At 41.1% G+C, this 230,686-nt stretch carries 240 protein-coding genes, 2 pseudogenes and 3 other annotated features (2 of these 245 only partly in view); of the genes and pseudogenes, 38 read left to right on the forward strand and 204 right to left on the reverse strand.

From position 1 onward, the window contains the following. Positions 1-701, reverse strand: the beginning of a protein-coding gene (locus MKY77_RS18590) for a heavy metal translocating P-type ATPase (RefSeq protein WP_168865156.1). Its footprint begins 1,471 nt before the window's first position; only the first 701 of its 2,172 coding nucleotides appear in the window; it begins with the start codon at positions 699-701; its stop codon lies off the left edge, out of view. Continuing rightward, positions 694-1,062 carry a Cd(II)-sensing metalloregulatory transcriptional repressor CadC gene (gene cadC, locus MKY77_RS18595; protein WP_168865157.1) on the reverse strand — a complete coding sequence of 123 codons (369 nt, stop codon included), beginning with the start codon at positions 1,060-1,062 and terminating at the stop codon, positions 694-696. The genes MKY77_RS18590 and cadC overlap by 8 nt, the downstream gene beginning before the upstream one ends. Positions 1,063-1,378: 316 nt before the next feature. Here cadC and MKY77_RS18600 point away from each other — a divergent pair. Both MKY77_RS18600 and MKY77_RS18605 read left to right on the forward strand, forming a co-directional pair. Beyond that, positions 1,379-1,925, forward strand: a pseudogene (locus MKY77_RS18600) (recombinase family protein). Continuing rightward, positions 1,916-2,485 (forward strand): annotated as a pseudogene (locus tag MKY77_RS18605) (DUF4158 domain-containing protein); the annotation flags it as partial. The pseudogenes MKY77_RS18600 and MKY77_RS18605, both read left to right, overlap by 10 nt. Before the next feature lie 30 nt (positions 2,486-2,515). Here the strand turns inward: MKY77_RS18605 and MKY77_RS18610 are convergent. From MKY77_RS18610 to MKY77_RS18765, 32 genes are all read right to left on the reverse strand, one after another. Next, on the reverse strand, positions 2,516-2,773 hold the full coding sequence (locus MKY77_RS18610) for a sulfite exporter TauE/SafE family protein (RefSeq protein ID WP_342515730.1): 258 nt from the start codon (positions 2,771-2,773) through the stop codon (positions 2,516-2,518). Between the two features lie 279 nt (positions 2,774-3,052). Then, a complete protein-coding gene (locus MKY77_RS18615; protein WP_168865159.1) occupies positions 3,053-3,760 on the reverse strand; it encodes a cytochrome c biogenesis protein CcdA in 708 nt (235 codons plus the stop codon). 331 nt (positions 3,761-4,091) lie between these two features. Beyond that, positions 4,092-4,622: a thiol-disulfide oxidoreductase ResA gene (locus MKY77_RS18620; RefSeq protein WP_168865160.1), complete on the reverse strand. Its 531-nt coding sequence runs from the start codon at positions 4,620-4,622 to the stop codon at positions 4,092-4,094. Between the two features lie 615 nt (positions 4,623-5,237). Next, on the reverse strand, positions 5,238-5,624 hold the full coding sequence (locus MKY77_RS18625) for a DUF6262 family protein (protein ID WP_339146265.1): 387 nt from the start codon (positions 5,622-5,624) through the stop codon (positions 5,238-5,240). A gap of 22 nt (positions 5,625-5,646) precedes the next feature. After that, positions 5,647-7,620: a tyrosine-type recombinase/integrase gene (locus tag MKY77_RS18630; protein WP_339146267.1), complete on the reverse strand. Its 1,974-nt coding sequence runs from the start codon at positions 7,618-7,620 to the stop codon at positions 5,647-5,649. After that, on the reverse strand, positions 7,604-8,692 hold the full coding sequence (locus tag MKY77_RS18635; protein WP_339146269.1) for a tyrosine-type recombinase/integrase: 1,089 nt from the start codon (positions 8,690-8,692) through the stop codon (positions 7,604-7,606). Before MKY77_RS18635 ends, MKY77_RS18630 begins: the two co-directional genes overlap by 17 nt. Before the next feature lie 552 nt (positions 8,693-9,244). Further along, positions 9,245-9,832: a VTT domain-containing protein gene (locus tag MKY77_RS18640; protein WP_339147202.1), complete on the reverse strand. Its 588-nt coding sequence runs from the start codon at positions 9,830-9,832 to the stop codon at positions 9,245-9,247. A 64-nt stretch (positions 9,833-9,896) separates the two neighbouring features. Then, positions 9,897-10,163, reverse strand: coding sequence for a DUF1294 domain-containing protein (locus MKY77_RS18645; RefSeq protein ID WP_339147204.1), 267 nt, complete (start codon positions 10,161-10,163; stop codon positions 9,897-9,899). Between the two features lie 132 nt (positions 10,164-10,295). Further along, positions 10,296-10,655, reverse strand: a complete 360-nt coding sequence (rplT, locus tag MKY77_RS18650; RefSeq protein ID WP_010195693.1) for a 50S ribosomal protein L20 — start codon at positions 10,653-10,655, stop codon at positions 10,296-10,298. A gap of 23 nt (positions 10,656-10,678) precedes the next feature. Continuing rightward, entirely contained in the window at positions 10,679-10,879 is a 201-nt protein-coding gene (gene rpmI, locus MKY77_RS18655; RefSeq protein ID WP_010195692.1) for a 50S ribosomal protein L35, read from the reverse strand. Between the two features lie 21 nt (positions 10,880-10,900). Beyond that, positions 10,901-11,419, reverse strand: a complete 519-nt coding sequence (gene infC / locus MKY77_RS18660; RefSeq protein WP_083800939.1) for a translation initiation factor IF-3 — start codon at positions 11,417-11,419, stop codon at positions 10,901-10,903. Positions 11,420-11,477: 58 nt separating this feature from the next. After that, positions 11,478-11,616 (reverse strand) — a sequence feature (ribosomal protein L20 leader region). A 524-nt stretch (positions 11,617-12,140) separates the two neighbouring features. Then, a complete protein-coding gene (thrS, locus tag MKY77_RS18665; protein ID WP_339147205.1) occupies positions 12,141-14,072 on the reverse strand; it encodes a threonine--tRNA ligase in 1,932 nt (643 codons plus the stop codon). Positions 14,073-14,593: 521 nt separating this feature from the next. Further along, the gene (gene ytxC, locus MKY77_RS18670; RefSeq protein ID WP_339147206.1) at positions 14,594-15,430 is read right to left on the reverse strand and encodes a sporulation protein YtxC; all 837 of its coding nucleotides are present in this window, start codon (positions 15,428-15,430) and stop codon (positions 14,594-14,596) included. A gap of 119 nt (positions 15,431-15,549) precedes the next feature. Then, a complete protein-coding gene (locus MKY77_RS18675; protein WP_339147207.1) occupies positions 15,550-16,449 on the reverse strand; it encodes a diacylglycerol kinase family protein in 900 nt (299 codons plus the stop codon). A gap of 401 nt (positions 16,450-16,850) precedes the next feature. Next, positions 16,851-18,305 (reverse strand): DnaD domain protein, encoded by a 1,455-nt coding sequence (locus MKY77_RS18680; RefSeq protein ID WP_339147208.1) that lies wholly within the window; start codon positions 18,303-18,305, stop codon positions 16,851-16,853. A 312-nt stretch (positions 18,306-18,617) separates the two neighbouring features. Continuing rightward, a complete protein-coding gene (gene nrdR, locus MKY77_RS18685) occupies positions 18,618-19,079 on the reverse strand; it encodes a transcriptional regulator NrdR (RefSeq protein ID WP_339147209.1) in 462 nt (153 codons plus the stop codon). Between the two features lie 24 nt (positions 19,080-19,103). Further along, positions 19,104-19,508 (reverse strand): cytosolic protein, encoded by a 405-nt coding sequence (locus MKY77_RS18690; RefSeq protein ID WP_339147210.1) that lies wholly within the window; start codon positions 19,506-19,508, stop codon positions 19,104-19,106. A 305-nt stretch (positions 19,509-19,813) separates the two neighbouring features. Continuing rightward, positions 19,814-20,188 carry an adenosylmethionine decarboxylase gene (speD, locus tag MKY77_RS18695; protein ID WP_010195679.1) on the reverse strand — a complete coding sequence of 125 codons (375 nt, stop codon included), beginning with the start codon at positions 20,186-20,188 and terminating at the stop codon, positions 19,814-19,816. Between the two features lie 325 nt (positions 20,189-20,513). After that, positions 20,514-21,545: a glyceraldehyde-3-phosphate dehydrogenase gene (locus tag MKY77_RS18700; protein ID WP_339147211.1), complete on the reverse strand. Its 1,032-nt coding sequence runs from the start codon at positions 21,543-21,545 to the stop codon at positions 20,514-20,516. A 196-nt stretch (positions 21,546-21,741) separates the two neighbouring features. Beyond that, on the reverse strand, positions 21,742-22,338 hold the full coding sequence (gene coaE / locus MKY77_RS18705; RefSeq protein WP_339147213.1) for a dephospho-CoA kinase: 597 nt from the start codon (positions 22,336-22,338) through the stop codon (positions 21,742-21,744). Positions 22,339-22,393: 55 nt separating this feature from the next. Then, positions 22,394-23,035 carry a sporulation membrane protein YtaF gene (gene ytaF / locus MKY77_RS18710; protein WP_339147214.1) on the reverse strand — a complete coding sequence of 214 codons (642 nt, stop codon included), beginning with the start codon at positions 23,033-23,035 and terminating at the stop codon, positions 22,394-22,396. 231 nt (positions 23,036-23,266) lie between these two features. Then, entirely contained in the window at positions 23,267-24,097 is an 831-nt protein-coding gene (gene mutM / locus MKY77_RS18715; protein WP_339147216.1) for a DNA-formamidopyrimidine glycosylase, read from the reverse strand. Between the two features lie 38 nt (positions 24,098-24,135). After that, a complete protein-coding gene (polA, locus tag MKY77_RS18720) occupies positions 24,136-26,766 on the reverse strand; it encodes a DNA polymerase I (protein WP_339147217.1) in 2,631 nt (876 codons plus the stop codon). A gap of 282 nt (positions 26,767-27,048) precedes the next feature. After that, complete coding sequence (locus MKY77_RS18725; protein ID WP_339147218.1) at positions 27,049-27,981, reverse strand: protease modulator HflC; 933 nt, start codon at positions 27,979-27,981, stop codon at positions 27,049-27,051. After that, positions 27,974-28,942 carry an FtsH protease activity modulator HflK gene (gene hflK, locus MKY77_RS18730; RefSeq protein WP_339147219.1) on the reverse strand — a complete coding sequence of 323 codons (969 nt, stop codon included), beginning with the start codon at positions 28,940-28,942 and terminating at the stop codon, positions 27,974-27,976. The genes MKY77_RS18725 and hflK overlap by 8 nt, the downstream gene beginning before the upstream one ends. Before the next feature lie 400 nt (positions 28,943-29,342). Continuing rightward, positions 29,343-31,112 carry an ATP-binding protein gene (locus MKY77_RS18735; RefSeq protein WP_339147220.1) on the reverse strand — a complete coding sequence of 590 codons (1,770 nt, stop codon included), beginning with the start codon at positions 31,110-31,112 and terminating at the stop codon, positions 29,343-29,345. Beyond that, positions 31,105-31,833 (reverse strand): response regulator transcription factor, encoded by a 729-nt coding sequence (locus MKY77_RS18740; protein ID WP_339147221.1) that lies wholly within the window; start codon positions 31,831-31,833, stop codon positions 31,105-31,107. Before MKY77_RS18740 ends, MKY77_RS18735 begins: the two co-directional genes overlap by 8 nt. 386 nt (positions 31,834-32,219) lie before the next feature. Continuing rightward, positions 32,220-32,696, reverse strand: a complete 477-nt coding sequence (locus MKY77_RS18745; RefSeq protein WP_339147222.1) for a MaoC/PaaZ C-terminal domain-containing protein — start codon at positions 32,694-32,696, stop codon at positions 32,220-32,222. Between the two features lie 192 nt (positions 32,697-32,888). Continuing rightward, on the reverse strand, positions 32,889-33,827 hold the full coding sequence (gene mdh / locus MKY77_RS18750; RefSeq protein ID WP_237663515.1) for a malate dehydrogenase: 939 nt from the start codon (positions 33,825-33,827) through the stop codon (positions 32,889-32,891). A 469-nt stretch (positions 33,828-34,296) separates the two neighbouring features. Beyond that, a complete protein-coding gene (gene icd / locus MKY77_RS18755) occupies positions 34,297-35,565 on the reverse strand; it encodes an NADP-dependent isocitrate dehydrogenase (protein WP_060664806.1) in 1,269 nt (422 codons plus the stop codon). A 114-nt stretch (positions 35,566-35,679) separates the two neighbouring features. Then, positions 35,680-36,798 carry a citrate synthase gene (gene citZ, locus MKY77_RS18760; RefSeq protein WP_339147224.1) on the reverse strand — a complete coding sequence of 373 codons (1,119 nt, stop codon included), beginning with the start codon at positions 36,796-36,798 and terminating at the stop codon, positions 35,680-35,682. Between the two features lie 354 nt (positions 36,799-37,152). Then, entirely contained in the window at positions 37,153-37,614 is a 462-nt protein-coding gene (locus tag MKY77_RS18765) for a DUF441 domain-containing protein (RefSeq protein ID WP_237663512.1), read from the reverse strand. 179 nt (positions 37,615-37,793) lie between these two features. Between MKY77_RS18765 and ytvI the strand changes: the two genes are divergently transcribed. Next, the gene (gene ytvI, locus MKY77_RS18770; RefSeq protein WP_339147225.1) at positions 37,794-38,915 is read left to right on the forward strand and encodes a sporulation integral membrane protein YtvI; all 1,122 of its coding nucleotides are present in this window, start codon (positions 37,794-37,796) and stop codon (positions 38,913-38,915) included. A 292-nt stretch (positions 38,916-39,207) separates the two neighbouring features. Here the strand turns inward: ytvI and MKY77_RS18775 are convergent, their stop codons facing one another. The 9 genes from MKY77_RS18775 to dnaE form a co-directional block, all read right to left on the reverse strand. Further along, positions 39,208-40,122, reverse strand: coding sequence for a DUF1002 domain-containing protein (locus tag MKY77_RS18775; RefSeq protein WP_339147227.1), 915 nt, complete (start codon positions 40,120-40,122; stop codon positions 39,208-39,210). 118 nt (positions 40,123-40,240) lie between these two features. Continuing rightward, positions 40,241-40,636 (reverse strand): FxsA family protein, encoded by a 396-nt coding sequence (locus MKY77_RS18780; protein WP_339147228.1) that lies wholly within the window; start codon positions 40,634-40,636, stop codon positions 40,241-40,243. 191 nt (positions 40,637-40,827) lie between these two features. After that, the gene (gene pyk, locus MKY77_RS18785) at positions 40,828-42,582 is read right to left on the reverse strand and encodes a pyruvate kinase (RefSeq protein WP_339147229.1); all 1,755 of its coding nucleotides are present in this window, start codon (positions 42,580-42,582) and stop codon (positions 40,828-40,830) included. A gap of 127 nt (positions 42,583-42,709) precedes the next feature. Beyond that, positions 42,710-43,669 (reverse strand): 6-phosphofructokinase, encoded by a 960-nt coding sequence (gene pfkA / locus MKY77_RS18790; RefSeq protein WP_339147230.1) that lies wholly within the window; start codon positions 43,667-43,669, stop codon positions 42,710-42,712. 351 nt (positions 43,670-44,020) lie between these two features. Then, the gene (gene accA, locus MKY77_RS18795; RefSeq protein ID WP_339147232.1) at positions 44,021-45,007 is read right to left on the reverse strand and encodes an acetyl-CoA carboxylase carboxyl transferase subunit alpha; all 987 of its coding nucleotides are present in this window, start codon (positions 45,005-45,007) and stop codon (positions 44,021-44,023) included. Continuing rightward, complete coding sequence (gene accD, locus MKY77_RS18800) at positions 45,001-45,864, reverse strand: acetyl-CoA carboxylase, carboxyltransferase subunit beta (RefSeq protein ID WP_339147233.1); 864 nt, start codon at positions 45,862-45,864, stop codon at positions 45,001-45,003. The genes accA and accD overlap by 7 nt, the downstream gene beginning before the upstream one ends. A gap of 251 nt (positions 45,865-46,115) precedes the next feature. After that, positions 46,116-46,730 (reverse strand): GntR family transcriptional regulator, encoded by a 615-nt coding sequence (locus tag MKY77_RS18805; RefSeq protein ID WP_339147234.1) that lies wholly within the window; start codon positions 46,728-46,730, stop codon positions 46,116-46,118. A 3-nt stretch (positions 46,731-46,733) separates the two neighbouring features. Next, positions 46,734-47,972, reverse strand: a complete 1,239-nt coding sequence (locus MKY77_RS18810; protein WP_339147235.1) for a malic enzyme-like NAD(P)-binding protein — start codon at positions 47,970-47,972, stop codon at positions 46,734-46,736. Between the two features lie 131 nt (positions 47,973-48,103). Next, entirely contained in the window at positions 48,104-51,430 is a 3,327-nt protein-coding gene (gene dnaE, locus MKY77_RS18815; protein ID WP_339147236.1) for a DNA polymerase III subunit alpha, read from the reverse strand. Between the two features lie 151 nt (positions 51,431-51,581). On the opposite strand from dnaE, the gene MKY77_RS18820 reads away from it, so the two are divergent. Together MKY77_RS18820 and ytrI are read left to right on the forward strand one after the other, a co-directional pair. Beyond that, on the forward strand, positions 51,582-51,917 hold the full coding sequence (locus tag MKY77_RS18820; protein WP_064097930.1) for a YtrH family sporulation protein: 336 nt from the start codon (positions 51,582-51,584) through the stop codon (positions 51,915-51,917). A gap of 1 nt (position 51,918) precedes the next feature. After that, entirely contained in the window at positions 51,919-52,419 is a 501-nt protein-coding gene (gene ytrI, locus MKY77_RS18825; RefSeq protein ID WP_339147238.1) for a sporulation membrane protein YtrI, read from the forward strand. A gap of 49 nt (positions 52,420-52,468) precedes the next feature. Here ytrI and MKY77_RS18830 read toward each other — a convergent pair whose 3' ends face one another. Beyond that, positions 52,469-53,419 (reverse strand): bifunctional oligoribonuclease/PAP phosphatase NrnA, encoded by a 951-nt coding sequence (locus MKY77_RS18830; protein ID WP_339147239.1) that lies wholly within the window; start codon positions 53,417-53,419, stop codon positions 52,469-52,471. 388 nt (positions 53,420-53,807) lie between these two features. On the opposite strand from MKY77_RS18830, the gene MKY77_RS18835 reads away from it, so the two are divergent. Next, positions 53,808-54,140 (forward strand): YtpI family protein, encoded by a 333-nt coding sequence (locus tag MKY77_RS18835; protein WP_339147240.1) that lies wholly within the window; start codon positions 53,808-53,810, stop codon positions 54,138-54,140. A 55-nt stretch (positions 54,141-54,195) separates the two neighbouring features. Here MKY77_RS18835 and MKY77_RS18840 read toward each other — a convergent pair whose 3' ends face one another. From MKY77_RS18840 to MKY77_RS18855, 4 genes are all read right to left on the reverse strand, one after another. Then, a complete protein-coding gene (locus tag MKY77_RS18840; protein ID WP_339147241.1) occupies positions 54,196-55,173 on the reverse strand; it encodes a nuclease-related domain-containing protein in 978 nt (325 codons plus the stop codon). Positions 55,174-55,542: 369 nt separating this feature from the next. After that, on the reverse strand, positions 55,543-56,850 hold the full coding sequence (locus MKY77_RS18845) for a CBS domain-containing protein (protein WP_339147242.1): 1,308 nt from the start codon (positions 56,848-56,850) through the stop codon (positions 55,543-55,545). A gap of 121 nt (positions 56,851-56,971) precedes the next feature. After that, positions 56,972-57,217, reverse strand: coding sequence for a hypothetical protein (locus tag MKY77_RS18850; RefSeq protein ID WP_339147243.1), 246 nt, complete (start codon positions 57,215-57,217; stop codon positions 56,972-56,974). Between the two features lie 91 nt (positions 57,218-57,308). After that, on the reverse strand, positions 57,309-57,992 hold the full coding sequence (locus MKY77_RS18855; RefSeq protein WP_339147244.1) for a metal-dependent hydrolase: 684 nt from the start codon (positions 57,990-57,992) through the stop codon (positions 57,309-57,311). A gap of 360 nt (positions 57,993-58,352) precedes the next feature. On the opposite strand from MKY77_RS18855, the gene MKY77_RS18860 reads away from it, so the two are divergent. Beyond that, positions 58,353-59,456, forward strand: a complete 1,104-nt coding sequence (locus MKY77_RS18860; RefSeq protein WP_339147245.1) for a Xaa-Pro peptidase family protein — start codon at positions 58,353-58,355, stop codon at positions 59,454-59,456. 52 nt (positions 59,457-59,508) lie between these two features. Here MKY77_RS18860 and ald read toward each other — a convergent pair whose 3' ends face one another. Continuing rightward, positions 59,509-60,630 (reverse strand): alanine dehydrogenase, encoded by a 1,122-nt coding sequence (gene ald / locus MKY77_RS18865; RefSeq protein WP_339147246.1) that lies wholly within the window; start codon positions 60,628-60,630, stop codon positions 59,509-59,511. A 146-nt stretch (positions 60,631-60,776) separates the two neighbouring features. Then, positions 60,777-61,541 carry an SDR family oxidoreductase gene (locus MKY77_RS18870; RefSeq protein WP_339147247.1) on the reverse strand — a complete coding sequence of 255 codons (765 nt, stop codon included), beginning with the start codon at positions 61,539-61,541 and terminating at the stop codon, positions 60,777-60,779. 132 nt (positions 61,542-61,673) lie between these two features. On the opposite strand from MKY77_RS18870, the gene MKY77_RS18875 reads away from it, so the two are divergent. Next, positions 61,674-62,981, forward strand: coding sequence for a cytosine permease (locus MKY77_RS18875; protein ID WP_339147248.1), 1,308 nt, complete (start codon positions 61,674-61,676; stop codon positions 62,979-62,981). Positions 62,982-63,159: 178 nt separating this feature from the next. On the opposite strand, the gene MKY77_RS18880 is transcribed toward MKY77_RS18875, so the two are convergent. Next, on the reverse strand, positions 63,160-63,381 hold the full coding sequence (locus MKY77_RS18880; RefSeq protein WP_342515395.1) for a hypothetical protein: 222 nt from the start codon (positions 63,379-63,381) through the stop codon (positions 63,160-63,162). Positions 63,382-63,495: 114 nt separating this feature from the next. Between MKY77_RS18880 and MKY77_RS18885 the strand changes: the two genes are divergently transcribed. Beyond that, the gene (locus MKY77_RS18885) at positions 63,496-63,810 is read left to right on the forward strand and encodes a hypothetical protein (protein WP_339147251.1); all 315 of its coding nucleotides are present in this window, start codon (positions 63,496-63,498) and stop codon (positions 63,808-63,810) included. Positions 63,811-63,936: 126 nt separating this feature from the next. Here MKY77_RS18885 and MKY77_RS18890 read toward each other — a convergent pair whose 3' ends face one another. The 9 genes from MKY77_RS18890 to sppA form a co-directional block, all read right to left on the reverse strand. Beyond that, entirely contained in the window at positions 63,937-64,797 is an 861-nt protein-coding gene (locus tag MKY77_RS18890; RefSeq protein WP_339147252.1) for an EcsC family protein, read from the reverse strand. Between the two features lie 110 nt (positions 64,798-64,907). After that, a complete protein-coding gene (locus MKY77_RS18895) occupies positions 64,908-66,095 on the reverse strand; it encodes an acetate kinase (protein WP_339147253.1) in 1,188 nt (395 codons plus the stop codon). 198 nt (positions 66,096-66,293) lie between these two features. Further along, positions 66,294-67,289 (reverse strand): class I SAM-dependent methyltransferase, encoded by a 996-nt coding sequence (locus MKY77_RS18900; RefSeq protein ID WP_339147255.1) that lies wholly within the window; start codon positions 67,287-67,289, stop codon positions 66,294-66,296. A 329-nt stretch (positions 67,290-67,618) separates the two neighbouring features. Further along, positions 67,619-68,119, reverse strand: coding sequence for a thiol peroxidase (gene tpx / locus MKY77_RS18905; RefSeq protein WP_339147256.1), 501 nt, complete (start codon positions 68,117-68,119; stop codon positions 67,619-67,621). Between the two features lie 444 nt (positions 68,120-68,563). Further along, positions 68,564-69,046: a GerW family sporulation protein gene (ytfJ, locus tag MKY77_RS18910; RefSeq protein ID WP_339147257.1), complete on the reverse strand. Its 483-nt coding sequence runs from the start codon at positions 69,044-69,046 to the stop codon at positions 68,564-68,566. Positions 69,047-69,434: 388 nt separating this feature from the next. Then, positions 69,435-70,712 carry an IS110 family transposase gene (locus MKY77_RS18915; protein ID WP_342515391.1) on the reverse strand — a complete coding sequence of 426 codons (1,278 nt, stop codon included), beginning with the start codon at positions 70,710-70,712 and terminating at the stop codon, positions 69,435-69,437. Between the two features lie 133 nt (positions 70,713-70,845). Further along, positions 70,846-71,550, reverse strand: coding sequence for a DUF2953 domain-containing protein (locus MKY77_RS18920; RefSeq protein WP_339147258.1), 705 nt, complete (start codon positions 71,548-71,550; stop codon positions 70,846-70,848). Between the two features lie 89 nt (positions 71,551-71,639). Beyond that, complete coding sequence (locus tag MKY77_RS18925; RefSeq protein ID WP_339147259.1) at positions 71,640-72,224, reverse strand: RDD family protein; 585 nt, start codon at positions 72,222-72,224, stop codon at positions 71,640-71,642. Between the two features lie 9 nt (positions 72,225-72,233). Continuing rightward, positions 72,234-73,244 carry a signal peptide peptidase SppA gene (gene sppA / locus MKY77_RS18930; protein WP_339147261.1) on the reverse strand — a complete coding sequence of 337 codons (1,011 nt, stop codon included), beginning with the start codon at positions 73,242-73,244 and terminating at the stop codon, positions 72,234-72,236. 180 nt (positions 73,245-73,424) lie between these two features. Here sppA and MKY77_RS18935 point away from each other — a divergent pair, with 180 nt between their 5' ends. Continuing rightward, complete coding sequence (locus MKY77_RS18935; protein ID WP_339147263.1) at positions 73,425-74,225, forward strand: NAD kinase; 801 nt, start codon at positions 73,425-73,427, stop codon at positions 74,223-74,225. 128 nt (positions 74,226-74,353) lie between these two features. Here MKY77_RS18935 and MKY77_RS18940 read toward each other — a convergent pair whose 3' ends face one another. From MKY77_RS18940 to MKY77_RS18960, 5 genes are all read right to left on the reverse strand, one after another. After that, the gene (locus MKY77_RS18940; RefSeq protein WP_339147264.1) at positions 74,354-75,949 is read right to left on the reverse strand and encodes an amidohydrolase; all 1,596 of its coding nucleotides are present in this window, start codon (positions 75,947-75,949) and stop codon (positions 74,354-74,356) included. A gap of 136 nt (positions 75,950-76,085) precedes the next feature. Further along, complete coding sequence (locus MKY77_RS18945) at positions 76,086-77,672, reverse strand: acyl--CoA ligase (protein ID WP_339147266.1); 1,587 nt, start codon at positions 77,670-77,672, stop codon at positions 76,086-76,088. A 638-nt stretch (positions 77,673-78,310) separates the two neighbouring features. Continuing rightward, a complete protein-coding gene (locus MKY77_RS18950; RefSeq protein ID WP_010195477.1) occupies positions 78,311-78,514 on the reverse strand; it encodes an alpha/beta-type small acid-soluble spore protein in 204 nt (67 codons plus the stop codon). A 91-nt stretch (positions 78,515-78,605) separates the two neighbouring features. After that, positions 78,606-79,814: a tRNA uracil 4-sulfurtransferase ThiI gene (gene thiI, locus MKY77_RS18955; protein WP_339147268.1), complete on the reverse strand. Its 1,209-nt coding sequence runs from the start codon at positions 79,812-79,814 to the stop codon at positions 78,606-78,608. 5 nt (positions 79,815-79,819) lie between these two features. Continuing rightward, positions 79,820-80,956, reverse strand: coding sequence for a cysteine desulfurase family protein (locus tag MKY77_RS18960; RefSeq protein ID WP_339147269.1), 1,137 nt, complete (start codon positions 80,954-80,956; stop codon positions 79,820-79,822). 474 nt (positions 80,957-81,430) lie between these two features. On the opposite strand from MKY77_RS18960, the gene brnQ reads away from it, so the two are divergent. Continuing rightward, positions 81,431-82,762, forward strand: coding sequence for a branched-chain amino acid transport system II carrier protein (brnQ, locus tag MKY77_RS18965; RefSeq protein ID WP_339147270.1), 1,332 nt, complete (start codon positions 81,431-81,433; stop codon positions 82,760-82,762). Between the two features lie 264 nt (positions 82,763-83,026). Here the strand turns inward: brnQ and MKY77_RS18970 are convergent, their stop codons facing one another. Next, positions 83,027-83,329, reverse strand: coding sequence for a hypothetical protein (locus MKY77_RS18970; protein WP_339147271.1), 303 nt, complete (start codon positions 83,327-83,329; stop codon positions 83,027-83,029). Between the two features lie 3 nt (positions 83,330-83,332). Further along, entirely contained in the window at positions 83,333-85,024 is a 1,692-nt protein-coding gene (gene ezrA, locus MKY77_RS18975; protein WP_339147272.1) for a septation ring formation regulator EzrA, read from the reverse strand. A gap of 244 nt (positions 85,025-85,268) precedes the next feature. Between ezrA and hisJ the strand changes: the two genes are divergently transcribed. Next, positions 85,269-86,078, forward strand: coding sequence for a histidinol-phosphatase HisJ (gene hisJ / locus MKY77_RS18980; protein ID WP_342515396.1), 810 nt, complete (start codon positions 85,269-85,271; stop codon positions 86,076-86,078). Between the two features lie 21 nt (positions 86,079-86,099). Here hisJ and refZ read toward each other — a convergent pair whose 3' ends face one another. Beyond that, entirely contained in the window at positions 86,100-86,726 is a 627-nt protein-coding gene (refZ, locus tag MKY77_RS18985; protein ID WP_339147276.1) for a forespore capture DNA-binding protein RefZ, read from the reverse strand. A 153-nt stretch (positions 86,727-86,879) separates the two neighbouring features. Between refZ and MKY77_RS18990 the strand changes: the two genes are divergently transcribed. Continuing rightward, the gene (locus MKY77_RS18990) at positions 86,880-87,368 is read left to right on the forward strand and encodes a GAF domain-containing protein (RefSeq protein ID WP_339149861.1); all 489 of its coding nucleotides are present in this window, start codon (positions 86,880-86,882) and stop codon (positions 87,366-87,368) included. Between the two features lie 228 nt (positions 87,369-87,596). On the opposite strand, the gene megL is transcribed toward MKY77_RS18990, so the two are convergent. From megL to MKY77_RS19005, 3 genes are all read right to left on the reverse strand, one after another. Further along, complete coding sequence (gene megL, locus MKY77_RS18995) at positions 87,597-88,784, reverse strand: methionine gamma-lyase (protein WP_339147277.1); 1,188 nt, start codon at positions 88,782-88,784, stop codon at positions 87,597-87,599. 145 nt (positions 88,785-88,929) lie between these two features. After that, a complete protein-coding gene (locus MKY77_RS19000; RefSeq protein WP_339147279.1) occupies positions 88,930-90,723 on the reverse strand; it encodes a diguanylate cyclase in 1,794 nt (597 codons plus the stop codon). Positions 90,724-90,793: 70 nt separating this feature from the next. Next, positions 90,794-91,411 (reverse strand): hypothetical protein, encoded by a 618-nt coding sequence (locus MKY77_RS19005; protein ID WP_339147280.1) that lies wholly within the window; start codon positions 91,409-91,411, stop codon positions 90,794-90,796. Positions 91,412-91,755: 344 nt separating this feature from the next. On the opposite strand from MKY77_RS19005, the gene rpsD reads away from it, so the two are divergent. Beyond that, on the forward strand, positions 91,756-92,358 hold the full coding sequence (gene rpsD / locus MKY77_RS19010; RefSeq protein WP_237663457.1) for a 30S ribosomal protein S4: 603 nt from the start codon (positions 91,756-91,758) through the stop codon (positions 92,356-92,358). 424 nt (positions 92,359-92,782) lie between these two features. Here rpsD and MKY77_RS19015 read toward each other — a convergent pair whose 3' ends face one another. The 3 genes from MKY77_RS19015 to MKY77_RS19025 form a co-directional block, all read right to left on the reverse strand. Further along, positions 92,783-93,067, reverse strand: coding sequence for a hypothetical protein (locus MKY77_RS19015; RefSeq protein WP_342515397.1), 285 nt, complete (start codon positions 93,065-93,067; stop codon positions 92,783-92,785). 70 nt (positions 93,068-93,137) lie between these two features. Continuing rightward, positions 93,138-93,509, reverse strand: coding sequence for a hypothetical protein (locus MKY77_RS19020; RefSeq protein WP_342515398.1), 372 nt, complete (start codon positions 93,507-93,509; stop codon positions 93,138-93,140). Then, positions 93,478-93,624 (reverse strand): hypothetical protein, encoded by a 147-nt coding sequence (locus tag MKY77_RS19025; protein WP_342515399.1) that lies wholly within the window; start codon positions 93,622-93,624, stop codon positions 93,478-93,480. The genes MKY77_RS19020 and MKY77_RS19025 overlap by 32 nt, the downstream gene beginning before the upstream one ends. Before the next feature lie 174 nt (positions 93,625-93,798). Here MKY77_RS19025 and MKY77_RS19030 point away from each other — a divergent pair, with 174 nt between their 5' ends. From MKY77_RS19030 to MKY77_RS19040, 3 genes are all read left to right on the forward strand, one after another. Next, positions 93,799-94,056: a helix-turn-helix domain-containing protein gene (locus tag MKY77_RS19030; RefSeq protein WP_342515400.1), complete on the forward strand. Its 258-nt coding sequence runs from the start codon at positions 93,799-93,801 to the stop codon at positions 94,054-94,056. Then, complete coding sequence (locus MKY77_RS19035; RefSeq protein ID WP_342515401.1) at positions 94,053-94,244, forward strand: hypothetical protein; 192 nt, start codon at positions 94,053-94,055, stop codon at positions 94,242-94,244. The genes MKY77_RS19030 and MKY77_RS19035 overlap by 4 nt, the downstream gene beginning before the upstream one ends. A gap of 111 nt (positions 94,245-94,355) precedes the next feature. Continuing rightward, positions 94,356-94,916 (forward strand): Ltp family lipoprotein, encoded by a 561-nt coding sequence (locus MKY77_RS19040; protein ID WP_342515402.1) that lies wholly within the window; start codon positions 94,356-94,358, stop codon positions 94,914-94,916. Positions 94,917-95,091: 175 nt separating this feature from the next. On the opposite strand, the gene MKY77_RS19045 is transcribed toward MKY77_RS19040, so the two are convergent. From MKY77_RS19045 to MKY77_RS19335, 59 genes are all read right to left on the reverse strand, one after another. Beyond that, on the reverse strand, positions 95,092-95,982 hold the full coding sequence (locus tag MKY77_RS19045; RefSeq protein WP_342515403.1) for an N-acetylmuramoyl-L-alanine amidase: 891 nt from the start codon (positions 95,980-95,982) through the stop codon (positions 95,092-95,094). 45 nt (positions 95,983-96,027) lie between these two features. Then, positions 96,028-96,282 carry a hypothetical protein gene (locus MKY77_RS19050; protein WP_342515404.1) on the reverse strand — a complete coding sequence of 85 codons (255 nt, stop codon included), beginning with the start codon at positions 96,280-96,282 and terminating at the stop codon, positions 96,028-96,030. Between the two features lie 2 nt (positions 96,283-96,284). After that, complete coding sequence (locus MKY77_RS19055; protein WP_342515405.1) at positions 96,285-96,689, reverse strand: hypothetical protein; 405 nt, start codon at positions 96,687-96,689, stop codon at positions 96,285-96,287. Between the two features lie 55 nt (positions 96,690-96,744). Next, on the reverse strand, positions 96,745-96,957 hold the full coding sequence (locus MKY77_RS19060) for a hypothetical protein (RefSeq protein WP_342515406.1): 213 nt from the start codon (positions 96,955-96,957) through the stop codon (positions 96,745-96,747). Continuing rightward, positions 96,954-97,382: a DUF1617 family protein gene (locus tag MKY77_RS19065; RefSeq protein ID WP_342515407.1), complete on the reverse strand. Its 429-nt coding sequence runs from the start codon at positions 97,380-97,382 to the stop codon at positions 96,954-96,956. Before MKY77_RS19065 ends, MKY77_RS19060 begins: the two co-directional genes overlap by 4 nt. 68 nt (positions 97,383-97,450) lie before the next feature. Then, complete coding sequence (locus tag MKY77_RS19070) at positions 97,451-97,813, reverse strand: hypothetical protein (protein WP_342515408.1); 363 nt, start codon at positions 97,811-97,813, stop codon at positions 97,451-97,453. Positions 97,814-97,827: 14 nt separating this feature from the next. Continuing rightward, positions 97,828-101,112 (reverse strand): phage tail spike protein, encoded by a 3,285-nt coding sequence (locus MKY77_RS19075; protein WP_342515409.1) that lies wholly within the window; start codon positions 101,110-101,112, stop codon positions 97,828-97,830. Positions 101,113-101,125: 13 nt separating this feature from the next. Then, entirely contained in the window at positions 101,126-102,559 is a 1,434-nt protein-coding gene (locus tag MKY77_RS19080; protein ID WP_342515410.1) for a distal tail protein Dit, read from the reverse strand. Then, positions 102,552-105,929, reverse strand: coding sequence for a phage tail tape measure protein (locus MKY77_RS19085; protein WP_342515411.1), 3,378 nt, complete (start codon positions 105,927-105,929; stop codon positions 102,552-102,554). The genes MKY77_RS19080 and MKY77_RS19085 overlap by 8 nt, the downstream gene beginning before the upstream one ends. A 35-nt stretch (positions 105,930-105,964) precedes the next feature. Continuing rightward, positions 105,965-106,153: a hypothetical protein gene (locus tag MKY77_RS19090; RefSeq protein ID WP_342515412.1), complete on the reverse strand. Its 189-nt coding sequence runs from the start codon at positions 106,151-106,153 to the stop codon at positions 105,965-105,967. Continuing rightward, positions 106,150-106,512 (reverse strand): hypothetical protein, encoded by a 363-nt coding sequence (locus tag MKY77_RS19095; RefSeq protein WP_342515413.1) that lies wholly within the window; start codon positions 106,510-106,512, stop codon positions 106,150-106,152. The genes MKY77_RS19090 and MKY77_RS19095 overlap by 4 nt, the downstream gene beginning before the upstream one ends. A gap of 41 nt (positions 106,513-106,553) precedes the next feature. Next, positions 106,554-106,889: a hypothetical protein gene (locus MKY77_RS19100; RefSeq protein WP_342515414.1), complete on the reverse strand. Its 336-nt coding sequence runs from the start codon at positions 106,887-106,889 to the stop codon at positions 106,554-106,556. A 2-nt stretch (positions 106,890-106,891) separates the two neighbouring features. Further along, a complete protein-coding gene (locus MKY77_RS19105; protein WP_342515415.1) occupies positions 106,892-107,494 on the reverse strand; it encodes a major tail protein in 603 nt (200 codons plus the stop codon). 15 nt (positions 107,495-107,509) lie between these two features. After that, complete coding sequence (locus MKY77_RS19110; RefSeq protein WP_342515416.1) at positions 107,510-107,893, reverse strand: DUF3168 domain-containing protein; 384 nt, start codon at positions 107,891-107,893, stop codon at positions 107,510-107,512. After that, a complete protein-coding gene (locus MKY77_RS19115; protein ID WP_342515417.1) occupies positions 107,893-108,285 on the reverse strand; it encodes a hypothetical protein in 393 nt (130 codons plus the stop codon). The genes MKY77_RS19110 and MKY77_RS19115 overlap by 1 nt, the downstream gene beginning before the upstream one ends. Then, positions 108,282-108,650, reverse strand: a complete 369-nt coding sequence (locus MKY77_RS19120) for a phage head-tail adapter protein (protein ID WP_342515418.1) — start codon at positions 108,648-108,650, stop codon at positions 108,282-108,284. Before MKY77_RS19120 ends, MKY77_RS19115 begins: the two co-directional genes overlap by 4 nt. After that, a complete protein-coding gene (locus MKY77_RS19125) occupies positions 108,637-108,945 on the reverse strand; it encodes a phage gp6-like head-tail connector protein (protein WP_342515419.1) in 309 nt (102 codons plus the stop codon). Before MKY77_RS19125 ends, MKY77_RS19120 begins: the two co-directional genes overlap by 14 nt. A 13-nt stretch (positions 108,946-108,958) precedes the next feature. Next, positions 108,959-110,107 carry a phage major capsid protein gene (locus MKY77_RS19130; RefSeq protein ID WP_342515420.1) on the reverse strand — a complete coding sequence of 383 codons (1,149 nt, stop codon included), beginning with the start codon at positions 110,105-110,107 and terminating at the stop codon, positions 108,959-108,961. Between the two features lie 12 nt (positions 110,108-110,119). Further along, positions 110,120-110,836 (reverse strand): head maturation protease, ClpP-related, encoded by a 717-nt coding sequence (locus MKY77_RS19135; protein ID WP_342515421.1) that lies wholly within the window; start codon positions 110,834-110,836, stop codon positions 110,120-110,122. Further along, the gene (locus tag MKY77_RS19140; protein WP_342515422.1) at positions 110,826-111,971 is read right to left on the reverse strand and encodes a phage portal protein; all 1,146 of its coding nucleotides are present in this window, start codon (positions 111,969-111,971) and stop codon (positions 110,826-110,828) included. Before MKY77_RS19140 ends, MKY77_RS19135 begins: the two co-directional genes overlap by 11 nt. 13 nt (positions 111,972-111,984) lie before the next feature. After that, positions 111,985-113,628, reverse strand: coding sequence for a terminase TerL endonuclease subunit (locus MKY77_RS19145; RefSeq protein WP_342515731.1), 1,644 nt, complete (start codon positions 113,626-113,628; stop codon positions 111,985-111,987). Then, positions 113,625-113,963: a P27 family phage terminase small subunit gene (locus tag MKY77_RS19150; protein WP_342515423.1), complete on the reverse strand. Its 339-nt coding sequence runs from the start codon at positions 113,961-113,963 to the stop codon at positions 113,625-113,627. The genes MKY77_RS19145 and MKY77_RS19150 overlap by 4 nt, the downstream gene beginning before the upstream one ends. Before the next feature lie 130 nt (positions 113,964-114,093). Next, a complete protein-coding gene (locus MKY77_RS19155; RefSeq protein ID WP_342515424.1) occupies positions 114,094-114,423 on the reverse strand; it encodes an HNH endonuclease in 330 nt (109 codons plus the stop codon). An 8-nt stretch (positions 114,424-114,431) separates the two neighbouring features. Beyond that, positions 114,432-114,587: a hypothetical protein gene (locus MKY77_RS19160; protein WP_342515425.1), complete on the reverse strand. Its 156-nt coding sequence runs from the start codon at positions 114,585-114,587 to the stop codon at positions 114,432-114,434. After that, a complete protein-coding gene (locus MKY77_RS19165; RefSeq protein WP_342515426.1) occupies positions 114,587-114,847 on the reverse strand; it encodes a hypothetical protein in 261 nt (86 codons plus the stop codon). Before MKY77_RS19165 ends, MKY77_RS19160 begins: the two co-directional genes overlap by 1 nt. Beyond that, positions 114,847-115,140, reverse strand: coding sequence for a hypothetical protein (locus MKY77_RS19170; protein WP_342515427.1), 294 nt, complete (start codon positions 115,138-115,140; stop codon positions 114,847-114,849). The genes MKY77_RS19165 and MKY77_RS19170 overlap by 1 nt, the downstream gene beginning before the upstream one ends. 53 nt (positions 115,141-115,193) lie before the next feature. Next, entirely contained in the window at positions 115,194-115,370 is a 177-nt protein-coding gene (locus MKY77_RS19175; protein ID WP_342515428.1) for a hypothetical protein, read from the reverse strand. A gap of 56 nt (positions 115,371-115,426) precedes the next feature. After that, positions 115,427-115,639: a hypothetical protein gene (locus tag MKY77_RS19180; RefSeq protein ID WP_342515429.1), complete on the reverse strand. Its 213-nt coding sequence runs from the start codon at positions 115,637-115,639 to the stop codon at positions 115,427-115,429. Positions 115,640-115,750: 111 nt separating this feature from the next. Beyond that, complete coding sequence (locus MKY77_RS19185) at positions 115,751-115,960, reverse strand: hypothetical protein (RefSeq protein ID WP_342515430.1); 210 nt, start codon at positions 115,958-115,960, stop codon at positions 115,751-115,753. Positions 115,961-116,284: 324 nt separating this feature from the next. After that, entirely contained in the window at positions 116,285-116,665 is a 381-nt protein-coding gene (locus MKY77_RS19190) for an ArpU family phage packaging/lysis transcriptional regulator (RefSeq protein WP_342515431.1), read from the reverse strand. Positions 116,666-116,720: 55 nt separating this feature from the next. Continuing rightward, positions 116,721-117,203, reverse strand: coding sequence for an HNH endonuclease (locus MKY77_RS19195; protein ID WP_342515432.1), 483 nt, complete (start codon positions 117,201-117,203; stop codon positions 116,721-116,723). Between the two features lie 14 nt (positions 117,204-117,217). Continuing rightward, positions 117,218-117,376 (reverse strand): hypothetical protein, encoded by a 159-nt coding sequence (locus MKY77_RS19200; RefSeq protein ID WP_339147652.1) that lies wholly within the window; start codon positions 117,374-117,376, stop codon positions 117,218-117,220. 30 nt (positions 117,377-117,406) lie between these two features. After that, positions 117,407-117,607, reverse strand: a complete 201-nt coding sequence (locus MKY77_RS19205; protein WP_339147653.1) for a hypothetical protein — start codon at positions 117,605-117,607, stop codon at positions 117,407-117,409. A gap of 319 nt (positions 117,608-117,926) precedes the next feature. Then, complete coding sequence (locus MKY77_RS19210) at positions 117,927-118,307, reverse strand: hypothetical protein (protein WP_339147654.1); 381 nt, start codon at positions 118,305-118,307, stop codon at positions 117,927-117,929. Positions 118,308-118,324: 17 nt separating this feature from the next. Beyond that, a complete protein-coding gene (locus MKY77_RS19215) occupies positions 118,325-118,507 on the reverse strand; it encodes a hypothetical protein (protein ID WP_339147655.1) in 183 nt (60 codons plus the stop codon). Next, positions 118,504-118,620, reverse strand: coding sequence for a DUF3983 domain-containing protein (locus MKY77_RS19220; protein WP_339147656.1), 117 nt, complete (start codon positions 118,618-118,620; stop codon positions 118,504-118,506). The genes MKY77_RS19215 and MKY77_RS19220 overlap by 4 nt, the downstream gene beginning before the upstream one ends. Then, positions 118,620-119,072: a hypothetical protein gene (locus MKY77_RS19225; protein WP_339147657.1), complete on the reverse strand. Its 453-nt coding sequence runs from the start codon at positions 119,070-119,072 to the stop codon at positions 118,620-118,622. The genes MKY77_RS19220 and MKY77_RS19225 overlap by 1 nt, the downstream gene beginning before the upstream one ends. 2 nt (positions 119,073-119,074) lie before the next feature. Beyond that, positions 119,075-119,641, reverse strand: coding sequence for a hypothetical protein (locus MKY77_RS19230; protein WP_339147658.1), 567 nt, complete (start codon positions 119,639-119,641; stop codon positions 119,075-119,077). Beyond that, the gene (locus MKY77_RS19235; protein ID WP_339147659.1) at positions 119,638-119,760 is read right to left on the reverse strand and encodes a hypothetical protein; all 123 of its coding nucleotides are present in this window, start codon (positions 119,758-119,760) and stop codon (positions 119,638-119,640) included. The genes MKY77_RS19230 and MKY77_RS19235 overlap by 4 nt, the downstream gene beginning before the upstream one ends. Positions 119,761-119,782: 22 nt before the next feature. Beyond that, the gene (locus MKY77_RS19240; protein ID WP_339147660.1) at positions 119,783-120,010 is read right to left on the reverse strand and encodes a hypothetical protein; all 228 of its coding nucleotides are present in this window, start codon (positions 120,008-120,010) and stop codon (positions 119,783-119,785) included. After that, a complete protein-coding gene (locus MKY77_RS19245; protein WP_339147661.1) occupies positions 119,994-120,224 on the reverse strand; it encodes a hypothetical protein in 231 nt (76 codons plus the stop codon). The genes MKY77_RS19240 and MKY77_RS19245 overlap by 17 nt, the downstream gene beginning before the upstream one ends. Next, positions 120,199-121,500, reverse strand: a complete 1,302-nt coding sequence (dnaB, locus tag MKY77_RS19250; protein WP_339147662.1) for a replicative DNA helicase — start codon at positions 121,498-121,500, stop codon at positions 120,199-120,201. The genes MKY77_RS19245 and dnaB overlap by 26 nt, the downstream gene beginning before the upstream one ends. Then, on the reverse strand, positions 121,493-121,792 hold the full coding sequence (locus tag MKY77_RS19255; RefSeq protein ID WP_339147663.1) for a replicative helicase loader/inhibitor: 300 nt from the start codon (positions 121,790-121,792) through the stop codon (positions 121,493-121,495). Before MKY77_RS19255 ends, dnaB begins: the two co-directional genes overlap by 8 nt. Next, positions 121,785-122,528, reverse strand: coding sequence for a DnaD domain protein (locus MKY77_RS19260; protein WP_339147664.1), 744 nt, complete (start codon positions 122,526-122,528; stop codon positions 121,785-121,787). Before MKY77_RS19260 ends, MKY77_RS19255 begins: the two co-directional genes overlap by 8 nt. A gap of 194 nt (positions 122,529-122,722) precedes the next feature. Next, positions 122,723-123,637, reverse strand: a complete 915-nt coding sequence (locus tag MKY77_RS19265) for a RecT family recombinase (protein ID WP_342515433.1) — start codon at positions 123,635-123,637, stop codon at positions 122,723-122,725. Then, entirely contained in the window at positions 123,638-124,171 is a 534-nt protein-coding gene (locus MKY77_RS19270; RefSeq protein ID WP_342515434.1) for an AP2 domain-containing protein, read from the reverse strand. After that, the gene (locus MKY77_RS19275; RefSeq protein WP_342515435.1) at positions 124,168-124,422 is read right to left on the reverse strand and encodes a hypothetical protein; all 255 of its coding nucleotides are present in this window, start codon (positions 124,420-124,422) and stop codon (positions 124,168-124,170) included. Before MKY77_RS19275 ends, MKY77_RS19270 begins: the two co-directional genes overlap by 4 nt. Further along, a complete protein-coding gene (locus MKY77_RS19280; protein ID WP_342515436.1) occupies positions 124,422-124,877 on the reverse strand; it encodes a hypothetical protein in 456 nt (151 codons plus the stop codon). Before MKY77_RS19280 ends, MKY77_RS19275 begins: the two co-directional genes overlap by 1 nt. Continuing rightward, on the reverse strand, positions 124,874-125,020 hold the full coding sequence (locus MKY77_RS19285) for a hypothetical protein (protein WP_342515437.1): 147 nt from the start codon (positions 125,018-125,020) through the stop codon (positions 124,874-124,876). The genes MKY77_RS19280 and MKY77_RS19285 overlap by 4 nt, the downstream gene beginning before the upstream one ends. Next, positions 125,013-126,539 (reverse strand): AAA family ATPase, encoded by a 1,527-nt coding sequence (locus MKY77_RS19290; RefSeq protein WP_342515438.1) that lies wholly within the window; start codon positions 126,537-126,539, stop codon positions 125,013-125,015. The genes MKY77_RS19285 and MKY77_RS19290 overlap by 8 nt, the downstream gene beginning before the upstream one ends. 99 nt (positions 126,540-126,638) lie before the next feature. Continuing rightward, on the reverse strand, positions 126,639-126,836 hold the full coding sequence (locus tag MKY77_RS19295) for a hypothetical protein (protein WP_342515439.1): 198 nt from the start codon (positions 126,834-126,836) through the stop codon (positions 126,639-126,641). A 197-nt stretch (positions 126,837-127,033) separates the two neighbouring features. Then, positions 127,034-127,174 carry a hypothetical protein gene (locus tag MKY77_RS19300; RefSeq protein ID WP_342515440.1) on the reverse strand — a complete coding sequence of 47 codons (141 nt, stop codon included), beginning with the start codon at positions 127,172-127,174 and terminating at the stop codon, positions 127,034-127,036. After that, complete coding sequence (locus tag MKY77_RS19305; protein ID WP_342515441.1) at positions 127,164-127,451, reverse strand: hypothetical protein; 288 nt, start codon at positions 127,449-127,451, stop codon at positions 127,164-127,166. The genes MKY77_RS19300 and MKY77_RS19305 overlap by 11 nt, the downstream gene beginning before the upstream one ends. Further along, a complete protein-coding gene (locus MKY77_RS19310) occupies positions 127,448-128,062 on the reverse strand; it encodes a hypothetical protein (RefSeq protein WP_342515442.1) in 615 nt (204 codons plus the stop codon). The genes MKY77_RS19305 and MKY77_RS19310 overlap by 4 nt, the downstream gene beginning before the upstream one ends. Beyond that, on the reverse strand, positions 128,063-128,953 hold the full coding sequence (locus MKY77_RS19315) for a phage antirepressor KilAC domain-containing protein (RefSeq protein ID WP_342515443.1): 891 nt from the start codon (positions 128,951-128,953) through the stop codon (positions 128,063-128,065). Positions 128,954-129,115: 162 nt separating this feature from the next. Further along, on the reverse strand, positions 129,116-129,289 hold the full coding sequence (locus MKY77_RS19320; RefSeq protein ID WP_342515444.1) for a hypothetical protein: 174 nt from the start codon (positions 129,287-129,289) through the stop codon (positions 129,116-129,118). A 10-nt stretch (positions 129,290-129,299) separates the two neighbouring features. Then, positions 129,300-129,578: a hypothetical protein gene (locus MKY77_RS19325; RefSeq protein ID WP_342515445.1), complete on the reverse strand. Its 279-nt coding sequence runs from the start codon at positions 129,576-129,578 to the stop codon at positions 129,300-129,302. Between the two features lie 73 nt (positions 129,579-129,651). Further along, positions 129,652-129,924 carry a hypothetical protein gene (locus tag MKY77_RS19330; protein WP_342515446.1) on the reverse strand — a complete coding sequence of 91 codons (273 nt, stop codon included), beginning with the start codon at positions 129,922-129,924 and terminating at the stop codon, positions 129,652-129,654. 74 nt (positions 129,925-129,998) lie between these two features. Further along, positions 129,999-130,190, reverse strand: a complete 192-nt coding sequence (locus tag MKY77_RS19335; RefSeq protein ID WP_342515447.1) for a hypothetical protein — start codon at positions 130,188-130,190, stop codon at positions 129,999-130,001. Positions 130,191-130,493: 303 nt separating this feature from the next. On the opposite strand from MKY77_RS19335, the gene MKY77_RS19340 reads away from it, so the two are divergent. The 3 genes from MKY77_RS19340 to MKY77_RS19350 all read left to right on the forward strand — a co-directional run bounded on the left by MKY77_RS19340 (position 130,494) and on the right by MKY77_RS19350 (position 133,099). After that, positions 130,494-130,814: a helix-turn-helix transcriptional regulator gene (locus tag MKY77_RS19340; RefSeq protein ID WP_342515448.1), complete on the forward strand. Its 321-nt coding sequence runs from the start codon at positions 130,494-130,496 to the stop codon at positions 130,812-130,814. Then, positions 130,811-131,845: an ImmA/IrrE family metallo-endopeptidase gene (locus MKY77_RS19345; protein WP_342515449.1), complete on the forward strand. Its 1,035-nt coding sequence runs from the start codon at positions 130,811-130,813 to the stop codon at positions 131,843-131,845. The genes MKY77_RS19340 and MKY77_RS19345 overlap by 4 nt, the downstream gene beginning before the upstream one ends. A 108-nt stretch (positions 131,846-131,953) precedes the next feature. Beyond that, positions 131,954-133,099, forward strand: coding sequence for a tyrosine-type recombinase/integrase (locus MKY77_RS19350; protein WP_342515450.1), 1,146 nt, complete (start codon positions 131,954-131,956; stop codon positions 133,097-133,099). 381 nt (positions 133,100-133,480) lie between these two features. Here the strand turns inward: MKY77_RS19350 and MKY77_RS19355 are convergent, their stop codons facing one another. Together MKY77_RS19355 and tyrS are read right to left on the reverse strand one after the other, a co-directional pair. Then, a complete protein-coding gene (locus MKY77_RS19355) occupies positions 133,481-134,143 on the reverse strand; it encodes a GNAT family N-acetyltransferase (protein WP_339147281.1) in 663 nt (220 codons plus the stop codon). 102 nt (positions 134,144-134,245) lie between these two features. Next, positions 134,246-135,508, reverse strand: a complete 1,263-nt coding sequence (tyrS, locus tag MKY77_RS19360) for a tyrosine--tRNA ligase (RefSeq protein WP_339149862.1) — start codon at positions 135,506-135,508, stop codon at positions 134,246-134,248. 220 nt (positions 135,509-135,728) lie between these two features. Further along, positions 135,729-135,960: a binding site (T-box leader), on the reverse strand. A gap of 158 nt (positions 135,961-136,118) precedes the next feature. On the opposite strand from tyrS, the gene MKY77_RS19365 reads away from it, so the two are divergent. Beyond that, positions 136,119-139,076, forward strand: a complete 2,958-nt coding sequence (locus MKY77_RS19365) for a transglycosylase domain-containing protein (protein WP_339147283.1) — start codon at positions 136,119-136,121, stop codon at positions 139,074-139,076. Positions 139,077-139,135: 59 nt separating this feature from the next. Here MKY77_RS19365 and MKY77_RS19370 read toward each other — a convergent pair whose 3' ends face one another. Together MKY77_RS19370 and acsA are read right to left on the reverse strand one after the other, a co-directional pair. Beyond that, positions 139,136-140,359 carry an MFS transporter gene (locus MKY77_RS19370; protein ID WP_339147284.1) on the reverse strand — a complete coding sequence of 408 codons (1,224 nt, stop codon included), beginning with the start codon at positions 140,357-140,359 and terminating at the stop codon, positions 139,136-139,138. Between the two features lie 317 nt (positions 140,360-140,676). Further along, positions 140,677-142,395: an acetate--CoA ligase gene (gene acsA / locus MKY77_RS19375; RefSeq protein ID WP_339147285.1), complete on the reverse strand. Its 1,719-nt coding sequence runs from the start codon at positions 142,393-142,395 to the stop codon at positions 140,677-140,679. A 230-nt stretch (positions 142,396-142,625) separates the two neighbouring features. On the opposite strand from acsA, the gene MKY77_RS19380 reads away from it, so the two are divergent. The 3 genes from MKY77_RS19380 to MKY77_RS19390 are packed head-to-tail and all read left to right on the forward strand — an operon-like array spanning position 142,626 to position 145,120. Then, positions 142,626-143,258, forward strand: coding sequence for a GNAT family N-acetyltransferase (locus MKY77_RS19380; protein WP_339147286.1), 633 nt, complete (start codon positions 142,626-142,628; stop codon positions 143,256-143,258). A 45-nt stretch (positions 143,259-143,303) separates the two neighbouring features. Then, complete coding sequence (locus MKY77_RS19385) at positions 143,304-143,948, forward strand: acetoin utilization AcuB family protein (protein ID WP_339147287.1); 645 nt, start codon at positions 143,304-143,306, stop codon at positions 143,946-143,948. Continuing rightward, positions 143,945-145,120, forward strand: a complete 1,176-nt coding sequence (locus MKY77_RS19390) for an acetoin utilization protein AcuC (protein ID WP_339147288.1) — start codon at positions 143,945-143,947, stop codon at positions 145,118-145,120. Before MKY77_RS19385 ends, MKY77_RS19390 begins: the two co-directional genes overlap by 4 nt. Positions 145,121-145,401: 281 nt before the next feature. On the opposite strand, the gene motS is transcribed toward MKY77_RS19390, so the two are convergent. From motS to MKY77_RS19410, 4 genes are all read right to left on the reverse strand, one after another. After that, positions 145,402-146,169, reverse strand: coding sequence for a flagellar motor protein MotS (gene motS / locus MKY77_RS19395; RefSeq protein WP_339147289.1), 768 nt, complete (start codon positions 146,167-146,169; stop codon positions 145,402-145,404). Beyond that, on the reverse strand, positions 146,166-146,981 hold the full coding sequence (gene motP, locus MKY77_RS19400; protein ID WP_339147290.1) for a flagellar motor protein MotP: 816 nt from the start codon (positions 146,979-146,981) through the stop codon (positions 146,166-146,168). Before motP ends, motS begins: the two co-directional genes overlap by 4 nt. Positions 146,982-147,270: 289 nt before the next feature. Continuing rightward, entirely contained in the window at positions 147,271-148,269 is a 999-nt protein-coding gene (gene ccpA, locus MKY77_RS19405; RefSeq protein WP_342515451.1) for a catabolite control protein A, read from the reverse strand. Between the two features lie 242 nt (positions 148,270-148,511). Continuing rightward, the gene (locus tag MKY77_RS19410) at positions 148,512-149,588 is read right to left on the reverse strand and encodes a bifunctional 3-deoxy-7-phosphoheptulonate synthase/chorismate mutase (protein ID WP_237663446.1); all 1,077 of its coding nucleotides are present in this window, start codon (positions 149,586-149,588) and stop codon (positions 148,512-148,514) included. A 139-nt stretch (positions 149,589-149,727) separates the two neighbouring features. Between MKY77_RS19410 and MKY77_RS19415 the strand changes: the two genes are divergently transcribed. Further along, positions 149,728-151,902 carry a cell division protein FtsA gene (locus MKY77_RS19415; RefSeq protein ID WP_339147291.1) on the forward strand — a complete coding sequence of 725 codons (2,175 nt, stop codon included), beginning with the start codon at positions 149,728-149,730 and terminating at the stop codon, positions 151,900-151,902. 166 nt (positions 151,903-152,068) lie between these two features. Here the strand turns inward: MKY77_RS19415 and ytxJ are convergent, their stop codons facing one another. From ytxJ to MKY77_RS19430, 3 genes are all read right to left on the reverse strand, one after another. Beyond that, positions 152,069-152,395, reverse strand: a complete 327-nt coding sequence (gene ytxJ, locus MKY77_RS19420; protein WP_339147292.1) for a bacillithiol system redox-active protein YtxJ — start codon at positions 152,393-152,395, stop codon at positions 152,069-152,071. Between the two features lie 79 nt (positions 152,396-152,474). Continuing rightward, positions 152,475-153,008 (reverse strand): YtxH domain-containing protein, encoded by a 534-nt coding sequence (locus tag MKY77_RS19425; RefSeq protein ID WP_339147293.1) that lies wholly within the window; start codon positions 153,006-153,008, stop codon positions 152,475-152,477. 13 nt (positions 153,009-153,021) lie between these two features. Next, positions 153,022-153,456, reverse strand: a complete 435-nt coding sequence (locus tag MKY77_RS19430; protein WP_339147294.1) for a DUF948 domain-containing protein — start codon at positions 153,454-153,456, stop codon at positions 153,022-153,024. 226 nt (positions 153,457-153,682) lie between these two features. Here MKY77_RS19430 and MKY77_RS19435 point away from each other — a divergent pair, with 226 nt between their 5' ends. After that, positions 153,683-154,798, forward strand: coding sequence for an aminopeptidase (locus MKY77_RS19435; protein ID WP_339147295.1), 1,116 nt, complete (start codon positions 153,683-153,685; stop codon positions 154,796-154,798). 184 nt (positions 154,799-154,982) lie between these two features. Here MKY77_RS19435 and murC read toward each other — a convergent pair whose 3' ends face one another. The 4 genes from murC to MKY77_RS19455 all read right to left on the reverse strand — a co-directional run bounded on the left by murC (position 154,983) and on the right by MKY77_RS19455 (position 161,145). Continuing rightward, complete coding sequence (murC, locus tag MKY77_RS19440) at positions 154,983-156,284, reverse strand: UDP-N-acetylmuramate--L-alanine ligase (RefSeq protein WP_339147296.1); 1,302 nt, start codon at positions 156,282-156,284, stop codon at positions 154,983-154,985. 317 nt (positions 156,285-156,601) lie between these two features. Next, a complete protein-coding gene (locus MKY77_RS19445; RefSeq protein ID WP_339147297.1) occupies positions 156,602-157,687 on the reverse strand; it encodes a nicotinate phosphoribosyltransferase in 1,086 nt (361 codons plus the stop codon). 131 nt (positions 157,688-157,818) lie between these two features. Continuing rightward, on the reverse strand, positions 157,819-160,242 hold the full coding sequence (locus MKY77_RS19450) for a DNA translocase FtsK (RefSeq protein WP_339147298.1): 2,424 nt from the start codon (positions 160,240-160,242) through the stop codon (positions 157,819-157,821). 99 nt (positions 160,243-160,341) lie between these two features. After that, positions 160,342-161,145, reverse strand: a complete 804-nt coding sequence (locus tag MKY77_RS19455) for a DUF1444 domain-containing protein (protein ID WP_339149863.1) — start codon at positions 161,143-161,145, stop codon at positions 160,342-160,344. A gap of 665 nt (positions 161,146-161,810) precedes the next feature. Between MKY77_RS19455 and MKY77_RS19460 the strand changes: the two genes are divergently transcribed. Further along, the gene (locus MKY77_RS19460) at positions 161,811-166,202 is read left to right on the forward strand and encodes a S8 family serine peptidase (protein WP_339147300.1); all 4,392 of its coding nucleotides are present in this window, start codon (positions 161,811-161,813) and stop codon (positions 166,200-166,202) included. A 290-nt stretch (positions 166,203-166,492) separates the two neighbouring features. Here MKY77_RS19460 and MKY77_RS19465 read toward each other — a convergent pair whose 3' ends face one another. After that, positions 166,493-166,807 (reverse strand): thioredoxin family protein, encoded by a 315-nt coding sequence (locus MKY77_RS19465; RefSeq protein ID WP_339147301.1) that lies wholly within the window; start codon positions 166,805-166,807, stop codon positions 166,493-166,495. After that, the gene (locus tag MKY77_RS19470; RefSeq protein WP_339147302.1) at positions 166,807-167,826 is read right to left on the reverse strand and encodes a PTS sugar transporter subunit IIC; all 1,020 of its coding nucleotides are present in this window, start codon (positions 167,824-167,826) and stop codon (positions 166,807-166,809) included. Before MKY77_RS19470 ends, MKY77_RS19465 begins: the two co-directional genes overlap by 1 nt. 204 nt (positions 167,827-168,030) lie before the next feature. Here MKY77_RS19470 and MKY77_RS19475 point away from each other — a divergent pair, with 204 nt between their 5' ends. Next, positions 168,031-170,184, forward strand: coding sequence for a methyl-accepting chemotaxis protein (locus MKY77_RS19475; RefSeq protein ID WP_339147304.1), 2,154 nt, complete (start codon positions 168,031-168,033; stop codon positions 170,182-170,184). 156 nt (positions 170,185-170,340) lie between these two features. Here the strand turns inward: MKY77_RS19475 and MKY77_RS19480 are convergent, their stop codons facing one another. Then, positions 170,341-170,859, reverse strand: coding sequence for a hypothetical protein (locus tag MKY77_RS19480; protein WP_339147305.1), 519 nt, complete (start codon positions 170,857-170,859; stop codon positions 170,341-170,343). Between the two features lie 169 nt (positions 170,860-171,028). Here MKY77_RS19480 and MKY77_RS19485 point away from each other — a divergent pair, with 169 nt between their 5' ends. After that, positions 171,029-171,469: a YtoQ family protein gene (locus tag MKY77_RS19485; protein ID WP_339147306.1), complete on the forward strand. Its 441-nt coding sequence runs from the start codon at positions 171,029-171,031 to the stop codon at positions 171,467-171,469. A gap of 9 nt (positions 171,470-171,478) precedes the next feature. Here MKY77_RS19485 and MKY77_RS19490 read toward each other — a convergent pair whose 3' ends face one another. Together MKY77_RS19490 and MKY77_RS19495 are read right to left on the reverse strand one after the other, a co-directional pair. Beyond that, positions 171,479-172,018, reverse strand: a complete 540-nt coding sequence (locus MKY77_RS19490) for a DUF84 family protein (RefSeq protein ID WP_339147307.1) — start codon at positions 172,016-172,018, stop codon at positions 171,479-171,481. Between the two features lie 88 nt (positions 172,019-172,106). Further along, a complete protein-coding gene (locus tag MKY77_RS19495) occupies positions 172,107-173,177 on the reverse strand; it encodes a M42 family metallopeptidase (protein WP_339147308.1) in 1,071 nt (356 codons plus the stop codon). Positions 173,178-173,424: 247 nt separating this feature from the next. Between MKY77_RS19495 and MKY77_RS19500 the strand changes: the two genes are divergently transcribed. Further along, on the forward strand, positions 173,425-173,736 hold the full coding sequence (locus MKY77_RS19500) for a PepSY domain-containing protein (RefSeq protein ID WP_339147309.1): 312 nt from the start codon (positions 173,425-173,427) through the stop codon (positions 173,734-173,736). Between the two features lie 41 nt (positions 173,737-173,777). Here the strand turns inward: MKY77_RS19500 and MKY77_RS19505 are convergent, their stop codons facing one another. Continuing rightward, complete coding sequence (locus MKY77_RS19505) at positions 173,778-174,626, reverse strand: MBL fold metallo-hydrolase (RefSeq protein WP_339147310.1); 849 nt, start codon at positions 174,624-174,626, stop codon at positions 173,778-173,780. Between the two features lie 705 nt (positions 174,627-175,331). Continuing rightward, positions 175,332-175,973: a tRNA (guanosine(46)-N7)-methyltransferase TrmB gene (gene trmB, locus MKY77_RS19510; protein ID WP_339147312.1), complete on the reverse strand. Its 642-nt coding sequence runs from the start codon at positions 175,971-175,973 to the stop codon at positions 175,332-175,334. A gap of 336 nt (positions 175,974-176,309) precedes the next feature. On the opposite strand from trmB, the gene MKY77_RS19515 reads away from it, so the two are divergent. Then, positions 176,310-176,588, forward strand: coding sequence for a YtzH-like family protein (locus MKY77_RS19515; RefSeq protein WP_339147313.1), 279 nt, complete (start codon positions 176,310-176,312; stop codon positions 176,586-176,588). On the opposite strand, the gene MKY77_RS19520 is transcribed toward MKY77_RS19515, so the two are convergent. From MKY77_RS19520 to thpR, 6 genes are all read right to left on the reverse strand, one after another. Beyond that, positions 176,589-177,368 carry a phosphotransferase family protein gene (locus MKY77_RS19520; protein WP_339147315.1) on the reverse strand — a complete coding sequence of 260 codons (780 nt, stop codon included), beginning with the start codon at positions 177,366-177,368 and terminating at the stop codon, positions 176,589-176,591. Positions 177,369-177,552: 184 nt separating this feature from the next. After that, positions 177,553-179,703, reverse strand: a complete 2,151-nt coding sequence (pulA, locus tag MKY77_RS19525) for a type I pullulanase (RefSeq protein WP_339147316.1) — start codon at positions 179,701-179,703, stop codon at positions 177,553-177,555. Between the two features lie 105 nt (positions 179,704-179,808). Then, positions 179,809-180,753 (reverse strand): NERD domain-containing protein, encoded by a 945-nt coding sequence (locus MKY77_RS19530; protein WP_339147317.1) that lies wholly within the window; start codon positions 180,751-180,753, stop codon positions 179,809-179,811. Positions 180,754-180,987: 234 nt separating this feature from the next. Next, positions 180,988-181,674, reverse strand: coding sequence for an LrgB family protein (locus MKY77_RS19535; protein WP_339147318.1), 687 nt, complete (start codon positions 181,672-181,674; stop codon positions 180,988-180,990). Next, the gene (locus tag MKY77_RS19540; RefSeq protein ID WP_342515452.1) at positions 181,671-182,054 is read right to left on the reverse strand and encodes a CidA/LrgA family protein; all 384 of its coding nucleotides are present in this window, start codon (positions 182,052-182,054) and stop codon (positions 181,671-181,673) included. The genes MKY77_RS19535 and MKY77_RS19540 overlap by 4 nt, the downstream gene beginning before the upstream one ends. 24 nt (positions 182,055-182,078) lie before the next feature. Then, positions 182,079-182,636 carry an RNA 2',3'-cyclic phosphodiesterase gene (gene thpR / locus MKY77_RS19545; RefSeq protein ID WP_339147320.1) on the reverse strand — a complete coding sequence of 186 codons (558 nt, stop codon included), beginning with the start codon at positions 182,634-182,636 and terminating at the stop codon, positions 182,079-182,081. A 173-nt stretch (positions 182,637-182,809) separates the two neighbouring features. On the opposite strand from thpR, the gene cysK reads away from it, so the two are divergent. Beyond that, positions 182,810-183,748, forward strand: a complete 939-nt coding sequence (cysK, locus tag MKY77_RS19550; protein ID WP_339149864.1) for a cysteine synthase A — start codon at positions 182,810-182,812, stop codon at positions 183,746-183,748. Positions 183,749-183,959: 211 nt separating this feature from the next. Here cysK and MKY77_RS19555 read toward each other — a convergent pair whose 3' ends face one another. From MKY77_RS19555 to MKY77_RS19570, 4 genes are all read right to left on the reverse strand, one after another. Next, entirely contained in the window at positions 183,960-185,138 is a 1,179-nt protein-coding gene (locus tag MKY77_RS19555; RefSeq protein WP_339147322.1) for an MFS transporter, read from the reverse strand. Between the two features lie 106 nt (positions 185,139-185,244). Further along, positions 185,245-186,660: a dipeptidase PepV gene (pepV, locus tag MKY77_RS19560; protein ID WP_339147323.1), complete on the reverse strand. Its 1,416-nt coding sequence runs from the start codon at positions 186,658-186,660 to the stop codon at positions 185,245-185,247. Positions 186,661-186,667: 7 nt separating this feature from the next. After that, the gene (locus MKY77_RS19565; RefSeq protein WP_339147324.1) at positions 186,668-187,804 is read right to left on the reverse strand and encodes an ABC transporter permease; all 1,137 of its coding nucleotides are present in this window, start codon (positions 187,802-187,804) and stop codon (positions 186,668-186,670) included. Further along, positions 187,801-188,514 (reverse strand): ABC transporter ATP-binding protein, encoded by a 714-nt coding sequence (locus MKY77_RS19570; RefSeq protein WP_339147325.1) that lies wholly within the window; start codon positions 188,512-188,514, stop codon positions 187,801-187,803. Before MKY77_RS19570 ends, MKY77_RS19565 begins: the two co-directional genes overlap by 4 nt. A gap of 294 nt (positions 188,515-188,808) precedes the next feature. On the opposite strand from MKY77_RS19570, the gene MKY77_RS19575 reads away from it, so the two are divergent. Further along, complete coding sequence (locus tag MKY77_RS19575; protein WP_010195377.1) at positions 188,809-189,030, forward strand: DeoR family transcriptional regulator; 222 nt, start codon at positions 188,809-188,811, stop codon at positions 189,028-189,030. Positions 189,031-189,100: 70 nt separating this feature from the next. Here the strand turns inward: MKY77_RS19575 and MKY77_RS19580 are convergent, their stop codons facing one another. The 3 genes from MKY77_RS19580 to MKY77_RS19590 form a co-directional block, all read right to left on the reverse strand. Beyond that, on the reverse strand, positions 189,101-189,811 hold the full coding sequence (locus MKY77_RS19580) for a pseudouridine synthase (RefSeq protein ID WP_339147327.1): 711 nt from the start codon (positions 189,809-189,811) through the stop codon (positions 189,101-189,103). Positions 189,812-189,862: 51 nt separating this feature from the next. After that, positions 189,863-191,476 carry a polysaccharide biosynthesis protein gene (locus MKY77_RS19585; RefSeq protein ID WP_339147329.1) on the reverse strand — a complete coding sequence of 538 codons (1,614 nt, stop codon included), beginning with the start codon at positions 191,474-191,476 and terminating at the stop codon, positions 189,863-189,865. Positions 191,477-191,553: 77 nt separating this feature from the next. Next, a complete protein-coding gene (locus tag MKY77_RS19590) occupies positions 191,554-191,934 on the reverse strand; it encodes a hypothetical protein (protein ID WP_339147330.1) in 381 nt (126 codons plus the stop codon). 127 nt (positions 191,935-192,061) lie between these two features. On the opposite strand from MKY77_RS19590, the gene MKY77_RS19595 reads away from it, so the two are divergent. Further along, positions 192,062-193,339 (forward strand): NAD(P)/FAD-dependent oxidoreductase, encoded by a 1,278-nt coding sequence (locus MKY77_RS19595; RefSeq protein WP_339149865.1) that lies wholly within the window; start codon positions 192,062-192,064, stop codon positions 193,337-193,339. Here MKY77_RS19595 and MKY77_RS19600 read toward each other — a convergent pair. The 11 genes from MKY77_RS19600 to MKY77_RS19650 all read right to left on the reverse strand — a co-directional run bounded on the left by MKY77_RS19600 (position 193,325) and on the right by MKY77_RS19650 (position 203,704). After that, positions 193,325-193,447, reverse strand: coding sequence for a hypothetical protein (locus MKY77_RS19600; protein WP_262372513.1), 123 nt, complete (start codon positions 193,445-193,447; stop codon positions 193,325-193,327). The two genes, MKY77_RS19595 and MKY77_RS19600, sit on opposite strands and share 15 nt — an antisense overlap. A 157-nt stretch (positions 193,448-193,604) precedes the next feature. Then, positions 193,605-193,784: a sporulation protein Cse60 gene (locus MKY77_RS19605; protein WP_010195371.1), complete on the reverse strand. Its 180-nt coding sequence runs from the start codon at positions 193,782-193,784 to the stop codon at positions 193,605-193,607. A 156-nt stretch (positions 193,785-193,940) separates the two neighbouring features. Further along, positions 193,941-194,324, reverse strand: a complete 384-nt coding sequence (locus tag MKY77_RS19610) for a hypothetical protein (protein WP_339147333.1) — start codon at positions 194,322-194,324, stop codon at positions 193,941-193,943. 551 nt (positions 194,325-194,875) lie between these two features. Beyond that, entirely contained in the window at positions 194,876-195,613 is a 738-nt protein-coding gene (locus MKY77_RS19615; protein ID WP_339147335.1) for a nuclease-related domain-containing protein, read from the reverse strand. Positions 195,614-195,988: 375 nt separating this feature from the next. Beyond that, positions 195,989-196,294 carry a rhodanese-like domain-containing protein gene (locus MKY77_RS19620; RefSeq protein ID WP_339147337.1) on the reverse strand — a complete coding sequence of 102 codons (306 nt, stop codon included), beginning with the start codon at positions 196,292-196,294 and terminating at the stop codon, positions 195,989-195,991. A 107-nt stretch (positions 196,295-196,401) separates the two neighbouring features. Beyond that, entirely contained in the window at positions 196,402-198,819 is a 2,418-nt protein-coding gene (gene leuS, locus MKY77_RS19625; protein WP_339147338.1) for a leucine--tRNA ligase, read from the reverse strand. Positions 198,820-199,010: 191 nt separating this feature from the next. Continuing rightward, positions 199,011-199,258, reverse strand: a binding site (T-box leader). A 112-nt stretch (positions 199,259-199,370) separates the two neighbouring features. Further along, positions 199,371-199,517 carry a hypothetical protein gene (locus MKY77_RS19630; RefSeq protein WP_339147339.1) on the reverse strand — a complete coding sequence of 49 codons (147 nt, stop codon included), beginning with the start codon at positions 199,515-199,517 and terminating at the stop codon, positions 199,371-199,373. A 51-nt stretch (positions 199,518-199,568) separates the two neighbouring features. Further along, positions 199,569-199,760, reverse strand: a complete 192-nt coding sequence (locus MKY77_RS19635) for a hypothetical protein (protein ID WP_339147340.1) — start codon at positions 199,758-199,760, stop codon at positions 199,569-199,571. A gap of 196 nt (positions 199,761-199,956) precedes the next feature. Continuing rightward, positions 199,957-200,733 (reverse strand): 3-hydroxybutyrate dehydrogenase, encoded by a 777-nt coding sequence (locus MKY77_RS19640; protein ID WP_339147342.1) that lies wholly within the window; start codon positions 200,731-200,733, stop codon positions 199,957-199,959. A gap of 27 nt (positions 200,734-200,760) precedes the next feature. Next, positions 200,761-202,083, reverse strand: coding sequence for a GntP family permease (locus MKY77_RS19645; RefSeq protein ID WP_339147343.1), 1,323 nt, complete (start codon positions 202,081-202,083; stop codon positions 200,761-200,763). 250 nt (positions 202,084-202,333) lie between these two features. Continuing rightward, positions 202,334-203,704 carry a sigma 54-interacting transcriptional regulator gene (locus tag MKY77_RS19650; RefSeq protein WP_339147344.1) on the reverse strand — a complete coding sequence of 457 codons (1,371 nt, stop codon included), beginning with the start codon at positions 203,702-203,704 and terminating at the stop codon, positions 202,334-202,336. Positions 203,705-203,924: 220 nt separating this feature from the next. Here MKY77_RS19650 and MKY77_RS19655 point away from each other — a divergent pair, with 220 nt between their 5' ends. The 3 genes from MKY77_RS19655 (at position 203,925) to ggt (ending at position 209,688) form a co-directional block, all read left to right on the forward strand. Next, on the forward strand, positions 203,925-205,601 hold the full coding sequence (locus tag MKY77_RS19655) for a dihydroorotate dehydrogenase (protein ID WP_342515453.1): 1,677 nt from the start codon (positions 203,925-203,927) through the stop codon (positions 205,599-205,601). A gap of 152 nt (positions 205,602-205,753) precedes the next feature. After that, positions 205,754-207,676, forward strand: coding sequence for a 5'-nucleotidase C-terminal domain-containing protein (locus MKY77_RS19660; RefSeq protein WP_339147346.1), 1,923 nt, complete (start codon positions 205,754-205,756; stop codon positions 207,674-207,676). Between the two features lie 248 nt (positions 207,677-207,924). Beyond that, positions 207,925-209,688, forward strand: coding sequence for a gamma-glutamyltransferase (gene ggt, locus MKY77_RS19665; protein WP_339147348.1), 1,764 nt, complete (start codon positions 207,925-207,927; stop codon positions 209,686-209,688). A 316-nt stretch (positions 209,689-210,004) separates the two neighbouring features. On the opposite strand, the gene gvpU (MKY77_RS19670) is transcribed toward ggt, so the two are convergent. From gvpU (MKY77_RS19670) to MKY77_RS19790, 25 genes are all read right to left on the reverse strand, one after another. Then, positions 210,005-210,400 (reverse strand): gas vesicle accessory protein GvpU, encoded by a 396-nt coding sequence (gene gvpU, locus MKY77_RS19670; protein WP_339147350.1) that lies wholly within the window; start codon positions 210,398-210,400, stop codon positions 210,005-210,007. A 62-nt stretch (positions 210,401-210,462) separates the two neighbouring features. Beyond that, positions 210,463-211,173, reverse strand: a complete 711-nt coding sequence (gvpU, locus tag MKY77_RS19675; RefSeq protein ID WP_342515454.1) for a gas vesicle accessory protein GvpU — start codon at positions 211,171-211,173, stop codon at positions 210,463-210,465. A 21-nt stretch (positions 211,174-211,194) separates the two neighbouring features. Then, entirely contained in the window at positions 211,195-212,013 is an 819-nt protein-coding gene (locus MKY77_RS19680) for a YtxH domain-containing protein (protein WP_339147353.1), read from the reverse strand. Positions 212,014-212,040: 27 nt separating this feature from the next. Continuing rightward, positions 212,041-212,373, reverse strand: a complete 333-nt coding sequence (locus MKY77_RS19685; protein ID WP_339147354.1) for a gas vesicle protein — start codon at positions 212,371-212,373, stop codon at positions 212,041-212,043. Positions 212,374-212,581: 208 nt separating this feature from the next. Further along, positions 212,582-212,866 carry a gas vesicle protein K gene (locus tag MKY77_RS19690; protein ID WP_339147355.1) on the reverse strand — a complete coding sequence of 95 codons (285 nt, stop codon included), beginning with the start codon at positions 212,864-212,866 and terminating at the stop codon, positions 212,582-212,584. Next, entirely contained in the window at positions 212,832-213,107 is a 276-nt protein-coding gene (locus tag MKY77_RS19695) for a gas vesicle protein (protein WP_339147357.1), read from the reverse strand. Before MKY77_RS19695 ends, MKY77_RS19690 begins: the two co-directional genes overlap by 35 nt. Before the next feature lie 16 nt (positions 213,108-213,123). Then, a complete protein-coding gene (locus tag MKY77_RS19700; RefSeq protein ID WP_339147358.1) occupies positions 213,124-213,930 on the reverse strand; it encodes a GvpL/GvpF family gas vesicle protein in 807 nt (268 codons plus the stop codon). 10 nt (positions 213,931-213,940) lie between these two features. Then, the gene (locus MKY77_RS19705) at positions 213,941-214,195 is read right to left on the reverse strand and encodes a gas vesicle protein GvpG (protein ID WP_339147359.1); all 255 of its coding nucleotides are present in this window, start codon (positions 214,193-214,195) and stop codon (positions 213,941-213,943) included. Then, the gene (locus MKY77_RS19710) at positions 214,196-214,963 is read right to left on the reverse strand and encodes a GvpL/GvpF family gas vesicle protein (protein ID WP_339147360.1); all 768 of its coding nucleotides are present in this window, start codon (positions 214,961-214,963) and stop codon (positions 214,196-214,198) included. Positions 214,964-214,980: 17 nt separating this feature from the next. After that, positions 214,981-215,895 carry a gas vesicle protein GvpN gene (gene gvpN, locus MKY77_RS19715; RefSeq protein WP_339147361.1) on the reverse strand — a complete coding sequence of 305 codons (915 nt, stop codon included), beginning with the start codon at positions 215,893-215,895 and terminating at the stop codon, positions 214,981-214,983. A 25-nt stretch (positions 215,896-215,920) separates the two neighbouring features. Next, entirely contained in the window at positions 215,921-216,187 is a 267-nt protein-coding gene (gene gvpO / locus MKY77_RS19720) for a gas vesicle protein GvpO (RefSeq protein ID WP_339147362.1), read from the reverse strand. 67 nt (positions 216,188-216,254) lie between these two features. Continuing rightward, complete coding sequence (gene gvpA, locus MKY77_RS19725) at positions 216,255-216,515, reverse strand: gas vesicle structural protein GvpA (protein WP_010195314.1); 261 nt, start codon at positions 216,513-216,515, stop codon at positions 216,255-216,257. 25 nt (positions 216,516-216,540) lie between these two features. Continuing rightward, a complete protein-coding gene (gene gvpQ / locus MKY77_RS19730) occupies positions 216,541-216,990 on the reverse strand; it encodes a gas vesicle protein GvpQ (RefSeq protein ID WP_339147363.1) in 450 nt (149 codons plus the stop codon). A 37-nt stretch (positions 216,991-217,027) separates the two neighbouring features. Further along, complete coding sequence (gvpT, locus tag MKY77_RS19735) at positions 217,028-217,462, reverse strand: GvpT/GvpP family gas vesicle accessory protein (protein ID WP_339147364.1); 435 nt, start codon at positions 217,460-217,462, stop codon at positions 217,028-217,030. Positions 217,463-217,539: 77 nt separating this feature from the next. Further along, the gene (gene gvpA / locus MKY77_RS19740; protein ID WP_010195308.1) at positions 217,540-217,794 is read right to left on the reverse strand and encodes a gas vesicle structural protein GvpA; all 255 of its coding nucleotides are present in this window, start codon (positions 217,792-217,794) and stop codon (positions 217,540-217,542) included. Between the two features lie 417 nt (positions 217,795-218,211). Next, positions 218,212-218,592 carry a VOC family protein gene (locus MKY77_RS19745; protein WP_339147365.1) on the reverse strand — a complete coding sequence of 127 codons (381 nt, stop codon included), beginning with the start codon at positions 218,590-218,592 and terminating at the stop codon, positions 218,212-218,214. 195 nt (positions 218,593-218,787) lie between these two features. After that, positions 218,788-220,668 carry a molecular chaperone HtpG gene (gene htpG / locus MKY77_RS19750; RefSeq protein WP_339147366.1) on the reverse strand — a complete coding sequence of 627 codons (1,881 nt, stop codon included), beginning with the start codon at positions 220,666-220,668 and terminating at the stop codon, positions 218,788-218,790. A gap of 412 nt (positions 220,669-221,080) precedes the next feature. Beyond that, positions 221,081-223,048: a TRAP transporter permease gene (locus MKY77_RS19755; protein WP_339147367.1), complete on the reverse strand. Its 1,968-nt coding sequence runs from the start codon at positions 223,046-223,048 to the stop codon at positions 221,081-221,083. A gap of 136 nt (positions 223,049-223,184) precedes the next feature. Then, positions 223,185-224,231 carry a TAXI family TRAP transporter solute-binding subunit gene (locus tag MKY77_RS19760; protein WP_339147368.1) on the reverse strand — a complete coding sequence of 349 codons (1,047 nt, stop codon included), beginning with the start codon at positions 224,229-224,231 and terminating at the stop codon, positions 223,185-223,187. A gap of 146 nt (positions 224,232-224,377) precedes the next feature. Further along, on the reverse strand, positions 224,378-225,424 hold the full coding sequence (locus MKY77_RS19765) for a TRAP transporter substrate-binding protein (protein WP_339147370.1): 1,047 nt from the start codon (positions 225,422-225,424) through the stop codon (positions 224,378-224,380). A 9-nt stretch (positions 225,425-225,433) separates the two neighbouring features. Further along, positions 225,434-226,123, reverse strand: a complete 690-nt coding sequence (locus MKY77_RS19770; protein WP_339147371.1) for a response regulator — start codon at positions 226,121-226,123, stop codon at positions 225,434-225,436. Next, on the reverse strand, positions 226,116-227,729 hold the full coding sequence (locus MKY77_RS19775) for a sensor histidine kinase (RefSeq protein WP_339147372.1): 1,614 nt from the start codon (positions 227,727-227,729) through the stop codon (positions 226,116-226,118). The genes MKY77_RS19770 and MKY77_RS19775 overlap by 8 nt, the downstream gene beginning before the upstream one ends. Before the next feature lie 96 nt (positions 227,730-227,825). Next, positions 227,826-229,019 (reverse strand): MFS transporter, encoded by a 1,194-nt coding sequence (locus tag MKY77_RS19780; protein ID WP_339149866.1) that lies wholly within the window; start codon positions 229,017-229,019, stop codon positions 227,826-227,828. A 434-nt stretch (positions 229,020-229,453) separates the two neighbouring features. Next, positions 229,454-229,618 (reverse strand): hypothetical protein, encoded by a 165-nt coding sequence (locus MKY77_RS19785; RefSeq protein WP_047971026.1) that lies wholly within the window; start codon positions 229,616-229,618, stop codon positions 229,454-229,456. Positions 229,619-229,644: 26 nt separating this feature from the next. After that, the gene (locus MKY77_RS19790) at positions 229,645-229,908 is read right to left on the reverse strand and encodes a YtzC family protein (protein WP_063559813.1); all 264 of its coding nucleotides are present in this window, start codon (positions 229,906-229,908) and stop codon (positions 229,645-229,647) included. A 156-nt stretch (positions 229,909-230,064) separates the two neighbouring features. Between MKY77_RS19790 and MKY77_RS19795 the strand changes: the two genes are divergently transcribed. Beyond that, positions 230,065-230,686, forward strand: partial view of a TIGR01212 family radical SAM protein gene (locus MKY77_RS19795; protein WP_339147373.1) — the 5' portion only. It continues 356 nt past the right edge of the window; the window shows 622 of its 978 coding nt (coding positions 1-622); the start codon lies at positions 230,065-230,067; the stop codon falls past the right edge of the window.

Consider the following 230,686-nt stretch of genomic DNA (forward strand, 5'->3'; position numbering starts at 1 on the left):
CCAACAGCAATATCATCAACATGAATCATTATTTCTTGTCCATTACGTCTAACGAGTGCCTCTTTAGGAGCGATATCCATTAATGAACGAATCGATTGTCTTGCTCTATCCATAGAGAATCGCTCAAGTGCTTCACTAATTGCAAAGAGTATGACAACAAGGGAAACTTCAGCCCATTCTCCTATAATGGCACCACCTATAACAGCTACTGTCATAAGGGTTTTCATGTCAAAGTCAAAATGAATCAAGTTTTGTAAACCGACTTTAAAGAGTGATAATCCTCCGATTAACATAGATGCTACAAATAATAATGTAGTAACAATGTTCTCATCCCCATTAACAGATGAGGAAAGGTAACCAAAGACAAGAAATAAGGCTGAATAGAGTAAAGTGCTGTGTTTTTTATAGAACGGCACTTTTTCTTCTTTTTTAACCTCTTTCACCTCTTGTGAATCTTGACGAGCAAATTTTTCAGGAGTCACTTTAAGATTCTCAAATGCACCTGCTTTTTCTAGTTCTTCTATCGTTGCATTACCATAAACAGCAATTTTAGATGCACCAAAATTTACTTTTGCATCCTCAACTCCAGATAGCTGTTTTACATTTTTTTCGAATTTACCCGCGCAGTTTGCGCAAGTAAAACCTTGTACACGATAGGCCTTCATTTCTTGTTCAGATGTTATTGCCTTTTGATCAGACATTGACATTCACCTCTTTCTTATGTTCTAGTACAATCATCATTATTTGTCTAATATGTTCATCGTCTAACGAATAAAACGCTAGTTTTCCTTCTTTTCTATATTTTACAATCCCCTGCTTATGAAGGGTCCTTAAATGATGAGAAGCATTTGCCACCGTAATACCAATAATATTTGCTATATCACACACACATAACTCTTCGTCTTGACACAAAGCAAAGGTAATCTTTGCCCTATTTTCATCCGCAATTGCTTTTAACATTTGGGCAACACTAACAATATCGATTGTTTTTAGATCAGCTTGTATTCGATTGACCTTTTTCTCGTCATAACAAAAAATTTCACAAGTATCTTTCTTATTCACATTATCACCCCATTAATATTCAAGTGTTTACTTGAATATAGTATATACCTTTCCTTGGTTAATATTCAAGTGAGTATTTGAATGAAAAACATAAAATTATTTTTTATAATAGTAATTTCCATTAACGAACGTTTTAGGGATTAATTTTTACTCCTCCATAATTCAGTAGTTTTTATGTTTTTCATTCCCTAAAAGCTTCCCTTTAACATCTTTCCCAAAATTGACTCCGAATCCGAATTAGGGAATAATTATTTTGAAGGAGTGAATTAAAATGGGGAAAATCTTTGGATATGCTCGTGTTTCTACTCAAAATTAAATTATAGATCTTCAAATTGATGCTTTAGAAAAAGCAGGCGCAGCTGTTATTTACAAAGAGAAAATAACTGGAACAAGAAAAGAACGTCCAGAATTAGAACAACTTCTAAAGGCTATAAGTAAAGTTGATTCTGTGGTCGTTTATAAGTTGGATCGTATCTCAAGGTCTACAAAACATCTAATTGAATTGGTTGAAACCTTTGAAGAAAAAAAGGTCATTTTCCATACAGGATAATATTGATACGTCAACAGCTATGGGACGTTTTTTCTTCCGAACAATGGCGAGTAATGCTGAACTTGAACGAGATATTATCAGTGAGCGTACAAAATCAGGATTACAATCTGCAAGAATGAGAGGCCGAAATGGGGGGAGACCTTCCAAAGACTCCAAGTTGGTGGAACGTGCTTTAAAACTACATTCATCTAAACAATTTAGCATCAAAGGAATTACTGATATTACGGGTGTTAGTAAATCAGTGTTGTATCGCGAGCTTTGGAAAAAAATTAAACCTTCTGGTTGGATTAGGGGGCTTTTCCTGTGTGTCTAAGAGCGAGAGAACTACTTACACCTGATCAAAGAAGGATTTTTTGATAATCCCGTCTACTTTAAGTGATTGGGAATTAGCGTATTACTATACCCTTACACAAGATGATATTGAGGTAATAAGACGTAGAAGAAGAGATCATAATCGATTGAGATTCGCTATTCAAATTTGTCTTTTTCGTTACCCTGGTTGGTCTCTTTCAGATATCAAGAATGTTCCTGATAAGGTGATAAACTATGTTGCTAATCAGTTACAAGTAGATGCAAGTGAATTTAAGTGATATTCTGAACGAGAGCAAACAAAACATGAACATATTGAGGAAATACGAAAGCATTATGGTTTTTCTAATTTTTCAGCACAGTCATATCGGATTATTTCACAGGCATTACTCCCCCATGCAATTGAAAATTCAAATGCCCTTTTCCTAATAAGGATGACTTTAGAAGAAATGCGAAAGCGAAAAATCATTCTGCCTGCTATGACAATGATTGGAAGATTAGTATTGATTAGTATGGGATACAAGGCGACGGGCAAAGGAGAAAATATATAATTCACTCTTTAAGGGGTAGTGACAGCTTCGCTGGTACTACCCCTTAAGGAAAGTTCCCAATTTTCCCCTTTTTTAATAGTACAGGGATGGACCATTTCCATTTAATAACGCCTAAAAGAAATAATCCAATGAGTATGATTGCCGGACCGATAAAAATTCGAATCCAAGAAAAGAAATTGGTCAAGGTAGCTTCGATTTCTTTACCGAAAACCCATAATATTATCCCCACTATGGAAAAAGCTAAAACTTTCCCCATAGTAAAAAGCCAAACATCCCCCCATGCTATTTTTTTTGTAAAGATTTATTACCATACAACATAAGCGCGCCTAAATTCCCTGTGATTTGACAAGGTACCAGAGAACCTACCACACCTAATATCAATGCAATTAGTATTGGAATCCTTCAAAAGACATCGCCATATTAAAGAAAGGCTGCAGAAAAAAATTACTGAATTTATTAAATATCTCATACATATGAATTATCCTCCTACTTCTCTAATCATAGTTGAAATAACTCATAAAACATTGCATATACTTGATAAATTTATGACATATTACTTGGTAAACTTATTGATCAACAGTTAAAATCCAGTGAACCCTCCAAACCAACTAACTAATACAGCAATAATTTTGGTCATTAAATTAAAGTACAATAAGACTCCCATCAAAATCATTATTGAACCTCCCACTTTCATAAATAATGCACTATGCTTTTTAATAAAAGTCATTTTATTAATAAATAAGGTCATTAAAAGAAAAGGAATGGAAAATCCTAATACATAAAAAAACATGTAAATAAATCCTTTCCCTGGATCTGTTACACCTAAGGCGATGACACCAGCAAGGATTGGACCTGAACAAGGCGTCCAACCAGCAGCAAAACCAATGCCAATCAAAACTGTACCTAAATAACCTGTAGGTCTCTTTTGAAATTTAACTTTTTTATCAGAAAGTAGGAAGTTGAAATTTAGAAGCCCTGTAAGGACTAAACCAAAGAACACCATGACCATAGCGCCAAGTTGCCGTAATAAATTTTGATTACCTATAAAAAAAGTACCAATAAATGACGTGGAGAGCCCTAAAGCTAAAAAGATAATTGAAAATCCTACTAAAAATAAAATGGTATGAACAAAAGCTTTCCCACGTAGAATACCTTTTTCATTTTTTAAATCATTTACAGACACTCCAGTAATATAGGAAAGAAAAGCAGGATATAAAGGAAGCGCACATGGTGAAATAAATGATAAGAGACCTGCACCAAATGCTAGAAATAAGTTTAGATGCTCCATTAAAAAGACCTCCTGAAGTTGTTTATAAAGTTCAAGTATCTACTATCATATTTTCTAAGACAATCTAACAGTATTTAGAAGAAAGTAAGGATAACGTATTTTTAGAACTTGTTTAGGCTTGAGATTAATTAAGCTAACTTTTTTAATTTTACAAATAAAAAAGTCGTTCCTAAACTTAAAAGGAAATCGACTTTTGTTTATAAATCGCTTAACATACAAATTTTTATAAAAATAGTAGCGATATCCCGTTCTTATTCCGAAACTATTTCAACCGTGGGATATCTTAATAATGGCGATAAACAAATTTAGTCTCAAACAGTTATTGAACTTCTTAAGGGTTTGGCTTAATCATTTCCATGAATTCTTTCACTCTTGCCTCTGTTAATTCTCCTGAATGCTTTTTTACTACAATGCCATTTTGGTCAAGTAATATTGTGGTAGGTAATGGAAGAACTCCATAAGCCTGTCTTACTTGATCATTTCTATCCATGGGAATAGGAAATGTCATTCCATGGCGATCTCGAAATTTTTCAACTGCCAGATCTGTTTCCTGTATATTTACTGCAAGGATTTCTACACCTTGCTCTTTGTATACTTGATACTGTTTCTCCATGTAAGGCATCTCACGCTCACAAGGCTTACACCAAGTTCCCCAGAAGTTTAAAAACACCCCTTGCCCTTCATAGTCAGAAAGCATTACTTGGTTGCCCTCTAAGTCTGTTAGAACAAAATTCGGTGCTTTATCTCCAACCTCTACTATTTCACCAGATTGAACAAAATTTATGTACATCGTATATCCTACTGCAATCACCATTACGGCTAAGATAACCGAACGCATAATCAGTCTTTGCTTTTTATTCAATTACATCTCTCTCCTATGGTTGATATTTTAGTATTGAGGCAATTATAGCATTCACTGTATGCCAATCTGAGATAAAAGTGTGAAGGTTTTATGAAAGTGAATCTTCCTAGTCGAGGATATTGCCCACCTTTATAAAGGAATGAGCATAAACGGGGAGAAGAATAAATAAATCTTTACTGAAATGATCGATAAATGGCTAATGATTATCTGTGTAAATCAAATTAAAAGTATATAGCTGATTTTTCCATTAAATTAGAAACCCAGCTTTTATTTTTTAGATTAATTATAATAAAGTGTTTATTGAAACTGACTTATACCACCAGTTCAGAATCAATTATTGTAGTTGATTAAATATTTTTATCAGGCTCTGACTTTGTATTTTATACGTTAGTTAATAGGATGCGGTTAAGATTTACACTGACCATTATCTAAAAATCCTCTACATCTATTTTTTTCCAATTTACAATTAGCTCGTATTTCATTCTTTAGATTGATATTCAAGTTGCTTTTCTACTTTATACCACAATCGGGCCATTATATATAGTATCATGGTAAAAAATGAGGTTCGATCGAACCTCATTCTATGTTTACATGTTAATAAAGATATGGTTTATTTTAATTGATTTCCTTATAAATTGCGGCCCAATCGACCTTTAATTGTTCCTTCAATTTCTTATTTTCTTCTTCGAGATGCATCATTTTCTTTCGAAGTGATGCAATTATCACATCTTTAGAATGGTCTGTCATGTTTCGTTTTACTTGATTCGGTGAATCTAATTTTTCTTCTTGTTTTCTTAATGTTTCAATTCTCGACCTGATATCGCTGTGTTTATATAAAAATGGTTTTGATACCCCTGATTTTGCTGATACAGAATTAAAATTTATCTTTTCTTTATGTTTAATCATTTCTTTAATGGTACTTTCAACCTTTTGCTTTGCTTTTTGCTGTTTTTCTTCGATACTTCGAAGAAGTGGTTGAGTATTTGGGTTTATATTTGCCATTGTATTTCATCTCTTTCTATATTCAGTTTCTCAATTCTCTTCTTGTTTTAGGAAGTCCATAAATCCCACCATTTTTTATTATTCCATCTCTAATTTCTTTATACTTTTTCAATTTTGGCTGAATAATTTCAATTGATCTATTTCTACCTGATTTTTGATATATCTCAATATCAGATTCCATTTTAAGAATTTGGTCGTTATAGAAATCTAGAAACGTCAGATCTACATGGAAACTGCGGCAATTGTTTTTTATACATGGTGGTTCTAAAGTTTGTTCCAAAAAGTCACAATTATTTTTGGGGCTTTTAATACACAAACCGTGATCTAATCGAATGGAATCCAAATTGTGGCGGAGCCATTCTAACTCTAATCCATTTTCGTCTGCTTGTTTTTCTATACTAGTAGCGATAATTTTGCCACCTGGATTTAATCTTACAGCCCCATTACTTGTGGCTTTTTCCCATTCTTTTCGAAGGGTTGTATCATGAATCTGGGCGTATACCAGTGTCATTTCAGGGCTCACATGAGCCATCAGCTTTTGTACATGTAAAATGTTCATACCGTTATTAATAAGGTTTACTCCATAACGATGTCTAAATGCATGTGCTTTACATCGATAGATATCTCCGTTTTCATCCATTATATTATTTTCAATAGCTAGTTTATTTAAATTATTTACTACATTGTCACGCGAAATGGGCTGTCCTTTTCTTGTACCATGATAGGTTGGAAATAAATAATTTAATGGATTTGTTTCTGAAGTCGATTTTTCCCTTGTTAATTTTTGTTGGGAAAGCACAACCTTAGCTATTTCTTCCGAAATTGGGACCCGATGATTTTTCCCCTTTACTTTACGCTGATCTCCGGTAATCCACCAACCATCTTCTCTTTGAATCAAGCAATCTACTTTCAAAGAACACACATCTGAAATTCTAAAGCCTGATGTCTCTAACAATATTACAACCGGAATAATCTCCTGCGGCAGTTTTCCCATGTGATCAATGATCTGATTCCAAACAAAATCAGATATGTATTTAATTTCGTTAGATGCCTTTGGAGGTAGTCTAGGTTTATCTTCAGGTACAATTAGGATTCCTACAGGCTTTTTGGGAGCTTCATCCCATTCATATCTTTGAATATATACAATAAACGTTTCTAGTACAGATAATGAGCGATGGATGTGATTCTCAGTAGGGGGTTGACCTTTGTGAACGCTATCTCCACCCATTGGAGAGGTTCGCAAATAATGCATAAATTCCTCGATATCTCTCCTACTTAATGAGGTTAAGTCTTGCCAGTTTGGATACTTTTTATAAATATATTTAAAGAATTCTTGCAGCTTTGCCATGGTTTGTATGCCAGAACCCCAGCTTAAACTTTCTTGTATTAGAACACGTTTTTCGATATATCTTTTTGCCAAGTTTTGAAAAGGTCTTGGTACAGAAGTGAAATTTAAAGTGTACCCGCAATTACTGTTATTATAGTCAATACCTAGTTTTCGAACATCCCAAATATCTTTCTCTGTTTCCTTCCGTTGATCATACCAGTCAAAGAAAAATGAATAAATTCGGTTGTATAACTGGAGGTAGCCTTTTACTGTTAAGTCGCTTTTCCCATGTTCAAAAAGATAGGTTTTATAGTGAATTGAAAATTTCCCGTAAGGGATGTCTAGAATAGAACCAATATCAGAATAGAATCTGAAAATAAAATCTTGCAATTTATTAAATGCAGTAGAATTACTCCATACTGTTGCCATATTTATTTCTAAATTAGTCAACCGACTGAAGAAATAATATTTAAATTCATTTCTAATTCTTGGATTCAATGTTTCCTCAAATTTAATTATTGGGCTTTTTATTATTATTTCTTTTTTGTAAAGGGGACAATCTAATGCATCCCATTCTTCGTTTTCCCAATACCCACTTAACTCTTGTAAAATTTGCTCATATCTTACAGCTCTAGCTTGTTGTTCAGTTGCTTTATTTAATAAAATCATTCTTGTCACCTTTCATCTTGTCATGTGCTTTCTGCCACTCTTTTCGTATAGTGACATCGGTGGGATGAACATAAGTCTTAATTGTTGTTTGAACGTTCGAATGACCCAACAACTTTTGGATTATCGATATTTCTACCCCTTGTTCATGAAGCTCAGTGGCATAAGTATGCCTTAACATATGGGGGGTAATATCAATCTGGGTTTTCTTTCTTATACGTTTAATTACATCGAAAGCTGCTTGATAATTTAATGGTTCTCCCTTATTAGGACCAGTTAGATTTATAAATACATGATTGGTATCCGCGTCATGATAATCAATTAGGTAATCTTGAAAAACATTCATTGTATCGCCAGATACATATACTCTTCTTCCTTTGCCGTTTACAGTTTTAGATTCTCGTACTTGAATGGAGGTAGAGCCAATATCAAAGTCCTCGATCCATAAAGATAATGCCTCTCCAATTCTAAGACCGCCTTCATACAAAATTCGAACCAATAAAGCATCTCGAATATTGCTACACGCATCATGAATAGATTGAACCTGATCTTTTGTAAGTGTTAAAACCTCTCTCCGAGGTTCTTTAATTTTTAAAATGTTTTTATCAAGTGGCTTCCCCTTTGATATATGATGTAGAAAGGGTTTGAACGATCGGTAATTCCCAATCACTTGCTTCTTTGTTTTTTCTGATAGATCTTTTTCATAATCTTCAATTCGCATTAAATAATCGTAGAAACTCTGAACGCAAGTCACCATAGTATTAACTGTTCGCTCAGATCTCCTTGCTTTTGTTTGTTGAAATTGAATTACTTTAGTAGATTGATTAGGACTTCTTAGCCAAGATACATACTCCGCCAGAAGGTTAAGATCCACTTCCTTGTACTCTTTTTCTTTTTCGTTTAAAAATTGAAAGTAAAACTTTAAATAATGACAGTATGACTTTAAGGTATTTTCGGCCTTTCCAATGTTATCTAGATATTTAAGAAACCTTAAAACTGGACCGACAGGTTTGTTATCTCCATCAATAAGCAAATATCTTTTTCTGTCATTAATTAAAACCTCTTGCACTTTCATTAACATCACCTCCAAAAACAATAGTGATGTATTTTTGTTTCTCTTTCTATGAAAACTATGTTTACTATATTTATCTACTATATATATGTTGTAAATAAAGAAACAAAAAGGGCGTAGTAATTAACGTTATTAACGTTAATTACTACGCCCTGGTATACTACATATAATGGCCCGATTGCGGAATAAGCATGACTAGACAATTTGATTATAGAACCAGCGGCCTCAAATAGGATTTAAGACTAAATACTCGCTATAGGATCTTGAGAAACGTTCTATAGCAAATTTCATTGAAAGTCCCACTTTGGTCGTCTTAAATCCTTATACACAGTACATTATGTTTATATCCCCTATAGAAACAACAGCTTCTTTTATTCCTAGTTTTCAATCAGAGTGTGAATCCAAAAAAAAGCCTATTATCTGCACCCTGTAGGTAGTAGGCTTTTTAAATTTAAGAATTATTTTAGTAAGTTAATCGGATTCCCATCATTATTTAAGAACAGTCTATTTACTTCCTCTTTTATCCAAAATAAGCGTTAATCCTCTAAATAAGCGTTAACCTCTTTTGTATTGCTTTTCCTTATGGAAGAACTGTTCCCATTTCATGACGACCACCTTTTGCCTCATGATAAGCATGAGAAGAAGGAGTCCAATCAACACAGCCACCATGGCCGTAGGAGAGAAATCTGTGATGAATTGTCCGAAGACTGTATAAATGATGGCGAGTGGAATGTTACTTAGAAGAGATGCTTTCGCATATTTCGGAAAGCTTTTCGTCGTTTCAATCAAACAGAGGGAGAGCAGGTGAAAGTGAATGAACGGTACGAGGCGCATAATCGTTATTTGGCCAACAGTGAAATTGGCACGGTTGCCGAACAATCTTTCTTTCATGATTAAAATCTTCCCAAAGATACTGGGAAACTGTTGATAAAAGAAATAAAAAAATAGGCTTGATAACGTTAATCCCGCTATCGAATATATGCTACCCACAACTCCGCCGAACAAAGCACCACCTGCAATACAGATGATGACAACCGGGATGAATAGGACTTGTCTTAATATATGGAAAAGAATAAAACCAAGAGAAGCCAGCCACCAATGACTTTCAATGACGACAAAAAGTACGTCTAATTTTTCGTCCATTCTGCTTGCCCCCTTAGTTGTAATAGTAAAGCTTATTCATATTATATGGAATTATGTTAGCCTATCAGACAAGGAGAAAGTACCCCAATAATCCAACATATAAAAAAGTGACAAACGGAAGTCCAAAACGGAAAAGCGGTCGTTTTGTTTTATGCCGGTATGTTCGCATCCCCATCCATGTGCCAAGGGCTCCACCTAGGAGCGCTATTCCCCACAGGTGTAACTCAGGTACCCTCCAACGATGATCAATGGCCCGCTGTTTATCCACTTTCATTATAATGAAGCCTACTATGTTAATAAAAATAAAGTAACCGATGAGTACTTCCATCATATCCTCCAGCATTGGAATGTGTGCATTACTTTTTTGCAGACTAATGACCGATTTTTTTACATGGTCTATATATATTCATTTTACCAAATACAAAAGAGGCTACCAAATCGTTAGCCTCTTTTGTGTAAAGAATTATTTATTTAAGCTGTTTTTCGCAGCAGTTGCCAATTCAGCAAATGCTTTTTCGTCGCTAACTGCTAGCTCAGCTAACATTTTGCGGTTTACTTCGATTCCAGCTACTTTCAAACCGTGCATTAGACGGCTGTAAGAAAGACCGTTCATGCGAGCCGCTGCGTTGATACGAGCGATCCAAAGCTTACGGAAGTCGCGTTTCTTTTGACGACGATCACGATAAGCGTACATTAGGGATTTCATTACTTGTTGGTTAGCTACTTTATATAAAGTGTGTTTAGAACCGTAATAACCTTTGGCTAATTTAATGACTTTTTTACGACGTTGGCGTGTTACTGTACCGCCTTTAACTCTTGGCATTATAAATACCTCCTATAAAAATATTATCTTAAGTTGTCTAACATGTGACGGATGCGTTTGAAATCACCTTTGCTGACCATAGCTGATTTACGCAATTTACGCTTTTGCTTTTGAGACTTGTTAGCGAATAAGTGACTTGTGTATGCGTGAGAACGCTTTAAGCTACCAGATCCAGTTTTCTTGAATCTTTTTGCTGATCCGCGATGAGTTTTCATTTTAGGCATTGGAGTTCCTCCTCATATGAATTACTTTTCGTTTTTAGGTGCCAAAATTAAGAACATGCTACGCCCATCCATCTTTGGATGAGACTCAATTGTTGAAACTTCTGCACATGCTGCAGAGAAACGATCAAGCACACGCTGACCAATTTCTTTATGCGTAATCGCACGTCCTTTGAATCGGATTGATGCTTTTACTTTGTCTCCTTTTTCAAGGAACTTAATTGCATTGCGAAGCTTCGTATTGAAGTCATGCTCATCAATAGTAGGACTTAAACGAACTTCCTTTAAGCTGATTACTTTTTGGTTTTTGCGCGCTTCTTTATCTTTCTTCTGTTGCTCGAAACGGAACTTTCCGTAGTCCATGATTCGGCATACAGGAGGTTTCGCATTAGGCGCAACCATTACTAAGTCAAGATTTGCACGTGCTGCAATTTCCAGCGCTTCTACTTTTGACTTAATTCCTAGCTGGTCTCCATTTTGACCGATTAGACGTACTTCGCGGGCACGAATGCCATCGTTTACCATCATGTCCTTGCTAATAATTAGCCACCTCCAAGGTTTATTCCGAACACCGTTTGACGAACAATTTACTGAACTTTGTACAAACAAAAAAGTGTGGGTGTACACATACACCCACACTTTACGATTACATAAGTAAAAGATAAAATCTTTCTCGTAAAACCTGCCAACTGCATGAAATGCGTCAATCAGGTGAGAAGCGGGTGCTTCTTCTTGTCCTCAAACAAGTATTCAATTTGACCTTGTATAATATATCATTAATGATGATTGATTGTCAAGAATTCGTATCAAATGAAACAACGTTTTAAATGATATCAGATAAATTGCGATTGTGCAATAGTTTTTTTCTTTGGGTGTAAAAGATAGGTGTATGCGTTAACTCCCTGTCTCCTTTCGTTCCGGGTGATCGCTTTCCGCGGGACGGTGCTTGAGCCTCCTCACAACGCTTCAGGGGTCTCAACCAACCGTTATCCCCCGCAGGAGTCGACCACCCTGCTCTCCAGTCGACAGGGGGAGTTGGTAAAAACATTTCAAAGATTTAACTTACTGTCGAAAAACACTCATATACTGTCCGTTTGGAGGGAAATACTGTCCGAAATTTAAAAATACGAGCGAAAGTGAAGCATTTACTGTCCAAACTAACTGGAATACAAGCCAAACGACAAATCACACTAGTTTTCGAAAAACAATTAAATAAAGGGAATGCCGTGGCATCCTTAGCCAAGGCACTCCTTATTCAAAAAGCTTATCTCTTCGCTTCTTTCACCAAGTTATCAACAAATTTCTCTAGTGAGATTGTTTCGGATTTTTGTTCGCCGTATTTTCGGACGTTTACTGCGCGATCTTGTATTTCATTGTCGCCTAGCACTAGCATGTAAGGGATCTTCTGCATTTGTGCTTCACGGATTTTGTAGCCAATTTTTTCGTTTCTTTCGTCCATTTCAACACGGATGCCTTTAGATTTCAGAAGGTCTTGGACTTCTTTGGCATAATCAAAGTGCGCATCTGGCGATACAGGGATCACTTGGACCTGTACAGGTGCCAACCAAGTAGGGAATGCACCTTTGTACTCTTCGATCAAAAATGCCACAAAGCGCTCCATTGTGGAAACTACACCGCGGTGGATAACAACCGGACGGTGTTGCTTACCGTCTTCCCCAACATAAGTGAGGTCGAATTTCTCTGGCAATAAGAAGTCAAGCTGTACAGTGGATAGAGTCTCTTCCTTTCCAAGGGCAGTACGTACTTGAACGTCTAGCTTAGGGCCGTAGAATGCTGCTTCGTCGATTGCTTCAAAATAATCAAGACCAAGCTCATCCATTGCTTCCTTCAGCATGCCTTGTGCTTTCTCCCACATTGCATCGTCATCAAAATACTTCTCTTTATTTTTCGGATCACGGTAGGATAGACGGAAGGAATAGTCATCCAGGCCGAAATCTTTATATACTTCAAGCACAAGGTTCACTACACGCTTTAGCTCATCCTTGATTTGATCAGGTCGAACGAAGATATGTGCATCGTTCAGTGTCATTCCACGTACACGCTGAAGTCCCGCAAGCGCTCCGGACATTTCATAGCGGTGCATAGTGCCCAGCTCGGCAATACGAACAGGCAGTTGACGGTAGCTGTGGATACTGTTTTTATATACCATCATATGGTGTGGACAGTTCATCGGACGTAGCACCAGTTGCTCGTTATCCATTTCCATTGGAGGGAACATGCCTTCCTGATAGTGATCCCAGTGACCGGAAGTTTTGTAAAGTTCCACGCTACCCATTACAGGAGTATAGACGTGGTCATAACCAAGTTCCACTTCTTTGTCGACGATATAACGCTCGATTACGCGGCGGATTGTTGCACCCTTTGGTAACCATAGCGGCAACCCTTGCCCAACTTTTTGAGAGTTGAAGAAAAGGTCAAGCTCTTTTCCAATTTTGCGGTGATCGCGCTCTTTAGCTTCTTCCAACAGGCGAAGGTGCTCATCAAGCTCTGCCTTTTTGAAGAAGGCTGTACCATAGATACGTTGCAACATTTTATTTTTGCTGTCGCCTCTCCAGTAGGCACCGGCGATGCTTAACAACTTGAACTCTTTAATTTTCCCAGTGGATGGTACGTGGATCCCACGGCAAAGGTCAAAGAATTCTCCTTGTTCATAAATGGAGATAGTTTCTCCTTCAGGTAGCTCGCGGATCAATTCAAGCTTCAGCTCATCATTGAGCTCTTCGTAGCGGCGCAATGCTTCTTCTCTGCTTACTTCCACACGAACAACATCTAGATTTTCACTGACGATTTTCTTCATTTCTTTTTCGATTTTCTGAAGATCTTCTGGAGTTAATGATTCCTCCATATCGATATCGTAGTAGAATCCATTCTCAATTACTGGACCGATTCCTAGCTTCACATTGCCGTATAGGCGTTTGATCGCTTGTGCCATCAAGTGGGCAGTGCTGTGACGCATGATTTCAAGCGCTTCATTGGAGTCTTGCATGATGATGCTGATTTCTCCGTCATTTTCTATCGGGGAACGCAGGTCAATGAGTTCTCCGTTATGTTTTCCAGCGATTGCTTTCTTTTTCAGACCCGGACTGATGGATGCAGCGATATCTTCTGTTGTTGTACCACGCTCAAACTCCTTTACTGCTCCGTCCGGAAATGTGATTTTCATTAATTCAGACATCCCTGTCACCTCTTCATTAGAATTTTATTGGTTCATAAAACCCGCAATTACTTTCCGCAACCGGCTTCGCTTTCCGCGGGAGGGCGCTTGAGCCTCCTCACAACGCTTCAGGGGTCTCAACCTACCGTTACTCCCCCGCTGGAGTCTTCGCCTATTGCTCCAAGGAATTGCTAATGGATTTTTTGAACCAAAATAAAAAAACCCGCCCCTTATATAATATAAGGGACGAGTTTAATATCCGTGTTTCCACCCAAGTTCCCATCTTTTAAAAAATCATAAAAGACGGCTTCATTAGTCGATAACGAGGGATTTCCCCGTCAACAGCTACTGCAATGTTCACTGTTGAAGTTCAGAGGTGGTTAGCGCCATAATCGTGATAGGAAGCTTGCAGCCGGTGACTTCCCTCTCTAAAATCCGTTTTTAGAGCACTCATATCCTCATCGATACTTTTGAGCTATAAAGTTAAAAATGATTATGTAGGTAATTATATTCTCCCCTGAAAGGAAAATCAAGTAGTCACTTTAATCAATTTTACTTTTATTATGCCCAAAATAATGAAAAGGTAAAACAACAGCACGTTCGTCAAAGATGTTCCGGATCGTTTCCACCAGTTGATGCTCCGTATTGTCTGTATACAGATAGAGTTTTTTTGGTGCAATGGATACTAGAGGAGCTAGCACAACGGAATCAATATAATAGGAATAATTGTTAAAGTGCGTCCTGTTCATATATTTAATTAGCTGACTCTTTGGAATATGAGAAAATGCCTTATCAAAGAAATCGAATTGGTATTGATAGACGAGATGCAATTCATCCATTTTGGATTCGGTCGTTGCCAACAGATCACGGAGTTGGTGAACGAATGATTGGTACTCTTGTTCCAGCTTGTACTCATCAATTGCCGCCTCCACATAGACCTGAAGACATTCAAAGTACTCTTTTAACCTGAATGTCAGGAATGAATCGAAAGAAAAAGAGACAGGCTCTAGAAAAAAGGATTCCATCACCTCTTCCAATTGGACCCCACGATGGTCAATAGATGGAAGGTTTGGGATGTCGGACCGTTCCCCTTGAAGGATCGACTGCAGGATACAAAGGATTTGCTCTTGCTCCTCCGCCTCTTTATAGTAAAACGTATTTTCCAATACTTGCAAAATCCACTCTTTTTCTTTAGTCCGTTGAATATATTTCTTCAACACCGGGGTAATGGTGTTCTTGTAAAAATGAATATCCTTCGATTCCAAGACGATTTTTTCTTTATGTAAAGAAAGGATAGAATCACTTTCAGGATTTTGTTCCATGATACTCACATAAATGGCACTTGCATCCGATTCATTTCGAAAGGAAATCTCAAACAAGTTTGTCCCCCCTTTGGTACACCTGATTCTATATATATGGGTGCAAGGACGGAAAAATGAATAAATAATGAAAAATAAGCGCCAGCCCACCTAATAATGGGTTGGCGCTTATTTTGCTGTCATTGCAATGGGAAATCCCCTACGATCACTTCTAAATGATCCGGTAGAATGCTAACTGTTGCTGGGGTGTTGGCGGATTTCTCTCCGTCCGTATCAATTTCCTGATTTGGGGTTGCTTCTATATTCAGTTCTTTGGCACGAAAGTAGACGATATCCTCATTCCCTTGTGCCGGTACTTCCTTTTGAAGCCTAGTTTGAAGCCATGTCCAAAGCTGTGCAATGGATGTTTGCTTGATGATCAGTACATCAAGGTGTCCATCCTGAACGCTTGAGAATGGGAAAAAGGAACGGATACCCCCAAGAAAAGAACCGTTACCAATTAGCAGCATGACGGCCTTCCCTTCATAGGTAGTCGTTTCACTTTCGATCTTCAACAGAAATGGTTCCTCCTCCATCACCGTCTGCCCGGCACTAATGTAATAGGATAACTTTCCGAGCAATTGTTTTGTTCCACTGTCAATGTTATCTGAGACTTTGGAAACCAAGCCGATTCCCCAAAAGTTCAAAAAGTACTGATTATCGCTCTTTCCTATATCCACTTTTTGCGTGTGTTGCTCCAAGATTTGTTCCACTGCTTTTACAGGGTGCTGATCAATTCCCAGCGTCCTTGAAAAATCATTGCAGGTCCCCCCGGGTATGATGGCAAAAACAGGTCTTTTCTCGAGCGGGGCAAGCGCATTAATTAGTTCATAGATGGTCCCATCCCCACCTGCACCGATCAATAGATCCACATCACCGGCCATCTGCTCTACCAGCTTTGCACCATCTCCCTCTTTTTCCGTTTCGTGGATGGCCACTTCTTCAAACTGGCTTAAAAGCATTTCCTCTATCTTTTCAATGGAATTTATCAACTTTTTGTTCCCGGCATTTGGATTCACGATCACCGCAACTCTTTTCAAAGGTTATTTCCCCTTTTCTTTAGTCTTATAGTAAACGATACCCTTTTTTAGTAGTATTAACATCTTTTCAGGATATAGTTGAGGAAGAAATTATAGACTTATTTTTCGTATAGGGTGCGATTGTAATTTTAGGATAATCGCACATACAGTGGGAGAAATCTTCGCTCGTTACAAAAATGGGAGCAGTCTGTTATAGATAAAAAAGTTGATTGTAACTTTTCTGGAGGTGATTGGAACTAATTTAGGGATGATTGTAACTTTTCTGGAGGTTATTATTACTTTTTTAGTATTATTGTAACTTTTAACAATTGTATTGTAACTTTTGCCTTTTCCACTAGAGTTAGCCCACCAAAAAGGCCGCATCACCAAACGGTAGATGCAGCCTCTTATATCTATCCTATTTATTGATCCAGCCTTATCTTCTTCTCTTTCATTTTTGCCAGACGTTCCATCAGCTTCTGCTTTTCGTCCTCTTCCACTTCCTTGAATTTGTCTGACTGTCCCGCTACAACTTCCGCATCGCTGCTAGCTACCTCAGAACTGACAAACCGGTTGCGAACCACTTTCCCTGCTTTGGCTTTAGTGGAGCTACTTCCACCTGCACTCTTGGTGGATGGCTTGGTATCTGCCCAATTCTGGTACTGGCGGTGCTCTTCCTTCGCAAGTTCCATGGCTTCCCCTACGGTTTTCACCTGTTTGCGTGCCCAGTGACTGGCAATTTTCTCCACATATTTACGATTTAGTTTCATATCAGTTTTTAACAAAACGTAATAAAGTAGCACATTCACGACACCCGGAGTCAGTTGCTGTTTGAACATGACATCCTCTACAATGCGAAGATCAGAAGCGGATGGTTCTGATCCACCAGAAAGGTCGGTAAGCATTTGTTTCGGTGATACATTTTCCAGCTGCTGTATCAACTGTTCATCCTTTGTCGCAGGCTTTTTATCTGAAAACTGCTTCAAGTTCAACGGTTGTGTCTTTTCTACTAGTCCCGGCAACGTATCTTGGTATTCTAATTGATACCAATCCCTTGCTGTCTTCCTCAGCTTCTCCAAGTTCACCTTCTCATCCACATCAATCACATTCATCATCAGGTCCCGCATTGAAATCGGATCGATTGAATAGATAAAGGAAAGCTTGACAATCGCTTCCTTTACTTTTGACGTAATGGATTTTTTCGGTATGACGACCTCGGATAACCCTGCATAAAAAAGGTCAAAGTCAAACACTTCTTGACCTACCTTTGGCTCGCTCCCTGTCTTTCTGTCCAACCATTCTTCCCCTTCTGGCAACGGTAGCTCTTCCATCATCTCTTCATTCGCAGCGTAGGCCATATTTTCCGATTGGACGGATTGAAAAACATCACTGAAACTACGAGTCACTTCCTGATATTCATCCATCGGGATAACCTTATCGGAAAAGAATTTTTTAACACTCGCATATTTATTTTTTCCTAGACGGTTGTATAAATAGATAGTCAGCATAGGCTCAGAAAAGAAGGCTTCCGGGGAGAGTGGGGGCTGAAGTTCATAAATGAAGGTGCGGATCTGATTATCTTCTTTGACCCACGTCTTTAAAAGACCGATTCCTTCCAACTTGATTCGTTCTTGGTGAATATCTTTTAAATTGCATTGCATGGTTGTCATAATTCCATGATGCGTAGTCTCCTCGCCCCATAGGCGGTCTTGATCCAGCTCACTCCAAAGGGTCATAAAAAGACTGTATCCCCTGAATCCCAGCAATGGCTGATAAAGCATGGTAAGAAGTTTTTGGTCAAACTGCTGAAGCATTCCATTTGACCGTACGATATACCGGTCAACTGGGACCAGCTCTTTCCAATGGCGATCTGACATGAAACATCCAAACCTTTCTTTTAAAGAAATAATCGAAAAAGAGAGGCATATAATTTTCCTCTCTTACTTAGGGTTCCTTATTGCGAATGACTTATTGAATAACTTTCATACACTTTGTTGCTTTTTCGTACTCATAAAACAACCAATATATTCCTAACTGTCGTGCTCTTTTCTTGGCTATACTGAATAGATTGCATGTTTGCTTAAGAGTAGGTAAGCGGTGAAAAGTCCAATTGCCGACTTTTCTTGTAAAAAGTCCAATTACCGACTTTTTACTGGTCAATAGCAACAATCTTTGAGAAAAGAGCCTACTTAATTTCGTTCCTTCTCAATGATTTCTTTCAATTCATCCAAAAATACATTAATATCTTTAAATTGACGGTATACAGAGGCAAATCGAACATATGCCACTTCATCAATTTTTGATAATCTCTCCATCACCATTTCTCCAACCATGTCGCTCTTTACTTCGGAAATGCCGATATTCCTTAATTCTTTTTCGACTTCCATTACAATGTCTTCAAGCTGTTTAAGGGCTACCGGTCTTTTTTCGCATGCACGGATAAGTCCACGCAATACTTTTTCTCTGCTGAATTCTTCTCGTATTCCTTCTTTTTTTACGACGATAAGCGGCATCTCTTCCACTTTTTCAAACGTTGTAAAGCGGTAGGAGCAAGATTCGCATTCTCTTCTTCTTCTGATGGATTTTCCCTCTTCTACAGGGCGTGAATCTAATACCTTCGTCCCATTATGGTGACAGGCAGGACATTTCATGATGGTTTCCACTCCGTTTCCAATCTACTTTTTCCCCGAATTCAGTCCGGATCCAATATAGATCATCGATTTATCAATCCGTTCATACATCTGTTTGATCAGTTGACGACTGTATCCAAAATCGAAAGGTAGCTTGGTTTCTGTTGTAACGGAAAAATCAACTGCTGTTTCAAAAGGTCGGACAGATATAACAGTGACAATGACAAATGCTTTTCTGCCTTTGTTCACTTGCAACGCAATTTCCCCGTGCTCATCAGAAACAGATTTAATCGTTACCCCTTCCATATTCTTAAACAATTCTTGTAACGCCTTCATTGCATTCTTATTGGTAGTTTTATAATAACGACTTCGCAGGGATTCTTCCGTATGATTTTCCCGCGTCTCTGAGTGATTGGTCAAAATACCTTTCAGCTTTTGTATCGCTCCCACTTTAGCCTGACAACCCCTTAATTTGTTGTTTTTTATGTAGGCTCTGTTAAACGTCGCTGTTGATTTCCGCAATAGGCTTCGCTTTCCGCGGGGCGACCTTGAGCCTCCTCGTTTCACTGCGGGGTCTCAAGATTGTCGCTACTCTCCCGCTGGAGTCTACGCCTCTTGCTCCAATCACCAGCTAGAGACAGGTTATTATCAACAACTAGCTTTAACAAAGCCTTTATGTATAATATATTTTGAGTATAATAAAAAGAGGTGCATGCTATACACCTCTTTTTATTTTAATGCATTTAGTTATAATTTTAAAGAGCTTTTGCTTTGTTTACTTGAACAGGACCCATTCCACGTGGAAGTTCGATTGTTTCACGCGTCTGAGCATTTAAAGCAGTTGCAATATAGTCAGCTGAAATATTAGGATCTAATTCTCCGCATGTATAAACATCGATACTTGCATAACCGTGCTCTGGGAAGCTATGAATTGTTAAGTGGGACTCGGAAATAATGACAACTCCGCTTACCCCTTGAGGTGCAAATTTATGAAAAGCTACCTCTCTTACTTCTGCACCTGATTTTAATGCAGCATCGACAAAAGTTTTTTCGATGTAATCCATATCATTCAATTTGTCAAAATCGCAACCCCATAATTCTGAAATAACGTGACGACCTACTGTTTCCATCTCACGTTCCCCCTTTTCATTTTTTAAAATACATGAATTCCTCAAAGGTGAAGAGTGATTGATGTATTACTACCACGGGGGAAAGTTAGTCCAGAGAGGTCCTAACCCTTTAAGTAGTCACATAATCGTTTCAAGAAGTTCACGAAAAATAGTATAATGCTTTTATTTTAGTTTTGCAACAGGCATTTATGACTTTTTTTCTAGTTAACTATGAAATTAGGAAAAAGGTGAAAAATAATGGACTTTGTGACAAAAGCAAAAAAGCGATTAACATAAAATGTTAACCGCTTACATTTATTTCACTATAATATTGCTTCAGGTCTTATTAACCAGCCATTACTTCTTTTGATTCCACCATTTTTTCTGCCACGAATTGGACAAGGTCTACTACTCGGCAGGAATAACCCCACTCGTTATCGTACCAAGCTAATACTTTTACCTTTGTATCGCCCATCACCATGGTGGATAAACCATCAATGACTGCCGAATGTGGATTTGTGTTGAAGTCCACTGATACAAGAGGCTCCATTGTTACCCCTAATATACCATCCATGGAACCGATGGAAGCACTTTGGAACGCATCATTCACTTCGTCTACCGTTACCGGCTTTTTCAAGTCTACCACCAGGTCAACCAGAGATACGTTAGGTGTTGGAACACGGAGCGCCATACCATGTAGTTTACCCTTTAAGTGTGGGAGAACTAAGGATAATGCTTTTGCCGCTCCTGTAGAGGTTGGGATGATGGACTGACCGCAAGCTCTTGCTCTACGTAAATCTTTATGCGGGTTGTCAATATTCTTTTGGTCATTTGTATAAGCATGTACAGTTGTCATAAGTCCATTCTCAATACCAAACTGTTGATCTAACACCTTGACAACCGGTGCTAAGCAGTTTGTCGTACAAGAAGCGTTAGAGATGACAAAGTGCTCATTCATATTCAGTACTTCTTCGTTTACTCCCATTACAATGGTTACATCCTCGTTTTTCCCTGGTGCTGTCAGTACGACACGTTTAGCGCCAGCTTGAAGATGAAGTGCCGCTTTATCCCGAGAGTTAAACTTTCCTGTTGCTTCAATAACAATATCTATGTTCATTTCTTTCCAAGGAAGCTCTTCTGGATTGCGATTGTTAACCAATTGAATACGCTTACCATTTACGATTAAGGCATCGTCCTGTGCATATACATCCGCATCAAAACGTCCATGATTTGTGTCATACTTAATTAGGTGAGCTAGCGTTTCCGCCGGATAGCTCGCATTGATTGCAACAATATTTAATCCTTCCTCTTGGATGGCACGTCTGAATACCATTCTTCCAATTCGTCCAAACCCATTAATTGCAACCTTTGCCTTCATGCAAATTCCCCATTTCTGTATATATGTTATACTTATTAATCTTTTAACCTGCAATTAGTATAACATAATTAAATTCTATATGTCATGTAAAAAATAAAAAAAGGGCATATCCCTATTTTGGGATATGCCCGCAGACTGCTGACAAACTATAAACTAGTTAGGTTATCTGTTGGAAGAGTTGATCAAATACAAACTTTTAAATTTTCCATTCTGATAATACTTGATTTAGTTGTTGTTCTGTTTTGGTTAGGGAGCCGTTGTTGTCTATGACTGCATGGGAGATTTTTACTTTTTCTGAAAGGGGCATCTGGGATTTTATTCTGTCTGTTGCTTCCTTTTCGGATAGATCGTTCCGCTCCATTAAGCGCTTTAGTTGGGTTTTTTCGGTTACAAAGACCAGTAAGGTCTTGTCCACGAGATGGGTAAGATTGCTTTCAAACAGTAAGGGGATATCCATCACTACCACATCATGACCATCTTCTATGTATTTCTGTGTCTTCTCTTTCATACTGGTCCTGATACTTGGATGCATGATTCCATTGAGCTTTTCCCGTTTTTCCTGATCTTGAAAAATAATGCTTCCAAGCTTAGGTCGGTTCAGTGTTTTGTCGTCATTTAGTATTTCTTGGCCAAACTCACTGACCAATTTCTTGTATGTATCTGTGCCGATTTCAACCACTTCCCTTGCTACTACATCAGCATCCACGATCGGAATATTCTTATCCCGCAGCATATTGGCCACCGTGCTTTTTCCACTGGCAATCCCACCGGTCAGGCCTATGATCAATGGCATGTCCACTCCTCCTTTTAAAAGAGAGACTGTCCTCAACAGTCTCTGCTAGTCTTTCTCACATTTTAATAATACCGATAATGATAAGTAATACGCCAGGTAAAAATGAGAATTTATTAATCCATGAAACAGTTGAGAAAATCCTTCCCAATTTTATCCCGGTGATAACAAATAGCGAGCTCATCACTGCCACAGATACCGCCATCAGCCAAGGGGAATAACCTAATAAGGCTGCTCCGATACCCGCTCCAAACGCATCCAAGGACAGGGCGATACCAAGAAAAAAAGCCTCCAGTCCAGTAATGGAACCGGACCGATCAAAGTCGGCTTCTGTGGGTTTCCTGAGGATATTGATGACAACCCCCAAGGATTTGATTTCAAGATTGAAAAGAATTCGTTCATCCACAAATGATGTGGTGTCATCGGCGGTACTGGCACGGAAGAATTGATATAGAACCCAAACTCCCAGGAGTATCAGAATGCTTCCACCAATCGTCTCTGCAAATGCAGGAGAGAGGAAATTCATAAGTATGGTGCCAACAAACATGGCAAGCAAGAGCGAGACGGCCGAACAGCACGCAATAATACTGATAGATCTAAGTGGCATATGCATTTTTCTGAGGCCATATGTCAACCCGACACTGAAGCTATCCAGACTAACAGCAAAAGCTAATAGGATAAGTGAGATGTATGGAATCATATAGAGCTCCTCCCTAACTATCACTACGATAGTATATGGCAGGAGCCCATTCGATGTGTTCTAATAATTTTTCACTCTAACTCCCTTTTGCCTTACGCTCCGGGTGTTCCCTTTCCGGAGGGCGCTGCTTGAGCCTCTTCACAACGTTTCAGGGGTCTCCACCTAACGCTACCTCCCGCCGGAGTCTCACACCCTGCTCTTCAGGCAAAAAGGGGAAATTACAATTGAATCTTAGGGCTTTGGCTGGCAGTTTGGGCAGGTGTGGGTGCCTCGGCCTGCTACGACCGTCTTTTCGATTTCGTATCCGCATTTACGGCATGGCTCCCCTTTGCGTCCATAGACAAATAGCTCTAGCTGGAACATGCCGATTTGTCCCTGGGAGTTGACGTAAGAACGGATGGTGCTCCCTCCTTTGTCCACTGCTTCCTGGAGTGTAAGGACAATTTCACGTTGCAGCTCGATTAGCTCAGTCTCACTCAGACTGCTGGCCGTTCGTTCCGGATGGATCCCGGCACGGAATAACGCCTCATCGACATAGATATTACCTAGCCCGACCACAACTGACTGATCTAAGAGCACAGCTTTGATGTTGCGGTTTGTTTTGGCAAGTCTCTCTTTTAATAGATCTAGGTTAAATTCATCCTCAAAAGGTTCTGGTCCAAGGCTTACGAGAGATTTTGCAGCCAATTCCTCCCCTTTTTTATAAAGATGAAGGGTACCGAACTTTCTTACATCCTGATAACGCAGCTCGGTGCCATCCTCAAAATAGAAGAAAACATGTGTATGCTTATTAGCCGGCTCCTCTTTCTGGAACAAACCATATTTCCCCTCCATCCTAAGGTGGGACACCATGCAATAGTCATTGAGGTAAAATAGAAGAAATTTCCCTCTTCTGCCTATCTCAAGAATTTCCTGACCAATGAGCATCTTTTCAAAAAGAACGGCATCATCGGGTTCTTTAATCATTTTTGGCCATAATACTCTAACTTCACTGATCTTTTTGCCTTTCACAAGCTGCACCAGCGTTTTTCTGACGGTTTCAACCTCAGGTAGTTCAGGCATGGTAAAACACATCCTCTTACTTCTTGTCTGTTGTTGCTCTATTTCGCATCGTACCATGTGGAGCCATAGGAATAATCCACTTTAAGCGGAACCTTCAAATCCACCGCTTGCTCCATCACTTCCGGAACGATTTTCTTCAGTTTTTCTATTTCCTCTTTAGGGGCTTCAAATACAAGTTCATCATGCACTTGCAAAAGAACTTTCGCCTGCATGTCCTCTTCTTCCAATCTTGCAGACATGTCGATCATCGCTTTTTTGATGATGTCCGCGGCACTCCCTTGGATTGGAGTATTCATGGCTGTTCTTTCTGCAAAACTTCGCAGGTTGAAGTTGCTGCTCGTGATTTCAGGCAGATAACGGCGACGATGCAGGAGGGTCGTTACATAGCCTTTGTCCTTCGCATCGAGTACACTGTCTTCCATATATTCTTTCACACCCGGGAAACTTTCTAGGTAACGGTCAATGAACGTTTTGGCATCTTTCCGGGTAATGCCCAGGCTTTGCGAGAGACCGTAGTCACTTATACCATAAACAATCCCGAAGTTTACTGCCTTCGCCTGTCGACGCATGTTGGACGTGACTTCATTCTCAGATACATGGAAAACATCCATTGCAGTTTTTGTATGGATATCTGCATCTTCCTTAAATGCCTCTATCAGCTTCTCGTCGTCTGCAATATGCGCTAGAACCCTCAGTTCAATCTGAGAATAATCGGCAGCAAAAATGACCCAGTCCTCGTGTGATGGGACGAATGCCTCTCTAATCTTTCTTCCCTCCTCTAGACGAACCGGGATATTCTGTAGGTTCGGGTCGATGGAGCTAAGGCGTCCCGTTTGCGTTAGTGCCTGGTTAAAACGAGTGTGGATTTTATGAGAATCTTCATGGATAACCTTCAATAACCCTTCAATATAGGTAGACTTTAATTTTCCAAGTTGACGGTAATGCAAGATTTGTTGGATCACTTCGTGCTTTTCAGCCAACTTTTCCAATACGTCAGCGGAAGTGGAGTAACCGGTTTTTGTTTTCTTTACTGGTGGAAGTCCTAGCTTTTCAAAAAGGATGACACCCAGTTGCTTCGGAGAATTGATATTGAACTTTTCACCAGCAAGCTCAAATATCTTCTCCTCGATTCTTTCCAGTTTTTTACCCAAGTCGGCTCCCATTTCTTCCAAACGGGCTTTATCCACTTTGATACCGAGCGCTTCCATTTCTGCCAGCACCAATGTTAATGGCATTTCAAGCTCTTCAAACAACTCGAGCTGTTCATTGTCTTTAAGTTCATGAATAAACGATTCCTTCATTTCCCGCATGGCAAAAGTTTTTCGCACAAGGTGGTTGGCCACTGTCTGCTGATCCGGAACACTACGCTTTGCGCCTTTTCCATAGACCGCTTCGTCTGTTTCAATCTGATAGTAACCTTTCTTGCGGGCAATACCAGCAAGGTCGGTGGAGGTTTCCGAAGGATTGACGATATAGGATGCAATGATGAAATCAAAGTCGATTCCGTTCAACTCGATTCCTTTCCACTTCAATGCAACTATTGCCCTCTTCGCGTCAAAGACCGTCTTCTTTTTCTTGGAATCTGATGCAAATGCAGCAAACTCCTCCGATTTCAATGCTACTTCTGTTGGAATAAAATAATTCCCTGTTTCATTAACGAGTGCAATCCCTTGGATTTCTGCACGATGGTAATTTTCGTCCAATACTTCAACCATAAAGAAGTTCTCTTCGGCAAAGTGCCCTTCTTTCACTTCTTCAAGTATATCGAATGAAATATCTTCCAAATCCTCCGATACCGTTTCTCCATCTTCTCCGAGCTTGTCCAATAGGGAGTTGAAGCTGAGTTCTTTAAAGATGTCGATCACTTTCTTCTTGTCGAATCCCTCATAAAGAAGTTCCTCCACTGTGACTTCCACTGGTGCCTCGGTCATGATGGTGGCTAACTCTTTACTCATGATTGCCTGTTCTTTATTGTCCTCTAGCTTCTCCTTCAGTTTCTTACCGCTGACTTTATCAATGGATTCAAGTAGAGTTTCAATCGTGCCGAATTCTTTTAACAGCTTGATAGCCGTCTTTTCCCCAACTCCAGGCACACCAGGAATATTATCTGACGAATCTCCCATCAGTCCTTTCATGTCAATGATCTGGTCTACGTTAAGGCCATATTTCTCTTCAATGAAGGCAGGAGTATAGGAATCCACGTCTGTAATCCCTTTTTTCGTAATATCCACTGTAATTTTTTCTGTTGCAAGTTGGGTTAAATCTTTATCACCTGAAATGATTTTCACTTCAAACTCATCTTTGGCAGCCTGCTGTGCTAGGGTACCGATGATATCATCTGCTTCGTATTCCGGCAGCTCGTAACGTTTAATGTTGTATGCGTCTAGAAGCTCTCTTAAGAAAGAAAATTGCTCGGATAGTTCTGGTGGCGTTTTTTGACGACCGCCTTTGTATTCTCCGAACGTCTTATGTCGGAAAGTCGTCTTACCTGCATCAAATGCCACCAGCATATGTGTAGGTTTTTCCTCTTCCAGGATGCGCATCAGCATCATAGTGAACCCATAAATGGCGTTGGTATGTATTCCTTTTTCATTACTTAATAGTGGTAGTGCGAAGAAAGCACGATAAGCAATGGAGTTCCCATCAATCAATACTAATTTGTTTGCCAAGTTGACTCCTCCTTTGTACCTTTTATCTTATGTATAAATCTAAAGTGAAAAAGCCACAATTCTTCTTCTATTCTATCATGGATAGGAATAGAAACAAAAATTGTGGCTTTATTGTTATAACTGGAGTTCCCTCAAAAATTTAGTGGTTACTTTTCACTGCAGGCACTCGCTTTCCACGGGGCGGTGCTTGAGCCTCCTCACAACGCTCGGGGGTCTCAAGTCTACCGCTACCTCCCGTCGGAGTCGAGTGCCTTCCGCTCCAATCCACTTTACATAAATACTTTATTCCATTCCGCCCATTAGCAGTTTGGCATATGGGGAATCTGATGGTAGGACAATGACCGTTTCACCGTCTATGGTCTTTTTATAGGATTCGAGAGTACGGTATAGCTCATAGAATTCTGCATCCTTGGAGAACGTGTCATTATAAATTTTAGCCGCTTCCCCTTCACCTTGCCCACGTATGGTATCAGCATCGGCTTCCGCTTTAGCAAGGATTTCCCTTACTTCACGATCAGTATTGGCCATGATTCTGTTTTTGTCAGCATCCCCACGAGAAAGATATTCTTGGGCAGTCGATTGACGTTCGGAAATCATTCGTGTGAATACAGCATCTTCATTTTCTGGTGGCAGATCGGTTCTTCTCATACGTACATCTGTCACAACGATCCCGTAATTATCTCTTGCTAGCAGTTGATTCACTCTTTCCGTAACTCGATCGTTCAGACTTCCCCTAGAAGATTTTTCATCATTGATGATATCATCATAATTTAATTGACCAAGCTCTGTTCTGACGACAGAGAAAACAAATTCAGACATTTTTGTTTCGGCGTTCACAAGACTTGCAAGATTGCTGATCATCAGTTGTGGATCTTCCACTCGCCAAACCACATAGTTATCGATAAGCATCCGCTTTTTGTCGCGAGTGTTTATTTCTGCACTTGCTTCATCATATAGCATCTGGTACTTAGGGACAGTCGTCACAGATTGGATAAATGGGGTTTTAAAACTCAATCCAGGCTCATCAACAATTTTGACTACTTCTCCAAACTGTCTGACCACCTTATATTCGCCTTCTTTAACAACAAACACATTGGCTAGAATGATTCCAAGGACTACAAGAACTACTACTCCGACTAATCCTCCTCGGATAACTGTCCTCCATTGTACATCAGGCTTTTTCTTTTCGAGGTTGATGATGTTCTGATCACTCATTGTTCCCACTTCCTTCCGGGTTCGCTGGTGGTTTTGGTGCAGAGTTTTCCGTTCGGAGCGGGAAGTATTTCATCGTATTTCCATCATCATTCATAATGTAGATTTCAGCATATGGTAATACTTCTTCCATCGTTTCCAAGATCAAACGCTTTTTTGTCAATTCCGGTGCGTTCACATATTCATTGTATAAGGAATTAAATTTCGCAACATCTCCACGAGCCCTCTCGATTCTGGCTGCTTTTTCCCCTTCTGCCTTGGAAATAATTGCATCTTTTTCCCCTTCTGCTTCATTCATGCGCTGATTGTTGTATCTTTTCGCTTCATTGTTCTTCGTGTTTTCCATTTCACGTGCATCTGTTACATCTGTAAAAGCCTTACGAACTTCCGCGTTAGGCAATTCCACATCTTGAAGATTGACGGATGTGACCGAGATACCTATATCATAGCTTTCCATCAGTGAGGTTAATAGATCAAAAACCTCCACTTCAATTTGGGCTTTCCCCGAAGTCAGTGCTTCATCGATCTTTGTGCTTCCGATAATACTTCTTAAGGAAGCAGAAGTTGCGTTATAAAGAACCGCTTGTGGATCATCACTATTAAATAAGTATTTTCCTGGTTCGCTAATTTTCCACATGACGACCATATCCGCTAACACGATATACTCGTCACCTGTAATCATTTTGGTATCATTCGTGTATTCAACTACTTCTCCGTTTCTCTCTTCATAGCCGAATTGTAAACTGAATGTTTCCTTGGATAATTTTTTTACGTCCTGGATAGGCCATGGCATCTTAAAGTGCAGCCCAGGCTCACTGATTCCTTCTTCTACTTTTCCGAAAGTCAGGATTACTGCTTGTTCGGATTGGTCGACCGTGTACCAGGATGTCAAGGCAACCGACCCAATAACCGCAGCAAGGAACACTAGAAAAACGGTCGTATAAATGCGCTTTAAACTTATCAATGTTGTATTCTCCCCTTTTTTTGTTCTCGTTGATTTATACGTACGATGTAGGGGAAAGTTTCATTATTTCTAAGATTTCTAGCTGTAGCTTGAAGCAAAAGGCCGAGACTCCTTGAAAATGCGAGCATTTTCTGCGTGCGAAGTATCGCTGCCGCTGCCCTCCTTGTCCTGCGGGGGAGGAGCGACAATCTTGAGACCACACAAGCGTTGTGAAGAGGCACAAGGTCGCCCCGCGGAAAGCGAAGCCTTTTTGCGAAAAGCAACAGCGGTGCTTAAAGAAAAAAAGAAGGAGAGAGCAGGGTGGGCTCTCTCCTCTTCCAAAATTGGCTCCTTGGATGAAGGGGTTTTCATAGATTATAGTAACAAAGGTTTGTTAAGGTGGTATGAAAGGTGTGTAAAGCTATTGTAAATCTTTGTTTTCTTTAGACAATTTTACCGTAAAGGTCGTCCCTTTATTTAATCTACTTTTCACAGAAATAGTGCCATGATGAGCTTCCACTATGTGCTTTACGATGGCCAAGCCAAGTCCGGTTCCACCTGAGTTCCGGCTTCGTGCTTTATCTACCCTGTAAAAGCGCTCAAAAATTCGGGGGATTTCTTCTTGTTCCATCCCGACACCTGTATCTGAGACTACTATCACAATCTCTTCCCCAACCTCTTCCACGTCCACCTTCACTTCGCCACCAGCCGGTGTATAGGCGATGGCATTGTTAATAAGATTAATGAAAACCTGTTTCACCCTAGAAGCATCAGCAAATAGAAACAAGTCTTTTTGCGGCCGATTCATGATAAGCTCGATTTCCTTTTCCTTTGCCTTTCCTTTCAAAATCACAAAGATTTCTTCTAGGATGCCACTGATCTCGAAATACTCCGGATTAAGTTTAAAGCCTTGCTTTTCAATTTTAGAAAGATCTAGCAAGTCTTCAATCAAGGATTGCAACCTGTCGCTTTCTTTTAAAATGATGGAAAGGAAATATTCCAATGTGTCTTTGTCATTCATTGCGCCATCCAGCAATGTTTCGGAAAAACCCTTGATCGAGGTGATCGGCGTTTTCAATTCATGTGATACATTCGCTACAAAGTCCTTCCTCATCTGTTCGAGCTTTTTCAATTCTGAAATATCATGGAAAACAAGCACAATTCCTTTCCACTCATCATTGATACCGATAATCGGCGCTCCATACACCTCAAAGTGCCTTCTTTCAATTTTCAGAGGGAGAAGCAACTGTTTGCGGACGTTCACCTCTGTCATAAATATCTCCTCTATCAAGCTGACGACTTCTTTATGTTCAATCGCTTCATAGTATAATCGATAGAGATATTCAGAAGAGTCTGCATCAAATGTTACCTTATAGGCCCGGTTAATTAGATTTACATAACCACGACCGTCAATCAAGATAATTCCGCTCCCCATACTCTCAATAAGGGTGCGAAGTCGATCCTGCTGCATCTCTTGCGCTTTCGTCATATCCTGCAGATTTCTTGCGAGTATATTGATGGATTGACTCAGCATCCCTGTTTCATCCACATGTTCTTCAAAGGTCCTTGCCTTATAGTTTCCTTTGGCAAGTTCCATCGCTACCTTGGTCGCAGATTCTATTGGACGCGTGTATTGGGAGGTGATTTTGACACCTAGAAGTAAAATAACCACAAATGCCGCACCAAGGCTTGCAATAAGCAATCCCCATATTTGCTGGTTCACCCTTTGCAAAGAATCAATCGGAGTGCTTAGCATGACATACCCATCCCGAACACCATCGCGTGTAATGGAGCCTCCATAATAATAAAACTCATTATTCTGCTCATAAAAGATTCTGTCTTTATCTATATTGTTTTGGATTGTGTCCCTAATAATTTCCTGATGCGAATCCGCTCCTGTTGGAGAAGGGCCATTTGTGTCATAGAGAACGATTCCATCTTTATCCGTAATACTGATCCTCGCGGACAATGTACCACTTACGTCATCCAAGTGCTTCTGCAGTTCGTTGGTGATTGTGGTCTCCTCTTCCACTAGCATCGTTACAAGGTTTGTTTCTTTTACCAACCTTTGATTGAACGTGTTCAAATAAAAAGTCTTAAAAAGTTGGCCCAGTAACAATCCAAGGCACACAAGCACCACAATAATCAACGTGATGAGTGCAAATAGGAGTCTAGAGCGGAACCTATTCATGTATTTTCGGTTCCTCCAGCTTGTAACCAAGCCCTCTGATTGTTTTTATATATGTAGGTTTTTTCGTGTCTGTTTCTATTTTTTCACGCAAGTGACTGATATGGACATCCACAATGCGTGTATCCCCGGCAAAATCATAATTCCAAACCGCACTGAGCAACTGATCTCTAGTCAATACTCTTCCTTTATTTTTCGAAAGATAAACAAGTAATTCAAACTCTTTCGGAGTCAGTTCCAGACGCTCTTCACGAAAGTATGCTTCATAATGTTCCGGAAGGATTTTCACGTCACCGATAACAATCTTTTCGGAAGTATCCTCTTCTTCCTTCGGTGTTTCCATTACAGTCGCATGCTGTTGCATCCTACGAAGAATCGCTTTGACCCTAGCAACCACTTCCCTTGGGCTGAATGGTTTGGTCATATAATCATCGGCGCCAAGTTCAAGGCCAAGAACTTTATCAAATTCATCATCTTTAGCGGTGAGCATCAAGATCGGTGTATGAATTTTATGCTGTCTGAGCTCTTTGCAAACTTCAATTCCATCTTTCTTTGGTAGCATAAGATCAAGTACAATCATGTCAAACTTTTCTTTCATCGCCTTGTTCAGACCTTCTTCTCCGTCCATTGCCACAGAAACGTCATAGCCTGCCTGCTGCAAATTGTACTGTAACAACGTCACAATAGATTGTTCGTCGTCTACTATAAGAATTTTCTTATTCATCCTTTTCCTCCACCAACTGTTTTGGAAAACCCTTTTTCCACCCTGATGCCAATTCTATTAATTTAACTATCATTACGTATCCATTTTACACGTAAACATTATTCATCACAATATGGAACGATAAACGAAAAAAAGAGCTTAGGAACTAAGCTCTCAGACTGTTGACAAACTATAAACTAGTTAGGTTATCTGTTGGAAGAGTTGATCTTCGTTGCAGGAGCTTCGCTTTCCGCGGGCAGTCCGGAAGCCTCCTCGGGCTACGCCCTGCGGGGTCTTCCATGTCCTTTCCTCCCGCAGGAGTCTTCGCTCCTTCCACTGCGATCAACTAGAGAATTTCATTATTTTAACCTTTGTCTACACACTGAGAGCTTAGGAACTAAGCTCTTCTAAAAGTTTTCCATTGCACTGCTTTCCATCGGCTCTAGACGATGGGGCGGGCAGACTGTAATGGTGCCTTTGGCGACCGTTTGGTTATCTTCGTTTGTTCCATGGACACTCATTACGATGCTGTGATCTTGATCATTGACCTCCACCACTTCAAAAAGAAACTGAATGGTTCCGTAATGGTAGACAGGCTTCGGAAAAGATATATCCTGACTGATGACATGACTTCCGGGACCGGGCAAATATTTGGAGACAGCTGATGTAATGATCCCAGTAAGCATGATGCTAGGTACAATCGGTTTTTTGAAAGGAGTTTGCGACGCATAATCGTGTTGGATATACAATGGATTTGCGTCATTTGTCAGTCCAAGATAAAGTAGTAGGTCTTTATCTTCTATTTTTTCAGTCAACTCCAGCTTTTCTCCCACTTGGATCTCGACCAGCTTTCTCCCAAGCTTTCTCTTTTTACCAAGTAACATATAGACACCCCCTGTTGATGTGAAAAAATTCCCTTTGTGTAATTTGAAAACGTTTACAATAGTATGGTAAAAATTCGGGGAAAGAATTCCCCGGATCAATTACCTGATTTTTAACATTACGGAGACCATCGCCGTTGATTTCCGCGCCAGCTAGAAATCTGCTGGATATTGGAACCATCCTATTATATAGGTTTAGCTTAAAACATTCATGACATTTTTGACGGATTCGACAGACTTGGAAAGTGCAGCTTTTTCTTCTTCTGTCAATTCTAGTTCGATAATCTTCTCGATTCCACCGGCACCAAGGATGGTTGGAACACCCAGGTAGATTCCCTCATGTCCATATTCTCCTTCCAGGTATGCGATGGAAGGGAGGATACGGCGTTGGTCTTTAAGGATCGCTTCTACCATTTCCACCATGGAGGCTGCAGGAGCATAGTAGGCACTACCGTTGCCTAAAAGGTTCACGATTTCTCCGCCACCTTTTCTGGTTCTTTCCACAATCGCATCCAATCGATCTTTCGGAAGCAGTGTTTCTAGAGGTATACCACCCGCATAGGAGTAACGGACAAGTGGAACCATGTCATCGCCATGGCCACCAAGTACAAATCCAGTAACGTCCTTGACGGAAAGGTTAAGTTCTTGAGAAACGAATGTACGGAAGCGTGCTGTATCCAGTACACCCGACTGGCCGATTACACGGTTTTTAGGAAAGCCGGATTCTTTGAAAACGGTATACGTCATGGCATCTACCGGATTGGTCAGCACAATGATATAGCAATCAGGAGAATGCTTTACTATTTCCTTTGTTACGCTTTTCATGATGTTCTGGTTAGTAGTTACTAGATCGTCACGGCTCATACCTGGCTTGCGGGCAATACCGGCAGTGATGACGACGATATCGGAATTAGCTGTATCTTCATAATTGGATGTACCGGTGATGTTTGCATCAAATCCTTGTACTGGACTCGCTTCTAACATGTCTAAAGCTTTCCCTTTTGTAGGGTTCTCCATTTGCGGGATATCTACAAGTACAACGTCTGCAAGTTCCTTTTGTGCAAGTAAGAATGCGGTTGTTGCCCCTGTGAATCCTCCACCGATTACAGATACTTTTTTACGCCTCATTGTCATGATTATTCCTCCCTAACCGATTAATGGACATCTTTTACACCGCTGTTGATTTACGCACCGGGCTTCGCTTTCCGCAGGGCGCTTGCGGATCCTCCTCACTACGTAGAGGGCCACTGAAAAAGTACATTATTCTAGTAATCTGTTCTATACCGCTGTTGATTTACGCAAACGGCTTCGCTTTCCGCGGGGCGACCTTGAGCCTCCTCGGGCTGCGCCCTGCGGGGTCTCAAGAATGTCGCTATCCCCCCGCAGGAGTCTTCGCCTATTGCTCCAATCAACAGCTAGAATTCATAAAAAAGATAAGTTATTGGGTTTTTCAGTGGCCTACTTCATTGCGGGGTCTCCGCTAACCGCTACCTCCCGTCGGAGTCTTCGCCTATTGCTTTAATCAACAGATAGAGTGCATCGTCTAGCATTAACTTATTTTCAAAAAGCAAAAACCCTTCAAGAGTTTTTGCTTCTTTTAAGATTACATGTTTTTGATTAGTTCGTCGCCAAACTCGGAGCATTTAACTTCCGTTGCGCCGTCCATTAAACGTGCAAAGTCGTAAGTTACTACTTTAGAAGCGATGGATTTTTCCATAGCGTCCACTACAAGTTTAGCAGCTTCTGTCCAACCAAGGTGCTCAAGCATTAACACACCGGAAAGGATGACAGAAGATGGGTTTACTTTATCAAGACCAGCATATTTCGGAGCAGTTCCGTGAGTAGCTTCGAAAATCGCGTGTCCAGTTTCATAGTTGATGTTTGCTCCAGGAGCAATACCGATTCCTCCAACTTGTGCAGCTAGTGCATCAGAGATGTAGTCTCCATTGAGGTTCATTGTTGCAACAACATCGAACTCTTTTGGACGAGTAAGAATTTGTTGTAAGAAGATATCAGCAATGGAATCCTTCACAAGGATCTTGCCTTCTGCTTCTGCAGCTTCTTGAGCTTTATTTGCAGCATCTTTACCTTCCGCTTCCGCGATACGGTCATATTGTGCCCAAGTGAATACTTTATCGCCGAATTCTTTTTCAGCTAACTCGTAACCCCAGTTTTTGAAAGCACCCTCAGTGAACTTCATGATGTTTCCTTTGTGAACTAGTGTTACAGATTTACGGCCATGCTCGATTGCGTAGTTGATTGCACCACGAACTAGACGGGAAGTACCTTCTTCAGAAACAGGCTTGATTCCGATACCAGATGTTTCAGGGAAGCGGATTTTGTTTACACCCATTTCTGTTTGAAGGAAGTTGATTAACTTTTCTACTTCCTCAGAGCCTTTCGCATACTCGATTCCAGCATAGATATCTTCTGTATTTTCACGGAAAATAACCATGTCAGTATCCTCTGGGCGTTTAATAGGAGAAGGAACCCCTTGGAAATAACGAACAGGACGTAAGCATGTGAAAAGGTCCAACTCTTGACGTAAAGCAACGTTAAGAGAACGGATTCCACCACCAACTGGAGTAGTCAGAGGTCCTTTGATTGCAATTATGTACTCGCGGATATCATCAAGTGTTTGACTTGGCAACCATTCACCAGTTTGGTTGAATGCTTTTTCTCCAGCCAATACTTCTTTCCAGACAATTTCCTTTTCACCATTATATGCTTTTTCAACAGCTGCTTCTAAAACACGGGATGCAGATGCCCAAATATCAGGGCCAATTCCGTCTCCCTCGATAAATGGAATGATCGGGTTGTTAGGTACGTTTAATACACCATCTGTAACTGTAATTTTTGTTCCTTGTGTCAAAGTAAAAACCTCCTAAGAAAATATAATTACGTTAGTATTCCAGGGAAGGGATTTTCCTTCCCCATTCATTATAACAAAGATTCAAACATTGTCGCTCGTTGCGACAAAAGGTGATTAACTACGTTTTTCTAATGGTACATAATCCTGTTTTCCAGGACCTGTGTAATCGGCACGAGGGCGAATCAGACGGTTGTTGGAATATTGTTCAAGGATATGCGCCAACCAACCAGATACACGGCTCACAGCGAAAATCGGTGTGAACAGGTCATGGTCGATTCCTAAAGAGTGATACACAGAAGCACTATAGAAGTCAACGTTCGGTGGAAGTGGCTTCTCGGAAGTAACAACCTCTTCTACCTTCACGGACATATCATACCATTTCGGTTGCCCTGTAAGATGAGTGAGCTTCTCAGACATTTCGCGTAAATGCTTCGCACGAGGATCTCCCTGGCGGTATACACGGTGGCCAAAGCCCATGATTTTTTCTTTATTTGCAAGTTTTTCGCGGATATAGCTTTCTGCGTTGTCCACTTCACCGATTTCAGATAGCATCTTCATTACCGCTTCGTTTGCTCCGCCGTGCAATGGACCTTTTAACGCGCCGATTGCTGCAGTAACACCAGAATAGACATCAGACAATGTCGCTACACATACACGTGCAGTGAACGTAGATGCATTCAGCTCATGATCAGCGTGAAGTACTAATGCTTTATTGAATGCCTCGACTGCCACTTCGGATGGCTCTTCCCCAGTCAGCATGTATAGGAAGTTCGCAGCCATACCAAGGTCTGTTCTTGGGGCAATAGGGTCTAAGCCTTTGCGGATTCTTGAGAACGCTGTCACAATTGTTGGCATTTTAGCTTGCAGACGGACAGCCTTATGGTAGTTTACTTCCGGATCCATGTTATCTGCTTCTGCATCATAGAGCCCAAGTAGGGATACAGCAGTACGAAGAGCAGCCATCGGATGGACTTTGTCGATTGGGTACGTTTTGAAATGGTTGATCACTTCTTCAGGAAGCGCAGCATTTTCTGCAATCTCCTTCTTAAGGGAAGCTAACTCTTCCTTGTTTGGCAGCTTTTGATGCCATAAAAGATAGATTACCTCTTCGAAGCTAGCATGATCTGCTAAGTCATCAATGTTGTAGCCAACATACGTTAATGTGTCGTCAATAATGGAACTGATAGCGGAAGTTGTTGCTACAATTCCTTCTAGACCTTTAGTTGTTGTCATTTGAAACCTCTCCTTTATGTGAAAATTTCCCCAAATCCTTTTCTACCATTGCTCACCCGAACGCTTGCTCAACATAATGATAAAAATCATATCTCTGCATAATTATAAAGAGTAATTTATCAATTCAGAATCTAGCAAACTAAGAAAATGCTTACATTTCCATTCATAAAAATAAGCGCCATATCCATTGCATTCATGGGTGCGCGCGCATTTTCGGCGAACAATGTTTCTGTTGCTAAGTAGGAAGGAAGTGTCCTTGTCCCTATTATAAACAATTTTCAGTCTTTTGTGAATGAAAAGAAGAAAAGTCCTTCAAAAAATATTATTACGAAAAAACAATTTGTGAATATTCCCTTAGGTGAAATACTCGACTACCTTCATTGCAAGATAGGCTATTCCCGCCCCAATCAATGGACCGACTGCCACTCCATTGAACAAAGAAACGGCAAGAATGGTACCAAACACAAGTGCTGTGGTGATATGCGGATCGTTGGCAAGCAAGGTCAAACCGCTTTTTGCAATAAGTGCAACCGCTATTCCTGCCCCTAGTGCCACCCAAGCATATGAGGATTTCAGCGCCTCCTGCAGCTGCTTGAACCCTATGTCACCAGTAGCTATTGGTACAAGAACCGCTATGGTAATGATCGTTACTCCCCAATTGATTCCTTTAGATTGAAGATAAGGGAATACTTTATTATCCATACCAATAACTTTAATAACAAGCAAAACAGCAACAGCAAACATCAAGGATGGATTCTTAGCAATAAAACCTATTAAAAGAAGTACTAGTAAAAATAAAGTAGCTTGACTAAACATTTTGTTTCCATCCTTCCAAACACATGACCCTAATTTTCATACTACCATATGGAAAAGAGAAAGAAAAAGGATTGGCATTGTACTGAATTTTCCAAATTGTAAAATATAAAACTATGAAAAGTATGGTGTAGGTTGTAAAATTATTTATAAGGAATTTCTGGCAGTAAGGGGTGTTTTTGTTGAACTGGAACTATGTACATATCTTTTTCAGACTCCTCCTGGTTCTATCCATCATCACGATTGGCCTTATCTCTTTCTATTATTTATTCTCTATCGCTTATCCATTCATCACTGCATTAATTCTTGCATTTCTTATTAATCCTCTTGTCAATCTCCTTGAAACAAAAGGTCGACTTCCCAGGAGCTTGGCGGTCTTCCTATCATTGATGGCTGTATTTGCCACCGTCGCTGGGGTAGTCACTCTATTAATTGTAGAAATTGTATCCGGTACAGAGTACTTGGCAAAAGTGGTACCTGGGCATTTTGAAACCTTGGTTGTGTATGTAGAACAATTTGTCGTCATGGAAATACTCCCCTTTTTCAATCAGATCAGCAACTTGTTCCACAGCTTGGAAGAAGGGCAACAACAGTCCCTATTGACGAATATTGAAAATTTCGGCGCAACGGTGGCGAGTACCGTAGGAGAGTTTATTCAAACCTTCTTGACCAATCTCCCTAAGCTTATTACATGGATACCAAGTGTAGCAACCGTCCTGATTTTTTCCTTGCTGGCCACCTTCTTCATCAGCAAGGATTGGTTCAAGCATAAAGCTAGGTTGAAACGGATCACGCCAATGAAAGCACAGGGTAGCCTAACCAAAGTTTTCTTAAGCCTTAAGAAAGCATTCTTCGGGTTCATGCGTGCCCAGGCAACACTCATTTCCATCACGACCATCATCGTTTTAATAGGATTATTGATATTGCGTGTCGAGTACGCCATTACGGTAGCCTTGATTATCGGATTGGTCGATTTGATCCCATATCTTGGCACAGGGCTGGTGTTTGTGCCTTGGATTATCTTTTTGGCAATCAGCGGGAACCTCCCCCTCGCAATCGGACTTGGAGTTCTATATTTGATTGTAATTGTCCAACGCCAGTTAATGGAACCAAAAATCCTGTCTTCTAGTATCGGACTTGATCCACTGGCCACATTGGTCAGCTTGTTTATTGGATTCAAGTTGATTGGCTTTCTTGGCTTGATCGTCGGTCCGGTTACCGTAGTCATTTTCAACACGCTCTGGAAGGCAGATGTGATAAAGGATATCTATTTGTTTGTTGTGGGGAAAAATAAAATTGTGTAGGGAGATTAGTTTTGTTGGATAGGTAGATGCCTGTTTCTTTAGATGAGGAACGGGCACTTTTTTCTGCGCTTACCACTGGACGGTTCTGAACCTTCCTGAAGACTTCTCCCGCTCGATTCCTGCGACACGGAGGTCTTCATTCCTTCCATGACGACTTCTCCCACTCCTTTCCCGCGTCACTGTGGTCTTCATCCCCTTCATGAAGACCTCTCTCAATTCATCCCTGCGTCACAGAGGGCTTTATCACTACTAAAAAACCGCCTCCTCCCTAAAGAGAAAGCGGTCACATATCCTATTTGAAGAGATTCACAATGGACTGGAATAAGTCACGGAAGAAATCGGCTACACCTTGCCAAAATCCTTCATCTCCCACAACTTCTTCAATTCTATTCTTGATGTCCTTAGAGATATCCTCTAGTTGCTGTTTTACATTATCAAAATTGATATTGAGTGAACGCATCTTTTCAAACAGATCAATCAGTAATTGTCTGTCCGCTTCACTCAACTCAATGTTTAATTTCGCAAGCTGTTCTTCTACAATCCTCTCTACATCTTCACGGGTAGCGGGCTTTTGTTCTGCAATCTGTTTCTTGATCTCTGTCAGTAATTCACTAACCTTTTCACTATCCATGCCTTCTTCTTCTGCAAGTTTGGTAGCAATGTTCAACTCTTCATTTGCCACTTCCATACGGTCTTTATCAAGTTCTTCTCCACTCACCTCATAGGCCTTATAAATACCAACCAATGCTGAGTGTCCACTAACCTTTACCGGAGAGACGACAATTACTTCTGCGTCTTCAATACCTGCAGTCAACAGGGCATTCGCATACATATCATCGGTAACCTGTGTAATATTTTCAGGAGTCGCCCTATCTATGACAAGGCCTTCGCCTTTTTCTTTCCGAGTTATTTTAGCGGAAGAGAACATACGTGCATTACGATCTTCTCCGTCGATGTATTTAACAAGGTCCTCACCTGTGACTGTTATTTCTTCTACCATTTCTGGATTTTTTACTTTCAAGAGGTTTCGAACTTCTTGTTTTTGGTCGTCATTCAACGTCCCGCCATACACTACGATCGGCAAGCCGAACTTTTCATTGATGCTTTCTTCTTCATCTTCTCCACCGGCAGCTTGTACAACGTTCGTTAAACTAAGTCCAGATAAAACCAAGGTTAACACCAGCAATATTTTCAACCAATGTTTCATTCTATTTCCCCCAAACTGATTTTACATTTTTTACAAGGCTCTCTGCCTATTTTTTTATATTATCATGATTTGAAGAAAAGGCAATGGAATTTCCACCACCGCCTTTTTCGTTAATCTATTATCTTCTATTAATCACAATAAATTGCCCGCGATCCATCCTATTACGTATAGCACGCATGATGGATGGCTTGATCATATTTCTTGTTATTGGCAATAGCAAGGCAAAGCCAATCGCATCCGTAATGAATCCAGGAGTTAAAAGTACTACGCCTCCTATTAAAATGCATAGACCATCGATAATGACCTCACCGGGCATCTGTCCGCTATTCATTTTTTGTTGTGCACTTCTTAGCGCCGAAATCCCTTGGTATTTTGCCAACCAAGCTCCCAAGACTCCGGTTAGGATGATTAGTAGGATCGTTGGTATCGCCCCAATCAGCTTTCCTGCGGTGATAAGGACCCAAATCTCCAATGCAGGTACAACGATTATTAATGCCAATAAAATTCTAAACATAAGAGGACAACCCCATTTCTTTAAAACCAAACTTCCAATCAATTATACCAAAAATAAGAGGATTACTCTAATTTCAGTTGTGTACATAAGATAAAAGTCAGCCTATACACGTAAATCAACCGATTTAGGTAAATACAAAAAAGCCCCCTACATCCCAGCATATGCCGGGATATAAGGGGTCATGCCCACTATTAAAGTACGCTTGCGTGGCCAGAGTAGATGGTGCCTCTTGAGGAGTCCACTGTAATCTCCTGTCCGTCTTTCAGAACGGAAGTTGCGAGCTCTACTCCAACAATTACCGGGATGCCAAGGCTCAAGCCAACAACTGCAGCATGGCTAGTCAAACCGCCTTCTTCCGTAATTAAGGCAGATGCTTTTTCCAAGGAAGGCATCATATCCTTGTCAGTGCCGTTTGTTACGAAGATGGCACCTTGTGTCATCTTTTCAGCAGCTTCTTCAGCTGTTTTTGCCACTACTACTTTACCGAAAGCAGATTTTCTGCCGATACCTTGTCCACTTGCCAGCACGTCTCCAACAACATGGATTTTCATCAAGTTCGTTGTGCCTTTTTCCCCAACCGGAACACCAGCTGTAATAACGATTAAGTCACCGTGGGAAACGATACCTGTGTTCAGGGATTCTTCCACTGCAACATCCAACATTTCATCCGTAGAAGTCGCTTGACGGCCAATGCGTGGATACACACCCCAAACTAATGCTAGCTTACGGGAAACCGCTTCACAAGAAGTGACCGCAACGATTGGTGCCTTTGGACGGTATTTGGAAATCATACGTGCTGTATGTCCACTTTCCGTTGGTGTTACGATTGCAGAAACGTCCAAGCTGATCGCTGTATAAGCGACAGATTGACCAATTGAATCAGTTACTGTCAGCGCAGCTTGCTTGCTATGCTTAGAAAGGATTTCACCATAAGCCAATGCTTGTTCTGCACGGGACGCGATGTTATGCATTGTTTGAACCGCTTCAACAGGGTAGGAACCTGCAGCCGTCTCACCAGAAAGCATGATCGCATCTGTGCCATCAAAGATTGCGTTCGCTACGTCACTTGCTTCTGCACGAGTTGGACGTGGGTTGCGTTGCATGGAATCAAGCATTTGAGTTGCCGTGATAACAGGCTTTCCAGCAAGGTTACATTTTTTGATAAGATCTTTCTGTACAAGAGGAACCTCTTCTGCAGGGATTTCCACACCAAGATCTCCACGTGCAACCATCAAGCCGTCAGATACTTCCAAGATTTCGTTGATGTTGTCAACTCCCTCTTGGTTTTCGATTTTAGGGATAATCTGAATGTCCGCAGCATCATGTGCTTCTAATAATTCGCGAATTTCAAGCACATCAGACGCGCGACGCACGAAAGATGCCGCAATGAAATCCACTCCTTGCTCGATTCCGAAACGGATATCATTTGCATCTTTTTCGGTAATTCCAGGAAGATTTACTTTTACACCAGGAACGTTAACACCCTTTTTGTTTTTTAATGTACCGGAGTTCAGGATTTTTGTTCTGATCTCATTGTTTCCGATCTCAAGAACTTCCAAGCCGATAAGTCCATCATCTAAAAGGATGCGGGAACCAGGGTTTACATCTTTCAATAATCCAGGATAGGTAATGGAGAATCTTTCAGTCGTTCCAATTACTTCTTCCATGGAAATGATGATTTCTTTCCCTTGCTCCAATTCAATTGCACCATCTTGCATGGTATGCGTTCTGATTTCAGGACCTTTCGTATCTAGAAGAATCGCGACATTTTTACCTGTGCGCTCAACCGCTTCTCGAATGTTGCGGATACGTGCTCCATGTTCTTCGTAATCTCCGTGTGAAAAATTCAGGCGAGTAACATTCATGCCTGCGTCAATCAGTTGAATTAACGTCTCGACACTTTCACTGGCTGGTCCAATCGTACAAACAATTTTGGTTTTTTTCATGTAAAGTTTCCTCCTAATTATATACCGTTCTTATCATCCTTTTATATTATAAAGCAATAGAGTGTCATTACACCAACATAAGCCTCAAGAACCTGGTAATGAAAACGATTCCAATACGCTTATATTGCTAGATGGAAAGTTCTTTAGAAAGGTCATACATTTTTGTGTCGATGGAGTGGGATTTAGATAAAGCCTCAATGATGTCGTGATCCACAAGCACATTGCTTTGGATTCCTACACATCTTCCACCTTGACCTTCCATTAATAGTTCCACTGCCCGAGCACCTAAGCGACTAGCAAGCACTCTGTCAAACGCTGTTGGTGAGCCCCCACGTTGAATGTGACCCAGTACGCTGACACGTGTTTCAAAATTTGTTTCGTCCTCTATTTTCTTACCGAACTCAACACCGCTGCCAACTCCTTCAGCTACAACGATGATACTATGCTTTTTCCCACGTTCCGTTCCGCGTTTCAGCCTTGCAATGACTTCCTGCATGTCATCTTTCGCCTCAGGGATAAGGATAGTTTCTGCACCACCCGCAAGTCCTGCCCAAAGTGCCAAGTCTCCTGCATGACGTCCCATCACTTCGATCACATACGTACGTTCATGAGAAGTTGCCGTGTCACGGATTTTGTCAATGGAATCGATAACAGTATTCAGCGCCGTATCAAAGCCAATTGTAAAATCGGTACCTGGAATGTCATTATCAATAGTGCCTGGTACACCAATGCAAGGAAAGCCGTGTTCCGTCAATTTCTTGGCACCTTGATAGGAACCGTCTCCACCAATGACAACCAATGCTTCAATATCATGCTTTTTCAGGTTTTCGATTCCTTTAAGCTGACCCTCTATCGTTTTAAATTCTTCACATCTTGCAGAATATAACATGGTGCCACCACGATGAATGATGTCTCCAACGGAACCTATTTCAAGCTTCTTGATGTCCCCATCGATCAATCCCGCATACCCACGGAAAATTCCGAACACTTCCATATCATGAAATATGGCTTTTCTTACTACTGCACGGACCGCAGCATTCATCCCTGGTGCATCTCCACCACTTGTTAGAACGCCTATTCGTTTCATTTATTTCACCTCTTGAGCTAATTTGCCTATAAACGTATACCCAAACATTTATTTTATTTGAAAAATGAGTGGTATGTAAAGTCTCCATAATAAAAATTACCACGAAGATATGTCGAAAACAACTGAAATCTGTCGATTATATTTATGTATGCGCTTTTATTTGAGGTGGTTTTTTTTGCCATTCTTTAGAGGGTCTGTTTCCTACCTATTTAATATGGGTGATGTACTCCTGTGTTTGCCACTGTCCACTGTGCCTACTTCTAAGGATACCCATATTTTTTCTAAATCAATAGAAAGATAAAAGATTTCAGGTGAAAAAAAGAAGGACGGGAGAAAAAACCCGTCCTGCATTTACTGATTTATCTTTTCGGGCTTTAGCTGCTCCTTGAAGGAGAAGGCTCCGATCCGTTTATATTTTGCATAACGATGTTCGATCAATTCATCCGCGCTAAGAGGCATTAAATCCTGAAGAGACTCCTTCAAGACTTCACGGATCCCCTGCGCCTGGAAATCCACATTCTTATGCGCCCCACCCATTGCTTCAGGAATAATTTTATCGATGATTCCAAGGTCAAAAAGGTCAGGTGCAGTGATTCTCATAGATTCTGCTGCCTTTTTTGCAAGGCTTGCATCCTTCCATAGAATGGCTGCCGCACCTTCTGGTGATATGACGGAATAGGTGGAATTCTCTAGCATATGCACATGGTTGCCGACACCTAGCGCAAGCGCTCCGCCACTTCCACCTTCCCCGATGACGATACAGATGACTGGCACCTTTAATCCGGCCATTTCAAACAGGTTTTTAGCGATTGCTTCACTTTGCCCACGCTCTTCTGCAGCCTTCCCTGGATAGGCACCCTTCGTGTCGATGAAGCATACTATCGGCCTGTTGAACTTTTCGGCTTGGTACATCAGCCTCAATGCTTTTCGGTATCCTTCTGGATGAGGCATACCAAAGTTACGGCGGATGTTTTCTTTCGTATCCTTTCCGCGTTGGTGGCCAATGATGGTGATAGGAACGCCTTCAAATTTTCCGATTCCCCCTACGATGGCCTCATCATCTCCGTAATAACGATCTCCATGCAATTCAAGGAAATTAGTAAATACCCGTTCAATATAATCAAGGGTTGTTGGACGTTCAGGATTTCTGGCAATTTGAACACGATCCCACGGTGAAAGATTTCCATAGATATCTGCTTCTAGCTTTTCGAGTCTGACTTCTAGCTTTTCTATTTCAGTAGAAAGGTCCATATCGCTATTTTTTGTGAACTCTTTCAACTCTCCTATTTTCTTTCGAAGTTCCACAACAGGTTTTTCAAACTCCATTTCTCCTACCATCTCGTCTCCCCCTCTCCTTGGTGAATATCTAGTACATTTGTTAAGGTTTCTTTTAAATCAAGACGAGGAATGACCGCATCCAATTGACCACACTTCAATAAAAATTCTGCTGTTTGGAAGTCTTCCGGAAGATCCTCGCGGATGGTCTGTTCAATGATGCGTCGCCCAGCAAAGCCAATCAATGCCTTAGGTTCTGCAAAGTTATAGTCTCCAAGTGAGGCAAAACTTGCAGAAACCCCACCGGTAGTAGGGTGTGTCATCACAGATATGATCAATCCGCCACTTTCGCTATGCAACTTCAAGGCACTACTAGTTTTAGCCATCTGCATTAAACTTAATACCCCTTCTTGCATCCTCGCACCACCAGAAGCGGTGAAAATAAGGAATGGGACCCGCTTCTCTTTTGCTTTTTCAATAGCACGAGTAATCTTCTCCCCGACTACCGATCCCATGCTTCCCATACGGAAAGTAGAGTCCATGACTGCAATTACAAGCGGATAGCTGTTAATGGTCCCCTCTCCTGTTACAACTGCCTCATTGATGCCTGTTTTCTTTTGATCTCCTTCAAGCTTTTCTAGATAGTTAGGAAAATTCAGTGGGTTTTCAGATACCATTTCCACATCATATGCCTTAAAGCTCCCTTTATCTAATAAGCTTTGAATTCTCTCTTTTGCATTCATCGGATGATGGTGGCCACAGTGCAGACACACCTTCAAATTTTTCATCAATTCTTTTGTGTACATGATTTTCTTACAACTTGGACATTTGGTCATGATTCCTTCCGGCACATCTTGGTGTGCTTGTTCGGAGGGAATGGATGCGTATTTTTTCTTTTTTGTAAACAAATCCTTTAACAAAACAACAGAACCTCCCTTTATTTGAGTAAAAAGGATACTTAAGCTGACTAGTATTTTCCCACTCATCTACTATTCAAAGGTTAAACTCTCAGACATTGTTACTTAGCTTTGGTATTTGGTACTAATAACAGGTCAAAAGATAGGCAAGTAAGGCTGTTAACATTATTTCAATAAACAAATTCCTCTACTTACCATTTTTCTCATACTGTTAATGTAACGGAAACCCCTCGAAGGATGTTGTAGATTCTTGTCTACTTTCCATCGACAAATTCCGCAAAATGTTTTTCATATAACTTTATCGCTTGTTGTGCATGATTTTCTCTCATCGCCTCTAGTAAATCTTCATACACACCACTTTCTATCATATTATCCTTTACGATAATACGTGCATAACTATTTACAAGTGTCCAGATCCTTAGCATCAAACTGTTATCCAAAATGGTAACCACTTCTTTGAAAAAATCGGTTCTACTAGGAGCTGAGACTATCATACTGCTCAGCGTTTGATAGTCTTTGGCAACAGCTTTCTGCATGAATAGCTGTAGGCATGACTTTTCTATTTCCAGCTTCGTTTCCAATAGGTCATTCTTGGTTTTATCCTGTTCCAGAATGAATGTCCCCAAAAGTTCTACAAGGTGATGCTCTTTAAAATCTTTGATAAATGTCCCTTCCCCACGCCTTGTTTCAATGAGCCCAAGGAGCTCTAATGCTCGAAGCGCTTCACGGACGGAAGAACGCCCGACATTCAGCCTGTCGGACAGTTCTCGTTCTGAAGGGATCTTGTCTCCTGTTTTTAAGCCGTCCTCCACGATGATGGCGCGAATCTTTTTGACAATCTCCAAATACATTTTTGTAGGTGTTGTCATGGACTATTCACTTTTTCCGATAACGGCAGCGCGTCTTGTTTTTTCGGCTACTTCTTCCGGATCGACCTGTATTCTCGCTACTCCCGTTTCCATTGCCGCCTTAGCCACTGCTGCAGCAACCGCCGGTGCGACACGTGGATCAAACGGTGCAGGGATAACATAATCGGCACTTAACTCATCAGGTGCCACAAGACTTGCAATAGCTTCCACTGCCGCGATTTTCATTTGCTCATTAATATGGGTCGCCCTGACATCCAATGCTCCACGGAAGATGCCCGGGAATGCCAAGACGTTATTTACCTGATTAGGAAAATCGGAACGGCCTGTTCCAATGACACTTGCCCCAGCAAGCTTTGCTTCAGCTGGCATAATCTCAGGGTTTGGGTTGGCCATGGCAAAGATGATAGAGTCCTTGTTCATGCTTTCGACCATCGCCTGCGTCAACGCACCTTCCACGGAAACACCGATAAATACATCCGCACCCTTCATTACATCCGCTAAGCTTCCCTCAACTTTATTACGGTTTGTGTAAGTTGCCACTTCTGCTTTTACGCTATTCATGCCATATGGACGACCTTCATAGATGGCCCCTTTGGAATCACACATGGTAATATCCCTTACACCATAGCGATATAATAATTTAATAATGGCAATACCTGCTGCACCTGCACCATTTGCCACCACTTTTATTTCCCCGATATTCTTTCCTACCAACTTCAGGGCATTGACAAGTCCCGCCACGGTTACAATGGCTGTACCGTGTTGATCATCATGAAAAATCGGGATGTTGGTTTCTTTCTTAAGACGCTCTTCCACCACAAAACAATTCGGAGCGGCAATATCTTCGAGATTCACTCCCCCAAAAGTAGGTTCTAGAAGCTTTACAGTCTCAACAATCTTATCCACATCTGTTGTATTCAAGCAGATTGGGAATGCATCAACCCCTGCGAAGCTCTTGAATAAAACTGCTTTCCCCTCCATAACAGGCAAAGCCGCCTCAGGACCAATGTTTCCAAGTCCAAGTACAGCCGTCCCATCTGAGACTACCGCAACCATATTCCCCTTCATGGTATAGTCATATACTTTATTCTTATCATCGTAAATAGCCTTGCATGGCTCGGCTACGCCTGGTGAATAGGCAAGACTCAAATCTTTCGCATTTCTAACCGGCACTTTTGATTTGGATTCTAATTTCCCTTGATGGACTTTATGCATATGTAATGCTTCTTCTTTTAAAGACACAATTCTTGTCCCCCTTGCTATTTGTGGTTCTGACTGTACTCGGAAACTGCTATATTAACGATTTCATTTATACTTAAAAACCAGGAAAAGGTGGTCTGACCACCTCCCTGTTAACTATATCATAATATTAATCATTGTAAAGATTTTTTGAATACGACATTCCCTTCCCCTAGTAAGGTCCTAAGCTTGAGTAAACACTCTTCCGTTGGGGCCACAAAGAACGACGGCTGCAGCTTTATCGTTTTCTTCGCGCGGATGTAATGAACATATACAGGAGATGGCCCTTGATGTTGCTTTAATACTTTTTGAAGGTGCAAAAATACTTCCTTTTCATGCTTTTCTTCATCTATTTGTAAAAATAGATCTCCGATAAGATGTGCGTGTTCCTCCATTAGCATATCTATTTCCGTTATGCCTTTTAGAATAAGTTGCGTTTTTCCTTCCCTCTCTTCCAGATTGCCCTCTACCAATAATGTCTCTCCCGTTTTCAACAGGTGAGAAAACCGCTTATAAAGTTCTGGAAAAGCGACGGCCTCCATATCACCCGATTGATCGGAAAGTGTGAGAAAGGCCATTAGATCCCCTTTTCTCGTACGTATGACCCGTTCATTGGAGATGAAGCTCCCGATTCGTACTTTCTTCTGATTGCTTGAAGGAAGGTCCAATATTAGCAAAGCACCCGCCAGCTGGAAATAGGAGGAGTATGGTTCTGTCGGATGTTTGGAAAGATAGAATCCTAGCGCCTCTTTTTCTAACTGCAGCTGTTCTGTCAGCTGCAATGGCTCCACTTTCACATATTTAGGCTTAATATCAAACTCCGTTTCCATGAAAAAATCTATTTGATTATCATCGGATGGCATGACAAGTTCGGCATGCTGCAGAGCAACATCCAAGGTTGCCAGAAGCGTCGCCCTGTCTTCCTTGAACTCATCCATGCAACCTGAATAGATAAGCATTTCCATCGTTTTGCGATTGAGCTTGGATGCGGCTCTGTTACAGAAATCGAACAGATCGGCAAAAGGCTTCTTTTTCCGCTCTTCCATCAGTGCTTTTATAGCTTGTACACCGACTCCTTTTACGGTCAACAGACTAAAGCGCACCCCATCCTTTTCCACTTGGAAGCCAATTCCGCTCTTATTGATGGATGGGGGCAGGACCTTGATCCCTTTTCTCTTTGTTTCCGTAATATATTGGGAAAGTTTCTGCTCATTCCCCATCACGCTCGATAACAGGATTGCCATGAATATCTTCGGGTAATTCGCCTTCAGGTAGGCCAATTCATAAGAAATCATACTGTAGGCAACCGCATGACTCCTGTTAAAACCGTAGTCGGCAAAACGAACAATCAGATCGTAGACTGCATTGGCAACTTGGTTGTCATAGCCCTTTTTCAAACAGCCCTCCACAAAATGGGCACGTTCTTGTGCCAACACATCCTTCTTCTTCTTTCCAACCGCTCTTCTCAAAAGGTCGGCCTCTCCTAATGAAAAGCCTGCCATCACAGCAGCAATTTGCATGATCTGCTCCTGATAGACGATGACCCCAAAAGTTTTCTCAAGGATGGGAATCAAGTCGGGGTGCGGGTAATCAACCTGTTTTCTTCCGTGTTTCCGGTCAATGAATAAAGGAATTTGTTCCATCGGACCTGGACGATACAAGGCGTTCACCGCGACGATATCTTCTAAGTTTGTTGGCTTGAGCTTTGTCAGCACTTTCTTCATGCCAGGCGATTCTAGCTGGAAGATCCCCGATGTGTCCCCGTCACTTAAAAGTCGGAAGGTTGCCTGGTCATCCATTGGGATGACATCCACTTCTGTTTTGGTCTCTTTTTTCACCTGATAGCGGATGCTTTGAATCATGGTCAGGTTCCTCAATCCGAGGAAATCCATTTTCAGAAGCCCAAGTTCCTCCAATGTTTCCATCGTAAATTGCGTAAGATAGATATCCCCTTGTCCCTCTTGTATAGGAATCATTTCCGTGAGCGGACTTTCCGTGATGACTACTCCCGCTGCATGGGTAGAGGAATGACGCGGCAACCCTTCTATCTTTTGAGCTGTTTGAAAGGCGCGTTGTCTTTCTTTTGTCTCATTAATCGCTTTTTGCAGCCTGTCATTTTCCTTATATGCTGCCTCAAGCGTTATACCCGGTCTTGAAGGTATCATCTTTGATATCATCTCTAATTCTTTTCCCGAAAGATTCAACACTTTCGCTACATCCCGCCATGCTGCCTTGGCTGCCAGGGTTCCAAATGTGATAATTTGCGCCACATGGAGCTGCCCGTACTTTTCCGCAACATACCGAATCACTTCATCCCGCTTATTATCCTGAAAATCAATGTCAATATCAGGCATCGTAATCCGTTCTGGATTTAAGAAACGTTCAAAAAGCAGGTCATGACGAATCGGATCCACATCTGTAATGAACAAGCTGTATGCAACAAGAGACCCTGCCGCAGACCCCCGTCCGGGACCTGTCAGGATGCCTGCATTCCTTGCAAAGTACATGAAATCCCATACAATCAAGAAGTAGTCACTGAACTTCATCCCTTTGATTACTTCAAGTTCATAGTTCAGGCGTTCTCCATACCGTGGCGGGACTTCGCCAATTCGAGCCTTAAGCCCTTCCCAACACAAATTTTCGAGATAAGAATCCGCTTTCTCACCCTCTGGCACTGGATAGCTTGGAAGTGCCGATTGATTGAACTCGATTTCCACATGACACTGATTGGATATCTTGATGGTGTTTTCCAAAGCATCCGGGATATCTTCAAACATCTGGACCATTTCTCCTGCTGTACGCAAGTAATCCGGCGACTCTTTTGGAATTGATTCTAGTTTCGTTCCCTGCTTGATGCTACGAAGGCATTCATAAACAAACACATCTTCCTTTTGGAGATAGTGCACCTTGCTCAAAGCGACGATCGGCAAGTCTATATGTCTATTACGGGTGTTTTCCGACTGCACACGAGCCGCATCGGAATTTCGGTCGACGCCGAGGTAAACATGGTCTTTCCCGAACATTTCTTTATACACAACTGCCGTCTGTTCCTCCATATGCGCCAATTCCGAATCTGCACCCGACAAGATCGCAATCAGCCCACTTGCGTAATGCTTCAGCCACCTTTTCGGGACCCCTTGAAGGGCTTTCGTCTGAACAATACTGGACAGCTTCATCAGGTTGGTAAACCCCTGTTTATTTATTGCCAAAAGAAGGACAGGGTACGCAGACTCCTCATCCTCCTCCTTCGCGAGGACAGAAAGAGTCAGCCCGATAATAGGCTTTATGTTCGCAGCCTTGCATGCTTTGTAAAAGTCCACCGCACCGTACATAACATCTTCATCTGTCAGGGCAAGAGAGGTTAACCCCAACTCCTTTGCCCGCTCCATCAGCTTAGAAAAACGGACAGAACTATTCAGTAGGCTGTAACTGCTTTTTATATGTAAATGAACAAAACTCATTAATCATCACACCTTACTTAACGCTTCCATTTATTACATTCATTATAGGGGCTTCCCTGTCACAAAAACAATCCTGAAACTTCTCCATTAACATCACATACTTGCCACTTCCTGTCCATATATATGATTAAGGACAGAAAGGATGATGAAAATGGACGTTAAAGATCCATTTATCGCAACCCTGATATTCAGTTTTTTTATCGCAGTCGGGGTTATACTCGGAGGAGCCATCATCGGAGGCATTGCCGCCTTCCTAGTCGGAGACCCTCCTCTTACAAGGATGTGGCGTTTGGCTAACAGCCTGAAAATATGGGCCATTGTGGCAGCCATCGGTGGCACCTTTGACACCTTTTATAATCTGGAAAAGGGATTGTTCAATGGAGAAACAAAATTTCTTGTCAAACAATTGCTTCTAATCATTTCCGCTACCGGCGGAGCTCAAACAGGGGCACTAATCATTAGCTGGCTGACACAGGAGACATTGTAATATGAGGGTGCCTCCGTATAACCGGGATCCAGGATGGCAACGATTCTTTACCGGAGTAGTGATTGGGGCGATTGTTGGATGGCTGATATTCATGCTGATGTACGGAATCACATTAGAGAAGAATCTCAGCGATTTGAAGAAATATAAAGATGAAGTCAAAAGTTACAAAGACAGAATTCATATTCTTACAGAGGACAATGACAAGCTGAAGGAAGAAAAAGATCAGCTGAAAATTGAAGACTTCAAGATATCCATCATCAATCATGAAAAATATATGCTCAACTCTTTCAGCCGTTCCTCCATCGTCGCAAGGATCACAGATGACCTGAACCATTTGATCTCAAAAGATATCGCAAGCATAAAAGACAACAAAGAGTTGCTGATCAAGGTGATTGAAAACAAGAGTTACTCGTTGGATGATAAAAAATACTACTTTGAGGTTGATTTCCTCTACGTCGACACAACGATAGAAATTGATTTACTGATTGTAAAAATGGAATAAAAGAGGAAGCGTCTGTCTATTCATTGACACTTCCTCTTTTTGCCATGTGCTATTCTCCTTGCAGTTGCGCCCTTGATGCTTCTATCAAATCAGCTAGCACAAGGTCGGCATCTTCCCATTTGTAGATGGAAGCACCTGAGGCAAGTGGATGACCTCCGCCGTTATATTTCTTCGCGATTTCATTGACAACCATCCCCTTTGAACGGAGTCTGACACGGATCTGATCAGATTCCTCAATGAAAAATGCCCACGCTCGGATGCCTTCAATATTTCCGAGCATCCCGACCAGTTGAGAAGCCTCAGATGGCAATGCATTGTAGCGTTGCAGAATAGCAGGGGTAAGCTTCATGGAAGCAATGCCATTCTCATGCAGGGAGAAATTCTCCAACACATACCCGCTAAGTTTAGCAATATGCAGCTTTGTGCGATACAGCTCATCATAAAGCTCTGTCATGGAAAATCCGTAGCTCAACAGCTCACTCGCATATTGAAATGTCTTCGTATTCGTGCTCTGGAAAAGAAACCTGCCTGTATCGCCAATGATTCCAGCGAAAATCAGTCTCGCGGCTTCTTTCGTCATCACCCATCCCTGGTTTTTCCCGGCCAGATACAATTCGTAAATCATTTCACTAGTGGAACTCGAATCCGTATCCACCCACATCATATCCCCATATCTGTCCTCATTTGGGTGATGGTCAATCTTGATCCATTTAGCGGCAAGCTTATAGCGCTGGTCACAAATTCTATCCGTATTGGCCGTATCACAAACAATCACCAGCGCTCCATCATAACTTGAGTCTGGTATCTCATCAAGCTTGCTCAAGAAGTTCAATGACTCCTCTCCTTTACCGACTCGATACACCTTCTTATCCGGGTAACTCTCCTTGATCAATTCCGCCAATCCACATTGAGACCCATAGGCATCCGGATCTGGTCTCACATGACGGTGGATGATCACCGTATCATGCGCCTTGATTTCATCTATAATTTGCTGCCTCATCGTATGTATCCCTCTTTCAACTGTATCTTTTCTTTTATTTAATCACAGTTTGCTACGTTCTCAAAGGATTAACCATTTGAATGCAAAAGCTCTTTTCTCAAAGATTATTGCTATTTACAAGTAAAAAGTCGGCAATTGGACTTTTTACAGGAAAAGTCGGCAATTGGACTTTTAACTGCTTACATACTTTAAAGGTTCTAAGTAGATTTTTAAGTACAACTGGGAAAAGAGCACGACAGTAACGAATATAACGGTTGATGTGTGAATACGAATTACGAAAACAGCCAATGCAAAAGTAGAATTTTGTTCACGAACACGTTACAATATAGCTTGTATGCTTATGCTAAAATAATAAGTAAGATAATGAATATAGAAGGAGTGTGTCCTTTTGGCTATTTTTGTTTTTCTCATCATCTTTTCATTGATGTTCTACTTGATGTATAAAGTGAAATACTTCCGCACCCACCTTCCTGCCGAGAAGAAGTGGCTAAGCGCAAAATCAAGCATCGCCCTTGGGAGCTTTGTATTCTTCTTTGGAATCAATACACTGATCGACCCAATGTCCACTGTTGCAATCGTGGTCGGAATCGTCCTTGTACTTGTAGGATTAGGCAGCATCTGGGCCGGCTACAAAGCTTACCGTTTCTACTTACCATTTGCCATTGAAGAAGCGGAAGCGGTGAAAGAAGTGGAAATGAAAGAGAAGACCGTTACTAATTAAATAGGGTTTAATAATTTTGGAGTCGTCCTTTTTTAGGGGCGGCTTTTAGTTTTGGTTATTGCTTAGATAGTTGAAAATGATCCAGTAAGTATTTTCTACCTCTGTTCGTTCCTTGGGTAGGTAGTTTCATGGAGGATAATAAATAGTTTGCTACATTTGGTGAAGGGAGAAGAAGGAAATCTCTTATCATTCTGTTTGTTATGATATTACCAACTAATAATTTGTAATCCATTAGATTTTTTACGTGAGCTGTTTTAGAGTACAACCCACAATTTTCACATATCCAGCTTCCATGTTTCTGTAACATAGGTAAGTATGTGCAACGTGGACAAATGACTCCTTTCCTAAGTTCATGATAATGAATTCCAAAATGTTGTAATATAGAAAATTCATCAGGTGTATGCTTTTTAATAAGCATCTTTGAGAGTTTTTTGTAAGTAGAGTTATCCAGTAAAGGGGTAAATTTCTGATCATCTATAGCTTGCAGTTTGTGGGGAAGGTTTGTATGAAATGTAACTTTTTTCATAAGTGATGGTGTTGCGTTGATTAAGGTGGCATTGGAGTGAGTCAGAACTATTTGTCCTCCAATCGGCAAAGGAGGAAAGTTGTGCTTATCCAACCATAATGTGAGTTGATATTTTTGCCTCTCTATCTGGGATAAAGGATCTCCAAACTTCTCCCTTTCCTCCCCCCTATGCCTAATTAATTGATTTGTTGTTTCATCAAACTCTAATGTACCAGAAACATATTTTGAATCTAATATTAGACAATATCCGGGAGTTATCAAAAGGGTGTCCATTTGAAAGTATCGATTTAGGGGGTCTTCTATACGTAGTCCGTGTAACAATTGGGTATTATTATTGGGGAGGAAAGTGAGGAAATAATCAAGAGCTTTCTCACCGATAAAACCGTAATGCAACTTGCCGTGTTCCTTCTCTATTAGTTGATATTTAGGATGCACAGGAGGCACTCTTCTAATTGCCGCTTCGAGAGTCAATAACCTCACTGACTTTTCCCTTGGTTTCTTTATCATGTAACCTCTCCTTTAGTAAGTTTGTTGGATATAATTCGATAGGGAGGCATGAAATCCTTTAAGAATATTGATTATCATGAAAAATTGAATTTTATCAGGAATTCTGAGGATATATCATGAAATTTGAGGATTTATCATGAAATTTCGACTTTTATCATGAAATAATCAAATATATCAGGAAATCGGGCGATTTCGACAAATCTCGCATGAGCCACCCAGCTCCCCACCAAAAGCCCTTCCACACTTCATACACTTGATCTTAGTCCCTGCTCCCTGCCACCCAACCCAACACCCAAACACCCAAACACCCCAAATACCCACAAAAAAGCGCCCCCACCAAAAACGGTGAGCGCGCCATCTTAACATCATCTATTGTATCAACTGCACCATCATCATCGCCTTGCCGACGACATTGCCGTCATGGTACACTTCCACGTCCACTTTTCCGAACTTGCGGCCGACCTCCAGCACCTTTGGACGAATCTCAATCGTGCTGTCGATCTGGACTGGCTTAATGAAATAAATCGTGATATTCTCTACGACCATATCACTCTTTTTCAAATTCCTTATCACACGCTTTGCAGCTTCTGTCACGATGGTGGTGAACACACCATAAGATATCGTCCCCACTGAATTGGTCATTTGGGGTGTCACTTCACTTTGGTAAGCCTCTTCCCCTTTTGATTCTGTGACATCCACAAATTGGTTGGTCACAATATCATCAAGGGTTTCACCTACCTGTGGCTGCCTTTGGATCATTTGCAAGGCCTTCAGTACGTCCTGACGACTGATAATCCCAAGAAGTCGATGGCTCGGGTCCACAACCGGCAGCATCTCAATTCCTTCCCATACCATGATATGGGCAGCAGAAGCAACCGAAGTCTTACCATGGACAGTGATTGGGTTTTTCGTCATCACTTTTTCAATAAGCGTGCCCGAATCCTTCCCAAGTACATCCTTGGAGGTAACCACACCATGGACTTTCAAGTTCTTATCAATAATAGGAAAACGGCTATGTTTGATTTCCTCATTCACTTTGTACCATTCAGCAATGGTGTCCTCTGTCGTTAAGTAGGTCGTTGCCTCAATCGGTGTCAAAATATCCTCCACCAATACGATTTCCTTTTTTATTAACTGATCGTAAATTGCCCGGTTGATCAAGGTTGCAACGGTGAAAGTATCATAGCTACTCGAAATGATCGGCAGCTTCATTTCATCGGCTAGTCGCTTGACCTCTTCATCCGTATCAAATCCACCGGTAATCAATACGGCCGCTCCCGCCTCGATTGCCAACTTATGTGCATTATAGCGGTTTCCGACAATCAAAAGGTTTCCGGCATCCGTATAGCGCATCATCGCTTCCAGCTTCATGGCACCGATGACAAATTTGTTTAGCGTTTTATGGAGTCCTTCTTTTCCTCCAAGAACTTGTCCATCCACAATATTGACCACTTCGGCGAAAGTCAGCTTTTCGATATTCTCTTTCTTTTTCCGTTCAATACGAATAGTACCAACGCGTTCGATGGTACTAACATATCCTTTATTTTCGGCGTCCTTGATCGCTCTGTATGCTGTACCTTCACTAACCGTCAACGCCTTGGCTATTTGTCGTACTGATATTTTTTCCCCAATTGGAAGTTCTTCGATATATTGGAGAATCTGTTCATGCTTAGTCACACTCTTCACCCGTCCACATAGTTATTGGCTGTTCTCAAATATTTTGCAGTGTCTGCATATCTACCTAACAACCGTTATTATACCTTCATTATACGGGTGTGAAGCCTTGTATTCAACGTGTTTACTGATATTGACGCAATCGGACCCTTTTCACCTGTGCCAATTTCGCTTTTTGCACCATTCGTTTGCGCTTTGGCAAGTACATGATAGCTGCCATATTCCCCCCAACGGCCATTAATGCAAGTACTATCCACGCAATGGCAAACCAACCTGCAAGTCCATCTTCAGTTACAGGCAAACGTGGGACGGCCACATATAAAAGGGCAGCGATACATAACAACGCTAATAATAGTCTGTTTTTCAACACACGACACTCCTTCCAAAACTGGATAGCTTGTATCATGTATATTCATGACAACAAAAAAAAGAAGCAAAACCGCTTCTTTTCTTTGATCTACCTATAACTCTATGGATTCCCCAGTCTCTAGTACCTTGCCCACACCTTTTGGCAGCTTGGAAACAAAAGCATGAGGATCCTGTTCAATAACTGGGAAGGTATTGAAATGGATGGGAACCACCGTGGAGGCATCCAGCCATTTTGCAGCAAGTACCGCATCATCGGGTCCCATCGTGAAATTATCTCCAATCGGTAGAAATGCCACATCAATGTCATTTAATTCCCCGATCATTTTCATATCGGAAAACAACGCTGTGTCCCCGGCATGGAAAATCGTCTTCCCGTCGATAGTAAGCAGGATCCCACTTGGCATTCCTGTATAGACGATTGTTTTTGTTTCATAATCTGTGTAACTGGAACCATGGAAAGCCTGAGTCAATTTTACCTTTCCAAAATCAAACTCATGCGCTCCCCCGATATGCATTTCATGTACCTTCACACCCTGCCAACCCAAATATTCGGCAAGTTCGAAAGGCGCCACAACCAACGCATCATTTTTAAGGGCCAGGTCCACGGTATCTCCAACATGGTCATTGTGACCATGCGTTAAAAGGATCACATCCACTTTCAAATCGTCCGCTTTCAAATCAGTCAAATCATTACCCGTGATAAATGGATCAAAAAGAATGGTTTTTCCGTTAGCCTCTACTTTTACTACAGAATGTCCATGATAGGAAACCTTCATTCTTACAACCTCTCCTTCTCAAACAAATATTCTTTACACTCGTTTATCTTCTCTTTTTTTAGGAAAAGTCCTTCTACTAATTAACTGAATCACATACTTAGAGGCTTTTACGAGTGTTTAACACAGATATAATTATCGTTACTGTCGTGCTCCTTTTCCCGGCTGTACAGTATAGAATGCATTCCCATTTTAGAATGGATAAGCAGTAAAAAGTCCAAATTGCCGACTTTTTACCGTGAATAATACTAATCATTTAGAAAAGAGCTAATAAAATTTACAGATGTTTAATTCCCTGATACTCTAAAAGTAAACGTATTAATTTTCGCAGTTTAAAATATTCATAAAAAAGGAGTGGCTGATTTGAAAGAATATCGTTTGCAGCAACTGGTGGATTGGTTGAAACAGGAGGACTTGTCCGGGTGTTTCTTGACTTCGACCCCAAACGTTTTTTACATAAGCGGATTTTACACAGATCCGCACGAAAGACTCTTAGGACTTCTGGCTTTTCCTAACAATGAGCCTGCGATTGTCTGCCCGAATATGGAAGTCGAACAGGTGAAAAAGACTGGCTGGGCCTATGGCATTGTCGGCTATAATGATACCGATGATCCTTGGCAAAAGGTTCAGGAGTATGTGAAGCAGCAAGGTATTACCATTGAAAAGCTTGCTGTGGAGCAGGAACATATGACGGTCACCCGTTTACATAAGTTAAAAGGAATTTTCCCAGGGGTAAATCTTGCCGCTGCAGAAGAAAAAATGTATCAGCTTCGTCTTGTGAAGGATGAGGAAGAGGTTGCTATTTTGAGAGAAGCGGCAAAGCTTGCCGATTTCGGAGTGGAAGTTGGGGTGCACCACCTAAAGAAAGGCGTCACCGAGCAGGAGCTTGTTGCAACGATTGAGTATGAGCTGAAGAAAAAAGGAGTCAGCCAGATGTCCTTTTCGACCATGGCGCTGACCGGTTTGAAGACTGCCGCTCCTCATGGGAAACCGGGCTTGGATCAGGTGAAGGAAGGTGACCTTGTATTATTTGACCTTGGCGTAGTCTTAAACGGCTATTGTTCAGATATCACGAGAACGGTTGCATTTGGAACGGTGAATGAACAACAAGAAGAGATCTATGAAACCGTACTAAAAGCCCAGCTCGCTGCAGTGGATATCTGCAAACCTGGAGTGGAAATCGGGCAGATTGATCGCACAGCCCGCTCAATCATAACGGAAAGTGGCTTTGGGGAATTTTTCACACACCGTATCGGCCATGGCCTTGGTATCGAAGTGCATGAATACCCATCCATGAATGAAACGAACACGATGAAGCTGCAAAAAGGGATGGCATTTACGATTGAGCCTGGAATCTACAAGCCGGGAGTAGGCGGCGTACGAATCGAGGACGACATTTTAGTAACGGAAAGCGGAATAGAACTATTGACAAGCTATCCTAAAGATTTAAAGATTATCAAACCATAATAAAAACAGGTATCCATGCCACTCATGGATACCTGTTTTTTAATGAAACCAATTAGCTTTTTACTAAAAGGTTACTTGCACTTTCATATGCCAATCCGTGAGACTCAGCCACTGCCGCATATGTTACATATCCGTCTAGCGTGTTGATTCCTTTTAGAATCGCTTCGTTATCCAGGCATGCCTGTTTGTAGCCTTTGTTTGCAATCTGTACCGCATATGGAACCGTAACGTTCGTCAATGCAATGGTAGATGTACGTGGAACCGCACCTGGCATGTTTGCAACTGCATAGTGGACTACTTCATGTTTCACATAAGTAGGGTCATCATGCGTGGTGATACGATCAGTCGTTTCAAAAATTCCGCCTTGGTCAATAGCAATATCGACTACTACAGAACCCGCACCCATCGATTGAATCATTTCTTCTGAAACAAGCTTTGGCGCCTTAGCACCCGGAATAAGGACTGCACCGATAACAAGATCGGATTCCTTCACCGCGATTTCCAGATTCAATGGGTTACTCATAAGTGTCTGAATGTCTTTTCCGAAAATATCATCCAGCTGACGAAGACGATCCGGGTTCAAGTCAAGGATTGTCACATCCGCACCAAGTCCGATTGCCATCTTAGCAGCATTTGTACCAGCGACACCTCCACCGATGATCGTTACCTTCCCACGGCGGACACCAGGAACACCACCTAGAAGAATCCCTTTACCGCCTTTGATTTTCTCAAGGAATTGAGCACCGATTTGAGTGGCCATACGTCCAGCCACTTCACTCATTGGTGTCAATAATGGCAGGGAACCGTTTGGTAGTTGTACCGTTTCATAAGCAATACCGACTACTTTGTTGTCGATCAAAGCTTTTGTTAATTCTGGTTCTGGAGCAAGATGCAGATAAGTGAAAAGGATTAATCCTTCACGGAAATAGTCATACTCTGAAGGAAGAGGCTCTTTTACTTTCATGACCATATCCATGGACCATGCTTCTTCTGCCGTATCCACCATTTTCGCACCAGCTTGTACATACTGCTCATCTGTAAAGCCTGATCCGATACCAGCTTCTTTTTCTATGTATACTTCATGTCCGAACCCAACTAGGTTCACTACACCAGCAGGGGTCATCGCAACACGGTTTTCATTGTTTTTTATCTCTCTAGGTACACCAATTCTCATGGATCAAATACCTCCCTCATCATAATCACAAAGCGTTAAGACGTAACTAATATAACATTAAACTAGAAAATGTAAAATAGTTTTTTATCCAATTTTGTAAGCGCTTAAAACAGACGGAATTGTCAAAAAATCTAACTGGCCCCTCCTTAACGAAAACGGTTAATGACCTCCACTCCACCTGTTACCTCGAGTACAGCTCCGGTAATCATATCGGAGCGGTCTTCACATAGAAACCCGATGGCCCGAGCGATATCTTCTCCTGTACCGGATCGGCCCACAGGGGTATCTCTCGCATCTCCCAAGCTTTTTGCCTGATCGATTGTAGCTTCCTTCATATCGCCGACAATATCTCCCGGACAGACCATATTGGCAGTGATACCGTTTTCCGCTTCTTCAAAAGCGATTGTTTTTGTAAGAGATACAAGTCCGACTTTAGCCGCAGCAAATGCTGAACGGTATACCCAGCCAGGAGAGGATTCTGCTCCTTGAAAGCCATAGGAAATAATGCGGCCGAAATTTTGTTTACGCATTACCGGAATTGTTTTTTTGAAAAGGTGAAAAACGGCACTTAAGTTCCCTTCTATCATTTCGTACCATTCGTCATCCGAGTAATCCGCTAATTTTTTGCGTTCAAAAATGTATGGCCCCGCATTATTGATTAAATAATCTATTCTTCCATATCTCTCTACCGCTTCTTCAATAAAACGGGACATCTCTTCTTTTTTTGTCACATCACCTTGAAAGAAATGGATTCTATTTTCTCCGATTTCCTTCCATTCCTTCTTAAGGCGTTTGATTGTTTCAGTATCACTTCTATAATTAATGGAAACGGAACACCCTTTATCCAATAGCATTTCCGTCACTTTTCTTCCAAGTCCTTTGGAACCAGCTGTAATTACGGCATGTCTCAAACTGGATTCCCCCTTAATAAAATTACTTACTTCTCTATTTTCTTGTAATTCCACTAAATTTACAACATATAAGCCGCTAAGATGCGATAAAATGATTGTTAGGTACACGAAAGAAAGGAGCCGACACATCCCATGCCAAAAGCTCAACCCATGATTATGCCCCCTCAAAGCCGGATTGAACGATTCGGTTTAGAAGCAGTTCCACTAGAATTAAGGAAAACAAAATGGTATGAATATACGATCATCCAGATGGCATTTTCCGTGAATGCGGGAAACTTCCTTGTCCCGGCTCTTGCGGTGATCCAAGGGGGGCTTAGTTTTTTCGCAGCATTTCTTTCGACTGTGATTGGAGCAACACTCGCATTTATTTTTGTCTCTTATTTATCATTGCCTGGTGCAGATCGCGGAATCCCTTCGCAATATGCCATCAGGTCCATCATTGGAATAAAAGGATCCAGGTACATTTCCTCTCCCATTCGTACCATCACCTCCCTGTACTGGTTTTCCGTCCAGACGATAGGTGGAACGTTGGTGGTTCAGTTCATTTTGGAGAGGACCTTTCAAATCAATGTCCCGTTTTACATGATTGCCATGCTATTGGCTCTCATCATGAGCGGCCTTGCACTGGTGGGGTTTAATGCAGTAAAGAAAGCAACCAAATATTTTTTGCCACTGCTGATCCTCGGCCAGCTCCTCATGCTTTCCCTTTTATTGAATCATGGAATTACTGGTGGGGGAGTATTCGGAAAAGGTGGGGGGAGCTGGAACCTGCCAATGATGGGATTTTTCGCTAGCCTTGCCTTTGTCCAGTACGTTTCTGGCGTTTCCTCTTCCGCTGACGTTACCCGGTATGCAATTACTTCCAGACAGGGGTTCTGGGGGTTGTTTACAGGAAATGTCTCCGGTTTCATTCTGACAGCATTTTTTGGTGCCTACACAGCCACCTTGACCGGAAACTTAAATCCATTTATCGCAACAAGCGATATGACAAACTCAGGACTATTTACTTTCATCATTCTTGGAGCGGCTATGTTATCGATGATTTCAATTAACTTAAGCAATGCCTATACAGGAGGATTCAGTCTATTGAATTCAGTTCCGGTACTTGGAAGGGTGAAAAGTTCTATCCTTTTTGGTGTTGCAGGAATCCTCTTGTCCCTATCACCTGCCTTGGTAGAGGAGGCTAAACAATACATCTCATGGATTGGAGCATTTGTCATCCCATTATCTGCGGTGATCATCACAGATTTCCTTCTCATTAAAAAGAAGCAGATAGAGCCTAGTGAGGTCCTTCCCTCCTATAACAAATCTGCATTCATCTGCATAGGAATTGGAACCCTGGTTTATTTCTGCTTGCCGGAAAACCTGTCTCCAGGATTCTTAGCTTTCATCATTACCGGAAGCATGTATATGATGGTATGTAAAAATAGTCATAAATAGGTTCCAATAGCGGCACCTGCTTGAAGAGCAGAGACCCAGTTGATCGCAGTGGAAGGCGCGCAGACTCCAGCGGGAGGAAGGGACAGGGGAGACCCCCAAACGTTATGAGGAGGCTCCCGGACCGCCCGCAGGAAAGCGAAGCGCCTGGAACGGAGATCAACACTCGATAAATCATAAATTACTCGTTAGGAGTATGTTGGCTTTCCTCTTCTACAGGCTGGTACGCATTGGAACTATATTGCTCGCCTACCACTCCGCTTGAATATGCATCAGTGATTTGGTTATGCACTTCGTTTACGGCATTATCATCATAAGAGAAAATTTCTTTTGAATCTTTTTTCTTCATCGGTTTTTCCACCTTTCTGGTTAAGTATCCATCATAGTTTGCTTCTAATGGCAAAGATTTAATGGTGGAAAAAATTCCTTTCCTTTTATTTACCTTAGGTATCCATAGAATGTTCGCTGGAGTTATTATACAATGGTGAAAACGGGGAGAAAAAGGAAGGAAGTCGCTATGTTTTCTTTTGTAATGGACCAAAGGCTAGGAATCCCCTTGCCAAAACTTGACCTGGAATGGAATCGATATAATAAAGAAACACAGCAAGATATATTATTGGAATGGGAAAAAATACGCGGGAGAATTCCTGATCGCATCAAAGAACTGGAAGAGCAAATCAATACAAAGCAGGCACAACTGAATGATGAAGCCAATTTTGAACGCTCTTGCCAATTAAACTCAGAGATCGCCGAATATGCAAGCATCATTAATGATCTATGGCTCTGGTACAGAATGAACCAACATGTATCTTCTTCCAAAATACATTCATAAATGCTTAACGGTTGGTGTAAAAATACGTAAAAGCAACAAAGTTTACGAAAATAGCCTATATGAAAAGCGGAGCTCTGTAGGGGAGCCCCGCTTTTTCTTCTTGTCCGAAAACACCTCTGTTGAAATTTAAAACAATTCACATTCGGATTCGTCCAGTTCACCATTTTCGACCATATGCCTCATCATGTAATAATAATGGGAGAACTCCGAGACCTCCTTGGTCCAGTAATAGTTTGTCCCAGCAGCAGTCATCATCCCGAGTAATGGGACATTTTTCACTTTTTTGCGTCCAATAACCGCAACAAATAAGAGTTTAATCAAATGCATCAGAGGCTGTTGCAACCATACTGTTGGATGGTCTTTGTCTGTCAAGACATCAAAATAGTGATCGGTATCCTGGCCGAGTTCACTTTTTAAAGCTTCCCAACGCTCATGCTGATACTTCTTTGGAATCGTGGCACCATAAAACAACTGCAAGGATTTCACCATCTCTACCGGTGTACTTGCCCTATAGCCATAAGACATCGCAACAAGCTGGGTTGTACGGATATTCAGGGCAGCGAAAGCGGGAATATCCATTGCAAGGGCGGAGAACTTTGCGGTACCCGTCATCCCACCTTGTACCACGGCATAAAGCTTTTGCTTGGCAATTTGCTGATCTGCGATAAACGCTTTTTGTGATAAGGGCAATTCCCGAATGTCTTCTATTTTTTCTATTTTTTCATTATAGCTTTGGGCCATCTTGACAATCCGTTCTTCTGCTTGCTGCTGGAAGGAGGATTGCTGAATGATGCCATGTAAATGGAACAGCCATGTGTCAATTTGGGAGAAAAACAATTCCTTCGTTTCGTCTGGCAATAAGTCAAATGCCTTGTCCACCCAAAGATCTAATGTATCAGAAAACTGGGATGGTTCGTATGTATATAGCTTCTCTTCCCACTGTGAAAGTTTATGTTTCCATTGTCCTGTCTGGTTCCTATTAGACACTGTTCTTCCCCTCACTTTTCCAACTGCTAGTTTTCTCCATTATACCATAGCCATTCAGCACAAAAAAATAATCCCCGATCTGTTCAAAAAAACAGGTCGGGGACAATCAATTAAAGAGCTATCTTCATTACGTCTCTAGCAATCATCACTTCTTCATTAGTAGGAATGATGATGACTTTAACTGGGGAGTGTGGATAGTTTATGAACGCTTCTTTTCCGCGAACCTTATTCAATGCAGGGTCCCAGTATACGCCCATGAATTCAAGTCCTTGAAGAACTCTTGCACGGATAACATCACTGTTCTCACCAATACCTGCAGTAAAGATGATCGCATCTACTCCAAACATTCTTGCAGCATAAGAACCGATATATTTATGGATACGGCTAGCGAATACTTCTAATGCCAGTTCTGCACGCTCGTTACCTTCTTTAGCAGCAGATTCAATATCTCGAAGGTCGCTGGAGAATCCAGAAACCCCAAGGATACCACTGCGTTTGTTCAGTACTTCTAAAACTTCGTCCGCTGTTTTCCCTGTTTTCTCCATGATGAATGGAATCAACGCAGGATCAATATTACCGGAACGAGTTCCCATTGCTACACCTGCAAGAGGTGTGAAGCCCATGGAAGTATCAATGGACTTTCCGCCTTCGATGGCAGCGATACTTGCACCGTTACCTAGATGACAAGAAATTAGGCGAAGTTGCTCAACCGGTCTGCCTAACAATTCTGCAGCGCGCTCGGAAACATACTTATGGGACGTACCATGGAAACCGTATTTACGAATGCCATAATCTTCATAGTACTCGTATGGCAGGCTGTAAAGGAAAGATTTTTCCGGCATGGATTGGTGAAATGCCGTATCAAATACCGCAACAGCTGGTACTTTCGGTAAGATCTCTTTGAACGCTTTAATACCTACGATGTTTGCAGGGTTATGAAGTGGCGCTAGTTCTGAAAGCCCCTCTAATTGCCCAAGCACCTCGTCTGTAATCAGCACGGAATCATTGAATTTTTCTCCACCGTGAACCACTCTGTGTCCGATTCCGGTAATTTCATCAAAACTTTGGATAATATCAAGGTCGATCAGTTTTTTCAATAAGATTTTCACTGCTACTCCATGTTCAGGAATGTCTGTGATTTCCGTTACTTTTTCACCGTTCACAGAGATGGTGAAAACAGCATCGTTCAAACCGATACGTTCCACTAATCCCTTTGTAATAACATTTTCACTAGGCATTTCGAACAATTGAAACTTAAGAGAAGAACTCCCTGCATTTATTGCAATAACTTTTGACATGACGATATGTACAACTCCTTTTATATGGTCACACTTGGATGGATGATTAAATGATTTTACACTCTACCTATCTTGTGCAAAGTTCCGTTAATATATATACCTTTTTCATTTAAACACCGTCATACTGCATTTGCAAGAGGCTTCCCTTGATGGTAACGCTTACCTTATATATTCGTTATTTTCTGAAGAATGACATAGTTATTTATTGTTCTTTTGCTCAGAAAACCACTGGTTGATTTGCCCCATGATTTTTTCCATTGCCTGCATGTTAGAGAAGCTTGGCAGGTTTACAAGCAGCGCTTCTTTTGGAGGTTCAATACCAATTCCTTTCTTTTGAAGGACAAGGATGCTTTTTGCATGGTTCTTGTTTTGGAACATCGTTTCCGGAAGCTGTAACATACCTTGTATATACGCTTCCTCTTTTATTAGCGTGTTTACCCTTTTTGACTCCTCTTCCTCAAACATCGAATTTGGCACTAAGAATAAAAGGTGGCCGCCCGGTTTTGTGTAACGCAAGCCTTGTTCTATGAACAGATAATGCGCATAGGAATGTCCTTCTTCTGCTTTTAGCTTGAAGTTAGCTGCATTGTGATCATCTGGATAATAGCCTACCGGTAGATCACTAACAACTACATCAACTGGTTCGACAAACAAGTTGCTTAAACCGTCTTGATTAAATAAACTGATTGCCTGCTCTTGGAGGTTGGCATTATTATAGGCAAGTTTCACTAAAAGGTCGTCCACATCCACACCAAACGCCTCTAACTTTTTGTTGGGCTGGTGGTTAAGGACAGCTGTAAGGAGGTTTCCAGTACCGATTGCAGGGTCCAACATGGTCAGCTGTTGCAAATGTGAGGTGTATTTTCCAACGAGGTATCCCATAAACATGGCGATCGCATCTGGAGTCATTTGATGGTTGGCTTGAACTGCATCCTTCATACCTTTTAGAATGGCAAGCTGAAATCCTTTTCTGATTTCTTCTTTTTGAAGGGAAGTGATAGTTTGTTTCCTGTACTCTTTTTCCAGTCTTCGTTTGGTTACTTCAGAAACCTCTTCTTGGATCACTGCTCCGTGGAAGAGGTTTTCTGCGGTTTCTGCGAGTGCCTCTAGGTATGTACAATCCAGTTCTTCTTGTAGAATTTGTGCTGTTGTATCAAATAAAGTAAATGTATTTTCTAATTTTGTAATGGACATTATGCCACTCCTTTTCTTTTTGGCTACTTGTTGAGGAGGATTTCATTTCGGTTTACTCCTGTTGATTTCCGTTCCAGGCGTTCGCTTATCCTTTGGGCGGTGCCTGAGCTTCCTCACAACGCTTCAGGGGTCTCAACCTACCGCTACCTCCCGCACGGGTCTCACGGGTTGCACTTCTATCAACAGGTAAATTACTTCAACAAGAGAGATCCTACTTATTTTTCGCCAAAATTTCAGTATTCCTATTTTACATGGAGATGGACCAAAAATAAAGCAGACTGCTATTATCACAGTCTGCTCGTCTTGGTGCATTGGTTTTGAGTAAGGAATTATTCTGCAGTTTTTACTGCTTCGATTGCCGCCTCATAATTAGGGTGGTCCGTACCTTCCCCAACATATTCAACGTATGTCACTTTGTCATTGGAGTCCACAACAAACGTGGAGCGGGCAAGAAGGCGTAGCTCTTGCATCAATACGCCGTAAGCTTCACCAAAAGAAGCATCACGGTGGTCAGATACTACTTCCACATTGTCAAGTCCGCTAGCTGCACACCAACGTTTTTGCGCAAAAGGCAAGTCCATGCTGACTGTAATTACTTTTACATTATCAAGCTTAGCTGCCTCTTCGTTGAATTTGCGAGTTTGTTGATCGCATACTCCTGTATCGATGGAAGGTACTACGCTGATCAATTTCTTGAAGCCTTTGTAGTTTTCCAATGTTACTGGAGATAGGTCATTTGCAAGAACGGAGAAGTTTGGAGCCTGGTCTCCCACTTTCACTTCACTTCCGACTAATGTCATTTGGTTCCCTTTGAATGTTACGTTTGCCATGATAATTTCCCTCCTCATTAATATATGTACACTTGTTATAATAGCTATGTTTTGGAAGTTTTGCAATTAATCAAACTTTATTGTTTCGAAGGATAATCGGTGAAATATTTGGTATCCAAGTTGTTTGTCGAAGTGTGTAGAATTCATGATATATCCCCAATTTTCATGATTTCCACCTTTGTTTTCATGTTAAATCCTAAAATTTCATGATATTCCCTTAGTTTTCATGATAAATCCTAAAATTTCATGATATCCCCTTAGTTTTCATGATAAATCCTAAAATTTCATGATATCCACCTTAGTTTTCATGATAAATCCTAAAATTTCATGATATATCCCCAAATTTCATGATATATCCCCAAATTTCATGATATCCCCTTAGTAGTTCTTGACCCAAACCACTGCAACCAAACAAAAAAGCCGACTGCAACGCAGCCGGCAATGTTAGAAGTCCAAGTCCTGCTTATGGTCATTATAAGATTGACTCGATTGACTTCCTTTGTTTTGTTTATTGTTATTCAACATATGCTGGACCTTTTCAACTGCCTGTGGAGCAAGATCCAACAGTCTTTCATAGATACTTGTACTTTCATCGAGGTGTAGCATTTTTACCCCATGGGAATTTACAATCAAGAAAGCGATTGGTGTGATGGAAACCCCGCCCCCACTACCTCCGCCAAAAGGTAGCTTTTGACCTTGGTTCTGTTGGTTGCCGCCACCTCCATCATGTTTATCTGGACCTGATGAACCACCACCGTGGAACTCACTTCCTCCTGCAGCAAATCCGAAGCCAACTTTGGAAACGGTAAGGATGACACTTCCATCCGGGGTTTCTACCGGATCACCGATGATGGTGTTTACATCAATCATATCTTTTAAATTTTCCATTGCAGTCGTCATCAGACTCTTAATAGGATGTTCAGACATATTAATCCTCCCTCTATAAATATTGATATATCAACGGTTTGACCCGTTGGTGGGATGTCAAAAAAATATTTTTCGACATACTCCCTAACAGATATTAATAAATTTGTGATTCTCTTACATTTGGTGGGTACGCTACGCGGTCACTACTGGGTAATGATGGTAAAGTAGTGATCATTGGATATACGATGCACAATGGATCTCTGCGTAGCTTATGATGACGTACCCTCCCATGTCTCTGGGCATCAGTGTGCCTACATTCCTTCGTTCGGTCTAGTCATAAGGCAGAGGCTAGCGAAGCTCCTTTAGGGACTCGAGGTCGAATGGAAAAAATAGTGCCAGCTTCTCCGTGTCATCCTGTTGTCTAGGTCTTTAAAGGGGATGCAGGACTTTACATAGCCTCTGCGAGACTAGGAATATCCCTCATCATTCGCTTTGCGTCAAACGCTTTGTGCTTCGTGCTGATTCCATGGAGAACTTTTAAGAGTTTTCCGCATAGGACCACGATGGATTGCTTCTTGCGTAACGGATTATCCTTACGGTTTGTGTAGTAATCATGGAGCCTTTTAAAAGCTTCATTATGGCGAATCATCGGCATCATCACTCGGAATAGGAGGGAACGAAGCTTTCTTCTGCCCCTTTTGGAGATTCGCTTTTGTCCTTTGTGCTGGCCGGAGGAATTTTCCCGTAATGTCAATCCCGCGAGTTTGATTAGTTGGCGTGGATCTTCATAGTGAGAAAAGCTTCCGATTTCAGCTAGTAAATCGACAATCGTGGTATCTCCAAGTCCAGGAACCGTTGAGAGCCATTCGTATTCTACTGATGTTTGGATAAGTTCAACCAGGTGCTGCGTAATGCTTTCAATCTCTTGTTCTAACTGGTGGTAACGGCGAACGAGTGTGGCAATTTCCATACGGGCCATCTCCCGTCCTTCTGTTACCCCGATCGAGTCTGAAGCGAGTTCTATCAGTCGTATGGCTTTCGGCCTTTGGGGGGATTTGAGCCCCTCGACCTTACGGTAAAGTGCCAATACTTCATCCGGTTGTTTCTGATGAAGATCGGCCGGAAATGGTGTGCACTCCAGGACAGCCATTGCCATCTTTCCGAATGTCGGAAAGACCTGGGTGAACTCAGGAAAATAGCGATCCAGCCAGCGAATGACCATGTTTTTGACGGCACCCAGTTCCTCTGTCAACTTGCTTCTGAACGTTGAACCCACACGGAGTTCAGCCTCCACATCCTTTAGGATACGAGGATAACTGAAGCGTCCATCTTTAATCAGGCGAGCGATAACTAACGCATCTTTACGGTCATGTTTGGTTGGCAAGTTGTCATCCAATTCTTTTGACCGCTTAACGTGCATAGGATTGGTCATCACCAGGGGAATGCCTCGTTCCTCAAGGAAATAGGCTAGATTAAGCCAGTAATGGCCGGTAGGTTCAATCCCGACAATGACCTCCGTCTTTTCGTATTCTTTCATGGCAGCCAAAATACGCTCGTAAAAACGATCAAAACCGTCGCTAGACTGTAATACCGAAAAAGATTTTTGAAGCACACGCCCACGGTCATCGACAAAGCAGGCGAAGTGTTTCCGCTTTGCAATATCGATTCCGACTACAAGTGTATTTTCGGTGACTTGATTTATCTTCTGATTTTGTTTAAAATCCATGTTGGAGTCCTCCTTGGTTACCTAAGTTAGGGGTCAATTCGGTGCACGATTTGACACCCCGTATCATACCAAGAGGGCTCTTTTTTGTTCAAGTCCCCGAAAATCCTTCTAACAGGAATGCTCCTTTATTCTTTTACATGGATTCGTGCTTATCCTCTTTGGACAACAAGGATAACGGGCGGGTTTTGAATTTTGGTCTGCCGCCCTTCCAATATTTAACGATTCTTATACCTGCCAACATAGCATGCCCGATTCGAAATCGAAACATACACTTTATTAGAGTTTGGGATACAGTTTGTTGGAAGTAGGGTGTGATGGAAAGAATCGGATGAGCCTTAAAGGCGGTGTAGTCACTTAAAATACCAACAACTCCCCCTTTAATCGACCAACCAACTCCTACAATCATTCCAGTGTGCGCAGCATCCCCTAATCCAATATTGCTATGCCATTCCAACTGTTTTACTTCCATTCTTGCCATCATTCTGCGAACTATTTCATGCATGCCCACAACATGTCGAACAAGTTCATACGTATCTTGAAAGCTCTGCCAAATCTCTTTAGGAGAGAAGTTTTTCTCCTTCTTTTTCCCCTGGGACGTATCTCCTGCTCCCATCTTGGTTTTTTCCTCGACGTGGATAGATGCGGTGTCCGTGTCCACGCTAATCAGTGGCACGTCAATGGTATACCGCAACAATCCAAACCATGCACTCAGTTTCACTGTCATCTGATCATCGTTGTCCAGCTGATGATGGAAATAAAATTGAATGGTAATCCTTGTGACAAGAACCACAATCAAGAGAATAAGTATGATGGCTACGATAATACTGGTCCAAATCACGTTTTCACAACCTTTCTTCCCTCTTCCATTATCTCCGAGCAGAAAAAAAATAAACCTGCGGACCATTTGCGGTCCGCAGGTTTTATTCCTTAATTCTCATGTATGACAGTAGTGTCTGCGATAAAGTCGTGCACTCCCTGTTTTTTGCTCGTAAAAGCGGCAACAAGAAAAACGATATACGTTAATGGGAAATAGAACAAGGCAATGTAACGCCCTACTCCTTCCCTGAACAAAATACTTTTCCATGACAAATGGTCATGCTTCAAGTCTATTACTTTCAACCCAAACACCATTTTGCCCAGTGTTTGTTTGAAATATTTCGTCATTAAAATGAAGTATCCATACAAAATGATAGTTGTAGCGATTGATGCCGGTGAAAATATGAAACTCTGGCTCTCTGGTATGCCCAATAACCTAAATAACGGAAATACCACAATCGCACCTATGCTCCATACAATCAATAAATCTAATAGGAACGCCCATAACCTCATCCAGAATCCTGCATAACGGTAAGTAGGAACCCCAGCCCTATCAGATGCCGCCAGGATGTGGTCTCCTTCTGTTTCCAATGATGTTCTGCTTTCCACTAATCTAGATTCTTCATGGGGTAGAAGTGCATCTTCCTGCTCTATTTTCTCGTAATCACTTTCTTTATTCGGCTCTTCTCTCATCATATTCCCCTCCTACTCTGCATACAAGTACATCAGTCTTGGAGAATTAGGTTGATTGATCAGTCTTGCTAACATCTGCATCTCTGACTCTGGCTTTAATAAGGATTGAACATTCATACTGAATAAAGAGCCCCATCCGAGGTTTTCTGTATATTGAACCACCTGGACATTCCCCATATCATTGTCATTCTTCATCGCATCGATGACATCCTCAAAGTAGCCAAGCTCATCCACAATATTAATGTCCTTTGCCTGTTTCCCATCATAGATTCTTCCGTCTGCGAAGTTACGTACTTCCGCCTCGCTCATCCCTCTTCCTTCAGCAATAACCTCCACAAACTGGTTATACATATTGTCTACCATGGATTGAAGGATTTCGCGTTCCTCTTCTGACATATCCTTTGTCGGGGACATGATGTCTTTATATGGACCGCTTTTGATGGTTTCAAATTTCACTCCATAGTTCTCAGCAAGCTCTTTATAATTGATTCCCTGCATAATGACTCCAATGGAACCAGTAATCGTTTCACGTGATGCAAAGATTTTGTCAGCAGGAGCAGCTATATAATACCCTCCTGAAGCAGCCATCGTGCCCATGGAAATATAGATTGGCTTTTCTGTTTCTTCCTTGATTTCCACCAATCGCTTATGTATCTCTGCACTCTCTGACACTCCGCCACCTGGGGAATTCACTCGGACAATGATCCCTTGTACGGAATTATCTTCCTTTGCCTGATCTAACATTCTTAAAAACTGACGATGATTGTAGCCCGGTGATTGAAAGATGGAAGTAACATCACTTCCGGTATCTTGAATAACACCGTTCACTTCCAAAACAAGTATCTTTCGATTTGGACTTCCATCCTGAATTATTTCTTCAATAAATTCTGCTTCGCCCCCGAAAATACTGGAAAATGACTCAGATGTGGAGCTTTCGGCTGGCCTTGTCGCTATGCTAGTGATGATGGATACAAAAAATAACAATGCCGCTATTCCTAACGCGGCCCAACGCTTTCCGTTCATATTCAAACCTCCTAGTTGTTCGTACAGTACCTATACGTTAAATGGTTTTAAAAAGTTTCATCAAAATGATAAACTTATCACAATATAGAATTGTACTAAAATTCTTTCCAAAAGGGTAATATTTTCTGGATATTTTTTGTTAGGATTCCAATATTTATTATAATTAAGGAGGAAATAAGGATGACAGAACGCCGTAAAATATTTTTCTTTTATAAAAGAGAAGAAGAATTGGTGGCCAAGGTTGCAAAGCTTGAGCAATTGGCTGAACAAAATAACTTCGAAATTCTAAATGATTATCAACATGCCAACATCATTGTGGCAGTCGGTGGAGATGGTACATTCCTGCAGGCGGTACAAAAAACAGGCTTCAAAGAGGACTGCCTCTATGCCGGCATCAATACCGGAGACACGTCTAGCTTCTATTGCGACTTCCATATTGATGATACGGATAAGATGGTCGAAGCCATGACCTTTGAGCAAATTGAGGTCAGAAAGTATCCTACCATTGAAGTATCCATTGATGGTGTGTCAAAGTTCCAATGTTTGAACGAATGCTCAATCCGATCTGCCATTATCAAAACATTCGCTATTGATGTCTACATAGATGATCTCCACTTTGAAACATTCCGCGGGGATGGGATGATCGTATCTACGCCTACAGGCAGTACGGCATATAATAAATCCGTACAAGGGGCCGTCGTTGATCCGATGTTGCCATGCTTTCAAGTGAGTGAGTTGGCATCCATCAATAATAACAGTTACAGGACGCTTGGATCGCCATTCATCATGGCCGGTGCAAGAAAACTTACATTGAAAGTGATACAAGACGGCAACGATTATCCTACAATAGGAATTGATAATGAGGCTCTTAGCATCAAGCATGTCGAGCGTTTGGATATTCAATTGACTGACAGAAAAATTAAGACCGTTAAGCTGAAGGATAATTCCTTTTGGGAGAAGGTTAAGAGGACTTTCTTATAGGCTAAAATTCTTGGGGGCTTGACACATTATTGGTAATCGGAGGACATTGAAGGTATAAGTGTCCCCCGGTTACCTTTTTCTTTTTTATAGGCTCTTTTTAAAGAATTGTTGCTATTCACCAGTATCAGTCAGTCTTCTCTTATATACATCACCGTGCCGTCAATAATAGTCATGGTGACATTTGCCTTCAAAATATCTTCTTGTCTTGCTTGGAACAAATCGGTATCAAGGACAGTAAAATCGGCATAATAACCTTTTTCAATGACGCCTTGTTTATGTTCCTCGGAAATTGCTTGAGCACTTCCCTTTGTAAAGAGTCCTATTGCCTCGTACATGGATAGGCACTGTTCAGCTTGGTAGACCGTTTTCTCCGGGTCACCAGGGGTTTGCCTTGTAACAGCAGCGTGGATGCCAAGAAGCGGGTCTACCGGTTCGATAGGCGCATCAGAGCCACCAGCACAAATTAATCCTTCGTCCAATAACGTTTTCCAGGCATACGAGTAGTTCAATCTTTCTTCCCCTAAGCGCTCAATAATCCATGGGAAGTCTGTTGCCACAAAGCGTGGTTGAATATCGAGTATTAATGGAAGCTGTTTTGCCCTTTCTATCAGATCACTGGTCAAAATTTGGGCATGGATCAACCTATCCCGCTCTCCTACAGGTGCAGGATGCTTTTCTATTGCATTCAGCATATATTCAAATGCAAGATCTCCAATGGTGTGGACGGCCACCGTCATGCCATATTCCCTCGCCTTTTTAACCAGGTTTTCTAGTTGAGTCGGGGTATGAATGGCCACACCGGATGTTTCCGGGGCATCATTATATGGACGGCTCAATAGGGCTGTTCTGCCTCCTAATGCCCCATCTGCAAAAATCTTCATAGAGCCAAGGGTAATATATCCGGTTGAATCTTTATACCGATGCCCTTCTTCATGCATATCATCCACCACTTCATGATGCACCAAGAGATGAGCCCGGTATTTAAAGCCGTCCCGTTCAATTAAGTTTTGAAAGGCTCCATAAGTCTTCGTAAAACTACCATAATAGCTTAAATCCTCACTATGACTTCCAACGAGTCCAAGGCGGACGCAATCTTGTATCGAGGTCTTCAGAGCATGATAAAGGTAGTTCTCACTTGCTTTTGGTATCATTTTTTTCACTAATTCCTGTGCCTGATCAAGAAGATAGCCTGTCGGTTCCCCATTTATATCCTTAACAATCACACCACCTGGAGGATTTTCTGTAGCCTTAGTGACGCCTGCGAGTACCAGAGCCCTTGTATTGACCAAGACAGCATGCCTGCAAACCCTCGATAAAATCATAGGGTGAGAAGACGTAATTTCATCGAGTTCCGTTCTATGGAATATTTTACGGTCGACAAAATTATTCTCGTTCCATCCCTCCCCGAAAATCCATTCGCCTTCCGGAGTTTCTTGAACTTTTTTTAGGAGTGCCTCCTTAACATCTTGAGAAGAGGTATATGTGGATAGATCGAGACGAAGCAGCTTTTCCCCATGCCCTATCAGGTGCATATGGCTGTCTGTGAAGCCTGGGTACATTACTGCCCCTTTGATATCTTGTTTGTTTGCATCCGGGTATGTAGCGAAAAGATTTTCCCTGGATCCTATATTTTTAATGAGTCCATTTTCTGTATAGACGGCCTCCACCGTTTCCATTTCTGCCTTCATTGTATAGATTGTTCCACCGTACCAGATTTCTCCCATGTGATTTTTCTCCTTCTTTTTGTAAAATTACTATCAGAGTATCATTTGTTAAGGTCATGCACAAAAAAATTGCATTAAAAAAGGCAGGTTAGGTGGAGCCAAGGAATCGTGTCCCCACCAGCCTGCCTTAATTGATTTATTTTGCCCCTTGGGCTAATTCCTGCTGCCTTAATTCTATTCTTCTTATTTTACCTGAAGTGGTTTTCGGAAGTTCTGTCACATACTCAATTTTCCTTGGATATTTATATGGTGCCGTCAGTTCTTTGACATGCTCCTGAAGCAGCTTCGTCAGTTTTGCTTCCTCTTGGTCCACTCCATCCTGAAGGACGACAAACGCCTTCACCACATTCCCCCTGATTTCATCTGGACTTGCCACTACCGCACACTCACGTACCAACGGATGTTTTACTAATGCATCTTCCACTTCAAAAGGCCCAATGGTATATCCTGAGCTGATAATGATATCATCGCTTCTACCTTCAAACCAAAAATATCCGTCCTCATCCTTTTTGGCCTTGTCACCTGTAATATAGTAATCTCCTCTAAACTGTCTAGAAGTACGCTCCGGATCTTTGAAGTAGTGCTTAAATAAGGCTGGCGTCTCTACATGGACTGCAATGTCCCCTACTTCCCCGACAGCACACTCTTCTGCATCCTCATTGATTATTGTCACCCTGTTACCAGGTGTGGGTTTCCCCATCGATCCCGATTTGATCTCCATTCCCTTTAACACTCCAAGCAAAAGTGTGTTTTCAGTTTGTCCGTATCCATCCCGTACATCTACTTGGAAATGCTTGCGGAATGTCTCAATGACTTCACGGTTCAATGGTTCACCAGCTGAAACAGCACTATGAAGGTGCGGGAGCTGATAGGCATTCAAGTTATCCACTTTCGCCATTAAACGATATTCTGTTGGTGTGCAACACAGGACATTAACTTCATATTTCTCCAATAGCTTCAAATACGTGTTCGGATCGAATTTGCCATGATAGACAAATCCCGTTGCTCCTGAACCAAGTGTAGATAAGAAAGGACTCCAAATCCATTTCTGCCAGCCAGGGCTAGCTGTTGCCCAGACCACATCATTGTCTTCAATCCCCAACCAATTCTTAGATGTCGTGCGAAGGTGTGCGTAAGCCCATCCATGCGTGTGGACGACCCCTTTCGGATTACCAGTTGTTCCGGATGTATAGGATAGGAATGCCATATCATCTTTGGAAGTTGAAGCGAATTCCAGTTCATCGGATTGTTTTTCCATCGCTTCGTGAAGGTTTGTCCACCCTTTTTCTGCTATTCCTCCAACACTGAATCTTACCAGGTTGCTTACTTCTTCCAGTTTATCTGCCTGTTCCACGAACGGTTGATATGTAATGATTCCCTTCACATCTCCGTGCTCAATACGATAGGCCAAATCCTTTTCCCTTAGCATTTCAGAGCATGGAATCACAACAATTCCCGCTTTTAGCGCTCCAAGGTACACTTGATAAGAATCTATCAACCTTGGCATCATGACAAGGACTACATCCCCTTTTTTCAGTCCTTCCGAAAGTAAAGTGTTTCCAATTTTATTTGCAGCTTTCATTAACTCTTGATAAGTTACTTGTTCTTTCTCCCCTTGCTCACTTTCCCAGATCAGGGCAAGCTTTTCACTACCATTTGTGTACTTTTCCACTTCTTCAACCAGATTGTACTTTTGCGGTGCTAAAAGTTCTTCTCTTTTCATATGAAGTCATCCCCTTTGTAATAGTACTACCTCCATCTTACAAAATTTTTAAAATAATTTGAATTGTTTTGCAGGATTTTCTTAGAAAAACGGGATTTCCTATTAAAGACAAAGTAGTTCTGCGTAAGGGAGATAGGATTTTTAAGCAATGACCGAAGTTTTGCTGATCTTGTCCGAAGATTTTGGATTCAAGTCCAAAGATTCAGCATTATTGACCGAAGTTTTTTTAAGTTGTTCAAAACACATTTTTAGCCAAACCTACTCACCTCTGGTCCAAACAGTCACTTCCAATTGTCCTAACCCCCTTAAAAAAGGCAAAGAAGGTCCGAACTCATCCAAAGATTGTCCGAACGATTTTACCCATGTTTAAAATGAACAGGTTTCTTTAGTTTTGCTCGATTTTTTCAGGTTAACCAGCCCATCGATTACGATTAAACTAAAAACACCTTCATTAAAGAAGGTGCCTTAAGAGTTTACTGCTCATTCGATTTTTCAGCATGCTTTGGCTCATTACGACGTTTTCTGCCTTGTTTCTTCTGCTGTTTTTCTACTTGATTTTGCTCTTTCATTAAATAGCACCTCCAAGATAAGAATAGAAGAAAGGTGGGGTTTCCCCCACCTCGTAGCCATTTTATATATTATTTTTGGTAACCACCGCTGAAGCTTTGTTCAGCCATTTGAACTAAGCGTTTAGTGATTTCTCCACCAACGGAACCGTTAGCGCGAGCAGTTGCATCAGGACCAAGTTGAACTCCGAATTCAGAAGCGATTTCGTATTTCATTTGGTCAAGAGCTTGTTGTACACCAGGTACAACTAGTTGGTTTGAACTGTTGTTTGCCATGTGTTTTCACCTCCTTGTGAATATAGAATGTGTCAAAACACATGGCATCATTCATGTTTTAAAAATGGTAATTCTTCACAGCTTCCTACTTTTAAAACAAATCATTGATAATGTTGTCTTCTTCTTTCTTTTTGCCTGTAATTAGCAGTTTCTCCGTACGTTCTACAGCATCGTCTACCATTTTATCGATATCAAAAAAGCTCTCGTAAAAATTGATTTTTTCCTTTTTTGGCTTCGTTTTTGGAGCGGATGGAGTAAAAATGGTACAGCAGTCTTCATAAGGTCTATTGGAAATTTCCAATGTATCAATCTTCCTTGCGATATCCATGATTTCAATTTTGTCCATGGTGATCAATGGCCTGATGATGGGAGTTGAAGTGACCTCATTGATGGTGGACATGCTTTGCAGTGTTTGGCTTGCCACCTGCCCAAGACTCTCCCCGGTGATGATGGCAAGTCCTTGTTCTTTTTCTCGTATTTTATCAGCGATCTTCAACATGAACCTTCTTGTGGAAGTCATGGTGTAGTTTTCAGGCACCTGCTTTTGAATGGCAACTTGAATGTCTGTAAATGGCACGATATGCAGGTTGATGGAGTGCCCAAAGTCTGTAAGTCTTTCTGTCAGTTCGACCACTTTCTGTTTTGCACGTTCACTTGTATAAGGCGGACTGAAGAAATGTACAACCTCCAGTCTAATGCCGCGTTTCATTGCCAAATACCCGGCTACAGGGCTATCAATTCCACCAGAAAGCATGAGTACACCCGTTCCACTTGTTCCAACAGGAAGCCCACCTGCCCCCATGATATCTTTACAGGTAACATAGGTCGCTTCCTCTCGGACTTCGACTCTGACATTGATGTCGGGCTGTTTAACATTGACCGTTAAATCTTCTGTATTACGCAATAGGTGTGACCCGATGGCATGGTTGAGTTCATTTGTATCAAGCTCAAAATTCTTATAGGCGCGCTTAGCCGTGACCTTGAAGGTCTTCCCTTTATAAGGTAACGCCTTAAGAGCAAACAAAGCACCATCCTTCATGCTTTCGATTTCCGTTTTTGTTTTAACAGCCAAACTGAAAGAATGGATGCCAAAAATGCTTTGAAGGCGGTCAATGATTGGTTCATGCGGCTCGCCATTCAATTTGATGAACATTCTGTCCCTGCTTTTTTCAATGCTTATTTCAGGAAAATCCTTTATCTTTTCAAGTATGTTATAGCTGAGTCGTTGGACAAACTGCTTTCTGTTTCTTCCTTTGGTGGATAGTTCACCAAACCGGATTAATATATGATCATAATTCATGTTCTTTACCTCGTTACATCTTTTATAGTAATAATTGCATCTTCCAGTTCATGAAGAAATGTTAGAATTTCCTGCTTGGTTGTATGATAAGTCATGCTCACCCTAATCGCGCTTTCTGCCTTTTCCCTGGAAACACCCATTGCCATCAATGTCTTACTTGGCGCTCTTCGTTTTGAAGAGCAAGCAGAAGTGGTGGAAACGAATACCTTCTTTGTTCCAAGTGCATGTACCAACACTTCTGACTTGATGCCAGGTACTGAAAAGTTAATGATATGCGGAGCGGAATGAGTTTCTGGCGTATGAAGGAACACACCATCCATTTTCTTCAACTCATGTATACAGAAATTCTTCAATGCCTGCATTTCCGATCGGCTGTTCTCACCTTTTTCCACTGTCATCCTAAGTGCCTTGGTCATTGCCACAATTCCAGCAACATTCTCGGTTCCCGAACGCAATGTCCATTCCTGATTTCCCCCACTAAGGATCGGGTGGAGTTTCACCCCACTTTTAGCGATGAGGATCCCATTTCCTTTCAGGCCATGAAATTTGTGGGCTGAAAGGGAGCAAAGATCGATGTTTTCCATATTTAATGTAACTTTCCCAATTCCCTGTATGTGGTCTACATGGAAGGTTACTTGTGGATAGTTTGCAAGGAGTTCACCGATTTCTTTTACGGGTTGAATGACTCCCGTCTCATTATTCACGTGAATAATGGAGATAAGGACTGTTTCTTTCCTTATTGCATCCTCCACTTGTTCGGTGGAGATCCTTCCATCCTTATCAACAGGCAAGATCGTAACGTCAAACCCTTCCGCCTCTAAATCCTTTATCGCATTGCTGACAGATGGATGTTCTACTGACGTAGTGATAATATGGTTCCCCATGCTTTTTTTACTAAGAGCGCTTCCTTTAATTGCAAGGTTATTGCTCTCGGTTCCGCCAGATGTGAAAATGACTTCCTTATGAGAAACATTCAAAATAGAAGCAATGGTCTCACGGGATCGGTGCAGCAGCTTCTCCGCCTCTCCTCCCATCGAATGGATGGAGGAAGGATTTCCGTAATAATCCGTTGAAACCGTCAGAAATGAATTAAGTACTTCTTTATATGGTTTTGTTGTTGCGCTATTGTCTAAATAAATCATGTCATCCTCCGTTTTTATATGAGGAATAATAGAATTCGTCAAATATAGATAGATAAAATTTTATTCTAAGCGAATATTAATGTTAGCATACTTTATATTCGTGGAAAAGATAAGCGGATTTAATAAAAGATGAATCCTCCCTGTAGATTGTAGTGCAAGGTGTGAGACTCAGGCTGGAGGTAGAGGTAGGTTGAGAACCCGGAAGCGTTGTGAGAAGGCTCAAACACCTCCCCGCAGAAAGCGAACACCTGGAACGAAAATCTACAGGAGTTTAAAGAGTTCATCTACCATTGTAAAAAGAAATTACAGGAAATTAGCACTTTTCCCTTTCAACTCTTGTTTAGACATGTTAAACTAATAAATGTTTTTCTAATATATTGAATTGTTGAACTTTTATGTTATTCGACAAATTTCATCAAAATTATGATAGGATGAAAACGTATTCATTTCATTTTCTCATCAGGAGGATTATTCATGCAAAGAAAATATACAAATAAGGATATATTGGTATTGGGGCTTATGCTTTTTGCCTTATTCCTTGGAGCAGGGAATATGATCTTCCCTCCATTACTTGGACAGGCAGCCGGAGAAAACGTTGGCATGTCCGTCATCGGATTCCTGATAACCGGGGTGGGGCTTCCACTTCTCGGAGTAATGGCAATTGCTTACACCGGAGGCGACCTCCAAACGCTTGCCAATCGCGTAAACCCAATTTTCGGAATTATTTTTACTATCATCATGTACTTGGCGATCGGGCCATTCTTTGGAATTCCACGTACAGGGACCGTGGCATTTGAAATAGGAGCAACGCCATTTCTGCCTGAAACGGTAAACCCACAGGGCTGGGCGCTATTTCTCTTCACCATTTTATTCTTTGCGATAACATATTATTTAGCTCTTAATCCTACAAAGCTAGTGGATCGAATCGGAAAAATCCTTACTCCTATTTTATTGACGGTTATTGGGATTCTGGTTGTAAAAAGCATTGTCACACCAATGGGGGCTATCGGTGCCCCATCGGAAGGGTACCAAAGTTCCCCGTTCTTTAAAGGGTTCCTTGAAGGCTATCTGACAATGGACACCATTGCAGCTCTAGTTTTCGGAATTGTTGTAATTTCGGCAATTAAAGATAAAGGTGTAACCGATAAAAAGACAATTACTTCTCTTTGCTTAAAAGCTGGCTTCATTGCTGCTATCGGTCTGACTATCGTTTATGCAGGCCTGTCCTATCTTGGTGCAACGAGTGTTGACGCAATCGGGGCAGCAGGAAATGGTGGCCAAATCCTTTCAGGGTCCGCTAATTATCTGTTCGGATCCATCGGTGCAGTCATTCTTGGCCTGGCAATTACATTTGCTTGCTTGACTACCTCTGTTGGATTGGTTTCTGCGACAAGTAAATTCTTTTCCAAAATTATGCCATCCGTATCCTATAAAGCGTTTGTTGCGATTTTAAGTATCTTCAGTTTAATCGTCTCAAACGTCGGACTGGAACAGCTGATTGCGTTCTCATTACCGGTATTAATCATGATCTATCCTTTAGCGATTGTGTTGATTCTTTTATCCTTCTATCGATGGAGAAATGAATCCTACGTTTATGGGTTTGCGCTTTTATTCACAGGGATTGTAAGTTTTGTGGACGGCTTGGCTATTGCTGACATCAACATTACTTTCCTACAAGATATCTTCAGTTTCCTTCCATTATACAGTGAAGGTGTTGGCTGGTTGATACCTGCCATCATCGGGGCGCTTATTGGAATGTTGGTCGGTGCTTTGACTACGAAACAATCAAAAGAGAGCATTGCTTAATAACAAGCATTTAACAACGCTGTCCAAAGGTCGATGATACTTTGACCTATGGGCAGTTTTTTTATGCTCTACGGAATATATGAACTGTCAGGAATTTAAATGGGTATTTTGAATAATTGGAGCTTTTTTTTGTTTAATTGAGCGATTTATTTGATTAATTCACCTACTTCTATGAACAATTGCCCTATGTTCCTCCTTTAACTGGGGCACAAAAAAAACATCGCGGAAGTATTAATTCTACTTTCCACGATGTTTTTTCGAATTCTATTCTATATATTCTTCAATAAGAGATAGCAGACGGTCGATGCCTATCCCACCTTTTCCGATATTCCATTCTTTCACCATTTCCTCCGTAAGGCCTTCATGGACATTGGATTTTTCCGGAGGACTCTCTTCCTGCAGTTCATCTTCAGGAATCTCCAATTCTTCCACTGCTGGTGACTTGGCCGTCAATGCTGGTTTGGACCCACTTTCTTGAAGTGATGTAATGACAGTGAACCATGTAAGGCCCCCTATGATAAGGAGAAGGGAAACGAATGCATATGGTACGTACTTAAAGTACTTCACCTGCTAACTCTCCTTATCTAAAATCTTTTCAATTTTCTTCATGACGCCCGGTTCCACCTTTTCCAAAGATGTTGCAGCTTCTTCCAAAGCGTTCTTATATTCGTAATTTCTAAACAACTGCTCTGCCTCTACCAAGCTTTCATGAACCGAAGGATGCTTGCTGCGATATCTATTTCCATATTGAATGACGCTTTCTGCTAGATAAGCATGGTCTAGGATTTCCAATGCTTCCCCATGGCATTTCTCCACACTTGCCACAGCTTGATGCAGGATGGCATTAACATCCACTATATTCAATGGCTTTTCTTCTAGCTTATCCATCACTTCTTTCAACTGATCGTTAGCTAAGGATAAATCTTGATAGACGTTTTTTGGCAACCCTGGGATATTACTTTTTTCAATGGAACGCTTTACTTCAAATAACATCCTTCTTAAAGAATTCAACTGATCTCTTGCTGCCATTTCGTCTTTTCGTAAAGCCATCAAAATATCCATATACTGTTGATGAATTCCCTGAAGAGAATTTATCTGTTCACAAATATCCTCCAGCTCTTCTTTCAGGATGGTGAAGGCAATGGTCTGTTCTTTCAGATGACCACTCAGCTTTTCATAACGATCATTAAGTGCTAGCATTGATTCTTCAATCTTGCGTTGCGTCTGAATGTCCTCTTCTTGAAGCTGATAGCTTTCCTGTACCATATAGGTTTCCTGTCTTGTCTTCTCGCTTGCGGAAGATAAGGCGGTAAGAATTGCTTCAACAGCCGGAAGCTCCTTGACGACAAAATGCTTTGCCAGGACTTCCTTCTCTATTTGATCGTATAGCTCGTCCATTTCTGCTTTAATAACCTCAATACCTTCTTTTGCTTCCATAGCTTTCGTTTCCATCAGAAGCTTGGAAGTCTGTTTCATCTTATCTTGTAGACCTGTTAGACTCTCCTCAAGATTAACGTGATCTAGGATATATCCTTCTGCCAACATTTCGTTGTAACCTGTCTCCACTTCGGCAAGCTGACTTGGAATCACGGACTGGCAGTCTATCAGAAGGCCTGGAATATGCTCTAATTTCACTTCAAAGCCTGACAGTTCTATTTCGATTTTAGTAATCAACTCTCTGGCAACCAAGTAGTTACCATTGGATATTGCCTCATTGAATTCTACGAAGAGTTGCTCGATCTGTTCCAATTCTTTTTCCAATAAAGGCGTAGTACTTCCGTATTGATGACGTTGATTTAAAAGCTGTTTCTTTAAGCCGGCATACTTTCCTTCCAGCTTTTCGTTTTGCTCCACACTCTTTGCCTGGCTACCTATCAAATCATCCAGTTCATCATAAATGGATTTAATTTTAATTTCGATATCACGCAATTTGTCATCTGCTATCGACAATATTTCTTTGGCTTTTTTAAATCGGTATTTGTCCACATAATCTTCTGCATCAAAAAGATATTCCTCGATGCTAACAAGCTCTGTAGACAAGATATCATCCCACTGATAACGCCAGTTCTCGAACAATTCCTCCGTCTGGCCAGTCATATTCAAATCTTTCACTTTGGAAAGCTCTTCGGATACGGGCTTGTTCATGATAGAAACTTTCCACGTTTCCAGTCGATCCACTTCTTCATAAATCTTCTTTCTTCTTAAATAGCTTACACTGATAAATATAACTACTAGTGCTAAAATCCCAATGATTATTTCCATGCCTAGTCCCCTTCTACCCGGATGGTGGTTCCTGTCTTCTATGTTTATATTAATAAGGTTCGAATAAAAAAATGGCTATTCTTCCGTTGAAGAATGTATGTATGAAAATGGGTAAATGGGTCGTTGTGTATATCTGCCCCATTTTATTTATATTTGAATGTTTTTATGATACCATGTAAACGACATTTTTTGAGCAATATTTTTAAATTTTTTACATATTTCTTCAAGTATCGGAGGGTTTTTTTTGATAATCGACAAACATGTCCATACTCCCTATTGTCCGCATGGTAGCACAGATAAGATAGATACGTATATTAAACAAGCTTTGGACCTGCACTACCAAGAGATTTCTTTTACTGAACATGCGCCCTTACCTAAAGGTTTCCATGATCCTGCACCTGATAAAGATAGTGCCATGGAATGGGCAAGCCTCCCCTCCTACCTTAAAGAATTGCAAAAAATGAAATCCTATTATGCTTCCACAATTAAAATCAATATCGGACTTGAAGTTGATTATATTGATGGGTATGAAATAGAGACTCGGGAGCTTTTAAGTGAAATCGGTCCTTCCTTGGACGACAGCATTTTATCTGTTCATTTTCTGAAGAAAGAGGAGAAGTATTACTGCATGGACTTCAGCGAGGAAGAATTTGAAAGGATGGTCGAAATATTTGGAGGTCTTTCCTCCGTTTATGAAAGCTACTATTCTACCCTTTTGAAATCCATTGGAAGTAACTTAGGGCCATACAAACCGAAGCGGATCGGGCATATCACCCTTGTGGAGAAATTTAAGAAAAAGTTTCCCCATACTACCCCGACAATGGAGTATACAGCCCCTATACTTGATGCCATTGCCTTAAAAGGGTATGAGCTGGATTACAACGGAGCTGGCTTCGTTAAACCGCTATGTGGGGATTCCTATCCTCCTACCCACATTGCAAAAGAAGCTCACAAAAGAAAAATCCCATTAATCTATGGGTCGGATGCCCATACAGCAAAGGGATTGGCGCAAGGATATGAAGGGATGGATAAAGATTTATTTAAGCTGGGATAGGCGATGCGGATTAACGGAAAGCTAAAGCGCTATTTTCTCCAGCTGCTGTTTCGCAAAAATAGACTGCTCCAGCCATTGCACAATCACCTTCTCATACTGATCGATGGCGGAAGTCTCATAAGGCATGATATGCCAGACTTCCGCAAGATACTGGGATTGGAGAAAAGGGGTGCTGATCATGCTCTTTAATTGCATGACAGCAAGTAGCACCGAATGTACCACAAACTCCTTCGATTTATGTCCTTTTTCCAGAATGGCTTTAAAGTAATACTTTTCCTTCGTGAGGTAGGTGGACATTATCTCTCTGACAAGCATCGTATCTAAAGTGATTTCGCGATAGACATACCGTGCAAGTTGCCGGTTCTCCCTATGAAACTTCATGGTTTTTTCCACACATTCCAACATACACTCCTTTGCTGAAATGGCAGGCATTTTTTTATATGCATTCTCCAAAATGGTTACGTATTGATCAAAGAAGCTTGAAAGAAGATGTTCTTGCAGGCCGGCTTTGTTTTCAAAATAATAAGATATGTGTCCCACATTCACATTCGCCTTTTTGGCCAACTCCCGAATCGAGGTTCCATCATAGCCTTTTGTATTAAAGAGAATAGTCGCTGCGTCAATGATTCTTTGCTTCGTCTTTTCCATATTCACTCACCCTTTCTGGTGATTTCAGATCTTAATTATTGATTTCGTGAAGATGAACGTATATCCTTTTATTAAATGTCGACAACTTCGATTGGTATTCTGCCTAAATAGTTGTTTTTCCACAATAAGTTTTGAAAATGCGAGGGGATTATGATGTTTCAAGTCGAAAACTACAAAGGAACGCGAGAAGAAAATTACGAGCTTGTCCTAAAACAGCTGCATGCATTAATTTCTGATGAGCCTAATTTCATTGCCAACCTTTCCAATGCTTCTGCTTTATTAAATGTCTTCTTAGACAATATAAATTGGGTAGGTTTCTACCTTACCGATGAAACCAAGCAAGACATGCTCGTATTGGGTCCATTTCAGGGTCTGCCTGCATGTGTAAGGATTCCATTCGGTCGTGGAGTATGCGGAACTGCAGCCTCCACTCAAGACACACAGCTTGTTGCAGATGTCCATGCATTTCCAGGTCATATCGCCTGTGATGCGGCTTCTCAGTCAGAAATCGTCGTACCGATGGTGGTAGGCGGTAAGATGATTGGGGTCTTGGACATCGATAGTCCAATCAAGGATCGTTTTGATGAGGTGGACAAGGTTTACTTAGAGAAATTTGTTTCCATATTGCTTGCTGAAGCATAAGATGCTTCTATGAAGAATGCTAGTTTAAGTTGATTGTAGTAGAAAGCGCGAAAACTCCCGCGGGAGGAAGGGACATGGGAGACCCCCAAGCGTTGTAAAGAGGCTCCCGGACCGCCCGCAGGAAAGCGAAGCGCCTGGAACGGAAATCAACAGTTTATGTGATATGAAAATAAACAAAGCGCCCAGCCCCCGAATATTTTTTGGGGTCGGACGCTTTCTCTATGACTTTTATAATCGATTCAATGCCTGTTTCAAATCCTGCCAAATATCTTCCTTGCCTTCGAGCCCTACAGAAAGACGCAATAGTCCGTCTGTTATACCCATCTGTTCTCGGTTTTCCTTTGGCACAACAGCATGTGTCATCGTCGCAGGGTGCTGGATCAACGTTTCGGCGTCTCCAAGACTTACTGCAATTTTAATCAATTTTAACTGATTCAGTAACTTTTGTGCCTCCTCTTTTCCACCTTTAACAGTGAAGGAAATAAGCCCTCCACCCTTTTTCATTTGCTTTTGCATAATGGAATATGCTTCGCTTTTCTTATCACCAGGGTAATATACCTTTTCAACCATTGGATGTGCTTCTAGTTGCTCGAAAATATATTCTGCATTATCACAATGGCGATCTAATCGGACATGCAGGGTCTTCAATCCACGGATCAAAAGCCAAGCATCAAACGGAGACATCACTCCACCGATATCCTTTAAAGTTGTCATGGAAATTTCTGTGATCATTTCTTTGGAACCGACGATCAATCCCGCAATAACATCCCCATGCCCTCCGATATATTTGGTAGCACTGTGTATAACAATGTCACAACCCATATCAAGTGGCTTCTGGAGATAAGGGGAGCAGAATGTATTATCCACAACCACTTTTATATTTTTCTCTTTTGCGATAGTGACGATAAGATCAAGATCGATCAGCGCCATCGTAGGGTTTATGGGCGTTTCCACATAGATGCAGGTTGTATTCGTTTGGATTGCTGCCCTGATATCCTCCTCTGATTGCATCGTACAAAAGCTATGTGATACCTCATATTTATTTTTTAACAATTGTAATAAGCCAAACGTACAACCATAAATCCCTTGAGAACAAAGGATATGGTCATTGCTTTTTGTTAAAGCAATCAATACCGCAGACACAGCTGCCATTCCGGAGCCGAATGCAAGACCCGCCTCTCCGTTTTCAAGTGCTGCGATCCGCTCTTCCAGCATTTTCACTGTTGGATTTCCAAGCCTTGAATATATATAACCTTCTTCTTCTCCGGCAAATCTATTTTCCCCTTGTTGTGCCGTTTGAAAGGAAAAGGTAGAAGTTTGAAAGATTGGCGGTGCCAAGCTTCCCTGATAAATGGAACCATCATATCCATGGTGAATAACTTCTGTCTCAAACTGCTGCTTATTTTGCTTTTCCATAATAATTTCTCCCTTCCAATTTCCCATCCATTACTAGCATATGGCAAACAAAGAGAAATTGAAAGCGTTTTCTTTTAAATTTTATCCCTCCTAAAAACCCCTCCTTTTCTCACTTAAAGGAGGGGTTAACTATTTTTTCAAATTACTAACTCTTGTACTTTTCAAGTGATTCAAAGCACATTTGATTCTTACCTTGATCTTTCGCTTTATACAAGGCATGATCCGCTCTAAGAAAAAGATCTTTCGGAGTATCCGTTGAATTCTTGCTCCAAAATGATATTCCGCAGGAAACCGTTATACCCGGGTTGGTCTCTTCCCTTATCTTATCAATGATTCTAGTAACTATGCCCTTCCCCAAGGTTAGGTCGATTTTCGGCAAATAGATGGCAAGCTCTTCCCCACCCCATCTTGCCCCGATATCCGTATCTCTGATATTGGCTTTAATGATATTGGCCACCTGTATGAGAATTTTATCCCCAACTTGATGTCCGTATGTGTCATTAACAATTTTGAAATCGTCAATATCCAACAGAATGAACGTGCCGTATGAATCATGTTTCATTGACTTTTCTATTTTATCGTCCAAATATTTCCGAGAATAGAGCTTTGTCAAATAATCGGTGATCACATATTGCTCCAATTCCTCTCGCAGCATCGAATTATTAAAGGCCAATGTGGAATGGTGAATCAGTGATTGTAGTAGCTTGAACTGTTCAAAACTGAAATAGTAAGGCAATGGATGTGTGATGACACATGCACCTTTGATTCCATTTGGCGCAAGCATCGGAATAACCATACAAGAACAAAAAGGAAGGTCCGACAAGCGCTCATGTACTCGAAGGTCACCTATAAAAAGAGGTTCCCCATCGGAGTAGAGATACTCCTCCATATGTATCAGGTATTTCTTGATGTCCTTTTGTTGGAAGAAATCTGTTGACCCCGGCAACACTTCCGCCCCTTTTTCTTTAAATAGAATAAATGCGGCTTCCTTCGCCTCAAAGGAACGCAGGATTTTCTTGACCATAAATGTGGTTACTTCAGACAACCTAAGGTTAGTATTTAATTGATGGGAGGTTTCATTTATCAACTGCAAATCGGAAATGACTTGTTTGGATTGCTCATAGAGATGCGTATTTTCCAGTGCCGAACCTGTGGCATCTGCTATAAGCTTGATGAAATTTATCTCTGCTTCAGGAAGGGTAGCGGCATCAAGAGACATGATCTGGAGAACTCCGTACACTCCCTGCTCACCTTTTATGGGAACATAAATGTAGGCCCTTCTGTCTTTAATTGAATTTTCATATTGGACATCGCCTGTCACATAGGCGTTCATTGCGCAAAGGTTTGTATCATCAAAGTCCAACTTTTTTATAGGTAGATGCTGAAGATCATCATTATCAGAAGTTAGCAACAGAAGATAGGAAAAGTCGTCATACATTTTTTGCAATAACTTGATGACTTCTGATAAGATGCTTTCCACTTTCATAGCAGAATGAAAATTCGATGTGATGTTATATAATTCTTCATATTGCTTCTCTATGTATCTTTTATGTATGTATTGATTATAGTGTTGAAAAATGATTGAAAGTTCTTTTGAGATATGATTGAAGCTATCTAAAGGAAGGGGTAGCGGAGAAAGAAAATGCAGATCTATCTTCCCGATGGCATCTGCCTCATCGAAAAGCGGTATGACTACATTTTCCATATTGCTACCAATGTTCATGGATGCGGTATAGGTTACAGCCTGTTCACATATAGTGGACAGATTTCGAGTTACAGGTTTTCCTTCCAATGTGACGATTGCCTGTTCCGCACAGAGCTCCTCTTTCAATAGAAGTTGCAATTGTGTCAGAAAAGTAGATTGTGTTAGATCGGAAGACGAAAGGAAAAAATCAAATATTCTGCTTTTAATTTCGAGCATCTTGTTATTGGATTCCATTATTTTCACCTTTTATATTACTTATTACCTATATTATAACGGTAACAGGTAACATTTTCCTAGCATTATTTTATGGCACTAATAAAATTGTATCTTTTTCAAAAAGAACGAACCATAAATCGTCATTCTCGGAAAGGCGAACAACCGATAGCGGTTTTTCTTCCAAAGTCTTTTCAAGTATTGGGCCTTGTTTATTATTTACTTGCAGAACATAATTGTCTGTATCCAATTCTTCTATATTAGTAGAAAAACTATTCTCAACCTTTATTCTGAATTTCCCTTGCCTTTTCTCCACTTGCAATTCCGGGTTATAGTAGGTCCAATTGTTTTCTTCCTTCAGCCAAACCCCATCCGTTTTTTGATCCTGTTGCATATCGGTTGGAGTAATCTTCAGGTTTACTGCTTGAAGGGTTTCAAAACGATAGTTGTTCTCTGTATCCACTTGATAGGTAACAAGAATCGGTTCCCCTTCATGTTCTCTCACCATTGTAAGCTTCGGAATGGCCTGTTCCTGATTTCTCTCTTGTAAGACCACAGCCATTTGCTTTACTGCTTTTTCTTGTGGCGGGGCGGTTACGGGTTCTTCCTGAGGAGTATACTGATTTACAAATAAGTACAGAGTTACAGTAGCAATTGCAGCAATAATGGAGAATCGAATAACTTTTTCCTTGCCAGTTTCCTTATACATCTTCATTCCACCTTGATATAATTCTGAAAAAATTATATCATAAACATCTACTTCTTTTTCCTATTTAATAGTCCCCAAAATTATTTTAACTGTACAGTCCCCAACCTTTTCTAAACTATCCTTGACTTCTTATCCTTTTTTCCGATATAATAGCCTTTGTGTAAAATATTGCAGCCTATGTGGTATGCTATGTTGATTCATTTTGTTCCCCGTATTGCTTTACGGAGGTGTATCGTGTAACTCTTTGCTGCAGAGCGAGGATACATGAAAACAAAATGTTCAAGTAGATTAGTCACATCTGTTATTATTTTACAACAAATAATAACACGAAGGAGGAGTCATTCATGGCTCGTTATACAGGTCCAAGTTGGAAACTCTCTCGCCGTCTAGGCATTTCATTAAGCGGTACAGGTAAAGAATTAGAAAAGCGTCCTTACGCACCAGGACAACACGGTCCTAACCAACGTAAAAAGCTTTCTGAGTACGGCTTGCAATTACAAGAAAAACAAAAATTACGTCACATGTACGGCGTAAATGAGCGTCAATTCCGTAGCATTTTCGATGCTGCTGGTAAAATGCAAGGTAAGCACGGTGAAAACTTCATGATTCTTTTAGAATCTCGTTTAGACAACCTAGTTTACCGTTTAGGTCTTGCTCGCACTCGTCGTGGAGCTCGTCAATTAGTTAACCACGGTCATATCACGGTTGATGGATCTCGCGTAGATATCCCATCTTACCGCGTAAAGCCTGGTCAAGTAATCGGCGTTCGCGAAAAGTCTCGCAACCTAAGCTCTGTTAAAGAATCTGTTGAAGTAAACAACTTCGTACCAGAATTCTTAACTTTCAGTGCTGACGCTTTAGAAGGAACGTTCACTCGTTTACCTGAGCGCTCTGAATTAGCTGCTGAAATCAATGAAGCACTAATCGTTGAGTTCTACTCTCGTTAAGCGAATTGCTATGTAAATAGCATAACCAAAAACCCCTAGAAACCTTGATATATCAATGGTTATAGGGGTTTTCTTTTTTCTCTGCTTTGTAAAATAACTTATTCTAAATGTTTTATTTGGGGGAGGTTGGGGGAGGTTTTGGGGGCATTTTTTGAAACGGACAGACACCCTCTTCCAACCAACTATTATATTCCCTACCTTAAATCAATATGCCGTCTACATTTTGTACACACAAATAAATATTCCTCTACCTCCTGGTGCCTCTTTAGCTTCCTGCAGGTCTGGCACGATAGTTCTACGAGACGTCCCTCGGACTCTGAGCCTCCCGTCATATTGACGTGCTCCTCAACCTCTTGGAAGTCTTGCTGATTATTGAACAAACAAAAGGCAAAGGACGTCGCCAGTACGCCTGTAAGCAGGCTGACTAACTCCATGTGGACATTTCACTTTTAAGTGCATATTTGACGTCAGCTTCATCATGTTTCTTTAGCGGTAGCACTCTGTACGCCTCGTAGACACCAAACTCATTCTGGAGTTTTTCAACCATTGCTTCGTCATCCAGACACCTTTCTAATATTAACCCTGCTAATGTGGTCGGTCTCATCTGACAAGCTGTTGACAACATATTCAATTTCTTTAGATAACTATTAGACAATGAAATTCCTACTCTGTTAATCTTCTTATTTCCCAGTCCCTTATCTTCTATCATTCCTATAACCTCCCAAAATATCCATTGCCAATTGACATGTGTAATTGTAGCACACTGTAACAGTTGATTTCTAAGAGTAGGGCAGGAGGGAGGCCCTGATTGCCCCCTGGTTCCGGACCTCTATTCGCCTCCCCTCCCCTTGTGGCTGTAAGTCGGGAGTAGGGACGTCTTTTACTGCATTCTGGCCATATATTTCCGCATTTTGTTCTAGCCAATACTTAGCCTCCCTCAAGGACCATTTAGGCTGTGGAAGAGGGACATCTTCCCTCTCCTCCTGGTCATAAAAGTATGGCTTCATCAGCTGGTGAAATTGTGAAGAGTAAGCAGCCGTGAATAATGCAGCTCTAATTATTTGGTTGCGATCCAGGGACGTCACTTTAAACACATCATCCACATACTTCTGGAAGACATCATGATACCTTACTGTTGGACGGTACACCATTAGTGGACGTCACCTCCTCCACAAGTGCTTTTAATAATCGCTCTCCTTCTGACGTCAAAAATACGTCTCTACGCGTCAATAAGACTTCTGCCAACTCTTTAGTCATGAATTTCACAAAAACGCCTCCTTGGGGTCATTTTGGCGCCCTGATGACGCCTTTAATAAAACATATGTATTTGAACAGTAAATATGTCTTGTTAACTTAACTTTTTTATTTTGATATTTATTAATGATTAGAGGAATTACTTTTAACTACGTTGAATGAGTTTATAATACGGGGGTGGTCTTCATGCCGATCAATGGCTTTGTATGTAATCTTAGAGTGATATTAGCAGAAGAAAAAATGAGAAATCCATCTTTTACACAGAAAAGACTTGCAGAGAAGATAAATTTGAGCCGTACTGCCTTAAATGCCCTGGTCAATGAGAAGAGTTTACCTAGCTTTGAAGTGGCTTATAACCTAGCAAAAGAGCTAGATCGACCAATTGAACGAATTTGGGTGAAGTTCGATGATAGAGTCGAATTCAAAGAGAGTGATAGTGTATGAGAAACAAAATTGAAGTTGGTGATACAATCAGAAATCCTGAAAATGGCCTTGTTGGTATTCTGAAGAAAGAGGAAGGTAGAGAAAACTACTATGTTGAGGGTCATCATGAGTATGCTGGCAAGTGGCAAACTGCCGGTGGAACGTTGAAGGACTATCAGAAATGGGATTTGTACCAGAAAGGAAAATAATGCACTATATCAAATTTTTTACCAAAAAAGTTTTATAATTTACAAATTTTCCATTTGCCGTTATGTTTTTATGGTAATATCAATATGTAAAATAAAGGGGGATTGGTTACTATGAGTAAAGAAAAAATCAAAAAGCCATTTTATAAAAAGTGGTGGGTATGGCTAATTGCTTTCGTTATTATCATTGGTGCTGCAACAAGTGGTGGGGATGAAACGACACCGGACGCGAGCTCAACAAGTCCAGCAAATACTGAAGTGAAAGAGGAAAACACTGAAGTTGATGATACCACAGAAGAAGCTTCTGAAGAACAGGAAAGTGATGAATCAGGAAGTGAAGAGGAAGCAGAAGAAGCTAAAGAGGAAAGTGTTCCTAGAGAATATAAATCAGCTTTAAAGAAAGCAGAGTCATATGCAGCAACTATGCATATGTCAAAACAAGGCATTTATGATCAATTAGTATCAGAATACGGAGAAAACTTCCCAGAAGATGCAGCTACATATGCTATTGATAATATCGAATGGGATTGGAATGAAAATGCACTAAAGAAAGCACAATCATATGCCGAAAATATGGATATGTCTAATCAGGGAATTTATGACCAGCTAATATCAGATTATGGGGAGAAATTCACTCCTGAAGAAGCACAATATGCTATTGATAATTTAGAATAATGAATAAGCCCCTCCAATTCGGAAGGGCTTTTTTATCTAATTACATCTTTTCCAATTTAATTTTGTTTGAGTTAATTAAGTTTGATTTCTTCGTTATCGTTACTTTTGATTTACATTTACCGTCCTTTGAAACGACCTCATAAGTTACCATCCGTTATCACTCCTCTATATTTTTTTACAAAGACTTATAAAATTTACCCATAGCTGCTGCTGCTTCGTAACGATCTTTCCCCGTTAACTCCACAAACTTGTTTCCTTTGAGTCCATCTTTAGACCCTCCGCACACAATAACTTCTTTTGCTACTTGGATTTGTGTTGCGGTAGAGCGTAGGAAAATAGGTACTCTCAAGCGTCCTGCGATAAGCTCCGCAGCAGGAAAATCTGAATACTGATTAATAACAATAGCTTTTTCTAACATGAATGGTTCCTCCTTTTTTGGTGGTGCTGGTTTCGGCTTTGGTTGGACAGGTGCAGCATTTATAGGAATAACTCCATGAGTCATATCCAGCAATTCTTTATAATAAGATGCCCTTGTAACCATCGGTGCTGGGCAGTTTTTCCCCGTTACGTCATAATGGCGGACAAAACGGTTATATGTGTCTTTCAGTTGAGGGAAACGGTTTTGTAACATTTGATGTACCAGGGCGGTACGTTTTAAGGTATCTGGATGAATGGATCCATCTTTCTCCTGGCACATCTCCACACTTACCGTTAAGAGGTTGGCGTTTCCCCCTGGATATTGAGGGCTTGTTGCACGTAAGGTGGATAATAACGGACCTTGTCGTCTGTCGTTTGCTTGGAAACACACTTCATCCAGAGGAACAAGCTCTAATGCTTCCTCTTTATCTACAAAGATATGTGCGCTGGCATACCTTTTCTTATCTTCTGGTTGTTTATCGTTAAGATCAGGTAACGAACTATCAAAATACGTAAAGTGGTTAGATGCTGAAGCTCCATGATTTGCAGTAGCATGATCCACAACAGCTTGCACTCTCAGTAACTTAATGCCGGGCCTTGTGGTAGGATGTCTACGGATGTGCCTCTTTTTATAATTCAATGCAACCATAACAATCTCTCCTTTCAAAATTAAAAACCACCACGGATGGCAGCTCTACTTCTTGATTAATCCTTGGGCTTTTAACGCGTTCTCTTTCAGTTGTTGTGCCTGTTTACTGACATAGGTGTTCTTCCAGATTCCCCATAGGTTCCATGCTAGGAATGCCGTCAGCATGACAGCTGCTACAAATGGGCCAACATACTTCTCTAGGTCCCAGCCAAATACCGCGGTTAAAAACAAAGCAACCGCAGATCCCCAAGCGCTTAATAAAATGCCCCAGTCTTTCCATGTTTGTGGTTTCGTGTACATAATCATTCTCCTCCCATTCCTAATCCATTACGAAATATGACCCAACAAAAAGCAGCGAACCCCGCAGCGAACGGCGTGGCAAAAAGAAAAAAGACCTTCCAGGCGAAAGTCTTCATACTTTTATAATTTTTCTCATGCATTTTATTGGAGTTTTCGACTAGTTCTTTAAAGTCATCAAATTGTTTTTTTATATCATCTTCTACTTTGTCTAGACGCTTATGTGCTGACTTTGCGCTCTCATCCGTCCGTTCTGCCAACTCTTTCACGTTACGAAGATTTTCAAATTTTTCGGTGTGACTAAACACTGTCTTATCGACTTCATGGAGGGTCTTTTGTATGTCTTTAATCCCGTCCTTCATTTCTCTTACATCTTGCTCCCTCATTTTCTCCTCCTCCAATGACAACAACGGTAAGGCCCCCTAACATAGAAAGACATCTTATGCCCCTCATTTTGTTTCTATATTATTCTGATAATCGAGTAGCTAAATGCTGTTTTACAATCCCAGTTAATGCCGTAATCGATTCGTTTCCACGATACTCTTCCGAGGTCAAAGGAATAATCCCATTTATGTTAATGTTTCTTTCTGCTGTGTGGCCACTAAAGCTTATTTGTACAGAACTTACTTCTCCCTCATCGGTCCATTGTACATTGGTAGATCTAATTTGAATAATCACTCTTCATCACTCTCCTCATCTGCATTTTCAAAAGCTTCACAAATATGGTCATAGGCAAATGCTTCACTTCCTGCTACCTCTCCATCGTAATCCAGTACAATAGCTTTAACGGTTTTTAACATACCATGGTGATCACCACCCTCAATGATAAACTTTTCACTTAGAAGTTCTTCTTGTTGTTGTTTGAAACCAGCTACATCCTCAATGTCAAAGTTTCCATTTTCTTTTTTGTTTGGCGCTCCGTTTTCGTTTACTCCAGCGTACTCTTTAATTAGTTCTAATTCTTCTTCTGCAATTTGCTTGTTTTTCTCGATAAGAAGGTTGGCCAGTCGAGTACGATGCCTTGATTGTTTTCCTTTCAGCTTTAAATTGATAAGAAAAGATGCTATTCCTGCTACGTAGTTATAAGAAATTTGAATTTTCATGAGTTGGTCCTCCAATTTTAGTTAAATTAAAAACAGGCAAGGAGCACCTGCCTGTTTGATTACTTTATTTAGAATGGAATAGATATGAAATAGAATCTTGCTCCACTTTCCCCTGGGTAGTCGCTTGTTTCTACCTCATAGTTTAGGAAAACATATTTTTCGATGTCAGGAAGGTAGTAAACTAGTTCGTATCGCTTGAGTGTGGGTGTCACTCTCCTTAAGTATTCACCGACAAGTTCCGCCTCAATAATTGTGTGTTCCTCTCCGGTAGAGGGATGGCTGGTTGGATTCATCCCAAAAGCAGGGTTGTCATCGGCCAAACGATAACGTTTGCCATCAATCTCATTTACATACATGTATTCCTTATGCTCCGTTTCGAGAAACCTGAAAGAATACGTGACTTCTTTTTTCCAGTTCAGTATTGGTGCCATTATACCCTCCTTAATTAAATAGTGTGCTTCAGTGTACCATTGGTATAGAATTGGATACTGCCATTATTGATTCGGACATAGTTATTGTTATCTCTCATAATACGCAAGTCCCCGCCTGTCATATCTATTTGAGCATCTCCTATGCCTAGGAAGAACTTCACCGGATCACTTAACCCCCTTAATCTATTGATATTCAAATTTCCTTGCACATTGATGCCTCTGCCGACACCAGGAGTAAGGTTGATATCACGGCCTCCTGAAAGGACTATATCCCTTGAAGCATATAAAGTAGCGTCATGCGTATTGGCATTTATTCTACTAAACTGCAGACTAGACCAAGGTAATCCGTTTTCTTCTGAACGTAATTGAATCCCATTACTGTCTGTTACCATTGTTACTAAGGAATTACTAGAAAAAAGACCTTCACCATTGGAAAGGCGTGCAATTCGACTTGCATTTGTGGATTCCACTCTATCTCCAGATAGCGAAACGGATCCTTGACTTCCAATAGTAGAGATACTTACACCGGACAGACTTCCAGCTATAACTGTTCCGAGATTCGCACTTAACGCAGAAAGAGAGCTTACATTAATTTGTACAGCAGTGATTGTGTTAGTTCTAATCTTTCCGCCGTCAATCTCGGTGGTGTTTGGAAACTTCCATGCTTGAAACTCTTCTGTTATTTCAAAAGGGTTTGGCTCCCAAGAAGTATTTTTATTTCCTTCCTCTAACATAACGTTTTTAACTTCAATCCATTTACCGCCAACTGATGCGTCTGTTGAACCGATTAACAGATAACCCACTTGCGTAGACCAAGGTGAAGTTAAAGAAACAGAAACCCTTGTATAATTTGAAGTATCTAAATTTACACTTAAATTTGGGAAAGATACGTTTGAGCCATCCCCCCTCATAAGATAGGTGTAATTCAAATTCTCTGCATTTCCCCTCACATCAAAAGAAAGCGTGTAGGTTTTCCCTTGGGTAATCTCGGTCTTTCTATAAACAGTATTACTACTTAACTGTAAGCCGAAATTTGTACCGCCCCCACCATAATTTACTCTCGCGCTGTGTCCAATCTCTAAAGCAGTTCTTATTTGAGTAGCATTAGTGCCCCATGCGGCGGTTTGTTGTAACATGGAACCTTTAAATATATTGGTTCCTCCAACTTGTATTTTCGTGGGATCATATCCATTCGCAAAGGTCACATTTCCATCAATGTGAATTTTTGAGGAAAGGATCCTGGTACCTTCCGAGCTAAGGTTAATGGCTGCAACTACCCCGTTCTTCTCTACCCGTAGGGCAATCTCACTCGCATGCTGCGTGATAGTGGATTCTGCTGTTGAAACTCTTGACTTCAAAGAGTTCTGATCAATCAGGTACTCCTCAGTTCGGACTCGTTGCGTAATTTGATTAGCTTGTTGAGAGATGGATGATTCTGCATTATTCAACCTGGAAAGTAAGCTGTTTTGATCTGTATTATAGACGGACTGATTGACCTTACTCTCTATCAAGCTTGCATGTTGGGAGATAGTGGCCTCTGTGGTGGTGACTCTTCCTTCTACTGCGTTAAAATCAATTTGAGACACCTTAGATGTAATATCCGTCTCTGTCTGTAAAATACGACTCTCTGCACTCTCGAAGCGTTGAACTACACCGTTTTGGTCCGTGTTGTAGGAGATGACACTAACCCGGCTGTCTACGGCATTATCGACTTCCACCTTCGTGTAGGTTTCCTCTTTATTCGCCTTGGATATTAATTGTCCATTCACATATTCCAGACCAGCTTTTTCTCCCATTTCAGCGAGACTTGGCGTAATTTGTTTCCACCCGGAACCTGTCCATTTAAAATACACATCATCCGTGGTCCGAAGCCATAGTTGGTCTATAGCATAGTTTGTTCCAGAAGGTTCTGTTGCTTGGCGGATGATAGCAAGTTCTCTCTTTTGGACTTCCGTGTCGGTATGTTGAATGGCCTCTTGCTTTTTTTCTTCGGATACTATATCTGTGTACCACATTGCATCATCGAAGACACTTTTATCCTTGTTATCTACTGTCTCTTTATCGTAAGCTCCAACTTCTTCAGCAAAAGTAGGAGTCGCTTTCTCCCACTTTTGTGCATAGTGGTTCCAGGTGTAGATGACATCCAGCTGACCACTCGTATCTACCCATACCATTCCTTGACGTGGGTTAGGTGGAGGGGTATCTCTTCGGATAACCTTCTGACCGTATAAGACTAGTAATTGTTTAAAGGTCTTTTTGATATCTTCCTCAGAATACTCAATGAAATCACCGAGTTTGTAGGATCGTTTACTCTTATCTGAAATTGAACGGGATATTTCTATAATTCTAGCTTCCAAATATAGTGGGGGGACAAAGGATTCGTCTTTTATCCGGTTGATATCTCCCATCCGAACCTTTTCATGGGAAAGACCAAAATAATGTTCTAAAGCTGCTGCCGTGACTGTATATTCTACAACCGAATTAACCATTTTCCCTAGTTGAGTTTTTCCTAGTTCGGTTAATCGTTCAAGAGTGATATTCTCATTATCAGTTTCCGGCTCATACAAAGCCCAAAGGTGTTTTCCATCCCTTCCCCACCGTTGTAATGCTTCATCATCGAAAATATCAACAGTTAAACGGCTGCCATCTTCCTGTTCAGGTCCCAAGACAAGTAAGGCTGTTACTATATCGGTAGATTCCTTCCGTTCAATCCCGATTAAGTCTTTCCCCAACTCTGTTTCTTTATTGGTTATTTCTCCCCGTTTTTTCACCATATCCACATAGCGACCGGTGATTTTATGTCGGTTTGTCTCAACACGAAACCTTAACTCTAATCCAAAAAGACTGGCTAACTGTTTTAACACTTGAAAAGGATCTTTATAAGTATCAATGGTCACTTTTCTTATGCCAGCATGTTCGGTGATTCCACGTTTCCATCCTGTTCCTGCTAATGTCCAGTCCATAGAAGTGTTAACCGTTTGTCCTTCTAGTACAGTAGGGGGGATAGGCTTCTTTTGTTTTTTAATCTCGGTGTAGGATGCAACAGTGAAGATTTGTTTGGTACCATCACTAAATTGGTCCACCTCATAGATGATAAATTCCCTTAGATGACCTTCATCATCAGGAATTGCGACCAAGTTTCTTTTACTTGCGTGTATTGCTTCCGGAACATCTGCACGCATGGAGAAATCAAAGTCTTCTTTGTTTTTTATATCTTCGGTATGGATATCATCCCAAAAAGGGGATTCACCCACTTGATGTTCTAATGAACCAAGGATTTCATCCGTTTTGGGGTCCAAGAAATGTATTTGACTAATGGTAAACCCCCCTTACTTTTGCCTCAATGTCTACGGCATCTCCTGGAATGACCATTAAGGCAGTGTCTCCCCTTTTTATTGGGAAGTAGGAAGAACCGAAGTCTTTGAGTTTTATCTTATCCTCTCCATTTATCCGAATGGATTTTGCTTTATGATCTATTGAAATCTCGTCCCCAGGTTTTGCAATGAAAGGAATTTTGGAACCAGAAACATCATTCAATTTAAGTACCCGAATCTGCTGGATACGCATGGTTGCCGGGCTGTTTGTACCGCTCACCCCGGCATGAATTTGTATCCCAGCTAGATCTGCATTAACGCTTTCATCGATACGGGTTGCTTCCATCACACCGATATGGACCCCATCAATATTTGCAATGTAGGCTTCCCATTTCCCGTTCCTTCGGGACAACCTTAAAATTCCTGTGAAGTAATCCCACTGTTTTGGATTGGGAGGAGAACCAGCGATAATGAACGTGCCCCCAATATGTGGGCCTACCCTTGCTTCACCTTGCTGAAGGTAGTTATATCGATGGATGTCTTTAAATGCTAGCTTTGCGAACCTTGTCCCATTTGCATCTAAAAGATAGAGTTCTATTCTTCCAACGCCAGCATGATTCATGGAGAAAAACTTACATCGCATTTCCACTTGGAAGTCTTTAAGAGGCTGAGAGATTGATTTTTGTAAGGATGGACCATGCCAAGCTTCACCTGACCCGAAACTGTCTACTTGAAATCCTTCTGATCCGGTCATGAAACTTCCTGCCACGATTCCTCCATCCACCTGGGAAGCATTTGCCCAACCAACCAATGTGTTCATAGAGTCGGACAAAATTACATCAGTAGGACTAATCACGGTATCTTCTATTGTGGCCGGCATCCCGATTCTCATGTGGGCTTCATCGCTCAATATATCTAAATGAGTAATGTTCTTCTTCACAGTAAACTTAAAATTAGGATAAGATTTAACCGTTCCGGGGTTGTTCAAGACAACGATATTTGTTTCCTCTGTACCAGCTGCTTTGATGAAGGTTCTCTCATTCCCATATCCATAAGGATCCAAACACAAAAACTGAATGGTTCCTTTCCTCAAGTCTACAATTTTTTCAAAATCCTCTAGGGTGTTTTGCACAACGGCAAAGTATGTCCGGCCAGGTTCATCATCAAATTGAAGAGGAACTGCTTCTTCAGTTATCAGCCATAACGCTAATTCGTCTTTTATTTGGAGTGCGTGCATGTCATTTTGTACTTTGAACCCAATAGGTTGTTCAATCAATAAGACATCAGTGTCTGTTGACTGCAGATAAGCTCCAGGTCTATTAGGTAGACGTAACAGGTTTCTAATTAAAGGGGAAAAGGGGGGCTTTTTTCTCCCCTTTAACAAGTGAATCCAAGGCTTTTTGATGTTATTAAAAGATAATGAGTTACTCAAATTTACCCCTCTTCCCTTTGTTTCTTTCTTGAAATTCTGAAATGATAGGCTCAAGTAATCTACCAACTTCTCTTTCTTTTAAAATGATAGAATGTCCAGCTAATAGAGCCATTAACTGTTCTTTTTCAATACCGATAACTTGCTGGATTAACTCAATGAGAGCATCTAGTTTTTCTTCGAGTTTTGAAAATCCGGTATCATTTACTCCAGGGTTTGGAAGTTGGTTAGGTCGTTTGTTGTTTTGAATGTCTTTCCCGGCCAAAGCCAATAATTTCATTGCATCTGTTCTCTTATTGGGATCGGTAGGAATTATCCATTCTGGCCATCCGCCCTCGGCAATACGATAAAGTCCTTCAGAGTTGATTTTCCCACCAGTTCCAAATTCCTCCGGCGCTTTAACACCCTTCAACTTATTCGTTATGAATTGCAAGCTAGAACTTTTCATCTTGTTGAACATGCTCTTACCAAACCCATTAAACATACCTGGTAGACTTGGAGTAGAAACACCAAACATATCTAACGCCATACTAAATAACTTGGATGGGTTTGTAATGAGGGACCAAACATCAGATGCAACATTCTTTGTTTTATTCCATGCTGATTTTAACCACCCTGTACCTTCAGCATAAGCAGGGTATAGGCTGGAAAGCATGGACTCTGTTTCCTTGTTTGGTAAAACTGATGTCCCTTTAGGCAGGTTCAAGAACTGTGGTCCTTGCTCTCCTAACATTGCATATCCAACGCCAGGTATATGGGCAAGCTCACGACCTTCTTCCCCAACGACTGCAGGACCCCCAGGATGATTATCTATCCCTTTGGCATATTGTGGAACAGACCAAAGAGAAATCGCTCCAGAAGCACCCACTTTTCCAAGGATCCAGTTAACTCCGTTAATAACACCGTTAACACCTTTTCCAAGCATAGATGCCATATTATTGGCCACCGCACGGACACCATCAGTAACCTTTCCGGCCATGCTCTTAATTCCTTGGCCGATTTTTCCTGGAAGGGCTTTTGCTCCCGCGACTAAATCGTTAAATTTCTTTAAACCGTCATCTACGAAACTCTTGAAATTGATCTTGGCTAGGGCAACAAATGACTTTATTCCAGAAATGGCATTATCCCATCCGTTTTTAAGGCTCGAACCAAATGATTTTACAAATCCAACTACCCCTTTTGTAATTCGGCCAAAGAAAGAAAGCTGGATTAAGTTCCAAACAAAAGTAATCGCTCCCGAAAACATTTGTTTAATTCCTTCCCACATTTTCGAGAAGTCGCCTGTTAGCAAACCTGAGAAAAATTTCACCGCGCCCATGATGATGTTAAGCGCGCCTGTGATAACTCCTTGGATATTCCCCCAAACAGATTTGATCAAGGCTAGGATGAATGGCATGGCAAATTTTATGACTGGTAGAATGACATTTTCAAAAGTGGCTTTTATGAACTTGCCGATATTAGATAGCGCACCCATGATCGTGGCGCTGTTCTCTGCCCAAAATTGTTGGATTACCGCTAGTTGTTCCTGAAAGAAGGAAACAACAGCACCTATTGCTGGCTTTATTGCATTTAACGCATCTTGTCCAAGAGTAAATAATGCCGATAGTAACCTCTGAACCCCTTCACGGAAGGTTTCCGAGTTCTTATAAAGAGCAATAAATCCCGTTGTGAGGATTGTTAAAAGGCCTATGGTAATTCCTACAGGTCCTGTAAACGCCATAAATCCTATCCGTAGCCATTTTAGAAGACCACCAGCCTTTGCGATGCTCGCCATTACGGGTGCAAGTGTGGTGAGGATATTTCCTAGAAAAATAATGAACATTCCGCCAATGGTCAGAATAGGACCAATAGCTGCAAGTAATCCCCCGAAAACTACGATAGCCATTTTCACTTGTGGACTAAGATTGTTAAGCCAGGTAACGACTCCTTTTACTTTGTCAGCCATTACGGTGAGGGCAGGAAGCATTGCCTCGTAGATAGAAATAGCAAATCCCTCTAAGCCTGACTTTATCTCTCGTAGGGTCCCCCCTAGAGTTCCCTCCATGATATCTGCCATTCTTTGGGCAGATCCGTTGGAATTGTCGATAGCATGTGAAAGCTTTTCGTAATCTGCCTCGGAGGCGTTAACGATAGCGAGTGCTCCTGACATTGCTTCTTTTCCAAAGATTGTTGCAGCCGAGGAAGCCTGTTGTTGTTCTGTTAATCCTCCAAGGGATTCCCGAATGTTAAGCATTACCTCATCAAAGCTTTTCATTTCCCCTTCACTATCTGTTAGAGAAATTCCTAGCCTATCCATTTCTTTCTTCATTGCAGCAGTCGGTTTGGCAAGGTTGGTCATCATCGTTCTTAACGCTGTACCAGCTTTTTCGCCTTTAATACCCGAATTACTCATAATCCCTATAGCCTTTGCTGTATCTTCTACGCTGTATTTAAGCGCACCGGATACAGGAGCAACATATTCAAAGGCCTTTCCGAGACCCATAACATCTGTATTTGCACTAGAGGAGGCAGCAGCCAACACATCAGCAAACCTTGCTGAATCCTCTGCTTGCATCCCAAAGGCACTTAATGCATCGGTTACGATATCAGATACCGCTGCAAGATCCTCACCTGATGCTGCAGCTAAGGCCATAATCCCCTCAATACCGCCTAGCATTTGTTTGGTATCCCATCCGGCAAGTGCCATGTAATTGAGGGCATCTGCTGATTCGCTTGCACTAAACTTTGTTGTAGCACCCATTTCCTTTGCTTTTTCTCGGAGTTCTAACAGTTCATCGCCTGTTGCTCCAGAAACAGCTTGCACTTTAGCCATACTATCATCAAAATCAATACCAACTTTGGTGGCCATGGCTGCGAACCCAACAAGTGGCGCTGTCACATACATGGATAAGGATTTTCCGACTTCCTTCATGTTGGTCCCGAATCCAATCAATTTGTTCCCGGCTGAGTCCAGTGTTTCGCCAAATTTCGTCCAACCAGAAGAAGCTATGCGCTGTTCTTCTTTCATGTCCTTTAATTCCTGTGTTACACCTTCAACATACCGTTCCAGGTTGCGAAGTGCAGCTGATTGATTGTTGTATTCTGCAGCTGCCTTTTCTGCTTCAACGGACCCTTCCCCGTGTTCTTTTACCATTTTTTCGTAACTTTTCTGGGCTTTATCAGTGATAGCGCGTTGCACTTCAATCTTTTTGTTCAGACCAGCCAGTCTGGTTTCGTACTTGGCGATGGAACGATCCCCACGATCAAAGGCAGACATGTTGGATTTCATTTCACTGTTAACCAGTTTTAATTTAGAATTTAAACTTTTAAGGCCACTATCCACCTTGATAGAGTCCAGGTCTAATCCAATCGAAAGACCTTCAATTCTTTGCATCTTTTACCCTCCCTTCCATACCAATAAAAAAACCCTTAACCCCCAAATGCAGCGATTAAAGACTTTTCTTGTTTTGGTTTATTTTTCTCTCTCAAGAGTTCTACCATGAAATGAAAGGGCATGTTCAGAATTTCATTGATGTCTTTTCCATCCTTCATCATTTGCAAAATCAACTTGTCCATATATTCCTTTTGCTTGGAAGGAGAGAAGTCTTCATCACTCAATTCTTCTTCTCTAGGAACTTTTTTGTGGCATCAGTCTGCTGTCCATTGGCCACAAAAGCCAGCTGTTCTTGTAATTCCTGCATAGCGTTTGGAGCATGTAAACCATTGATTAAATCTTCTTTGGTGAACTGTTTGTTATAGACTTTCTCGGCAATGAAGTTCACCATTTTGTCCATTAATACTTTTTCTTTTCCTGGTTCCTCTTCTTTGGAACTCTCTTCGATTTCGTCTTTCAAGTCCATCGCTTCATATACCACACCAAAGGGGATGAAAACTGGTGTCAGATAGTTTTTCGTGACTACTTCCTCCCCGTTTACTCCTGTTACAAGTTCGATTCGGTTACGTTTTAAGTTTGCCATTTTGTTTTCCATCCTCTCAAAAAGATAAAAAGAACAAGCGCTTACGCCTGTTCTTTAATCAATGGTTTTCCGATTTTGTTGTTGCTGGAAAGTAACTCCTGGATTCTTTCTTCATCAGGATCACTTTCTGCTCTGCGAGGATAAATGTCCCCTGCGATATATACAGTGTTATTGTCCTGTAAATCCTTAAAATCACGAATGACTACATAGGTTATTGGATCTGGTTCCAGTTCTAATTCTTCTTTCAATGTTTCTTCTGTTTCATTTTTTTCAGCTTGTTTCTGCTCTAGTAATTGAGTTAACTGTTCTCTTGTTGCCTTTTTATCAAACTCAACGCCTAATTCCGTAAGCTTTTCTTTCAATTCAGGAGTTTTCATGCTTATGCCCCTTCCGGTAACGCACCTGGGAACGGCACTCCAAAGATTTTTGTAAACAATGCATCTCTATTGGTGTTTATACCTTTTTTATCTGCTGCAAAGATAACCGACTTTTCTGATTCAAATCCCGTCACTTTACGGTCCATAAACTGAGCGACAATTTCTTCAGCAGTAAATTCAGTTGTTCCACCGGCTTTTGACTTTCCTGAAACGTTAGGACGGGTAAAAATACCTTTAGGCAGCCCGACATATTCAACTGATCCATCTTCAAATGTTTTAACGAAGATAACAGCTACGTATGGAGGTTTGTCCGTTCCACCGATGGCTGTTAGTCCTTCTACGGTCTCCAACCCTAACAAACGTTGTTTGTCCTCAATGGGAATCTTGTGAAAAGTAGAGTTGACAGAAATATCCCCATTAGATACGGCCATTTCTGCTGTAGTGTTATCACCATAAGCTCGTACAACTTCTTGGGGCATTTCCACCGTGATTTCCTGCAAGAACTTTACTCGCTCAATTTGAGTGGCTGTAGTTCCATCACCAATAATCCCATAATAAAACCCGTCTACTCCTGTAGAGGCTCTATAATTCTTTTCTTCTGGCATATTTGTTCGCTCCTTTTATAATTGATCTAGGTCTTCCCGATAAACAGATCCCTGATATCTTCGGGCATCTCGAAAAACCTCGTTATCATATTCTGTCAAACCGCCTACTTGCCTTATTTTGAACGTATCCCAAATATGGTCGCGTACTTTTTCGGCTAGTAATCTAGTCGTGGTTCGGTTTGGACTCCATATTTCCACATGTACAAATACAGATAGTGTCAACCAAGTTCCATCTGCATAAGAACCTGGTTCTGAAGGTGCTATTTCTTCCAAAACCATATAAGGTTTATCGACATCACCAGACTCCGGATATTCATAATACTTAATCCTGGGGCCAACTTGTTCAGAGATATAGGGGTCCGCCTTTAATGCTTGGTAGAACATATCCAACGAATCCACTATAATCCCTCCTTAATTGCCTTTTTCAACGCTTCTCTATATGCCCGTTTTGAATTGTTCAAAGTTCTAGCAACAGCGCCTTTCCCCCGGGGACTCGGATTCCGGATGGTCCCCCATTCATTGAGGTGAATAATCCGGTACCTTCCTTTTGGTCCACTCCAATGGATTTTGATGGTTCGCACACCATTCACATGGACAATAGGCGAAATTGTTATCTCTTCTATGGATCCACCAGTGTCTCTAAAACTAGCAAATTCCTTTTTGAGTTCCTCCACAAACACCTCTGCAGCATCCATTAAAGCCTTATCGCTAATCCGTTGCATGGCTTCTTTCCCTAGACGGGCTTCCAGGTCTTTCAGCAACTTGTCCATTCCCCTGATTTTCACGCTCATGTAACCACTCTCGCCACAACTTTAATAAATTGCCTGTTTTGTAAATCTGGTTGCACATGTTTCACGTTATATCGTTTGTCCCTATAACCATCCGCATCGATGGCAATATAATGCTTGTTGGTTGGAATGAAGGTGGATTTCGGGTCTCGAATGGTAAGGGTAACATCTGAAAGGGTGCCGTTTGCTTTGGCCACCTCAATATCCTTCATCCAAACCGTATCTATCTTGGCCATCGCTTCATAAAGGACGGAATCCATGTGCTCACCTGGTTCTGGCCCTTCATTTGGTTTTGGTTGATAAAATGTAACAGGGGTTCTGAGATCCCCTGTATTAACTTTTGGAGGTTTATACTTAAAGGGTTGCATCAGGTTCAACCTCCATTTCTTCCAGTGCGATATCTAACCCCAGGCTATTAATCTCGCTTAGAAAGTTGTTTTCAAAATATTCCACAGCATCATTGTAGGCATACCGGGTCCTTTCAAATACCAATTCTTTAGCACGTATGTCAGTATCTTTCTTCCCGTAAATATCAAATTCCCCACAATAGCCTTTTATTCTTGTAATAGAAAAGGACAATAACTCTTTAAGGTTATCGTCCTCGTTATGGGAAATGTGCATTCGGTTTTTAAAATCTTGTAAAAGTTGTTCTGTGATTTCCAATCACTTCAACCCCTTATGCTCCAGCTGGTTGAGATAAATCCAAGTTCAAGTTATATACTTGTGCAGCATATTTATCTTTCGGCTTCCCGGTTGCATATTGTTTGGCAATATAGACCGTTGCATCCTCAAGTGCCATTGTTTCTTTGAACTCTCTAATAGGCTCCGTTCCACCTAGTGCTGCTGTATATTCTCCTCTTACAAAGAATAATACTTTCCCTTGAGGAACGAACACTGATTCTGTTGGATCTGGGTTGAATGGTAGATTTGTAACATATACACCACTAGCATTTTGAATAGTAGCGTTAGCTTTGATATCGAAAGTATCAAACGGATTCGTAACCATTACTACCTTTCCTTCAATTCTCTTTGGACGGTCTGAATCAGTTCCATCCGGCTTCAACTTCTTTGCCAACAGTTTTACAACATCACGTAATTCATTGATAACTACACGACCCGGTTCGAAAGTAAGAGTTCCAGCAGCTACCTTATCGGATACTGCACCCGTTTCAGGGTCTACACTCTTCAGTAGTCCAATTGGCTCCTCTTTGGCAGGTCCACCACCAGCAATGAATCCACGTTCTAATCCGACAGCCATCGCTTCTTTAATGATTGTACGAACATATCTTTCAATCCAGACTGGTCCGAGTTTCAACATGTCATTAGCCAATGGGATGAATGCAGTTAGTTTCAATTGGGTAATTTTTTCTTTTCTGAATGCAGCATTTAATTGCCCTTTAATTCCCCCGAACAAGTCTCCCCATACTGCAGCACCTTCAGGGTCAGAATAAATAAACTCAGTTACCGCCCCTAAATTTTGAAGCCCGATTTTATCAAGTAATGGATGATCATTAATCAAGTCCTCAAAAACACGCTCTTGAGTAGTCACAGGCAGTGTTTCTTTTTCCTTGAACCCACCGTCTTCTACAACCGCATTGAAGTATTTCATTTCTTCACTGGTAAGGACATTTTGACCGCGTGACTGTAAAACTGCGTTGTCGGCCATCTGTGTATTCACTTGAGACATAATATCACTTTGAACATCCGATGCAAGTGCGCCCAGCATCTCGTTTAATGCTTTAGACTGTTCTTCAGGAGTTCCGTCCTGTGTTGCTTGTGCAAAGGCTAATTTCTTCTCTTCAAAATTATTAAATCTAATTGCCATGTTATATTCCTCCTAGAATTGTAAAAAGAGCTTGCCCAGGTTTTGTGCTTTTGGCACAGGATCCTGTTCAGGCTCTTTTTTGTTTTGGTTTTTTAATTGTTGGATTTCGTTTCTTAATTCTGCGATGGTCAATTCAAGCTCCTTATTTGAGCTTGGTGTGGGATCACTTGCATTCAAGGCATCAATCCGGTTATTAAACTCCATCGCTTTGTTTTCAAATACTTTCGACTCAACCTTTTCTGCTGTTTTGACTTGGATAATTTCATCAATTAATCCTTTTTCTAAAGCCTTTGTAGCAGATAGGAAAGTATCATTATCAAGCAGTTTTTTTACTTCCTCCTCCTCTAATCGATGGGTATAGGAAGCCAAAACAGATTCTCCGATGCTGTCCAAATCTTCAGCGACTTTTCTTAGCTTCTTAGCGTTTCCTGCAGCAAATGTCCAAGCGTTATGCACCATCATTTGAGTGTTGGAATAAGCTTTGATTGTGTCTGCTCCCATGCACATAATAGAGGCAGCACTTGCAGCAATTCCAGTAATAACAACTGTTACATGCCCTTTGTGAGAACGGAGAGTATTACAAATATCTATTCCTAAAAATACATCTCCACCATAGGAATTTATTTCTAACTCGATATCTTCGTCTTCTTTGACGGATCTCATCTTATAGTTAAAATCCCAAATGGTGGAGTTCCAACTAATGATGTCACCTTTGATTTTATGCTTCATCTTTCTCACCTCCTTTAACGGCATCCTTACCGTCCTGGTAGTTCTTTGTAATAACAAACTTGTCATGCAAAGGATCATTACTTCTTGGTAACCCGAGTCTATCCCTTAACTCATGGCCATTTGCTATTCCAGAAGACCTTAATTTATCTGCAGCCGTAGCTACATCAAATATATCTCTGTACGCAACACGGTTGGTTTCTATCCTTTCACCGGCCATGTACTTTGATTTATCTAGCGTTTTTTCTGTAAGTTCGTCTCTTATTTTTTTGAGAAATGGATCGATACAAAAAGATAGATAGTTCTTTGTAACCTTTTCAATATCAGCCATATCACCATGTATTAATGGTTTAGGAATGCCTAATGACATAGCAACCTGGTCAAGAAATCCATTAGAAACTTTCATCACTTCATCTACACCATGAGCTTGCATATTGCTTTGAGCCTCTGCATACTTGAACCCTTTTTGTTGTGGAACAATTGCCACAGCTTTATTAGCAAATGCTTTATAGAGTTTATTAATATAGTTCTGTAACTTCGCCTGGGTTTCTAGGCTTTTTTCATTTGTGGAATCCACAGCTACAGTCGAACGAATTTGATTTTTCCTCTTTTGAAATTCTATTATCCTCCCAAATAGTTCTCCATAATCGCTATATAGACTATCTAGTAATTTAGCAATCTTGTTATTGCTATATTCAAGATATATGACATCTGCCATTTGAAAGGTACGGTTAAACTTATAGCCCTGGACTATTACGTCATTGAATGTATCCCCAACTAGTGGATAGTGATTACGAATGAATGAATCAGCGATAAGAAGGTCTTTTGTATCAGACTGAATAATTAAACATTCATTTTCATGAATTAATTTGTGAATGACTGTTTGCCAGAATAAACTAGCAGACATATTTTTGTTTGGTCTCACATTTAATCGATAATACCATTCATCCGTGATTATTCGATCTTCTTTTCTAATATAAAACTCTGTCTGACTAATAGTCCTGCCAATCATATCTGTACATGTTTGAATGGCCAGTTTTTTTAAATGAATTTTATCGGAGGTTTTTTCAATCAAATCAACGTCAAACATCAATTCTAGTTCCTTATTTCTGCCTGTAATGAAATCTAATAAACCCAATTTTTCACCTCCTTTAAAAATCTATTGCATCTAAGAAAAACTCTACTTCTTCTTCCAGCAATTCATCTGCCTGCCACATTGCATATACAAATGCAGTAAATCCATCTGTTTTCCTTCTGACCTCATCTTTCTTTATAAAATCTTTATTGCCGTCATTTTTTATTTTCACGACAATATTATTAGTGTTCCATCTCATTAATGGGTTATCACCAAAGATAACTCTATGTTGAGCAAAGAGCATTTCTATTCTAGGAGCCAACTTCGCATACAACGCATGAGGGTTCCTTATATATAAAACCGTAAATCCGGCATCTTCTAATGCCTGTTTGACTATATCAAGGCGGAATGTATCTCCTATTATCGTATCAAGCCCGTATTTTTCTCTCATATCACAGAAGTAGTTGACCATATGCTTTATATCTATAACTGGCTCATCTAACAAAGTGATCAACCCTTGTTCTTCCCATTCGAAAATAGGTGGTTTTAATTTTGCTTCCTTAATAAAATCACGTCTAGCAAATTGGTGACTATCCCAGATGTAGTCCTGGTCGTCTCTGAATAAAACCCCGCAAGCTGTAAAGTCTTTTATGAATGAAAAATCGATTGCTCCAATACACTTTTTATTCTTAAGTTTTTCATATGGTATTGGTCTGTTTGTTGCTTCAATGTCTTTCCATGAAGCAATTTTCACCGTGTTATCTTCTTGAGGTAGGTTCATCCTTTTAGCCATAAACTCTGGTCGGCCAGAGGGATCGTCTTCCAAATCGAGATACTCATCCATAATGGTGTCAAATAACTCTTCTGCATATGGACTCATCGGCTTACTGAACATTGGATTTGCTTTTTCCCAAAGCTTCGGGTCGTCTACCTCGTCTTTATCATCCATCTTGCACACAAAAACAAATCTATTTTTACGCTTGCTGCCACCTCTTAAAACTTCTAAACACTGCTCTATGAATTTATCAAAAAATCCACCCCGGACATGGCCGTTGGTGGATATATAAATCCTTCTTCTATGCATGACCTTACCCAAGCCGGAGCTCAGCGTATTGATCAGTTTGGTATCCTCGTAAATATGCCATTCGTCAAAAATTAAGCAACCAGGACGCCCGCCGTCTTTCGTGTCAGCATTGGATGTTCTAAACATAAACTCTGAGAGGGTAGATTTACCTCTAATTATTGTTTTCGTCCAGGAGAAAAAGTTCTTCATGAAGTTTTTATTCTTTTCCTTCATGTTATAAACTTCTTTAACTGAGGTTTGAGCTTGATCCTCACTATTCGCTACAACGTCAACGTTATAACCTTCAATTCCGTGACCTGGGCTTATGAAGTAATCTGCCAGGCCGGAAATCAAACCATTTTTACCATTACCGCGGGCAATTACAATTACGATATCCTTATAAAATAGTTTGTTGCGCTTCTTAAACTTCAGGAACAGGAAAGCTATTATAAACTTTTGGAACAACTCTAATTTGAAGTACCATTTTTCAATGTAATTTATGCACTGTTCTATCTGTTTCTCGTCAAAATAAATATCATCACGATTAAGAACTTCTGTTTCAAGATGGCGTACAAGATCTATTCTTTCCTGATTAAAGATAATAAGACCCTTTCGCCACCTCTCAATATATGCATCTACATATTTTTGCCGGATCAGTATAAGTCACTGACATCTGCTTCGTCATTATCCTTATCATTTTCAACTGAGATATTTTCATTAAACATGGTGAATTTTATTGATTTTTCAAGAGAGATTAATGTTTTTGTGAGCTTATTCAACTCATTTAATGCTGGATTTGTTTTAATGAATTCCTGGCTGGCATTCACAGTTGTAGTCATTACTCCATCTTTATTAATTACTGTCTGTAATTTTCTAATTTGCTTAACAATGGCGATATACCGCTTTACTTTATCAACTTCAATAAGATCCCCGTGATCTATCCTGCTCAATAATTGCTTTTCTAAATCAGAGATTTTTACAGCTCCACTCACAAAAACACCCCCCTCACTTTTTATGCCCCCCTAATATAACGGTGTTTTTTCGCTATTTTTTTGGACAGCAGAACCCCCTCCCCGGTCCCCGGGGTAAACTAAATCGCCAAACCTTTTGACCGGGGGGTACCTACCATCTTTCGTCATTCCATTTCTTTTTCTTTGCCTGGTTGAATACTCGACCATGTGTTTTGTTATGGCAGTTCAAACAAAGTGTTTCCAAGTTGGCCAACATGAGAGCCAGCTGAGGATAGAACTCTATCTCATACTTGTGATGCACATTCAGTTCAATGGATTTCTTTTCTCCATCTACCTTTTCAGAGTCTACATGAACCTTTCCCTCTCGCTTGCACTGTTGGCACTCGTAATTGTCACGCTTCAATGCTTGTTGTCGTACAGCTTCCCACTCCGATGAACGATAGAACTTTTTCTTTTGTTCTTTTGTTTTGTATTCATTCATAGCCATTCCTACTTTAATAAGAGTAATGTCCCGACAAATGCCAGAATACTAGCAATACAAATGGCACAGGCTTTGGTTCTTCTATCCTCTTCTTTGTCACCGATCGTGCACAGAAAGCCCAGGATTGTAATAATCAACAAAATTATTTGAAATGCAGTAACCATTAGCATCTACTCCTTGCATTAATTCTTCTCGGCTTATTCATAATGACTTGAGCTTTCATTACTTGGTGCTTCATTGGTTGCCAAGTTACTGCAGGATGAACAGGTGTATAGAAATCATTTATTAATTCGGCTCGTTCCTCAAACCAAAGGATGGCTGCATTCAACTTTCTTTCTAGAACTTCCGTTATCTTCTGAAATAAGCTTCTAAAGAATTTTGCTGCTTCAACCAATGCATCGCGTAAATCTTGATTGTTAGTCATCAGATATATTCTCCTTTCACTTCTTGCACATTGATACATTCCGAAGTGATGGTAACAGATCCACACGGACATGCGCGAATAATAGATGTACCGTTTCCTCCTTCGATAGATACAAAGGTTTCACTTGTAAAGGTAAGGTGATTTTTCAAATCTGCTTCTGCTTCTTCTAACTCCTGTATTCGTTTCTTCTTCTTTTCGATTCCTTCCTCTGCCTCCTTTATCCAGATTTCATTGTTTGAAATTTTCCCTCTAACATCATCAAGGTGTCTTTCGATAAGCTCTTTTACTTTCATTTTGTTTCCTCCCTTTATCCAAAATAAAAAGCACCCTCGAAAGGATGCTTTGCTTACAAATTAAACGACCGACCATCTGTTGAATAATAACTTCCAACTTGTGCGTAACTTCCGTTGTTTTCCTTTAAAAATCCCTCTATCGCTTTTTCAGAAGGTTCTTTCACTCCTTCCATACTTGCTAACAGTTGATGATTGTCGTCATATACATTTGTTACGTGAACTTTGACCATTTATGGCCACCTCCTATAAAATTAAAAAGACACCTATATAAGGTGCCTTTCTCAAACTATTCTACGTTAAAATCCATCGTTTCCTTTGTGTATGAAGTCCTTTTTTCTACAATTAGTCTTGATACACCATGTATAGTAACTTTGTCCCCTGGCTTAAAGAATCTCTCTTTAAGTTCAGGGTATTCTTTTTCTATCTCTGCAGAGTTTGCAGCGTAAATAACTTCGCCATTCAACAAAAACCGAACGTCAAAATCTCCAATCTTTGGCATGTCCTCACCTCCACAGTCTTGAATTCGACAAAAGGAGATAATTTCCTGCAATAAAAAGACACCACTCAAACTAAGTGATGCCCTCTTGATATATTTCGTTAATATTGAACGTTATCTAGGAGACATTCTTCCCCCGTTGATAAACTTGAACTTAGTATCTTTCTTATGTTTTTCACATACTTCATTTTCTTCGGTAACAATTTGATGGATATTACAAATGTTTTCTATAGGATGGTAAAAACAGCTTTTGCAATTCAACTTAGAAGTAGATTGGTAAATACCTAAACTAGTTTTTAATGCAGCTCTGCTTTCTTCTCTCAACCATACACACTCCCTATAATTATCTTCTTTCAAGTTAATTATAACATGTTTTATTAATCACCTCATTACGCTAATAGCTTAATCAAATGTAAAAAAGAGTGCTTTTACCTCCATGCCTCGCCCTCAACCTACGGAAACAAATGCTCCTAAGGTGTTACCACCCTCAGCTGATCGAGTACACCCTTGATAAGGGAAAGATGCGTCTCCCATCAGGAATTAACCTGATAAGAAAATATTACCTGTGTTGGAAAAATAAAAAGTCCCCCTTTTTGTCCCCTATTTTATCGGTTTTTTCTCGGTTTTTTGTCGATAAAAAAACAGCACTCAGATAATTCCAAGTGCTGTTGCTATACGGTTGATAGCTCTATTTTTGACCTCGTAATATGTGTCTTTTTTGAATCCTAGTTCCATGTATATTTCTATATCTTTGGTGCGAACGGAAGTAAGATATTTTTTCTTGATTATTAGCAGTTCTTCTTCATCCAAACTTTCGTTTAATGCTCTTTCTATTTGCTTTACCTTCATTTCATTTATTTCATGTGAATTTCTCAAAGTTGGGAAGAGGTTTACACCTGCAGTAACTCGTTCATTTTTATTTTCTAATTGAACCTTTAATGCTCGGTAATCCTTCAATTCACGTATGACTAGCTTCCTAACCTCTTTTTCATTCACATTAGGTAGGAAAGATAGCTGTTCAGTAAGCACCAAGATTCCCCCTATGTTAGAATATAATTGGCTGGCAGGAGAAATCTTGCCTTTTTTATTTTTGTTCTTCGATATATTGAGCTAAACATTCCTCAGCTTCTTTATGAGTGCTAAAATGCCCTAGCCATTTTCTCTTTTTATTTTCGTAAACTCTCACCCTCCATTTTTTATCCCTTTTGTGCCAAGATATACTTCCAGTTTGTAATTGAGAAAATAAGTTATTTGAATGATTGAGTCTGTTTTCGGAATTAGTAACCACCCTCAAATTTCTTCTTCTGTTATCAAGACTGTTTCGATTAATATGATCCACCACTTTGTCTTTTGGGGCATCCATAATCAATCGATGCATATATTCACTTTTATGATTAATTACATAGAATGAGTTACTATTCCTTCGTTGTTTTGCACACCATGATCCGGGAAAACTATTTACCTTTTCCAAATCATTCGTATCTATTAATGTTTCAATGACTTGACCATTTCTTCGCTTCAAAAATATCGCAGTAAAATCACCACGGATCTCAAATCTATTTTTCATTAAATTCCACCTTTTTATTTGTTCCTTTTCACACGTTCACCGTAAGTATGAATGTTTGAAAATGCCTCTTTCTTTTTCAGCAGTCTTTCATTATCAGGTTTTGGCGGATACTTCTTCTTGTACGCTTCTAATTCCTCGGGAGTCATTTTCCACTCGGTTACTTTGCCGATCATGGATATCACCTCTTTCACTGTTTTCTCGTACTATGCGGTTACTGGTTTGCTATAACCTAAGAAAATATTCAAATCCTTTTGGGTTTTACCAGTTGCATAAGCAGTTTCAGCAGAAGCTTTAACTATCAATCCTATTGCATCCAGATTATCCTTTTTCATCGCTACTAAATGAATTTCTCCGTCTATTTCAAGCAAAATAGTTACTTGAGAATCCTCAATACTCTTCTTCACATCTCCACTACCTTCCTTCGTAGTTTCGGCCAGCTATTCCGTTTTCTCGTGCAGTGAGTCATTTATCCCCAAATGAACCACCCTATCAAAATCCCAATACCAACGCATATGAACGGTGCTACAAATAGTAGAAACTCGAATAGTTTGATAAACGCTCCAAATGAATCTCCTGACATTTCACATACTCCTTTCTTCTCTGTTTTGATCTTTAGCGTTTTACCGGATAAGATTCCAAAATACTGAAATCAGCAATATTACATAGATCCAAGTAGGTACTGTTATTTTAGATTCAAAGATTCTTTTCATTTTGCTTTTCCTCTCACTTTTTAATCATCTGCTCTAAATCAGATCGTTTCCTCATCCGGTAACCCCTGTTTTGATGTCTCTTTTTGATGTTTCTCAAATCCCCTAATACTTTCCCGATATTGCTTTCTGTTGGTTTGGTGAAGGTCATAAGGTCTTTAATAGGCTTAAGGAGTTCAAGGGCATCCTTTAGTTTCCTTCTTTCTATACGGGCATTCTGTAGTTCTTTGGCAAGCTTGTACCCATCACTAGCATTAAACCTGCCAAGCTCAATGACGTGGAGGATGTCTTGTATCTCTTCCTCCACTGACCGCAAGGATTCTTCAATGTGTTGTACTCTTCTAGGAGCATTTACATATACTTCTCTCACTGCCAATAATGACTGTTCGACATCCAAGTTACTCCCCCCATTTTCTAAAGAAAAATCCCATCCAACCCAAAAGGCTCTTTCTCTTCTACCGGCTTCTTTTCACTCTGGCCTCGTTTGATTTGGGAAGGGTGCTGTAGCTGGTATCTCCTCCCCTGCCACTCTATAACAGTTGGAACGCCCTTTTTCTCTTTAAGTACTTTAATATCACTTGCCTGGTCTGCTCTCATTTAAGTAAACCAGCTTTCACAAAAATATTTCTCCACGCCCTGGCCACACTCTGCTTATGACGGCGGGCAAGTGCTTTGCCCAACCGTCTTTTCTGTTTTTTGCTGTAACCCATTAGTGAACATTCTCCGGATCTGTTTCTTCATCTTCTTCCTGGTACTCATCTAGTGTCAGCTGGCCGTCCTCCACCTTCACAGAGCCGTCCTTTTCTACTTTGTACTCAATACCTTCGTGAGCATCATTAAACTCATCAATGCTCATCTGAGACTCTACAATGTTCAAGGTGACATCAGATCCTGCTTTCTTGTAAAAATTAAATGATTGTTCTGCAGAAGTATCGCCCTTCACAATAAATTCAAGGGTGGTTTTCTTCCCGTCCTTGCTCGTTTTACTAAACTCACAAGTTAGCTTTTCCTCTACTCCTTCTATCTGCAGCTCTACCACTTCACGGGTCATCTGGGAAAGTTCTTGTTTTTTCTCGTCCTCCCCCTTTACATAGAATTGAATGAGCTCCTTCTTGCTGTCCTTTGTTTGTTTATTGAAATTTGCTTTTACTGTTACTTGCATGCTTAACACGCTCCTTCTAGGATTTTATGGATCACTTCATATTGGTATTTTTGGAGAGTCCCGCTGTTTTCGGTACAATCAATTCCCGTGTTAATGATCCAAGAGATTCGGGCAATTTGTGCCATAATATAGGCATCTACCACGTTGTCACTGGAATGGGTAAAGCCAAAGTGCTCCTCCACTGCTTTCATGACGGCTTTCTTCTTTTGAGGGCCGGTAAGACGTTTCTTGCTGCCAACCTCTCCGATCCATCCGGTAACATTGACAAACTTCTTTACAGCGTTTGGTGCTGCCTCGTAGTAGCTCAATTTTCGCTTGTAGAGCTCGTTTCGAATGCCATGGTGTAATCCCCCTGCGAACATGGCTTTCTGCGTGTCAAAGGGGAATCCCTCGATGCAGATAATGTCTCCGGGTTTAAGGTGAGCAACCACATCATTTATCAAAGTGACCATTCTTTTGGGATCCACACTCCCCACACCTGATAGTTCTTTTGCTCGAAGTACTTCCCCATGTTCATCCAGTGCCACAAATCCTGTTTTGGAAGCTGGATCTATTCCTAAGAATCTCAATATCTCTCCTCCTCTTGCATTCTATTAAACTCTGTTTCCAGTTCCTCAACGGTGAGCTCTCTTAATAGCCGGCCGTCTTGGGCTTCATGCTTTCCTTTTAAAGAGAGTTCATGAAGCATAACTTGTCTCCTTAGCTCCATCTTATTCCCAACAGCTTGCTTCTTCTTCGCAAGCTCCCTCTCGTATCCACTGGTCATTTACTTTGCCATCATACAATCCATCATTTATGTCATTCTGTACCATTTCATCTATGTCTTGTTTGGTATATCCTGCAACCAAGCACATTCTTTCGTAATATCCAGCTTTGGGATAACGAAATTTCATAAAGAACATTTGAAACTTCCATTTTAATTCATGAAACCTGTTCATTGTTCTCCCCCTGTTCTTTGAATTTGGCAAGGTGCTCGTTCATTTTCCCTCGAAATTTTTCTTGGAAGTAGAAGTGCAGCTTTTCTTCCGGATCATCGAAGCTAAGGACCTTTTTTTCATAGATGAGGAAATCAAGAAGTAATAAAAGAGGTTCCTGGTTATAATCAACGGCATCCAGATACCAATCCCTAATTTGAGTTTGCGTGTCGGTCATGTAAATTCCGCATTCTTTGTGTTTTTTTGTTGTAGAAAATATCTACTTTTCCAGTTGGGCCATTACGTTGTTTGGCGATATCAATTTCTAAGATGCTCTTTTTATCAGAGTCTGCATTATAATATTCATCCCTATAAAGGAATCCAATGACGTCCGCATCCTGCTCAATGCTTCCACTTTCCCTTAAGTCTGACATGACCGGTCTTTTGTTCGATCGTTGTTCCACTCCACGTGATAACTGAGCAAGAGTGAGGACAGGACATTTAAATTCTTTGGCCATTCCTTTTAATGCAGCACTTATTTCCGATACCTGCAGATGGGCGTTTCCATTGTGGCTTTCTTCCGGTTTAATCAGGGTGAGATAGTCAATCATCACCAGAATCTTTTTATCCGGATTCTCCCTTTTCACGTCCCGGATATGAGCACGCATTTCATTCACAGTCTGGCCAGGTTTATCAAAAATCTGCATGTTTATTCTCTCTAGCACTCCAATGGCTGCCACCCAATTTTCATGATCTTTATTATCAAAGTAGTGGTAAGGGTTCCTGGCCTTAATCCCTTCAATTCCTCCAAGGAGGCAGAGCATGCGCTTTATAAGACTCTCTGCGCTCATTTCGAGGGAGAAAATAACAGGGATTGCACCCTTATATCCTGCATTGGCTGCAATGTTCAGAATAAGGGCTGTTTTCCCCATGGAGGGTCTTGCCCCGATGATGATACTATCTTCATCTTGAAAGCCGTCTGTCATGTCATCGAGATCCTGGAAGCCACTCGGGATTCCGGAATATCCTTTTTCTTTCTTGATCAATGGCAGCTCATACATTTGGACCAGGTGTTCTTTGAGGTCAAATTTTTCTTTGGTGCCCGTTTTATCGATGTCGTTCAACTGCTTGATCATCTTTTGAATATCGCTCGAGTCAAATTCCTGTTTATCCACAATCGGTTTCAAGATATTGTGGATATTTTGTTTCTTCCAGGCATCGATGACAGCTGCTTCATAATTCCTGAACGCATGGATAGAAGGGACACTTTCTTTTAAGAGGGAAAGATGGCCCGTTCCACCTAATCGAGAAAGGTTGTTTCGTCCAATTAATTCAATAATCGTGATGGCATTTATCGGCTCATCCTTTTCTGCAATCTTCCTCATCGCTGTGAATAACTCTTTGTTTTGGTAGTGCTGGAAGTGTTCAGGCTTCGTTACTAATTCATTCATTATGCTGTTATCAATCAGGATACAGCCAAGTAAGGCGCATTCTGCTTCATAGTTATTAATCACGCGATCCACTCCGTAACTTTCTCATGTATTCTAGGTGCTCATGATTCACTTTTGATTCGGATGGTTCTTCGTAAAGGTCTGCGATGGTTGGTGGGAACTTGCTAGTGAAAATGTGTTTTTTCACTTTTGTGCGAACCTGGTTGAAATCTTGGTCTACCAAAAACTCATGCCATGCTTCAACTATGTTTTTGATTTTATTCTTTTGCTCAGAAGGTATAACATTTTTGGTAAAGGGATGATTATACGTATTTTCAATAAGGTGTATAATGTCCAGGACTTCCTTTTTATTCATCTTCAAGCTCCTTAGCTAAGGATTCATAATCATAACTATCAGCTTTCCTTTGCTTCTTCTTAGTGGTATTCAAATGTTCAAGATCTTCTACGGTTTTCACTCCACTCTTTCTCCATTCATCCAGTTTGTTATAAACGAATAACCACGTTCTACCGTTACCCCTAGCAGATATTTTGATGGCTTCTTCAATCACTACTTCTGGTTGTTCAAAACCAAAATTATCAATAACATCTGATAAATCATCTCTTAGAAAATGATTCACTTTATTTGGAGGTACAATTTCACTTTTTTGAAGGAGTTCCAGTATTTTTTCCAAGGGTGCTTCCTCCTCCTCTTTATTATTTAAATTATTATAATTATTGTATGTGTTACTCTGTTGTTCTTCTGTTGTTCCTTTGTTGTCACCGAGTTCATTCGAATTTTGGTATTCTCCCCAATTCACAACGGTTACAAGGGTGAATTTGTTGTTACTATTTAGTTCCAAACTCCGCACCTGTTCAAGTAGTTTCATATACTTCCAGACTGTTGATTCTTTCATGTTTAATTCAAGAGCAGCTTTCTTTCTACCAAAAACGAACTGACCTGGTAAAACACCTACTTTTTGAAGCCCTATTATTTGCTCGTAATCTGAGTGAGATGCCTTTAATAAACAGTAGATAAAGACCTTCAAGAGTTTTTCATTGTTGAATATATTGCTATTAAGTAATTTTCTATGGAGGCTGATCCATCCGTTCATAGGCACCTCACCCCTTTCATTTCTTGATGCAAATTACAATGTCTGACAAGTTTTCGTCTCTTGGCATAATCTTCATTGGGTAGAGCCGGGGATGATAGAGGGTTATGTACCCCTTTATATATCTGATATAAAGATTCTTATTCCCGGCTGCTAACCATTTGTAGGTGTATGGTATTAGCACCTGCTTGTCCATCTTATTCCAGTGTCATTCCCTCAAAATCGTCAAAGCTCATTGCTTCTGCATCCTGCTTTTCTTCTTGTTTAGGAAAATGGAAATCTATTAATTTATTCAGGGCCACTGTTTCCTGCAGTGTTAGTTCCTTGCCTTTTTTTTCAAACTTCTCCTGGACGAATTTGTTCAAGTCGGTCTTGGAAACACCACGTTCTTTGGTCTTTTTCTGAATTTCCGTCCAAACTTTTGCAAGTTCTTCCTCTGGATCAATTACTTGGTCACCAGTGTCAACACCCTTAGTTTCAGGTGTAATATCTACCCTCTGACGCGGTTCGTATGGGTCACGGGAGTCTTGAGGGTTTGGAGCTTCTTCATCCCCGAATTCAATGCCATACTGTTTCTTCAAGGCACGCTGCTGAACAAACTTTCCGTACATATCCGAAGTCCATTTCAGCCAGTTATCTTTATTTTGACCCTTAAACATATGGTCCACTTCTGAAATGTCGCTAATTACTGTCACTGGTTTAAAACCGTCTCGGTAAGCAATGCAATATGCTCCAACTATTTTTCCTCGAGGAAATCCGATTTCATGTTTCACGACTTCTAGTTCTTTGGTTTCTGTATTCTTGCTAATTTGGAATTCGTCGTTTTCGTGTACCATCTGAGTATCTGGCGGCTGAAAACCTTCTCGCTCTCTCGCTTTAGAAAGATAAGCTTCAGCTGCGAATTGAATGCGGGCTGTGCTGCCATACTTGATAAAGAAAATTTCATTTTTGAATGGATCCAATCCGTATGAAGCAGCTTTATGTGCGAATAAGACAAATTCAGGATCCGTGGCATTTGGAGCAAATGAATTACGCATCACGCTGATTACTTCTGGTTTGAAAGCCTCCATGATTTCTGGTGTGTAGATAGCCATTTGATTTTTGTTAGACATTTAACATACCTCCGTATTAACATAAATTTTTTCTTGTTTTCGATATTTCATGTATGTTGCATGAGCTTGCTCTGCTGTATCGTGTCTTCCCAGCCATACGTGTTTTTTGTCCACCTTTATTTGAGCCACATACTTTCCTGTTCTTTTACAGAAGCTAACTCCTTTATAACCAGTTGTGTTTCTTGGATGGATGGAATTTCTGTTCTGCAAATTTCGAGATTGTGTCACGACCTTAAGGTTTGAGTCTAAATTGTTAAGCGTATCTTTATCCCAATGATCAACCACTAGTCCATTCGGGCAATTTGTAATTAGCCTATGAAGCGAACGAATGGAATCTTTACCACGATTATTTCGGGTATGATATACGGCATAGAATGATTTTGTTTTCTTGTCCCAACTTGCAAAAAATCTGAAATTTAACGAGAGCAACCTAGACAAGTGTTTAACACTTACTTGGGTTTCTAAAGGAGGACCTTCCCTTCTTTCCAAGAAGATTACAATGATTTCTCCTCTTATCTCATAATCATTTCTCACTCGATTGTTACCTCCTCGATTAGTTCAGTTTTAACTTCGTGGACAGTATGTTTTAAAACTGTTCCATTTAGTTGATTAGCATAAAAGTTTGCATCTTCTTCTTGATAGAACCTGTGACCACTTTCATCTGGATTTGAAGATAAAAAGAATGAACCTCTTCCCTTATCTCCACCTGTCACAACTAACTGGCCCACAACAACAGTGAAATAAGTTTTTATTTCGTTCTTTAGAATTTTAGGTCCTAGAATCATTACAACTTTCCTCCCCCGTAGTTATCCGAAATCATCATGGCGAAGTTGGCCATGTTCGCACATCTTAGTGTGATTTCATACTTGTCATGGTCTTCTTTTTTAAGCTCCTTTTCCAACTGCACAGCGTTCTTTCCAAGCTCTCGAAGAAGATACTCATGATGTTCTCTACGCCAGTGTCCTTTGTGTTCGTTTGAAGCAAGCTGTAATTCCATAGCCTGAGCAAACTCCCTTACTTCTTTTCTTGGGCCAGGTTGCGGATCCATTTGCTGAACAAAGTTAGCAACCTCGTCACCTAGTTCAAAAACATGCACACAATCCCTGTCAGCTCCCATTCGAAGGGCAATCATTTCACTTGTTGGATGGTCCCTGTACGTTTCTAATAACAGGTTGTTCTGAAATGCATTTTTAGCCTTTTCTACAAAAAGCAAGTGCTGATTAGTTATCTGATGGGTCATTTAGTTGCTTCCTCCTTCAATTGCTCGGACACACATTTAATATGGCAAAACAAATCTTTCCCACGTTGCCAAACTGAGTCCCCTTGATAGATTGGCTTTTCACAGTTTGCATTGGCACATACATTTATAGGATCCTTATTCATTCTCCCCGGCTCCTTTCAAGGAAACTGGCTTTATGCTAAACTCTTCATCTACCACTCTCGCAACGATTAACTGTCCTGGTGGAGATGTAAAATGAAGAATGGATTCTGCGTTATCCACAAAACAAGGTGTAATTACTTGGGATTGTGTGGATAACACTTCAATTAATTCCAAGCCTGCCTTTATCTTTTCTGCAGTTGAGAGCTTGCTGTATGGCTTTCCATCCATTTCAATTTCAAAAGTGGCTTTCTCTTCACCGTTCTTTAATTGTTCATAAAGCTTCACAGAAATCCTGGTAAAGAGTGCATCTACTTTGTTCACCATTAGTTCCGAACGAACAGACCGGAAGGATTTAATGGCGTCCAGAATGCTGATAGATATGTTACGATCCTTTCGGAGTTTCTCTTTATTGGATTCAGCAGCCAATACATCCTGTTTGAGTTGCTCCACTCTGCCAACAGCATTCAGCTTCACTTGTAAACTTACAATCTTCTCGTCTACTTCGTTAAGTTCAGAACGATTTATATCTTTCGGTACTGGCATTGCTGCAAGTGATTCTTTTAATGCATTTAATTTTTCTAGCATTTCTTTTCCGGTTGAAACTTCTTTATCGAAACGAGCCTGTCTATTTTCTTTCACTTTGTTGATGGATTTTTCATCTAAAGACTGGCCGCATGTTTGGCATGCTTCTTGAATCACTTCATCTTTGATTCCTTGTACAACAGACTTCTGTCTATCGATACGTTCTACCAAGGATTCAATTTGGGATTCAATCCGACCACGGGCACTTTTTCTTTGATAGAAGTTGTCTATTTCTTGTTCAAGTTTCTCCCGTGTAGCAATCAAGGGCTTCAATTCATTCTCTGTATCTTCTAAATCAACATCCAAGGAGGAATCTTGCTCTAACTGTTCTTTTAATGTTAAAAAGCGTTCTGCAGCTCGTTCATAGGAATTATCTAACTGCCGTTTTTTATCTTTATGCATCTTCTCGAGGTCATCCAATGGATACTTTTTTAGATTATCTTCAAGTGTTTCTCTTTCAACCTTCCCCATCTTGGCTAAGACTTCTTTATTCAATGGTTCGCTGATGTATTGGAGCAACTGTTCACGTTGTTCTGTCCACTTTTGAGAAGGGAAGAAACCTGGTGTAAATAAAGAGAAGAAGAGTTTCTCATCCATTAATGAGTCCACAAACTCTTTAAAAACTGTCGCTTTCTCAGGCACCTCATTGATGTAATACTTGGCCGTTTTCTTCTGACTACGACCTAGCAGATATTGCTTACTATCTACCTGCAGGAGCAACTCTACTTTCGTTTCTAAATCCGTTCCGATTGGCTGTGGTTCTAATTTAGATCCCATTACATCCTTCCCATACAGGCACCAGGTAACGGCGTCACCAATCGACGATTTCCCTGCACCATTCTTTCCACGAATGTTGGTGATGTCGCTGAAATTCACTTCTAATAAGGCATGGTTTTTAAAATTAGTTAATTCTAATTTGATAAATGCTACTTGTTTCATACTTACCTCCCATTGATTTTTAGGCATAAACTCGATATCATGGGGTTAACCTACTAGGTTCAACCCCCTTTAGTGGATCCGTGTTCCAGCACGGATCTTTTATTTTCCTGCCGTCTTTCTTACTGCTCCAAGAATGTCCACTAGGTAATCCATAGCATTACACTCCAGGATCAATTCACCGTCATGCTCAAGAATGTAATCTCCTTCAAACACTTCATCACCACATGCATCAGTACCATAGATCCTGTTTTCTGGTAGACCTACTTTCTCTAGCTTTGTTATTTTAGGATGTTCCATCCTTGACCTCCTTCCTTATGTATTTTGGTGCTCTCTGTTGCACCGGGCCAAGTACAAGGGGGCTTTGAAAAGGGGGAACAAAGACCTCGTACTCAGCCCGGCAAAACAGATTGCCGGAACACAATGTATGTGTTAAAATAAAATTCCATATCCTAGAGTAGCATATTAAGTGTTGGTTACACTTAGCTGCTCTTTTTTTATTCCTCTGGATTGTAGTGATTTACCATATATTCCACGGTGACAATCTCCCGTAGATTCGTAGAATGCTTGACTGACTCCAATTTGATATGTGCATCTCCATCGGCTACATAATTCAAAAGCTCTTTACTAATTTGCATATTCACTTCTCCCTTTCCAAACTTGAATTTCAACTTTATATCCTTGTTCTTGCATATCCTTAACCAATTTCTCCATTCGGTCTTTCAACTTCTTTTTCTCCATCAGTTGATCCAGCTCTTTCTTACATCGCTGAAACTCAATCATCCAACGTTCACTTTCATCCAGATTGTCACGATACATTTCCATTCGCGCTCTGTTCAAGCAGCTAAAACAACATTCATATAAATTGATAGCCTGTCTTAAATCGTTCGGGTGCACCTTTGTATGTAAGTTCATGATGACTTACCTCCATGCACGATACTTAGATATTTTGGCTTAGGCTTCTTTACTAGTAGAGTATCTCCTGTAATGTTGTTTGTAAGGAATTGTTTCCCATTGGCTTCTGATAAAATATAAGTAGGAAGACCATGATCCTCAAAGAATTCCTCTGCTAATCCTCTTTTTCCATTTAATTTTCTTAGTTCACTGATTGCTGTAAGTTCATTAACTACGAAATTACAAATCTCCCAGTTATGGTACTCCCATAAAAACTCAAAAATATTGTCACCTATTTCAGCATTTTCTCCGATTTCACTGATGTATTTTTTTGTAGTGTAATAGTCTTTAATCCCGTATTTTTCCCCATCATATTCTTTAGTAATTGGAAATATATTTTGGAACTCAGCTGGTGTTAGCGTGCTAATTAAGAATTTTATGCTAGCAATAAACTGATGATCTTGTGTTAACGTTTTTGATCCCTCGTTGTCGCTTTTTGCATTTACAATTCTCACGCCAGATAAAATCATTTTCTTTAAAGTATCTAACTTAATAGTTTCACCATTTTGTTCTTGCTTAATAGCTAATCTGGACGCATTACCTAACATTCTTATATAAAATGAGATTTTCATTCAATTGACCTCCAGCATCTTATTTTCTAGTAAAAATTTGTTAATGAAATATAACTGGCCTTTCCCTGTAACCTTTGGGGTTTTGCTGATACTAATATGTCCGTCGTTATGTGTAATGGACGTTTCTTTAATTTCAAAAAGCTCTAGTTCCATACTCCGCTGGGTAGGCATGTTGAAGTCAGTTCCTTTACGCTTAATTAAATAGCCTTTCTCTCTTAGCCAATGAAACAGTCTTTTCTGGCCTGTTTCAATTCCATTCTGTTTCAAAAGCTTTGCCAGCTCACCAACTAAAATAGAAGTTTTGGAAGCTCCTACAGCATCCGCAAATATAACTTTTGGGCGCTGTTCTTTAAGGTTTTTTAATTGCGTAGCGATTGTATTATTTTTTTCTGCAATAAGTAGTTCAGCAGCCTTTCTCTTCTCACGCTCTTCTTTCAAGTTCGTTGCAAGTTTGATTAGTGTGTCTGGGTTGAGCAATGCTTCTTCTACTTTTTCAGGTGTTAGATAACCACCATGTTTTCGAATTACAGGGATAACTTCGGTTGCCAACCATTTTTGGAACTTGACGGCATCTTTGGATTCACCTTTAAAGGAAAGTAGATAGGCTATGCTTTCAGGTATCAAACTATCTTTCGCCCACACTTGGGCGAAACCAACTTCTTTCAAATACTTCTCAACACGTTCCCATCTAATTGACTTGTATTCTTTTCCGTTTTTGTACTCCACTCTTTCAAAACCTAAATTTTTTACGAGTTGTTCTAACTCAAATAAAACTTCACCGTTTTCAAGTGTGACTGCGACCTCAAACATCCCGTTGTTAAATATTTTCAATCCGTTCATAATCGGCTCTCCTTCGACATCAATTTTCCATCTAGTGACAATTAATTTCATTTTTCTTTCATTACGACTCCATTCAGCACAAAATTTCGCCAGTAGGGCCAAAAAAAGTAGGGTGGTTAGCCCTGTTTATCTTGCTTATAAATGAGATAGGTAAATATTAGAGTTCCTGTGCATGAAATCAGTGAAAGTGTAATAATCAATAAGTGGTTTATTTCAATCCCCTCCGAAGTCATAAGAAGGGTTCTCGCGATCTATGGAAAGAATGACAGTTTCTAGCTCTTTTTTTACGCTTTCTAGGTCTGAATCACAAGCGTTAATTCCGGAGTAGATATCAACCAGTTGATTCTGCAGCTGGCGGATTATATAGACCAAATGATTTTCTAGCATTGAATTCCTCCTATTTGTTTGGTTGTTCTGATAGCCAGGTTAGTAAGAAATCTGTGGTAGCTACTACTGGAAAGTACCACTTCCCCCCCACTCTCCTTTTTGGAAATCTTTCATCGTAAAAGAACTTTTCCTTAATACTGTTTTCGCTCATGCAAGTTTGTCGGCAAAGCTCTTTCATATCCCAGAATGTAAATCTACTCTCAAGTTGTTTTAAATGGCATTCTAACTTATCATTAAGCATTTCTTTTACTAGCTTTTCGTTAATCTGAATGTTAATAAATTTATCCATGTTGCCACCTCAGTTTTTATTTTTCTTATTGTTCCAACTGAGGAGTTAAATAAGCGTCTGTCCACGCTTTTTTCTACCATTCATCCATAATCTGCTTCATTGCATTTTTTGATTCTTCATAGAACCAGAAGCGTTTCCCCTTTTCTTTCCTTCGCTCCAGGAACTTCATTCGTGGATCGTGGAGAAACTCATTTTCCAAGAACGACTTACTCATGCAAGTTCTCTTTGCCATCTGGTCGATATCCCACATAAATAACGATTCGTGAATAGCTTGTTCAAGCTTGTTGTTGATGTAATCTTTTACTTCTTTTTCATCCACATCAATTCTTAACTCTGCTATTGGCAAAAGCTTTCACCTCCATTCAGTCATTAGCTCAACTGACCATTGTGAAGATTAACTTCGACTCTTTCACAAGTGAGTTATCTTATTCCAAACATCTGTATAATTTTTAATATCAGTTCATTCGCTCGAGGACCTGCTTTCTTTCCTGTTAAAACCTCTTGAACATAAACTGGTGTTTTGTTAACCATTAATCCGAGTTGTTCATAAGTAATGTTTTTACACTCTTTATATTCAAGAATTTTTCCTCGAGCCTCTTCTGTTTCGGGCACATTGTTCACCTCACACAATTATTTGTAAGCAAATTTATTAGCAAATCGCGTAAAAGATATTGACGTACACTAACGTATTTGTTAGTATAAACCCATAGATAAATAAGACTTAAAAAGCCTGTAAATAATACATTCATCCGTTCCCCAACGTTTAAAATTGTATTTTAATAGGTCGTCTTTTTTGTACTCTTTTTGCTAATAAACTTGCTTATGAACACAGTATACTAACTGATTTGTTAGAAGTCAACCTTTTAAACTAATATTTTTGTTAGTTTAGTTGTTCAAGCATTAAGGATGGTTAATATGACTATGTTAGACCGTATTAAATTGCTTTGTAAAAACCGTAATATCAGTGTGACAATATTAGAAGAAGACTTGGGTTTTCCTAACAATACAATTTATCAATGGAAAAAAAGAACTCCAAGCTTAGAAAAGTTACAAAAAGTAGCTGACTACTTTGGAGTCTCTACTGATTATCTTTTAGGAAGAAAAACTGAGGAAATAGATCCCGAAGTGAGGTCATTAGCAAGGGAGATACAAAATTTTGGTCCTGAAAATAGAGCGCTGCTTGATGACATTATCAAATCAATGAAACAACGTGGAAAGAAGGCATTGGATGAATGATATTTCCTCGTACAGCTAGATACAACAAGGTAATGGTCCATGTGAATAACCTATTCATCCAAGAAGATATAAAAACCTTTCCTATCGATCCCTTTCAAATAATAGAAAACAACAAATGGGGCTTGGTTACATATTCAGAGTTAGCGTGGGAAAAAGGTGTTTTGGTTGAGGATATAATTGAAGCCTTTCAAAGTGAAGACGGATATACAATTTATGATGGAACTAATTACACCATAGCATACAATAATACAATCAAAAATCGTGGAAGAATTAGATTTACCCTTATGCATGAAATAGGACACATCTACATGAATCACCTTGTGGACTTTGAAGAAACCATTTTAATGCGGAATACTCTCACTGAAAAAAAATATAAGGTGTTAGAGAATGAAGCTAATTCATTCGCAAGAAATATATTGGCTCCTGTTATGGTAGTAAAAGATTTGAAAATTAATTCTATCGACGATGTTATAACTTACTTTGAGATATCTCGTAAAGCAGCAAGTGTTAGATTACAAACCCTTTTAAATGACTATAGAAATTCACTATCTAAATTTATACAATTTCAACGTCATCATTTTTCATCATATATACACTCATGCTTGTACTCGAAACAATGCATAGTATGTTCGTACTATTGTGTTAATGAAGAAGCAATTTTTTGTCCTATATGCTCATCTAATAGGTTATCTAACAAGAAAGGTTTGATTGAAATGAAATATAACGGTTATGATGTTGACGAACTAGGGAGAGCTTTGGAGTGTCCTAGGTGCGGAAATGAAGAGTTACATTATGATGGTTCGCATTGCAAAGTATGTGGAACTTTTCTTGTAAATAAATGCGCCACTACAGAAAAATCTACTGATAGTGGTTATTTCTATACAGAAGAAAGTTGTCATGCCACACTTGATGGTAATGCTAGGTATTGCGTAAAGTGTGGGAATGAGTCAACTTTCTTTCAACAAAAATTATTAGAAAGTTGGGAGATAGAAAAAGAAGAAGCAAAAGAGAGAGAATTACTACCTTTTTAGACTATATTCAGGGTAACCTGCATACCGATGAGTTGAAATATTTAAGGAGGTGGTTAATTAATTTCCCTCAATAAAAGCGTCTGTCCACGCACAAGAAAGGGGAATAATATGAAACATATTAAATCTAAAAAGGACCCAGAATTATTTCATTACACAAATTCTAAGGGTGAAAAACTTTGGTGCTTTAGGCATCGATATTATGACAAACTAGGTAAGCGCAAAGAGAAGTCTAAACAAGGATTTAAGTCTGAGAATGAAGCTTACAGGGCCTTACTATCTGTGAAAACAGGTATCCTCAATGGAGAGGTCAAGAGGGTTGAGAATAGCAACCTTACTGTAGGTGAATGGCTCGATTTGTGGTACGAAACACATAAAAACGGGTGGAAAATAACCTCTCAAGAACAAAGAGCGAATGCCATTAAATATCAAATGAAACCACTACTTGGTAAATACAAATTAGCAGAACTAGATAAAACTACTTACAAACGTGTTTATATCAATGTTCTACTTAAAAAGTACAAACCTAGTACTGTGCAATTATTCCACCGATTATTCAAAGTTGCTATTAATGCAGCTGTGGATGATGAGATTATACCCAGGAACCGTTTTAATAAGATAACTATTGAAAACGAAGAAGTTGCTGATAATTTTCTAACTGCAAATGAGCTTAAGCAATTACTTATTGCAAGTAAGCAACTAGATAATATCACTAATTATTCTCTTATTTTTCTGCTGGCATATACAGGTTTAAGAAAAGGGGAAGCGCAGGGGCTAAAGTGGGAAGATATAGATTTCGAAGGAAAAACAATAACAGTTAAACGCACTCGTGATAATAAAGGAGTGCGTTCACCTAAAACAAAAAGAAGTTACCGCACCATTTTAATAGATGAGGAATTAGTTGCCCAATTAAAACTATATCGTAAATGGTGTAAAGAAACAAAACTCTCTTTTGGTTTAAGGTCTACAAAAGATGACTATGTCTTTGTATCATATCAAAATGGCACACCAGTAACGGATAATACCATCAAGTATTCTATGGATCGTATCCAAAAGAAAACGAATCTAAAAAGAATCACACCACACGGATTACGTCATACTCATGCAACTATCTTAATAAGTAAACGAATACCAATTAAGGTTATTGCGGATCGTCTGGGTAATACTCCACAGATGATTTTAGATATTTACGGTCATTCATTCAAAGACTTGGAAGAAGAGTCTGTCCAAGCTTTTGAACAGGCTATGAGTCTCTAATTGGGGGAGGTTTTGGGGGAGGTTTTCAAATGTCGCCCTTGAAACCCCATGAATACAAGGGTTTTGGAGAGGTTTGAGTTCTACTCTCGTTAATAGTGATGACCTTGAAAACAGGACGGAATTTTCCGTCCTGTTTTTTTATTGCTCAATAATAGGGTTACACCAAAGTGTTGATTTCCGCTACAGGCGCTTCGCTTTCCAGTGGGCGGTCCGTGAGCCTCCTCGGCAAGCCTGCGAGGTCTCACCTGTCCATTCCTCCCATAGAACAAGGAAGGCTACGCAGCGATACATCGCACGAAGAAATGCGCTAACATTTTCGAGGAGCCTGGACGCCTTTCACTACAATCAACTGATATATACCATTCACCATAAAATGGTTATCTAACTAAAAGGATTCTTCCATTCCATTAAGGTGGCATAGTTACGTGAATCCTCATCTTCCAGGTAGTTTTTCGCCACTTTAACAGGGGTCCTCCCACAGTGTAAAAGGAAGGTAATGACAGGGTCCTTGATGTCGCCGCGCACCACTTTTTCAAGGTAGCTTTCCGCTGACATTTCATCCTCATACTTATGATAATGCGGCATCCTCCCACCACCCAGTAAGCGCTCCATCCCAAGCTGAATGACCACTTCATACATAGATTGCATGAGCCACTTCCCCAGTCCAAGTTTCCGGTAAGTTGGACTGACACTGATATCCACCACATACAAAGTGTTTCCATTAGACTGGTGGTTACGAATATAGCCGTTATCCGTAATTTGCTCCCAAGAATGATCAGGCTCACCAGGGGAGTAATTAACACGTAAGCCAGTCATTGATCCAGCAATCTCCCCATCAATTTCTACACAAAGTGCCCCTTCCGGAAACAAATTCACATGATTCTTTAGCTGTTCCTCGTTCCACCACAGATCTGGTGGAAATGGTGGCGGAAAACACTCCTGCTGTACACGAATCATTTGCGCAAAGTCCTTTTCCTGATAATTTCGGATAACAGCTTTAATCGGCTTGTCTTTATCAAACACATAAACCTCTTTTCGATACAATACCTATCCCCTCCTATTAAGCTCTTTATAACCAAGTTTACCATCTAACAATTTGTGAGTGTAAAAAAAAAACTGCCCCAAAGGACAGCCTTAACCAAAAGATTAGTATTTAATAAGGAAGTATTTCTTCTTCCCTCTTCTTACAACAGTAAATTGCCCCTCAATGCGGTCGTTTTCACCTAACACATAAGCAAGATCCTGAACCTTCTCCCCATTGATAGAAATAGCACCATTCGTAATATCCTCACGCGCTTGACGTTTAGAGGGTGCAATCTTACTTGCAACCAACAATTCCACTAATGCAAGCTGATCATCATTTTCCACTGTAAAAGAAGGAACATCTGCAAAGCCCTGCTTGATTTCATCAGCAGAAAGTTCGGAAATGGATCCACTGAACAATGCTTTAGAGATGCGGATTGCTTGTTCTAAAGCAGCCTCACCATGTACCAATTTCGTTACTTCTTCTGCAAGGCGTTTATGTGCAGAACGTTTCTCCGGTGCTTCTTGCAATTCTTTTTCAAGCTCCACGATCTCTTCGTGAGACAAAAACGTAAAGAATTTCAAGTATTTCACAACATCTCTGTCATCTGTATTAATCCAGAATTGGTAGAACTCGTATGGAGAGGTCTTCTCGCGATCTAACCAGATTGCGCCGCCTTCCGTTTTACCGAACTTCGTGCCATCCGCTTTTGTCACAAGAGGAATCGTCAGACCAAATGCCTTGGCATTCTCTTCGGATTTACGGATTAGCTCCATTCCTGCCGTGATATTCCCCCATTGGTCGCTTCCACCAATTTGTAGCTTACAATTTTGGCCTCTGTATAAATGTAAGAAGTCCAAGGATTGAAGAATCATGTAACTGAACTCCGTGTAAGAGATTCCAGAGTCAATTCGAGATTGAACGGAATCCTTAGCAAGCATGTAATTAAGTCCAAAGTTCTTTCCAACGTCACGAAGGAAAGAGATAACATTCATTTCCCCAATCCAGTCATGGTTGTTTGCAATCACTGCTGGATTATCAGTCGCTTTAAAATCCAAAAATTGAGATAGTTGGCCTTTAATACGATTGGACCACTCCACCACGATATCGGATGTATTCAATGTACGTTCCGCTTTCTTTCCACTAGGATCCCCGATTAATCCAGTTGCTCCACCTACCAACGCAATTGGATGGTGCCCTTCCTGCTGGAATCTTCTTAATGTAAGAATCGGTAGCAAGTGACCGATATGCAAGCTGTCGCCTGTCGGGTCAAATCCAGAGTACAACTTCACCTTTTCCTCAGATAAAAGCTTCGTCAAACCCTCTTCATCTGTAACCTGATTCACTAACCCTCTAAACTGCAAATCCTCTAATAAACTCATGATATAATCTCCTTTATGGTTTTTAATTTTAATGTAAATGCGACATTCTTAGCTGATGCTCGGAGCAAAAGGCGCAGACTCCAGCGGGAGAGTAGCGACAATGTTGAGACCCCGCAACGAAGTGAGAAGGCTCAAGGTCGCCCCGCGGAAAGCGAAGCCGTTTGCGGAGAGCATCAGCGGTGTTAAGCAGCACATAAACAAAAAAACCCATCCCTTCTGTAAAAGAAGGGACGAGTTTATACGCGGTACCACCCTAATTGAAAAGCAGACATAGCCGCTTTCCCACTCAAAAATGTAACGGTTCTCACCGTCTTCTGCTACTAAGCCAAAGTGCGGCCGTTCCCAAAAGATACTCGAGGAGGTAATTCATCCAAACAGGTGTACTGATTCTCACCAACCATCAGCTCTCTTTAAGCATGCCTATTTGTACTACTTATTCCTGTCTTAGCGCATTCTATAACTAATCAAAAATTTATATAAAGTCTTTTTACCATAAAACTGAGTTTCATGTCAATATAATCTTCAAGAAAATTTTGGTAAGGAATAAAAAGTTTGTCGCTATAAAACCTCAATATGCTATAATTAGTATGATTTGCCGGGGGGTAGATAAATTATGTCAAACTACGACAAGTTCAAAGAAAAATCGCAGACCTTTTTTCGGTTTTTTGTAAATAATAAGACGAAAAAAGGAGCCAACATTACATACTTAGTAGTGTGGAATCTAATTCTTGTTTTTCTCGTTATCGGATTGATCGGTGTATCTTTCGCCGGTGGTGCCGGTGCCGGTTATTTTGCCGCACTGGTAAAGGAGGAGCCTATCCGTTCTTATGAAGATATGAGAACAAACATTTACAACTATGAAGAATCTACAGAAATGTATTTTGCAGATGACGTCTATTTGGGAAAATATCGTGCAGATCTACTTCGTGAAGAAGTGTCCCTGGATAACGTTTCAGAGCATTTAATCAACGCGCTTATCTCCACTGAGGATGAATATTTCTACGAGCATGAAGGGGTCGTGCCCAAAGCGATTGTACGTGCCATTGTTCAAGAAGTGACAAATTCGGCCAACCAAACCGGTGGTAGCACGTTGACACAGCAATTAATCAAGAACCAAGTATTAACAAACGAAGTCTCCTTTGATCGTAAAGCAAAAGAGATTCTTCTTGCCCTTCGATTAGAGAACTATTTTTCAAAAGAAGAGATTTTAGAAGCATACCTGAATGTTTCCCCATTCGGAAGGGATTCAAATGGTAGAAACATCGCAGGAGCGCAGACAGCAGCAGAAGGTATCTTTGGCGTAGATATTGGCGAATTGACTATTCCACAGGCCGCTTTCATCGCTGGCTTGCCGCAAAGTCCTTTTGCCTATACTCCATTCACTCGGTCTGCAGAGGTAAAAGCGCCGGAAGGACTCGAGCCTGGCCTTGAAAGGATGCGCTATGTTCTACACCGGATGCATACGATGGGACATATCGATGACAAGCAATACGAGGAAGCACTGGCATATGATATTACTAAGGATTTAACAGGTCCAACAAACAGTGCCATTGACGAATTCCCATATGTAGCATTTGAAATAGAAGAAAGAGCACAGGAAATCATTGCTGAGCAACTAGCATTAAATGATGGATACGAGATTACAGACCTAGAAAATAATGATGAATTGTATAGAGAATATAAACTTTTGGCAGACACCGCTTTAAGGCATAAAGGGTATGTCATCAAAACTACCATAGATAAAGATATCTATTCAAAAATGAGGGAGATAACACAAGAATTCCCTTATTTCGATGGTACTAAAGTTTACTCTTATGAAGAAGAAAAAGATCCAGATACCGGGGAGTTGGTTGCTAGAAACGCAGAGCAAGTAGGGGCTTTGCTAATGGACAACAAAACCGGTGCAATCATCAGTTTTGTTGGAGGACGCGATTTCAAGCTGAAGGATTTGAACTTCGCAACGAATACATGGCGTCATAACGGTTCCACGATGAAACCATTATTAGGATATGCACCTGCCTATGAGATGGGAACTTTACAGCCTGGTAGCATCCTTGCAGATACACCGTTGACTGTTAAGCTTCCTGGTCAGGATGCATGGTCTCCTAACAACTGGAACAATCGATTCAATGGATTACAAACGGTTCGGGAATCCGTGGCATTATCTCATAACTTAGCAGCTATCCGCGGATATATGGAAATCCTGCCGCAACGTCCTATGGATTATCTATTCAAGCAAAACTTCACGAAGCTTACACAAGGCGATGCTGGGAACATATCAGCTGTACTTGGATCCCCATCAGTCGGAGTAAGTGTAGAAGAGAACACTGCCGGTTATGTAACTTTTGCAAACGGAGGAAATTACGTAGAACCGTATTTAATTGAAAGCATCACCACAAAAGATGGCGATGTCATCTATGAGCACAAGGTAGAGCCGGTTGAGATCTATTCTCCACAAACAGCCTACCTGATGATTGATACAATGCGCGATACCTTCAAAAGGGGTACTGCCATACCTGCAAGGGATTATCTGCAATTCCGTGCAGATTGGGCTGGTAAAACAGGTACTACTCAAGATACTCATGATATCTGGATGATGGGCTCTAATCCTAACATCACTTTCGGACTGTGGATGGGTTATGATGAGCGCCACGTCTTAAGAAGTCTCGGGGATCGGACACCTACTAAGAGAAGTCAATTATTGTGGGCACAACTCCTGAACGGAGCCTATGACATCAAACCTGAATTAATCGGTCCTTCCGAACAGTTCCAAATGCCTGGCGGAATCGTTCGACGAAGCTATTGTAAGTTGTCCGGATTGCTGCCATCCGATCTATGTAGCAAGGCAGGCTTGGTTGGAGAAGATCTATTCAATGCAAAATATGCTCCCACCAGAACGGACGACAGCCTGACAACAGGGAAATATGTTCAAATTGGCGATGTGGCGTATGCGCCGTTAAGTTCCACTCCTAGAGAGTTTGTAAAAGAAGGACCAATGCTGAAACCTGATTTCTTAAAGAAGTTGCAAATCAGCAGTATGGAAGAGCTGGCAAAGTACATGCCAAATAGTTCGATCTTTGATGGCTTGACCGTACTATCAAATGATCCACTTCCATCCAACAGTTCAGCACCTGGACAAGTTGGCGGTGTGAGCATTTCCGGTTCCACGTTGAAATGGTCCGCAAGCTCTCAAAAGGACGTTATCGGATATTACGTATACTATAAAGCTAACAGTTCAAGTTCTGCCAGTAAGATTGCGGCTGTGCAGGCAGGGAAAAATCTATCGACAAATGTATCACAAAAATCTGGTTTCTTCTATGTCACTGCCGTTAATGCAAGTGGCAAAGAGTCGGCCCCTTCAAGCTCTGTGAAGCTTGGAGATCCAGACAAGAAAGAAGAACCTAAGCCAAAACCAAAACCAAAGCCAGATCCAAAACCACCTTCCAATGGTGGCGGTAATGGCGGCGGCAACGGTGGCGGCAACAGTGGCGGTGGAAACGGCGGCGGAAGTGGCGACGATAATTCCACAGATCCACCACCAGATGATAGCGGGGATGACGAAGAAGATTGATTTTTCCTTCAAGGAATCTAAAGAAGGCACTTGATCCAGAGGATCAAGTGCCTTTTTAATTACATCAACGCCGCTTCCTGCTTCTTCTTACTACTCCATATGCTTGCCACAATAAGGACTACAAGAGATGTGGTGATGAGTGTTCCATGAAGGAACCAAACCATCTGAGGCATTGTGAATCCTTTCAATAATAGTGGCGCAATGACAAATCCCAGTGCAAATCCTAACGATTTCAACAGCATTCCCACTGCGAAAACACGGCCCCTAATGTGATTTTCCGATTTTTGCAGGATACTGGCATGTAACGTGGTAAAACACGCATCAAATACCCCTGTTAAAAACGCGAAAAATAAAATGACGCTGACAACTGTATTAGATAAGAAAATTATGAAGCCGAGCGACATGAACATAGCCGATAAAAAAAATACGGAATAAATCTTATCGCTCCTGATAATTTTTAATTTTGGAATGGTGTAAGTTGCAAGAACAGAACCTATCCCCCAGACACCCCAAATCATGCCGTAATAAAAGCTTTGACGCTCCCCATTAATCTGTTCTGCCAATAGGGGAATCCCCAGATTATGCGAACTACCTGCAAAAGCACCGACAAGAAAAACGATGTTGATCATAAGAAGCATCGGTGCAATCTTTAAATATTTATAAACTTCCTTCGTATCCCTGATAATAGACAATAGACTATTTTTAAATCCTGTGACAAGCTCCTTGCTCGCCTTGGTTTCTGTTGTGTTCCATTTCATCCGCCACAGTACAACCCCCGATAAAAGATAGGTCCCTGCATCAATCATCAAAGTGTATTTATATCCTAACACTTCCGTAATAATCCCGGCGCCAATAAAGCCTGTAACAAGGCTAATCGATGTCAATCTGGCAATAAGGGAATTGGTTTCAATGATTTTGTCCTGGCCGAATATTTGCGGAACCTCTGCACTGAAACTGACCATAAAAAAGCTATTGATAAAACCGATCATAGCAGATACCACGAGGATCATAACCGGATCCGGAAAAGGTATCAACAGGAGAATCAATCCCGCCCTCAAGATATCTGTCACAAGCATGATGGTCTTCCTGTTCCATTTATCTGCCGCAATTCCACTTACGAGGCTTGCCAGTACCCCACCGATTGTCCTGGCTGCCATCGTTGCAGCCAACCAGACAGGGCTTCCTGTTGCTGCATAAACGACTACATTCAATACTATCAAATCCATAAAAGAGCCGAAGTCTGATAATGCTTTTGTGTATAAAAATAATCTATGTTTTCCCATTGCGGCTTCCCCTATTCTCTATGTTCTGTATCTATAGTACTCTTGTTGGAGTTTATTTCGCAATACGAAATTTCGAAAAGTCGAATATTTTTTTTGTTCTACCATTAAGGAGGAATGTTCTACACTTTAGTGGATAGTTTCTACCACTTTCATGTGACCTTCTACCTTTTAGAGAAAACCTTCTACAACTATTAAGTCACCTTCTACCTTTCAACAAAATTCGACACATTGCATCTCACCGCATATTCAAAAAATCAAATTAAAAAAACAACAACCCACCGCAAAGCGGCAGGTTGTTTACATCAAAACTCGTCTTATTAATCTTCCATCGTAGACAAATCACCAGTCGGTAAATCCAGCTCCCACGCTTTTAACACACGACGCATGATCTTACCGCTTCGCGTCTTCGGAAGCTTATCACGGAATTCAATTTCACGTGGCGCCGCATGTGCAGCGAGGCCTCGTTTAACAAATTGGCGAATCTCCTCTTTCAGCTCATCACTTGCTGTGTGGCCGTCACGGAGGGCAACGAACGCCTTGATGATCTCTCCTCGTACTGGATCAGGTTTACCGATGACACCAGCTTCTGCTACTGCAGGGTGCTCGACAAGCTTGCTTTCCACTTCAAATGGTCCAACACGCTCACCAGATGTCATGATAACATCATCGATACGGCCTTGGAACCAGAAGTAGCCTTCTTCATCCATATAAGCGGAGTCGCCGGATACATACCAGTCACCAGGCATGAAATAAGACTCATATTTTTCTTTATTGTTCCAGATGGTGTGCATCATGGACGGCCAGCCCTTTTTAATGGCAAGGTTACCCATGCGGTATGGAGGCAATTCATTTCCTTGATCATCTACAATTGCTGCTTCTACACCCGGAATCGGTTTACCCATGGAACCTGGCTTTATCTCCAAGGACGGATAGTTGCATATGAGTTGTGCACCTGTTTCTGTCATCCACCATGTATCATGGACGCGCAAATTGAACACCTTCACACCCCAACGGATAACTTCAGGATTCAGTGGCTCCCCGACACTCAGGATATGACGAAGCGAGGAAAGATCATACTTCTTCACCACTTCGTCCCCTGCTCCCATCAGCATGCGGAATGCTGTTGGCGCGCTATACCATACTGATACGCCATAATCCGAGATTGTTTCGTACCATGCTTCCGGTCTGAAACGGCCACCCACAATGACATTGGAAGCCCCTACTAGCCAAGGGCCGAAGATTCCATAAGCAGTCCCTGTCACCCATCCTGGATCTGCAGTACACCAGTACACATCCTCTTCCTTCAGATCAAGTACCCATTTCGCCGTCTGATAGTGCTGCACCATCGCATTATGCACATGCAGCACTCCTTTTGGTTTACCTGTGGATCCACTTGTATAATGGAGGACTAATCCATCAGTCTTTTCTACCCATTCCACTTGAAGCTTTTTGCTCGCCTCTTTCATACGGGAAAGGAAGTCCACACAAGGACCTTCCTCTTTCACATCTTCCCCGACAAGCACCACATGCTTCAATGCGGGAAGATCATCAAGAGGAATTCTTTTTAGAAGTTCAGGTGTCGTTACGATCACTTTTGCTTCACTATCTTCCAAGCGATCTTTTACAGCGCCTTCCATGAACGCTTCAAATAGTGGCCCGACAATTGCACCAAGCTTAATGGCCCCTAGAACGGCAAAATATAATTCCGGTGAGCGCGGCATAAAGATGAAGACACGGTCTCCCTTTTCCACATCACACGTCTGTTTTAAAATGTTTCCCGCCTTGTTGGACATCTCTTTCATTTCCTTGAACGTGTACTTTTCATCACGTTCTGGATCACGATAATACAATGCCACTTTATTTTTTCGTGCAGATTCTGCATGGCGGTCGATTGCTTCATATGCCACATTGACTCTTCCTGTTTCGGCAAAGCTGAAGTTCTTTTCCACCTCTGACCAATCAAAGCTACGATAGGTTTGTTCATAGTCTTCTAGATTGTAGTTCCCCTTCGTTACTGGTAACGCTTCCACTTTCATCCACAAACACCCCTTATGTATAATCTACAATTCTATTATAGTACAGATGGAGTTTTTTCTCAATTTTTTAAAAATTGATATTATTACATGAATAATTTCGTATTTTCTAGTAGACTGGAGGTAGAGCGTGATGAAAGCGTTTTAATTATCTTGTGTTTTTTCTGTAAAATGAGAAAATATAGCTAGAGATTCACTATTATTCTTGTAGGTAAAAGTAGGTGGGAATTTAGATGGAACATAGAAAAACGTATAATGCCAAAGAAATCAAGACAAGAAACAGCCGTTTGATCATAGAGGGGCCAGTCACTCCCGAGAAGCTGGCAAGCTATGAGTTTCATAAAGATCTTGTTGCATTTAGACCTCCTGAGCAGCAACGTAAAGCCTTGATTGAAATTGCAGGGCTACCAGAAGGCAGAATCATCATTGCAAGAACACAAGATACCATTGTTGGATATGTGACCTATTTGTATCCGGATCCAATGGAGAGGTGGTCCGAAGGCAAGATGGAGAACCTCATTGAGCTTGGTGCCATTGAAGTGGTACCGGAAGTGCGTGGTAGCTCCGTTGGGAAATCCTTGTTACAGGTCTCGATGATGGATGAAATGATGGAAAACTATATTGTGATAACTACTGAATATTACTGGCATTGGGATTTAAAAGGTACTGGCCTGAATGTCTGGGAATATCGAAAAATAATGGAGAAGATGATGAATGCAGGTGGATTGGAGTATTATGCAACGGATGACCCAGAGATCAGCTCACATCCAGCCAATTGCTTGATGGCACGTATCGGTAAAAATATCGATCAGGAGTCTGTTCAGAAATTCGATCAACTTCGCTTTCACAACCGCTTTATGTACTAGCATATGATGTCTTAATCGGAACTTGTTTGACAAGGAGGAAAGACCATGATTGTAGAAAGAATTATGAAGAAGGATGTATTTACACTGCTCCCGACGGATACAGTTGAACGCGCACTTCTTCTAATGGAAGAAAAAAGCATCCGCCACATTCCGATTGTAAATGCGAATCATCAATTGGTCGGCATCATTTCAGATAGGGATGTAAGAAATGGGTTGCAGGCTGCCTTATATGGAAACAGCACCCAAGAAGATTTACAGCAGCCTCTTTCAAAAGTGATGAAGACCAACTTGTTGACCGGCCATCCTCTTGACTTTGTAGAGGAAGTGGCAGCAACATTTTATGAATATAAGATTGGCTGCCTTCCAATCGTCCAGAATTCTAAACTGGTTGGAATTGTCACTGAAACAGATCTTTTGTATACATTTGTACAATTGACAGGGGCTAATCAACCAGCTTCTCAATTTGAAGTGAAGGTGGAGAATATCGCTGGAAAATTGGCCGAAGTGACCTCCATTTTAAGCAAAAGGAAATTAAATATTCTAAGTGTGCTTGTCTACCCTCATCAGGATGAGCAGTCTAAAATACTCGTCTTCCGCGTACAGACGATGAACCCTACAGGAGTCATCCATGACTTACAGGAGGAAGGCTATGAAGTACTTTGGCCGAACTTACCGGGTGTTACTTCATGAAAAAAGCGGTTTTTGTCTACTCGGATGATTTTCAAACCTATAAGTTCAGCGAAAATCACCCATTCAATCAACTGAGAGTCAAACTGACCTATGACTTGCTGCATAAAAGCAAGTTTCTATCATTCCAGGATATTGTTCCACCCAGAATGGCAACAGATGAGGAATTGGCGTTGGTGCATGACCCGCGCTATATTGAAGCTGTTAAATTGGCTGGAAAAGGGCAGTTGCCCAAAGAAAAAGCAAACAACTACGGTCTTGGGACGGAGGATACCCCTATCTTCCCGAACATGCATGAGGCAAGCGCTCTGCTTGTGGGGGGGACTTTAACTGCAGTCGACCAGGTAATGACGGGTAAGTCGGAACATGCATTAAACCTTGGTGGCGGCCTTCATCACGGATTCCGTGGCAAGGCATCCGGCTTTTGTATATATAACGACACGGCCGTTGCCATCAAGTACCTTCAAGAAAAATACGGTGCCAGAGTTCTTTACGTTGACACCGATGCCCATCATGGTGATGGTGTACAATGGGCGTTTTACGAGGATCCTGATGTCTGCACCCTGTCCATCCATGAAACCGGGCGCTATTTATTCCCTGGGACGGGGAATGTGAATGAGCGTGGTCAAGGGGACGGTTACGGTTATTCTTTTAATATCCCGATTGACGCTTTCACTGAAGATGAGTCCTTCCTCGAAGTGTACGAACAATCACTAACAGAAATTGCCGAGTTCTTTAAGCCTGATGTCATCCTTACCCAAAATGGCGCGGACGCTCATTACTATGACCCTCTCACCCACCTTTCCACTTCAATAAAGGTGTACCGGGAGATACCCAAGCTCGCTCATAAAATTGCCCATCAACATTGCAAAGGCAGATGGATTGGAGTTGGTGGCGGGGGCTATGATATCTGGAGGGTCGTACCAAGGGCATGGTCTCATATCTGGTTGGAGATGATCGAAAAGAACGATGTGCAAGGTGCTTTGTCAGAAGATTGGATAAACGAATGGAAAGATCAATCACCAGTGGATTTACCTGATACTTGGGAGGATAAAGCAGATTTGTACAAACCTATCCCACGAAAACAGGAAATCACCGAGAAGAATAAACAAATCCTGATGAAGGCGCTATACCCTATCAGCCACCTGCGAAAAGATAATTCACAGATTGGTTAACCATCTCAAACGTAACTCAATGAACTTAACAAACAAAACGAAAGGCTCTGTTAAGCACCGCTGTTGATTTCCGCACTAGGCTTCGCTTTCCTAGGGGCGTTAGGGGAGCCTCCTCGGTTTGCGCCTGCGGGGTCTCCCCTAAACGCTATCTCCCTCAGGTGTCTACGCCTATTGCTCCAATCAACAGCTAGGTTGCTGTAAAAATCAACAGTTTGCTTTAACAGAGCCAAAAGAAAAAAGCCAACCCTACGCCTTTGGCGTGGAGCTGGCTTTTCGCTTTTTCAATCGATTTTCTCTTCCTGCTGCGGATCTGAAATGACTATCTCGACCCGTCTATTCTTTTGATAATTTTCACTTGAAGTGTTTTCGACTATAGGTCTTGTATCACCATATCCTACTGCAATAAAGCGCTCAGGATCCAAATTGTGAGAATCTACCAGATAGCGGATGACACTACTTGCTCTGGCCGCAGACAATTCCCAGTTAGAGGGAAATTTGTCGGTTGAGATAGGACGATTATCCGTATGGCCTTCTATCTTGACCAGATTAGGAATTTTATTTAAAAGCGTTCCCACCTTATCCAAGAATGGATGAGCGATGGGAAGGATTCTTGCCTCCGCCGTCTCATATAACACTTTCTCTTCCAGCACAAGAACAATTCCTCGTTCCGTCCTATTGGCCACTACCACATCTTCTAAGTCATTTTCCGCCAGGAATATCTGTACTTCCACAAGCAGCTCCTGTAGGCTATCTGTTTCCGATTCCGTCTCATTATTTTCCGGTTCCTTAGAGACATCATCCTGGTTATTCGTTGATTCCGTATTGACGGAAAAATCTGTAGGGTTTTCAAAAGGGACAGCGGAAGGATTATAATCGAGTATATTCACTTGCTTGAATGATTCTGCCACCGCTTTGAATTTTACGAGATCTATCTGTGACATGGAAAAGAGTAAAATAAAGAATACAAGGACCAGCATGAAAAGATCGGAAAACGTAACCATCCATTTTGGTGCACCTTTTTCATGTGCTTCCCTCTTTTGACGCTTCATTGAAAATTCTCCTCGAGCGTTTCAGCCACAGCTTCGTCTTTTTTAACTCGATCTTGACTGGAAAGGAAGGCTGATAGCTTTTCCTCCAATATTTTAGGGTTTTGACCAGATTGTACGCCAATGACCCCTTCTATGATAATTTGTTTCAAGAATACTTCTTTTTCTGTTTTATTAGCTAGTTTACTAGCCATTGGGAGAAAGACTAGATTTGCTAACAATGTTCCATATAAGGTTGTCAAAATGGCGATGGCCATATTAGGCCCTAGCGTAGTCGGGTCATTCAGGTTTTTCAGCATCAGTACCAATCCGATGAGCGTTCCAATCATCCCCCATGACGGAGCATAATCCCCCGCTTTTTCCAAAATGCTTCTTCCCTTCACATGTCTTTCTTCCATGGCAGAGATTTCTGCATTCATAATATCATGGATCACTTCAGGCTCCACCCCGTCCACTGCAAGCAGCACGCCCTTTTTTATGAAATCATCTTCTACTTCTTCTAGCTCTGCCTCAAGTGCCAGTAACCCTTCTCTTCTTGCTCGGTCTGATAGCCTTACAAATGTTTCAATTAGATTTGGTAATTCATTTTCCTGCCTGGAAAATGCAGCTTTCACTACTGTCGGCATTACCTTCATTTCTTTAAGATTGAACGTAATTAATAAAGCACCAAGCGTTCCCCCTATTACAATTAAAAAAGAGGGAAGATGCAAGAAGCTGCTTGCACCGCTGAATCCTGAATTATTAACGATACCGAATAAAATCATTGCCAAACCTAGTACAAGACCTATTGGTGTTAACACATCGAACTTTTTCATACTGTCTCCCCTGACCTTAAACGCTCTTGTTTATGTTTTTAGTGAAGGCTTTATTTGACGCCGCTGTTGATTTTCGCACTTGGCTTCGCTTTCAGCGAGACGCCTGTGGAGCCTCCTCGGCAAGCCTGCGGGGTCTCCAAAATGCGCTACCTCCAGCTGCTTGGAGTCTTCACCCTGTGCTCCAATCAACAGCTATGTTATGTAGAATCATTTTGAGCCTTCCATAAGAAAAGAGGACAAACGTTGTTGTTTTTGTCCTCTTCTTTTACTATCTATATCGACAGCTTTTTTATTTTGTTGAGCGTCTAAATTCAATTCTATGAGGAAGTACGACAGTTTGGTCCTCCACTTTCTCTTTATTCATAAATTTCGTTAAAAGTCTCATGGCAACTGCACCAATATCATACATCGGTTGAACCACGGTAGAAAGCTGTGGACGAACCATTGTCGCTAGTCGTGTATTATCAAATCCAATTACTTCGATGTCTTCAGGGATATTCAGTCCATTATCTTGAGCACCATGGATGACCCCCAATGCCATTTCATCGGTCCCAACAAAGATTGCTGTAGGACGGTCTTTCAAGCTGATCAATTTTTCAACCGCTTCAATTCCTGAATCATAGGAATAGTCCCCTTCTAGAACAATCTCCTCATCATAGGATAAACCAGCTTCTTCTAAAGCACGCTTGTAGCCTGTCAGTTTTTTCTCTCCGTTGATTGGTTCTTCAAAGAGGCCTGACACGTAACCCACGCGCTTGTGTCCCTTCTCAATCAATGCTGTTACAGCATCAAAGGCTGCTTGTACATAATCGATCGTTACAGACGGTACCTTATTGTCTCTTTCAATGGAAGCTGCCAATACGATTGGTACAGGAGATCTTTCAAACTCCGCTGCAAGCTCTTCTGTTATATTTCCACTCATGAAAACAATTCCATCCACTTGCTTGCCAAGCATCGTGTTCAGTAAGTATAACTCCTTGTCCACATTTTGGTCGGAGTTGCTCAAGATGATATTGTACTTATACATGGTTGCAATATCCTCAATTCCGCGAGCTAGCTCTGCATAGAAGATATTGGAGATATCAGGGATGATTACCCCAACCGTTGTCGTTTTCTTGCTTGCCAATCCTCTAGCCACGGCATTAGGACGATAACCTAAGCGTTCGATGGCTTCCAATACTTTTTTTCTTGTTGTGGGTTTTACATTTGGGTTTCCATTTACTACTCGGGAAACCGTTGCCATGGAAACATTCGCTTCTCTGGCAACATCATAAATCGTTACGTTCATTCGCACACACTCTCCTTCATTTTTCATGCATCTATGTAAGGCAATATTTAATAAGATAAATTTGGCAAAATAACGCATTTATCTAATAATCATACGTTATTCTTTGCCTACAATCAATGAATTTACTATACTCCTCCCCATATCTTTTGCTAAATGTAAATTTTTTATGAAAACTTAATGAAAACTTATGAATACAAGAAAAGACGAGCGTTTCAATCCGCTCGTCTTGGAGAAAATGTTTATTATGACTTGTACGAATAATGACTGCGTAGTTCCGTGATGAACTCATTGAATTGATCGATGTCCATCTGCTGTGCCGCGTCAGAAAGTGCTACTGCCGGATCAGGATGGACTTCAGCCATCACTCCATCTGCACCGATTGCAAGTGCAGCCTTTGCAGTAGGCAATAGAAGATCTTTTCTACCAGTGGAATGTGTTACATCCACAAATACTGGTAAGTGAGTTTCTTTCTTCAGAATTGGTACAGCTGAAATATCTAATGTATTTCTAGTAGCTTTTTCGTACGTTCTGATTCCGCGCTCACATAGGATGATCTGGTCATTCCCTTGGGAGATGATATATTCTGCTGCATTAACGAATTCATCAATCGTTGCGGCCAATCCTCTTTTGAGGAGTACTGGTTTTCGCACCGCACCTGCAGCCTTCAGTAGTTCGAAGTTCTGCATGTTACGTGCACCTATCTGGATGACATCGACGTAATCACAAGCGACTTCAATATCTGCAGGGTTGATGATTTCACTGATGATTGCCATATCATATTCATCACCAACACGTTTCAATATTTTCAATCCTTCAAGTCCAAGTCCTTGGAAATCGTAAGGAGAAGTTCTAGGCTTGAACGCACCACCGCGAAGCAATTTTACTCCCTGTGCTTTTGCAGCTTGTGCAACTTGTGCAACTTGTTCATAGCTTTCTACGGCACAAGGACCGATGATGAAGTTTTGAGATCCATCACCAATTTTCACACCCTTGACTTCTACAACCGTATCTTCCGGTTTTTTCTTACGCGACACTAGTAATGCTTTTCTATGATCATCTTTTTGCAGTTCCAAACCTGCTTTGAAGATCTCTTTGAATAAATGTTGTAATGTGGAGGTTTCGAAAGGACCATCGTTATGCTCCGTGATCAAGTCTAGCATCTTTCTTTCACGGACTGGGTCATATCGATTTACACCTTGCGCTTCCTTAAGCTTACCAATTTCCTGGACAAGCTCACCGCGCTTGTTGATGACCTCTAGTAGTTGTAAGTTGAGTTCTTCGACTTGTTTTCGCAAGGCGTCTAGTTCGTTATGACTCATATTATTTCATCCTTTCTGTATTTATAACAGTACCGAATTGTGGTACATTTCTATTAATTAGTTATTATATACGATGACTTTAAGATTGTCACGAATTTTTTCTTTATTAATTAAACGCTTTTAAGCGGTAAAGTATCATATGATGCATTATAGGGATGGTGAATGTTTTTTGATTTTCGCATTGGACATTGGAACCAGGTCTGTAGTTGGCCTGCTTCTGGAAAAAGAAAACGATAAATTCCATATGATTGACATGGTGGTAAAAGAACATGATGAGCGTGCTATGTTGGATGGCCAAATCCATGATATATTGGCAGTTTCAAAGGTGATTACATATGTGAAGGAACAATTGGAGGAAAAGCATGGGCCTCTCACCAAAGTTTGTGTAGCCGCTGCCGGAAGGGCTCTAAAAACGCAGACTGCATATGCCATTCAGGATATCAAAGGGAAAGCACTGTTCAAAGAAGAGGATATTTTTCTACTTGAACTGGCTGCGGTTCAAGAGGCACAACGAAAATTACTACAAGAGAACCAAATTGATCATGCCAATCAGTATTTCTGTGTTGGTTATTCGGTGCTCCGTTATTATTTGGATGAAGAGGAGATTGGCAGCCTTCTTGATCAGCGCGGAGAAAAAGCTTCTGTTGAAATCATTTCGACCTTCCTTCCTAAAATTGTGGTGGAATCTTTGATTTCCGCACTGCAACGCTCTAACTTGCAGCTCGAAGCCCTGACTCTTGAACCGATAGCAGCCATTAATGTACTCATTCCAGCTTCCATGCGACGCCTTAATATTGCATTAGTCGATATTGGAGCGGGTACCTCTGATGTAGCAATTTCGATGGACGGAACCGTAACCGCTTACGGAATGGTTCCTGTTGCAGGTGATGAGATCACCGAAGGACTTAGTGATGCTTTTTTGCTGGATTTTCCACAGGCTGAACAGGCGAAGAGAGAGATGCTGGCAAGAGAAACCATTACCTTTACAGATATATTAGGCTTCGAACAGACCCTTTCAAAATCTGAAATGGTGGAACAAATCTTGCCATCTATTGAAAAACTTGCAACGTCCATTACGAATGAAATCAAAAGACAAAATAATCAAAAATCCCCTAAAGCTGTTATGCTTGTAGGTGGAGGTAGTTTGACGCCGTCTCTTACATCTTTGATTGCCAGAAATCTGGAATTACCTGAAAACCGAGTTGCAATTCGTGGAGTGGATGCCATCCACCAGCTTCACCCTACCATCCTTCCGGTGAAAGGTCCTGAATTCATCACCCCTATTGGAATAGCCATTGCTGCAAAAGAAAAACCAATTGAATACGTTTCTGTCACCGTCAACGAATTGCCCATCCGATTATTTGATGTGAAAAAATTGACGATTGGTGACAGTCTCTTAGCTTCAGGCATCAACATCAATAAACTTGTCGGGAAACCAGGATTAGCATTGATGATAGAAAAGAATGGGGAAAAGATTACTATTCCTGGAAGCTTTGGAGAACCCCCGAAAATATATAAGAATGGAAAAGTCGCTCAGGGTTTTGATTCAATAGAAAATGGAGACGACATTTTCGTAGAAAAGGGACAAGATGGAGAAGCTGCCAAGGCAACCGTAGGACAACTGATCGGAACGGAAAATACGTCTTTAACATTACATTTGAACGGGATTCCAGCTGACCTCAACCCCACTATATTAGTAAACGGTGAGCCTTCTACGTTGGATACCCCTCTCTCAGACAGGGATAAAATAACCCTCCGATACCCTAAAAACATTAAAGAACTACTTGTTTCCACGAAGCAAGTGACAGAGGATGAACTGGAACCCTTTTATCTATACATTAATGACGAAAAAAGCTCCCTTTCTTCACTTTCTGTTCAGTTAAAGAGAAATGGTAGCAGGGTGTCTGCCACCGATACCTACTCCAACCTTGATCAGATTGTATGGGAGCAGGCAGCAAGCCCAACAGTAAAAATGCTGTCTATGCTTCAACAATACGAAACCAAACAGGAAATTGCCGTCACTTATAAGGGAGCTAAAGTGGTACTATCAAAGAACCTACTTGAATTTTACCGTAATGGAGAATTATTAGAGGAAGAAGATTTATTAAAAAGAGGCGACCATCTGCAACTGATGCTCAGACGGAAAGAACCATTCATCTTTCAAGACATGTTCAGGTTCGTAAACATCGAAAAACCAATAGGAGCTGGATCCTTCGTTCTAAAGAAAAATGGAGTAAAAGCATCCTTCTATGACCTAATCGAACACGGAGATGAACTTGACATCGAATGGGAAGACAAGAGGGTTCAGGTATAAGTTTAAACAATCTTCTAGTTGTTGATTGGAACATAGGGCGAAGACTCCGACGGGAGGTAGTACTTAGCGGAGATCCTGCAAGCACCCTGTGGAGATGTGGAAATCAACAGCGGTGTTAAGGAAGACCTAAAAATAAAAAACGAACGTGCATCTACGCACGTTCGTTTTATTTTACATTTTCCTGTAAAGAAGAATACGTGATTTTCCAATGAGAAGCATTCCACACAACGTCTCCACCCTTAAACATTAAAGCCTGCGGAGATTCATGCTTCACTCCAGTTGCTTCCGCAATATGATTGGAAAGCGGTCTTGCATCTTGGACATTTAAGTAATAGCAAGGAACCTGATCCTGATCTGCTACAAAATTCTCAAACTCTTCAAAAGCAGCATGACTAATGGGACAGGTTGTACTGTTTTTAAAAAAGAGAAATGTTTCATTTTCTTGGAGAACTTGATTAAATTCTTCTACGGTTTGTATCATAGTTTTATCCATTTTCCGACATCCTTTACAATTGAATAGTGAAATTAAAAACGGCGAAGCTATCATATCACTTCGCCGTTTGAATCTCAAGTTATGAGTTTACGTTCTGCTCGTTCTGTTCGTTCTGTTCTTCTTCACTCACAGATAACTTTTTCTCTACGTCTTCTAACGCAGCTTTTGTTTCTTCAAGTCTTTGTTTTACTTCGTCAGACATGTCCTCGGTACCATTTTCAATAGCAGTAGCCGCTTCAGAGATGATATCTTGAACCTGCTCTTGCAGTTCCATGGATACATCCCCATTTTTTTCTCTCAGATGCTTAACTTTATCCATCACTTGCTGGGTTTGATCTGTGATGGCTTTTGTTAATTGGTTTGTTTTATCTTTAGCTGTTTCAGCTAGTTCAGTCGTATATTCAGTAGCTTGCAGCTTCCAAAAATCTGTTTTTTCTTTCAATTGAGTTGCCTGATCTGTAATATCCCCACGAAGTTCTCTACCGGATTTAGGAGCTAGGAAAAGCGCAGTAGTAGCACCCACGATTCCACCAATTAATGTACCGATCAATAAGTCCTTTGCATTGATGCTGTCTTTGTTAACTTCTTGATTCTTCATCTCTTCATTGCCCATTTCCGATTCCTCCTCATAAATTGTTGATTTTATTTTTTTGTTTTCTTTCATTCCATTTGTCGACAAGCTCCATTGCTACATTGGACCATTGAACGACCTGTGACACCTTATCCTGATTTTGATCTAGCTGCTTGGCAACATTATTAGATAAACGTGAAACGGAATGATTAAATCCCTGAATGGAAGTACCTACATCCTTTACAGCAGTTACAACCGTATTAAGTTGTTGTGACTTATCTTGAATGTCATCCATTAATACATTGGTCTTATGTAAAATCTGCTCTGTCTCGGATGTGATCCCCTTCATCTGGTTTTCAATGCTACCTAAAGTCCCGGCTACTTGATTTAATGTGCCTTGCACTGATAGAAGGGTTTTTGAAACAAAAATAACCAATATTAAAAAAGCAATAGCTACAATAATTGCGCTAATGTAAAGCAATTCACTCAAAGTGACACCTCCTGGCTGCTGACCTACATACTAACTAGTTACCCTATCTGTTACAGTTTAAACATCCTATACCCCTTTTTATTCTAGGACAATGATAAAATCCCTTCAAAAAATAAAAGATTTTTTTAGAATATGACATTTTTTTTCAGACAAAAAATTCAACAAACTTCGCGGAATCGGTTACAATATAGGTGTTACATAACCAATTTCACTAGGGGGCCAAACAATGAAAGATCCTCGGATTCAAACACTTGCAAAAAATTTGATAAACTATTCCGTACGTCTTCAAAAAGGCGAAAAAGTATTAATTGAAAACTTCGGTTTGCAAAAAGAGCTGGTAATCGCACTTGTAGAGGAAGCTTACAAAGCTGGAGGCTACCCTTTCGTATCCTTGAAGGATGTCCAGGTTGACCGCGCACTGTTAATGGGGGCACAAGAAGAACAATTTAACATGAAAGCCGATTTCGAAGCAAATGTCATGAAGAATATGGACGCATATATCGGCCTTCGTTCAGGTGACAATATCTCAGAATTATCAGATGTTCCAGATGACAAGCAAAAAATTCAAGGTAGCACAGTTGGAAAGAAAGTACACCGTGATATCCGTGTGCCTAAAACCAAATGGGTTGTCCTCCGCTATCCAAATGCAAGTATGGCTCAACTAGCTAAAATGAGCACTGAAGGATTCGAAAACTTCTACTTTGATGTGTGTAATTTAGATTACGGAAAAATGAGCAATGCCATGGATGCTTTAGTTGAACTGATGAACAAAACGGATAAAGTAAGAATCACTGGTGAAGGGACTGACTTGACTTTCTCTATCAAAGATATCCCTGCAATTAAGTGTGCTGGGGAAATGAACATCCCTGACGGGGAAGTTTACACAGCTCCCGTGAAGGACTCTGTAAATGGAACGATCACGTATAACACTCCATCTCCTTATCAAGGGTTCACGTATGAGAACGTAAAATTGACTTTCCGCGATGGAAAGATTGTGGAAGCATCAGCGAATGATTCTGATCGTATAAACAAAATTTTCGATACAGATGAAGGAGCACGATTTATCGGAGAATTTGCGATTGGAGTTAACCCGTATATCCAACATCCGATGCAGGATATTTTGTTTGATGAGAAAATCGACGGCAGTTTCCACTTCACTCCTGGTCAGGCCTATGAAGATGCTTGGAATGGCAACAATTCCGACATCCATTGGGATATGGTGATGATCCAGCGTCCTGAATATGGTGGTGGAGAAATCTATTTCGATGATGTATTGATCAGAAAAGATGGAAAGTTCGTCATTTCCGAGCTTGAAGGTTTGAATCCTGAGAATTTAAAATAAGTTTTTGATATGGTGCCATCCACAGGTTGAATATGTGGATGGTTTTTTGTTTCTTTGGGGAGCGGCTAGTAAGATACATAGACGCACCAGCTCTGTTTCCTCCTATACAGGAATTCCTTATCCTTCGCCTAAATGACAAAAAACCGGTCTCCCTTCTCACAAAGGAAAACCGGTTCTAATATAATTATACTTGTAACGACTTTTCATATGCTTCCTGGAATTTTGTTACATCACCAGCACCCATAAAAATGATTACTGCATTTTCATGTTTAGCCAATAATTCCGTTCCTTCTTCCGTCAAGATCGCTGCCTGATCTATTTTTTCCAGAAGATCATTAATGGTCAGCTTCCCCTGGTTCTCACGCGCGGAACCGAAGATATCACATAGATACACATGGTCTGCACCACCCAGGCTTTCAGCAAACTCGTTCAAGAAGGTTTGCGTTCTTGTAAAGGTATGCGGCTGGAATACCGCAATGACATCGCGGTCCGGGTACTTTTGATTCGCAGCATCGATTGTCGCGCGAATCTCGGTCGGATGATGCGCATAATCATCAATCAATACTTGTGAACCGACCACTTTTTCAGAAAATCTTCGTTTTACTCCTTCAAAAGTTAGCAATTGGCTCTGGATTACATCCGCAGGGATCTCTTCATAATGGCATAGAGCAATCACCGCTAATGCATTCATGATATTGTGATCGCCATAGCCTTTTATTTTGAAGGTGGCATAGTGGTTGTTACGGACAAACACATCGAAGGTCGTACCTTCTGTGGACTTTTCCACATGACGGGCCTGGAAATCATTTTCTTCCCCAAAGCCGTAATAGATCACAGGGACCTTCGCTTGGATTTTTTGCAGATACTCGTCGTCTCCGCAGGCAATGATTCCTTTCTTCACTTGCAAGGCCATCTCTTGGAAGGCATTGAACACATCATCGATACTGCCAAAATAATCTGGATGATCGAAGTCAATGTTAGTCATGATTGTGTAGTCAGGGTAATAGGACAGAAAGTGTCTCTTGTATTCACATGCTTCAAATACGAAATATTCGCTTTCTTCGGCTCCCCGACCAGTACCGTCCCCTATCAGATAGGATGTCGGCTTTGCCCCTTGGATGACATGAGAAAGCAATCCCGTGGTAGATGTTTTTCCATGTGCGCCAGTTACAGCAATACTTGTAAACTTCTCCATAAACTGACCTAGAAATTGCGGATAACGAATAACAGGTACATTCAGTTGCTTCGCCGCCTCAATCTCCTCGTGTGTATCAGGAAATGCATTACCAGCTATCACCGTCATGTCTTCCTTTATATTTTCTTTATCGAAAGGAAGGATCGTGATGCCCTTTTCTTCTAGCCCTTTCTGAGTAAAGAACCTTTTCTCGATATCCGAGCCTTGAACCTGATAGTGCATATCGTCGAGAATTCCCGCAAGTGCACTCATTCCTGAACCTTTTATACCAACAAAATGATAAATGGTCATGAAAAAACCTCCAACATTTATCTATATATAATTCGATTACTTACTCTGCAAACGAACTGATCAATAGTTTATTTTTGTGCAAGACATCGCTTTCCGTGTATGGATATACCATTATATGATAAGCGTCTAAATTTGCTAATTCCCCTAATGACAAGGGTTCAAACCATATGTAGAAAAGGCTTTTTGTCTAACAACGACCTATTATAGCACTAATTAAAGAATTACTCTAGTTCAGTCCAGCTAACGGTAACGGCAGAAAGAAAAACTGATAGAGATATCTTTCTACCAGTTTCCCAAGAAATGTGGACCGATATACGTTAGTCCACTTTTTCGAGGCGCTCGTTAAACCGGTACTTCCTACCGGCTTTTGCTTGCGGCTCCCCGTTTAATACAACATTGTCGCCAGTAAAACCGATATGAATTTTCAATAGGCTTCCCCCGACACCATATATGTCCACTGGTACGTCCTGTTCTTCAAATTCTTTGATGCGCTGCTCACTGAAACCGCCACTTACCACGATCTTCACATGTTGGTAACCTTCTTTATCCAGTGCTTCCCTTAAAGCAAATACTAACGGTGCATTTACACCGCGCGGATCAAAGGTTCCCAATACATCCTGATGGCGGATGAAATGTTGGTCAATCATGGTTCTTGAAGTATCCACCCGGACTCCTTTGAGTTTGTCTCCAAACTCCCTTGCAACACGCAGGGCATCGGTAATCACATCATTGTTGTAATCCACCAGCACAAGCAGTTCATCCTCCGGAAACTTGGCGTGGTATGCTTTGGAAGCTTCCACAACGTCACCGTTGAAAAGTTGGATAAGGGCATGTGGCATGGTCCCCATCCCTTTTTTTCCCCACCATTCATTCATGGCGTGCGTTGCTTGTGCAGTAGATCCTCCGATATGTGCGGCATAACCGTCTCCTGCCTGTTGAGTATAATGGTCATCACGGTCTCCCATAAAGATGACAGGCTTTTGCCCAGCAGCTTTGACCACATTATAAACATTCGTGGATACAGAAGTTCTTCTGGCCAGGATCCCGTCAATCACACCTTCTAAGAAGCCGAAATTTTGATATGGACCGGTTATGGTCAGTACAGTTTCGAACGGGGAGATTTTGTCCCCATCCTTTAAAGAGTAAATCTCCAGTGATTCTGGATCATCCGCGAATGTTTTGATTAAAGCAATCACTTCGTCTGTGCCGCATAAAACAGCATGATCTTTTTGAAAAAACTGCATGGTGACAATATTATCCGGTTTGAATTCCTTCACGATCTCTCTTGTTTTCAAAAAGTATACCGCTGAGAACCAACCTTCCTTCACACGTTCATCAAACTTAAAGGTGCGATTTGTCAGCCTTTTTATTTTACCCTGTAGCTTCAACTCAATTTCTTTCATTTTATTAAAAGCTCCTTACGACCCTGTATTTTGGGTTACTGTCTTGCCGGAAATGCCGACTCCTATAGTTTTACTATTATTTATAATAATAGATGTTTGTATCCATTTACAACATTTCCTGTAACAGAGCTTTAATAGTCAGAATCTTGCATATTGATCAGTTCTTCTGCTGATACAAGTACGTCCCTCGGTTTACTGCCTTTTGGTCCTGAAATGACGCCCTGATCCTCCATCAACTCCATCAAGCGCGCTGCACGATTATAGCCGATGCGGAACCTTCTCTGGAGGCTGGAGGTGGATGCGCCGTTCTGATCTACTACATACTGGCATGCCTCGAAAAATAGCTCGTCCTCATCCTGAATTGTAGCTTCTTTCAACAGCTCGCTTTGTTCAAAAAGATATGTTGGCTTTTGCTCCTTACGGACGTGATCTACCGCTCTCTCAATCTCTTCATCTGACACGAAGTTACCTTGGACCCTGATTGGTTTTGGTGCACCGTTTTCCAATAACAACATATCCCCTCTGCCTAGCAGGCGTTCTGCTCCACCAATATCAATGATGGTTCTGGAATCGACCTGAGAGGAAACGGAAAAGGCGATTCTTGTCGGGATGTTTGCTTTTATCAATCCCGTGATGACATCTACGGAAGGGCGCTGGGTGGCTATTAATAAGTGCATGCCGCAAGCGCGCGCTTTCTGAGCGATTCTGCAAATGGCTTCCTCCACATCACTCGGCGCCACCATCATCAAATCTGCCAGCTCATCAATGATGATTACCATATAAGGCAATGTTTCCTGGTTATGCTTCTTGGCTACCTCATTGTACTTTCCAATGTCCCGGACTCCTGCGTGAACAAATAACTCATATCGACGTTCCATCTCTTCCACTGCCCATTTCAAAGCAGCTGTCGCGGCTTTAACATCAGTGATGACTGGGCTTACTAGATGTGGAATATGATTGTATGGCGTAAGTTCGACCATCTTTGGGTCTATCAATAACAGTTTTACCTCATCAGGTGTACTTTTAAATAACAGACTCATAATGATAGAGTTTACGCACACGCTTTTACCTGATCCAGTGGCACCGGCGATCAAACCATGGGGCATCTTTTGCAAATCCAAAACGACCGGTTGACCAGATATGTCAAGCCCCAACGCCACCGTCAATGGGGAAGTATGCTGGATAAAAGAAGGATGACGAATGATTTCCCGAATAAAAACAGGCTTACTCACCCGGTTGGGCACTTCAATTCCAATCGTGTTTTTCCCAGGTATCGGTGCCTCCATCCGAATGTCACGTGCAGAAAGGCTTAACTTGATATCATCACTCAAATTAGTTATCTTGTTCACCTTTACACCAGGCTCTGGCTGCACTTCAAATTGGGTAACAGACGGTCCTTGTGTGGCCTTTACCACTTTGGCCCCAACTCTAAAGTGGTGGAGGGTTTCATTGAGAAGCTCCCTTTGGGCCTCCACCCATTCCCTATCATCCTCGGAATGCTGGGGCGGAATGGAGAGCATCGTGATAGAAGGCTTACTAAAGTAAGGCTGCGCTTCTTCTTGTTTTCCAACTACCTGTTGTTTTCTTTCCAAGGACCGTTTATCCTGTTTGAGCATGATTACATTAAAAGGAATATGCTGCTGTTTGCTGGAATCTTGTCGCACTTGAGTTTCTCGTTTCTGTCTTTCCTCTATTCTTTCTGGCTGGACATCCTCTATAGTGACTGCAGATTCCGCATAGGAGGGAGCTTCTGGTATATTTTCCTCAATAGCAGGTTCATGTTCCGCTCTAAGCAAAGCCTCATATGAGTCATCTTTTGCAATTGTCACTTCTTCTTTATGAGATTCGGAAATTGACTCTTCGCTTGGTTCCACAGCCGTTTCATAAGAAGATTCTTTCTCTTCCAATCCTGCTTCCACTATATGTGGAGTTGAATTTTCTTCTAACAGAACGTCATTGAATTCTTGGACCTTTTCCTTTTCTCTTCCCAACTCCGCAAATCCTTGATAGCTTCCATAGGAAGTTTCCATTGCTGTGACCTCAGTTACTTCTAATTCCCCAGCAGGTAATTCCTTGCTTGTTAATTCTATCTCCGGTAGATAGGTATGTCTTTTTTCAATCGCAGGACGAGGTTTGTATCCAAAAATGGGCGAAACGAATTCTGTAGGATGAAACGGCTGTTTGTTTTCGTTCACCACTTTTTCAAATTTCTTTTGAGGCTGAGCAGTTTTTTTCATTTCTGCATCCTTCTTCATAGGTGGCTGTTCCACTTCACTCTTCTGATTTTCCTTTTTTTGCTCGAATCTTACTTGTTCAAGCTGCGGTTTGCTAGGCTGCTTCGCCTTACCACTCTCTCTTTTTCCCCTCTTGCTTGGCTGTTCTGCATTTCCTTCATCGGGAATCAGGGGGAATCGGAATTTTCCTGTCGGGTATTGATACGCCACCTTTGCATTCGCTTGTTTTTGTTTATTTCCCGGTTTCTCAGCGTAATCTTGCTCAATGGTACGTTCTTCATCCTCACTTAGCTGAGCAAACAGCTTTTTAAACCAGTTCACATCTATCACACTCTTTCTTACTTTTTGTGGTACCGCACACTTATAAAAGGCGATGGTTGCTATCTATATTTTTCGAAACCAATTCGAATTTTTCTACTGTTATTTCTTATGTTTCTTATTATCTTTTCCTAAAATGAAGATCGGTTCCAACTGCCCTTCTTCATATAAGAAGGATAAGGCAGTGATAGGAATTTTACCATTTACGAAGAAGCTCATCGTCAACTCGGCAAGGATGTCGTATCCCACCTCATTCTGTATATCCGCCAAAATCAATACATCCTGATGGGGAACCGCCACTGTCATCGTACCTATCACTTTCTTTTTGAAAGAATCTAAAAAGGATTCATTAAGGATCCTGCTAGCATCGTATCCGTCATTAGAACGCACAAAATAAAAGGTGTTACCGGCCACTACATCTTCTTTCATACTTGTAGGTAATGATCTGACATTGAACATGGCCATTTCTTTTATCGTGTTTTTAGATAGATTCTCTCTTTGTAATAGATTTTCATCAATCAGTTTATATGACTTCCCTAAATCAATAGCATAGTAAATCCTTGTTTCTGCAGTATGCTCATCATACACCAAAGACACATCATTGCTTGTTTTCGGGAACGAAGTGGAACGGATGACAGGATAAATATGGCGCTCTGCCCCATTCAATTGAACCGGTATCTTCATACTTGTGAGGGCCTCTCTCACATAGTACACGTATTCCTCCAACGCTTGAACATCATTTGCTTGTTCGTATTTTGACATCACCCCTTGCAGGGCGATGGTAATTCCCTTTTGAGTTTCCTTATCCTCCACACGCAAGGCTTCATTTTCTCTATCGTATGTAAATACCCAGCTTGGATGGGCCAACTTCTCTTCTAGAATTCGTCTGATTTTCTGTATCGTCATTTTTTCCACAAGGAACAATCCTTTCTCTCTTTTGAGGTCACCCTTTATTGTACAACAAATCAGAAAGATATTGTAATTTGTCGAACAACGTTTTAGGTGAATGCGGTATCATTACTATCAACTATTTGAAAGTTGTGCCATTTAAGTCGTTCTCCCCTTCTTCCGACCTATCTCCCCTACCAAATACCCTTTTTCACTTGTAAATCTCTGAATCTAAGTGCTTATTTGGGCTTCCTTTATTCTTTTAGGAATACGAGCACTAGTACGTTTTTATTGTTTTTTAGAAAATCTAAACGCAATGAATCAACTTAGGCTATTCCTACTACATATTTTTTTCAGATGGAAATACTGTAAAGATTAGGAAAAACCTTTGTTTATAGAATTATTTTACAAATATTCTTCCTATTGCCACTTTTTATCCAACCTCTACCAATTCCCCAACTTGAAAAAGCTGTCTGAAACTTACGTACTATTTTTAGAATATTCTGATATTGTTCCCTCTTTTTCGACACTATTCTTCTACACACTTTATTAATCTTTAATTGTCACCGAGATACTCCTACATAAGCAAGATTCTACCGAACAGCGATGGTTGGTGGATATTTCTTTGAAAAGGGGGGAAGATTCATCGGTTTTTTGTATTTAATTTCAAAGGGGGATGTTGAATGAGTAGGAAGAACAAACGTAATTTTACTAGAGTATTCAGTATCATTATGTGTTTATTACTGATCGCCCCAAGCTTTATCCCTGGTACTGCTTCTGCGCAAGGGAAAAAAGCTTCCGTTTCTTTGGGTGAATCTAAAGAAGTGATGGCAAGTAAAATAACGGATCGTTTATCTACGCAGTTTTCTAAAGATGGGGAAAAGGTTACCTTCCTTATCAAATTCAAAGAACAGGTAGATACGCAGGCAGTAGCAGCTAAAGCCGTGGAAGCAGCCAAGGTACAAAAAGCTTCTGCCGGACAAGAAAAACTGATGAAACGTAATGCTGTTGTCTCTGAGTTAAGAGCAACATCAATCGAAACCCAAGCAAATGTAAAAGAGTACCTTGAAAAAGCGGTAGCTGATGGAAGAGCAAAGGACATCCAATCCTTCTACGTAGTAAACGGGATGGCCGTTACTGCAACGAAAGAAGTAATGGAGGAGCTTGCTAGATTCCCAGAAATTGAAAAGCTTCTTCCAAACGAAGTACGTCAGTTGGATCCGGCAGCAGAAGCAGCTGCGACAACTGAAATCGCAGTAGAAGAAAAGCCTGCTGCAGGCCTTGAGAACATTGAGTGGGGCGTTGCCCAAATCGGTGCTCCTCAAGCGTGGGAAATGGGTGTAGACGGTCAAGGGACTGTTGTAGCCAGCATTGACACAGGAGTTCAATGGGATCACCCTGCTTTAAAAGAAAAATATCGTGGTTTTAATGCTGGAACTGGTAATGCAAACCATGAATACAACTGGTTTGATTCCACTCCTGCAAACCAATCAACTCCTTACGATGATGACGGTCACGGTACGCACGTAACAGGTACGATGGTTGGTGCTGAGCCGAATGGATCTAACCAAGTTGGGGTTGCTCCTGGAGCAAAATGGATTGGCGTTAAAGCATTTACTCCATCTGGTGGTACGGACGTTGCCCTACTTGCAGCTGGAGAGTGGATTTTAGCTCCAAAAGATGCTAGTGGAACTCCAAACCCTGCGATGGCTCCGGACGTTGTCAACAACTCATGGGGCGGCGGACCTGGCTTGGATGAGTGGTATCGACCAATGGTGCAAGCATGGGTAGCGGCTGATATCTTCCCTGCTTTCGCTGCAGGAAATACACGCATCGGGAACCCTGGCGGTCCTGGATCTGTTTCCACTCCTGGTAACTATCCGGAATCTTTTGCAACAGGTGCAACTGATGTGAACAGAAACCTTGCAAGCTTCTCTTTACAAGGTCCTTCACCTTATCAGGAAATCAAGCCTGAAGTATCTGCACCTGGTGTTGGAGTTCGCTCTTCCTTCCCTGGTAACAGCTATGGTGCTGCTAGTGGAACTTCCATGGCAAGCCCACATGTAGCCGGTGTGGTTGCTTTACTTAAGCAGGTTAACTCTAACCTGACTGTGGCAGACATTGAGGAAATCTTGATGACTACTGCAACGGAAAGAACAGATTCCAATTTCCCTGACTCTCCAAACAACGGATATGGACATGGTATCGTCAATGCATTTGATGCAGTATCTTCCATAATATCCGGTCTTGGAAAAATCAAAGGGCAAGTTGCGAAGGATGGAGAAGATGACGAAGCTCCAACTTTCGAACATACAGCACCTGTTGAAACTTATGCTGGCATGAACCTGCCTTTAAGCATTCACGTACAGGATAATGTAAGTATTTCTTCTGTAACATTGCAATATCAAAACACTGCTGGTGAGTGGGTAAATCTTGCGGCAGAGCGTGCCTCTGGTTCTTACAATGACGCTACTTACACAGCATCCATCCCTGGTGACGACATTGCAGAACCTTCCGTATCGTACCGTTGGCATATTGTCGACTTCGGTGGCAATGAAGTGATTTCCGATACGTATGAAGTGAGCGTACAACCTGGTATCACGGTTGGCTATTCCACAGATTTCGAATCTGAGCCTGTAGGATGGTACTCTTTCGGTGCTGTCAATTCATGGGAGTGGGGTGTTCCGACAGCAGGACCCTCTGCAGCCAACTCTGGAGAGAAAGTATATGGTACTAACCTTTCCGGTAATTATGGCAACAGCGCGAACATGACACTTGTGATGCCTCCAATCGACCTGCCGGAAGATAGTGGTGCATACCTTCAATTCATGAACTGGTTCAACCTAGAGACTCGTTACGATTTCGGCCACGTATTTGTTTCTACAGACCAAGAGAACTGGACCCAACTACTACGTTTTGACGGTATCAGCGAAAGCTGGACTGCTAGAGAAGTGGACCTTTCTGAATATGCAGGTCAACGTATTTACATCGGTTTCAACGTTACAACGGATAGTAGTGTTGTACGTACAGGCTGGTATATCGATGATGTCGCATTATCAGCAGAGTCTAATGCAACAGCAGCATCCACACAGCTGGAAGTGACGAAAGAAGAGAAAGTTGAAGCAAAAGAGGAGCAAGTAAATCCAGATAAAATCCATCCGGTTGCTACTCCTGAAAAAGAAGAAGCTGTGAAAGAGGATGTTAACCCTGCGGCACTTCCATTACATGCACAAGTGACTGTATTGGAAACAAACCGTTCTGTTAATACAAATCCTGCGAACGGCTATTACGAGCTTTTACATGCAGCAGGCACATTCACGGTGCAAGCTGAAGCATATGGATATCACCCAGCCCAACAAACAGTTGAAATCGCTCCAGACGGAGAAGCAGTCGCTAACTTCGTATTGGACGAAATGGCACGTGGTACTGTTAACGGTACTGTGACAAACAGTGTTACTGGGGATCCTATTGCAAACGCAACATTAATGCTTATTGAAGATGCAGCAATTGCCCCTGTAACAACAGATGAAAACGGAAACTTCTCCATCACTGCATTAGAAGGCGACTACACACTTCGTGTAATGGCTCCTTCCTACTATAGTGAAACTGTAGAGGTATCTATTGAAGGTGATGAAACGACTAACCTTGATGTAGAATTACGCCCATTCATTGGATACCCTGGTGAAATCGGCTATGACGATGGTACTGCTGAGAATGCCCGCGCATTCTATGATGCCGGAAACGGTTGGGCAGTAAAAATGTCTCTACCGGAAGGTCAAAACAGTGCGCTTGTAACTGGTGGATTATTCCGATTCTGGGATACTACATGGCCAACTCCTGGTGGTACAGACTTTAAAGTAGAGGTTTGGGATGCATCTGGTTCTGATGGAGCTCCTGGATCCAAGCTTGCGGGACCATTTGACGGTACGGCACTACGTACTGGTGAGTGGACAACTGTTGACTTGGCAGAGCATGGAATCATCGTAGAACAAGACTTCTACATGGTTTACATCCAGTCTCAACCTAATCCGAATGCACCTGGCCTTGGAACAGATGAAGATGGACCAAATGCTGGCCGCAGCTGGCAATATGTAGGTGGTGCATGGTCTCCTTCCCCTGAAGCCGAAGGAAACTATATGATCCGTGCTTTAGTAAATTTTGAAGTGACAGCACCAACGATCACTTCTCCAGCTGATGGTTCCTTCACAAATGAAGGTACTGTAACGGTAGAGGGTAATGCTTCTCCTACAACAACTGTTCATGTGATGAACAATGGCGAAGAAGTGGCAACTGCTACAGCTACAGATGAAGGAACATTTGCTGTAGATGTTTCCCTGACAGAAGGTGCAAACGCGCTAACGGCCAAATCCTCAACTGAGACAGGAGAGACGGAAGAATCAGCTCCTGTGACAGTGGTGCTTGATCAGACCGCTCCTGAACTTGCCATTACAAGTCCTGAGGATGGTTCTAAAACAAACCGCGAAACAGTCATTGTAACAGGTACTGTCGCGGATGAGAACCTGGATTTTGTAAAAGTGAACGGTCAGAAAGCAACTGTGACAGATGGAACATACTCTCACAGAGTAATGCTTGAGAATGGTGAAAACAACATTACAGTGGTGGCTACTGACCTTGCAGGAAATAGTACTAGCCAAGACGTAACAGTCCATGCTAAATACAATGCTCCTGAAATCAGTAACTTAAAGCCGACTGAAGACAAGCACTTAAGAGCTGGAGAGTCTGTGAAGATCGAATTCAACAGTGACCCAGGACTTCGTGCAACCTTCTCCATCCGCATGCCGTTAACAAACGCAGCGACCATGATGGAAGGCAATGATGTCAACAATGCAGTCGAGCTACCATTGATGGAACAATCTCCTGGTTACTATGTAGGGTATTGGACAGCTACTTCAAGCGTCGTGGCAAGTGGTGCAGAAATCGAAGTTAAAGTATCTGATGACTTCGGTAATGTGACACGTGCAATTGCAGATGGTAAGCTGTTCATCAATGATGGAAATGATGGGAACGGCAAAGGAAAAGGTAAGCCTGAAAAGCCTGGGAAGAAAAATAACTAGGTGGTAAATGGGAAGGCAGGCAGTCACAGAAACGTGATTGCCTGCCTTTTTTATGGGATTGTTTATGGTGTTGATGATGGGTGGCCAGTTCGAATGTCCAAAGAGTTCCGGTTTTTGTCCAAAGATATTACCTAATTGTCCGAAGAAATATTTGTGTCCGAACCATATTTACACAACAAAAACATAGGTATTTCCTTAAAAAATACAACATTACCACCCCCAATTTTAAATAAGTCCTTAAACCACAAAAAAACAGCCATCCCCACGGATGACCGGTCCCAAAAAATCTATCAACCTAACGAAGCTACAAATGCTTCAATTTCTTCCTGCGTCTTGCGGTCCTTACTTACGAAACGACCTGCTTCTTCCCCATTTTTATACCCAACAAAACTTGGAATTCCGAATACACTCAACTCGGCACAAAGATCAATAAACTCATCCCTGTCCACATAAATAAACGTGTACTCGTTAAACTTCTCCATAATTTCCGGCAATACCGGCTCAATGACACGGCAGTCAGGACACCAGTCCGCAGAAAACATGAACACAACATCTCTTTCATTTTTCAAGTGGTTGAATTGTTCCAAGGATTGTAATTTTTCCATTATCGTTCCCCTCCAATATTAATTCTCATATCCCCCTCTTTAATGAGGGATCGCTTTCTCATCCATTCTGATACAACTAAACTTACCACAGCGGGTCCTACAATGTGAAGCAACAAGACTTTTATTAGTACCGATACAGAAAAGCCCATTGCAGCAAAGGTCATGATCTGACCGACCAATCCGCTTGTCCCCATTCCGGCCCCTTCTTTCACGTTTACCATCTGGAAAACCGTCGTACCAAGAGGGGCAAAAATAATTCCTGCTACCGTTGGGGGTATGATGATCATCGGGTTTTTGATAACATTGGGCACTTGAAGCATGGAAGTTCCTATACCTAAAGCTAAAAGGCCAGACATTTTATTTTCCCGGTAACTACTTACAGCAAACCCTACCATCTGAGCAGCACAACCGATTGTGGCTGCTCCGGCAGCAATCCCTTCCAACCCCAGCATCATCGCAATTGCGGCACTCGATATCGGTGCAGTCAGTGCCCACCCCATCAATACCGCAACCAGCATACCCATTACAATGGGCTGTTGGTCGGTAGCCCACATGATCAGGGATCCTAATGAGTTCATCCCCGCATTAATGGGGGGTCCAATAAAAGTCGCAACAAGGAAGCCTGTCAAAATGGTCACAAAAGGAGTAACCAGAATATCTACTTTTGTTTCTTTCGATACCAGCTTGCCCGCTTCTGTTGCCAAAAGTGCGGCAACAAAACTGCCTGCCGGTCCACCCAGTTGCGCTCCTGCTGCTCCAGCAATAACAGTCGCAAATAAAACCAATGGTGGTGCCTTTAGGCCATATGCCACTGCTGCACCTATTGCTGGGCCCATCAACCCCATTGCCAATACTCCCATATCAGTAAAGAAAGTCCAACCCAGCTGATCTCCCACCGTTTTAATAATCAATCCGATGATCAAGGAAGAGAACAGACCCAGAGCCATATAGCTCAACCCGTCTATTAAATAAACCCTTGCCGAAAGCGTTACGCCCTTTTTATGTAAAAAAGCTTTCATATCCTCACTCATTCCTTTTTATATTTCCTGCACGATTTACATTAATAATAACGAATAGCTGTCGATATATACTAGTAGATATTTTAGCTTTTGTTAAAAGTTTGTTGTGGATATTGTAGAATTATGTCTATAATTACTTTAAAATATCAGATTTTTAACAAAACATATAAAATTCGAAAGTCTTTTATGTTTTAGGGGGGTACCATGAAAACAATAAGAGGTAGAGTAAGATTTATTTTATTGGCAGCCATAACAGGTCTTATCATTGTGTTATTATTCAATTTCTTTTTCTACTTTACTCAATCCACTGCAAAAGAGCAAGAAACCGCTTTGTTTGAAGCTGTAAATGGAAGTAAAGAAATAAAGTTCGCTTTCTCTGATACTCGTAAAAATGAACAGGAGTTTTTACGAATTCCAAGTGATGAAACTTCCATGGTCATTAAAGAAAATTTAGAGATCATCCAGCAAGAGTCAGCTGATATGCAACAGCAGTTTGCTGCATATGAAGAGATCGCAAGCCGCTTTTCTCAAATCGAAACGGCCGCATCAAATTATCTGAATGAATTTATTCCTCTTGAAGAGCTTTATAAAGAAATAGGTTTTACCGAATTCACCGGCCTCCAGGGAGTTATGAACGGTTCGGTCAGAAACCTAGTTATCAATGTAAGGGGGGCAAATCGCGAGGAACTTACAACCACTTTAATGAACATGAGACTCTATGAACAACAGTATCTGGCTACCAAACAGGAAGCTAGATACCGTGAATTCATAAAAAGCTCCGATACATTCAAAGCACAATTGGCAGAGGCGGATCTTCCTGATTCCCAGAAGAATGGGTTATTGGAGCTTTACAATCCATACGTGCAAGCAATGACGGATTTGTACAACAATTACACCGCTTCGTACCTCTTTGTAAGAAACTTTGAAACGATAAGCGACGAAGTGGAGGCAAGTGTAAATGAAGTGGAAGCTGCGGTGTCCGATCTGCAAGCACAGCTTCAACAAGAATCAAACGGGAAGCTTCAAACCATTATGTTGCTTACACTAATTATTAGCGTACTTTTATTAATATTCTTAAGTACAACAGGCTATTTCCTAAACCGAAAAATTGCCTCTTCCATCCGTTCTCTGAAAGATGGAGCTTCTAAAATTGGAGAAGGGAATTTCGCTTACCGTGTTCCAATCACCACCAAGGATGAAATGGCAGACCTTGCAGTAACCTTTAATGCTATGGCTGAGAAAGTACAGACTTCCTTGTTAAAAGTGATGGAAGCCACAGATAAGCTACAGTCTTCCTCTCAAAATCTGGCGGCAATATCTGAAGAAACAACCGCACAGTCGACAGAGGTGAACGAAGCGATCAAACAGGTCGCCATCGGTTCCAGCGAGCAGGCTCTGCATCTTGATGAGAGTACTGACATTTTAAAACGAGTCAAAGCGGCTGTTGAACAGGCAGACCACTTAAGCATGGAAATTAAATCAAAAGCCGATCACGCTAGACTGGTTGGGGAGGACGGATTGACGGTAGTGAAGGACCTGCACCAATCATCCGAGCAGTTCCTGGAGCTTGCCAACCATTTGACTGAACGGGTACAACAGGCAACAAAACAGTCCCAGCAGATACATACCATCGTTGCCACTATACAAGAAATCGCAGAGAACACCGACCTATTGGCATTGAATGCTGCTATTGAATCTGCCCGGGCTGGTGAGGCTGGAAGAGGATTTGCCGTTGTCGCTCAAGAAGTTCGTAAACTTGCTGAGCGTTCGAAGCATGAAGCATTATCCATTAAAAAGCTTGTGACAGAAATGGGCAATCAAATGAGCAAACTATCCAATGACGCCTTGCAGTTCAACGAGTATAGAGATCTACAACAGCACTCAGTTGATCAAACGAAAACATCTTTTGAAAAGATTGCTGGAAATGTTCTTGAAATCAATCATAAGGTGGACGATGTTCAGCAAGCGATTGTACAGGTTACCCAGTCAAATAAGCAATTAGAGGAAAAGCTATCAGAAGTCCATTACATCTCCGAAGAAGCTGCGGCTACCTCCGAGCAGGTCAGTGCTTCCAGTGAGCATCAAATTGTCGCAATCGAACAGGTGAATGAAGCGGCTATCTCACTCTCTGATATTGCTACTGAACTCCAAGAGGAAGTAAGCCAGTTCATCGTGGAAGAGGAAATCGGACAGATGAATGGGCAGGATATCGTGACCAACGAACAGACGGACATTCACGAAGATGAAGAAGAAGTCACCCCTGAAGAGGAAGAGGCCGAAGCTAGATGGGCTCATGAAGAAGCTGCTGCGGGCATGAAAGAAACCGCTGCTTCCTCAGAACAAGAGAATAAACACTAATCAATGCAAACCAGTTTGTCCAAGACAAGCTGGTTTTTTCTTTTCAAAAGGCTGTTTTTTTCGTATTTAGCGAATGGCAACAATCCTTGAAAAAGAGCCTTTCAAAAAAAAGAATACGACAGGCACTTCCTCCCCATCATATTCTTTCTCTCCTACTTATTTAATTTTAACCGAAGAAACAACCTCCATCATGCTTTTCGTGCTGCTCTCCATGTTTTTGGTGTCCGTTACTGTGGTCATTTTCACTCCACCAACCCCAACCGTCACCTCATAAAACTCTTCTTTTTCTCCTTCAACTGGAGATATAAGCATATAACCTAAACGACCGTCTTCCAAGACTGTATGGTCAAGTTGCAATTCATCATAGTTCACCTTGGTAGAATCATATAAAACCTCAGAATCCTTTGATTCAAATGGATTCGCAAACAATAGATAGGTTTGCTCTTTATGTGTAAGGACGATGTTGTTTTCCGTTTCTGTATCAACTGAGAACTGTGAGGGAAGATAATAATGAAAGGCATCTGTCTCCTCTGTTGCTTCCATTTCTTCACCATTGAACGTTTGTTCAAAAGCATCAATGGATTTCTGGGTGGCATCTTCAATAGAGATCGAGCATCCTGCTAAAAATAATAATGATAAAAATAAAATAGAAATGATGGCTCTTCCGAAATACAATATTTCCACTCCCTTTAGTACTAAATGACTACAAAATTCACACTTATTCTATCATACCTATAAATCTTTCCCTATGACAAGGACAAGTTGGAATTATCACTTAATTCTCTTTTTTATGATAGACTAATTAATAGATAAATAACAAGAGGTACTATTTGGAGGGATTGTAATGAAATTTACTATTTACCTTGCTGGAGAAATCCACACCGACTGGAGAGAAGAATTGAAAGACAAAGCCAAAGCGTTAGACCTTCCCTTGGAGTTTGTCGGACCAATGACAGACCATGAGCGTTCGGATAACATCGGGGAATTGATTATGGGAACTCAAGCAAATCCCATCGCAAAGGATGAGGCAGCTTCCCAAATCAACAACCTGCGCACGCAACTTCTAATGAAAAAGTCAGATGTTGTCATTGCCCTGTTTGGCGAAAAGTACAAGCAATGGAATACAGCGATGGATGCAAGTGCTGCCATCAGCCTTCATAAACCACTTATATTAATTCGACCTGAAAATCTTCATCATCCGTTGAAGGAGTTGTCCAATAAAGCAAATGTTACGGTGGAAACGGTGAATCAGGCATTAAAAGTACTTACTTACGTACTTGAGTAGAAGCAGGCTTTAAGTCTGCTTCCTTCTCTTATACTTCCATTGCCCCACCAGCAATCGACTTACATGTTCAAACATTTGCTGCCTTGTTACAGCTCCCTCAGAAAATATCCCTACTGCCCCTTCATGTTTCCTGATATCTTTCCGCTGACAATATTCATCCATAAGATCGCCAAGCTCTCTTCCTGCCAGGAGTTCTCCTTTAAATGATTCCGGAAGAGCTATCCTAGCACCACCTGCGATGAATTCTTCCCCATCTTTCGCTACAAGCGCTCCCCAATTACATACCATGACAGTGAAAGCTGGTGCAGAATCCAAGACCACCCCTCCTTCAAGCCCAATGGCAAACTCCGCATCGTCACATTTCGCTAAAGCTTGTCTTGCTCGATGTAATGCACCTTCAATCGTTTCCTGATCAGATAAAGGCTGTTTACTTACTCCTGAATCCACGTCCATTGCCACCGTCTCCCAGTTCTCCATGTCCATTTCAGATAATGTTCTTTGCACCGCCATATATTTAGCAGGATTTCTTGATCCGACTATTACTTTCATTTTAAATCTCCTCCTTCAAATAAAAAAAGCGATGAGGTTCCCCCACCGCTTTCCACTCATTTACTTGCATTCTTTTCCACCATTTTGATTAACGGCTTCTAATGGAATCCACTGTGGATTGATCTGTGGATTTGACAAGCTTCACGATAAGCTCTCTTGCAGCAGCATAATCATCCACATGTACAATAGAAGCATGTGTATGGATATAACGTGAACAGATTCCAACTACTGCAGAAGGTACTCCCTCATTTGAAGTATGAACACGCCCTGCATCCGTACCACCCTGAGAGATGAAATATTGATATGGGATGCTATTGGATTCAGCTGTATCCAATACAAAATCCCTCATCCCCGTGTGTGTAACCATAGAGCGATCGTAAATGCGCAATAACGCACCTTTTCCAAGATGACCAAATTCCTTCTTATCCCCTGTCATATCATTTGCCGGAGAAGCATCAAGGGCAAAGAAAATATCAGGCTTGATCATGTTGGCCGCAGTTTGGGCTCCACGCAATCCTACTTCTTCCTGCACAGTAGCTCCAGAATATAGCACGTTCGGAAGCGTCTCTCCTTGAAGGTCCTTCAATAACTCAACAGCAAGTCCGCAACCATAACGATTATCCCATGATTTTGCAAGGATTTTCTTTTCATTCGCCATCGGAGTGAAAGGGCAGACAGGGACAATTTGCTGACCAGGTTTGATGCCGATCTTTAAAGCATCCTCTTTATTGTCTGCACCAATATCAATTAACATATTCTTGATATCCATAGGCTTGGCACGTTTTGCTTCATCAAGAAGATGAGGAGGAATTGAACCGATCACACCAATTACTGGACCATTGTCCGTCATGACCTGCACACGTTGAGCAAGTAAGACCTGGCTCCACCAGCCACCAAGTGTCTGGAATCTGATCATTCCGTTTTCCGTGATGGAAGTAACCATGAAACCAACTTCATCCATATGGCCTGCCACCATAACGGTTGGTCCCGTTTCATCTCCTCTTTTCACACCAAAAATCCCACCCAAACGGTCTTGTACTACTTCATCCGAGTATTTTTCTAATTCACTGCGCATGAAACGGCGAACATCATGTTCAAATCCAGGTGCTCCTTGCAGCTCCGTTAACGTTTTAAATAATGATAATGTCTCTTGATTCAAGTAAGTCATCTCCTTTTTTCTCAAGCTTCTATGTATGTAGATCTGCATATACTTCGTTAGATTATCGAAATATTTTAACTATATTGTATCGAACTTTCTCTATTGTTTCCAGCTTTAACATGACATTTATTTGTTTTCCAAGTTATACTATTAGTATGATAGGCTCAAAAATTCAACGCATCAACTATTCACATTTGTAAAGGCTAACTTAAAAGCTACAGTTTTATGAATGAAAGGATGATACGAGATGAAATGGAAAGCACTTCTAATCGGTGCTGGAATTGGTGCAGCAGCCGCATACTTTTTCACGGAAGCATCAAAGCAGCAAGCCATAAAGCCTGAAAAAGCATTAAAAATAGCCAAAGAAGCTTTCAAAAAGCGCGGACCTGTTGATGGCTCCTGGATACAGATGGTCCCCGAAACAATTATCAGGAATGATTTATCCTACTCCATCTATAGAGGAGGCATTTCCAGAAGAATTGATAACGTGTTGGAGCAATATGAATTTGTGGTCGACAAAAATACGGGATTAATATTGGATGTTACTCAATTAAAATGATCAAGAGGCCTGGCAGCAAGCATTTCTGCCAGGCCATTCCTTTACTTTATACGTACCACTTTATCTTTTATTTCAAAGCGTTCATTCCATTTTACTGCACGGTAAAATGCATCATGGTAGAAGGTGAACCATGCATTGCGCCCAATCCCATCTTTGATCCACTTCTCCTTTGCTTCTATTGATGTCATCGGATAGTCGTCATAGGCCAGTACCCATAGGGATGGGGAATGAGCGTGGGTGGGCATAAGGTCTGCCATGTGAATTATGGTTTCCTCCCCTTGTGTCAATTCGACAATGGAATGTCCATCACTGTGTCCACCTGTGTGGATCATTTTTATCCCCTCAATGACCGTTGTTTCTTCTGTAAAAGTCTTTACTTGCTCTTCAATACCTTTCCAGTTCATTTCCCAGTACGTGTTTATGGAACGGATATTAGGGTTTCTCATTTCATTCCACTCCACCTCTGAAACATGAATGGTGGCATTCGGAAAAACGGATACGTATTTCTCTTCCTTTGTATCCCACGTGGTAAGCCCGCACACATGATCAAAATGAAGATGTGTCATGATGATGGTGTCAATATCCATTGGTGTTAAACCGAGTTTTTGTAAATCCTCTCCTACTGAAGACTCCTCTGTCGCACCAAAATTCCGTTTCTGTTTATCAGAAAGTTTACCTTTTCCTAGCCCTGCTTCAATAAGGATATTACGGTCCCCTGTTTGGATAAGGATCGGATCTGTTCGAAGTTCAATCTGGTTGCTGTCGTTTACTGGGTACCTCCTTGACCATAATGCCTTTGGAACCACCCCGAACATGGCCCCTCCATCAAGATGTGTTACCCCTCCGTTCAACCAAGTCAGTTTCCATTCCCCAAATGTTAGCGTTTCCATTTCAGTCATCTCCCTCTTTGTTTTTTGTATGTATGACCTTATTGTATCAAAAAAAGGTAACCTTTCGCGAACATCCTGGTAGACCCATCGTAAAAACTAACATGAGATTGTCTTCATCCCCCCATGAAGACAATCTCCTCCCAAAATCAAGTTCGAGATTGTCTTTATCCACCCTATGATGACAATCTCATCCCAAAATCCAGACCGAGATTGCCTTCATCCACCCTATGATGACAATCTCATCCCAAAATTCAGACCGAGATTGTCTTCATCCTCCCTATGATGACAATCTCATCCCAAAATCCAGACCGAGATTGTCTTTATCCACCCTATGATGACAATCTCATCCCAAAATCCAGACCGAGATTGTCTTTATCCACCCTATGATGACAATCTCATCCCAAAATCCAGACCGAGATTGTCTTTATCCACCTTATGATGACAATCTCATCCCAAAATCCAGACCGAGATTGTCTTCATCTACCCTATGAAGACAATCTCATCCCAAAATTCAGACCGAGATTGTCTTCATCCACCCTATGAAGACAATCTCATCCCAAAATTCAGACCGATTTTGTCTTCATCACCCTTATGATGACCCTTCCATCTCAAAAATCCAGACCGAGATTGCCTTCGTCACCCCTTTCTTTTATTATCGCTTACCAATACAAAAAAACGCCTCCTCAAAAAGGGGCGCTTTCAAGTCTATTCTGGATATTTCACTTCACATCGATAAATAGGAAAACCTTTACTGGAAAACTTCTCTTCATACTCCGTCATGATATTTCCTTCAAAGTCACTGTTATGAAGGTCTAAGCTGACATACTTCAATAAAAGGCCGTACTCAGAAAAGCTCATCAAACTATACTCAAACAATCCACGGTTGTCTGTCTTAAAGTGAATTTCTCCTTGCGAGACCAATACTTCCTTGTAAAGATCGAGGAAAGCCTTGTACGTAAGCCTTCTTTTTTCATGGCGGGTTTTTGGCCAAGGATCAGAAAAGTTCAAATAAACCCTGTCTATTTCTCCTGCATCGAAATACTCCGCTAACTTTTGAGCATTTACGTTCAAAAGCTTTACATTCGGAATATCTGCTGCGACTGCCTTTTCCAAAGCCTTCACAATCACGCTTTCAAAAAGCTCTATTCCAATATAATTAATCGATGGGTTAGCTTTTGCCATCTCTGTAACAAATGTCCCTTTTCCAGTCCCCACTTCAATGTGGATCGGATTATTGTTGCCGAAAATATCCGCCCACTTGCCTTTATGGTTTTCGGGATCTGGAATGCAGTAATACGCATTCTCTGCGATAAACTCTGTTGCCCATGGTTTGTTTCTGAATCTCATGTCGTTAGGTCACCTCGTTGATTAATAATAATTGGCTCTTTTCGTAAACATTGTTGCTTTTTCGCATGGATAAATCAACCGTTATTTTCCTTACTGTCGTGCTCTTTTCCACGCCGTACTTAAGAAACTACTTGCATTTATAGAGTATGAAGGCAATGAAAAGTCCAATTACCGACTTTTTACAAGTAAATAGCAACAAACTTTGAGAAAAGAGCCTAATAATTTTACCTTTTTCACAGAAAAAAACCGATCTCGATGGACCGATTCTTTTGGCGTGTATAAGAATGATAAATAAACAAAGGCTAGTACATATATAAAATAAAGGAGTGCTGAAACATGCCGTTAAATTATCATGATCAAATACATCTTCTAAAGGATATTTTGGCGGATCATCAAATTGATTGCTGCGGTTCTGTTGCTGAGTATGAGCAGCTAGAACGTGTCATCAAATCACTAATGGTCAATAATGAAATCGATCAGAATGTGAAGAGTATCCTCCAGGATATCTATTCCTATAGCCAGGCCGGAATCAATTCAAGCAACGACCATAACCATAATCAACTTCATCAATCAAAATTCACCGGCTGGATTGAAAGTATCGACCAATACTCTTAATTATACAGGCAAAAGCCTTTCCAAATAGTTCAGCCAGTTTTGCTTTTCCTTTTCAATATCTTTATGATGATACCATTGTACAGATAGGATCGTCTGTGCTATCACGTACCAATGCATACGGTGGCGCAGATCATCTGTCAATGGTATTCCATATGTTGAAAGCCAATCAGCCCAGTCCTGCTCTGGAATATACCAGTATAATAGCATACATAAATCAATAGCCGGATCTGCAATTACAGCCCCGTCCCAATCAATCAAAAATAACTCCTGACTATCTGAAAGCAGCCAATTGTTATGATTCAAATCACAATGACAGACTACCTTATCTTTATATCGGACATGATGGATTTCCTTCGTAAGAAAATCCAGTGATTTTTGGATCACATCCAAAGATAAGAGTTCAAAAGCCATTCCGTTTTTGATATCCTCTAGGATTGTCGAAGGCTCCACCGGTTCTTTTCCTAACCGGGTAAGCATATCAAGCAGCTCTTTTGAGTGGTGGATTTTGTGTAAGAGTTGTGCCACCGTTTCCATATTCATGTCATTGGGCTTCAATTCTCTTGCACTGATCCAATGTTGTGCAGTAATAACATCCCCATTTTCCAGGCGTTTTGTCCAGACAAGCTTAGGAACGATCCCCTCTGCTGAAAGAACAGCCAAAAATGGCGATGAATTTCTTTTTAGGAATAACTTCTTGCCCTCATTTTGTGCAAAGTAAGCATCTCCCGTCAAACCACCTGCCGGACTGATTTTCCACTCATCACCTAATAAATGTTCCAACCATTTCACCTTCAATTTCAACACAACTTTTCATTATCAAATATTAGAAAAGCGCAAGCGCTAAATAGGAATTTTCATTCACATACGTCTTTTAAGCAAAAAAACAGCTATTGAACAATTTCACAATAGCTATCTTTTAAATTTTATCGTTATTTCTCGATTAAATCAAGTCCTTGTGAAACAATTAATGTTGAGCAAGGACAACGGTACTGATTGGTGCCACCTGTATTTCTCCCTTCACTTTCCGGATCGGTGAATCACCTGCAGCATACTCATCTGCCAGAACCTCCCACTCCCCCTGTAGGGGCAAGGCTACCGATTCCGAATGAAGCCCATTATGAAAAATGACCAGGAGATGGTTCCATTTTCCATACTTGTTTACATCACTGAGATGGTACATGAGCAGATGTCCCTTTTCAATAGGAAATCTTACGTGCTGCTGGATTTGAGCTGTTGTTGGAAAGCGGAAAGCTTTATGTGACTTTCTTAGTTGGATAAGTCCACTTAAATAGGTGACATTCTCCAAATATTGCTCTTTCCTTTGCCAATCCAGGTTATTTACGGTATCAGGAGACTTGTAACTGTTCTCTTCGCCGCCCTTTGTACGGTAAAATTCCTGTCCGGCATGGAGGAAAGGAATACCTTGCGCTAACAAAATGATAGCAGTGGCAAGCCGGTGTCGTTTCATTCTTGTTTCTTCATCCTCATGACTGTTACAGACAGATATTTTATCCCACATCGTGTGATTATCATGAGACTCAATATAGTTGATGGATTGGGTAGGCTCAAGGAATAGCCCTCTTGTATTTGGTTCTGTTTGGATACTTCCGGAAAGTGATTGCTTCATTAAATGGGTTTTATGAGTATTTCCAAGAGCGAATCCGCGGTCAAACATGTTAAAAGTACTGCCTTTGACCGAATCCCTGACCATATCATTGAAAAACGCTATTTCCGGCATCTTTTTTGCATTGATGATCATCGCCTTCTGCTCTGCACCAAGAGGGGTATTCAGCTCCCATCCTTCCCCGAGGAGGATGGCACCGGGCTTAATGATGGATACTGTTTCCTTTACAGCGTTCATTGTCTGAACATCCATTATTCCCATCAGGTCAAACCTGAAGCCATCTACATCATACTCCTCCATCCAATATTTGATGGAATCCAAGATAAATTTACGAACCATTTTCCTTTCAGATGCTATGTCATTTCCAACACCGGTCCCATTGGAAGGCATGCCATGTTCGTCATGGCGGAAGTAATAGCCTGGGACTATCTTTTCAAAAGAGGAATCCTCCCTGATATATACATGGTTATACACTACATCCATAATTACCCTTAACTCTTTTCTGTGAAGGGTGTTAATCAATTCTTTCAGCTCCACGACCCTTGAGTAAGGATCGTTGGCATCAAGGGAATAGCTTCCTTCAGGCACATTGAACAGAAGCGGATTATAGCCCCAGTTATATGCTTTATCAGGCTCTGCCTCGTCTACCCCTCCGTAGTCATTGAAGGGTAAGAGCTCAATGTGGGTGACGCCGAGCTTTTCTATATAAGTCAGACCTGTTTCGCCTGTTTCTGGACTTGGAGATGGATCTTCAGAAAAAGCTGCATACTTACCTTTTTGTATCATTCCGCTTTTAGGATGAGAAGAAAAATCACGTATATGCAGCTCGTAGATGATGGCATCTGTTGCATCCATGAATGGAGGCAACGGAACTTTCGGGATATTCATCCGTTCTTTGTCAATAATGACCGCAGCTTCACTATTTAAGCTAGATGCGATGGCATAGGGATCGACCGCTTCTCTCCAGACAAGGTTCACACAGACAAGATACGTATATAAAAAGCCTTCCAAATCACCTTGGACGGTAATCCGCCATATCCCCTTATCTTCTCGGATCAGGCTATAATGGATATCCTCTTTGCTTTTAGGGGCTTTTAGCTTTATTTTGACAGCAGAAGCAGTCGGTGCCCAAAGCGTGAAGGTGGATGCCCCTTTCTGATAGGTAGCACCGAGGTCATTTCCTTCATAATAAAATGCATCATCAAATGCCTTCGTACGGATAACGGCACCGATTTGCAGATCGGTTTTTCTTCCATGTTCATCCGCTACCTTATACTTGGTTCCTATGTTGATGATTGTATTCGCTTTACAAATGTATTTAACCGTATTGGGTAGCGTCTTTTTGTCCACAATTTCCAAAGGGTAGGTGTTTTCTTCAAAAAGGAGGGTGAAGGTAGCTGATTCTCCATGATAACTTCCCATTGGTAAGAGGATGGTTATTTTATCCATTTCATCTAAGTAGGCTTCAAATTCTCTCTTGATGAAAATCATGCGTTTCCCTCCCTGTCTAAAAAGTAGGCTCCTATACAACCATGCCCATTCTATAGCGTATTCCGTTCCGGGGCTTAGCTTGACAGATATTCTTACAAACTTCCATTATTGCCATTCCGGCCGGTCTATATAAGTTGATTGGCAATGGGACAGCAGGGCTCCAGCTGCTTTAAGCTGACTGTGTTTTAGCGGAAGCCTGTTTTCCCTCATTTTCTCAAACCACTTATCATATGTACGTTTGTCGATTACCTGGACATCAGTAGGGCCATCAGAAATGTCGATATACCCTTTTGGGTGCAACAACAGCTTTGTCACAGGCAGACTTATTTCGTATTGTGGAAGGATATTCTTTATGATGGCACCCATCCTGTTCAAACTGATGGTAGGATTCACTATTTTTCTCTCATTTTCTTTTTCACGGATGGACCAGAAGCGGTCATTATTACCCAATATTACACTCTCATCTTGTTCATCCATATAAAAAAGGGCAAAAATTTCGTTCGGGGTAATGATAATGATTTCCAGTTCAACAGGGGCCTGCTTAACAAGGAATATCGGTTTGTACATGACAAAAAATGTGTCAGGAAAGCGTTGCAGGAAGTATTTTAATAGGGTCTCCCGCCTATAATTCTTTTGGAGGTGGGACATCTCCCTGATAGTTGAACTCGCCCACTTTAACTGGAGGGGGAGGATGGAGTCAAGAAACTGCTGTTTTCTTTCTTCAGGTGTCTTCTTTCCTCTAATTTCAGGAAGCTTCCATTCCTCCTCCATTTCAGCAACAACTGGACTCACTTTCCCAACATATAACTCTTCTACATCATCGTCCTTCTTTTTAAATGACTTGATTAAGGAGGACAGCATGCTTTCTTTTTCTGCCTTTTCTTCCTCTACCTGCTCCACCTCCGGGATAATCACATCCACAGGATTTTTGAGCATCGCTTCAAAAGTATTCCATTGCTGTTTTTTCAACCGTATATATTGATTCGGATAACGATATATATCTACTTCGTATCTTGTAATATAATCTTGTAATTTAATTAACTGCGCCACAGGCGGTCACTCTTTTCTATAGGCTGTTTTCGCATACATTGTTGCTTTTCGAATTTATATACTATCCTTTAAATTCTTTGCTGTCGTGCTCTTTTCCTAACTATACAAAAAAGCTTCCATGCTTTTTATTGAGATTCTATGCTATGAAAAGTCCAAGTGCCGACTTTTCTTGTAAAAAGTCCAAGTGCCGACTTTTTACTAGTGAACAGCAACAATCTTTGAGAAAAGAGCTTTCTATAAGAAATATCCAATACTAATGGGCAATACCAGCGCGTATAACAGGGCGGACAGGGTCATGCTGATAGAGCTGAATGCGGCTTCTTCCTCTCCATATTCCGTCGCCTTGGCAGTACCGATTCCGTGTGCAGCACAGCCAAGCGCAACCCCTACACCAAGATAATGAGATATTCCCATGTACTTCATCAGCACCGGGCCAACAACGGCCCCCATTATCCCGCTCAGTATAACTAAAGCCGCAGCCAGACTTGGAATGCCTCCTGTAATGGCCGCAATATCCATGGCTATTGGGGAAGTAACAGATTTCGGCAAGAAGGTGGCGGAATAAATAGGGCTGAGGGCTGCCACTTTCACGTAAACCATACCTGTAACGATTCCAATAAAGACTCCTGACAATAAGCCTGCAAACAAAGGAAATCGATAACGAAATATTTTCTTCCGCTGATGGTATAGCGGGTATGCGAGGGCAACAACAGCCGGACCAAGCAATTCCTGGATCCACCAGCCCCCCAGCATATATGTATCATAGCTCACATTTAAAGCCATCAATCCGAGGATGAGTAGAAGGGTGGTAGTGGCGACCGGATTGAGCATTGGATTACGAAACCGAAGATAGATACTCCTCATTCCTAGGAACATTAAAATAGTAATGAGAATGAACATAATGCCGTACCAAGTATTCATATCCCATCTCTCCTTGAACCCTTTGTTTTAATATCGACCGCTGCTGCAGTTTTTTGAGCAACCAAACCGGAGCTCAAAAGCACCAGAAGCGTCCCTATTAAGAGCGCAAGCAGCATGATCAGACCGTTATTGCTCGATAAAAATCCAAAATGGTCCATGACTCCGACTGTGGCAGGCACAAAAAACAAAGGCAGGTAAAGAATCAATGCATGTGCTCCTCCTTGAAGGTATTTATCCTTTAGGATACCCGTCATAAGGAACAGCAAAAGCAACAACATCCCAATGATACTCCCAGGTACCGGGATGGTAAAAACATCTTGAATATATGCACCTACCCGATAAAAAACATAGAGAATACATATCTGAACTACTAGTTTCATTCCCCTCATTATCCAAATCTACTCCTATACTAATGGAAAAATTTCCTTCTCTTCATATTTTGGCATTCTGTTGAGATGTGTTTCATAAAGGACTATTTCTTTCACTTCATAAGAACCTCCCTTTTCGCTATTGGTCAAGAGACTTTCTTGGTCTATCGACCCTGGACCCTTCCATTTTCTAGCTAGTGTGATATGTGGATGAAATGGCCGTGAATCAAGCTGGAATCCCACCTTTTCACATGCAGCATATATATCTTTACGTAGGGAATTTAAAGATGGGGAATTTTCAACCCCAAGCCAAAATATTCTTGGAGACTGAGGATTACCGAACGTGCCCAACTCACTTAAGGTGAGGGAAAAGGATCGATGTTGCGCTGCTACATCCAAAGTCAATGAAACCAGTTTTTCTTTTTGAGATTCCTCCATATTCCCAAGAAACGCGAGTGTTAGATGCAAATCCTCGGGATGTACCCATCTGGTAAATGGATACTTGCCTTTCAACTCTTTCATATATAAATGTAACTCTTCCTTCCATTCTTTTGGAAGAGGGACTGCGATAAAATAATGGGTTTGTGTAGTCATCGTCTCACCTTTCTTATTTTAGCAATATATTGCATTGCTTTGTATAGTATCTTAGCATCAAACGGACCATATGATTAGTCAATACCCCTAACATTCATCCGTTTAGTCCGTTTTTCTATTTTATGTTACAATACGAATTATTAGATGCATGTGAATGAAAGGTTGTGAATATGGTGAAGGTTGTTACTAATATGGCTGATTTAATTGGAGAAACTCCTCTGGTTAAATTGAACCGCATCGTCCCAGAAAGCGCTGCAACGGTTTTTTTGAAATTGGAATTTCAAAACCCCAGCGGAAGTGTTAAGGATAGAGCCGCTTTCAATATGATAATACAAGCTGAAAAAGATGGACTTATCAAACCCGGTGCGACGATCATTGAACCAACCAGTGGCAATACTGGAATCGGCCTTGCGATGAATGCCGCTGCAAGGGGATATAAAGCGATACTCATCATGCCTGATACCATGTCCAAGGAGCGCATAAACTTGCTGAAAGCATATGGTGCAGAGGTAGTATTGACACCAGGCGATGAAAAAATGCCAGGTGCGATAAAAAAGGCACAGGAACTGGTGAAAGAAATCCCGAACAGCTTCATGCCGATGCAATTTGAAAACCATGCTAATTCCGATGCACATCGAAAGTCCACCGCATTGGAAATCATTGATGGGATGCAACAAATCGGCAAGCCATTGACGGCATTTGTGGCTACAGCCGGCACTGGTGGAACGATTACCGGAACAGGAGAAGAGCTAAAGAAGCATTATGAAGGATTGACCGTACACTTGGTGGAACCTGCAGGATCACCTGTATTGTCCGGCGGAAAACCCGGCAAGCACAAGCTTGTGGGAACAAGCCCTGGTTTCATCCCTGATATCTTAAACCAAGAAGTATATGATGAAATCTTCAAGATCAAAGATGAGGATGCATATGAAATTACACGTAAACTTGCACGACATGAAGGTATCTTGGTAGGACCATCTTCCGGTGCTGCCTGCTTCTCCGCAATAGAAGTGGCAAAAAGATTGACACCTGATGATGTTGTGGTGTGTATCGCCTGTGATACAGGGGAAAGATATTTGTCCACTGACCTTTTTGAATTTGAAAATGAATAAATGAAAGCCCCTTCGTTGCATGGTGCAGCTTAGGGGCTTTTTTTCACAAAGGTTTATCGACTATAAAGCTTGCCCGTTCCTTTTCGTTGCAGGCACTCGCTTTCCGCGGGGCATTGCTTAAGCCTCTTCACAACCTCGGGGGTCTCAAGTCTGCCGCTACCTCCCGCCGGAGTCGAATGCGTTTCGCTCCAATCCGCTCATTTTTTTAAGATTACGATGCCTTTACGAGTTCTTTTTTATCGGCTTGGTTGATCATCATGATGAACACCAATCCACACATTGTTAAAAGGCCGAAGAACAAATATACATGTGCAACGGAGTAATACTCTGCAATGAACCCCCCAAAGAACGTACAGAACCAACTGCCTAACCCATTACCGACGGCAGTATATAGGGAAACCGCCGTAGCACGGGCAGAGGTTGGGGCTATATCCCGCACAAACTGTAACGCTGCAGGAATGAAAAGCCCGACAGAAAAACCTTGGGCAATCGTGGTCGCATACACCACATACAGTGGCGGTTCAAAGAAATAAAGCACCCAACGTATCATCGCAATCGAAGCAGCACTGATCATGATAGTATGAAGTCCAAATCGGGCAATCCACTTGCCTGCCACCCGCATAAAAGGCGCCTCACTACCTGCAGCGAGCAAAAAAGCAATCCCGACGCCCGTCACCGTTCCCCCGATATCGGTTATGAATAATCCAAAATAAAAATTATTTGCAAAAACCGGTCCGAAGATCAGGAAAGTCGTTACCAGGAACATCACAAATTTAGGCATTTTCATCAATGTTCCTATTCCATCCCGGACATTGACACTGATGGTTTGACTTTCTTTCGGTAAAAAGATCGTTACAACCGCTCCAATCATCAGCGCTACTGCAAATGTATAAAATATCACTTTCAAAGAAAAGAAATCAGAAAGCCATCCTGCAACCAGAACTGCCACGGCAAAACCGATTGCACCCCAAAGTCTGATGGAACCGTAATTTCCTTTCACCCTTTGAACATAATTCAGCGTGATGCTATCCGATATAGGTACAAGGGCACTTTGTGTGACAGCCAGTAAGAAAGCGACAGTCAATAGGGCAGCATAGCTTCCCATAAATGAAAAGGCAATTCCGGTCATGGCAGTAAGGAACAAGGTCCATATCAGTATCTGTTTCGGCTTTTGGGTATAATCGCTAAAAATCCCCCAAAGCGGCTGGACGAAAATCATGACGACTGGGCTGATGGACATGATCATCCCGATCTGTGATCCACTCAATCCCACATCTTCTTTCAAATATACTGTCAGCAACGGGAATAGTGCACCGAAGCTGAAAAAAGTTAAAAAGTAAAAACTGTAAAAATAGCGAGTTGTTTTGTCTTTCACGGAGGCAGTACTCATGATAAATCCTTCTTTCTTCTCGTTAAGTAAGGAAAAAGTAAAAGGCTACCGCCCCTTGGGGAAGTAACCTTTACATTCTACCACAATTATATTTAGGATAAATATGTTATTTCGCTAATTCATAGATAGCTTGTGCATAGATGGCAGTAGCCTTGATGAGATCTTCAATGAAAATATGCTCATCTTTTTGATGCGCTACATCCTCTCTGCCAGGGAATAGCGGACCAAAAGCCACTCCTGCTTCAAGAGATCTCGCATATGTTCCACCACCGATGGACAATAACTCGGCCTTCTCCCCAGTTTGTTCTTCATAAACCTTTTGCAACTTCTGAATCAGTTCGTGATCCTGTGGTACATGGTGGGCAGGAGCAACATTGAATTTGTTTACTTCAAAGCCATACGCCTCTGCTTCTTTTCTCAACTGCGCTTCTGATTCCTTTGTATCGCAAGTTACTGGAAAGCGAATGTTTACACCTAGGTTGCCGACAGAAGTTCCACGGTCATAACGGAAAAGACCTGTATTGATGGTAAGGTCGTCGGTAATTTCGTCGGTAAAATTGATGTTAAGCTTCTTTCCACGTGAATCAAATGCAAGCTTTTCACTGATAAAGCCTACATAGGATGCTCCTTTTGCATCCAGCCCTACAGAGTGGAGGAAGGTCGCCAAGTGGTATCCTGCATTCGTACCATTGTCCGGCTCCATCGCATGGGCTGAAACGCCTTTGATGTTAAGGAACAAAGCATTTCCTTCCTTCGTATAGCCACCCTCAATTCCTTTTTCTGAAATGTATTCATTAAAAGCGTGAGTGATTGCGTCCATTTCTTCCATCACTTCAAGTGAGGCTTTTGCGTGATCTGGCACCATGTTCAGTCGACGACCGGATTCAAACATTAACAAAGTGTTTTTCTCAGATGCCACCTCCCCTTTGAAATTTAACCGGAGCTGGATATCGCCTAACCCTTTTTCCGCATAAATGATCGGGAAATCCGCATCAGGTGCAAATCCCATCGTCGGCATTTCTTCATGTTTGAAATAGTGCTCTACACACTGCCAGTTGCTCTCCTCATCTGTACCAATGATGATGCGCACACGTTTAGATAAAGGCAGCTCTAGCTCTTTCACTATTTTAAGTGCATAATAAGCCGCCATTGTAGGACCTTTATCATCTATCGCTCCGCGTGCAAAGATTTTCCCATCCCGGATGGTGGCACTGAATGGTTCATCGGTCCAGCCATCCCCTTCAGGAACGACATCAATATGACAAAGGATCCCCAAAAGCTCTTCCCCCTTGCCATGTTCAATATGTCCTGCATAATGATCGACATTTTTTGTGAGGAAACCGTCCGCTTCCCCTTTATGTAATAAATATTGAAGTGCCTCTTCTATTCCTTTTCCAAAAGGTGCCGCAGAGCTTGCCTCCTCCTCATTTAAGACACTATTGATCTGTAAGATTTCCTGCGTATCTTTAATCAAAGAATCTTTTCTTTTCTCTACTTCTGCTAACCAATTAATTTTTTCCATTTAATCATCACCTCATTAAAAAATGAAAAAGCGTATTGATGATGAGCACCAATCCAACCAATCCAACGGCCGGATAGTACAGCCACCTTGTTACAAGCTCCTGATAGTGCCCTTGAATCAGCTTCTTCCCCTTATGCATATTCAAAAAGGGATGTCCCACCAATTCATCATATACTATATTTAACCATTCTTTCAGAAAAAAGAAAAACGCCATAAACAAGCCAATAGTCATCCACAGCGGGAGGTATCCCATGACAGCAATCGTGATTCCGATTATTTGCAAGTACGAGAAAATATGCCGGGAATTTCGCAACAAATATTTAAAGAACAATTCGGTCAGGGCGCTGTGTGGTCTCCTGTCTTCGAAAATCCTTTGTGATTGCCCGAAAAATAAGGGCTTAGTTCTCTCTGAAGCACGGGGAACATGCACGTATTCCGATGCATAAAAAATCATGCCGACATATTTTTGGCGGATTTTCTCATTATGGGCCATGTCTAGGGAGAAGCTTTCCACCCTCCAATAAATTACATGCAAAAGGACAGTACCAATCAACAGAGTAGCAATCGCTAAGTACCACAGACTTTTATCAACCGTAATATAAGTCAAAAAACCAATAAGAATAAAGAGAATGAAATATACCCCTTTACGTTTCCATCCAGACCAGTGAAAGTCTAACAATTTCCCCAAAATGGTTATAAAAATAAATAGAACAGAATAATACAACACCCATTCCACTAGCGGCAACATGGAAGGACTGACAGCCTCCATCAGTAGGTAGGAGAGGGTAGCAATTAGTACCGCCTTGATGGAATTCAGACCAGTACTCGCTAAAATCCCCCATTTCTTCAAGCCTTTCAATAAATCTTTTCTATGTACAAAAAAATACGAATCCGCCTGCTGATAGAATATCCGGATGGTACCCGTCCAAGCAAGATAGTAGATGACAAACAGACTCAATCCATAGGGCAATCCTTTTAACAGTGTGATTAAACTTGGAAACATATCATAAATCATGGCAGCAACGAATAATAATGTAAGGACAATATAGACTAGGATCGTCCAATCTATAACGGCTTTCGTATTCTTCCATTGATATTTCCGCTCTTGCTTTAGACGTTCCTTGTATAAATGGAATACCTTCATCCCGCTTGCTCCCTTGCCGATAAAGTGTAGAAACAATCAAGCAATGAAGCACCGGGAAGTTGGCAATCTGTTTGTATATCATGTAGTGTCCCTTCTGCTTTTTTGCGTCCTTCAGCCAAAAGAATAAACCTGTCACAAATTTTTTCTGCAGTGTCAAGCACATGCGTACACAATAAGATACCGGCGCCCCTTGCCTGTTCTTGATGGAAAAGCTCGAGAAGTTTTTTCGTAGCAATGGGATCAAGCCCAATAAACGGTTCATCCACAATGTACAAGGAAGGCTTAGACATGATGGCAAAGATCAACATGGCTTTTTGCTGCATCCCTTTTGAAAAGGTGGCCGGAGACTCATGTATGACTTTTTCCAAATCAAATAACTTCAACAACTCCTCCACTCGCTCTTTCCAAACCTTTTCATCTATCTCCAGCAGAGATGCCATCAAATCTATATGTTCCCATAAAGTCATATCATAATAGAATACAGGCTTTTCAGGGATATAGGCATACGATTTATCGGAAGGAAGTGATATGTCCCCTTCATAAAATGGATTCAATCCAAGGAGCGTCTTGATTGTCGTACTTTTACCGGCTCCATTAGGACCAATCAGTCCGACCATTTCTCCTCTAGAAACGGAAAAATTAATATCCTGGACTATAGACATGTCATCATCATATCCTGCTTTCCTTAATTTTAAAGTTAATAATTCCATAACTATCCCTCCTAACATCTAATAATACGGTGCATTAGGCCAAAAGTTTCATATTTTTCTAAAAATTACTAGCAGAATATTGTCGAGTAGCGTAAAATAATGTATATTGACTTATATACTTTGGTTTTCACTTAACACTTCATAGACTAAATGTTAATATTGTGTAAACTGCATCATTATTCTAGAATTTTTTCCACATAATCGTGTACAATATAAACTAACTTAATACCTAACACCTATCATCAAGAATTTAGCGAGTAGTACCATGTTAAATACCGGATAAGGAGTGGTTTTTTGAAGCCTTCAACTAACCGTATGCTAACCCGTATTAAAGCCGTCTACATGTTTATTCATGAAAAGGGAACTGTTTCCACACAGCAGTTGGTCGATGAATTTGGGATTACACCCCGAACCGTCCAACGTGATTTAAATGTGCTGGCATTTAATGACCTGGTTCAAAGTCCAACGAAAGGTAAGTGGACTACTACGCAGAAAAAAGTTAGGTTGACTTCATAGGACTACATATACAAAAAATTGCACAATAAAGCCCCATTCCTCTTCAATCCGGAATGGGGCTCTTCATTATTCATCTTTTTTGTAACAGTTCAAGTTCTTCATCCGTCAATTCACGATACTCTCCAAGCTCCAGGTCTTCGTCAAGTTTCAATTCTCCCATGCTCAAACGCTTCAAATAAGTCACCGTCTTACCAACCGCTTGGAACATCCTTTTCACCTGATGGAACTTGCCTTCGACGATGGTAATCTCGATTTGTGATTCTGGGCCAGCTTCAAGAATTTTTAATTCCGCCGGTAACGTCTCATATCCGTCATCCAGCGTTACACCTTTACGAAAAGCTTGGATATCCTCCTCCGTTACCTCCCCATCAATTTTTGCATAATAGGTTTTAGGCACGTGTTTTTTAGGTGAAAGGAGCTGGTGGGCTAGTTGACCATCATTGGTCAGGAGCAAAAGCCCTTCTGTATCCTTGTCTAAGCGTCCAACAGGAAATGGTTCAAAGATTTTATCTTCTTCTTGCAGGATATCCACCACCGTTTCCTGACGGTGATCTTCAGTTGCAGATAACAGTCCAGGCGGCTTGTGCATCATCAGGTAAATGAACTCACGGTATTCCACAATATCATCATGGACTGTTACCTCCTGCACTTCTGGATCCACATGCACCTTGGCATCCTTCACCACATTTCCATCCACTTTTACCACACCGGTTTTTAGAAGCTTCTTCACTTCTTTTCGCGTTCCAAAACCGCTGTTGGCAAGCATTTTATCCAATCTCATATTTCGTACCGCTCCTTCCATAGGGAAAGAGGCCCCTTTGACTCGAGACCTCTATCCTCTTTCTTTTCTATTTAAAAACGAAAAACGATTACCGAACAGGTACATCAATAAGTTACTTCTGTAGCTGAGGAAGAAGTAGATGCCTGCTCCGACAATACCGCTGACAGCCACAACGATGATGGCTTGTAGACGGCCTTCGCTGTATGGGACGAAGCCTGCCAAGAAATACAGGGCAACAAGCACCGCTCCAATCATCACGATGTTGAAAAGGATCATCAGAAAACCGCGTCTCAGTACCATGGAATAATCAAAATCAGTAAACTTCTTAATCGCCCATAGATTTATCGCAACACTGGCTGTATAACCTATTGCCGTTGCCACAATGGATCCTTCCGCACCCATTAATAGGATAAGTGGATAATTGAGGACCAATTTCAATAACAAGCCGATCGCAAGTCCTACAACCGTATATTTCTGTCTGTTGATGCCTTGCAATACGGAGGCAGTGACTGTGAAAATTGCCAATGGTATGGCGGTCGGTGCATACCAAGTCAATAGCTGTCCACCTATTTCGTCATAGGAAAAGAATGCCGCATATGCTGGTCCTCCTAGGAGGGATAACCCAATACAAGCCGGGACAGTCAAAAAGAGTAAAATCTGCAATGTCACACTAAGTTGCTTTTGCAGACTTTGATGCTGACCATTGATAAATGACTTTGTTATAGCAGGAAGCAGACTCAGTGCAAAAGCTGTCGCCAACGTAATAGGAATCATAATTAATTTCTGACCGTAATTGTTGATGATTCCAAATGCGGTATCAGCATAGATTGCCGTGAATCCTGCTAACACCATTGCATCATTAAAAGAAAATGTATCTATCAATTGATAGAGAGGCATGGCAAGCCCAACAAAAACAAATGGCATCGCATAAGAAATTAGTTCCTTATACATATCTTTATAAGAAAGATCTACTGTTTCAGGGTCTTTTTCAAGCATGGAGTCCAAGTTCTTTTTACGTCTAAACCAGTACCACACTAGTATAACGAGACCTCCAATAGCTCCTATAAAGGCCGCAAATGTTGCAAATCCAATGGCAACGGTCATATCCCCATTTAAAACTTCCAGTATGAAATATAGACTTCCCAATAGGAACACAATTCTTACTAGCTGCTCCACAACTTGGGATATGGCTGTTGGACCCATGGATTCATAGCCTTGAAAAAAGCCACGAATCAAACTCATGATAGGAACCACCAGCAAAGCCACACTTACCATCCTGACGACAAAGGTAATATCCTCATAGGTATGTTTACCTTCTTCTATGATGAGAGGAGAAAGATATGGTGCCAACAGAAACAACGTTAAAAACGAAACAACTCCCGTAATACTCATGACCATAATACCCGATCGGAAAAGTTTCCTGCCAACACTATACTCTCCCAAAGCATTATACTTTGCGACAAACTTGGAGACCGCGAGTGGGACACCAAGTGTAGCGATACTTAAGAAAACAGAATATAACACATAAGCATACGAATAAAGAGCTCCTCCATCATTACCAACCATGGCATGAAACGGAAAAATATAGACTAGGCCAAGTACCCGTGACAGCATCGTACCAACTGTCAAGATCAAGGTACCTCTCAATATATTAGATGTTGACATAAAATCCCTACCTACTACTTGTAACTTTTTGTCTAACCTTTGTATTTTATCACACTTCTTATTATGGAAACACTATATTACCATCCCGCCAGTAAACTTCTAGTTAGTGAAATCTTTGGAAAAGATAGATATGGCGTATCATCTTTCAAGTTTTCTAGATGCTCTTTTGTTACGACCAAGGAGAATTCGCTATAGGCATCTGCGTCCAGTAAGAGTACTCCAGCTTCTTTCTGGCTAAAGATAAGACCGAATTCTTCTTGTTGGTTTAGGCGGATACAAAGAACATAAGCATCCATCTCTTTGTCATAGAGCCATGTATAAGAAAATTTATGTATTTTGGTGGCCATTTCTATAGGCATTGTCGGAACGGAAAGAAGCAGGACCGGGGTTCCATTTTCCTCTGTCCAGCCTCCATCATATGGAATATGTGCTTCAGAAATATTTGGTGAGTATGTCATGGGATACCCCTTTTCTTTAATTTGTAATCTACTAGAAATCATACGGAATGTTGCTCTTTTTGTCCAACAAGAGAATAGAGGGTATAATAGGCAACATGTAAGCAAAATAAAGTTGGTTGGTGAAAAAATGAAATACGATGTGATTATCATAGGCGGCGGTCCTTCAGGTCTTATGGCCTCCATCGCTGCAGCAGAACAAAAAGCAAAAGTATTACTGATAGATAAAGGAAATAAACTTGGGCGGAAGCTTGCCATTTCAGGAGGCGGACGCTGTAATGTGACGAACAGGCTACCTGTAGACGAAATCATCAAACATATCCCGGGTAACGGGAGATTCCTATATAGCGCATTTTCTGAGTTCAATAATGAAGACATCATCAAGTTTTTTGAGAAACTTGGGATACAATTGAAGGAAGAAGATCACGGCAGGATGTTTCCTGTTTCAGACAAAGCTCAGAGTGTGGTTGACGCGATGTTGAACAGAATGAAGGAGTTGCGGGTGGACATTCGAACCAATACGTCTGTGGAAACGGTGGAATATAATGAGGACCGTACCCGTGGCGTTTTGCTTAAAACAGGAGAATTCTTGGAGTGCAGCTGTGTGGTAATTGCAGTTGGTGGAAAATCCGTGCCGCACACCGGTTCCACTGGTGATGGATATCCGTGGGCACGCAAAGCCGGGCATACGATTACTGATTTATTCCCGACAGAGGTCCCCTTGAACTCACAAGAAAAATTCATCCGTGAAAAAAGATTGCAAGGATTGTCCCTGCGCGATGTAGCTTTGAGCGTTTTAAATCCCAAAGGAAAAGTGGTAAAAACACATCAAATGGATATGATTTTCACCCACTTTGGTGTATCTGGCCCTGCCGTATTGCGTTGCAGCCAGTATGTTGTGAAAACGATGAAGAAATTTGGCGTGGATAAAGTCACGATGAATTTGGATGTCATGCCTTCCTTGAATGAAGAAGTAGTGTTTCAACAGCTTAATAAAGCCTTGAAGGAAGAACCAAAAAAAGCCATTAAGAATGTCCTTAAAGGGCTTGTACCTGAGCGTTATTTATTATTTTTATTGGAAGTTTGCGGAATTGACGAGCAGGAGATCGGAGCGACCTTAGCACATGAAAAAATAAGGGAACTCGCAAAAATGTGCAAGCAGTTCCGATTTGAAGTATCCGGCACCCTTTCCATTGAAAAGGCATTTGTAACCGGAGGCGGCGTTTCGGTGAAAGAAGTTCACCCGAAAGAGATGTCCTCCAAATTGAAAGACGGATTATACTTTTGTGGAGAAGTACTTGATATCCATGGATATACTGGTGGTTATAATATCACCTCGGCCTTGGTGACAGGAAGACTTGCAGGCCTGAACGCCGGGAAGAAGGCGGCAAGCCTACGTCGTTACTAATAATACAAAAGACATTACAAATGCTAGTCCTACTCCATACATGCCAAACTCATTGATAAATGATTTACTTTCCTCTTGAAGTACCTCGTTTTGTGTGTGGTGGTTCATAATGAATACATCCTTTCTCTTTTTAGTTTCTGTTTATATGACCTGTTACTAATTAGACGTATGGTGTTACGAAAATGTTTCAATTATTTATGAGTTATTTCAGATATTTATCTATACCCACATAAAAGAACCTGATAAACGTCTTTTTAGGAAGTTTTCAGGTTCTAAATATTACCATTGCCGAGAAGCAATAAATCTGTTCTTCCTCGTCGTTAATACACCCGACTTGGTACTTGATGTCAATCACATCCCTGTCTGACAATCCTTTAAGAAAATCATTTACTGCATCCTCGAGATCCCGCTCATGCTCCTCATCAAACACCCTGATCTGCACCAACCCGGACCCCTCCTTGCATGAATAATAGAACTTGTTTTCTATTACTATATATAGGTGAAAAAGTTGGGTTTTATACTTGGGTTTTGTGGAATTAGAGAAAAAATAGATAGAAAAATAGAAGGAGCTTCGCTTTTTGAATGGGCGGGGCTCCTTTTTTTAAAAACCAAGCAACTGCATGGTTCCTATGTACATGGTTATTGCTGCAATACTCAATGAGATCTTGTTGAATTTTAAAAAGTTGATAGGTGGTCTTTCGTCCCGAAGGTCCCCCACCACTTCCTTGATAAAATCCTTATCCGGGAAATTCTGGAACTCTACTTCTAACCCACTTATTTCAAGGTCTTTCCACTTTATTTTGATGGTTTGATGAGGTTCATCAAAATAATACATAGTAATATAATTGCTACTAATATACTCTTCATTTTCTATAACATCATTTTTATAAGAATACCCTTTGTCCTTAAGATTTCTCTCTAAAATGCCCATGACTTCTTGTGGTACATACTTTTCTATATGTATCTCGTCTTTTTTTCTTTGCATAAACATCATTGCAAGCGGGACCAATAAGGGACCCAGTGTAAAATAGAGCGAATTAACATCCCAGTTTTCTTGAGAGGTCGTGAACCAAATTAGGCCAAGCGTAACAAATCCTGTTATTAGTGGAAATAGTTGAAACTCCTTTTTGTAGAAAACTCGTAATTGCTGCTACTATGAGCATCACACCAAGAAATACAAGGAAAAGTGGGAATATGTTTTGGTCAATGTAGTCCATGTTTAAGGTGGTCTCCCTTCTGGCTGTTAGTTTTGTATATTAATATACGGATGAGTTTGGGAATGGTTTCAATTTTTGGTTAGGAGTGGGTTGAGATTGTAGGTGCGGGATTTGGTGTTTCCTATCCCTTTTAATTTCATATTCCTTATAAGGACCCTGATAATATGATTATTATCAATACGTAAAAACCTCTTTAATTCTGACATCGTTATTTCCGTATTGATTAACAATGCATAATCTATGAGGGCTTGAATATGGGCGTCAGCTGAAAGGAGTAAACAATCAGGACACTTCCATTTCCCATGGATTCTTTGCATCACTACATTAGGCTTGCAATCTGGACATAATACTCCAGTAAGTATGTCACGTGGGAATACCTTATATTTACCTGTTGGGGAGCTTTGAAGTGGTGTATGATCTTTAATTGTAATTTTGAGATTTTATTGAGAGTTTTTTTATCATAATGGCTGTTAGAGTGCTTTCTTATAAGAGGGGCTACTTTTCCTGATAGGGCAGGACTTTTAATTACATGTTTTTCTACGATACTTGGGGAAGAGAGGACTTTTACAATAACTTTAGGATTGGTCAACACAACCAACTTTTCAAAGGGTGCAATAGGTAGATTTTTAAGTTTTACCCATGCCTCTAGTTTATAACATTGGTTGCTAACTTGAAGTATGGGATCTTGTAACGCTTTAAGTGGCTTACTCTCCACTTCTTGTATGAGTTGATGATTTTTTGGATCGAAGTGAATGAGTCCACGTAAGTACTTCACCTCGAGGAGTAAATAGAAGTTTGAAAATAAAATGAGGGTATCTATTTGGAAGTGACTATCTCTATATGGAAGCCGTAAATCATAGAAGATATAATACGGGGTGTCAGTTTCTGGGAGAAGTTTAAGATAATAGTCTAGAGCCTGTTCACCATAAATACCTGCTTCCTTTATTCCTAATTCACTCAATATTTCTTCATACTTTTCGTGATTTGGACGTACCCTTCTCTTCATCGCCCTCAGAATCTGAACTCTTAAGGGTATTTTTCTGTGTTTTTTTATCAAAGTATCACCTCTACTATGGTATGTTTATACTATTAGACATCGTTCTACAAATTTCCTCCTTTTTCTAAGCGGAAATCTCGGTGAGAATTTGATTATGAGGTATAGCGAGTTACTCTCAAGAAAGGATTGTGACTTTTCGGAGGGTTATTATGACTTTTTTGAAGGTGATTGCGACTTTTCCAGACGTTATTGTGACTTTTTCACCAGTTATTGTGATATTTCGGAATCCGGCCAAAATATCAACCAATTCCCATCCTCTTAATTACCAACCTCCTTCTAATAAAACCTAAACACCAGTTACCTATTTTCAGAAAAACCAAAAAACCACCAACCAGCGGCCCATTACTCGCCCACCGGTCAGTGGTCTCACTTATATTATTCTACGTCGCCTTCCCACTCTAGCATGCCGCCGACCATGTTGCGGACTTTGTAGCCTTGGTCTTGCAGGTAGTGGCAGACGTTTTCGCTTCGGCGTCCGGAGCGGCAGATAACAATGTATTCTTTTCCTTTGTCGAGCTTGTCCAGGTTTTCTGGGATATCGCCCATGCGGATGTGTTCTGCTTGTTTGATTTTGCCCATTTCGATTTCTTCGTCTTCGCGAACGTCGACAAGGTAAAGTTCTTCGCCTGCGTCAAGCTTCTTCTTTAACTCACCAGTCGTAATTGTTTGGATCTCTGACATGTGTGAAAACCTCGATTCTATGTAATGTAATGCTAATTACCTCTATTTTAACAAAAAGAAAACAAGACTGCCAAACCGGACGGCGGCAGTCTTGCATTTTCCCATGATTAGTTCGCTACAATGTTCACAAGTTTTCCTGGAACGGCGATGACTTTGCGGACCGTCTTGCCTTCAATGGATTCTTTCACTGTGTCATCTGCAAGGGCGATCTCTTCCATTCTTTCACGTGTGGCATCAGATGGAACGTAAAGCTTTGCTTTTAGCTTACCATTCACTTGAACAACGATTTCGATTTCGTCCTCTACTAGTTTGGACTCGTCGAATGTTGGCCATGCCTCATATGTGATGGTTCCTTCGTTGCCAAGCTTCTCCCAAAGTTCCTCCGCTATATGCGGGCATACTGGGGAAAGCATTTTCACGAAGCCTTCTACGTAATCTTTGGCAATGGTGTCTGCTTTGTAAGCTTCATTGATGAATACCATCATTTGAGATATAGCCGTGTTGAAACGTAGGCCTTCGTAGTCTTCTGTTACTTTTTTCACGGTAGCATGGTACGTTTTCTCAAGAGTATCTTCTTCTGTCACTTCCACAACCTTGGAGCTTAGCTTGCCGTTTTCTTCTACAAACAATCTCCAAACGCGATCCAAGAAGCGACGGGAGCCGTCAAGTCCGTTGGTGGACCATGCGATGGATGCCTCAAGTGGCCCCATGAACATTTCATATAGACGAAGGGTGTCGGCACCGTGGGATTCAACGATGTGATCAGGGTTTACGACATTCCCTTTGGATTTACTCATCTTTTCATTATTTTCCCCTAGGATCATTCCTTGGTTAAATAGCTTTTGGAATGGCTCTTTTGTTGGAACCACACCGATATCGTATAGGAATTTGTGCCAGAAACGTGCGTATAGTAAGTGAAGTACAGCGTGCTCTGCTCCACCGATGTAGATGTCGACTGGCAACCATTCTTTCAATTTTTCTGGGTCAGCTAATTTCTCGCTGTTTTTCGGGTCAATATAGCGCAAGTAGTACCAGCAGCTTCCGCCCCATTGTGGCATCGTGTTAGTTTCGCGACGGCCTCTTTTGCCTGTTTCAGGGTCTACGACATTTACCCAGTCCTCAATGGCAGCAAGCGGGGATTCGCCTGTACCGGATGGACGGATTTCAGATGTTTTTGGTAATACAAGTGGAAGCTGATCTTCCGGTACCGCTGTAGTCGTGCCATCTTCCCAATGAATGATTGGAATCGGCTCGCCCCAGTAACGCTGACGGCTGAACAACCAGTCACGAAGGCGGTAGGATACTTTCTTTTCGCCTTTTGCATTAGCAGCTAACCATTCGATCATGTTGGAAATCGCTTCATCTTTACCAAGGCCATTTAAGAAATCGGAGTTAACGTGTTCGCCATCACCTGTATAGGCTTCCTTGGAAACATCGCCACCTGCAACCACTTCTACGATAGGAAGGTCAAACTTCGTTGCGAATTCCCAGTCACGCTCGTCATGAGCAGGCACTGCCATGATGGCACCAGTTCCATAGCTCATTAATACGTAATCGGCAATCCAGATTGGCAATTTCTCGCCGTTAGCAGGGTTTACAGCAAATGCTCCCGTGAACTCACCGGATTTTTCTTTGGAAAGTTCAGTACGCTCAAGGTCACTCTTGCTTTGGACTTTTGCGATATAGGCTTCTACTGCGTCACGCTGCTCATCAGTTGTGATTTTTTTCACTAACGGATGCTCTGGAGCCAGTACTGCATAAGTGGCGCCGAAAAGTGTGTCCGGACGTGTCGTGAAAACGGTGAAGTTCTCATCTGTCCCGTCGATGCTGAAATGTACATTCGCACCTTCCGAACGGCCAATCCAGTTACGCTGCATATCCTTCAAGCTTTCTGGCCAATCCAACTCGTTCAAGTCTTCCAATAGTCGATCTGCGTATTCTGTGATTCTAAGGATCCATTGTCTCATCGGACGGCGTTCTACGGGATGGCCCCCACGCTCTGATTTCCCGTCGATTACTTCTTCATTTGCTAAAACCGTACCTAGTGCAGGGCACCAGTTTACAGGGACTTCGTCCACATATGCCAAGCCTTTTTCGTAAAGCTTTAAGAAAATCCATTGTGTCCATTTATAGTACTCAGGATCTGTTGTGTTTACTTCACGGTCCCAATCATAGGAGAATCCTAGGGACTTAATTTGTCTGCGGAATGTGTTAATGTTTTGCTCTGTGAATTCTGCAGGATCGTTTCCTGTATCCAAAGCATATTGCTCTGCAGGTAGACCGAATGCATCCCACCCCATTGGATGCAGGACATTTTGTCCTTGCATACGCTTCATGCGTGAAAGGATATCTGTTGCTGTGTAACCTTCCGGGTGACCTACGTGCAGGCCTGCGCCGGATGGGTAAGGGAACATGTCTAGTGCGTAGAATTTCTCTTTCCCTTTTTCCTCGTGTGTTTTAAATGTTTTATTTTCTTCCCAATACTTTTGCCACTTTATTTCAATGGACTGATGGTGAAATGACATCTTTTCTTCCTCCTGATAATTCAAATGGATAGGCTGTTATTCTTCATTAATTTGTTTGTTTATTTGAAGTTTGATCGTTTCTTTACGCTTCAGGCACTCGCCTTATGCTCCAATCCACTCAAATGTTTAACTTTAACGTAAAAATAATTTTTAAAAAACAGCCGATAAATACAAAAAACCCCTCATCCCAATAAAGGGACGAGAGGTTTGAATATACTTAACCTACCGCGGTACCACCCAGATTATTGTCACAGCTACACCATGACAATCACTCGAATCCTTAACGCGGATGATACGGCGAAATATTACTACCTTCTGCATGAAGGGTTCACACTTGCTACTCCAAGGCGAGTTCATGTACGATCGTTTGTTGACTTCCACCACCCGTCAACTCTCTATGCTCGTTTCGTCCACTACTAATCCTTTTCAACGTATAAATTTTAGTTGTTAGTTTGTATTGTAATGAATTTGCTTAAAAACTGCAAGGGGTATTTTCCCTATCCATTATAAACGTTTTTCGGAAATGTATTCCATGCCATGTCACAGTAGCTTTAGCAACAGGATGATACCTTTTCGTTCTGGCTTTCGTTGCAGCAATCCTCTTTTTTCACTTCTTCACAACATACGCGGTCTTCCTTCACTTCTATGATTTCCACTTCACAACAGTTGGATTCTTTCTTTTTTAAAAATGAGAACATATCTTTTCCTCCTTTGTGTTAAATCAATATTTTTTGATTTATTATACAAAATTAATTTTGTGCACAGCATGGATCTTTTTGTTGACTCTGGCTGTGTCTGATAACTTGGGCATATAAGTTTTGCAGATAGCTGATCATGTTTATTCTTCTTCCATTAGATTCCATTGCCAATCGGCTGTCATGTTGCAAGCTCTCTACTCTTTGTTCGTTCAATTTTGAAAGTGTATATGGATGTGTGTTCATATTCTTCCCTCCTTCTTATATCAAATATAATTGATTAATTAGTTTTATTATATGTGCGGAGGAAAAATTATGCAACTAATAGATCAAAAAAATTGATTTTATTTTTCGACAGCTACATATTAGAGTTTAAATACAAAAAGCCCCAGGTTCCACCTTCCTTAAAAAGTGGTAACCTGAGACTCAACCCATCAAAAGATTATTGCACCGTATATCCACCATCTATCACGACTGCTTGCCCGGTAACGCCTCCAGCCGCGTCGCTGCTTAAAAACATTGCATAATCGGCAATCTCCTTCACTTGCAGCAGTCTGCGCTGCGGGACAAGTGGGTAAATGACCTCTTCCAATACTTTTTCCAACGGTACCTTCCGTGTCTCTGCCAGATCCTTCAGCTGTCCTCGGACTAGCGGAGTATCCACATACCCAGGGCACAATGCATTAACAGTGATTCCATCGGCGGCTCCCTCTAAGGCAGAGACTTTTGTCAAACCAATGACTCCGTGTTTGGCACTGTTATATGCTGCCTTCCCTGCAAATCCGATCAAGCCGTTAATGGAAGCCATATTTAATATCCTCCCGAACCCTTGGGCTTTCATGACCGGAAAAGCGTGCTTTGTAGCGACAAAAGGTGCCACAAGCATGACTCGTGTCAGTAACTCGAATTTTTCTGTAGGGAATTCTTCAATCATAGATACATATTGCAATCCTGCATTATTTATCAGTACATCCAACCGTCCAAACTCAGAGACCGTTGCATCAATCACAGATTTCAACTCTTCTTCCGAAGTTACATCACAACGTAAACCCATTGCTGTGAACCCCAGACGGTTCAAGCCTTCTCCTGCTTCTACAACGTTCTCCTCATTCAGATCAGTCAAAACAACTTTTGCTCCAGCTTCGGCAAAACGTTTTCCTATTTCGTATCCTATTCCTTGGGCTGCTCCGGTGATGAGAACAACTTTATCTTTAACCAATGCCCCAAACTCCCTTCGAAGTAAATATTAGATTCCAAGTCCCATAGAGAACAATGCAATAGCTAACGCCAAGCCGATTAACGGAACGATGACTGTCACTGCTGCAACCGGGCCATATGCCGCCTGATGCGTCTCTCCACAGATGGCACGGACAGTCGTTACGACATAACCGTTATGTGGCAAGGAATCGAGTGCCCCGGATGAAATGGCTACTGTACGATGCAGCGCTTCAGGATTGACTCCCATATCGATATAATGAGGGGCAATCAACGGCAAGGCGATTACTTGCCCACCTGAAGCAGATCCCGTCATACCTGCAATGACACTTACTGCGATTGCCGCCCCGATTAGTGGACTGCCTGGGATATTCGTCATTGCTTCAACCACTGTACCAAATGCCGGAACCGCTTTGGCAACTCCACCGAACCCGACTACTGCCGCCGTGTTACCAATGGCAATTAAAGCACCCATCGTTCCTTCAGATATCGCATTCCAGAAATTCTTGAAGTACTTTCTTCCTAGTATATAGGTAGTGATGATTCCTCCGAGCAATGCAACGATCAACGCAGATTGCATAAGGGAATCATGGAAAATGAATGAAATAACAAGAACAACAAACAACGGGATAAAACTTAAAAACGGATTAGGAAGTGGTCTTTCCCCATCGATTGTTGGATCGCTATCTCTAGAAACAAACGTCTCACCGCGACCAACCGCCTTGGAAATCATGCGCTTTAACCACCAGTAACCAAAAATCATCATAAACACGGCTACAAGTGCACTCACTTCCCAGCCTGCATATGGACTTGTGCCCAGATACTGAATAGGAATCCAGTTTTGAATCTCAGGAGACCCCGCAGAAGTCATGGTAAATGTTACAGAACCAAAAGCAAGTGCCGCCGGAATGAATCGGCGCGGCAGGTTCGCTTGCTTGAACAAACTGATTGCCATCGGATAAACGGAGAAGGCTACTACGAATAAACTAACTCCCCCATAGGTTAAGATTGCACATGCTGCGACAATGGCCAAAACAGCAAAACGCATACCAAGTTTATCAACAACAAGCTTGGATACGGAATCCGCCGCTCCGCTGTCCTCCATCACCTTTCCAAAAATGGCACCAAGTAAGAACATCAGGTACCAGGATGTCACAAAGGATGAGAAACCGCCCATATAACTGCTGACAAAGTTGACCTCTCCTTCACCTACAAGTTGTGGAAATAATGGCATCCCACTTAATAGTGCAACAAACAATGCCGATAATGGGCCAACCACCAATAGGTTCATGCCTCTCATCGTTAGAAAAATCAATAATGCCAAACCGCCGATAAGACCAATCATACTCCACATCTGTCTTTCCCCCTCTACTTAGGTAAACGCTTTCATTATCCAAAAAGCAAATACCTTTGTTTTTGTCTTCCGAAAATACTAATGCAAGAAGCGTGCCAACTTACAAAGTTAATTGTTTCAATATTTTGAACAAAGTTTTTTTCCGGAAATCTGGACAAAAGCAGACGAACTGGTATTAAACAAAGGATTCCAGAATCCCGGAATACTTTCCGGTTTCCTGGAATCCTTCTACTCATCCTAATTCTTTTTTTCATTGAATGGAGTATTTTTTCAACTTTTCATAAAGACTTGATTTACTGATACCAAGCTGCTTGGCAGCCATCATCTTATCATTTTGATATTTTTCCAACGTTTGAGTCAATGCCTGCTTTTCTGCATCTTCCATGGTTTCCTTTAACGGCTTGGACCCAATCGGAATAGAAAAGGAATCTGTCAGGTAATCTGGGAGTGCCTCTAATGTCAGCTTTTCGCCTGTCGATAAGTGAACGGCTGCCTGGATGACATTCTCTAGCTCCCGGATATTTCCCGGCCAACGATAACGTGATAATGCTACCAAGGCATCATCCGCCACAGAAGTGACTCTCCTGCCGGTACGCTTGCAGATTTTCTGAATAAAATGCTCCACAAGCTGCGGAATATCCTCTGTTCGTTCACTTAACGCTGGAATATGAAACGGGATGACATGAATTCTATAATAAAGGTCTTCACGGAACCGCTTCTCCTCCATCATCTTTTCCAAAGGACGGTTGGTGGCAGCAATGACACGGACATTCACCTGTACCGGCTTAATCGCACCAACCGGCTCCACTTCTCCTTCCTGCAATGCACGCAAAAGCTTAATTTGCATGGGCAGGGACATATCCCCGATCTCATCCAGGAAAAGGGTGCCGCCGTCGGCTAGTAGAAACTTCCCTTTCTTCCCGCCCTTCTTCGCTCCCGTAAATGCCCCTTCTTCATAACCGAACAATTCCGACTCCAGAAGGTGCTCTGGTATCGCTGCGCAATTCAATTTGATAAAAGGCATCTGGCTGCGGTTGCTTAACTGGTGGAGGCTGTGTGCAAACAATTCCTTCCCTGTTCCACTCTCACCCCGGATCAGGATGGAAACATCACTGGCAGCGATCTGTTTCACCTTATCTTTCAATAATCGGATAAGCTTAGAGTTTCCGATAATGTCCTCAAGCGTGTATTTCACCCCGGTCTGTTGCTCATATTCCTGCAGATAGTTCCGGATCCGACCGAGCATGCTTTTGACATGACTGTTCATCTTATCCCATTCGCTCGTATCCCGGAAAATGACCGTTCCGTATGCTCCTATCACTTCTTTGTTCTTATTAAAAATCGGCACACGATTGGCAATCATATAATTCCCTTTAATATATTGAAGGTCTGCCAGCTCTTCCTTGCCGGTCTTGACCACTTCATGCATACGTGTATTTTCTATTACTTCGGTCACATGCTTGCCGATTACTTCTTTATTGTCCACCCCAATAAACTCACAATAACTATCATTCATATAGATGATATTACCTTCATGATTGACGACCACTATCCACTCAAACGCATTTGCAATGATAGTATCCATCATTTCCTCTGTTAGTAAGCTTTCTTTTACTCCCATCTTATACCCCTCCTGCATAACTAAAATAAATATATCACAAAAGTCTGACGATTATGAGAGCGATTATATAATCATCAATAGTACAAATTTGATAGAATAGAAGTATCAAACAATTGATCGTGAGGAATGCATCATGCCGGATTGGTCTTATCATGGAATATTCAGGCCTGTATTAAAAAAAATTCCCCCAATATGGGCGAGGGAATTTATTCACCGTGGGATGAATATAATTGCCTCCCTTCCCCTTGGTGTAGGCGGACATATTATTAATTTTCTTGGCAGGGAGGAAAGCTCCCCTCATCTAGAAAAAGAGCACATGAATATCAGCTTCCAGAACCCGGTTGGATTATCGGGTGTTCTAGATCCCAATCTCAGTGGCACGCGAGCATTCTCGAACCTTGGATTTGGATTTTTGGAAATCGGACCAGTAACATGGGAACCGACAGGGAACGGGGAAGCGCCAATAGTGAAGGAGGAAGCTCAGTCCATTCTCTTTCCAAAAGAATCGATAGGTTTCCAAGCAACCAAGGAAAAGCTAAAGAAGCTTCCACGTAAACAACCATTGCTAATTAGACTTCAGGGCAGCCAACAGGAAATAAAAGTAATGGCTGAAGGATTAGAACAATTTGCGATAGGTTTCATCGTGGAGGCTTCTGAAAGGATTGACATAGGATTTACCGATAAACCTGTACTCTTATCGGTAAAAAATCCAAATAGCCTTTCGCTGACAAGCTTAACCTCTTTTTCCGGATTGATTGTGGAAGAAACAAACGGATTTGAAAACCTTAAAAAGGAAATCACCCAATTGAGATCACTTGGATGGAATAAAACCATCATTAGTTCAGGAGGAATACATGAACCGCTTCAAGCCATTGAATTGGCTGATGTTGGTGCAGATATGTTGATGGTAAAAGAAGGCTATGTCTTCTCGGGACCGGGACTAACCAAGCGAATCAAGGAATCCTTTTTAGATAAGGAGGGGAATACCAATCCATCTCAGGATGGTTGGTTTTCTTACTGGCTTTTCGGTTTGTTCATTCTGGCTGGAGGGTTGTTGGCCCTTCTTTTCAGCATCACTTCTATCATTCTTCCATATGATGAACACTTTCTAAGAATGAAAAAAGAAGAAATTTGGATGTTCAATGAGCGTATCATGCTGTTTATGGCGCATGACAGGATGACCCTTGCAGGAACGATGATTTCCGGTGGGATTGTGTATATGCAACTGGCCAAACATGGAGTCAAAAAAGGCTTGAAATGGGCTAAAGAGGCCATTGACCTTGCCGCAATAGTCGGCTTTCTAGGAATCTTTGCATTTATCGGCTACGGCTATTTCGACTGGTTGCACCTATTATTTTGGTTAATCCTATTGCCATTTTACCTTCACGGTTATAGGAAGACAAAACGAATATCCGGTACACCCTCCTCTCCTAATAGGCTTAATAACAAGAGTTGGAAAGTGGGTATCTTTGGACAACTGGCATTTGTCGTTTTAGGGTTTTCCTTTGTAATGGGAGGCGTGATTATATCCGGTATTGGGGTATCCTCAGTATTTGTGGCAACGGATATTCAGTATATTTGTATGCCACCCGAGATGCTAGAACGCTTCAATCAAAATCTGATACCAGTTCTTGCCCATGATCGAGCTGGCTTCGGTAGCGCTCTTTTAAGTGTCGGACTCCTGGTATTGACCTTGGCACTATGGGGATACCAGCAAGGGAACCAGTGGGTATGGTGGACTTTCTTGATCGGAGGACTACCTGCTTTCATTGCTGGCATTTACATTCACTTTGCGATAGGGTATACCACATTCATTCACCTGCTTCCAGCCTATTTTGCTCTAGGGTTATACCTTACAGGATTAGTATTATCCTATCGTTTTTTACATAGAAAATAAGATTAACTACCACGGCAATGTCAGTAGAGGCATTGCTTTTATTATTATTTACCAAAACATACCTTATACTCAGGACCATAGAACTAATCAAAAATTAATAGTTTTTTAATATAATAGAAATTGACTTAAAATTTGAATAAGGGAGTGTTTAGATGAAACAGATTAAACTTTCAATCGTCATGATGCTGACCGTTTTATTAGCGCTTACAGGCTTCATGAACCCTGACTTTGTTAATGCGGGTCAAAATAAAAATGAACCTGTTACCAAAGGGGAATTTGTAAAAGAATTAGTACATACTCTCGATATTGACCTTCAGGACGGGGAAATACCTTATTCGGACGTAGATGCTGAATTAAAGCCTTACGTAGAAGCGGCTATTCGTACGAATATCCTTACAGATGTGCAGGAAACCTCTTTCGGACCGAACGAGAAAATAACTCGTGAACAGGCTTATGTATTCTTGATTCGTTCCCTTAACCTTCGGGACTCCTATTCTAGTGATTCTTTGAAAAAATTCAAAGACCACCGAGCAATCAACCCTGACTTCGTACCAGAACTTTCAGCAGCAGTGGAACTTGGATTGGTTGATGACACAAGGGGTACACTCTTACCTAAAAAACCGGTAACCTATTCAGATTTAAACCAAATGATGAACAGCTACGAAAAGAACTTCGATTTCGTTACGGTTGTTCATACAAACGACATGCACGGTAGGATCATGTATAACAAAACAAATAAAGAAATGGGGCTTGCGAAGATTAGTGAGCTCGCCAATAAAGCACGTAGCAAAAACCCCACGTTGCTTATTGACCTTGGTGATACGTTCCACGGTACCAACTATGTGACGATGAATAAAGGACAAGCAGCAGTTGATGCGATGAATGAAATGGAATATGACGCAATGGTACCAGGTAACCATGATTTCAACTATGGACAGGACCATCTTTTGGCATTAAAGGACGAGTTGACTTTTCCTTTAGTGAGCGCAAATATTCTTAAAGATGGAAATCCGTTCCTTGATGGATATACCATTGTGGAAAAGGAAGGAAAGAAAATTGCATTGGTAGGCCTGACAGCAACCGATACGGCAGAAAAAACCAACCCTGCCGGTATTGAGGGGATTACTTTCGAAGACGAAGTAACCGTTGCGAAAGAGATGGTCGATAAGCTACGTGATAAAGTGGATGTTATTGTAGCCATTTCCCATGCGGGACTTGATACTGATGAAAACATTGCAAACGAAGTAGATGGAATTGACGTGATATTTGGCGGACATAGCCATGATACGATTGAGAGTCCAATTAAATTCGAATATTCTTATGTAACCCAAGCGAATGAATACGGAAAAGCCCTAGGGAATACGAACTTGATTTTTCATAAGGACAACCTTATCGGTGTGAACGGCTTCCTTTACAGAGACAGCGAAGATAAACAAGAGAACCCTAAAGTTGCAGCTATACTGCAATCATATAAGGACGCAGTCGATGCGGAATTGAATGTGGTTATTGCCAACACTCCCGTACGATTAGATGGTGAAAGAGCAGATGTCAGAACGAAAGAGACGAACCTTGGTAACCTGATTACGGATGCCATGCGTGAAAATCTTGGAACGGATATTGCCGTAACGAACGGCGGAGGAATTCGCGCTTCCATTCCTGCAGGTGATGTGACAAGGAACCATGTGTTAACCACATTGCCTTTTGATAATACCCTTGTAAGAACGACTCTGACAGGTGAAGAAATAAAGGCCGCGCTTGAACATTCCGTTCGTGTCTACCCTCAGGAGAATGGCGGATTCCTTCATGTCTCCGGTTTGACATTCACCTTTGATCCAGCAAAACCGGCCGGAAGCCGTGTGGAAGATGTTGTTATCAACGGTGAGCCTTTAATCAATGATCTAGCTTATTCTGTTGCAACCAACAATTTTACGGCTGTAGGTGGGGATGGTTTTGAGATGTTCAAAGCTGAGAATATTGAATTTGACAGCGGAGAATTGTTAAGCTCCGTTCTGATTGAGGCATTGCAATCGAATGTTGCCATCCCTGGTGTGGAAGGCAGAATACAAGTGAAGTAAGATATGGAAGAGAAGGAGATCGGTTACCGGTCTCCTTTTTTCGATGTAGCTTGTACTTCCTTCTAATGTCCTGATAACAATGGTGGACAAAACAGCTTTCCCTATCAAAATTGCTTAGTTCTTATGTAGGAGTATCTAGTTAAGTTTACTTATTTTTCTGAATTTTCACCCTGTTAAGTTGACCTTCCTCTCCCTTAAACTTTACCCTTGGTATAGATATACATAAAAAAAGGAGTCGAGGTGGAAAAATGAAAAGAAGAAACTTAAAATCTTTATGTTCCATTATTCTATCAATAGTCCTGTTAATTGCACTTGTTCCAAATTTCGGACATGCCCAAAAACCGGTGGAAGGCAGTAATGAAGTGGCCGTGGGCAAAGATGGCATGGTGTCTACATCACATCCACTTGCATCTGAAATCGGGGCGGATATTCTGAGGAAAGGCGGAAATGCGATGGATGCTGCCATTGCGGTCCAATTCGCATTAAACGTTGTGGAACCGATGATGTCAGGCATTGGCGGCGGTGGATTTATGATGGTGTATGACGCAGAAACGGATGAAACAACGATTGTGAATAGTCGGGAACGCGCTCCAGCGGGTGCGACGCCTGATATGTTCCTGAATCCTGATGGTAGCATCATTCCCTTTCAAGAACGTGTGAGGCATGGTAACTCTGTTGGAGTGCCAGGGACATTAAAGGGACTGGAAGCAGCACATGAGAAATGGGGAACCAGGCCTTTCCAACAGCTGATTACCCCGGCATTTCAACTTGCCCAAAATGGATTTTCCGTAGATAGACAGTTGGCATTACAAATCGAAAACAATAAAGAAAAACTGGCAGGTACTGCTGCCAAGGAAGTGTTTCTACCAAAAGGCGAACCAATTAAAGAGGGAGATTGGCTTGTCCAGAAGGATCTAGCGAAAACGTTTAAACTAATTAGATCCCATGGTTCCGAAGTCTTTTACAATGGAGAGATCGGGGAAGCTCTTGCCGCGACCGTCCAAGATTTTGGAGGCAGCATGACGATAGAGGACCTTCAAAACTATGGAGTTACAGAGGACGAACCGGTATGGGGAGAATATAAGGGCTATGATATTGCAAGCATGCCACCTCCAAGCTCAGGAGGATTGTTCTTGCTACAAATGTTAAAAACATTGGATGGCTTCGATATCAGCCAGTATGACCGTAGATCAAAAGAAGTGTATCACCTACTCGCTGAAGCCATGCATCTATCTTATGCAGATCGAGGGGCATATGCAGGGGACCCAGAATTCGTGGAAGTTCCGATGATAGGCTTACTTCACCCAGATTACATCGCAGAACGCAGTGCCCTCATAGATATTAATTCTGTGAACACTAATCCACAGCCAGGAAATCCTTGGCAATATGAAGATGTTGACCCTAATTATAATGTGATTGAGCAAAATGATGAGAAGGATATTGGAGAAACCACACACTTTACTGTTGCTGACAGATGGGGAAATCTGGTTTCCTATACCACGACCATTGAACAAGTATTCGGCTCAGGGATTATGGTACCAGGATACGGGTTGATGCTTAATAATGAGTTGACAGACTTTGATGCAAGACCAGGCGGAGCGAATGAAGTCCAACCTAATAAACGCCCCCTTAGTTCTATGACTCCTACCATTGTATTTGAAGATGGCAAACCCATTATGAGTGTCGGGTCACCTGGGGGACCTACCATCATCACTTCCGTTCTACAAGTGGTGTTAAATGTTATGGATTATGAAATGGGACTAGAAGAAGCAATTGCCGAACCTCGTATTTATACTAATGCCATCAATAGCTATCGTTACGAAGATGGTATATCTGCTGAAGTCCTCTCGGAACTGAATTCAATGGGCCATCGTTTCCCAAACAATTCAGAACTGATCGGGAATGTGCAAAGTATTTTAATTGATTACGAAAATGGCGAATATGTCGGGGTTGCTGATGCTAGACGTGATGGAGCTTCGGTAGGCTACACACGTCCGGGCAAAAGAAAATGAATAATTGAAAAAGCAGCTGTCAGGTCTATCTGACAGCTGCTTAGTGTGTAGACAAAGTTAATAATTATTCAAAATGATGAGATTCTCGTGTTGATCGTAGTGAAAGGCGCGAAGACTCCTGCGGGAGGAAGGGACAGGTAAGACCCCGCAGGAGTAAGCCGAGGAGGCTTACGGACCGCCCGCTGGAAAGCGAAGCGGCCTGGAACGAAGATCAACAGTTACTTTCAAATTTAAAAATATATAAGGTTTGTCAACAGTCTGAGCAGCTGTCAGGTCTATCTGACAGCTGCTTTTTTTGACTGAACATTTATCCCAGTCAGGAACCACTATCTGAAATCCTTCCTAAAAAGAAACCGTCTACTTCGCTTAGTTTCCCTCTCCAAAGGATTTTCCCTTCTGATGGCGTAGGTTTACTATCACCACAATAAACCTTCGTATTTTTTAGATGGATGAAATTAACTTCGGCGCCTTTATTAGAATCCACGCCTTCCCCTGCATTTGCAAGTTGTTCACTTATTTTTTGGGCAATTTCATTTCCATCTTCAAAGGTTTCACTCATCGTTTCAAAATAATCTTTTGCCGGTATAAGAGTACCGGATATTACAGCACCGTTTACGTTTAAGGTAATATCAAGTGAAAAACCGTGTCTATTGGCAGCTTGCACAAAGAACTCTAAAATACTGTCCTTTTTGGCACCAAGCTCACTATTCATTCACAACTTCCCCTTTCTTAAGTTGAAAAGAAAGTCAGAGGGTTTCTGCTCCCTGTCTTGCCTTATTCAGCTTTAGCTGTCTTTTTAGATGATGAAGTTTTCTTTTTCGTTTTGGTAGAACTAGATTTAGTTCCTGAGCGCTTTTTCTCACTCTTTTCTTTATTTTCATCATCCTTGGCATTGTCTTTCTTTGAATCTTGTTTTTCTGCAGATTCTGATTCAACTTCGGATTCTTCGGACTTATCCTCTTCATCGTCATCATCATCATCAGGGCTAAGTTGTGTTATCATCTCTTCCAACTTTGCTATACGATCTGTGAGTTTACCGTTTTTCTCTTTTAATGATTGATAGTCACTATTATCATCGGAATCTTCATCCTCTTCCCCGCTGTCTGTGAAATCATCTAAAAAGAAGCCATTAATCTCGCTTAGCGGTCCTCTCCAAAGAGCTGATCCTTTAGAAGGGGATGGTTTACTGCTCCCACAAAATACTTTAGCATCCTTAAGATGGATGAAACTTGCTTCAGCCTCTTCCCCTGAATCAATGGATTCTCCTGCTTGAGCAAACTTTTCACTAAGTTGTTGAGCCACATCACTGCCGTCTTCAAAGGTTTCACTCAAACTAACGAAGTATTCTTTGGCTGAAACTATAGTTCCTGTAACAATGGCACCATTTACATTCAATGTGATATCGATAGAAAGATTATGTTTATTCGTTGCCTGGACAAGGAAAGCAAGAATGTTATCTTTCCCTGCCGATTGCTCATTAGTCATATTAATAACTCCCTTTCTTCATTAAGATGAAGTATCGTCATCACTGGAAAGAGTGGTTTCATTGCTCTCTTTATCTTTTTTCTTCTTAGAAGACTTTTTAGCTGTAGAACGTTTCTTTTTTGGTTTACTTTTCTTTCCCTTTTCATCATCCTTACTATCATCTTTCTCTTCTGTATCGTCTTCCTCTTCGTCCTCTGATTCTTCCTCGCTATCCTCTTCTTTATCTTCTTCGCTGTCTTCCTCACTATCCTCTTCGTTGTCTTCTTCGCTATCCTCTTCCTTTTCTTCTTTGCTGTCTTCTTCGCTATCCTCTTCGCTGTCTTCTTCGGAGCTATTGGCTGTTTCTTTATCTTCCGTTAATTTTGTCAGCATTTCCTCCAACTTTCCTAGTCGATCGGTAAGGTTTTTATTTTCCTTCTTCAAGGATTCGTAATCTTCATTTGTGGAGTCCTTTGTAGACTCTTTTGATGCAGCAACCTCTTTCTCACTCGAAGCATCTTCATTGGAAGTTTCATTTTCATTTTCGGACTCATCTTCACTCGTTTCCTCATCCTCTTTATTAAATAGACCTTTTGCTGAACTTTTGATAGAATCATAAGCTTTCTTGGATTTTTCCTTGGCTGTTTCTCCAAAACTAGAACTCTTAGATTTAAGCGCCTCGGTATCAATACTATCCATTAGTTTTTTCCCGTTCTCAGGAGTAGCTAAATAACCGACTGTTGCCCCGATAATTCCTCCTGCAATGGAACGAGTAATTGGACCTGCAAATGACGTTTCTTCCTTATTTGTGTTTTGTTCCTCTGTTTGATTTTCTGTAGTGTTTGTTTTGTTTTCTGCCATGATAAAAACCTCCTATTTTTAGTTGAATTAGTAGTTGAATTCAGTTGAATTTATTCGATTTGTACTTAGCTTTTTTTCAAGAGATTCAAGTCTCTCGTGTAACATTTTATTTTCCTCTTCCAATGCTTTGGTGTTGTTATCTACCGCTTTAGAGCTTAGGTAAGGATCAGTTTCCCACCAATCCATGCCAATCTCTTTCGCTTTATCAACAGATGCGACAATCAGTCGTATCTTGATGGTCAATAGCTCCACATCTGCGATACCCACTGTGATGTCACCGGCGATTACGACACCTTTGTCTAGTATTTTCTCAAGCACATCCACTATCGTACTTGATTGTCCAGTCGTTTGAACTGCCATTATATGAACCCTCCTTAGGGTAATGGATGAAGGCTGTCTCTCATATTTCTTTGCTTCTGAACATTTTAAACTTCAGGTAATATTTATTATTGTCGTCCTCTTTTCCTCTATCTACAAAGTGAATTACTTGCTATTTTCATAAAGGTAGATAGTTCAAAAGCCGACTTTTTACAAGCTCATAGCAACAAATATTGAGAACAGAGCCTGATTATAGCAAGCTTCCTAGTGGTCCTAGGTCCAGATTCAAGTCGTCTGCATCAAGGCCGAAAATATCTTTTAGTTCTTCCATCTTTTCTTCCAGATTCATCAAAGCTTCGCCTAAATCTTCAATCTGGTCATCGGTCAGCGTTCCGCCTTCCACGCGTCGCATGGCATGGCGTTCCACGATTTGTCTCAGAAGTTCCACCACAGTAAGGACAAGTTGAGCTAATCCATGTTCTGCTTTATCAGGATCCAAATTAATTCTTCCACTTGTCGGGTTGGCCGGTTGCATGTATTAATCCCTCCCTTTGGTTATCAAATTCTATGGAAGATACCGTTTTGCCATTTCCCTGCTTTGCCTGTACAAGGGATTCTACAGATGCAATCAAGACACGAAGATCCAAGTAAACAAGATCAACACCCGCTATGGAAATGACTAAATCCGCTTTTATTGCCACACCTTTATCAAGTATGACGTCTAAAATATCTATTAAAGCTATATCCTTATTTTCTATCGATTCTCTATGGGACATAAATAGTCATCCTCACTTATGAAAAGCTTGAAAAGTGATAAGCAGGCCATGGCCCGGTCGGTTCAAACTGCCAGCCCATCTCCCCCATTTTCTTTTCAAATTGCTGGATTTCTTCTAAAAACTGTTCCACTTTTGAGGATGAGATAAGATAGACGCTATTCCAGGTCATGTTTTCTTTCCTACCTGTCACATCTTTGCTCCAATTCCTCTTTACGTTCCCTTGCAAAACAAATTCCTTAAGATGTGTATGGATTCTTTCACTCACACGATCCTTTTCATTCTCCACTTCATCCTCAATCAATTTATCGAGTTTTTTCTTTTCGAAGAATTGTTTCCCTTTAGATAAATGGCTGATTTCTTCTCTACGCTTCTCTATCGCGGGATTGCTCTGGCTTACTTGCTTCTTTAATAATTCATCATTGCAATATATTTTAAGATTCCATTCCTCATTGCCTTCTAGAAGCGCAAAAGTGTCTGTCATCTTGGAATGATTTTGCTGAACAATATCTATTAATCTAGTTTCATTTTTATATAACGTACAAAACTTTAAAGGTATTACAGTATACAATTTCGATAATCCCATTACTGTTTCATGATGATGAAATGCTTTTTCCTGTAGCCATTCCATATCACCATTGATTTTCTCTTTGATGATTTCCTCTGAATACTCTTTTGCATCCAATTTACATACAATAGCGGTTATTTCCCCTATTGATATGGTGTATATATCACCTTTTCCATCAAAACCTTTCATGGATGGAACAGGCAGGCTTACTGATTCATTAGATGGGATTAACCCATATAAATAAATTAATTCCCCCATATCCTAACCCTCACTTCTTTTTGGTCAACTGCTCCCATTGTTCCATTTCCAAATTCTTGGCTACTTCGTAACGGTGCAACAGTTCTGCTTCCTTCTCTTTATACGCTTCATCCGGAATTTCACCTAATTCATACATCATCTGTAACTGAATGAGCTTTTTTTGAATGGTTGGAAGGTCATACAGTTCTTTGTCCGCTTCCTCTTTTACTTTCTCGCCGATCTTAATGACAAGATTGATAGGTGCAGATATTAATTTATGGAGCATTTAAGCACCCTCGACTGTTAATCTGATATTGACAAAGTTGTAGGCCGGCCATGGACCACTGTAATTGAAATCGACCTTATCCTTCCACTTTTCATGAGCTTCATTTACTTTCTCATCAAACTCCGCTTCCTTTTCCCTATCAATTAAAAAGGAGGCATTCAACAGCATTTTCTCACCAATAGGATCATTTACCTTCGATGCTTCCGCTGTTTCCTTTAATGGTTGAAAAATTTCTGCTTGCATTTCTTCTTGGAGGGATTGGAAAAGCTTTTGAGCTGCCTCACCTAACTGGATTCGCTCATAATAACTGGCTGCTTCTGATTTCCCTCGGACCGTCTCCGCCATTTTCCCCATTTTTTCATTGCCACTAGCCAATTCTTCCAACCATTCCTTTTTCCCAATTAGTTTTAAGCCCAATTCGATTTTTCCTTTGATAGCTGGGAAAAGTTTCTCGAATTGAGGATATAAGTTTTCAAGCAGGACGGCTACATCTTCTCTTGAATGAAAAACATTACCGAAGCTTACAGGAATGACGGTATCGTTTTGTTTCATCACAAGTGATATGGCTTGTTGATGCATCATCAAATTTTCCTTATTCGGATGGTAGATTTTCATTGGCACCTCTGCAGCCACCATGGCAGAGTCCTTATACGAAATCGTGAAGAGCTCTCTTCGCTCTCCTTCCAGTTCAATATGTCCGAATTCCTCTTCCGCATCTGTCTGAATTCCACAGATGATATATATACCCATTTTCTCTTCTTGGCTCATGTTAAGACTCTCCTTTATTACTCAGTGACCTCCATATTTTCACAGGCCTTTATTATCAATTTTTCTGCGTCTTTCAACGGCTGTTCACTATCCAGGCATCTGCCCAATGGATGTCCCAGAATATCCAAGCAAAGCCGCTTGAAATCCTCATTATCCCCGTCTATTGGAATATCTCCCTCCGATGCCAGCTTTGCTATCATCAGGGATGCACGTAAACTAGGACCATTCTTATCGCATTCTTTACGAAGCTCTGCTACAAGACCAGTAATGGCTTTCGCTTCTCCTTCTTTCATATCGACTTTCTGGGAAACGATCTTTGCCTCCCTATCCACCTCTTTATAATCAACATGGATGGTAATCAGCCGGTCCAGCAAAGCATCCTGTGTATGAAAAACCCCAGCATATTCATCAGGGTTGCTCGTAAAGATTACTGCAAAGTCCGGGTGAACGGGTACAAAGGGTTCCGTCAGTTTAGATCCATATAGTGGAAGAACCCCTTCCTCCAAAATAGAAAGAAAGATATTGTTTGTCGTTGGTTGAGACCTAGTAAATTCATCGTACACTAGCGTGTATCCATTTTTCACGGCCTCCAATAAACGCCCGTCCTTCCAAGTTTCTGTCACATTTTCCTCTTTCTTATAGACGGAACGGATATAGTTATCTACAACCTTTTTCCGTGAATAACCAGTAAAATCACCTATTAAATCCTTATTGTTCAACTCATGATTTCCGTGTATGAGCATAACAGGCTTTTTCCTTTTCTTTGCAAGAGCGAGTGCCATGGAAGTTTTACCTGCACCAGAAGGGCCTGTAAAATGAATAGGGTATCCGGCCTTTAGATATTGCAGTGAGCGAGAAAGCAAATCTTTCGTTTCTGAATCTTGAATTAGTGCCCTTGGATCTTTCTTTATTTTTTCTTTTAAAACCGTCACTCCATTCCCTCCTACTCACTGCGTGCTATCCCTCGTGTTTAATGGAACTTCTATACCTGATATCGCGCCTTTTATATGAAACGACCTCTTTGTCTTTGTTTAAATGGACGTCATATATACCGAGCATTTCATCTTTTGCGTACTTTTTCATGTATTCTTTTTCTTCAATCACTTCCACTGTAAGCTTCCATCCTTCGTTTTCACTTTCTTCAACGGAGGTGATTTTATGAAGGGGGGCGACAAATTCGTTGAAGAAATCAGCGACATTCCCCATTATTTTTTTGATTTCCATATGGACCTCCTGCATAAATAGAAGGGAAAGCCTGGGAAATATCCCCTGGCTGTTCCCATTCTAATATCTAAATACTAAAGCGTGGACTTCGTTCATTTTGCTGCTCAGGTAGCCCGTTTTCTTCTACTTCATCACGAAGTAATCCCACTGCTTCTGCGTAACGTAACCATGTGTCAACGCTGGCAATGACCACCCTTGCCTCTACCGTCAGGATTTCAATTCCTACTACTGAAACCCTAACAAAGGCGTCAATGACAATCCCTTTATCTAATATACGGTCAATAACCTCTGCTAAACTTGAACTGTCTGTACTTTTTTGAACGGACATCCATCATTTCTCCTTTCATCATTCATCAAGACCCCATTGTCTTAATGTCATTTGAGGATTTGATATTTTTTGAGCTTTTGATATTAGTGGCACCTTTCATGTCGGTGTAGGTTTTGATGCTCTTTACACCTTTTACTTTGCGGTCATCATCATCTTCTTTAGTCGAGGATATCTTCTCTTGGAAGTCCTCTCCCGCTTCAACGACTTTCCCAATCTTGTCACGAACAGAAAGTAAAGCATCTTGTGCTTTTTCTTTTCCTTCTTCTGCCTTGTCTTCGAACTGTACAGCTTTTTCTTCTGTCGCTTCCTTCAGGTTCTCTGTAGCATCCTCGGCCTTTTCTTGAATACCGCCAATGAATTTTTCTTTCGCTTTTTCTTTGACTTTATCTTTGATTTCCTCTTTAATCGGCTCCGGAGTGTGTTCATACACCTTCTTTGCCGCCTTGCCTAATGTCTTTTTAATCTCTTTGCCCATCCAATTACCACCTTTGGATTCATTGAAAGAGGTCTAGTTATTTCTTAGAATCCACTAATTCACTCAGCATGCTTTCTATCTTATCGAGTCGATTATTTATATTTTTGTTTTCTTCCTTTATTTCTTCCAATTCGGAAGATGAGTTATCGTCTTTAGCATCCTTCTTTTCATTACTTTTTGTTGGATTTAATAGGCTCATCACATTTTTACCCATATAACCTGAGGCCAACTGCTTGATCCCATTTTGCGCCTGTGCAGCAAGCATCTCTTGGGCCGATCTTCTTAATTGATTACCAGCAACCTTCACTACTTCTGATTCACTGATATTTTTATAAAGCTTTTTACTTGTGCCTGGGCTGGAAAGTAAACCAATACCTGCACCTACAACTCCTCCCACAATAGCTAAATTGATAGAGTAATTGCCATTATCATTCTTTTCTTCTTGCTGTTCGTTTTTCTCTTTAACTGTCATGTAAACCAACCTCATCCCTTCTGTGTGTAAATCTTGCATTTTATTTATGAGAATTATTATTTAGTGAAAATTGATGATTAGAAGCTGAATTGACCTTCTTGATTTCTATTAGCCAAACCTTCTTCTTGGACTTCATCACGTAAAAGACCAACTGCTTCTGCGTACCTTAACCATGTATCCACACTTGCAATTACCACACGTGCTTCTACTGTAAGAATTTCGATTCCTACCAATGAAACTCTTACAAATGCGTCAATCACGATTCCTTTATCAAGAATCCGATCAATTACTTCTGCTAGACTTGAACTGTCTGTACTTTTTTGAACACTCATTTACGCATTGCTCCTTTCCACTTTATAAATGTAGTCCTCTGATCAAAGTTTTCTTATTTAATTGGCTTAGTAGGTATATAACCCATTAATCTGTGTCTAAAACAAGACTTAAGTTGTGATGTCTATAAAAATCCCAAGATATTCATTTTTTATTTCCCAAATCAGCATACATGTAATATCAGAAAGTGATAGCTATCCATATTTCTTGAAGATATAGGAAAATACTTGAAGTTATATTACAATAATAATACATTTTATTAAAAGGAGTTTTGAACGACAAAAAGAGAACATGGCAAAACCACGTTCTCTCTTTATGAAATACATCTAAGTTATTAGGTTTACTTGTTCACATAGGCTAAGTGGGTACTTTTTGCAACAGGAGGAGAATGACAGATTGATTCATCCCCAAACTTAACATCAGCAATTACAGATCATCACCACGTTCCCGTCAGGATCCTTAATATTGAACCATGCCGTATCCCCCACCCTTTCTATTTCACGTACCACTTCAATCTCTTTATTTTGAATAAATTGATATGCCTCTTCAATGTCTGGTGAATAAAAATTAAACAAAGGTGCGTTGCTTGGTTCATGCTTAAACGTAGGATCGAATGTATGGTCATCAAGTGTCAAGGAAGTGCTTCCCTTCAATGGAATGTTATACACAGGAGACTCGACAGTACTAAGGTCCACTTCTAAACCCAACAGGTTGGTATACCATTCTGCGGATTTTTTGAGATCTGCAACATGGATAAATACGCCGTTCATTTGATTTTTGATTGGAATTGTTTTTTGCATCTTTCATCTCCTCCTTCGGGTTTCCTCCTTTTATGTATTCTTGATTCAAGGGAGATTTCCTTTGAGAAAATTCTTTCGGGGAAATTACTGTTCCTCCAATACCATTACATCAATCGAAACCACTTCCCAGAATGCAAAAAAACCAACCCCACTCGTTACTGAGCAGAATTGGCCTTTTTCAATATTAACTATTATTTATACCATCACTTTACATACATCATTCGTAAACTCAACAGGGTCTTCCAACGGCAATCCTTCAATCAGCAGCGCTTGGCTGTAGAGAAGATTTGTGTACAACGCCAGCTTTTCACGATCGCCTTCATGTGCACTTTTCAATGATGCAAACACATCATGGTTTGTGTTGATCTCGAGCACCTTGTTTGCTTTGATGTTTTGGTTATCAGGCATCGCGCTTAGGATTTTCTCCATCTCAATGGTTACTTCCCCTTCTGTTGATAGGCAGACAGGATGTGTTTTTAGACGTTTTGAGACCTTAACTGCTGAAACCTTATCAGCAAGAATTTCCTTCATCGCTTCAAATAGATCCTTGTTTGCTTCCTGTTCGGACTCCGTTTGCTTTTCGTCCTCTTCAGAGTCAATTCCAAGGTCCCCGCTTGATACGTTTTTAAACTCTTTTTCTTTATAGTTCATCAGCATCTTGATTGCGAACTCATCAATGTCCTCCGTAAAATAAAGGATTTCATAGCCTTTGTCCGAAACAAGTTCCGTTTGCGGAAGCTTTTCTATTCTTTCTTTGGACTCACCAGTTGCATAATAAATATATTTTTGATCCTCTTTCATACGGGAGATATACTCATCGAGCATCACTAGTTTCTTTTCTGTGGATGAATAGAACATCAACAAGTCTTGCAACTGCTCTTTGTTTGCCCCATATTCTGCATAAACACCATACTTCAGCTGACGGCCGAATGCCTCGAAGAACTTCACGTAATTGTCGCGCTCGTCCTTTAACATGCCAAGCAGGGCACTCTTGATTTTCTTGGCGAGGTTCTTCGCGATGAACTTCAGCTGACGATCCTGCTGCAGCATTTCACGAGAAATGTTAAGGGAAAGGTCCTCAGAATCCACCAATCCTTTCACAAAACTGAAATGATCCGGCAACAAGTCAGCACACTTGTTCATGATCAAAACGCCGCTTGAATATAGCTCCAGGCCTTTTTCAAATTCCTTAGAATAGTAATCAAACGGGATATTCTCCGGAATATACAGTATAGAGTTATAGCGAATCGTACCGTCTACGCTAATATGGAGGTGCTTTAAAGGCTTGTCAAAACCATAGTGCTTTTCATTATAAAATTTCTCATAATCTTCATCTTTAAGTTCTGATTTATTTTTACGCCAGATTGGCACCATGCTGTTGATGGTCTGCTCTTCTGTCACTTCTTCTAGTTCCTCTTCGTTGTCCGCTTTCGGTTTGGACGTGGTGACATCCATTTTAATCGGATAGCGGATGAAGTCGGAATACTTTTTAATGATGGACTTTATTCGATACTCTTCCAAGTACTCGTCATAGCTTTCATCTTCCGTGTTTTCTTTTATTTTCAGAACGATTTCTGTACCGACAGAGTCTTTTTCAGCAGGCTCAATCGTGTAGCCATCTGCACCTTCTGATTGCCATTTAAAGGCCTCGTTGCTTCCAAGGGCCTTGCTTGTCACGGTAACCACATCCGCAACCATGAATGCCGCGTAGAAACCGACGCCGAACTGACCGATAATGTCATGCCCGTCCTTGATTTCGTTTTCTTTTTTGAACGCCAAAGAACCACTCTTTGCAATAACACCCAAGTTGGCTTCCAATTCTTCTTTGGTCATCCCGATTCCTGTATCAACAATGGTTAAGGTTCTATCCGCTTTATTAGGGATTACCTTCACAAAATAGTTGTCTTTATCAAATGTAAGAGAATCATCTGTCAATGCACGATAATAGATTTTATCCATCGCATCACTTGCATTAGAAATTAGTTCACGCAGAAATACTTCACGCTGGGAGTAAATGGAGTTGATCATCATTTCCAGCAGTCGTTTCGATTCAGCTTGGAATTCTTTTTTGGTCATGTTCTGATTTCTCCTTCCGGTTATGTATCATTGTATATTTTAGCACTCTAGGACGAAGAGTGCTAACGTTCAATAAATAATTATCATATTTGGTTAATTTATGTCAATAGGTTCTACTATATTTTAAAATATTGCAGACTGTTGACAAACTATAAACTAGTTAGGTTATCTGTTGGAAGAGTTGATCTTCGTTGCAGGAGCTTCGCTTTCCGCGGGCAGTCCGGAAGCCTCCTCGGGCTACGCCCTGCGGGGTCTTCCATGTCCTTTCCTCCCGCAGGAGTCTTCGCTCCTTCCACTGCGATCAACTAGAGAATTTCATTATTTTAAGCTTTGGCTACACACTGTAATATTCTTTAAAATATTGCTTCCACTAAAAAAACCAGCACCCTTTTGAAAGAGTGCCAGTTCTTCTTTAAACCGCCTTGTTAGTCGTGATCGGGGGGCCTGATTTACTTTTCAGCCTTTGGATTACAACTGCTACAGCAGCGATACCAATAGCAATCAAATCTGAAACTAATCCTGCATTAATAAGTGTCAGTGCAGCGGCAAGCAATAAGATACGGACCAGCAAATTCGTTTTGCTACCTGCAAACCAACCTTGGACCATCGCTGCCAAGAAATAGATTCCCACGGACGCGGTGATGGTCGCGAGGAGGATTTTCCACCCAGCTCCCATCATCATCAATTCTTGGCTATAAATGAACATAAATGGAACAATGAATGCCGCGATTCCTAGCTTGAAGGCAGTTACTCCTGTTTTAAACGGGTCAGTACCCGCGACACCCGCCGCAGCATAGGCAGCTAGTGCAACTGGAGGGGTTATGGCAGACATAACAGCAAAATAGAAAACAAACATGTGAGCTGCTAGAGGTTCTAGCCCCATTTGTATCAAGCCAGGGGCAACCACAGAAGCAGCAACAGCATAGGCAGCAGTTGTCGGCATCCCCATTCCTAGAATGATGGAGATAAGCATAGCAAAAACAAGTGCTACTAGCATATTGTTATCTGCAATACTCAATAAAAGGGAACTAAATCGTTGTCCAACACCAGTAAGAGCGATAACACCTACAATAATTCCTGCACATGCACATACTGCAAGTAATTGGATGGTATTTTTCATACCAAGTTCCAACGCATATATGACTTTTTTCAGCCCCATTCTCGTGGAAGGATGAATCCAGCTCACCACTAAACAAGCAAGAATGGAAATGGTCCCCGAGCGAATGACTGAATACCCCATCACTAAAGACGTGATCAAGATAATAATTGGGATGAACAGATATGCCTGTTTCAGGATTCCTTTTAAAGAAGGCAATTCATTACGCTTCAGTCCGCGCATATTATTTTTTACAGCCTGTAAATCTACCATAAAATAAACAGAAATGAAATATAGCAAGGCTGGAATGGTTGCGGCGATGATGATCTCAGAGTATTTTATACCGGTAACCTCTGCCATGATAAATGCCCCCGCACCCATGATCGGTACCATGATCTGACCGCCTGCAGATGCGGTGGCTTCCGTTGCCGCTGCAAATCGACCACTATAGCCGACCCTTCGCATCAAAGGTATTGTAAGGGAGCCTGTTGCCACTGCATTTCCTGCTGATGTACCATTCATCATACCCATCAGTCCGCTTGAGATAACTGCAACCTTAGCCGGACCACCACGCATTCCACCAGCCAATGAAAAGGCAAAGTCAATAAAATAACGACCAACACCTGACATTTGCAGGAAAGCCCCAAAAACGATAAATAACAGGATGTATTTAGATGATACATCTAGCGTGACACCGAAGATGCCATTATCTTTAAAAATATAAGTGACAAATCGTTCAAAACTGTAGCCTCTATGATTAAGGATCCCTGGCAAATATGGACCAATAAAGGCATATAAAGAAAAGATTCCTGCAAGGATAGGTAATGTCCACCCACTTGTTCTGCGAGTAAGTTCCAAAACTACAATAAAGCCTAGTACAGCAACTATAGTGTCTTGCGTTTGCGGAACGGTCCCGAACCGGCTAAGGACTGCTTGTAGATTCGTATAAATATAGAAGGTTACGTATAGAATTGCGGCAATTAATAACCAATCCAATATGGATACTTTGTTCGAATTTGTCTTCCATCCCTTAAATAAGATAAAGCCAAGTACAGCACCGAATGCTAGGTGAATACTTCTAAATATCATGGGATCGATGGGATGGAAATTCAGGATATATAAATGAAACAATGCTCCTGCTACTGCAATTGTCATGAAAGAATACTTTATCCAGCCAGTCAACACCCTCATGTTAGAATTTCCATCGACTGCTTCCTCTAGCTCTTTTGCTTTCTCATCACTGACTATGGATTGCTTCTTTTCTTCATTTGTTAGTTTATCCAAGCTAAAAACCTCCCTTACTTCTATCATTTTTTCAAATGGTATTCTAAAAGGTTTCTATGGAATAAACGCCTTTTGGAATACCATTTTCTAAAAGAACACTCACTCTCCAAACCACTGAGGAGAGTGAATGATGTAATTATTCGTTCTTATATTCAGGTGGATAGACAGATTCCGGGAGCTCTATGCCGATTTCTTCGTAATACTTGATAGCACCAGGATGCAATGGAACTGTTTCATTCAAGAGTATTGCTTCTGGCACTGCTTCTTCTGCAGAAGAATGGGTTGTTAGTAGAAGGTCATTGTTCTCATGGTATGCCTTCACTAACTCATAAACAAAATCAATATTCATTGTCTTATGAACGATTCCAAAATTAAACTGTGCAATTGTTTCAATATCCCCATGTTCGATGTTCTCATATGTTCCTGCTTCGATGGTGAAAGGAGTAAAAAATGGAAATTCCTCTATAACCTTGTCACGTTGTTCCCCATCAATCCCAAAAAGTGTTACATCTCGTAGTGCGGCTACTTCTTGAACAGCAGGAATAGGAAGTCCGGCCGCAAATCCAATAACATCAAGTTGTCCATCTTGTTGTTGAGAAGCCATGTCCCCTGCCCCAGCAAAGACAGGCGTAACATCCATCCCTAATAGTTCATGGATTTGAGGAAGATATGTTCCAGAAGTCCCTCCCATTGGGCCAACACCTGCACGATTAACGCCTTTGTCGATCATATCCTGAAGAGAACCAACCCCACTTGATTCAAGTGCCCACCAATGAAATGGCGTGTAGTACATTGGGAAAATGACACGAATGTCGTCATGTTTATTTCCATCAAACTCCGTTCCAACACCATTCATCGCTTCATAACCAGGACCAGTTGTTATCATTCCGAGGTCTTGATCACCATTTTGAATCAAGCGAATATTATCGACTGGACCTCCTGTTACTTCCACATTTGCCGTAACATTCAATTTAGATTCAAGCAGTTGTCCTAATCCACCACCATAAATGTAATAGACCCCGCCTTGGGATGCTGTTCCTATTACTACTGTCGATGGTGCATCTTGGTATTGAATTTCTGTATCATCACCACCACTGCCACCTGTTTCATTCCCTCCACAAGCAGCTGAAAAAATCAACCCAACGCTCGCAACAGAAGCTAATAAAGTACGTTTTAAATTCATATTGCTTTCCCCCTTTGATTTTATCTAACTATTCAAATTATAAAGCGCTTACATTTTATTGTGGTTATTTGCTCTTATTTTTCTTTTTGGTCTTTTTGGTCAGCAAAAAAAACAGCCTTCATAAAGGCTGTTTCCGATACAGATAGTTAATCTTCACTGTAAAGTAGCTCGTTCACTAATTCTTCTCCAATGACATTGGAATATTTCTGATAGACTGGGGTCAGCTCATTTCTCCATAGCTGTTTCTCTTCTTCTGTTAAATAATGAACTTCTAGGGAGTTTTCACCCTTAAGCTTTTCCAGCATTTCTTGGTTATGTGATTTAGCATATTCACGTAGCCATTCCGTCACTTCTCCCATCGCATCTTCAATGTTTTTCTGGTGATCGAGGGGCAGCGCATCCCAGAATTCAGCATTCATTAACACTGCGTATCCTAAATAATTATGATTAGTAACTGTCATATACTCCTGTTGTTTATAGAATCCTTTAGAATAGATATTGGAGAAAGTATTTTCGGTTCCGTCAATTCGACCTGAGCTTAAGGTTTCATAGACTTCATTGAATGAATATGTACTAGGTGATGCTCCAAGGTGTTTGTACGTATCCATCAATACATCACTTGGCATCACTCTTACAGCGATGCCTTCTACATCCCTTGGGTTCACGATTGGACGTATCCTGTTGGTAAATTGCTTAAAGCCGTTGTCCCAATAAGCGATGCCCTTATAACCACGAGTCCCGATGCTTTCAAAAAGCTTACTTCCTAATTCCCCTTCAAAAGCACGTCTCACCTCTAACTCGTCTTCAAAAACGAAGGGAAGATCCATCACCATCCAATTGGGATCATGAACTGTAACTTCAGAAAAAGCTGGAGCTATTAGGTGCACCTCATTCTCCAACAATGCCACAAACTCCTCCTGAGCATCATAAAGTACGCCGTTTGGGAATATCTGCACCTCCACCCAGCCATCAGTCTTTTCTCTCACTAACTTTGCAAACATCGCTGCTGCCAAACCTTTTGGAGTATTTTCTGCCACGACATGACTGAACTTAAGTACATACTTTTCATTTAACCCTTCCATTTCCACGTCAATGGCTTTAGGTTCCGATTTTACATCTCTCCCAAAACCGATATAAAAGGCAGAAATGACACCAAGACATAAAAATGCCACAATGGCAATAAAACCTTTCATCTCATTCACCTACCCCTTAAAACGATACATTTGTATCGGCCTTCCGATTGTGCCATATGTTAATTCCATCTCCACTTTTCCGACAGATTCTAAATAGCTCAAATACCTTCTGGCCGTTACTCTAGCAAGGCCGACATTTTTCCCGATTTCCTCAGCTGATTGTGCTTCTTTCAACTCATTTATATAGTTAATGACCTGATTAAGCGTTTGATGCTGCAGCCCTTTCGGTAAATGATCCACGCTTTCTTTTTTGGAAGTAACCATCACCTTATCCCATTTATCCTGGGAAATGGATGCTTCCCTATACAGTTGCCTTTGAACTTCCTTATATTGATGGAAAGCCTTTTCCAGTCGCTCAAAGGTAAATGGCTTTACAATATAATCTATTACTCCATTCCTCATGAATGACTTAACTGTGCTCGTATCGTTTGCTGCAGTCACTGCAATGATATCTACATCTATCTGATCCTGTCTAAGCTCTTGTATCAAAGAAAGACCATCTTGCCCCGGCATGTAGACATCCAAGAGAACCAAATCGGGCTCTAATTCTTCCATTAACTTTTTTCCTTCCACTCCAGAAGCAGCAACACCAGCAACGATAAAACCTTCTATTTTCTCTATAAAAAGTTTATTGACATGCTGCACCATAGGATCATCTTCAATCAATAAAACCTGAATCAATGAATCTTTTCTACCCATGTTCCCACACCCTCCTTTTCATCGGGAGCTTGATGTTGAATTCCGTTCCTTCTTGCGGCTGACTTTTGAAAGTAATTTTCCCGTCGACCCGTGACACGATGGAATGAATAAGAAACAACCCGATGCCCCTCCCTTGTTTCGCTTTGGTAGAATAGCCCCGTGAAAAGACTTTTTCTTTTTCTACGGTAAACATTCCTCCCCCATTGTCCTTGACTGTTATATGTAATTCCTCATCTGATTGCATTAACAGAATGCATACTTCCTTCCACTCATTCTTTGATTCGCTCAAGGCATCGAAGCTGTTATCTATTAGATTTCCAAGGATGACAACTAAATCATGATTGGTAATCCCCTCAGGATACTCCTCAAAACAACTCTCGGGATTAATCTTCACCTGATAGTTCAGTTCCTTTCCTCTACTAATTTTTCCAAGCAATAACCCCGCCACGTTATCGTCGTGAATCTTCTTTTGGAGCACCTGGGAAATACCTGTTTCCTCATCCTGCAAGGAAAAAATATATTCCAATGCCTTTGAGCTTTCTTCAAGCTGGATCAGCCCTGCAATCGTGTGCAATTTATTCGAGTATTCATGGTTTTGCACCCTAAGCGCCTCCACAAATGCTTGAACCCCTGTAAGCTCCTGCGCCAAACGATTAACTTCCGTCCTATCTTGGAAAATAGCCAACGCCCCAACATTCCTCTCCCCAACAGTTATGGGGACCCGATTACTCAAAATCGCCTTGTTTTGCACAAATAAATCCCGCTGGAAAATCGGCTTTCCCAATTCCAGTATTTCAGGCAATCTGGTATCAGGGATCACCTCACGGATCTTTGCACCGACTACATCCCCTTTAACGCCAAGCATCTTTTTTGCTGCATGGTTTATGACAGTGATCCGCTCCTTATCATCGATGGCAATGACCCCTTCATGGATGGCATTAAAAGTAGCTGTTCTTTCCACAAGTACACGAGCCAATTCGCCTGGCTCCATTTCAAATGTCTGCTTTTTAATGTGGTTGGCCAATAGCCAAGCTCCCCATACACCAAATAAAGTAGTGATAAAAACGATTACAATAATGGATTGTAAATATTCATAAACGATGTCTTTCATGGTCGGTAAGACATTCCCGACAACTACAACACCTATTTGATCTTGGACCTGATCTGCCTTTTTGATAGGGACAAATGCCCGTACTGAAGTATTGCCGTCGGCTACCTCTGCTTTAGAGATATAAATATGTTCCGCAAATGCAGGACCTTCGTCTCCTCCCATAAACGAAGTATTCACTCGCTCTTGTATAGGATGGGTAAGTCTGACCTTATCCATATTAAGGATGACAATATAATCATGGTTATTAATGACCCTTATCCGTTCCACAAGCGGCCTTAATAATTCTGGAGCATTTGGTTCTTCAACAGACTGTTGAACGACCGGGTTGGTAGCGACTACTTGAGCCGTAATTAATGCCCTTTGGGAAAATTGCTCTTCTTTTACACTTGACATATATCCCAACAAAATAATTCCAATGATGAGAAGGGAAAATAAGACAATGCCAAATGATAAGCCTGTTATTTTCCAACGAATCGGTAAATGGATTCTTTTCATATTAAACCTCTGTCTAAATTTTTTGATTATTTAAATAATCATACATGATAAAAAAAATCAGCGCAATCCATGTTGGAATCTACGCTGTGTCTATGTTCAAGATACATTTTTGGAAAGTACGGTAATCGGCACTTCTTTTAACTTTTTATCATATACCAAGGTTGTAAATATCGCTATCACCATAAAGGACATTAAAACACCAAACAACATTCCCATTCCAGAAAGGTCCACCAATACCCCTCCCATAAAGGGACCTAGCATCCTTCCGCCTGTTGCAGTCGAGTTGACGATTCCTTGATAGAACCCTTCCCGTCCTTTTGGGGCTAGTTGATTAGCCACAGTTGGAACAGCCGGCCAGACGAACATTTCACCGATTGTAATGATGATCATTGCTACAACAAAAGCTGTGTATTGCTCAGCTACTCCCACTACCGCGAAGGAAATAATGAATATGACCAATCCCACAATGATCTGGGTTTTCAACGTTTTTGTGTATTTTTTTACTACCCATGAAATGATGGGTTGTGCCAGTACGATTAATGCTCCATTTATTGTCCATAAAATGCTGTACTGCTTTAGGGATATCCCAAGTGATTGTGTATGTGTGGCAATGGTCGTCTGCCATTGGACATAGCCCATCCAGCACAGAAGATACCCGATACACACTGTTAATAAAGCGTACAGCTTAGTATGTTCCTTAATTCTTTGCTTTTGATCCAATACGGAGGTCTGGCTAGTAGGATTAGCCTGTATCTTCCGATAGCCAAATAATGCGATGATGAAAAAGATTGCGTACGTGACTGTATTCGCGAGGAATATGTAGTCAAAACGAATATCCGCCACAAGCCCCCCGAGTGCCGCTCCAATAGCCACACCAAGATTCTGTGATACATACATGGCATTGAACGATTTGCGTCCACCTTCCTTCCACACGGAACCTGCCATCGCGTACATGGATGGGAACACAATCCCTGATCCGAATCCAATGATGGTCAAGTACACCACATAGAAATTCCAAGTGTGATTGATGGTCAAGCCAATGAGTGCAATGATGGTGATGGAAATCCCTAAAAGAATGGACCGGTATCCACCAATTTTATCAAAAAGCACACCACCTATCAGGTTTCCTATTACACTTGCACCGGCATTAACCATTAGAACAAGTCCCGCCACAGAAAGCGACTTTCCAAGGATGTCATGAATGTATATAGTATTTAACGGCCATAAAAAAGAAGCCCCAGTTACGTTTATTGCCATACCAATAACTAATAACCAAAGGGCTCTGGGCATTTTAAACATAACTGCATGCCCTCCTTCAACCAATTATTTCGAAATCCAAAATAATTGTAATCCGTTTTGGGGGCAGTTTCAATATAAAAAAACAGAAATGAGAAAATGTATTTATTCTGACTTTTGGGACAGGGTGGGAGAGCTTATTATTTCGTATTCAGTTCGGTAATATCATGCATATCTTCAGTAATGGTCGATTATTGTGGCTTTTCTAGGAGGGGGAAGTGTAAGTTTTTCATGGTGATTGTACTTTTTCAGGTCTGATTGTGACTTTTTCGAGGGTTATTGTGACTTTTCCAGGTGTGATTGTGACTTTTTCGGGGGTTATTGTGACTTTTCCCCAGGGTATTGTGACTTTTGGCATATAATTCAAAATTCATACCAATTTTCAAATGCCTTCATCATATAAAAAAAGCAGCACCAAGGCTGCTCTCCTACTCATTCTCGCTATGATTCTTGGATCTGACTGGTTGGGCTTTTTTCAGATTCTTCTGCTTTACTTCCCTAACCGGATTATATTCTGCACCCATTTCTACTGCCGTATTTTCGGCGTTTCTCGTTTTTTGCTCCGGGTTATTTTGCTTGGAACGTTTCTTCATATTGGAGTTCTCCCTTCCACAAACAGTTAATGTCTCAATAAAGTCATTTCATTTTGAAGATTTTGCAACTGCAGGCGCATGCGATTTAATTGCTCGCGTTGCTGAGCATTACAACTCTGGGAAAGATGCATAAGGTCATTGTACGTTGCTTCGATTTGCTCTTGGGCACTTGTGAATTCGGTATCGTTATAGTGCTCCAGTTGCTTTGCTTCACTATATTGTGCATGTGCATTGCGCAGTGCATCTTCACATTGTTGAATAAATTGTTCAACAGATTCTCTTGTTGCCATGGTTCCATTCACCCCACAATTTTTCTGTGTACTCGGCTTTATTTTGCGCATTTTTTTCAAGTCCATGCTAAAAAAGTGAACGGCATTGAAGCTGGTTGTGGATACATGCTAAAATAGTTTGTTAGCATTAGTTGGACAAAAAGAGGAGGAGTACGGATGACTAAACAAACAACGCAAAATCCGTTTCCATATTCCGTTGAAGATAAACGATATCACACGTGGAATTATCATTTACGTAATCATTTCGGACATAAAGTATTCAAAGTGGCTTTAGATGGTGGTTTTGACTGCCCTAACCGTGATGGCACAGTAGCTCATGGCGGTTGCACATTTTGCAGTGCCGCAGGTTCCGGTGATTTTGCAGGAAACCGTGCAGATGATTTAATCACCCAATTTAATGAGATAAAAGCTAAAATGCATCATAAATGGAAAGACGGCAAATATATGGCCTATTTCCAGGCCTTCACCAATACGCACGCACCAGTAGAGGTCTTAAGGGAAAAATACGAAACCGTGCTACAGCAGGATGGGGTGGTCGGCCTTTCCATTGGAACACGGCCTGATTGCTTGCCAGATGATGTGGTGGAATATTTAGCCGAGTTGAATCAGCGCACTTATCTTTGGGTGGAGCTTGGTTTGCAAACGGTTCATGAGAGAACCGCCCTCCTGATCAATCGTGCCCATGACTTTGAAACATATGTGGAAGGTGTCAACAAATTGCGTAAGCATGGCATCCGTGTATGTTCCCATATCATTGACGGTCTGCCATTGGAAGATA

Origin of the sequence: Sutcliffiella sp. FSL R7-0096 (genome assembly GCF_038595065.1) — a bacterium.
Classification (GTDB): Bacteria; Bacillota; Bacilli; order Bacillales; family Bacillaceae_I; genus Sutcliffiella_A.

Coding starts and splice junctions, on each gene's coding strand:
- MKY77_RS18615 (WP_168865159.1), bottom strand. CDS start 3,760: ATGGAGCATCTAAACTTATTTCTAGCATTTGGTGCAGGTCTCTTATCA.
- MKY77_RS18625 (WP_339146265.1), bottom strand. CDS start 5,624: ATGGCAAATATAAACCCAAATACTCAACCACTTCTTCGAAGTATCGAA.
- MKY77_RS18630 (WP_339146267.1), bottom strand. CDS start 7,620: ATGATTTTATTAAATAAAGCAACTGAACAACAAGCTAGAGCTGTAAGA.
- MKY77_RS18635 (WP_339146269.1), bottom strand. CDS start 8,692: ATGAAAGTGCAAGAGGTTTTAATTAATGACAGAAAAAGATATTTGCTT.
- MKY77_RS18640 (WP_339147202.1), bottom strand. CDS start 9,832: ATGGACGAAAAATTAGACGTACTTTTTGTCGTCATTGAAAGTCATTGG.
- MKY77_RS18645 (WP_339147204.1), bottom strand. CDS start 10,163: ATGATGGAAGTACTCATCGGTTACTTTATTTTTATTAACATAGTAGGC.
- rplT (WP_010195693.1), bottom strand. CDS start 10,655: ATGCCAAGAGTTAAAGGCGGTACAGTAACACGCCAACGTCGTAAAAAA.
- rpmI (WP_010195692.1), bottom strand. CDS start 10,879: ATGCCTAAAATGAAAACTCATCGCGGATCAGCAAAAAGATTCAAGAAA.
- thrS (WP_339147205.1), bottom strand. CDS start 14,072: ATGTCTGAATTAATGAAAATCACATTTCCGGACGGAGCAGTAAAGGAG.
- MKY77_RS18680 (WP_339147208.1), bottom strand. CDS start 18,305: ATGTCAGATCGCCATTGGAAAGAGCTGGTCCCAGTTGACCGGTATATC.
- nrdR (WP_339147209.1), bottom strand. CDS start 19,079: ATGAAATGTCCTGCCTGTCACCATAATGGGACGAAGGTATTAGATTCA.
- speD (WP_010195679.1), bottom strand. CDS start 20,188: ATGGAAACAGTAGGTCGTCACGTTATTTCAGAATTATGGGGTTGCGAT.
- MKY77_RS18700 (WP_339147211.1), bottom strand. CDS start 21,545: ATGAAGGCAAAGGTTGCAATTAATGGGTTTGGACGAATTGGAAGAATG.
- coaE (WP_339147213.1), bottom strand. CDS start 22,338: ATGCCATTGATCATAGGCCTGACCGGTGGGATTGCCAGTGGAAAAAGC.
- ytaF (WP_339147214.1), bottom strand. CDS start 23,035: ATGATTCCATACATCTCACTTATCCTATTAGCTTTTGCTGTTAGTCTG.
- mutM (WP_339147216.1), bottom strand. CDS start 24,097: ATGCCTGAACTACCTGAGGTTGAAACCGTCAGAAAAACGCTGGTGCAG.
- MKY77_RS18725 (WP_339147218.1), bottom strand. CDS start 27,981: ATGAGTGATCAGAACATCATCAACCTCGAAAAGAAAAAGCCTGATGTA.
- MKY77_RS18735 (WP_339147220.1), bottom strand. CDS start 31,112: ATGAATAGGTTCCGCTCTAGACTCCTATTTGCACTCATCACGTTGATT.
- MKY77_RS18740 (WP_339147221.1), bottom strand. CDS start 31,833: ATGAATAAGAAAATTCTTATAGTAGACGACGAACAATCTATTGTGACG.
- MKY77_RS18745 (WP_339147222.1), bottom strand. CDS start 32,696: ATGTTACTTGGTAAAAAGAGAAAGCTTGGGAGAAAGCTGGTCGAGATC.
- mdh (WP_237663515.1), bottom strand. CDS start 33,827: ATGACAATGAGGCGTAAAAAAGTATCTGTAATCGGTGGAGGATTCACA.
- citZ (WP_339147224.1), bottom strand. CDS start 36,798: ATGACAACAACTAAAGGTCTAGAAGGAATTGTAGCAACAACTTCCGCT.
- MKY77_RS18765 (WP_237663512.1), bottom strand. CDS start 37,614: ATGTTTAGTCAAGCTACTTTATTTTTACTAGTACTTCTTTTAATAGGT.
- MKY77_RS18775 (WP_339147227.1), bottom strand. CDS start 40,122: ATGAAACATTGGTTGAAAATATTGCTGGTGTTAACCTTGGTTTTATCT.
- MKY77_RS18780 (WP_339147228.1), bottom strand. CDS start 40,636: ATGTTTAGAATTTTATTGGCATTAATAATCGTTGTACCTGCATTGGAG.
- pyk (WP_339147229.1), bottom strand. CDS start 42,582: ATGAAAAAAACCAAAATTGTTTGTACGATTGGACCAGCCAGTGAAAGT.
- pfkA (WP_339147230.1), bottom strand. CDS start 43,669: ATGAAACGAATAGGCGTTCTAACAAGTGGTGGAGATGCACCAGGGATG.
- accA (WP_339147232.1), bottom strand. CDS start 45,007: ATGGTAGGAGAAATGGAGTTTGAAAAACCTGTTGTGGAACTTCGAAAG.
- MKY77_RS18805 (WP_339147234.1), bottom strand. CDS start 46,730: ATGACAACACCTACAAAAATGTATTTGGAGATTGTCAAAAAGATTCGC.
- dnaE (WP_339147236.1), bottom strand. CDS start 51,430: ATGAGTTTTGTTCATTTACATATAAAAAGCAGTTACAGCCTACTGAAT.
- MKY77_RS18820 (WP_064097930.1), top strand. CDS start 51,582: ATGGACGTTAAAGATCCATTTATCGCAACCCTGATATTCAGTTTTTTT.
- ytrI (WP_339147238.1), top strand. CDS start 51,919: ATGAGGGTGCCTCCGTATAACCGGGATCCAGGATGGCAACGATTCTTT.
- MKY77_RS18830 (WP_339147239.1), bottom strand. CDS start 53,419: ATGAGGCAGCAAATTATAGATGAAATCAAGGCGCATGATACGGTGATC.
- MKY77_RS18840 (WP_339147241.1), bottom strand. CDS start 55,173: ATGATAAAGAAACCAAGGGAAAAGTCAGTGAGGTTATTGACTCTCGAA.
- MKY77_RS18855 (WP_339147244.1), bottom strand. CDS start 57,992: ATGAAGGTTTCCTATCATGGACATTCTGTAGTAAAAGTAGAGGCTAAC.
- ald (WP_339147246.1), bottom strand. CDS start 60,630: ATGAGAATTGGTGTACCTAGAGAGATAAAAAACAATGAAAACCGTGTT.
- MKY77_RS18875 (WP_339147248.1), top strand. CDS start 61,674: ATGCCAAAAGCTCAACCCATGATTATGCCCCCTCAAAGCCGGATTGAA.
- MKY77_RS18885 (WP_339147251.1), top strand. CDS start 63,496: ATGTTTTCTTTTGTAATGGACCAAAGGCTAGGAATCCCCTTGCCAAAA.
- MKY77_RS18895 (WP_339147253.1), bottom strand. CDS start 66,095: ATGTCAAAAGTTATTGCAATAAATGCAGGGAGTTCTTCTCTTAAGTTT.
- MKY77_RS18900 (WP_339147255.1), bottom strand. CDS start 67,289: ATGTCCATTACAAAATTAGAAAATACATTTACTTTATTTGATACAACA.
- tpx (WP_339147256.1), bottom strand. CDS start 68,119: ATGGCAAACGTAACATTCAAAGGGAACCAAATGACATTAGTCGGAAGT.
- ytfJ (WP_339147257.1), bottom strand. CDS start 69,046: ATGTCTGAACATCCTATTAAGAGTCTGATGACGACTGCAATGGAAAAT.
- MKY77_RS18915 (WP_342515391.1), bottom strand. CDS start 70,712: ATGGATTTTAAACAAAATCAGAAGATAAATCAAGTCACCGAAAATACA.
- MKY77_RS18925 (WP_339147259.1), bottom strand. CDS start 72,224: ATGATGAGAGAAGAGCCGAATAAAGAAAGTGATTACGAGAAAATAGAG.
- sppA (WP_339147261.1), bottom strand. CDS start 73,244: ATGAACGGAAAGCGTTGGGCCGCGTTAGGAATAGCGGCATTGTTATTT.
- MKY77_RS18935 (WP_339147263.1), top strand. CDS start 73,425: ATGACAGAACGCCGTAAAATATTTTTCTTTTATAAAAGAGAAGAAGAA.
- MKY77_RS18940 (WP_339147264.1), bottom strand. CDS start 75,949: ATGGGAGAAATCTGGTACGGTGGAACAATCTATACAATGAAGGCAGAA.
- MKY77_RS18945 (WP_339147266.1), bottom strand. CDS start 77,672: ATGAAAAGAGAAGAACTTTTAGCACCGCAAAAGTACAATCTGGTTGAA.
- MKY77_RS18950 (WP_010195477.1), bottom strand. CDS start 78,514: ATGGCAAACAACAGTTCAAACCAACTAGTTGTACCTGGTGTACAACAA.
- thiI (WP_339147268.1), bottom strand. CDS start 79,814: ATGAATTATGATCATATATTAATCCGGTTTGGTGAACTATCCACCAAA.
- MKY77_RS18960 (WP_339147269.1), bottom strand. CDS start 80,956: ATGATTTATTTAGACAATAGCGCAACAACAAAACCATATAAAGAAGTA.
- brnQ (WP_339147270.1), top strand. CDS start 81,431: ATGCAAAGAAAATATACAAATAAGGATATATTGGTATTGGGGCTTATG.
- ezrA (WP_339147272.1), bottom strand. CDS start 85,024: ATGGAAATAATCATTGGGATTTTAGCACTAGTAGTTATATTTATCAGT.
- refZ (WP_339147276.1), bottom strand. CDS start 86,726: ATGGAAAAGACGAAGCAAAGAATCATTGACGCAGCGACTATTCTCTTT.
- MKY77_RS18990 (WP_339149861.1), top strand. CDS start 86,880: ATGTTTCAAGTCGAAAACTACAAAGGAACGCGAGAAGAAAATTACGAG.
- megL (WP_339147277.1), bottom strand. CDS start 88,784: ATGGAAAAGCAAAATAAGCAGCAGTTTGAGACAGAAGTTATTCACCAT.
- MKY77_RS19000 (WP_339147279.1), bottom strand. CDS start 90,723: ATGGAATCCAATAACAAGATGCTCGAAATTAAAAGCAGAATATTTGAT.
- MKY77_RS19005 (WP_339147280.1), bottom strand. CDS start 91,411: ATGTATAAGGAAACTGGCAAGGAAAAAGTTATTCGATTCTCCATTATT.
- rpsD (WP_237663457.1), top strand. CDS start 91,756: ATGGCTCGTTATACAGGTCCAAGTTGGAAACTCTCTCGCCGTCTAGGC.
- MKY77_RS19015 (WP_342515397.1), bottom strand. CDS start 93,067: ATGATAGAAGATAAGGGACTGGGAAATAAGAAGATTAACAGAGTAGGA.
- MKY77_RS19020 (WP_342515398.1), bottom strand. CDS start 93,509: ATGGTGTACCGTCCAACAGTAAGGTATCATGATGTCTTCCAGAAGTAT.
- MKY77_RS19030 (WP_342515400.1), top strand. CDS start 93,799: ATGCCGATCAATGGCTTTGTATGTAATCTTAGAGTGATATTAGCAGAA.
- MKY77_RS19035 (WP_342515401.1), top strand. CDS start 94,053: ATGAGAAACAAAATTGAAGTTGGTGATACAATCAGAAATCCTGAAAAT.
- MKY77_RS19040 (WP_342515402.1), top strand. CDS start 94,356: ATGAGTAAAGAAAAAATCAAAAAGCCATTTTATAAAAAGTGGTGGGTA.
- MKY77_RS19045 (WP_342515403.1), bottom strand. CDS start 95,982: ATGGTTGCATTGAATTATAAAAAGAGGCACATCCGTAGACATCCTACC.
- MKY77_RS19050 (WP_342515404.1), bottom strand. CDS start 96,282: ATGTACACGAAACCACAAACATGGAAAGACTGGGGCATTTTATTAAGC.
- MKY77_RS19065 (WP_342515407.1), bottom strand. CDS start 97,382: ATGAAAATTCAAATTTCTTATAACTACGTAGCAGGAATAGCATCTTTT.
- MKY77_RS19070 (WP_342515408.1), bottom strand. CDS start 97,813: ATGGCACCAATACTGAACTGGAAAAAAGAAGTCACGTATTCTTTCAGG.
- MKY77_RS19085 (WP_342515411.1), bottom strand. CDS start 105,929: ATGCAAAGAATTGAAGGTCTTTCGATTGGATTAGACCTGGACTCTATC.
- MKY77_RS19095 (WP_342515413.1), bottom strand. CDS start 106,512: ATGGCAAACTTAAAACGTAACCGAATCGAACTTGTAACAGGAGTAAAC.
- MKY77_RS19100 (WP_342515414.1), bottom strand. CDS start 106,889: ATGAAAACTCCTGAATTGAAAGAAAAGCTTACGGAATTAGGCGTTGAG.
- MKY77_RS19105 (WP_342515415.1), bottom strand. CDS start 107,494: ATGCCAGAAGAAAAGAATTATAGAGCCTCTACAGGAGTAGACGGGTTT.
- MKY77_RS19115 (WP_342515417.1), bottom strand. CDS start 108,285: ATGAGCGTGAAAATCAGGGGAATGGACAAGTTGCTGAAAGACCTGGAA.
- MKY77_RS19120 (WP_342515418.1), bottom strand. CDS start 108,650: ATGCAACCCTTTAAGTATAAACCTCCAAAAGTTAATACAGGGGATCTC.
- MKY77_RS19130 (WP_342515420.1), bottom strand. CDS start 110,107: ATGGCAATTAGATTTAATAATTTTGAAGAGAAGAAATTAGCCTTTGCA.
- MKY77_RS19135 (WP_342515421.1), bottom strand. CDS start 110,836: ATGAAGCATAAAATCAAAGGTGACATCATTAGTTGGAACTCCACCATT.
- MKY77_RS19155 (WP_342515424.1), bottom strand. CDS start 114,423: ATGAATGAATACAAAACAAAAGAACAAAAGAAAAAGTTCTATCGTTCA.
- MKY77_RS19160 (WP_342515425.1), bottom strand. CDS start 114,587: ATGGTTACTGCATTTCAAATAATTTTGTTGATTATTACAATCCTGGGC.
- MKY77_RS19165 (WP_342515426.1), bottom strand. CDS start 114,847: ATGACTAACAATCAAGATTTACGCGATGCATTGGTTGAAGCAGCAAAA.
- MKY77_RS19170 (WP_342515427.1), bottom strand. CDS start 115,140: ATGAAAGTAAAAGAGCTTATCGAAAGACACCTTGATGATGTTAGAGGG.
- MKY77_RS19175 (WP_342515428.1), bottom strand. CDS start 115,370: ATGGTCAAAGTTCACGTAACAAATGTATATGACGACAATCATCAACTG.
- MKY77_RS19180 (WP_342515429.1), bottom strand. CDS start 115,639: ATGCCAAAGATTGGAGATTTTGACGTTCGGTTTTTGTTGAATGGCGAA.
- MKY77_RS19195 (WP_342515432.1), bottom strand. CDS start 117,203: ATGAAAAATAGATTTGAGATCCGTGGTGATTTTACTGCGATATTTTTG.
- MKY77_RS19200 (WP_339147652.1), bottom strand. CDS start 117,376: ATGATCGGCAAAGTAACCGAGTGGAAAATGACTCCCGAGGAATTAGAA.
- MKY77_RS19215 (WP_339147655.1), bottom strand. CDS start 118,507: ATGAGAGCAGACCAGGCAAGTGATATTAAAGTACTTAAAGAGAAAAAG.
- MKY77_RS19220 (WP_339147656.1), bottom strand. CDS start 118,620: ATGGGTTACAGCAAAAAACAGAAAAGACGGTTGGGCAAAGCACTTGCC.
- MKY77_RS19225 (WP_339147657.1), bottom strand. CDS start 119,072: ATGCAAGTAACAGTAAAAGCAAATTTCAATAAACAAACAAAGGACAGC.
- MKY77_RS19235 (WP_339147659.1), bottom strand. CDS start 119,760: ATGCTTCATGAACTCTCTTTAAAAGGAAAGCATGAAGCCCAAGACGGC.
- MKY77_RS19240 (WP_339147660.1), bottom strand. CDS start 120,010: ATGAACAGGTTTCATGAATTAAAATGGAAGTTTCAAATGTTCTTTATG.
- MKY77_RS19245 (WP_339147661.1), bottom strand. CDS start 120,224: ATGACCGACACGCAAACTCAAATTAGGGATTGGTATCTGGATGCCGTT.
- MKY77_RS19255 (WP_339147663.1), bottom strand. CDS start 121,792: ATGAATAAAAAGGAAGTCCTGGACATTATACACCTTATTGAAAATACG.
- MKY77_RS19260 (WP_339147664.1), bottom strand. CDS start 122,528: ATGAACGGATGGATCAGCCTCCATAGAAAATTACTTAATAGCAATATA.
- MKY77_RS19265 (WP_342515433.1), bottom strand. CDS start 123,637: ATGTCTAACAAAAATCAAATGGCTATCTACACACCAGAAATCATGGAG.
- MKY77_RS19275 (WP_342515435.1), bottom strand. CDS start 124,422: ATGATTCTAGGACCTAAAATTCTAAAGAACGAAATAAAAACTTATTTC.
- MKY77_RS19280 (WP_342515436.1), bottom strand. CDS start 124,877: ATGACCCATCAGATAACTAATCAGCACTTGCTTTTTGTAGAAAAGGCT.
- MKY77_RS19285 (WP_342515437.1), bottom strand. CDS start 125,020: ATGAATAAGGATCCTATAAATGTATGTGCCAATGCAAACTGTGAAAAG.
- MKY77_RS19290 (WP_342515438.1), bottom strand. CDS start 126,539: ATGAAACAAGTAGCATTTATCAAATTAGAATTAACTAATTTTAAAAAC.
- MKY77_RS19295 (WP_342515439.1), bottom strand. CDS start 126,836: ATGGAACATCCTAAAATAACAAAGCTAGAGAAAGTAGGTCTACCAGAA.
- MKY77_RS19300 (WP_342515440.1), bottom strand. CDS start 127,174: ATGCAAATTAGTAAAGAGCTTTTGAATTATGTAGCCGATGGAGATGCA.
- MKY77_RS19305 (WP_342515441.1), bottom strand. CDS start 127,451: ATGAACTTACATACAAAGGTGCACCCGAACGATTTAAGACAGGCTATC.
- MKY77_RS19310 (WP_342515442.1), bottom strand. CDS start 128,062: ATGAAAATCTCATTTTATATAAGAATGTTAGGTAATGCGTCCAGATTA.
- MKY77_RS19315 (WP_342515443.1), bottom strand. CDS start 128,953: ATGAAATTAATTGTCACTAGATGGAAAATTGATGTCGAAGGAGAGCCG.
- MKY77_RS19320 (WP_342515444.1), bottom strand. CDS start 129,289: ATGCTAGAAAATCATTTGGTCTATATAATCCGCCAGCTGCAGAATCAA.
- MKY77_RS19325 (WP_342515445.1), bottom strand. CDS start 129,578: ATGGATAAATTTATTAACATTCAGATTAACGAAAAGCTAGTAAAAGAA.
- MKY77_RS19340 (WP_342515448.1), top strand. CDS start 130,494: ATGACTATGTTAGACCGTATTAAATTGCTTTGTAAAAACCGTAATATC.
- MKY77_RS19345 (WP_342515449.1), top strand. CDS start 130,811: ATGATATTTCCTCGTACAGCTAGATACAACAAGGTAATGGTCCATGTG.
- MKY77_RS19350 (WP_342515450.1), top strand. CDS start 131,954: ATGAAACATATTAAATCTAAAAAGGACCCAGAATTATTTCATTACACA.
- MKY77_RS19365 (WP_339147283.1), top strand. CDS start 136,119: ATGTCAAACTACGACAAGTTCAAAGAAAAATCGCAGACCTTTTTTCGG.
- MKY77_RS19370 (WP_339147284.1), bottom strand. CDS start 140,359: ATGGGAAAACATAGATTATTTTTATACACAAAAGCATTATCAGACTTC.
- acsA (WP_339147285.1), bottom strand. CDS start 142,395: ATGAAAGTGGAAGCGTTACCAGTAACGAAGGGGAACTACAATCTAGAA.
- MKY77_RS19380 (WP_339147286.1), top strand. CDS start 142,626: ATGGAACATAGAAAAACGTATAATGCCAAAGAAATCAAGACAAGAAAC.
- MKY77_RS19385 (WP_339147287.1), top strand. CDS start 143,304: ATGATTGTAGAAAGAATTATGAAGAAGGATGTATTTACACTGCTCCCG.
- MKY77_RS19390 (WP_339147288.1), top strand. CDS start 143,945: ATGAAAAAAGCGGTTTTTGTCTACTCGGATGATTTTCAAACCTATAAG.
- motS (WP_339147289.1), bottom strand. CDS start 146,169: ATGAAGCGTCAAAAGAGGGAAGCACATGAAAAAGGTGCACCAAAATGG.
- motP (WP_339147290.1), bottom strand. CDS start 146,981: ATGAAAAAGTTCGATGTGTTAACACCAATAGGTCTTGTACTAGGTTTG.
- ccpA (WP_342515451.1), bottom strand. CDS start 148,269: ATGAACGTAACGATTTATGATGTTGCCAGAGAAGCGAATGTTTCCATG.
- MKY77_RS19410 (WP_237663446.1), bottom strand. CDS start 149,588: ATGAGTCATAACGAACTAGACGCCTTGCGAAAACAAGTCGAAGAACTC.
- MKY77_RS19415 (WP_339147291.1), top strand. CDS start 149,728: ATGATGCATTATAGGGATGGTGAATGTTTTTTGATTTTCGCATTGGAC.
- ytxJ (WP_339147292.1), bottom strand. CDS start 152,395: ATGGATAAAACTATGATACAAACCGTAGAAGAATTTAATCAAGTTCTC.
- MKY77_RS19425 (WP_339147293.1), bottom strand. CDS start 153,008: ATGGGCAATGAAGAGATGAAGAATCAAGAAGTTAACAAAGACAGCATC.
- MKY77_RS19435 (WP_339147295.1), top strand. CDS start 153,683: ATGAAAGATCCTCGGATTCAAACACTTGCAAAAAATTTGATAAACTAT.
- murC (WP_339147296.1), bottom strand. CDS start 156,284: ATGACCATTTATCATTTTGTTGGTATAAAAGGTTCAGGAATGAGTGCA.
- MKY77_RS19445 (WP_339147297.1), bottom strand. CDS start 157,687: ATGAAAGAAATTGAGTTGAAGCTACAGGGTAAAATAAAAAGGCTGACA.
- MKY77_RS19455 (WP_339149863.1), bottom strand. CDS start 161,145: ATGACGATACAGAAAATCAGACGAATTCTAGAAGAGAAGTTGGCCCAT.
- MKY77_RS19460 (WP_339147300.1), top strand. CDS start 161,811: ATGAGTAGGAAGAACAAACGTAATTTTACTAGAGTATTCAGTATCATT.
- MKY77_RS19465 (WP_339147301.1), bottom strand. CDS start 166,807: ATGGAAAAATTACAATCCTTGGAACAATTCAACCACTTGAAAAATGAA.
- MKY77_RS19470 (WP_339147302.1), bottom strand. CDS start 167,826: ATGAAAGCTTTTTTACATAAAAAGGGCGTAACGCTTTCGGCAAGGGTT.
- MKY77_RS19475 (WP_339147304.1), top strand. CDS start 168,031: ATGAAAACAATAAGAGGTAGAGTAAGATTTATTTTATTGGCAGCCATA.
- MKY77_RS19485 (WP_339147306.1), top strand. CDS start 171,029: ATGAAATTTACTATTTACCTTGCTGGAGAAATCCACACCGACTGGAGA.
- MKY77_RS19490 (WP_339147307.1), bottom strand. CDS start 172,018: ATGAAAGTAATAGTCGGATCAAGAAATCCTGCTAAATATATGGCGGTG.
- MKY77_RS19500 (WP_339147309.1), top strand. CDS start 173,425: ATGAAATGGAAAGCACTTCTAATCGGTGCTGGAATTGGTGCAGCAGCC.
- MKY77_RS19505 (WP_339147310.1), bottom strand. CDS start 174,626: ATGGAAACGCTAACATTTGGGGAATGGAAACTGACTTGGTTGAACGGA.
- trmB (WP_339147312.1), bottom strand. CDS start 175,973: ATGAGATTCAGAAACAAACCATGGGCAACAGAGTTTATCGCAGAGAAT.
- MKY77_RS19515 (WP_339147313.1), top strand. CDS start 176,310: ATGCCGTTAAATTATCATGATCAAATACATCTTCTAAAGGATATTTTG.
- pulA (WP_339147316.1), bottom strand. CDS start 179,703: ATGATTTTCATCAAGAGAGAATTTGAAGCCTACTTAGATGAAATGGAT.
- MKY77_RS19535 (WP_339147318.1), bottom strand. CDS start 181,674: ATGAATACTTGGTACGGCATTATGTTCATTCTCATTACTATTTTAATG.
- MKY77_RS19540 (WP_342515452.1), bottom strand. CDS start 182,054: ATGAAACTAGTAGTTCAGATATGTATTCTCTATGTTTTTTATCGGGTA.
- thpR (WP_339147320.1), bottom strand. CDS start 182,636: ATGACTACACAAACCCATTATTTTATCGCAGTCCCTCTTCCAAAAGAA.
- MKY77_RS19555 (WP_339147322.1), bottom strand. CDS start 185,138: ATGAGTACTGCCTCCGTGAAAGACAAAACAACTCGCTATTTTTACAGT.
- pepV (WP_339147323.1), bottom strand. CDS start 186,660: ATGGAAAAAATTAATTGGTTAGCAGAAGTAGAGAAAAGAAAAGATTCT.
- MKY77_RS19565 (WP_339147324.1), bottom strand. CDS start 187,804: ATGAAGGTATTCCATTTATACAAGGAACGTCTAAAGCAAGAGCGGAAA.
- MKY77_RS19570 (WP_339147325.1), bottom strand. CDS start 188,514: ATGGAATTATTAACTTTAAAATTAAGGAAAGCAGGATATGATGATGAC.
- MKY77_RS19580 (WP_339147327.1), bottom strand. CDS start 189,811: ATGAGATTGGATAAAATGCTTGCCAACAGCGGTTTTGGAACGCGAAAA.
- MKY77_RS19585 (WP_339147329.1), bottom strand. CDS start 191,476: ATGTCAACATCTAATATATTGAGAGGTACCTTGATCTTGACAGTTGGT.
- MKY77_RS19590 (WP_339147330.1), bottom strand. CDS start 191,934: ATGACATACTCACCAAATATTTCTGAAGCACATATTCCATATGATGGA.
- MKY77_RS19595 (WP_339149865.1), top strand. CDS start 192,062: ATGAAATACGATGTGATTATCATAGGCGGCGGTCCTTCAGGTCTTATG.
- MKY77_RS19600 (WP_262372513.1), bottom strand. CDS start 193,447: ATGAACCACCACACACAAAACGAGGTACTTCAAGAGGAAAGTAAATCA.
- MKY77_RS19610 (WP_339147333.1), bottom strand. CDS start 194,324: ATGCAAAGAAAAAAAGACGAGATACATATAGAAAAGTATGTACCACAA.
- MKY77_RS19620 (WP_339147337.1), bottom strand. CDS start 196,294: ATGTCAGAGATCCAAACAATTACGACTGGTGAGTTAAAGAAGAAGCTT.
- leuS (WP_339147338.1), bottom strand. CDS start 198,819: ATGTCATTTCACCATCAGTCCATTGAAATAAAGTGGCAAAAGTATTGG.
- MKY77_RS19630 (WP_339147339.1), bottom strand. CDS start 199,517: ATGTTCTCATTTTTAAAAAAGAAAGAATCCAACTGTTGTGAAGTGGAA.
- MKY77_RS19635 (WP_339147340.1), bottom strand. CDS start 199,760: ATGAACACACATCCATATACACTTTCAAAATTGAACGAACAAAGAGTA.
- MKY77_RS19645 (WP_339147343.1), bottom strand. CDS start 202,083: ATGTGGAGTATGATTGGTCTTATCGGCGGTTTGGCATTATTGATTTTT.
- MKY77_RS19650 (WP_339147344.1), bottom strand. CDS start 203,704: ATGGGAGTAAAAGAAAGCTTACTAACAGAGGAAATGATGGATACTATC.
- MKY77_RS19655 (WP_342515453.1), top strand. CDS start 203,925: ATGAATATAATTGCCTCCCTTCCCCTTGGTGTAGGCGGACATATTATT.
- MKY77_RS19660 (WP_339147346.1), top strand. CDS start 205,754: ATGAAACAGATTAAACTTTCAATCGTCATGATGCTGACCGTTTTATTA.
- ggt (WP_339147348.1), top strand. CDS start 207,925: ATGAAAAGAAGAAACTTAAAATCTTTATGTTCCATTATTCTATCAATA.
- gvpU (WP_339147350.1), bottom strand. CDS start 210,400: ATGAATAGTGAGCTTGGTGCCAAAAAGGACAGTATTTTAGAGTTCTTT.
- gvpU (WP_342515454.1), bottom strand. CDS start 211,173: ATGACTAATGAGCAATCGGCAGGGAAAGATAACATTCTTGCTTTCCTT.
- MKY77_RS19680 (WP_339147353.1), bottom strand. CDS start 212,013: ATGGCAGAAAACAAAACAAACACTACAGAAAATCAAACAGAGGAACAA.
- MKY77_RS19685 (WP_339147354.1), bottom strand. CDS start 212,373: ATGGCAGTTCAAACGACTGGACAATCAAGTACGATAGTGGATGTGCTT.
- MKY77_RS19690 (WP_339147355.1), bottom strand. CDS start 212,866: ATGCAACCGGCCAACCCGACAAGTGGAAGAATTAATTTGGATCCTGAT.
- MKY77_RS19695 (WP_339147357.1), bottom strand. CDS start 213,107: ATGTCCCATAGAGAATCGATAGAAAATAAGGATATAGCTTTAATAGAT.
- MKY77_RS19700 (WP_339147358.1), bottom strand. CDS start 213,930: ATGGGGGAATTAATTTATTTATATGGGTTAATCCCATCTAATGAATCA.
- MKY77_RS19705 (WP_339147359.1), bottom strand. CDS start 214,195: ATGCTCCATAAATTAATATCTGCACCTATCAATCTTGTCATTAAGATC.
- MKY77_RS19710 (WP_339147360.1), bottom strand. CDS start 214,963: ATGAGCCAAGAAGAGAAAATGGGTATATATATCATCTGTGGAATTCAG.
- gvpO (WP_339147362.1), bottom strand. CDS start 216,187: ATGGAAATCAAAAAAATAATGGGGAATGTCGCTGATTTCTTCAACGAA.
- gvpA (WP_010195314.1), bottom strand. CDS start 216,515: ATGTCCGTTCAAAAAAGTACAGACAGTTCAAGTTTAGCAGAGGTTATT.
- gvpQ (WP_339147363.1), bottom strand. CDS start 216,990: ATGGGCAAAGAGATTAAAAAGACATTAGGCAAGGCGGCAAAGAAGGTG.
- gvpT (WP_339147364.1), bottom strand. CDS start 217,462: ATGACAGTTAAAGAGAAAAACGAACAGCAAGAAGAAAAGAATGATAAT.
- gvpA (WP_010195308.1), bottom strand. CDS start 217,794: ATGAGTGTTCAAAAAAGTACAGACAGTTCAAGTCTAGCAGAAGTAATT.
- MKY77_RS19745 (WP_339147365.1), bottom strand. CDS start 218,592: ATGCAAAAAACAATTCCAATCAAAAATCAAATGAACGGCGTATTTATC.
- htpG (WP_339147366.1), bottom strand. CDS start 220,668: ATGACCAAAAAAGAATTCCAAGCTGAATCGAAACGACTGCTGGAAATG.
- MKY77_RS19760 (WP_339147368.1), bottom strand. CDS start 224,231: ATGAATTTAAAACGTACTTTATTAGCTTCTGTTGCGAGCGTTGGGTTG.
- MKY77_RS19765 (WP_339147370.1), bottom strand. CDS start 225,424: ATGAAAGGTTTTATTGCCATTGTGGCATTTTTATGTCTTGGTGTCATT.
- MKY77_RS19770 (WP_339147371.1), bottom strand. CDS start 226,123: ATGGGTAGAAAAGATTCATTGATTCAGGTTTTATTGATTGAAGATGAT.
- MKY77_RS19775 (WP_339147372.1), bottom strand. CDS start 227,729: ATGAAAAGAATCCATTTACCGATTCGTTGGAAAATAACAGGCTTATCA.
- MKY77_RS19780 (WP_339149866.1), bottom strand. CDS start 229,019: ATGCCCAGAGCCCTTTGGTTATTAGTTATTGGTATGGCAATAAACGTA.
- MKY77_RS19785 (WP_047971026.1), bottom strand. CDS start 229,618: ATGAAGAAACGTTCCAAGCAAAATAACCCGGAGCAAAAAACGAGAAAC.
- MKY77_RS19790 (WP_063559813.1), bottom strand. CDS start 229,908: ATGGCAACAAGAGAATCTGTTGAACAATTTATTCAACAATGTGAAGAT.